At 64.3% G+C, this 167376-nt stretch carries 155 protein-coding genes and 4 pseudogenes (1 of these 159 cut by a window edge); 75 read left to right on the top strand and 84 right to left on the bottom strand.

The features are described 5' to 3' along the window. From cysW to cysG, 8 genes are all read right to left on the bottom strand, one after another. Nucleotides 1-509, bottom strand: partial view of a sulfate ABC transporter permease subunit CysW gene (gene cysW / locus ACM42_RS21235; protein ID WP_271529752.1) — the 5' portion only. It extends 403 nt beyond the left edge of the window; only the first 509 of its 912 coding nucleotides appear in the window; its start codon is at nt 507-509; its stop codon lies beyond the left edge, outside the window. A gap of 9 nt (nt 510-518) precedes the next feature. Further along, complete coding sequence (cysT, locus tag ACM42_RS21240; RefSeq protein ID WP_271529753.1) at nt 519-1355, bottom strand: sulfate ABC transporter permease subunit CysT; 837 nt, start codon at nt 1353-1355, stop codon at nt 519-521. Nucleotides 1356-1392: 37 nt separating this feature from the next. Next, nucleotides 1393-2394 (bottom strand): sulfate ABC transporter substrate-binding protein, encoded by a 1002-nt coding sequence (locus ACM42_RS21245; protein ID WP_370115873.1) that lies wholly within the window; start codon nt 2392-2394, stop codon nt 1393-1395. A gap of 108 nt (nt 2395-2502) precedes the next feature. Beyond that, a complete protein-coding gene (locus ACM42_RS21250) occupies nt 2503-3228 on the bottom strand; it encodes a phosphoadenylyl-sulfate reductase (RefSeq protein WP_271529755.1) in 726 nt (241 codons plus the stop codon). After that, nucleotides 3225-3740: a DUF934 domain-containing protein gene (locus tag ACM42_RS21255; RefSeq protein ID WP_271529756.1), complete on the bottom strand. Its 516-nt coding sequence runs from the start codon at nt 3738-3740 to the stop codon at nt 3225-3227. Before ACM42_RS21255 ends, ACM42_RS21250 begins: the two co-directional genes overlap by 4 nt. Further along, complete coding sequence (locus tag ACM42_RS21260) at nt 3727-5382, bottom strand: nitrite/sulfite reductase (protein ID WP_271529758.1); 1656 nt, start codon at nt 5380-5382, stop codon at nt 3727-3729. The genes ACM42_RS21255 and ACM42_RS21260 overlap by 14 nt, the downstream gene beginning before the upstream one ends. A gap of 11 nt (nt 5383-5393) precedes the next feature. Beyond that, nucleotides 5394-5711, bottom strand: a complete 318-nt coding sequence (locus ACM42_RS21265; RefSeq protein ID WP_028178414.1) for a DUF2849 domain-containing protein — start codon at nt 5709-5711, stop codon at nt 5394-5396. Next, a complete protein-coding gene (gene cysG / locus ACM42_RS21270) occupies nt 5708-7144 on the bottom strand; it encodes a siroheme synthase CysG (RefSeq protein ID WP_271529760.1) in 1437 nt (478 codons plus the stop codon). Before cysG ends, ACM42_RS21265 begins: the two co-directional genes overlap by 4 nt. 244 nt (nt 7145-7388) lie before the next feature. On the opposite strand from cysG, the gene cysD reads away from it, so the two are divergent. The 4 genes from cysD to ACM42_RS21290 all read left to right on the top strand — a co-directional run bounded on the left by cysD (nt 7389) and on the right by ACM42_RS21290 (nt 13010). Then, the gene (gene cysD / locus ACM42_RS21275; protein ID WP_271529761.1) at nt 7389-8183 is read left to right on the top strand and encodes a sulfate adenylyltransferase subunit CysD; all 795 of its coding nucleotides are present in this window, start codon (nt 7389-7391) and stop codon (nt 8181-8183) included. Between the two features lie 22 nt (nt 8184-8205). Further along, a complete protein-coding gene (gene cysC, locus ACM42_RS21280; RefSeq protein ID WP_271529762.1) occupies nt 8206-10122 on the top strand; it encodes an adenylyl-sulfate kinase in 1917 nt (638 codons plus the stop codon). Nucleotides 10123-10514: 392 nt separating this feature from the next. Continuing rightward, nucleotides 10515-12680 carry a malate synthase G gene (locus tag ACM42_RS21285; RefSeq protein ID WP_271529763.1) on the top strand — a complete coding sequence of 722 codons (2166 nt, stop codon included), beginning with the start codon at nt 10515-10517 and terminating at the stop codon, nt 12678-12680. A 129-nt stretch (nt 12681-12809) separates the two neighbouring features. Beyond that, the gene (locus tag ACM42_RS21290; protein ID WP_028178419.1) at nt 12810-13010 is read left to right on the top strand and encodes a CsbD family protein; all 201 of its coding nucleotides are present in this window, start codon (nt 12810-12812) and stop codon (nt 13008-13010) included. Nucleotides 13011-13071: 61 nt separating this feature from the next. Here ACM42_RS21290 and ACM42_RS21295 read toward each other — a convergent pair whose 3' ends face one another. From ACM42_RS21295 to ACM42_RS21305, 3 genes are all read right to left on the bottom strand, one after another. Beyond that, the gene (locus ACM42_RS21295; protein ID WP_007599832.1) at nt 13072-13227 is read right to left on the bottom strand and encodes a Thivi_2564 family membrane protein; all 156 of its coding nucleotides are present in this window, start codon (nt 13225-13227) and stop codon (nt 13072-13074) included. Nucleotides 13228-13472: 245 nt separating this feature from the next. Next, nucleotides 13473-14123: a DUF2865 domain-containing protein gene (locus ACM42_RS21300; RefSeq protein ID WP_271529765.1), complete on the bottom strand. Its 651-nt coding sequence runs from the start codon at nt 14121-14123 to the stop codon at nt 13473-13475. Nucleotides 14124-14139: 16 nt separating this feature from the next. Then, nucleotides 14140-14925, bottom strand: a complete 786-nt coding sequence (locus ACM42_RS21305) for a L,D-transpeptidase (protein WP_271529766.1) — start codon at nt 14923-14925, stop codon at nt 14140-14142. A 207-nt stretch (nt 14926-15132) separates the two neighbouring features. Between ACM42_RS21305 and ACM42_RS21310 the strand changes: the two genes are divergently transcribed. From ACM42_RS21310 to ACM42_RS21330, 5 genes are all read left to right on the top strand, one after another. Further along, entirely contained in the window at nt 15133-16245 is a 1113-nt protein-coding gene (locus ACM42_RS21310) for an AI-2E family transporter (protein ID WP_271529767.1), read from the top strand. A 77-nt stretch (nt 16246-16322) separates the two neighbouring features. Beyond that, nucleotides 16323-16694: a DUF883 family protein gene (locus tag ACM42_RS21315; protein ID WP_271529768.1), complete on the top strand. Its 372-nt coding sequence runs from the start codon at nt 16323-16325 to the stop codon at nt 16692-16694. A 93-nt stretch (nt 16695-16787) separates the two neighbouring features. After that, nucleotides 16788-17243 (top strand): hypothetical protein, encoded by a 456-nt coding sequence (locus ACM42_RS21320; RefSeq protein ID WP_271529769.1) that lies wholly within the window; start codon nt 16788-16790, stop codon nt 17241-17243. Nucleotides 17244-17427: 184 nt separating this feature from the next. After that, nucleotides 17428-18570 (top strand): OpgC domain-containing protein, encoded by a 1143-nt coding sequence (locus ACM42_RS21325; RefSeq protein WP_271529770.1) that lies wholly within the window; start codon nt 17428-17430, stop codon nt 18568-18570. Nucleotides 18571-18716: 146 nt separating this feature from the next. Continuing rightward, nucleotides 18717-19361, top strand: a complete 645-nt coding sequence (locus tag ACM42_RS21330) for a TetR/AcrR family transcriptional regulator (protein WP_271529771.1) — start codon at nt 18717-18719, stop codon at nt 19359-19361. On the opposite strand, the gene ACM42_RS21335 is transcribed toward ACM42_RS21330, so the two are convergent. From ACM42_RS21335 to urtA, 15 genes are all read right to left on the bottom strand, one after another. Continuing rightward, on the bottom strand, nt 19358-21019 hold the full coding sequence (locus tag ACM42_RS21335; protein WP_271529772.1) for a CHASE domain-containing protein: 1662 nt from the start codon (nt 21017-21019) through the stop codon (nt 19358-19360). The two genes, ACM42_RS21330 and ACM42_RS21335, sit on opposite strands and share 4 nt — an antisense overlap. 301 nt (nt 21020-21320) lie before the next feature. Next, nucleotides 21321-21944: an urease accessory protein UreG gene (ureG, locus tag ACM42_RS21340; RefSeq protein WP_271529773.1), complete on the bottom strand. Its 624-nt coding sequence runs from the start codon at nt 21942-21944 to the stop codon at nt 21321-21323. 38 nt (nt 21945-21982) lie between these two features. Then, nucleotides 21983-22711, bottom strand: a complete 729-nt coding sequence (locus tag ACM42_RS21345; RefSeq protein ID WP_271529903.1) for an urease accessory protein UreF — start codon at nt 22709-22711, stop codon at nt 21983-21985. Beyond that, nucleotides 22692-23309 carry an urease accessory protein UreE gene (locus ACM42_RS21350; protein ID WP_271529774.1) on the bottom strand — a complete coding sequence of 206 codons (618 nt, stop codon included), beginning with the start codon at nt 23307-23309 and terminating at the stop codon, nt 22692-22694. Before ACM42_RS21350 ends, ACM42_RS21345 begins: the two co-directional genes overlap by 20 nt. Before the next feature lie 13 nt (nt 23310-23322). Then, a complete protein-coding gene (locus ACM42_RS21355) occupies nt 23323-23622 on the bottom strand; it encodes a putative quinol monooxygenase (protein ID WP_028177262.1) in 300 nt (99 codons plus the stop codon). A gap of 142 nt (nt 23623-23764) precedes the next feature. Then, nucleotides 23765-25480, bottom strand: a complete 1716-nt coding sequence (gene ureC, locus ACM42_RS21360) for an urease subunit alpha (protein WP_271529775.1) — start codon at nt 25478-25480, stop codon at nt 23765-23767. A gap of 34 nt (nt 25481-25514) precedes the next feature. After that, nucleotides 25515-26054 carry an HD domain-containing protein gene (locus ACM42_RS21365; protein ID WP_271529776.1) on the bottom strand — a complete coding sequence of 180 codons (540 nt, stop codon included), beginning with the start codon at nt 26052-26054 and terminating at the stop codon, nt 25515-25517. A 57-nt stretch (nt 26055-26111) separates the two neighbouring features. Next, nucleotides 26112-26417: an urease subunit beta gene (locus ACM42_RS21370; RefSeq protein WP_026202067.1), complete on the bottom strand. Its 306-nt coding sequence runs from the start codon at nt 26415-26417 to the stop codon at nt 26112-26114. Nucleotides 26418-26547: 130 nt separating this feature from the next. Next, nucleotides 26548-26850, bottom strand: a complete 303-nt coding sequence (locus ACM42_RS21375; protein ID WP_007605424.1) for an urease subunit gamma — start codon at nt 26848-26850, stop codon at nt 26548-26550. A 37-nt stretch (nt 26851-26887) separates the two neighbouring features. Beyond that, nucleotides 26888-27718, bottom strand: a complete 831-nt coding sequence (locus ACM42_RS21380) for an urease accessory protein UreD (RefSeq protein WP_271529779.1) — start codon at nt 27716-27718, stop codon at nt 26888-26890. Between the two features lie 51 nt (nt 27719-27769). Further along, on the bottom strand, nt 27770-28465 hold the full coding sequence (gene urtE, locus ACM42_RS21385; RefSeq protein WP_028177269.1) for an urea ABC transporter ATP-binding subunit UrtE: 696 nt from the start codon (nt 28463-28465) through the stop codon (nt 27770-27772). Nucleotides 28466-28468: 3 nt separating this feature from the next. Then, nucleotides 28469-29230, bottom strand: a complete 762-nt coding sequence (urtD, locus tag ACM42_RS21390; protein ID WP_271529780.1) for an urea ABC transporter ATP-binding protein UrtD — start codon at nt 29228-29230, stop codon at nt 28469-28471. 5 nt (nt 29231-29235) lie between these two features. Continuing rightward, on the bottom strand, nt 29236-30405 hold the full coding sequence (urtC, locus tag ACM42_RS21395; protein WP_271529781.1) for an urea ABC transporter permease subunit UrtC: 1170 nt from the start codon (nt 30403-30405) through the stop codon (nt 29236-29238). Then, a complete protein-coding gene (gene urtB, locus ACM42_RS21400) occupies nt 30402-32009 on the bottom strand; it encodes an urea ABC transporter permease subunit UrtB (protein WP_271529782.1) in 1608 nt (535 codons plus the stop codon). The genes urtC and urtB overlap by 4 nt, the downstream gene beginning before the upstream one ends. Before the next feature lie 83 nt (nt 32010-32092). Next, nucleotides 32093-33421, bottom strand: coding sequence for an urea ABC transporter substrate-binding protein (gene urtA / locus ACM42_RS21405; protein WP_271529783.1), 1329 nt, complete (start codon nt 33419-33421; stop codon nt 32093-32095). A gap of 480 nt (nt 33422-33901) precedes the next feature. Between urtA and ACM42_RS21410 the strand changes: the two genes are divergently transcribed. The 3 genes from ACM42_RS21410 (at nt 33902) to ACM42_RS21420 (ending at nt 36271) form a co-directional block, all read left to right on the top strand. Then, the gene (locus ACM42_RS21410) at nt 33902-35482 is read left to right on the top strand and encodes a DEAD/DEAH box helicase (RefSeq protein WP_271529784.1); all 1581 of its coding nucleotides are present in this window, start codon (nt 33902-33904) and stop codon (nt 35480-35482) included. A gap of 23 nt (nt 35483-35505) precedes the next feature. Beyond that, nucleotides 35506-35793, top strand: coding sequence for a translation initiation factor IF-1 (gene infA, locus ACM42_RS21415; protein ID WP_024340539.1), 288 nt, complete (start codon nt 35506-35508; stop codon nt 35791-35793). 265 nt (nt 35794-36058) lie between these two features. Then, nucleotides 36059-36271 carry a cold-shock protein gene (locus ACM42_RS21420; RefSeq protein WP_014439634.1) on the top strand — a complete coding sequence of 71 codons (213 nt, stop codon included), beginning with the start codon at nt 36059-36061 and terminating at the stop codon, nt 36269-36271. 179 nt (nt 36272-36450) lie between these two features. Here ACM42_RS21420 and ACM42_RS21425 read toward each other — a convergent pair whose 3' ends face one another. Further along, the gene (locus tag ACM42_RS21425) at nt 36451-36942 is read right to left on the bottom strand and encodes a pilus assembly protein N-terminal domain-containing protein (protein WP_271529785.1); all 492 of its coding nucleotides are present in this window, start codon (nt 36940-36942) and stop codon (nt 36451-36453) included. Between the two features lie 112 nt (nt 36943-37054). Further along, on the bottom strand, nt 37055-37882 hold the full coding sequence (locus ACM42_RS21430; protein WP_271529786.1) for a sterol desaturase family protein: 828 nt from the start codon (nt 37880-37882) through the stop codon (nt 37055-37057). A gap of 266 nt (nt 37883-38148) precedes the next feature. Between ACM42_RS21430 and ACM42_RS21435 the strand changes: the two genes are divergently transcribed. The 10 genes from ACM42_RS21435 to ACM42_RS21480 all read left to right on the top strand — a co-directional run bounded on the left by ACM42_RS21435 (nt 38149) and on the right by ACM42_RS21480 (nt 47064). Next, entirely contained in the window at nt 38149-38313 is a 165-nt protein-coding gene (locus ACM42_RS21435) for a Flp family type IVb pilin (RefSeq protein ID WP_271529787.1), read from the top strand. Nucleotides 38314-38383: 70 nt separating this feature from the next. After that, a complete protein-coding gene (locus ACM42_RS21440; RefSeq protein WP_271529788.1) occupies nt 38384-38530 on the top strand; it encodes a hypothetical protein in 147 nt (48 codons plus the stop codon). 120 nt (nt 38531-38650) lie between these two features. After that, on the top strand, nt 38651-39175 hold the full coding sequence (locus ACM42_RS21445; RefSeq protein ID WP_271529789.1) for an A24 family peptidase: 525 nt from the start codon (nt 38651-38653) through the stop codon (nt 39173-39175). Nucleotides 39176-39303: 128 nt separating this feature from the next. Then, the gene (cpaB, locus tag ACM42_RS21450; RefSeq protein WP_271529790.1) at nt 39304-40101 is read left to right on the top strand and encodes a Flp pilus assembly protein CpaB; all 798 of its coding nucleotides are present in this window, start codon (nt 39304-39306) and stop codon (nt 40099-40101) included. Nucleotides 40102-40112: 11 nt separating this feature from the next. Then, nucleotides 40113-41576 (top strand): type II and III secretion system protein family protein, encoded by a 1464-nt coding sequence (locus tag ACM42_RS21455; protein WP_271529904.1) that lies wholly within the window; start codon nt 40113-40115, stop codon nt 41574-41576. 19 nt (nt 41577-41595) lie between these two features. Continuing rightward, nucleotides 41596-42330, top strand: coding sequence for a CpaD family pilus assembly protein (locus ACM42_RS21460; protein WP_271529791.1), 735 nt, complete (start codon nt 41596-41598; stop codon nt 42328-42330). Next, the gene (locus ACM42_RS21465; RefSeq protein WP_271529792.1) at nt 42327-43595 is read left to right on the top strand and encodes an AAA family ATPase; all 1269 of its coding nucleotides are present in this window, start codon (nt 42327-42329) and stop codon (nt 43593-43595) included. The genes ACM42_RS21460 and ACM42_RS21465 overlap by 4 nt, the downstream gene beginning before the upstream one ends. A 21-nt stretch (nt 43596-43616) precedes the next feature. Further along, entirely contained in the window at nt 43617-45086 is a 1470-nt protein-coding gene (locus ACM42_RS21470; RefSeq protein WP_271529794.1) for a CpaF family protein, read from the top strand. Between the two features lie 16 nt (nt 45087-45102). Then, complete coding sequence (locus tag ACM42_RS21475) at nt 45103-46080, top strand: type II secretion system F family protein (RefSeq protein WP_271529795.1); 978 nt, start codon at nt 45103-45105, stop codon at nt 46078-46080. 9 nt (nt 46081-46089) lie between these two features. After that, nucleotides 46090-47064 (top strand): type II secretion system F family protein, encoded by a 975-nt coding sequence (locus ACM42_RS21480; RefSeq protein ID WP_271529796.1) that lies wholly within the window; start codon nt 46090-46092, stop codon nt 47062-47064. 56 nt (nt 47065-47120) lie between these two features. On the opposite strand, the gene ACM42_RS21485 is transcribed toward ACM42_RS21480, so the two are convergent. Further along, on the bottom strand, nt 47121-47948 hold the full coding sequence (locus tag ACM42_RS21485) for a tetratricopeptide repeat protein (protein WP_271529797.1): 828 nt from the start codon (nt 47946-47948) through the stop codon (nt 47121-47123). Between the two features lie 205 nt (nt 47949-48153). Further along, complete coding sequence (locus ACM42_RS21490) at nt 48154-48357, bottom strand: hypothetical protein (RefSeq protein ID WP_028177287.1); 204 nt, start codon at nt 48355-48357, stop codon at nt 48154-48156. A gap of 199 nt (nt 48358-48556) precedes the next feature. Here ACM42_RS21490 and ACM42_RS21495 point away from each other — a divergent pair, with 199 nt between their 5' ends. The 3 genes from ACM42_RS21495 (at nt 48557) to ACM42_RS21505 (ending at nt 51283) form a co-directional block, all read left to right on the top strand. Beyond that, nucleotides 48557-49930: a leucyl aminopeptidase family protein gene (locus ACM42_RS21495; RefSeq protein WP_271529798.1), complete on the top strand. Its 1374-nt coding sequence runs from the start codon at nt 48557-48559 to the stop codon at nt 49928-49930. Further along, nucleotides 49923-50777 carry a C40 family peptidase gene (locus ACM42_RS21500; protein WP_271529799.1) on the top strand — a complete coding sequence of 285 codons (855 nt, stop codon included), beginning with the start codon at nt 49923-49925 and terminating at the stop codon, nt 50775-50777. The genes ACM42_RS21495 and ACM42_RS21500 overlap by 8 nt, the downstream gene beginning before the upstream one ends. A gap of 179 nt (nt 50778-50956) precedes the next feature. Continuing rightward, nucleotides 50957-51283 (top strand): BA14K family protein, encoded by a 327-nt coding sequence (locus tag ACM42_RS21505; RefSeq protein WP_271529800.1) that lies wholly within the window; start codon nt 50957-50959, stop codon nt 51281-51283. 125 nt (nt 51284-51408) lie between these two features. Here ACM42_RS21505 and ACM42_RS21510 read toward each other — a convergent pair whose 3' ends face one another. The 6 genes from ACM42_RS21510 to ACM42_RS21535 form a co-directional block, all read right to left on the bottom strand. Further along, nucleotides 51409-53046 carry an ABC transporter ATP-binding protein gene (locus tag ACM42_RS21510; RefSeq protein WP_271529801.1) on the bottom strand — a complete coding sequence of 546 codons (1638 nt, stop codon included), beginning with the start codon at nt 53044-53046 and terminating at the stop codon, nt 51409-51411. A 3-nt stretch (nt 53047-53049) separates the two neighbouring features. Beyond that, nucleotides 53050-54231: an ABC transporter permease gene (locus tag ACM42_RS21515; RefSeq protein ID WP_271529802.1), complete on the bottom strand. Its 1182-nt coding sequence runs from the start codon at nt 54229-54231 to the stop codon at nt 53050-53052. Next, nucleotides 54231-55340: a microcin C ABC transporter permease YejB gene (locus ACM42_RS21520; RefSeq protein WP_239627354.1), complete on the bottom strand. Its 1110-nt coding sequence runs from the start codon at nt 55338-55340 to the stop codon at nt 54231-54233. Before ACM42_RS21520 ends, ACM42_RS21515 begins: the two co-directional genes overlap by 1 nt. 2 nt (nt 55341-55342) lie before the next feature. Then, on the bottom strand, nt 55343-57226 hold the full coding sequence (locus ACM42_RS21525; protein ID WP_271529805.1) for an extracellular solute-binding protein: 1884 nt from the start codon (nt 57224-57226) through the stop codon (nt 55343-55345). A gap of 14 nt (nt 57227-57240) precedes the next feature. Then, a complete protein-coding gene (locus ACM42_RS21530) occupies nt 57241-59142 on the bottom strand; it encodes an extracellular solute-binding protein (protein ID WP_271529806.1) in 1902 nt (633 codons plus the stop codon). 212 nt (nt 59143-59354) lie between these two features. After that, nucleotides 59355-59909, bottom strand: coding sequence for a c-type cytochrome (locus tag ACM42_RS21535; protein ID WP_271529807.1), 555 nt, complete (start codon nt 59907-59909; stop codon nt 59355-59357). 219 nt (nt 59910-60128) lie between these two features. On the opposite strand from ACM42_RS21535, the gene ACM42_RS21540 reads away from it, so the two are divergent. Both ACM42_RS21540 and ACM42_RS21545 read left to right on the top strand, forming a co-directional pair. Continuing rightward, nucleotides 60129-60869: a 3-deoxy-manno-octulosonate cytidylyltransferase gene (locus ACM42_RS21540; RefSeq protein WP_271529808.1), complete on the top strand. Its 741-nt coding sequence runs from the start codon at nt 60129-60131 to the stop codon at nt 60867-60869. A 37-nt stretch (nt 60870-60906) separates the two neighbouring features. Further along, nucleotides 60907-61764 carry a prephenate dehydratase gene (locus ACM42_RS21545; RefSeq protein ID WP_271529809.1) on the top strand — a complete coding sequence of 286 codons (858 nt, stop codon included), beginning with the start codon at nt 60907-60909 and terminating at the stop codon, nt 61762-61764. Nucleotides 61765-61886: 122 nt separating this feature from the next. Here the strand turns inward: ACM42_RS21545 and ACM42_RS21550 are convergent, their stop codons facing one another. Beyond that, nucleotides 61887-62903, bottom strand: a complete 1017-nt coding sequence (locus ACM42_RS21550) for an LLM class flavin-dependent oxidoreductase (protein WP_271529810.1) — start codon at nt 62901-62903, stop codon at nt 61887-61889. A gap of 374 nt (nt 62904-63277) precedes the next feature. Between ACM42_RS21550 and metF the strand changes: the two genes are divergently transcribed. Both metF and metH read left to right on the top strand, forming a co-directional pair. Continuing rightward, entirely contained in the window at nt 63278-64189 is a 912-nt protein-coding gene (metF, locus tag ACM42_RS21555) for a methylenetetrahydrofolate reductase [NAD(P)H] (RefSeq protein WP_271529811.1), read from the top strand. 6 nt (nt 64190-64195) lie between these two features. Further along, nucleotides 64196-68050: a methionine synthase gene (gene metH / locus ACM42_RS21560; RefSeq protein ID WP_271529812.1), complete on the top strand. Its 3855-nt coding sequence runs from the start codon at nt 64196-64198 to the stop codon at nt 68048-68050. On the opposite strand, the gene ACM42_RS21565 is transcribed toward metH, so the two are convergent. The 3 genes from ACM42_RS21565 to ACM42_RS21575 all read right to left on the bottom strand — a co-directional run bounded on the left by ACM42_RS21565 (nt 68047) and on the right by ACM42_RS21575 (nt 69413). Then, complete coding sequence (locus ACM42_RS21565; protein ID WP_271529813.1) at nt 68047-68343, bottom strand: hypothetical protein; 297 nt, start codon at nt 68341-68343, stop codon at nt 68047-68049. The genes metH and ACM42_RS21565 overlap by 4 nt on opposite strands. Continuing rightward, nucleotides 68340-68969 carry a glutathione S-transferase family protein gene (locus ACM42_RS21570; protein ID WP_271529814.1) on the bottom strand — a complete coding sequence of 210 codons (630 nt, stop codon included), beginning with the start codon at nt 68967-68969 and terminating at the stop codon, nt 68340-68342. The genes ACM42_RS21565 and ACM42_RS21570 overlap by 4 nt, the downstream gene beginning before the upstream one ends. Before the next feature lie 141 nt (nt 68970-69110). Continuing rightward, on the bottom strand, nt 69111-69413 hold the full coding sequence (locus tag ACM42_RS21575; RefSeq protein WP_028177302.1) for an ArsR/SmtB family transcription factor: 303 nt from the start codon (nt 69411-69413) through the stop codon (nt 69111-69113). Between the two features lie 27 nt (nt 69414-69440). On the opposite strand from ACM42_RS21575, the gene ACM42_RS21580 reads away from it, so the two are divergent. After that, nucleotides 69441-70424 carry a threonine/serine dehydratase gene (locus ACM42_RS21580; protein WP_271529815.1) on the top strand — a complete coding sequence of 328 codons (984 nt, stop codon included), beginning with the start codon at nt 69441-69443 and terminating at the stop codon, nt 70422-70424. A 350-nt stretch (nt 70425-70774) separates the two neighbouring features. Here ACM42_RS21580 and ACM42_RS21585 read toward each other — a convergent pair whose 3' ends face one another. From ACM42_RS21585 to ACM42_RS21625, 9 genes are all read right to left on the bottom strand, one after another. Further along, the gene (locus tag ACM42_RS21585) at nt 70775-71368 is read right to left on the bottom strand and encodes a GNAT family N-acetyltransferase (protein ID WP_271529816.1); all 594 of its coding nucleotides are present in this window, start codon (nt 71366-71368) and stop codon (nt 70775-70777) included. A 228-nt stretch (nt 71369-71596) separates the two neighbouring features. Then, the gene (gene glpK, locus ACM42_RS21590; protein ID WP_271529817.1) at nt 71597-73102 is read right to left on the bottom strand and encodes a glycerol kinase GlpK; all 1506 of its coding nucleotides are present in this window, start codon (nt 73100-73102) and stop codon (nt 71597-71599) included. A 301-nt stretch (nt 73103-73403) separates the two neighbouring features. Further along, entirely contained in the window at nt 73404-73796 is a 393-nt protein-coding gene (locus tag ACM42_RS21595) for an endonuclease domain-containing protein (protein ID WP_271529818.1), read from the bottom strand. A gap of 108 nt (nt 73797-73904) precedes the next feature. Further along, a complete protein-coding gene (locus tag ACM42_RS21600) occupies nt 73905-74678 on the bottom strand; it encodes an SDR family NAD(P)-dependent oxidoreductase (protein ID WP_271529819.1) in 774 nt (257 codons plus the stop codon). Nucleotides 74679-74808: 130 nt separating this feature from the next. Continuing rightward, nucleotides 74809-75951 (bottom strand): pimeloyl-CoA dehydrogenase small subunit, encoded by a 1143-nt coding sequence (gene pimD, locus ACM42_RS21605; protein WP_271529820.1) that lies wholly within the window; start codon nt 75949-75951, stop codon nt 74809-74811. A gap of 183 nt (nt 75952-76134) precedes the next feature. After that, the gene (gene pimC / locus ACM42_RS21610) at nt 76135-77325 is read right to left on the bottom strand and encodes a pimeloyl-CoA dehydrogenase large subunit (protein WP_271529821.1); all 1191 of its coding nucleotides are present in this window, start codon (nt 77323-77325) and stop codon (nt 76135-76137) included. A gap of 149 nt (nt 77326-77474) precedes the next feature. After that, a complete protein-coding gene (locus ACM42_RS21615) occupies nt 77475-78662 on the bottom strand; it encodes an acetyl-CoA C-acyltransferase (RefSeq protein ID WP_271529822.1) in 1188 nt (395 codons plus the stop codon). Then, a complete protein-coding gene (pimA, locus tag ACM42_RS21620) occupies nt 78659-80341 on the bottom strand; it encodes a dicarboxylate--CoA ligase PimA (RefSeq protein WP_271529823.1) in 1683 nt (560 codons plus the stop codon). The genes ACM42_RS21615 and pimA overlap by 4 nt, the downstream gene beginning before the upstream one ends. Nucleotides 80342-80534: 193 nt before the next feature. Then, nucleotides 80535-82631 carry a 3-hydroxyacyl-CoA dehydrogenase NAD-binding domain-containing protein gene (locus tag ACM42_RS21625; RefSeq protein ID WP_271529824.1) on the bottom strand — a complete coding sequence of 699 codons (2097 nt, stop codon included), beginning with the start codon at nt 82629-82631 and terminating at the stop codon, nt 80535-80537. Nucleotides 82632-82761: 130 nt separating this feature from the next. Here ACM42_RS21625 and ACM42_RS21630 point away from each other — a divergent pair, with 130 nt between their 5' ends. The 10 genes from ACM42_RS21630 to ACM42_RS21675 all read left to right on the top strand — a co-directional run bounded on the left by ACM42_RS21630 (nt 82762) and on the right by ACM42_RS21675 (nt 94201). Then, nucleotides 82762-83628 (top strand): IclR family transcriptional regulator, encoded by an 867-nt coding sequence (locus ACM42_RS21630; protein WP_271529905.1) that lies wholly within the window; start codon nt 82762-82764, stop codon nt 83626-83628. 66 nt (nt 83629-83694) lie between these two features. After that, on the top strand, nt 83695-84492 hold the full coding sequence (locus ACM42_RS21635) for an ABC transporter ATP-binding protein (RefSeq protein WP_028179414.1): 798 nt from the start codon (nt 83695-83697) through the stop codon (nt 84490-84492). Continuing rightward, nucleotides 84489-85202, top strand: a complete 714-nt coding sequence (locus ACM42_RS21640; protein WP_025033919.1) for an ABC transporter ATP-binding protein — start codon at nt 84489-84491, stop codon at nt 85200-85202. The genes ACM42_RS21635 and ACM42_RS21640 overlap by 4 nt, the downstream gene beginning before the upstream one ends. A gap of 13 nt (nt 85203-85215) precedes the next feature. Beyond that, complete coding sequence (locus ACM42_RS21645) at nt 85216-86094, top strand: branched-chain amino acid ABC transporter permease (RefSeq protein ID WP_194389995.1); 879 nt, start codon at nt 85216-85218, stop codon at nt 86092-86094. A gap of 2 nt (nt 86095-86096) precedes the next feature. Then, nucleotides 86097-87116: a branched-chain amino acid ABC transporter permease gene (locus tag ACM42_RS21650; protein WP_271529825.1), complete on the top strand. Its 1020-nt coding sequence runs from the start codon at nt 86097-86099 to the stop codon at nt 87114-87116. A gap of 38 nt (nt 87117-87154) precedes the next feature. Continuing rightward, entirely contained in the window at nt 87155-88390 is a 1236-nt protein-coding gene (locus tag ACM42_RS21655; protein WP_271529826.1) for an ABC transporter substrate-binding protein, read from the top strand. A gap of 117 nt (nt 88391-88507) precedes the next feature. Beyond that, nucleotides 88508-89734, top strand: a complete 1227-nt coding sequence (locus ACM42_RS21660; RefSeq protein ID WP_271529827.1) for an ABC transporter substrate-binding protein — start codon at nt 88508-88510, stop codon at nt 89732-89734. A 255-nt stretch (nt 89735-89989) separates the two neighbouring features. Next, nucleotides 89990-91219 carry an ABC transporter substrate-binding protein gene (locus ACM42_RS21665; RefSeq protein WP_035695236.1) on the top strand — a complete coding sequence of 410 codons (1230 nt, stop codon included), beginning with the start codon at nt 89990-89992 and terminating at the stop codon, nt 91217-91219. Nucleotides 91220-91393: 174 nt separating this feature from the next. Beyond that, nucleotides 91394-92623 carry an ABC transporter substrate-binding protein gene (locus ACM42_RS21670; protein ID WP_271529828.1) on the top strand — a complete coding sequence of 410 codons (1230 nt, stop codon included), beginning with the start codon at nt 91394-91396 and terminating at the stop codon, nt 92621-92623. A gap of 294 nt (nt 92624-92917) precedes the next feature. Further along, the gene (locus tag ACM42_RS21675; RefSeq protein ID WP_271529829.1) at nt 92918-94201 is read left to right on the top strand and encodes a glycerate kinase type-2 family protein; all 1284 of its coding nucleotides are present in this window, start codon (nt 92918-92920) and stop codon (nt 94199-94201) included. 242 nt (nt 94202-94443) lie between these two features. Here the strand turns inward: ACM42_RS21675 and ACM42_RS21680 are convergent, their stop codons facing one another. The 8 genes from ACM42_RS21680 to ACM42_RS21715 form a co-directional block, all read right to left on the bottom strand. Beyond that, nucleotides 94444-94968: an NADH-quinone oxidoreductase subunit B family protein gene (locus tag ACM42_RS21680; protein WP_271529830.1), complete on the bottom strand. Its 525-nt coding sequence runs from the start codon at nt 94966-94968 to the stop codon at nt 94444-94446. Nucleotides 94969-94971: 3 nt separating this feature from the next. After that, complete coding sequence (locus ACM42_RS21685) at nt 94972-96486, bottom strand: hydrogenase large subunit (protein WP_271529831.1); 1515 nt, start codon at nt 96484-96486, stop codon at nt 94972-94974. A gap of 3 nt (nt 96487-96489) precedes the next feature. After that, entirely contained in the window at nt 96490-97929 is a 1440-nt protein-coding gene (locus ACM42_RS21690) for a hydrogenase 4 subunit F (RefSeq protein WP_271529833.1), read from the bottom strand. After that, nucleotides 97926-98588: a hydrogenase-4 component E gene (locus ACM42_RS21695; RefSeq protein ID WP_035671393.1), complete on the bottom strand. Its 663-nt coding sequence runs from the start codon at nt 98586-98588 to the stop codon at nt 97926-97928. Before ACM42_RS21695 ends, ACM42_RS21690 begins: the two co-directional genes overlap by 4 nt. A gap of 2 nt (nt 98589-98590) precedes the next feature. After that, the gene (locus ACM42_RS21700; protein ID WP_271529834.1) at nt 98591-99547 is read right to left on the bottom strand and encodes a respiratory chain complex I subunit 1 family protein; all 957 of its coding nucleotides are present in this window, start codon (nt 99545-99547) and stop codon (nt 98591-98593) included. Continuing rightward, a complete protein-coding gene (gene hyfB, locus ACM42_RS21705; protein WP_271529835.1) occupies nt 99544-101550 on the bottom strand; it encodes a hydrogenase 4 subunit B in 2007 nt (668 codons plus the stop codon). The genes ACM42_RS21700 and hyfB overlap by 4 nt, the downstream gene beginning before the upstream one ends. A gap of 34 nt (nt 101551-101584) precedes the next feature. Further along, a complete protein-coding gene (locus ACM42_RS21710; protein ID WP_271529836.1) occupies nt 101585-101854 on the bottom strand; it encodes a helix-turn-helix domain-containing protein in 270 nt (89 codons plus the stop codon). Nucleotides 101855-102136: 282 nt separating this feature from the next. Beyond that, entirely contained in the window at nt 102137-102658 is a 522-nt protein-coding gene (locus ACM42_RS21715) for a MarR family winged helix-turn-helix transcriptional regulator (protein WP_271529837.1), read from the bottom strand. Between the two features lie 177 nt (nt 102659-102835). On the opposite strand from ACM42_RS21715, the gene ACM42_RS21720 reads away from it, so the two are divergent. Genes ACM42_RS21720 through ACM42_RS21730 form a run of 3 tightly spaced genes read left to right on the top strand, consistent with a single transcriptional unit; the run spans nt 102836 to nt 106381 of the window. Further along, nucleotides 102836-103876, top strand: a complete 1041-nt coding sequence (locus tag ACM42_RS21720; protein WP_271529839.1) for a branched-chain amino acid ABC transporter permease — start codon at nt 102836-102838, stop codon at nt 103874-103876. 7 nt (nt 103877-103883) lie between these two features. Further along, the gene (locus ACM42_RS21725) at nt 103884-105653 is read left to right on the top strand and encodes a branched-chain amino acid ABC transporter ATP-binding protein/permease (protein WP_271529841.1); all 1770 of its coding nucleotides are present in this window, start codon (nt 103884-103886) and stop codon (nt 105651-105653) included. Then, complete coding sequence (locus ACM42_RS21730; protein WP_271529843.1) at nt 105650-106381, top strand: ABC transporter ATP-binding protein; 732 nt, start codon at nt 105650-105652, stop codon at nt 106379-106381. The genes ACM42_RS21725 and ACM42_RS21730 overlap by 4 nt, the downstream gene beginning before the upstream one ends. 181 nt (nt 106382-106562) lie before the next feature. Here ACM42_RS21730 and ACM42_RS21735 read toward each other — a convergent pair whose 3' ends face one another. Continuing rightward, the gene (locus ACM42_RS21735) at nt 106563-107198 is read right to left on the bottom strand and encodes a pyridoxamine 5'-phosphate oxidase family protein (protein ID WP_271529845.1); all 636 of its coding nucleotides are present in this window, start codon (nt 107196-107198) and stop codon (nt 106563-106565) included. A gap of 124 nt (nt 107199-107322) precedes the next feature. Here ACM42_RS21735 and ACM42_RS21740 point away from each other — a divergent pair, with 124 nt between their 5' ends. Continuing rightward, on the top strand, nt 107323-108207 hold the full coding sequence (locus tag ACM42_RS21740; RefSeq protein ID WP_271529846.1) for a LysR family transcriptional regulator: 885 nt from the start codon (nt 107323-107325) through the stop codon (nt 108205-108207). Between the two features lie 145 nt (nt 108208-108352). Here ACM42_RS21740 and ACM42_RS21745 read toward each other — a convergent pair whose 3' ends face one another. Continuing rightward, complete coding sequence (locus ACM42_RS21745) at nt 108353-108772, bottom strand: PaaI family thioesterase (protein ID WP_271529847.1); 420 nt, start codon at nt 108770-108772, stop codon at nt 108353-108355. A 222-nt stretch (nt 108773-108994) separates the two neighbouring features. Continuing rightward, a complete protein-coding gene (gene pobA / locus ACM42_RS21750; RefSeq protein WP_271529849.1) occupies nt 108995-110164 on the bottom strand; it encodes a 4-hydroxybenzoate 3-monooxygenase in 1170 nt (389 codons plus the stop codon). 263 nt (nt 110165-110427) lie between these two features. Here pobA and ACM42_RS21755 point away from each other — a divergent pair, with 263 nt between their 5' ends. From ACM42_RS21755 to ACM42_RS21795, 9 genes are all read left to right on the top strand, one after another. Beyond that, nucleotides 110428-111444 (top strand): TRAP transporter substrate-binding protein, encoded by a 1017-nt coding sequence (locus tag ACM42_RS21755; RefSeq protein WP_271529850.1) that lies wholly within the window; start codon nt 110428-110430, stop codon nt 111442-111444. A 198-nt stretch (nt 111445-111642) separates the two neighbouring features. Beyond that, a complete protein-coding gene (locus ACM42_RS21760; protein ID WP_028180703.1) occupies nt 111643-112152 on the top strand; it encodes a TRAP transporter small permease in 510 nt (169 codons plus the stop codon). 2 nt (nt 112153-112154) lie between these two features. Continuing rightward, nucleotides 112155-113474 carry a TRAP transporter large permease gene (locus ACM42_RS21765; protein ID WP_035669674.1) on the top strand — a complete coding sequence of 440 codons (1320 nt, stop codon included), beginning with the start codon at nt 112155-112157 and terminating at the stop codon, nt 113472-113474. An 11-nt stretch (nt 113475-113485) separates the two neighbouring features. Further along, a complete protein-coding gene (locus ACM42_RS21770) occupies nt 113486-113947 on the top strand; it encodes a DUF3237 domain-containing protein (protein WP_271529851.1) in 462 nt (153 codons plus the stop codon). Between the two features lie 264 nt (nt 113948-114211). Then, nucleotides 114212-115021 carry a crotonase/enoyl-CoA hydratase family protein gene (locus ACM42_RS21775; protein WP_271529852.1) on the top strand — a complete coding sequence of 270 codons (810 nt, stop codon included), beginning with the start codon at nt 114212-114214 and terminating at the stop codon, nt 115019-115021. Next, nucleotides 115018-116901 (top strand): feruloyl-CoA synthase, encoded by a 1884-nt coding sequence (locus tag ACM42_RS21780; RefSeq protein ID WP_271529853.1) that lies wholly within the window; start codon nt 115018-115020, stop codon nt 116899-116901. The genes ACM42_RS21775 and ACM42_RS21780 overlap by 4 nt, the downstream gene beginning before the upstream one ends. A gap of 22 nt (nt 116902-116923) precedes the next feature. Beyond that, a complete protein-coding gene (locus ACM42_RS21785) occupies nt 116924-117685 on the top strand; it encodes an SDR family NAD(P)-dependent oxidoreductase (RefSeq protein WP_271529854.1) in 762 nt (253 codons plus the stop codon). Between the two features lie 183 nt (nt 117686-117868). Further along, entirely contained in the window at nt 117869-118288 is a 420-nt protein-coding gene (locus ACM42_RS21790) for an acyl-CoA thioesterase (protein WP_271529855.1), read from the top strand. Between the two features lie 90 nt (nt 118289-118378). Then, nucleotides 118379-119530 carry an ABC transporter substrate-binding protein gene (locus ACM42_RS21795; protein WP_271529856.1) on the top strand — a complete coding sequence of 384 codons (1152 nt, stop codon included), beginning with the start codon at nt 118379-118381 and terminating at the stop codon, nt 119528-119530. Nucleotides 119531-119710: 180 nt separating this feature from the next. On the opposite strand, the gene ACM42_RS21800 is transcribed toward ACM42_RS21795, so the two are convergent. Together ACM42_RS21800 and ACM42_RS21805 are read right to left on the bottom strand one after the other, a co-directional pair. After that, nucleotides 119711-120439: a glutathione S-transferase family protein gene (locus ACM42_RS21800; protein ID WP_271529858.1), complete on the bottom strand. Its 729-nt coding sequence runs from the start codon at nt 120437-120439 to the stop codon at nt 119711-119713. Between the two features lie 38 nt (nt 120440-120477). Next, nucleotides 120478-120753 carry a hypothetical protein gene (locus ACM42_RS21805; protein ID WP_271529860.1) on the bottom strand — a complete coding sequence of 92 codons (276 nt, stop codon included), beginning with the start codon at nt 120751-120753 and terminating at the stop codon, nt 120478-120480. A gap of 127 nt (nt 120754-120880) precedes the next feature. Here ACM42_RS21805 and ACM42_RS21810 point away from each other — a divergent pair, with 127 nt between their 5' ends. Beyond that, nucleotides 120881-121579, top strand: a complete 699-nt coding sequence (locus tag ACM42_RS21810; protein ID WP_061029950.1) for a helix-turn-helix transcriptional regulator — start codon at nt 120881-120883, stop codon at nt 121577-121579. Nucleotides 121580-121584: 5 nt separating this feature from the next. Then, nucleotides 121585-121899: a YkgJ family cysteine cluster protein gene (locus ACM42_RS21815; protein ID WP_271529862.1), complete on the top strand. Its 315-nt coding sequence runs from the start codon at nt 121585-121587 to the stop codon at nt 121897-121899. Here the strand turns inward: ACM42_RS21815 and ACM42_RS21820 are convergent. Next, the gene (locus tag ACM42_RS21820; protein ID WP_271529863.1) at nt 121896-122294 is read right to left on the bottom strand and encodes a hypothetical protein; all 399 of its coding nucleotides are present in this window, start codon (nt 122292-122294) and stop codon (nt 121896-121898) included. The genes ACM42_RS21815 and ACM42_RS21820 overlap by 4 nt on opposite strands. A 266-nt stretch (nt 122295-122560) precedes the next feature. Then, nucleotides 122561-122908: a DUF3307 domain-containing protein gene (locus tag ACM42_RS21825; protein WP_050995144.1), complete on the bottom strand. Its 348-nt coding sequence runs from the start codon at nt 122906-122908 to the stop codon at nt 122561-122563. A gap of 388 nt (nt 122909-123296) precedes the next feature. On the opposite strand from ACM42_RS21825, the gene ACM42_RS21830 reads away from it, so the two are divergent. From ACM42_RS21830 to ACM42_RS21840, 3 genes are all read left to right on the top strand, one after another. Further along, nucleotides 123297-124742, top strand: coding sequence for a TAXI family TRAP transporter solute-binding subunit (locus tag ACM42_RS21830; RefSeq protein WP_271529865.1), 1446 nt, complete (start codon nt 123297-123299; stop codon nt 124740-124742). Nucleotides 124743-124848: 106 nt separating this feature from the next. Continuing rightward, the gene (locus ACM42_RS21835; protein ID WP_271529867.1) at nt 124849-125067 is read left to right on the top strand and encodes a hypothetical protein; all 219 of its coding nucleotides are present in this window, start codon (nt 124849-124851) and stop codon (nt 125065-125067) included. A gap of 123 nt (nt 125068-125190) precedes the next feature. After that, complete coding sequence (locus ACM42_RS21840; RefSeq protein ID WP_271529868.1) at nt 125191-125976, top strand: enoyl-CoA hydratase/isomerase family protein; 786 nt, start codon at nt 125191-125193, stop codon at nt 125974-125976. A gap of 221 nt (nt 125977-126197) precedes the next feature. Here ACM42_RS21840 and ACM42_RS21845 read toward each other — a convergent pair whose 3' ends face one another. After that, entirely contained in the window at nt 126198-126842 is a 645-nt protein-coding gene (locus tag ACM42_RS21845) for a glutathione S-transferase family protein (RefSeq protein WP_271529869.1), read from the bottom strand. Nucleotides 126843-126928: 86 nt separating this feature from the next. Here ACM42_RS21845 and ACM42_RS21850 point away from each other — a divergent pair, with 86 nt between their 5' ends. Together ACM42_RS21850 and ACM42_RS21855 are read left to right on the top strand one after the other, a co-directional pair. After that, nucleotides 126929-127909: a helix-turn-helix transcriptional regulator gene (locus tag ACM42_RS21850; protein WP_271529871.1), complete on the top strand. Its 981-nt coding sequence runs from the start codon at nt 126929-126931 to the stop codon at nt 127907-127909. Nucleotides 127910-128046: 137 nt separating this feature from the next. Further along, complete coding sequence (locus ACM42_RS21855) at nt 128047-128295, top strand: hypothetical protein (RefSeq protein WP_028179940.1); 249 nt, start codon at nt 128047-128049, stop codon at nt 128293-128295. Nucleotides 128296-128350: 55 nt separating this feature from the next. Here the strand turns inward: ACM42_RS21855 and ACM42_RS21860 are convergent, their stop codons facing one another. From ACM42_RS21860 to ACM42_RS21870, 3 genes are all read right to left on the bottom strand, one after another. Next, on the bottom strand, nt 128351-129298 hold the full coding sequence (locus tag ACM42_RS21860) for a fatty acid desaturase (RefSeq protein WP_271529873.1): 948 nt from the start codon (nt 129296-129298) through the stop codon (nt 128351-128353). 14 nt (nt 129299-129312) lie between these two features. Beyond that, nucleotides 129313-130329 carry an alpha/beta fold hydrolase gene (locus ACM42_RS21865; protein WP_271529875.1) on the bottom strand — a complete coding sequence of 339 codons (1017 nt, stop codon included), beginning with the start codon at nt 130327-130329 and terminating at the stop codon, nt 129313-129315. A 162-nt stretch (nt 130330-130491) separates the two neighbouring features. Then, nucleotides 130492-131295 (bottom strand): MBL fold metallo-hydrolase, encoded by an 804-nt coding sequence (locus ACM42_RS21870; protein WP_271529876.1) that lies wholly within the window; start codon nt 131293-131295, stop codon nt 130492-130494. 172 nt (nt 131296-131467) lie between these two features. Here ACM42_RS21870 and ACM42_RS21875 point away from each other — a divergent pair, with 172 nt between their 5' ends. Together ACM42_RS21875 and ACM42_RS21880 are read left to right on the top strand one after the other, a co-directional pair. After that, nucleotides 131468-132670, top strand: a complete 1203-nt coding sequence (locus ACM42_RS21875) for an MFS transporter (RefSeq protein ID WP_271529878.1) — start codon at nt 131468-131470, stop codon at nt 132668-132670. 358 nt (nt 132671-133028) lie between these two features. Next, nucleotides 133029-133778 carry a helix-turn-helix transcriptional regulator gene (locus tag ACM42_RS21880; RefSeq protein ID WP_271529879.1) on the top strand — a complete coding sequence of 250 codons (750 nt, stop codon included), beginning with the start codon at nt 133029-133031 and terminating at the stop codon, nt 133776-133778. A 75-nt stretch (nt 133779-133853) separates the two neighbouring features. Here ACM42_RS21880 and ACM42_RS21885 read toward each other — a convergent pair whose 3' ends face one another. Next, nucleotides 133854-135467, bottom strand: coding sequence for an acyl-CoA synthetase (locus ACM42_RS21885; protein WP_271529880.1), 1614 nt, complete (start codon nt 135465-135467; stop codon nt 133854-133856). A gap of 222 nt (nt 135468-135689) precedes the next feature. On the opposite strand from ACM42_RS21885, the gene ACM42_RS21890 reads away from it, so the two are divergent. The 4 genes from ACM42_RS21890 to ACM42_RS21905 all read left to right on the top strand — a co-directional run bounded on the left by ACM42_RS21890 (nt 135690) and on the right by ACM42_RS21905 (nt 142083). Next, on the top strand, nt 135690-136880 hold the full coding sequence (locus ACM42_RS21890) for an ABC transporter substrate-binding protein (RefSeq protein ID WP_370123697.1): 1191 nt from the start codon (nt 135690-135692) through the stop codon (nt 136878-136880). A gap of 249 nt (nt 136881-137129) precedes the next feature. Next, the gene (locus tag ACM42_RS21895) at nt 137130-138197 is read left to right on the top strand and encodes an HlyD family secretion protein (protein WP_271529882.1); all 1068 of its coding nucleotides are present in this window, start codon (nt 137130-137132) and stop codon (nt 138195-138197) included. Continuing rightward, the gene (gene rbbA / locus ACM42_RS21900) at nt 138194-140968 is read left to right on the top strand and encodes a ribosome-associated ATPase/putative transporter RbbA (protein ID WP_271529884.1); all 2775 of its coding nucleotides are present in this window, start codon (nt 138194-138196) and stop codon (nt 140966-140968) included. The genes ACM42_RS21895 and rbbA overlap by 4 nt, the downstream gene beginning before the upstream one ends. A 2-nt stretch (nt 140969-140970) precedes the next feature. Further along, entirely contained in the window at nt 140971-142083 is a 1113-nt protein-coding gene (locus ACM42_RS21905; RefSeq protein ID WP_271529885.1) for an ABC transporter permease, read from the top strand. A gap of 141 nt (nt 142084-142224) precedes the next feature. On the opposite strand, the gene ACM42_RS21910 is transcribed toward ACM42_RS21905, so the two are convergent. Then, nucleotides 142225-145278, bottom strand: a complete 3054-nt coding sequence (locus tag ACM42_RS21910) for an ATP-binding protein (RefSeq protein WP_271529886.1) — start codon at nt 145276-145278, stop codon at nt 142225-142227. A gap of 286 nt (nt 145279-145564) precedes the next feature. On the opposite strand from ACM42_RS21910, the gene ACM42_RS21915 reads away from it, so the two are divergent. Both ACM42_RS21915 and ACM42_RS21920 read left to right on the top strand, forming a co-directional pair. Beyond that, complete coding sequence (locus ACM42_RS21915; RefSeq protein WP_271529887.1) at nt 145565-146056, top strand: hypothetical protein; 492 nt, start codon at nt 145565-145567, stop codon at nt 146054-146056. A 204-nt stretch (nt 146057-146260) separates the two neighbouring features. After that, entirely contained in the window at nt 146261-146419 is a 159-nt protein-coding gene (locus tag ACM42_RS21920) for a hypothetical protein (RefSeq protein ID WP_271529888.1), read from the top strand. 340 nt (nt 146420-146759) lie between these two features. Here ACM42_RS21920 and ACM42_RS21925 read toward each other — a convergent pair whose 3' ends face one another. Continuing rightward, nucleotides 146760-147512, bottom strand: a complete 753-nt coding sequence (locus tag ACM42_RS21925; RefSeq protein ID WP_271529890.1) for an SDR family NAD(P)-dependent oxidoreductase — start codon at nt 147510-147512, stop codon at nt 146760-146762. Between the two features lie 143 nt (nt 147513-147655). Then, nucleotides 147656-150520, bottom strand: a complete 2865-nt coding sequence (locus ACM42_RS21930; protein WP_271529892.1) for an ATP-binding protein — start codon at nt 150518-150520, stop codon at nt 147656-147658. Between the two features lie 346 nt (nt 150521-150866). Here ACM42_RS21930 and ACM42_RS21935 point away from each other — a divergent pair, with 346 nt between their 5' ends. From ACM42_RS21935 to ACM42_RS21945, 3 genes are all read left to right on the top strand, one after another. Beyond that, nucleotides 150867-151808: an AraC family transcriptional regulator gene (locus tag ACM42_RS21935; RefSeq protein WP_271529894.1), complete on the top strand. Its 942-nt coding sequence runs from the start codon at nt 150867-150869 to the stop codon at nt 151806-151808. A 170-nt stretch (nt 151809-151978) separates the two neighbouring features. Then, on the top strand, nt 151979-153169 hold the full coding sequence (locus ACM42_RS21940; RefSeq protein WP_271529906.1) for an HlyD family secretion protein: 1191 nt from the start codon (nt 151979-151981) through the stop codon (nt 153167-153169). Next, on the top strand, nt 153166-154737 hold the full coding sequence (locus tag ACM42_RS21945; RefSeq protein WP_271529896.1) for an MDR family MFS transporter: 1572 nt from the start codon (nt 153166-153168) through the stop codon (nt 154735-154737). The genes ACM42_RS21940 and ACM42_RS21945 overlap by 4 nt, the downstream gene beginning before the upstream one ends. Nucleotides 154738-156018: 1281 nt before the next feature. Here ACM42_RS21945 and ACM42_RS21950 read toward each other — a convergent pair. From ACM42_RS21950 to ACM42_RS21990, 10 genes are all read right to left on the bottom strand, one after another. Continuing rightward, nucleotides 156019-156411, bottom strand: a complete 393-nt coding sequence (locus tag ACM42_RS21950; protein ID WP_202948377.1) for an SAM-dependent methyltransferase — start codon at nt 156409-156411, stop codon at nt 156019-156021. An 81-nt stretch (nt 156412-156492) separates the two neighbouring features. Then, nucleotides 156493-156885 (bottom strand): hypothetical protein, encoded by a 393-nt coding sequence (locus tag ACM42_RS21955; RefSeq protein ID WP_157785107.1) that lies wholly within the window; start codon nt 156883-156885, stop codon nt 156493-156495. Nucleotides 156886-157159: 274 nt separating this feature from the next. After that, the gene (locus tag ACM42_RS21960) at nt 157160-157717 is read right to left on the bottom strand and encodes a class I SAM-dependent methyltransferase (protein WP_081493689.1); all 558 of its coding nucleotides are present in this window, start codon (nt 157715-157717) and stop codon (nt 157160-157162) included. 12 nt (nt 157718-157729) lie between these two features. Continuing rightward, nucleotides 157730-158440, bottom strand: a complete 711-nt coding sequence (locus ACM42_RS21965) for a hypothetical protein (protein ID WP_157785106.1) — start codon at nt 158438-158440, stop codon at nt 157730-157732. A gap of 35 nt (nt 158441-158475) precedes the next feature. After that, complete coding sequence (locus tag ACM42_RS21970) at nt 158476-158907, bottom strand: hypothetical protein (RefSeq protein ID WP_210161372.1); 432 nt, start codon at nt 158905-158907, stop codon at nt 158476-158478. Beyond that, the gene (locus tag ACM42_RS21975; RefSeq protein WP_210161371.1) at nt 158904-159746 is read right to left on the bottom strand and encodes a radical SAM protein; all 843 of its coding nucleotides are present in this window, start codon (nt 159744-159746) and stop codon (nt 158904-158906) included. The genes ACM42_RS21970 and ACM42_RS21975 overlap by 4 nt, the downstream gene beginning before the upstream one ends. A 53-nt stretch (nt 159747-159799) precedes the next feature. Further along, the gene (locus tag ACM42_RS38730; protein ID WP_157785105.1) at nt 159800-160027 is read right to left on the bottom strand and encodes a hypothetical protein; all 228 of its coding nucleotides are present in this window, start codon (nt 160025-160027) and stop codon (nt 159800-159802) included. 69 nt (nt 160028-160096) lie between these two features. Continuing rightward, nucleotides 160097-160429 (bottom strand): hypothetical protein, encoded by a 333-nt coding sequence (locus ACM42_RS38735; protein ID WP_202948375.1) that lies wholly within the window; start codon nt 160427-160429, stop codon nt 160097-160099. Between the two features lie 4 nt (nt 160430-160433). Next, nucleotides 160434-161537, bottom strand: a complete 1104-nt coding sequence (locus tag ACM42_RS21985; RefSeq protein ID WP_202948374.1) for a radical SAM protein — start codon at nt 161535-161537, stop codon at nt 160434-160436. Between the two features lie 354 nt (nt 161538-161891). Beyond that, nucleotides 161892-162386: an IS4/Tn5 family transposase DNA-binding protein gene (locus ACM42_RS21990; protein WP_225152831.1), complete on the bottom strand. Its 495-nt coding sequence runs from the start codon at nt 162384-162386 to the stop codon at nt 161892-161894. A gap of 545 nt (nt 162387-162931) precedes the next feature. On the opposite strand from ACM42_RS21990, the pseudogene ACM42_RS21995 reads away from it, so the two are divergent. Continuing rightward, a pseudogene (locus ACM42_RS21995) lies at nt 162932-163676 on the top strand (IS110 family transposase); the annotation flags it as partial. Here ACM42_RS21995 and ACM42_RS22000 read toward each other — a convergent pair. Continuing rightward, nucleotides 163618-163834: pseudogene (locus tag ACM42_RS22000) on the bottom strand (ATP-binding protein); the annotation flags it as partial. The pseudogenes ACM42_RS21995 and ACM42_RS22000 sit on opposite strands and share 59 nt — an antisense overlap. Between ACM42_RS22000 and ACM42_RS22005 the strand changes: the two are divergent. Next, nucleotides 163778-163900 (top strand): hypothetical protein, encoded by a 123-nt coding sequence (locus ACM42_RS22005; protein WP_271529907.1) that lies wholly within the window; start codon nt 163778-163780, stop codon nt 163898-163900. The pseudogene ACM42_RS22000 and the gene ACM42_RS22005 overlap by 57 nt on opposite strands. Here ACM42_RS22005 and istA read toward each other — a convergent pair. Continuing rightward, a pseudogene (gene istA / locus ACM42_RS22010) lies at nt 163897-165428 on the bottom strand (IS21 family transposase). The gene ACM42_RS22005 and the pseudogene istA overlap by 4 nt on opposite strands. Before the next feature lie 1058 nt (nt 165429-166486). On the opposite strand from istA, the gene ACM42_RS22015 reads away from it, so the two are divergent. After that, nucleotides 166487-166714 (top strand): hypothetical protein, encoded by a 228-nt coding sequence (locus tag ACM42_RS22015; RefSeq protein ID WP_225152829.1) that lies wholly within the window; start codon nt 166487-166489, stop codon nt 166712-166714. Nucleotides 166715-167059: 345 nt separating this feature from the next. Next, a pseudogene (locus ACM42_RS22020) lies at nt 167060-167376 on the top strand (IS256 family transposase); the annotation flags it as partial.

The following is a 167376-nucleotide window of genomic DNA, read 5'->3' on the forward strand; positions in this document are numbered from 1 at the left end:
GCAAGCGCGATGCCGGGGACCGCGAACAGAATCTGGATGTCATGGTCCCGCAGCCAGGTGCCGAAATAACCCTGCGCGCCGAACAGCAGCACGAAGACGAGGCCCGAGATCACCGGGCTCACCGAGAACGGGAGGTCGATCAGCGTGATCAGGAACGTCTTGCCCGGGAAATCAAACTTGGCGATGGCCCAGGCGGCGACGAGGCCGAACACCAGATTGAGGCCGACGGAGATCGCGGCGACCAGCAGCGTCAGCCTGATCGCAGCCAGCGCCTCCGGCTCGGCGAGCGCGGCGAGATAGGCGGCGATTCCCTTCGAGAACGCATGCGCGAACACCACCACCAGCGGCAGCACGACGAAGATGGTGAGAAACGCGATCGCGAGCATGATGATGGCAATGCGCACGGCCTTCGGCTCGGTGCGAAGATTGTCCCGCGCGAGGGCTTCACGTGCACGGGTCTTCCCGTCGGACGAGGTGACCGGGCCGGAATGGGCGATCTGCATCGTCATGATCCGCCCTCAGCGCGCCGGAATCCGGCTCTGCGCCCAGCGCTGGAGCCGGTTGACGGCAAAGATGATCACGAACGACACGACCAGCATGACCACCGCGATCGCAGTCGCATCGGCATAACGGAACTCGGAGAGACGGATCACGATCAGGAGCGGCGCGATCTCGGAGACGTTGGGCAGATTGCCGGCGATGAAGATCACCGAGCCGTATTCGCCGACCGCGCGGGCGAAGGCGAGCGCGAGGCCGGTGAGCAGCGCCGGTGCGAGCGACGGCAGGATCACGCGGATGATGGTCTGCCAGCGGCTGGCGCCCAGGCTGCCCGCGGCCTCCTCGATCTCGGGGTCGAGATCCTGGAGCACCGGCTGCACCGTGCGCACCACGAAGGGAATACCGATGAAGATCATGGCGACGAAGATGCCGAGCGGCGTGAACGCAACCTTGAGACCGAGCGCGGCAAGCGGCGCGCCCAGCCAGCCCTTCTCGGCGAACAGCGCGGTCAGCGCCACGCCGGCCACCGCGGTCGGCAGCGCGAAGGGCACGTCGACGATGGCGTCGAACAGCCGGCGGCCCGGGAAACGGTAGCGCACCAGCGCCCAGACGATGATGCTGCCCATGACGAGATTGACGCAGGCCGCCGCAAAGGCGAGGCCGAACGAGACGCGGAGCGCGTTCAGGGTGCGGCGGCTGGAAAGGATGTTCCAGAACTGCTCGGGACTGAGCTCGAGCGATTTCAGGAACAGGCCGGCGAGCGGAATCAGGATGATCACGGACAGCCAGGTCAGCGTCAGTCCCATGGTGAGACCGAAGCCCGGCAATGTCCGGCGTCGTGCTGCAACTGCGCTCACCAGGCCCCCTGCAAAAGCCTCTTAAGACAGCGCCTGATCAGTTCTTGTAGATCTGATCAAAGACGCCGCCGTCGGCAAAATGTTCCCGCTGTGCCTTGGTCCAGCCGCCGAAAACGTCGTCGATCGTGAACAATTCGACCTTGGCGAAGGCATTTTCGTACTTCTTGGCGATTTCGGCATCGCGCGGACGGTAGAAGTTGCGCGCGGCGATCTCCTGCCCCTCCCTGGTGTACCAATATTGCAGATAGGCATCGGCGACGTTGCGATTGCCCTTTCTGTCGGCAACCTTGTCGACGATCGCGACCGGCGGCTCGGCGAGGATCGATTGTGGCGGCGCCACGATCTCGAACTTGTTCGTGCCGAACTCCTTCAGCGCAAGGAACGCCTCGTTCTCCCAGGCGAGCAGCACGTCGCCGACACCGCGCTCGACGAAGGTCACGGTGGCGCCGCGCGCGCCGGTATCCAGCACCGGGACCTGCTGGTAGAGCTTGCCGATGAAGTCCTTGGCCTTGTCGGCCGAGCCGAGCTTCTTCTGCGCAAAGCCCCAGGCCGCAAGATAATTCCAGCGTGCCCCGCCCGATGTCTTCGGGTTCGGCGTGATCACCGCGACGCCCGGCTTGATCAGATCGTCCCAGTCCTTGATGCCCTTGGGATTGCCCTTGCGCACCAGGAACACGATGGTCGAGGTATAGGGGGATGAATTCTGCGGCAGGCGCTTTTGCCAATCCGCCGCCACCAGGCCCTTGGCAGCGATGGCATCGATGTCATAGGCGAGCGCGAGCGTCACCACGTCGGCCTGCAATCCGTCGATCACCGCGCGCGCCTGCGAACCGCTACCGCCATGCGACTGCTTGATCTCGATGCTCTTGCCGGTCTCCTTCTGATAGGCATTCGCGAACGCCCTGTTGAACTCGCCATAGAGCTCACGCGTGGGATCGTACGACACGTTCAGCAAACTGATGTCAGCGGCGAGAGCCGAGCTTGCCCAGAGGAGTCCTGCAGCGAGCGGAACGATACGGCGCATCATGTCCATCTCCATTCACCTCGACGACATCGGCGTCATCGACGGCAGGCATAACTCGGGGCGAAACGCACTCAAGTCAACGGAACCGGATTTTCTTGTTCGCAGCGTGGCAGCGCGACCGTGCTACGAAACCTTCATCGTGTGAATGCCGCATTCTGTCTTGGCGCGGCCCCGCCATCGGCCGGCGCGCGCGTCCTCGCCCTCGGCCGTTCTGCTGGTGCAAGGCATACAGCCAACCGACAGAAATCCTGACGCAACCAGAGGGTGCCGCGGCAATTTGGCACGGCTGAAGATCGCCTCGATCTCCTCGGGCGAGACGTTGGCGAAGGGATTGAACTTCAGCCGCGCGCCATCGTCCTCGACGACCGGAATGTCGGCGCGCGCATTGCCCTGGAAGCGCTTGCGGCCGTTGAGCCAGGCATCGAACGGCTTCAGCGCACGCGCCAGCGGCTCGACCTTGCGGATGCGGCAGCAGGCATCGGGATCGGAGAACCAGAGGTCGCGGTCGGGATCGTCGCGCGACAGCGTCTCCTCGGCCGGCTTGATCGACCGGACATCCTTCAGACCCAGCATCGCGATCAGCGTATCGCGATGAGCCAGCGTCTCCTCGAACAGCCAGCCGGTGTCGAGAAAGATCACTGGAATCGCGGGATCGACGTCCGCCATGACCTTCAGCAGCGTCGCCGATTCCGTACCGAAGGACGATACCAGCGCGAGCTTGTCGCGCCCGACCGTCTTCAGCGCCGCAGCGATGACCTCCGCAGGCGAGGCATCGCGCAAAGCGCGATCGAGCTCGTCCGCCGAGGGCAACGCAGAAACCGTGGAAACCTGTGGCGCGATCGCGTTCACGTGCCAACACCTTCGGAATGGCGCAGCTGCATGCGCCGGTGCAGCGCCGTGATGCGGCCATCGCCGGTCGGCTGGTAGAACACCGAATAGCGCCTGGCCGTCTGCATGAAGGCTTCCGCGTCCGCCTGCTTCTTGACCTCGAAGGCGTCGAAGCCGGCGCGCAGCATGAACACGAACTGGTCGCGCAGCACCTGGCCGGTGGCGCGCAACTCGCCGCGGTAATTGTAACGTTCTCGCAGCAGCCGTGCCTGGCTGTAGGCACGCCCGTCGCGGAAGGTCGGGAACACCAGCGTGACGGCCGCGATCCTGCCGAGATACGGCACGAGCTCAGCGATGTCGCGATTGTTCGGCCAGATCACGCCGACCTTGCCGGCGCGCTGGAGCAAGCCCTCGGCCTCGCCGAGGAAACGCTCGGCCGGCACGAGAATGTCGCCGCGCTCGGGCAGCGGCGTATCGACGGCGAGCTTGACGAAGCCGTCGTCGACGATCTTTCCGCCGTTAACGAGTGGCATAGACGCGCTCCTTGAAGGGTTCGACGCCGAGGCGCTTCACCGTGTCCATGAACAGCTCCTCGGGCCGCTCACGCAGCGCCAGATAGGCTTCCACGATGTCCTCGACGACATCGGCGACCTCGTCGAACTTGACGCCCGGCCCGATCAGGGTCCCGAGCGCCGCGTTCTCGTCGGCGCGGCCGCCGATGGTGATCTGGTAGACTTCCTCGCCGTTCTTCTCGACGCCGAGAATGCCGATATGGCCGACATGGTGATGGCCGCAGGCATTGATGCAGCCGGAGATGTTGATGTGGAGCCGGCCGATCAGATTGGCGAGCTCGTGATTGGCGAAGCGCCGCGTCAGCTCCTGCGCGATCGGGATCGAGCGCGCATTCGCCAGCGAGCAATAATCGAGCCCGGGGCAGGCGATGATGTCGGTGATCAGATTGACGTTGGGCGTCGCAAGGCCAAGCTTGTCGAGCGCCTTCCACAGCGCCGGCAAGTCGCGCTTGGCGACGTGCGGCAGCGCCAGGTTCTGCTCATGGCCGACGCGGATTTCGCCGAAGGAATATTTGTCGGCGAGATCGGCCAGCGCGTCCATCTGCTCGGCCGTGGCATCGCCCGGAGGCCCGCCGGTCGGCTTCAGTGAGATCGTGACGATCGAATAGCCCTGCACCTTGTGCGGGGCCACCGAGTTCTTGCGCCACGCCTCGAAATCCGGATCGGCCGCGGCCTGGCGCAGCTCGTCGGGCATGTGCGGCAACTTCTCGTAGGCGGGATAGGTGAAGCGCGAGCGGATGTCCTCGATCACCTCGTCGTCGATCTGGAGCGAGGAGTTGCGGATGTGCTGCCACTCCTCCTCGACCTCGCGGGAGAACTTCTCGATGCCGAGCTCGTGCACCAGGATCTTGATACGCGCCTTGTAGATGTTGTCGCGGCGGCCGTACTGGTTGTAGACGCGTAAGATAGCCTCGATGTAGCTGAGGATGTCGCGGCCGTGCACGAAGTGCTTGATAGTCTTGGCGATGAACGGCGTGCGGCCGAGACCGCCGCCGACCAGCACCTCGAAGCCGGTCTCGCCCTTCTCGTTCCTGATCAGCCGCAGGCCGATATCGTGGATCTTGATCGCGGCGCGGTCATGGTCCGACGCGGTGATCGCGATCTTGAACTTGCGCGGCAGGAACGAGAATTCCGGATGCAGCGTGGTATGCTGGCGGATCAGCTCCGACCAGATGCGCGGGTCCTCGATCTCGCCGGGCGCGACGCCGGCCCACTGGTCCGAAGTGACGTTGCGCATGTTGTTGCCGGAAGTCTGCATCGCATGGATGCCGACCTTGGCGAGATCTTCGAGCGCGTCCGGCAGCTCGGCGAGCTTGATCCAGTTGAACTGGATGTTCTGCCGCGTGGTGAAATGGCCATAGCCGCGATCGTATTTGCGCGCGACATGGGCGAGCGCCCGCAGCTGGTTAGTCGCCAGCGTGCCGTAGGGGATCGCGACGCGGAACATGTAGGCGTGCAACTGCAGATAGACGCCGTTCTGAAGCCGCAGGATCTTGAACTCGTCCTCGGTGAGCTCGCCGGAGAGGCGCCGCTTCACCTGGTCGCGGAACTCCGAGACGCGCTCGTTGACGAGCGTGCGGTCGATTTCGTCGTAAGCATACATAAGTGCGTGCCTTAAACCTGGGCCGGCTGTCCGATGGTGACCCCGGTGCGGCGGATCTGTTCGCGCAGATTGCCGGGCAGGATCTTGCCGTCCTCGCCGATCTGCACCGGCGCGATATAGGGGCCGATCGCACCGACATCATCGGCGATGGACTCCGCAAGCAACGCCCTGGCCTCGTCGGAGTTGCGCACGATCGCGGCTTCCGACAGCTCCGCGGACCAGCCCTTGGCGGCGGTGCGGTAGACGACAATGCCGTCCCAGGTGCGGTTGGCGGTCACGACCGAGGGGCCGGCGATTTTGATCTTCTTCTGTTCAAGCGGGGAGGTCATTCGGCTGCATCCAGGAGGTCAGAGATGATTTGCTTCGGGGTTTTCTTGGAGGTTTGACGGCCAAGCGAGCCGGCATGCCGGACCACGTCGCCGATGATGAGGATGGCGGGACCACCTTGGATCCGCCGTACGAGCTCGGGCAGGTCGCGCAGCGTGCCGATCGCGCCCTGCGCATCGGGCCGCGTGACACGGGCGAACACGCCAACCGGCGTTTCCGGCGAGCGGCCGGCCGCGAACAGGCCGGCGCGCACGGCCGGCGCCGCCGTCATGCCCATGTAGACCACGACGGTCATCTTGGTGTCGGTCAGCGTCGACCAATCCACGTTCTCGGCATCGCGCGCCTTGTGCGCGGTAAGGAAGGTGATGCGGGTCGCCTCATGGCGGTAGGTAAGCGGCACCTCGAAATCGGCGGCGCCGCCGAGCCCCGCGGTGATGCCGGGGATGATAGAATAGCCGATGCCGGCGGCGCGCAGCGCTTCGACCTCTTCACCACCGCGGCCGAACACGAAGGGATCGCCGCCCTTCAGCCGCACCACACGCTGGCCGGCTTGCGCAGCTTCGATCATGCGCTTGTTGATGGCGTCCTGTCCGATGCCGGGCTTGCCGACGCGGCGGCCGACCGGCACGCGCGTGGTGTCGCGGCGGATGCGGTCGAGAATCTCGGGCGAGACCAGCTCGTCATGGAAGACGATGTCAGCATCCTGCAAGGCGCGCAACGCCTTGATGGTGAGAAGGTCAGGATCGCCGGGGCCGGCGCCGACCAGCGCGACCGAGCCTTCCGGCTTGTCGGCGCGCGCGAATTCAGAGGGATCGGAGATAGCCTTGAGCGATGCGTCCGCTTCGCCCCTGCGGCCAGCGAGCACGGCCGCGCCGATCGGACCGTCGATGACGCGCTCCCAGAAGCGGCGGCGCAGTGGAAACTCGGCGATGCGCTCGTTGATCGATTTGCGGAATCCGCCGATGAACTCGGCAAGCTCTCCGATGCGGGCCGGCAGTAGCGCCTCGATCTTCTCGCGCACGCGCCGCGCCACCACCGGCGAGGTGCCGCCGGTGCCGACCGCAACCACGACATCGCCGCGATCGACGATCGCCGGGAAGATGAAGCTGGAGTGCTCGAGATCGTCCATGACGTTGACGGGCAGGCCGAGCGCTTTCGCCCGCACGGACATCGCAACGCCGACGTCGCCGGCACCCGCGCAGACGATGGCGATGACACCTGAGAGATCGGCAGTGAGCGGATCGCCGCTCGCGAGTTCGACGCGCGCCGCGTCCCCGGAACTCAGGCCAAAATCCTGATTGCCGTCGATCGCATGCACGCGGAGGCGCGCGCCGGCAGCAGCGAGCACGCGCATCTTGGCGCGCAAAAGCTCGCCCGCGCCGATGAGGACCACCGGGCCGGCCTTGAGATCGAGAAACACCGGCAAGAACCGCATGCGCTACTCGCTTCCCCACAAACGGGGTTGACTGGAATTATTTTCTATATATGTCTCGTTTCGAGCGCGCAAAGAGAAAATTTTTTCTTCTCTTCCGCGCTGCAACTATAGAATTTTCGCCTCCAAACGCAAAGTGGCAGAGATGCATCTTCTTAAGGACGATTCCGCTGCTGTCGGAGTGAGCAGCCCGGCCCTCATCGAGCGCCTGGGCCAGCAAGAATTTTCTGCTGACCTTGCCCCGAGCATGGACCATCTCGACCAGCTCGAGGCGCAGAGCATCTACATCTTCCGTGAAGCCTTCGCCCGACTGAAGAAGATCGCCCTGCTGTGGTCGCTCGGCAAGGATTCCAACGTCATGATCTGGCTGGCGCGGAAGGCCTTCTTCGGCAAGATGCCGTTTCCCGCCCTTCACGTCGATACCGGCAAGAAGTTTCCGGAGATGTATCGCTTCCGCGATCATTACGGCAAGGAGTGGGATCTCGATTTGCGCGTCGAGCCCTGCCCGCCGATCGATGCCGTCGACCCGACGCTGCCGCCGGCCGCGCGCTCCGCTGCGCGCAAGACCGAAGGCCTCAAGATGGCGCTCGCCAAATACGGCTTCGACGGCCTGATCGCCGGCATCCGCCGCGACGAGGAGGCAACGCGCGCCAAGGAGCGCGTGTTCTCGCCGCGCGGCCTGGAGGGCTTTTGGGACGTGCGCGACCAGCCGCCGGAATTCTGGGATCATTTCAACGCGTCGCCGCCGCAAGGCGCGCATTTGCGCATTCATCCGATCCTGCATTGGACCGAGGCCGACATCTGGGCCTACACCAGGCGCGAGAACATTCCGATCATCCCGCTGTATCTCGCCAGGAACGGCAAGCGCTATCGCTCGCTGGGTGATCAGGACATCACCAACCCGGTCGCCTCGACAGCGTCCAGCATCGACGAAATCCTGATCGAGCTCGAACAGACAAAAGTGCCGGAGCGCGCCGGGCGCGCGCTCGACCACGAGACCGAGGACGCTTTCGAGCGCCTGCGCGTCGCCGGCTATCTCTGACCTCAAGGACGCGAGCGCCCGCATGAACATGATCGTCACCCCGGCTTCGTCCGCCACTCCGAACGGCACCACGCGTCCCCAGGTGCGCATCGTCATCGTCGGCCATGTCGACCACGGCAAGTCGACGCTGGTCGGCCGCCTCCTGCACGAGACCGGCAGCCTGCCTGAGGGCAAGCTCGAAATGCTGAAAGCGGTCAGCGCGCGGCGCGGCATGCCGTTCGAATGGTCGTTCCTGCTCGACGCGCTGCAGACCGAGCGCGACCAGGGCATCACCATCGACACCACGCAGATCCGCTTCCGCACCAATTCGCGCGACATCGTCCTGATCGACGCACCCGGCCACGCCGAGTTCCTGCGCAACATGATCACCGGCGCCTCGCAGGCCGACGGCGCGGTGCTGATCATCGACGCGCTCGAAGGCGTGCGTGACCAGACGAGGCGGCACGGCTATCTCCTGCACCTGCTCGGCGTGAAGCAGGTCGCTGTCGTCGTCAACAAGATGGACCGCGTCGATTTCTCTGCAGAGCGCTTCAACGCGATCAGCGATGAGATCTCCGCACATCTGAGCGGCCTCGGCGCGACGCCGACGGCGGTGATCCCGATTTCGGCGCGCGACGGCGACGGCGTCGCCGAGCGCACGGGTCGGATCGGTTGGTACAAGGGACCGACCGTGGTCGAGGCGCTCGACAGGCTCGAGCCGGCGCGGCCGCTGGAAACGCTGGCGCTGCGGCTGCCGGTGCAGGCGATCTACAAGTTCGACGACCGGCGCATTGTCGCCGGCCGCATCGAATCCGGCAGCCTGATCGCCGGCGACGAGATCGTGATCATGCCGGCCGGCAAGATCGCCAGGATCAAGACCGTCGAGAGCTGGCCGGCGACGCCGCTGGCGGGACGACAGGGCGCGGGCCGCTCGGTCGGCATCACGCTCGACCGCGAGCTGTTCATCGAGCGCGGCGACATCATCGCGCATGCAGGCAGCGCGCCGCGCGAAACGCGCCGGCTGCGCGCACGCATCTTCTGGCTGCACGACAAGCCGCTTGCCAAGGGTGACCAGATCCTGGTGCGCAGCGGTCCGAAGGAGAGCCGCGCCACCGTCGTCGCCATCGAGAAGGCGGTCGATCCCGGCGAGCTCTCGAGCACCGAGAACAAGGCGATCGCCCGCAACCATGTCGGCGAGATCGACATTTCGCTTTCGAATCCGATCGCCACCGATCCCTATACCGAGAACCCGCGCACCGGCCGTCTCGTGATCGAGGTCTCTGGACGCATCGCCGGCGGCGGCCTGGTGCTGTCCGTCGACGCCGGCCAGCGCGCCGTGCCGGTCGATATCGTGCCGGTGGAATCGGCGCTGCGCCCGGACGAGCGCTCGGCGCGCTACCGCCACAATGGTGCCGTGGTCTGGCTCACCGGCCTGCCGGCCTCCGGCAAGTCGACGCTCGCAAAGGCACTGGAGCGGCGGCTGTTCACCAATGGCGGCTCGCCGGTCCTGCTCGACGGCGACACGCTGCGCGCCGGGCTCAACAGCGATCTCGGCTTCTCGGCCGCCGATCGCAGCGAGAATATCCGCCGCCTCGCCGAGGTCGCGACGCATCTCGCCCGCAACGGCCATATCGCGATCGTCGCCGCGGTCTCGCCCGCGCGCGAGGACCGCGCCGCCGCGCGCCGCATCGCCGACACCGCGTTCCGCGAGATCCATGTCGCGACGCCGGCCGAGATCTGCGAGGAGCGCGATCCCAAGGGCCACTACAAGAAGGCTCGCGCCGGGGCGCTGGCTTCGTTCACCGGCATCGGCAACGACTACGAGAAGCCGGAGGCGGCGGAGCTTGTTATCGATACCTCGACGCGAACGGTCGCTGAGGCCGCCGACGAGATCGAGCGCATGCTGAAGACGACCGGCGTGCTATTCGACGAGGTCGTGGACCTCGCCGCGAATATTTGAGGGGTGCGTTCCGCTTAAGGAGCACACTCCGCGCCACATCAACGGTGTCGTCCTGGCGAAAGCCAGGACCCATACCGCGCGATCTCCCTATAGATAGGGCTCAACAGTAGTCCCGGACCACGAGTCTTCGCCAAACCACCTCCTGGGGTGATGGGTCCTGGCTTTCGCCAGGACGACGCCGGAAAGAGTGCCTGTACTTCCTTTGCTTTTGCGGGGCGTGGCCCGACCCCACCCCCCACCTTTCCTTGACATTTTGACAACCCCCTTGGGGTCTTCTCACCGCCCCGATTTTGGGGCTAATAGACCCCCGAAAGCCGCCCCGCGTGGGCGCATTTTGCTGCTGTCGGGTCAAAAGCAGCCAAAAACAGCCATTTCCAACAAGAAAGCCCATCATGAAACGCGTCGACGCCCACGGATTGAAGATCGCTCCCGTCCTGTTTGACTTCATCGCCAAGGAAGCGGCCCCGAAAACGGGGATCGCGCCGGATGCGTTCTGGGCCGGGCTTGCCGCCATCATCAAGGAACTGGGGCCGAAGAACCGGTCGCTGCTCGCATTCCGCGACACGCTGCAGGCCAAGATCGACGACTGGCACCGCGCCAACAAGGGCAAGGCGTTCGACCTCGACGCCTATACCGCCTTCCTGAAAGAGATCGGCTATCTCGTCCCGGAGCCGGCGACGCAGAAGGTCGAGACCGCCAATGTCGACGAGGAGATCGGCAAGATCTGCGGTCCGCAGCTTGTCGTCCCCCTCACCAATGCGCGCTACGCGCTGAACGCGGCGAACGCGCGCTGGGGCTCGCTCTATGACGCGTTCTACGGCACCGACGCGATTCCGCACGACGCTGCCGAGAGCGGCAAGGGCTACAACAAGGCGCGCGGCGACAAGGTGATCGCCAAGGCCAAGGCGTTTCTCGATGCCGCCGTCCCGCTCGCGACCGGCAGCCACACCGACGTCACCGCCTACAGCGTCGTCGCGGGCCAGCTTGCGGTGAAGCTGAAGAGCGGCAATGCCACCGCGCTGAAAAACGCGGCACAATTCGCCGGCTTCCAGGGCGATGCGGCGGCGCCGAGCGCGGTGCTGCTCGTCAACAACGGCCTGCACATCGAGGTCAAGATCGACCGCAGCAGCGCGATCGGCAAGGACGATCCGGCCGGCGTCGCAGACATGATCATGGAAGCGGCCGTCTCGACCATCCTCGACATGGAAGACTCGGTCGCGGCGGTCGATGCCGAAGACAAGGTGCTGGTCTACCGCAACACGCTCGGCCTGATGAACGGCACGCTCTCGGCCGATTTCGAGAAGGGCGGCAAGACGCTGACGCGCTCGCTCAACGCCGACCGCGGCTACAAGACGCCTGACGGCAAGGGCGAGTTCAAGCTGCACGGGCGCAGCCTGCTCCTGATGCGCAATTGCGGTCACCACATGTTCACCGACGCGGTGCTGGACGAGAAGGGCCAGGAGGTCCCCGAGGGCCTGCTCGATGCTGCCGTCTCCGGCCTGCTCGCGATCCACGACCTCAAGGGCAACTCCAAGGTCAAGAACAGCCGCACCGGCTCTGCCTATATCGTCAAGCCGAAGATGCACGGCCCCGACGAGGTGTCGCTCACCTGCGAGATCTTCGACCGCGTCGAGAAGATGCTGGGCCTGCCTGAGAACACGCTCAAGGTCGGCATCATGGACGAGGAGCGGCGCACCACCGTCAACCTCAAGGCCTGCATCCAGCGCGCCTCCAAGCGCATCATGTTCATCAACACCGGCTTCCTCGACCGCACCGGCGACGAGATCCACACCTCGATGGAAGCGGGCCCGATGATCCGCAAGAACGAGATGAAGGCGCAGGCCTGGATCAAGGCCTATGAGGACTGGAACGTCGACATGGGCCTGATCGATGGCCTGCCCGGCCACGCCCAGATCGGCAAGGGCATGTGGGCGGCACCGGACAAGATGGCGGACATGCTGGCACAGAAGCTCGCCCACCCGCAGGCCGGCGCCACCACCGCCTGGGTCCCCTCCCCGACCGCCGCGACGCTGCACGCGCTGCACTACCACCAGGTCAACGTCATCGCGCGCCAGCAGGAGCTCGCCAAGGGCGGACCGCGCGCGAAGCTCTCGGACATCCTCACCATCCCGGTGTCGAAGTCGAACTGGGCGCCGGATGACGTCAAGCAGGAGATCGACAACAATTGCCAGGGCATCCTCGGCTATGTCGTGCGCTGGATCGACCAGGGCGTCGGCTGCTCCAAGGTGCCCGACATCCACGATGTCGGCCTGATGGAAGACCGCGCCACCTTGCGCATCTCCAGTCAGCATCTCGCCAACTGGCTGCACCAGGGCGTGATCACCGAAGCGCAGGTGATGGAATCGCTGAAGCGCATGGCAGTCGTCGTCGACAAGCAGAACGCGGGCGATCCCGTCTACAAGCCGATGGCGCCCGCCTTTGACGGCGTCGCCTTCAAGGCGGCCTGCGATCTCATCTTCAAGGGCCGCGAGCAGCCGAACGGCTACACCGAGTACATCCTGACCGCGCGCCGCCGCGAGGCCAAGGCGACGGGCTGAGCGCCGATAGAGAACTTCAAAAGCCCCGGCTCACGCCGGGGCTTTTTTGTGGGCGAAACGCCGCGGCGGGTCGCGGAACGGCTGCGCCGGGGACCGCGTTGTCCGGCCATCAACCCACGGGAGACGGTCATGGACTGGAACCGGATCGAAGGAAACTGGAAGCAATTCAAGGGCTCGGCCAAGGAGAAATGGGCCAAGCTCACCGACGACGACCTCACGCTGATCGAGGGTCGCCGCGAGCAGCTCGAAGGCCGGCTCCAGGAACGCTACGGCAAGGCCAAGGACCAGGTTCGTCAGGACGTCGACGACTGGCTCAAAGGGCTGCATTGAGCGCAGCACCAACGAAGCCCCGGCTCAGGCCGGGGCTTCTTATTGGATATCCGTAAGTCCGCTAGAATACCGCCAGATACTTCAGCAGCGACACGATGCCGATGATGATGACAACCACGCGCGCGATCTGCTTGGCGCGGCCGTCCATCGGCAGCATGTTGATGAGATAGAGCACGAGAATGACGACGAGAAAGGTAACGAGTACGCCAACCAGCATTGCAGGACCCCCTTCGGGCAAATTGTGCCGCTGTTCTTAACGCGCTGCACTCTGGTCGGTTCCACTTCGGCAACCTGCTGCAATCTCTCGCAGAATCCGTCATTCTACGATCGGCTGAGCCACCTACGATTTCATTCTTCCGACGAGGTTGCGTCCGCCATCGCAGATCCGGACCTGCGTGCGCTCGCGGCGAGCTTGTCCGGAGACGACGGCCGATGGGGCGAGGATGCTTCGTTGCGATAACCCTACTCCTTCGCCACCACGGGGACCTGGCGGAATTTGGCGCGCACCGAGTCCGGCAGCGGCGAGAAATTCATCGCGACGCCACGACGGTCGTTGGCGTTGCGGCTGGCGACCACGAGGCCGCCGGCGCCGGCCACGATGTCGCCCTTGCGCAGGGTGGGATCATCCTCGACCTTGACTTGGGCAAGCCCAGCCGGATCCTTGCCGTTGCAGGTGCACCCCGCGACGATCTCGTTGCGATAGCGGAACGCGTTCGGCAGGTCGGAATAGGACTTCCCGTTCTCCGTCGTGGCGTCGTCGATATTGCTGCCGTAGACGAGCGAGGTTTCAGAGGCCGGGCAGAAGCTCTTGCAGGATTGCGCCTTGCTCCCGGCATCGGTGCCTTGCGCCGGGAAATAGCGGCCGTCACAGCCGCGCACGCAATAAGCCGTGCCGCCGCCATAGGAGGACCGCTGGCGTGGCGCTTCATAGCGCGGCAGGTCGTCATTCGGGAACGGCGTCCGGATCTCCGGCGGCGGCCGCATGCGAAAGCCGCCGAACAATGCCGAGAAGAAATCCTCCGCATGCGCCGGCGGTGCCGACGCCAGACCGGCGGAGACAACGATCAACATCGCCGTACCGCCAGCCAATTTGCCAACCAGGCGCCTGCTCATATGACCTCGCTCACTCTCAGTTCACGGCCGACGTCGTGATGTTCAACGCATGGCGGCCGGTGGGCAGCGTGCTCACGGCCGGGCGCTTTCGCGCGGGATCTGCGCCTTTGGCCATCAACGGGGCGTTCTTCGGCAGCACCACGACCTTGGCGCCGACATTGACCCGGTTGAACAGGTCGATGACGTCCTCGTTGGTCATGCGGATGCAGCCGGACGAGACGAACTTGCCGATCGTGGAGGGATCGTTGGTGCCATGGATGCGGTATTCGCTGGAGCCGAGATACATTGCACGCGCGCCGAGCGGATTGCCGGGGCCGCCGGCGACGAAGCGCGGCAGATAGGGCTGGCGCGCGATCATCGCGGTCGGCGGGTGCCAGTCCGGCCATTCCGCCTTGCGGCTCACGCTCTGCACGCCCGACCAGGTGAAGCCCTCGCGGCCGACGCCGACGCCGTAGCGGATCGCGCGGCCATTGCCGAGCACGTAGTAGAGATAGGTGTTGTTGGTGTCGATGACGATGGTACCGGCCGGCTCGCCCCTGTCGAAGCTGACGATCTGCTTGCGCAGCCGGTCGGGCAACTGGGCGTCCTCGTCGGCGGGCTGCGGCGCCTCGTTGACGTCGCCCTGGGAGTAACCCTGGGAGTAACCCTGGTCCTGCGGATAGGCCTGCGGCTGCATCGGAGCATAGCCTGAGGTTTGCGCGCTCGCGCCACCACAGGTTACCGCGAGGAAGGCAGTAGCGAGCGCGAACGCGGCGACAGAGCGCAGCGCAGAGCTGCGGCGGACTACAGAGAACTTCGTCATGTGCTGCCCCGTTGGACGTCTGCATCAGGGTGACGCAGCTGGTTCAAGCAACGCAGCGGTGCCGATTCGAGTTCCACCGCAGGCTGCGGCAGCTTGGTCACAGTCAAGAGAGCACAACTTCACGAAGCTGCGATGGAACTCGCGCTCCCTCCGCAACGTTATGGAATGGGCGCGCGGATCGCTAGCCTTCCATGCGGGAGATATGTTGTGCGCGTCCTTCCCAGCGAACGCCTGATTTCCGGAAACAGCGAAGGCGAGCCGCTCCCTGAGAGCCGTGGCGAGCTGCCGCCGGTGATCCGCCGCACCGAGTTCGTCGCTCTCGCACTCGCGGGCCTGCTGCTGATTGCGGTCGTCACCGTGCTCTATGTCGGAAGGGCGTTCTTCCTCCCCGTGGTGATGGCCTTCGTCACCGGCACCATGCTGTCGCCGGCGGCGAACTTCCTGGAGCGGTACAAGGTGCCGCGGGCGCTCGGTGCTGTCCTGATCGTGATCGCGGGGACGACAGTGGTTGCCTTTGTCGTCGCGCTGATCGCCTCGCCGGTGATGGAGTGGAGCACGCGCCTGCCGGAGCTAGGTGCGCAACTGAAGGACAAGTTGAACGTGTTCGACCGGCCGCTTTCGCTGTGGCGGGAAATGCAGGTCATGCTCGGCGGATCGGAAGGGTTGCCGAGTTTCCATATGCCCAAGGTCGAGTGGGTGCAACCGACGCTGGAGTTCCTCTCTCCGACCTTTGCCGAATTCCTGCTGTTCTTCGTCACCCTCATTCTGTTCATCGCGAGCTGGCGCGACCTGCGGCGAGCCATGATCATGACATTCAGCGATCGCGACGCGCGCCTGCGTACCCTTCGCATTCTCAACGAGATCGAGGTTCATCTCGGCAACTACCTCCTGACCGTCACCCTGATCAATGTGGGCGTCGGCATCGGCACCGGCCTCATCTGCGCGCTCACCGGCATGCCCAATCCGGCCGGGCTCGGCGCGCTGGCGGCAACGCTCAATTTCATCCCGATCATCGGGCCGGTCGCGATGTTCGTGGTGCTGGTCGTGGTAGGGCTGGTCGCCTTCCCGACCATCGGCGGCGGCCTCGTGGCCGCGCTCGCCTTCGGCGGGCTCACCTTCCTGGAAGGGCACTTCATCACGCCGACCATTATCGGCCGGCGACTGGCGCTGAATGCACTTGCGGTCCTGCTTGCGCTGGCCTTCTGGACCTGGATGTGGGGCCCCATGGGCGCGTTCCTATCATCACCGCTTCTGATCATGGCTCTGATTCTCAAGGAGCATCTGCTGCCAACGGACGCGCCGCATCTGCCGCAGGCCTGACTGGTTTCCGTGACGGAACTTCCCCGACGACGAAACGTTCTTCGGCTATCTCAGCCGTCAACAGTTTGGAGCTCCCGATGTCCACGCCCAATGCCGAAGCCGGGATGAAAGACTGGACCGACAAAGCCACCCGAGAACGCCTCGAGAAGGATGTAGCAGCCGTGAAAAGCGATATCGCCACCCTCACCGACCAGATCACCGACGCGCTCAATACTTTCGCCAACTCTACCGGCAAGCAGGCTCGCCGCGGCTATCGCCAGGCGCGCGAGAACGTGGATTCCGCGATGGACGACATGTCCGAGCGCGGCAGCGCGATGATGGAAGCTGCGCAAGACGCCTACGGCTCGATCGAGGAGACGCTGGAAGAGGCGATCACGCAGCGACCGCTCGCGACCGTCGGACTGGCGCTCGGCATCGGCTTCCTGATCGGCGTCGCCTGGCGCCGGTAAGGTTGCGGAACGGATGCTGAGACGGCGGCGCTGCCGCGCCGCCGATGTCAACTTGTGACGTTTCGGCTTGTGGGGGATTTGAGGAGCAAGGCCATGTTTCAGCGCATCATAGACGCGATCAGTGCATCCACCGGCACGACGGTTCGGCTGACCTCCCTTGCCGCAGGTGCGGCCTTCGCGCTGTTGGTGACGACGAGCTTCCTTTGTGCCGCCGCCTTCATCTCGGTCCTGGAGACATATGGCCCGGTGCAGGCTTGCCTTGCCGGCGCTGGCATCTTCTTCCTGCTGACCCTGGCGGCGGCAGGCTCCTATTGGGGCTACAAGCGCGAGGTGCAGAAGCGTGCCCAGATCGCGGCCGAGCGCGCCGCGAAGTCGGCCGCGCAGAGCATGCTTGCGGATCCGATGCTCCTCGCCACCGGGCTCCAGATCGTTCGCGCCATCGGCATGAAGCGGCTGTTGCCGATCCTGGCGATCGGCGGCGTCGCCCTCGGCATCCTGGCGAGCCGCGCCGGTGCGTCCGACGAAGTGTCGGCTGAACCCGCCGAATAGCGGTCAGCCGGTTAGGAAATTTCGTCGTGGATCCTGCGAGCGCGTCTATCCGCTGCGATCGACGCGACGCGGCGCAATTTTGCGCCAATCGGTGCAAACCGGCCCCATTCACGCAAACGCTACTCGGATAGGCAGGAGGTTGCCGGTAAAAGCATCATCCTGATTCCCAAAGCTATTTTACTCAATGAAAACGTCCGTCAAGGCGAACCTCGCCGCATTCCATCACGACGCTAGGCTGTATCTGACGCTCGGCATCGCCAACTGGTCGGTCTTCGTCGACCACATTCCGAACAACGTCGTCAACCTGCTGACGCTGCGCAACTTCGGCTTCAGCGGCGCGGCGGACCTGTTCGTGTTCGTCGTGGGTTATGGCGTCGCGATCATCCACGGCAGGATGACGCTGGAGCGCGGCTACCTGGTCGCGACAACGCGGATCTTTCGCCGCGTCTGGCGGCTCTACGCCGCCTATGTCGTGCTGTTTGTGATCTATATCGACGCCATCGCCTATGTCGCCTCGCAATCGATGGCGCCGGAGATCATCCATGAATACAACATCTCGGGGATTCTCGAGCACCCGCTGCGCATCCTGATTCGCGGTCTCGTGCTCCAGGAGGAGCCGCTGAACCTCGACCTTCTGCAGCTGATGATTCCTCTGATGGCCTTCTTTCCGTTCGCGCTGTGGGGTCTGCTGCGACGGCCGAACCTGACGCTTGCGGCATCGGTCGCGCTGTATCTTGCCGCACGCTGGTTCGAGTGGAATTTTCGGGTCTCTCCCGACCAGGAGTGGACCTTCAATCCGCTCTGCTGGCAGATGCTGATGGTGCTGGGCGGGTGGTTCGCCGTCACAGGCGCACCGGGACGGGCGCTGCGCGACCTTCCCTGGCTGCGGATACTCGCAGGGAGCTATCTCGTCTTCGCGATGGCGATCACCCTGTTGCGCCATTCGCCGCAACTGTCCGCCTATCTGCCAGGCCTGCTCCTCGAGAGCATCGCGCCGACCGACAAGGAAAACCTCGCGCCTTATCGCGTGGTTCACTTCCTCGCGCTCGCCTTGCTCGCGACCCATCTGATTCCGGCCGATCACCCCGGCCTGCGATTGAAGCCGCTTCAGGCGGTCATACGATGCGGCGAGGAATGGCTCGCCGTGTTCTGCGTCGGCGTGTTCCTGTCCTTTGCCGGCCATCTCATCCTGATCACCGGCCCCAATCTGGTGGCGATGCAGATCGTGGTGAGCATCATCGGCTTCGCCGCGATGACCGCCGTCGCCTACTACGTCGCCTGGTCGAAGCGGCAGGACATGCCTGCCGCCCTGAGGCAGCAGGCCTAAAGCATGATCCGGAAAAGTGCGCAGCGGTTTTCCGAAAAGATCATGCTTAAACAACAACCTGAAGCGCGATGACGATTCGTCCTAATCGCATCGCGCTTAGTCGCAAAATCGTGCGATTCTGCTAGGCCGAAGGCCATGGCTGCGCTATGCCGAAAGTCTGCGTGAGGAGACCGGGCGTGGCGAGGGGGAAAGGCGGGGGTGACGAGGCTGACAGCGCGCCCCGGCGCGGCCGGCCGAGGTCAATCGAGAGCAGCAACGCCATTCTCGAGAGCGCCTATGCGCTAATGGCCTCCACCGGCCTTGCCGCCACCACCATCGACGCGGTCGCGCGCCATTCCGGCGTCTCCAAGATGACGATCTACAAATGGTGGCCGTCCCGCGAGGCGCTTTTGATCGACGCCTTTCTCCACCACGCCGCACAGATGCTGCCGCTGCCGCCGGCGAGTTCCGGCAGCCCCGCGGCGCGCGCGCGCCGCCATGCCGCGGCCTATGCCGAAGCGCTCCAGGGCGAGTTCGGCAAGGTCCAGCTCGCCGTCATCTCCGAATGCATCTCGAAGACCGGCTCGGCGGAGCTGTTCTACGCGCGCTATCTGCAATTCCGCCGCGATGCGCTCGTCGAGATGATCGCCGCGGGCCAGCAGGATGGCAGCATTCTGGCTGAGGGGCTTCCTGAGGATCTCTACGATGCGATCTATGGCAGCCTGTTCTATCGCTACGTCTTCGGCATCACGCCGGTCACGCCGGCTTACGCGCGCAGCCTCGTCGATCTCGTGTTGCGGCCGAAGGGTTAGCTGCGCACGGGCCTGACCGGCGCCGAGATCTTGTCCGTGCGGTCGCGCTCGGTCATGTCGACCACCGTCTCCATCGGGGCGGTCAATTCATAGACGTAGGAGACGTCGGTGAAGAAGCGCTTGGCGGTGCCCCCTAGCGCCTCGGGCGCGACACGGTCGAGCAGGATCAGACCGAAATCGGAATCCGGCCGGCGCGTCGCCTCGCTGGTGTTGAACTCCTCCCAGCGGAAATGGAAGACCTCGTTGCCGTCCTCTCCCGTCACCGTCCAGTTGGCGGTGATGTGTGGATGCTTTCCAACCAGCGACAGGCCCTCGTCGGAATGCGAGGCAAGCTCGAAGAACAGCAGCGACAGGCTCTGCGCCGCGCGTGCGCTGACCGCGATATCAGGACCGGTGACGGCGATGCGGTCGGCATGCGGGATGGCTCGCGCCTCGAACAGGCCCTTCAGCTTGACGCCCTGCCACTGGCTCTCGCTCAGCAGCGAGACCACGTTGGACATGGCGTGGATGCGCCCGATCAGCAGCTCGCGCGCGTTGTCGATGTCCGAGCCGTGGCGCAAGGTGCGCGTCACGATCGACTGGATCACCGCCAGGATGTTCTTGACGCGGTGATTGAGCTCGTCGATGACCGCGGTCAGCCGGCGCTCGAACCCGATCCTGACCTGGATCTCCCGGCTGAGCCGCAGATTGTTGTAGGCGACATAGCCGAACAGGCCGCACACCATTGCCGTGATCGCGAAGCCGATCGCCGCGACGATGATGGCGGTCTGCTCGGCGCGACGCGCCGAGTTGGTTTTCGCATAATAACTGAGCTGCCAGTCGCGGCCACCGAAGCTCACCGTGCGCGTCGCCGACGGCGCCGGCCCGTCCGCCGCAACCCTGCGCGTCGAGACCACGCCCTGCTCGTTGGCGATCAGCTCGCCGCCTTCCTTGCGCGGATCCCTGAGCGCGACTGCGAACAACGACATGTCGTCGTTGGTCAGCATCAGCGTGGCGAGCTCGTAGGAGAATGTGACGAACCCGGCCGGCTCCGTTGCTCCCTCGGGAATGACGGGCGCAGCCACGATGATGCCGATCGCGCCGTTCCCGCGGATCAGCGGCACCGGGTCCGAGGCAACCGACCTCTTCTCGGCGCGCGCACGCGTCAGCATGGCGCTGCGAACGGGATCCTGATCGTAGCTGCGGCCGGGCAGCGTCTTGGTCTCGTTGCTGCGTGGCTCGAGGTCCATCAGCACGTCGATCGGCTGAGTGATCTCGGCCGGATTGATCGGCTTGTCGTCATAGGAACGGATCTGCGGATTTGGGAAGCCCGCGCCGGCGATGGCGGCCTGAGCCGCCGCGAGCTCGTTCGGCTTCAGCCGGGCGATCCAGCCGGCCACCACGAAATCGGTCTTGAAGGCGTAGATCGCCGAGCGCAGCGGCTCCAGCATGTTCGGCTTGATCACGGATGGCGCGCGGAACAGGCCTGAGGCGACACGCGCGAGCAGCTCCCGCTCGGTGAGGCGGTCTTGAACCAGGCTCGCATGAACGTCGATCGCGCGCGCGAGCGCGATCCGATCCAGCGCCAGCTCCTGGTCATGGACGCGATAGGCTGCAAGCCCGGAGAGCAAGACCCCGAGCAAAGCGATGAAGCCGATGATGAAACCCAGCCTGATCACGCGATTACTCAGGCGAAAGCAGGAGGTCGGCAACAAACACGGAGCATATGAACGCCGCTCGAACGGCCATCTGCCGAAACAGGGTGGACCCCAGTGGCGGAGATAATGGAGGAGGAGGCATCAGTACGCAACTTGGGTCGCCTGACAAGCTTAATCGGCCCGGCCGATGGAATGGCAGGGATGGATCTGCCCCGGGGCGCCGGAGGTAGTTAATCGCCGTGTCGGAAATTTGTTCCGCGCGGCTACGGCGCTGCCCAAACGTTAACGGCGAGAAACGCCCGCGCCAAGTGGTCGCGTCCCGTCAGCCCGGCCGTTTCAGGCCGCCTTTGGTCTCGATGAAGCCGACGATTCGGTCGAGCCCCTCGCTTTTCTTCAGGTTGGTCATGACGAAAGGACGCTCGCCGCGCATGCGCCTGGCGTCCGTCTCCATCTTCTCCAGGGAGGCGCCCACATGGGGCGCGAGGTCGGTCTTGTTGATGACCAGGAGGTCGGACCGGGTGATGCCGGGACCGCCCTTGGACGGGATCTTGTCGCCGGCGGCGACGTCGATGACGTAGATGGTGAGGTCGGCCAGCTCCGGGGAAAAAGTGGCAGCGAGATTGTCACCGCCGGACTCGATCAGCACGAGATCAAGTCCGGGAAACTTGGCGCGCATGTCCGCGACCGCGGCGAGGTTCATCGAGGCATCCTCGCGGATCGCGGTGTGCGGGCAACCGCCGGTCTCGACGCCGGCGATGCGATCCGGCGTCAGCGAACCCGAACGCACGAGGAACTCCGCATCCCATTTGGTGTAGATGTCGTTGGTGATCGCCGCAATGTCATAGCGCTCGCGCATGGTCTTGCAGAGCAGGTCCATCAGCGCGGTCTTGCCCGACCCGACCGGGCCGCCGACGCCGACACGCAAGGGGCCGTGAGATTTCGACATGTGATTCGCTCTCTCTCGATTGGCTAAGGCCGCGGCGGTCACGAGCGAAACAGCCGCGTATATTGCGTCTCGTGCCGCATGCTGGCGAGATCGGCCCGGAACGTCGCGCTGCCGAGATCGTCCAATGCCGCGTCCAGTGCACGATTGGCGGTCGCGGCGACGGCGGCTTCCAGCCTTACCAGAACACGCTGGCTATCCGTCTGGCCGAGCGGAATGAGCCGGCTGGCCGCCGAGATCCAGTTCGAGACCAGCGCATGCAGAAAGCCGTGCAACGTCGGCGCCAGCGGCACGGCGTGCATCGCGGCGACGACACCGACGGCGACCGGATAGACCAGTGGCGTGCTGCATACCGCAATCACGGCATCCAGTCCGTCGGCATTCCACGCGGCGCGAGCGATGTCGATGAAGGCGCGGCCCTGTGATGTCGTCTCCAGCTGCCGCTCGCGCGACGGCACGAAGGCGGCGGCGAGCTCGGCGATCTTGTTCAAAGCGGTGGTCTCGCCCGCTTCCGCGGCGCGATAGGCGTGGACCAGAAACGTCGCGTCACAAAAGCCGGAGCCGTCGCCGAGCATCGCATCGAGCCAATCCGCCAGCGAGGCGGTGTCGGTGACGTCGCCCGCCTCGACGGCCCATTCGAGGCCGCTGGAATAAGAGAAACCGCCGACCGGGAACGCCGGCGACAGCCAGGTCATCAGCCGGTACAGCGCCGCCGCCTCGCCCTCTACAAGGGCACCGGCGCCGACCGGCTCATTTGTGGTCATGAGCATGCTTGTGGCCGTGGTGATGGTCGGGGTGGTCGCAGTGCTCATCGTGGTGATGTTGGTGACCGTGGCCATGATCATGCGCGGCATGATCATGATCGTGGTGGCCGTGATCATGGTGATGATGGCCGTGGTCGTGATGCGCATGGTCATCGTGCCCATGCGCGTGGCCGGCATCGGCATAGGCCCCGCCTTCGGGATCGAACGGCGCCTCGATCTCGATCACGCGCGCGCCGAGGCCCTTCACCATGGCCTCGATGACGTGGTCGCGACGGATGCGCAGGGCCTTGGCCATGATCTGCGTCGGCAGATGGCGATTGCCGAGATGCCAGCCGACCCGGATGAGATGGTGCGGATCGCGGCCGCGGATCTCGAGCAGCGGCTCGGGCGCCGCGACCACTTCGATCAGCCGGCCGTCCTCCAGCACCAGCGCGTCGCCGCCGCGCAGCGCGACGGCATGCTCCAGGTCGAGCAGGAATTCGAGCCCCCGCGTGCCCGTCATCGCCATGCGGCGGCGGTGCCGATCGTCGAAATCGAGCACGACCGTATCCGCCGGCGCTTCCGTGAAGCGGTGCTGTCCCCTGACCTGCGTCGCCCGGATCATGCGTCCTACCTCTTTACCGTGTCTCGACCTTCTCGGGTGTGATCACTTCGATCCTCGGCGGTGCCGTGAAGCACTTCACCGCGACGCGGCCGAACGTCTTCATGTGCTCCATGCCCCGATGCGGCACCAGCGCCTCGGCATTCTCCCACTGCTCGACGAACACCATCTTGCTGGGATCGGTGACGCTTTCATGCAGATCATAGGCGATATTGCCGGGCTCCTTCCGCGTCTCCTTGATGCAGGCGGTGGCCGCTGCAATGAATTCGGCGCGCGTTTCGGGCTTGATGGTCAAAGTCGCAACGACGTAGATCACGAGAAATCCTCCCGGCTTTTCTTCTGAAGGTTAAGATACCGGGCGGGACATTAGACCAGGCGGGACCGAACGCAAAACCGCAAAAAGCCGTCCCCGGACACGCGGCCAGACTTCCTCCCTGGACATGCGTTGAGGCGCTATTTCAGTACATGAAATACCGCTGCGCCATCGGCAGCACCTCCGCAGGCGGGCAGGTCAGCAGCTCGCCGTCGGCGCGCACCTCGTAGGTCTCCGGATCGACCTCGATGTTGGGCGTGGCATCGTTGTGGATCATGCTCTTCTTGGAGATCCTGCCGCGGGTGTTCTGGACGGCATAGAGCTTCTTGTCGATGCCGAGCTTGCGCGCGAGGCCGCCGGTGACGGCAGCCTTCGAGGTGAAGACGACGGAGGACGCCGTGAGCGCCTTGCCGAAGGCGCCGAACATCGGCTGGTAGTGCACCGGTTGCGGCGTCGGGATCGAGGCGTTGGGATCGCCCATGGGCGCGGCGACGATCGTGCCTCCCTTGACGATGCAGTCCGGCTTGACACCGAAGAACGCCGGCGACCACAGCACGAGATCGGCCAGCTTGCCCTTCTCGACCGAGCCGATCAGCTTCGACACGCCGTGCGCGATCGCGGGATTGATCGTGTATTTGGCGATGTAGCGCTTGACGCGGAAATTGTCGTTGTCCTTGCCCTTGTCCTGCGGCAGCGAGCCGCGCTGCTTCTTCATCTTGTCGGCGGTCTGCCAGGTCCGGATGATGACCTCGCCGAGGCGGCCCATGGCCTGCGAGTCCGAGGACATCATCGAGAGCGCGCCGAGGTCGTGCAGGATGTCTTCGGCCGCAATCGTCTCCTTGCGGATGCGGCTTTCGGCGAACGCCAGATCTTCCGCGATCGAGGGATCGAGGTGGTGGCACACCATCAGCATGTCCAGATGCTCGTCGATGGTGTTGCGGGTGAAAGGCCGCGTCGGGTTGGTCGAGGACGGCAGCACGTTCTTCAGGCCCGCGATCTTGATGATGTCAGGGGCGTGACCGCCGCCGGCGCCTTCGGTGTGGAAGGCATGAATGGTGCGGCCCTTGAACGCCTTGACCGTGTCCTCGACGAAGCCGGATTCATTCAGCGTGTCGGTGTGGATCATCACCTGGATGTCGTGATCGTCGGCGACCGCCAGGCAATTGTCGATCGCGGCCGGCGTGGTGCCCCAGTCCTCGTGCAGCTTCAGCGCGCAGGCGCCTGCCTTGATCATCTCGACCAGCGCGGCAGGGCGCGAGGCGTTGCCCTTGCCGGAGATGCCGAGATTGACCGGGAAGGCATCGAACGACTGGATCATCCGCGCGATGTGCCAGGGGCCAGGCGTGCAGGTGGTGGCGAAGGTGCCGTGCGAGGGACCGGTGCCGCCGCCCAGCATCGAGGTGACGCCACTCATCAGCGCGTGCTCGATCTGCTGCGGGCAGATGAAGTGAATGTGGCTGTCGAAGCCGCCGGCGGTGAGGATTTTTCCTTCGCCGGCGATGACATCGGTGCCGGGGCCGATGACGATGGTGACGCTCGGCTGGATGTCGGGATTGCCGGCCTTGCCGATCCCGGAGATCATGCCGTCCTTGATCGCGACGTCGGCCTTCACGATGCCCCAGTGATCGACGATCAGCGCATTGGTGATGACGGTGTCGGCCGCCCCCTGCCTGTTGGTGACTTGCGACTGCCCCATGCCGTCGCGGATCACCTTGCCGCCGCCGAACTTCACCTCCTCGCCGTAGGTGGTGAAATCCTTCTCGACCTCGATGATGAGATCGGTGTCGGCCAGCCGCACCTTGTCGCCGGTGGTCGGGCCGAACATGTCGGCATAGACGGAACGCTTCATCTTGACGGACATCACAAGCCCCGTTTGCGTTTGAATATTTGGTGGGTCACAGCAGCGCCCTCGCTGCTTTCACGGCATCGTCGAATTTCTCGTCGAGCCACGCATTGCCGCCGCGGCAGCCCGCGACGACCTGCGTGGCCCACTCGACATAGTCGGCGAGATCGTCGCGTTCCTCGGCACTGGGATCGGTTTGAATGCGTGCGCCCGTGTTGCTGATCTTGTCGGCGATCTTGATCAGCTTGGCGCCGTCGGATTTCTTCGGAGCGTCCAGCACCTGAAGCCGACGCCGCTCAGCCTTCGGCAGGCTCATATCGTCGGTGCACTCGGTGACGAGGGAAGCGACACGCGCGGAAAATCTCTGTGCCAGCTCCTCAGCCGTCGTGTCGGTGTCCTCGATTGCGTCGTGCAGCCAGCCGGCAGCGACGAGCTCGGCGTCGGCACCGTCAGTCGCGGTCGCAAGCAGGTTCGCGACCTCGGCGAGATGATTGATATAAGGCTCATTTCCGCGCCCCTTGCGCGCCATGCCGTTGTGGCGGCGCGCGGCGAGTTCGGCAGCTTCGGAGACGAGGCGGATGGCAGGCAGCATGGCAAATACCTCCGTTTTCGCCTCAACCGTGCCGCGCCGTGCTCGTTCCTCCGGGTGTCACAGCTTCCCCATGACGTCGCCGCGGAAACCGTAGATCGTCTTCTTGCCGGCCATGGCGACGAGCTGGACGTCGCGGGTCTGGCCGGGCTCGAAGCGGACGGCGGTGCCGGCGGCAATGTCGAGGCGCATGCCGCGAGCCTTCTTGCGGTCGAACTTCAGCGCGGGATTGGTCTCGAAGAAATGGTAGTGCGAGCCGACCTGGATCGGGCGGTCGCCGGTGTTGGCGACCGTCAGCGTCACGGTCTTGCGGCCGGCATTCAGCTCGATCTCGCCGTCCTGGATGAAGAGTTCGCCGGGAATCATATGCTACCTCGTCTTGCTCCGGTGCGTCATGGCCGGGCTCGTCCCGGCCATCCACGTGGTGCCGCTTGGCTGAAAGTCGTGGATGCCCGGGACAAGCCCGGGCATGACGATGTTGATACAGTTTCGCGCTTCAACGGATCGGCTCGTGCACGGTGACGAGCTTCGTCCCGTCAGGGAATGTCGCCTCGACCTGGATGTCGTGGATCATCTCGGGAATCCCCGGCATCACCTGGTCGCGGGTCAGGACCTGCGCGCCGGATTGCATCAGCTCGGCGACCGTGCGGCCGTCGCGCGCGCCTTCGAGGATGAAATCCGAGATGATCGCGATCGCCTCGGGATGGTTGAGCTTGACGCCGCGATCCAGCCTGCGGCGCGCCACGATCGCCGCCATCGAGATCAGAAGCTTGTCCTTTTCGCGGGGAGACAGGTTCATGCGAAATCTCTTCCGTTCAACACGTCTATTCAGCCAATCAATTCAGCCAGAGCCGCGGCAGGGCGACGCCGGTGCGCGCCAGCACCGCCATCATGTCGGCGCGCAAACGCGCCGCATCTTGGGCACAGAACCGCGCCATTGCAAAGCCATTCCAGGCGGATATCCCGACCTCGCCGGAGAACGATTCCGACGCCTCGCGGATGCGCTCGACCAGTGCTTCATCGCCAGGCACGATCAGAGCCGTGCCGATCGCCGCGCCACCCTTGGCGACCGCGGATCGCGCGAGCTTGGCGCCGATATCGCCGACGAGCCTGACCGTTTCGGCGAAGACCAGCCTGCCGCCGCGGCGCATCCGCCAGCGGTCGACGAATTCGCCCTGCTCCATCCGCTCGCCCATGGCAGTGCGGCCGAACACGACGATCTCGCAAAGCAGGAGCGAGGCGTTCTCGTCGAGCACGATGTCGAAGCGGCGGTGAACCCGGGCGCGATCGAACAGGATCGTCTCCTGAGGCAGCCAGGCGAGATGTGCACCCGCGCCGGCCTTCAGGGCGATGTTGAGCTGCGCCGCCGAGCCCGGCGCGCGATAGACCTTTTCGGCCGCCGCGGTGGTCAGCGTCAGCCGCGAGCCATCCGCCGCCGATATCTCGATGTCGAAGCGATCACCGCCGGCAACGCCGCCGGCGGTGTTGACGAACACGCCGGAGAGGCCCTCGTCTTCGGGCGAGGGAAAGCGCACGCGGAGCGAACCGGATTCGTGCAAGGCCCCGCGCCGTGTCACACCGTCACGAGCGTGCACGTCGAACCTGACAGCGCCGCGGGCGCGGTTGGCCTCGAACACCGAAGTTGTCGCTAAAGCGTCGCTGCGCATCCGTCTCCCCAGCCGGTCGCGGCAGGATTTCTTGGCTTACAGGTCCCCGACTTACAGCGCCATCTGGCGGCTGATCTCGCCGGGATCCAGGTTGGCGCGATCGCAGGTGAACTTCACCGCGCCGCGATCCATCACCGCGAAACTGTCGCCGAGTTCGCAGGCAAAGTCGAGATATTGTTCGACCAGCACGATGGCGATGTTGCCGAGGTTACGCAGGTAGGAGATGGCCCGGCCGATGTCCTTGATGATCGAGGGCTGGATGCCCTCGGTCGGCTCGTCCAGCAGGAGCAGCTTCGGCCGCATCACCAGTGCGCGGCCGATGGCGAGCTGCTGCTGCTGGCCGCCCGAGAGGTCGCCGCCGCGCCGGCCGAGCATGGATTGCAGCACCGGAAACAGCGAGAACACGTCGTCCGGAATATGCCTGTCTTCGCGCTTGAGCGGCCCGAAACCGGTCTTGAGATTTTCCTCGACCGTCAGCAGCGGAAAGATCTCGCGGCCCTGCGGCACGAAACCGATACCCTTGCGCGCACGCTCATAGGGCTTCAGGCCCGTGATATCGCTGCCGTCGAACACGATCGCGCCCGAGGAGATCGGATACTGCCCGACCATGGCACGCAAGAGAGAGGTCTTGCCGACGCCGTTGCGCCCGAGCACGCAAGTCACCTTGCCGGGCTCGGCCGAGATCGAGACGCCGCGCAGCGCCTGCGCCGCGCCGTAGAACAGGTTGATGTCCTTGACCTCAAGCATGGCTCAGCGTCCCAGATAGACTTCGATGACCCGCTCGTTGGACGAGACCTGGTCGATGGTTCCTTCCGCGAGCACGGTGCCTTCGTGCAGGCACGTGACCTTGACGCCGAGCTCGCGCACGAAGGTCATGTCGTGCTCGACCACCATGACCGTGTGGGTCTTGTTGATCTCCTTGAGCAGCTCGGCCGTGAGATGCGTCTCGACGTCGGTCATGCCGGCGACAGGCTCGTCGACGAGGAGCAGCTTGGGATCCTGCGCGAGCAGCATGCCGATCTCGAGCCACTGCTTCTGGCCGTGACTAAGGCTGCCGGCGAGGCGGTTGCGGGCGTCGGTGAGGCGGATCGTTTCCAGCACCCTGTCGATGCGCTCGGATTCCGCCTTGCTGCCGCGCCAGAACAGCGTGGCCTTGACGCTGTGGTCGACATTGAGCGCGAGCAGCAGGTTGTCCTGCACGGTCTGGCTCTCGAACACGGTCGGCTTCTGGAATTTCCGGCCGATGCCGAGCTCGGCGATCCGGGTCTCGTCGAGCCGGGTCAGGTCGGTGACGCCGTCGAACAGCACGGTGCCCTCGTCGGGCTTGGTCTTGCCGGTGATGATGTCCATCATCGTGGTCTTGCCGGCGCCGTTCGGGCCGATGATGGCGCGCATCTCGCCGGGCTCGAGCGTCAGCGACAGATTGTTGATGGCGTGGAAGCCGTCGAACGAGACGTGAACCCCGTCCAGATAGAGCATCGCGGAAGTCGCGCGGGTATCCATGACGTTCATTGCACCTACTCCGCCATCTTGGGTTCGGTGACGCCGTCTTCGGCCGCCGCGCTCACGGAGGTCGCGGCGGCGCGTTTGTCCTTCGACGAATCCCACCAGGCATTGAAGGTGCCGACGATGCCCTTCGGCAGCAGCAGGGTCACCAGGATGAACAGCGCGCCCAGCATAAACAGCCAGTACGGCGCCAGCACGCCGGAGGTGAAGAGCGTTTTTGCATAGTTGACGACGACGGCGCCGAGCGCGGCACCGACCAGCGTGCCGCGGCCGCCGACCGCGACCCAGATCACCGCCTCGATCGAGTTACCCGGAGCGAACTCGCTCGGATTGATGATTCCGACCTGCGGCACGTAGAGCGCACCGGCGACGCCGGCCATGCAGGCCGAAACCGTGAACACGAACAGCTTGTAGGATTCGACCCGGTAGCCGAGGAAGCGCGTCCGCGATTCCGCGTCACGCACCGCGATCAGCACCTTGCCGAGCTTGGACGAGACGATGGCGCGGCAGATCAGGAAGCCCACAATCAGCGCCAGGCAGCTCAGCGCAAACAGCGCGGCACGGGTGCCCTCCGCCTGCACGTTGAAGCCCAGAATGTCCTTGAAATCGGTGAGGCCGTTATTGCCGCCAAAGCCGAAGTCGTTGCGGAAGAAGGCAAGCAGCAGCGCATAGGTCATCGCCTGCGTGATGATCGACAGGTACACGCCGGTGACGCGGGAGCGGAAGGCGAGCCAGCCGAAGCAGAAGGCGAGCAGGCCGGGCACGACCAGCACCATCAGCGCGGCGAACCAGAACATGTCGAAGCCGTACCAGTACCACGGCAGCTTCTCCCAGTTCAGGAACACCATGAAATCGGGCAGGACCGGATTGCCATAAACGCCGCGGGTGCCGATCTGCCGCATCAGGTACATGCCCATGGCGTAGCCACCGAGCGCGAAGAAGGCGCCGTGGCCGAGCGAAAGGATGCCGCAATACCCCCAGATCAGGTCGATCGAGAGCGCGAGGATGGCGTAGCAGACATATTTGCCCCAGAGCGCGACGAGATAGGTCGGCACCTGCAGGAACGAGTCCGCAGGCAGCAGCAGGTTCGAGAGCGGGATGAGGATGCCGCAGGCTGCGACGACGGCGAGGAAGATCGTCGCGCCACGGTCCAGCGATCGCGTCAGCATGTGAGGGGTCATGCTTCCACCGCACGGCCCTTGAGCGCGAACAGGCCGCGCGGCCGCTTTTGAATGAACAGGATGATGAGGACCAGGATCGCGATCTTGCCGAGCACGGCGCCGGCGACCGGCTCCAGGAACTTGTTGGCGATGCCGAGCGTGAACGCGCCGACCAGCGTGCCCCAGAGATTGCCGACCCCGCCGAACACCACGACCATGAAGCTGTCGATGATGTAACTCTGGCCAAGATTGGGGCTGACATTGTCGATCTGCGACAGCGCGACGCCGGCGATGCCGGCGATGCCCGAACCGAGGCCGAAGGTCAGTGCATCGACGCGCGAGGTGGCAATGCCCATCGAGGCCGCCATGCGGCGGTTCTGCGTCACTGCGCGCATCTCGAGGCCAAGCGCCGTGTAGCGCAGCATCGCGAGCAGGATCATGAACACGGCGAGCGTGAAGACGAGGATCCAGAGCCGGTTATAGGTGATGGTGATCTGGCCGAGCTCGAACGCGCCGCTCATCCAGGAGGGGTTGCCGACCTCGCGGTTGGTCGGACCGAACATGGTTCGCACCGCCTGCTGCAGCACAAGCGACAGGCCCCAGGTTGCCAGCAATGTCTCCAGCGGCCGGCCGTAGAGGAAACGGATGATGCTGCGCTCGATCAGCACGCCGATGGCGCCGGCAACCAGGAAGGCGAGAGGCACGGCGATCAGCAGCGAATAGTCGAACAGGCCGGGATAGCGGGTGCGGATCACCTCCTGCACCACGAAGGTGGTGTAGGCCCCGATCATCACCATCTCGCCATGGGCCATGTTGATGACGCCCATCACGCCAAAGGTGATGGCGAGCCCGATCGCGGCGAGCAGCAGCACCGAGCCGAGCGAGAGGCCGTACCAGGCGTTCTGCACCATGGACCAGACCGCGAGTGTGCTCTGGATCGAGCCGATCGCGCTGGCAGCGGCCTTGATTACCGACGCCGGCTGGTCGCCCATGCCGGTGAGCAGCGCCAGCGCGTCCTGGTCGCCGCGCGCCTTGAGGGTGGCGACGGCCTCCAGCTTCTCGACCTCGGTGGCGTCGGACTTGAACAGCAGGATCGCGGCGCGGGCCTCGCCGAGCGCGGTCTTGACGGATCTGTTGGTTTCCTTGGCAAGCGCAGCATCGACCGCCTCGAGCGCGGTCTCCTCATGCGACTTGAAGACCGACTGCGCGGCCTGCAGGCGCGTTCCCACATCCGGCGACTGAAGCGTCAGGCCACCGAGCGCGGCGTCGACGCTGCGGCGCAGGCGGTTGTTCAGGCGGACCGCGCTCGCACTGTCGGGAACGCTGGCGACGGCCTCGCCCGTCGCGGCGTCGATCGACTTGCCGTCGGCGCCGGTGACGTAAACCTTCTTGCTGTCGGGATCGGCCATGAGGCGGCCGTCCTGGAGCGCGCTGATGATGGGGAAAGCCAACGGGTTGCCGCTGCCCGCGACCACGCCGATCGCCTCTTCCGTGTCGGAAAAATCGTCATTGGCGAATTTGGCGACCGCATCCTCGAACGGACCGGCGAGGGCCGGCAGCGCGAACGCGATCAGAAACAACGAGAGTGCAAGCGAGCAGAGACGGGCGGACAAATGGGCTGGCACTGTGAATGACCCCGGCAGAAATGGGTGGAGAAGGCGGCGGGATCGCCGCCCTCTCCGATCGTGCAATGGACGTCAGATCCGGATCAGGAGCCCGAACCGAGGCACTTGTTGGTCTTGGTGTTGAAGTTGCCGCACTTCTTGCCGACCCAGTCGCCGATCAGGTCCTTGGAGCCTTCCAGCTCCTTCGACCAGGCGTCGCCCGCGACGAGGCCCGGCGTCTTCCACACGACGTCGAACTGGCCGTTCGCCTTGATCTCGCCGATGAACACCGGCTTGGTGATGTGGTGGTTCGGCAGCATCTTCGACACGCCGCCGGTCAGGTTCGGCGCCTCGATGCCGGGAAGCGCGTCGATCACCTTGTCCGGATCCGTCGACTTCACCTTCTCGACCGCCTTCACCCACATGTTGAAGCCGATCACGTGCGCTTCCATCGGGTCGTTGGTCACGCGCTTGGGGTTCTTGGTGTAGGCTTGCCAGTCCTTGATGAACTTCTCGTTCGACCCGTCCTTGGTCTTGATCGACTCGAAGTAGTTCCAGGCGGCGAGATGACCGACCAGCGGCTTGGTGTCGATGCCCGCGAGCTCTTCCTCACCCACGGAGAACGCAACGACCGGAATGTCCTTTGCCTTGATGCCCTGGTTGCCGAGCTCCTTGTAGAAGGGAACGTTGGCATCGCCATTGATGGTCGAGACTACCGCGGTTTTCTTGCCGGCCGAGCCGAACTTCTTGATGTCGGCCACGATCGTCTGCCAGTCGGAGTGACCGAACGGCGTGTAGTTGATCATGATGTCTTCCTGGGCGACACCCTTCGACTTCAGATAGGCTTCCAGGATCTTGTTGGTCGTGCGCGGATAGACGTAGTCGGTGCCCGCGAGCACCCAGCGCTTCACCTTCTCTTCCTTCATCAGATAGTCGACGGCCGGGATCGCCTGCTGGTTCGGCGCCGCACCCGTGTAGAACACGTTGCGCTCGCTCTCCTCACCCTCGTACTGCACGGGGTAGAACAGAATGCTGTTCAGCTCCTTGAAGACCGGGAGCACCGACTTGCGCGACACCGAGGTCCAGCACCCGAACACGACCGAGACCTTGTCCTTCGTGATCAGCTCGCGCGCCTTTTCGGCGAACAGCGGCCAGTTCGAAGCGGGATCGACGACGACGGCTTCCAGCTTCTTGCCGAGCACGCCGCCCTTCTTGTTCTGCTCATCGATCAGGAAGAGGATGGTATCCTTCAGCGTGGTTTCGCTGATCGCCATGGTTCCGGACAGGGAGTGCAGCACGCCGACCTTGATGGTGTCGTCCGCGGCCTTCGCGCCAGTCAATGAAGCCAGACCAAGCACCAGTCCGGCGGTCGCGGCGAGCACGCCGCGGCGGCTAAATGAAGCCGCTATATCGTGAGTGGATTTGCTAAACATGAGTGTCTCATCTCCCTGACGCAGACGTGAAAATGCTGCGAAACGGCCCCACGGCCGCCTGCGATTAACGGAATCGCAAGAACCATGCCATGGACTGAGCACCCATCAACACTTTGATATGGCTTATAAAATCGTCCGAAATCGAAGTTTTGCCGCAGTCAGTTTGACTAAATTCTAGGCGGCCGAAATGTATGCGAAAGCGGCAGGCAGGTTAATTTCTGAGCAAACTGCCAATTCTGGCTAAATTTCCGGCATCACTATTTTTGCACCGCAATCGCTATTTCGGCCGCGCCTGCCTTGAAAGCGCCCCCTCGATGTTCCATATGAGCAGCCGAGACCTCTTGCGAATCAAGGGGTCATAGCGAGCCGCGTGTTCTTAAGCCCCCTACGGGCCTCTGGCTTGCCCCATTCTCCCAAGCCCATCCGACACCCCAAACACGCAGGTGTCTTCTCGACACCCTTTTGCGCGCGCCGCGCCGAATGCGCCGGGCGCCCGCTTTTGACATGGAAAGAACCCCTCTTTTGACTTCGTTTCAGGATTTCGGCCTTGCCGAGCCCATCGCGCGCGCTCTTCGCGAAGAGAACTACGTCACCCCCACCCCGATCCAGGCCCAGACCATTCCGACCGCGCTGACCGGCCGCGACGTCGTCGGCATTGCGCAGACCGGAACCGGCAAGACCGCGTCTTTCGCGCTGCCGATCCTGCACCGGCTGCTCGAGAACCGCATCAAGCCGCAGCCCAAGACCTGCCGCGTACTCGTGCTCTCTCCGACCCGCGAGCTGTCCGGCCAGATCCTCGACAGCTTCAACGCCTACGGCCGTCACCTCCGGCTGGCGTCGACCCTCGCCATCGGCGGCGTGCCGATGGGCCGCCAGGTCCGCGCCTTGATGCAGGGCGTCGACGTTCTGGTCGCCACCCCAGGCCGCCTGCTCGACCTCGTGCAGAGCAACGGGCTGAAGCTTGGAAGCGTGGAGTTCCTCGTGCTCGACGAAGCCGACCGCATGCTCGACATGGGCTTCATCAACGATATCCGCAAAATCGTCGCCAAGCTGCCGATCAAGCGGCAGACGCTGTTCTTCTCGGCCACCATGCCCAAGGACATCGCCGAGCTCGCCGACGCCATGCTGCGCGATCCGGCCCGCGTCGCGGTGACCCCGGTCTCCTCGACCGCCGAGCGGATCAACCAGCGCATCATCCAGGTCGATTTCTCTTCCAAGCCCGCCTTCCTGACCAAGCTCCTGAAGGATGAGCCGATCAACCGCGCACTGGTCTTCACCCGCACCAAGCACGGCGCCGACAAGGTCGTGAAGACCCTTGAAAAGGCCGGCATTGCCGCGAGCGCCATCCACGGGAACAAGTCCCAGAACCATCGCGAACGGACGCTCGCCCAGTTCCGCTCCGGCGAGATCCGCACCCTGGTTGCGACCGACATCGCCGCCCGCGGCATCGACGTCGACGGCATCACCCACGTCATCAATTTCGACCTGCCCAACGTCCCCGAGACTTACGTCCACCGCATCGGCCGCACCGCCCGCGCCGGCGCCGACGGCACCGCGATCTCGCTGGTCGCAGGTGGCGAGGAGCTCAGCTATCTCCGCGACATCGAACGGCTGATCCGCGTCGCGCTGCCGCGCGAGGACCACCGCACCGACGCCGGACGCCGAGATGCCGGCCCCGCCCCGTCGCAGCAACGGCAGGGCCGGCCGGGCGGCCGGCCTGGCCAACGCCCGCAAGGGGCACGGCACGGTGACGGGCGGCGTGCTGACGAAAGACATGCCGACGGGCGTCACCATGGTGCCGCCAAACAAAGTGACGGAAGGCACGAAGGACGGCACGCCGAGGTGAGGCAGGCCGACGGACGACCCGGCAATGGCCCGAATGCTTCGAAGGGTTCTCGGCGCCGCCGCTCCGGTGGTAAGATGCATTCATCGCCTGTCGACCGTCCGGAACAACGTTCCGCGCATAGCGCCGGGACGCCTGATGGGATACAAGGCGTTGCCTTTTTGCGCCGCGAGAGTCGGCCAAACAGCCAACCGAACCGCAAACCCTATTCGCACTAGCCGTCCACGACCTGGAGAAATTCATGGCTAAGGAAGAGCTGATCCAGTTCGAAGGACTGGTCACCGAAATCCTCCCCGACGCCCGCTACCGCGTGCAACTCGACGCCGGACATGAGATCGTTGCCTATACCGCCGGCAAGATGAAGAAGAACCGCATCAAGACGCTCGCGGGCGACCGCGTGACGGTGGAGATGTCACCGTACGACCTCGAGAAGGGCCGGCTGATTTTCCGCCACAAGGACGAACGTCCCAGCACGGCGGGCGGACCGCCCCGTCCCGGACAGCGCGGCGGCCAGTTCCGCCGCCGCTGATCGGCTGCGGCGCGCACGCGCGAGATAGAATTCCGACCTGGATATTGATCCGCCGTTGATATCGCGGCGGATCAAAAATTCGTGCACGTCCGGATTGTTTCGGGCTCCTGTTTCCGATAAAATGAATTAATCGATTTTCGGCCGGACGACATTGGCATCCACCGGTACAGCCGGTTCAGACACGCTGACGACCCTTCCAGAAATTCGATCTAACCGGCCCGCGGAAGCGGGCTCTTACATTGTGTTATCTGAGAAGGAACTACCCATGAGCATGGGAACCGTGAAGTGGTTTAACGCGACCAAGGGCTTCGGCTTCATCCAGCCCGACGACGGTGGCCAGGACGTTTTCGTTCACATCAGCGCCGTGGAGCGCGCCGGACTCGGCTCGCTGCGCGAAGGCCAGAAGATCTCCTACGAGATCGTGGCCGACCGCCGCTCCGGCAAGTCGGCGGCGGACAACCTCCGCGCCGCGGGCTGAGCCCACCCGGGCTCTTGGCCCGACCGGCTCGAGCCAGAGGAAACAAGAAGGCCGTGCGCGACGCACGGCCTTTTTATTTTACAGCATGATCCGGAAAAGTGGGCAGCGGTTTCCCGAAAAGATCATGCTCAAACAACAACCTAAAGCGCGATGACGATTCATCCTAATCGCATCGCGCTTTAGTTGGATTTGGCGCCCCCGCTGCCGCTGGCACTGCTGCTCAGCGAACCGGCCTGGTTCATCGTGTTGTTGAAGTAGGCGTCGCTGTCACCGAGCGTCACGCGACGCTGGCAAAGCGGTACGCAGCTGTAGGACTCGCGCTCGATCCCACGATAGACGGTGACGAGCCGGTCGCTCGGACCTTCAACCTGGATCTGGCGGTCGACCAGAATCTCGCCGCCCCGGTCGAGCGCGATGAAGTTGGTGGCACCATAGCCCTTTCCGGTCACGACGATCATGCCGCCCGGCTGGAGCGTGACGTCGGCGATCAGGGGATTACCGACCACGATGGTTGCCACCTTGCCGGGCAGCCGTACCAGCTTGGCCTGGTCGACATTGACGGCGATCGTGTCGGCGGTGGACTCGGCAAGTCCGGCGGCCGGCCATGCCAGCACCGCAGCGGCAACCAGAAGACACACGCGCGCATGACGGCGCAGCAATTCTTTACGCATACTCTTACCCCCGGGACGTCACAAACCGGCAGAAGCGATCAGATAGCAGCGGAGCCGGCGCCCGACCCGGCCAACCTGCCTTTAATTCATGAACGTTCCGCAAACTCGCCGGCTATTGTTTGAACGGATAGGCGAGTTGGCCCCAGATCTCCTTCGGCATGGTCGCTTCGTCCTTGCCGTAATCCTGCGGCAGCTTCCCCTCCGGCATGCGGAAGGTGCCGAACAGCACGTCCCAGATCGGAAACGTCCCGGCGAAATTGGTGTCGCCGCCCTCTTCGAGCGAGGTATGGTGCCAACGGTGGAATACCGGCGTCGCCAGCACGTATTTGAACGGTCCGAAGGTCCAGTTCAGGTTGGCGTGCACGAAGGCCGAATGGAAGGTGGTGAACGGGCCGACCCAGATCATGACGTTGGGGGAGATACCGGCCATCAGCAGCACGACGTCGACGCTGATCGTCCCGAGCAAGAGATTGACGGGATGGAAACGGGCCGCGGAGATCCACCCGATTTCCTCCGACGAATGATGGACCGCGTGGTACTTCCAGAAGCCGCCGTCGTGGAAAAGCCGGTGCAGCCAGTACAGCATGAAGTCGGACAGCACCAGGAACAGCAGAGCCTGAACCCACAGAGGCAGCTGCGACAGCGGACCATGGCCATTGTCGTAGAAGGCAATGAGCTCGTCGGCGTCGTGGATGTTGAAGACGACGCTGGCGCCGACGATCAGAAGACCAATCCGCATGGTGCGGGCGAACACCGGGACGAAGAACCAGTAGCAGATGTCGGTGATGATCTCCCGCTTGCGCCACCACGGCGCGCCGGGATTGCAGGCCCAGAAATGCTCCAGCACGGTGAAGACGGCCGCGAGCACGAAGGTGACGGGGATCACCTTGACGATGGTCTCGCCGAGCATCAGGGCGACTTGCATGGGCAGGCTCGACATCGTCGCCTCTCTTGCGAATTCCAGTCCTGCCTAGGCGTACTCCGCGAAATTTAAGGGAGGGTGAAGCAGGCGCCGCGCTGCCGATGCATCGGGAGCCGGAATGTATCGCAGCTGCCGTCTTAAGGCGAAATTCACTCTGCGCGAAAGCATCGCGCCGAACCTGGGTTTACCCGATCGAGTTAACTTTACCGAAAGAGCTCGGCTCTCATGGTCCTCGCTTCAGACAGCGCCGAACGAGGCGATCTCACCCAGACGGAGTTTTGTTCATGAAGAACTTGATTGCGCGTTTCGCGAAGGATGAATCCGGCGCCACCGCCATCGAATACGGTCTGATCGCCGCCGGCATCGCGCTGGCCATCATCACCGTCGTCAACAATCTCGGCACCACGCTGAACGGCAAGTTCAGCTCGATCAGCACGTCGCTGAAGTAGGCAACCGACGACCGGCGGCAAATGCCCCGGGCCTCCGGGGCCTTTGCTTTTCTGAAGACGGCAAGTTCCAGTGGCGTTGCACAAGTTCAGAACCGATGCCGCGGTCGCGGCGAAAGAGTTGGGGGCGGCTCAAGCCGGCTCACCGGCCTATTGGATCTGCCTTGCGCTGCTGCTTGCGACGGTCGCGCTCGCCGCGCGCATTGCCAGCTTCTGGTGAAACGCATTCAGCGGCCTTGGCCCCCACGTCCCTGTCGCCGTTGTCGGTTTGTTTAGCACTACGCGCTAGTATCCGGCGACGCCAGCTCCCGCGGCCAAACCAGGCCCCAAGACGCAGCCCATGATCCTCGACCTTGCGCGCCTTCTGCTCTTCCCGGCCCTGATGGCATTCGCCGCCGCGAGCGATCTCTTCACGATGACGATCTCAAACCGCGTGTCGCTGGCGCTGGTCGCAGGCTTCTTCGTGCTCGCCCTCGCCGGTGGCATGGCACCTTACGATATGATGAGTCATGTCGGCGCCGGCGCGCTCGTCCTGGTCGTGGCCTTCACCTGCTTCGCAATGGGCTGGGTGGGCGGCGGCGACGCCAAGGTCGCGGCTTCCGTCGCGCTCTGGTTCGGCTTCGCGCAGCTGATGAACTTCCTCCTCTACGCCTCACTGTTCGGCGGCGCGCTGACGCTGCTCCTGCTCCAGTTCCGGCAATGGCCGCTGCCCTACGGGCTGGCAGGCCAGGCCTGGCTCGCACGGCTGCACGCCAAGGAGAGCGGCATTCCCTACGGCATCGCGCTCGCTCTAAGCGCGTTGATGGTCTACCCGGAGACCGAATGGGTGAAGGCGATCGACCTCACTCACCTCGCACTGCGCTGAACGCACAGGGTAAACCCGGCGTTAAGGCGATTTAGATACGCCTCATTAACCATGCTTTGACGAATAGCTGGTCAACTGCCGATCACGGCGGCGGCAGTGTCGCGGCGTATTGTTGGAAAGTGAAGCGTATGAATAGGGCACGCATTGTCGTCCTGACGGTCGCCATCTGCGCCGGCGGCGTCGCCGCGTACCTGGCGAGCGGCACCGACAATTCTGCGCCGCCTCCGCTTCCGGTCGCGCAGCTGCCGACCGTAGACGTCCTCGTCGCCAAGAACGACATCGGCTTGGGCCAGACCGTAAAGCCGGAAGACGTGCAGTGGCAGACCTGGCCGGCCGCGACCGCCAGCACGACCTTCATCCGCCGCAACGAGCGTCCCGATGCTGCGACCCAGGTGAGCGGCTCGATCGCGCGCGCACCGTTCATCCAGGGTGAGCCGATCCGCGACCAGAAGCTGGTCAAGGCCGAAGGCTCCGGCTTCATGGCGGCAATCCTGCCCACCGGCATGCGGGCGATCTCAACTGAGATCTCGCCGGAGACCGGCGCGGGCGGCTTCATCCTGCCCAACGATCGCGTCGACGTGCTTCTCACGCGCCGGTTGAAGAACCCGGACCAGAGCAGCGGCGCCCCCGACCTCGTCACGTCCGAGATCATCCTGGCCAATATCCGCGTTCTGGCCATCGACCAGGCGCCCAAGGAGAAGGACGGCCAGAACTCGGTGATCGGCAAGACCGTCACCCTCGAGCTCAATCCAGCGCAGACCGCAACGCTCTCCGCGGCGCGGCAGAGCGGCACGCTGTCGCTGGCGCTGCGCAGTATCGCCGACGTCAAGATGAGCGAAATCACGCTCGATGACTCCGCGCAGAAGCGAGACGGCGTTTTGATCATTCGCTACGGCATTCCAAGTCAGACGGCTAAGGCACGATGAAGACAGTCGATATGAAATGCAGGGCAGATTCGGCGACGATACGAACCTCACTGGTCCGCGCCCTGTCGTTTTCGGCCGCCTTCGCGCTGGCGTTCAACCCGGTGATCGCTGCCGACTACCGCCCCGTGGCGCCGGCCGCGGCGGACGGCCAGATCAACGCTCGCTTCCTCTCGCTCGGCATCGGCAAGTCCATCGTGATCGACCTGCCGCGCGACATCAAGGACGTGCTTGTCGCCGATCCCAAGATCGCCAATGCGGTGGTCCGCTCGGCGCAGCGCGCCTATATTATCGGCGCGGCGGTCGGCCAGACCAACATCGTGTTCTTCGATTCCGCCGGTCAGCAGATTGCGGCCTATGACATCGCAGTCAAGCGCGACCTCAACGGCGTGCGGGCCGCGCTGAAGCAGGTCCTGCCCAATTCAGACATCCAGATCGATGGCCTCGGCGACGGCATCGTCCTGACCGGAACGGCTGCCAACCCGATGGAAGCGCAGCAGGCCAACGAGCTCGCCGCGCGCCTGGCCGGCGGCCCCGACAAGGTGGTGAACTCGATCGTGGTGCGCGGCCGCGACCAGATCATGCTCAAGGTGACGGTGGCCGAGGTCCAGCGCAACATCGTCAAGCAGCTCGGCATCGACCTCTCCGCCAACCTCAACTACGGCACCTCCGTGGTGAGCTTCACCAATTCGAACCCGTTCACGGCCTATGGCCGCAACCTGGTGGACGGCAACAATCTGACCACGAAGTTCGGCGCGACGCCATCCGTGCAGGCCACCCTGCGTGCGATGGAAACCGCTGGCGTGATCCGCACGCTGGCCGAACCGAACCTGACCGCGATCTCCGGTGAATCGGCGACGTTCATCGCCGGCGGTGAATTCCCGGTGCCGTCAGGCTATGCGTGCGATCCCGTCACCCATGTCTGTACAACCCAGATCAGCTTCAAGAAGTTCGGCATCTCGCTGAACTTCACGCCCGTGGTGCTGAGTGAAGGCAAGATCAGCCTGCGGGTGATGACGGAAGTCTCGGAGCTGTCGAACGAGAATGCGATCACGCTGTCGCAGGCGGTGACCTCGACCACGGTGAACTCGCTGACGGTGCCCTCGATCAGGACCCGCCGCGCGGAGACCTCGCTGGAAATTCCCTCCGGCGGCGCGATGGCGATGGCCGGCCTGATCCAGCAGCAGACCAAGCAGGCGATCAGCGGATTGCCGGGACTGATGCAGCTCCCGATCCTGGGCACGCTGTTCCGCAGCCGCGACTTCGTCAACAACGCGACCGAACTGGTCGTGATCGTGACGCCCTATGTCGTTCGCGCGGTGGCGCCGAAGGACCTGTCGCGGCCGGATGACGGCTTCGCTCCGCCTGCGGATCCGCAGGCCCAGCTGATCGGCAATGTCAACCGGCTCTACGGCGTGCCCGGACGGGCCGAGCCGGCCAAGAGCTACCGCGGCACCTACGGCTTCATCACCGACTGAGGCGGAACGGGACTTCACGATGATCACGAGACCACCCCAGCTTCGCAAACGCGCCGTCCGCCTCGGTGGCGCGCTCGTCGGCATGGCGCTCGCGCTCGGCGGCTGCCAGCACGACGAAGTCGTCACGGCCTCCATTCCCGACGATTACAGGCAGCGCCATCCGATCGCGATCGAGGAGCAAAATCGCTCGATCGTCGTCTTCGTCGGCCATGCCCGCGGTGGTCTGACCGCCGCCCAGCGCGCCGATGTGATGGGGGTCGCATCGGCATGGTTGCACGAAGGCACCGGCGCCATTCGTATCGACGTACCGTCCCATACGCCCAACGCTCGTCCGATCGCGGATACGATGCGAGAGATCCAGGCGATGCTGGCGGCGGCAGGCGTTCCGCCGCGCGGCGTCAGCGTTCACCCCTATCGGCCGGAAGACAAGCGTTTCCTGCCGCCGATCCGGCTCACCTATTCAAAGATCGCCGCGGTCGCCGGTCCCTGCGGCCTGTGGCCCGAGGACATCGGCCCCTCGATGAAGAACAAGCGCTGGTTCGAGAACAAGGACTACTACAATTACGGCTGCGCCTCTCAGCGCAACCTCGCGGCCATGGTCGACAATCCGTCGGATCTGGAGCAGCCGCGGCCCGAAACTCCTTCATACACGCCGCGGCGCATCACCGGTCTCGAGAAATATCGCAAAGGGCTCCCGACGACGACTACCTATCCCGAGGCCGACAAGGCCAAACTCAGCGAAACCGGCAGATGATCAGCTACGCGCGCCAGACACAAGAAGAGCAGCCGCAAGCCGCTCCTCCACCGATGGAGGAGCATATTGCGCCTGCGCCGCGCGTCTCGGTCCAGGCCTTCTGCGAAACCGTGGAGACTGCCGCCGCGGTACAGGCGGCCGGCGAGGATCGCCGTCTCGGCAAGGCCCATCTGAAGATCCAGATGGGCGGCATGGCGGCCGCGATCGAAGCCTATCGCTCGGCTCCCACGCCGAACGTGATCGTGCTCGAGAGCGACGGCCGCAGCGATCTGTTGGGCGGGCTCGACCAGCTCGCCACCGTCTGCGACGCCGGCACCCGCGTGGTCGTGATCGGCCGCATCAACGACGTCACGCTCTATCGCGAGCTGGTTCGCCGCGGCGTCAGCGACTACGTGCTCGCGCCGGTCGGCGCAATCGACGTCGTGCGCTCGATCTGCAACCTGTTCTCGGCGCCGGAAGCCAAGGCGGTCGGCCGCATCATCGCCGTGGTCGGCGCCAAGGGTGGCGTCGGGGCTTCCACCATCTCCCACAATGTCGCCTGGGCGATCGCGCGCGACCTCGCGATGGACGCCGTCGTCGCCGATCTCGACCTCGCCTTCGGCACCGCCGGGCTCGATTACAACCAGGATCCGCCGCAGGGCATTGCCGACGCCGTGTTCTCGCCCGACCGCGTCGACACTGCCTTCATCGACCGACTGCTGTCGAAATGCACCGACCATCTCAGCCTGCTGGCGGCACCGGCGACGCTCGACCGGGTCTATGATTTCGGCACCGACGCTTTCGACGCCGTGTTCGACACGCTGCGCTCCACCATGCCCTGCATCGTGCTTGACGTTCCGCATCAATGGGCGGGTTGGACCAAGCGTGCCTTGATCGGAGCGGACGATATCCTGATCGTGGCCGCGCCTGACCTCGCCAACCTGCGCAATACCAAGAACCTGTTCGATCTGTTGAAGGCCGCACGCCCCAACGACCGGCCGCCGCTCTACTGCCTGAACCAGGTCGGCGTGCCGAAACGGCCCGAAATCGCCGCCACGGAGTTCGCCAAGGCGATCGAGAGCCAGCCGGTCGTCTCGATCCCGTTCGAGCCGCAGATCTTCGGCTCGGCAGCCAACAACGGCCAGATGATCGCGGAGATCTCCGCCAACCACAAGTCGATCGAGATGTTCCTGCAGATCGCCCAACGCCTGACCGGCCGCAGCGAGACCAAGAAACAAAAGTCGTCCCTGCTTTCACCTCTGATTGAGAAGTTGCGGGGAAGATAAGCCGCCGCATGGAGTTGTTAAGTGTTCGGTAAGCGTAGCGGAACAGACACCGACTTTCGGGCGCCCAAGCCCGGCGCTGTGTCGCACGAGCCTGCCCCGGCTCCGGCGCCGACGATGTCGCGCGCCCCGACTCCGCCGGCCGTCGCCTCGCCGCCGCTTGCCCCTGCCAAGGCCGCACCGCCTCCGGCCATGGAGAGCCGGCGTTCGGACAATTATTACGAGGTCAAGGCGACCATCTTCGGCGCACTGATCGAGGCGATCGACCTCGCCCAGCTCGCCAAGCTCGATTCGGAGTCCGCGCGCGAGGAAATCCGCGACATCGTCAACGAGATCATCGCGATCAAGAACATCGTGATGTCGATCGCCGAGCAGGAAGAACTGCTCGACGACATCTGCAACGACGTGCTCGGCTACGGCCCGCTCGAACCGCTGTTGTCGCGCGACGACATCGCCGACATCATGGTCAACGGCGCCAACACCGTCTACATCGAAGTCGCCGGCAAGATCCAGCGCACCGGCATCCGCTTCCGCGACAACCAGCAGCTCCTCAACATCTGCCAGCGCATCGTCAGCCAGGTCGGCCGGCGCGTCGACGAATCCTCGCCGATCTGCGACGCGCGTCTCGCGGACGGCTCCCGCGTCAACGCCATCGTGCCGCCGCTGTCGATCGACGGCCCCACGCTCACCATTCGTAAGTTCAAGAAGGACAAGCTGACGCTGGATCAGCTGGTCAAGTTCGGCGCGATCTCGCCGGAGGGCGCCGAGATCCTCCAGATCATCGGCCGCGTCCGCTGCAACGTGCTGATCTCCGGCGGTACCGGCTCAGGCAAGACCACGCTGCTCAACTGCCTGACCAACTACATCGAGCACGACGAGCGCGTCATCACCTGCGAGGACGCCGCCGAGCTCCAGCTCCAGCAACCCCATGTAGTCCGGCTCGAAACCCGCCCGCCCAACATCGAGGGCGAGGGCCAGGTCACCATGCGCGAGCTGGTGCGCAACTGCCTGCGCATGCGTCCCGAACGCATCATCGTCGGCGAGGTCCGCGGACCCGAGGCGTTCGACCTGCTCCAGGCCATGAACACCGGCCACGACGGCTCGATGGGCACGCTGCACGCCAACAACCCACGCGAAGCCCTGTCGCGCTGCGAATCCATGATCACGATGGGCGGCTTCTCCCTGCCCTCGCGAACGATCCGCGAGATGATCTGCGCCTCGATCGACGTCATCATCCAGGCCGCGCGCCTACGCGACGGTTCACGCCGCATCACCCACATCACCGAGGTGATGGGCATGGAAGGTGACACCATCATCACCCAGGACATCTTCCTCTACGACATGGTCGGAGAGGACGCCAACGGCAAGATCATCGGCCGGCACCGCTCGACCGGCATCGGCCGTCCGAAGTTCTGGGAACGCGCCCGCTATTACGGCGAGGAGAAGCGGCTTGCCGCTGCGCTCGACGCAGCGGAAGTCGCTCCGAAGACGTGAGCAGGTCAGCGCCGCCATGAACATGCAGGTCCTCGCCCTCGCCTTCCTCGCCACCGCAGCGGTCGGTGGCATCGCCTGGGTCTTCCTCTATCCATTGCTGTCCGGGGAGCGAAAGGCGGAAAGCCGCCGCGCTTCGGTCGCGCGCGCCGAGGCGCCGACGGCCCGCCAGGCCGAGAAGACCCAGCGCTCGCGCCGCGAGCAGGTCGAGACCACGCTCAAGGACCTCGAGGCGCGGCGCGCCCAGGAGAAGAGCGCTCCGCTCAGCGTCCGCCTGTCGCAGGCGGGGCTTGACTGGACGCCGCAGAAATTCTGGATCGCGTCCGCCGTCGTGGCGGGCGTGTTCTTCGCGGTCGCGCTGTTTGGCGGCGGCGGCATGGTCGGTGCCGCCGGGCTCGCCTTTGCCGGCGGCTTCGGCCTGCCACGCTGGGCGCTCAGCTTCCTAAAGAAGCGTCGCGAGGCCAAGTTCCTCGCTGCGCTGCCCGACGCGGTTGACGTGATCGTTCGCGGCATCAAGGCGGGCCTGCCGCTGTTCGAATCGATCAAGGTCGTCGCCGCCGATTCTCCCGAGCCGCTGCGCAGCGAATTCCTGGCTATCATCGAGACGCAGGCGATCGGCATGCCGCTGGGCGAGGCCTGCGCGCGGCTCTACGAGCGCATGCCGCTGCCGGAGGCAAATTTCTTCGGCATCGTGGTGTCGATCCAACAGAAGTCGGGCGGCAACCTCTCCGAAGCGCTCGGCAACCTCTCCAAGGTGCTGCGCGACCGCAAGAAGATGCGGGAGAAGATCCAGGCGATGTCGATGGAAGCCAAGGCCTCGGCCGGCATCATCGGCTCGCTGCCGCCGATCGTGATGTTTCTCGTCTATCTCACGACGCCGCAGTACATCTCGCTGCTTTGGACTCATCCTACCGGACAGCTGATGCTGGTCGGCTGCGTCGTCTGGATGTCGATCGGCATCATGGTGATGAAGAAGATGATCAACTTCGATTTCTGACGGTGCCGTATGGTCGAATTACTCGTCTCGAAACTGCACGACGTCCGTTTCATGACCATGCTGCTCGCGGCTATCGCCGCCAGCGCAACCGTGTATACGCTGGTGATGCCGTTGTTCGCCGGCGAGGGCCTCTCCAAGCGCATGAAAGCGGTGGCGAGCGAGCGTGAGCGCATCCGGCAGCGCGAACGTGAGCGTCTTCACAAGAGCGAAAAGGTCTCGCTGCGCCAGACACCGAAGCAGCTCGTTTCCAAGGTGGTCGAGGACTTCAACCTCACCAAATGGCTCGCGCAGGAAGCTGCGCGGGACAAGCTCATCATGGCAGGTTACCGCGGCCAGGCGCCCTACATCACCTTCCTGTTTGCCCGCATGGTCGCCCCGATCGTGCTCTTCCTCGGCTCGGCCCTCTACGTCTTCGTGATCGCGCGCATGGAACAGGCGCTGCCGGTCAAGATCGGCATCTGCATCGGCGCTGCCTATCTCGGCCTTCAGGCGCCGATGCTGTTCCTCAGGAATGCGATCGCCAAGCGCCAGCTCTCGATCAAGCGTGCATTTCCCGACGCGCTCGACCTGCTCCTGATCTGCATCGAATCCGGCATGTCGGTCGAGATGGCATTCCGGAAGGTGGCGACCGAAATCGTGGGCCAGTCGATCGCGCTGTCGGAGGAGTTCACACTGACCACGGCCGAATTGTCCTATCTACAGGATCGCAAGGTCGCCTATGAGAACCTCGCTCGGCGCACCGGGCTCGAGGGCGTCAAGTCGGTGTGTCTCGCGCTTCAGCAGGCGGAACGCTACGGCACCCCGCTCGGCCACTCGCTGCGCGTCATGGCGCAGGAGAACCGCGACATGCGCATGAACGAGGCCGAGAAGAAGGCCGCCGCCCTGCCGCCGAAGCTGACGGTGCCGATGATCCTGTTCTTCCTGCCGGTGCTGTTCGTGGTCATTCTCGGACCGACCGCCATCAAGGTCACGGAGTTGCACTGAGTCAGAGCGGACCGCGCGGTTCGCCACTCAGGCTGAGATCAGGCGATCAGATCTGATCAGTCGGCCTGGCTGAGCGAAGCAACCGGCGTCCGCTTCGGTGCACCGTGCGGGACGTCGCTGCGGCTGAGCATGTCCTTGAGATAGGCGACATTGGCCGCGGCCTGGTCCGGTGGCAGGTCCGCTTTCACGATGGTCTCCGCTTCCGCGAAGCGGCCCTGGAGACCGACGACCAAGGCGAGGTTCTGCCGCACCCGCGCGCTCGCACGCGGCGATGCGTAGGCCTGTCGCAGCGCCTCTTCGGCTTTCGGCAGCTCTCTCGACAACATGTAGGACAGGCCGAGATTGGAGAGCACGCCGGGATCACCCGGTGCGATCTTCAGCGCGCTCGCGTAGTAGGATCTCGCTTCCTCATGACGCCCCATCTGGTCCAGCGCCGTGCCCTGCACCGAAAGCAGGCGCCAGTCCGGATTGTCGGGCGAATGCGCCTTCGACAGGACGTCGAAAGCCTGCTGGAAATTGCCGTTGTCGGCGAGCGCGCGGCCGTACTGGGCGAGCAGCGCCTTGTTGCCGGGATTGGCGATGGTCGCCTGCTCGAGCACGGCGGCGGCCTGGGCGCGCTGGCCGTTGGCGCGCAAGGCCTGTCCGTAGGCGAGCGCGGCGTTGGCATCCTTGGGATTGGCGCGGTAGCGCTCGCCATAGACTTCGACGGCACGCGCTGGATCGGTGGACGCACGGTCGGCGGGAGCCGCCTCCGCCCGGGGGCCGACCGAGCCCGTCACTTCGGAGAGTTTGGACATGGCCGTGCAGCCGCCGAGGCCCATGGCCACCGCCGCGATCAGCGACGTGGAGGCAAGAAGCCGGGCAAGACTGATCCGTTGACGCATGAAGCCTTGATTCTGGAGCCGCTTGATCGAGCCGAACGCGCCAGCAATAGGATGTTAACCCTAACGGCCGGTTAACGCCGCCTCTGGCCTCTCGCGGCGGCGTCACGACCGCAACGCTCGTAACGGCGTGAGGCCGTCCCCTTCCAAACCGCAGCTCTCGGCGCGAGATACGAGATCCGCCCGAGGACGGTGTCCTCTCGCCCGGTCAATATTCGATGGCGAGCCGCCTGCGGATTTCGTCGATGCGCTTGTCGAGCGCATCGAACCGCGCGTGGACGGAGCGGTCGTGCAGATAAAAGACGTAACCTCCGGCGAGGAATGCGAAGATCCAATGGTGATGCTCGATATAGCCAAAAATCGCCTCGACGGCCTGGCCGACGAATGTGACCACGCTCCACACAAATTCCATCGCATTTCCTCCCGGCGCTTCCTGGTCGGTCGCCGGCGATCTCCACATCTGGCGGCCGCACCCCCGAACCTAGCATGGCCTTGCGGCGCGTAGCAGGTCGCTGAACGGTGACGGCAATGCCGATTGCAGCGGCGGCGAAACTCTGCGAAGTCTCGTCAGTTCGCATGACCCCGCTTGATCTGACGATCCGGACCCGCCAATGCCCTCTATCTTCGAGACGTCGCCCACCGCCATCCCGGTCACTTTCGTCACCAAGTCGAGCTGGGATCAGATTGCCGAGACGCTGCCGCCGGCGCAACGCCAGTTCGCCGCCGCGAGCGCCTTTGCCGCCAAGCCGGGCGGCTATCTGGCACTTCCCGCGCCGGACGGGGCGATTGCTCAGGTGCTGTTCGGCCTCGAGGATGAGGGTCCAAGATCGCGCGACCTGTTCCGACCCGGGGCCCTGCCCGGCCTGTTGCCGCCGGGCACCTATCGCTTTGCCAACGCACCGCACGATCCGCGGCTGGCGGCGCTCGCCTTCGCACTGGGGTGCTACCGCTTCGCCCGCTACCGCAAGGCCGATCGCCCCGAGGTCCGGTTGGTGCCGCCTGACGGTGTCGACGCGGCCGAGATCGAGCGGATCGCCGATGCCGCAATGCTGGCGCGCGACCTCATCAACACGCCGTCCAACGACATGGGCCCGGCGGAACTCGCCGCAGCCGCGCAGGCGCTCGCAACCGAGTTCGGCGCGAGCTTCGCCTGCACCGTCGGCGAGGATCTGAAGACGAATTTCCCGCTGATCCACGCCGTCGGCATGGCCTCCAGCCGTGCGCCGCGGCTGATCGACATCGGCTGGGGCGATCCTGATCATCCCAAGGTGACGCTGGTCGGCAAAGGCGTGTGCTTCGACACCGGCGGACTCGACCTGAAGCCGTCGAGCGGCATGCTGATCATGAAGAAGGACATGGGCGGCGCCGCCAACGTGCTGGCGCTCGCGCGCATGGTGATGGACGCGAAGCTGAAGGTGCGGCTGCGCGTGCTGATTCCGGCCGTGGAAAACTCGGTCGCCGGCAATGCCTTCCGCCCCCTCGACATCTTCACCTCGCGCAAGGGCATCACGGTCGAGATCGGCAATACCGACGCGGAAGGCCGGCTCGTCCTCGCCGACGCGCTGGCGCTGGCAGACGAGGAGAAGCCTGAGCTGCTGATCGATCTGGGCACGCTGACCGGCGCGGCACGCGTCGCGCTGGGGCCGGATTTACCGCCCTTTTACACCAATGATGAGACGCTGGCCGCCGACGTCGCGCGCTGCGCAGCGAAGGAGAACGATCCGTTGTGGCGCATGCCGCTGTGGCCGCCTTACGATTCCTGGCTCGACTCCAAGACGGCCACCATCACCAACGCGCCGTCCGGCGGCTTCGCCGGCTCGATCACTTGCGCGCTGTTCCTGCAACGCTTCGTCGAGCACGCCAGGAGCTGGCTGCATGTCGACATCTATGGTTGGACGCCGTCGGCGAAGCCGGCGCGGCCCGAGGGCGGCGAGTGCCAGGCCGCTCGCGCCATCTACGCATTGCTGAGCGAGCGCTATGCATGATCCAGGACACGATCCAAGGCTGACGCCGGCGCGGGGCGACATCGCCGCGAAATATCTCGAAGGCAAGGTCGAGGCGGATCGCTTCGTCACCGGGGAGGAATTCGAGGTGGTCGAGGCGATCGCACCGGTGCGCGAGCAGCCGTCCTCGAACGCCATGCTGATGACGGAAGCGCTACGCGGCGAGCGCGTCACGGTCTACGACCGCAACGGCGAGGGCTGGGCCTGGGGCCAGCTCAATGGCGACGGCTATGTCGGCTGGCTGCCCGACGCGGCGCTCGTGAAACCTGCGGCCGCGCCGACGCACAAGGTGGGCGCGCTGCGAACGTTCGCGTTCCCCGGCCCCTCCATCAAGCTGCCGCCGGCCGACACGCTCGTGATGGGTTCGAAGATTGCCGTGGCGCGCGAGGACGGCTCTTTCGCCCTGACGCGCGACGGGAGATTTTTGCCGAAGACGCATCTCGTCCCGCTCGATCGGCGCGAGCCGGACTTCGTTGCCGTCGCCGAGCGCTTCGTCGGCACGCCCTATCTGTGGGGCGGCAAGAGCAGCCTCGGCATCGACTGCTCGGGCCTCGTGCAGATCTCGCTGACCGCCGCAGGCATCGGCTGCCCGCGCGATAGCGACATGCAGCAGGCCGGACTCGGCCGCACGCTGGAGCCTCATGAGCGAGGCAGCTTTCTGCGCGGCGATCTGATCTTCTGGAAGGGCCATGTCGCCATCGTCCGAGATGCCAGCACCATGGTTCACGCCAATGCATATCACATGGCGACCGTGATCGAGCCGACCGAGCCCGCGATTGCGCGGATCAGGCAGGCCGGCAGCGAGGTCACCGCGATCAAGCGACTCTAGCGGGCCTGCCTCGACCATTACCTCTCGTTCCACAAACACACGACGCTTTCTGTATTTGAACGACAGCATCGGGCCGGGCAGCAAGTATGGGGTCACAGCGAGCTTGTTGACCGCACCATGTCGATCCACATCTCACTGCGCCGGCCGCACGATGCGCCGGCTGGTGATGGAGATCGACTATGACTGGACTGAAGATTCTCGCTGCCGCGGCCTTGCTGTCGGGCCTGACCTTGAGCACCGCTTACGCGCAGTCTGGCTTTGCAAGCAGCCATCCGGATACGTACGAGGCCGAGTATCCCAATCGCAACCTGGATGGCACACTGACGCCGGCAGGTCGGATAGACCTCGAGTTGCCCGATGGCGCGGCTCCTGCGCAGGGAGTGAACAACGCCCTGGCTCGCGTGGACGGCGCCGCCTCACGTTCCTGCGCGGAGCGCTACCGATCCTACGATCCAGCAACGAGCACCTACATCGGTCGAGACGGTCGCCGCTATCTCTGCAGATGACGCCGCGATTGCGGACCTGCATCCGCGGCAGGATTTGAGGCGACGCCGAGGCGGCGCCTCAACGCCCCCGAGCATTTCGCCTCCGCCCCTCGACGGACAGGTCGCAGTCCCGGGAATGACGCAAGCTACGTCGCTACCGAGCCATTCCCGGCCGTCTCCAGCCGGAACGCGGCCGCGAACAGCGCGCGCGTGTAATCCGTCTTCGGATTCTTGAACAGCTCGGCGGCTTGGCCTTCCTCGACCACCTTGCCGCCGCGCATCACGATGAGATGGCTGGCGAGCGAGGCGACGACGCGCAAATCGTGAGAGATGAACATATAGGTGAGATCGCGCTTGCGCTGGAGCTCGCGCAAGAGGTCGACCATCTGCGCCTGGAACAGCATGTCGAGCGCGCTGGTCGGCTCGTCCAGCACGACGAAATCCGGCTCCAGCACCACCGCGCGCGCGATGCTGATGCGCTGGCGCTGGCCGCCGGAGAATTCATGCGGATAGCGGAAGCGGGTATCCGGATTGAGCCCGACGTCCTCCAGCGCCTTGACGACGCGCACCTCGCGTTCCTCGCGCGACAGCTTCGGCTGATGCACGGACAGGCCTTCGGCGATGATGTCGGCCACCGACATGCGGGGGCTGAGCGAGCCGAACGGATCCTGGAACACGATCTGCATGTCGCGCCGGAACGGCCGCATCTCCTTGAAGCGCAGGCCCTGGATGTCCTTGCCCAGGAACACGATGCGCCCGTCCGAGGAGATCAGCCGCAGCAGGGCGAGACCCAGCGTGGTCTTGCCCGAGCCTGATTCGCCGACGACCCCGAGCGTCTCGCCCTTGCGCACGGCGACGCTGACGCCATCGACCGCCTTGATGTGGCCGACCGTCTTGCGCATCAGGCCGCGCTTGATCGGAAACCAGACTTTGAGCTCATTGACCGACATCACCACGGGCGCATCTGGCTGCGGCGGCGCCGGATCGGGCTTCGGCTCCGCCGCGAGCAGGTCGCGCGTATAGGGATGCTTCGGGGTCTTGAAGACCTGGTCGACCGGTCCCTGCTCGACGACCACGCCACCCTTCATGACGCAGACGGTGTCGGCGATGCGGCGAACGATGCCGAGATCGTGGGTGATGAACAGCAGGCTCATGCCGAGCCGCGAACGGATCTCGGCGAGCAGCGCCAGTATCTGCGCCTGCACGGTGACGTCGAGCGCCGTCGTCGGCTCGTCCGCGATCAGAAGGTCCGGCTCGTTGGCGAGCGCCATCGCGATCATCACGCGCTGACGCTGGCCGCCGGAGAGCTGGTGCGGATAGCTCTTCAGCCGCGTCTCGGGCTCGGGAATGCCGACCTGCGTCAGCAGTTCCAGCGTCCGCCTGCGCGCCTCGGCATTGCTGGTGGGATTGTGCAGCTGGATGATCTCGCCGATCTGCGCCTCGATCGTGTGCAGCGGATTGAGCGAGGTCATCGGCTCCTGGAAGATGATGGAGATGTCGCTGCCGCGAATCTCGCGCATCTTCTGCTCGGACCGGTCGATCAGCTCCTGTCCCTTGAAGCGGATGCTGCCCGAGGGATGCGACGCGTTCGGATAGGGCAACAGCTTCAGGATCGAGAGCGCGCTGACCGACTTGCCGGAACCGGATTCGCCGACCAGCGCCACGCATTCGCCGCGCTTGATCTGGAACGAGACCTTGTCGACCGCGAGCGTGGTGGCGCCGCCCTGGTGGAAGGCCACCGAAAGATCGCGCACGCTGAGCAGGGGCTGGTTGATCGCGTCCATGGCCTACCTGAACGTCTTGCGCGGATCGAAGGCGTCGCGCACGGCTTCGCCGATGAAGATCAGGAGCGACAGCATGATCGCAACCGAGAAGAAGCCGGAGAAACCGAGCCAGGGTGCCTGCACGTTGGATTTGGCCTGCGACAGCAATTCGCCCAGCGAAGGCGATCCCGGCGGCAGGCCGAAGCCCAGGAAATCGAGCGCCGTCAATGTCATCACCGAACTCGACACGATGAAAGGCAGGAACGTCATGGTCGCGACCATCGCATTCGGCAGCAGGTGGCGGAACATGATGACCGGGTTGGAGACGCCGAGCGCCCGCGCCGCCTGGATGTATTCGAAGTTGCGCCCGCGCAGGAACTCGGCCCGCACCAGACCGACCAGCGAGACCCAGGAGAACAGCAGCAGGATGCCGAGCAGCACGAAGAAGCCGGGCACGAGGACCGAGGACAGGATCAGGAGAAGGTAGAGCGAGGGAATCGCCGTCCAGATCTCGATGAAGCGCTGGAAGATGAGGTCGACCCGGCCGCCGAAATAGCCCTGCACCGCCCCCGCCGCGATGCCGATGACGGACGAGACGATCGTGAGACAAAGTCCGAACAGCACCGAGATGCGGAAGCCATAGATCAATCGCGCCACCACGTCGCGGCCCTGATCGTCGGTGCCGAGCCAGTTATATTCGAGGTCGCGGCAGCTCTTCAGCCCCTTCTTCTCCACCACCGGCTGACACTGCTTCTCCGTCAACATCCAGGTCGGCGGCGACGGCGCCGGCGTCGGCAAGTCGAGATTGTGAGTATCGTAGGAATAGCGGATCAGGGGCCAGACGATTGTGCCGTTCTTGTCCTTGATGAGCTTCTGCAAATAGGGGTCGCGATAGTCGGCCGCCGTCTCGAAATCGCCGCCGAAGGTCGTTTCCGAATAGGTCACGAAGGCGGGCCAATAGAGCCGGCCGTCGAACTTGATCAGGAAGGGCCGATCGTTGGCGATCAGCTCGGCGAACAGCGAGACCACAAACAGGACGATGAAGATCCAGAACGACCAGTAGCCGCGGCGGTTGGCCTTGAAGTTCTGCCACCGGCGCCTGTTGAGCGGCGAAGGCACGAACGGCTTGCGCGTGATCGGCACCGAATCGCCGAGCGGCGATTTCGCCGTGGTTTCGATCGGCGTCGTTGGGGCGGTCAGCGTCATCAGACCTCCCGCGCCTCGAAATCGATCCGGGGGTCGATCCACATATAGGTCAGGTCGGAGATCAGGTTGATCACGAGACCGACCAGCGAAAAGATGTAAAGCGTGCCGAACACCACGGGATAGTCGCGGTTGAGCACGCTCTCGAAGCTGAGCAGCCCCAGCCCGTCCAGCGAGAAGATGGTCTCGATCAGAAGCGAGCCTGAAAAGAAGGCGTGGATGAAGGTCCCGGGGAAGCCGGCGATCACGATCAACATCGCATTGCGGAAGACATGGCCGTACAGCACCCGGTTCTCGCTGCACCCCTTGGCGCGCGCGGTCATGACGTATTGCTTGCGGATCTCGTCAAGGAACGAGTTCTTGGTCAGGAACGTCATGGTGGTGAACGCGCCGAGACCCATGGCGATCAGCGGCAGCGTCAGATGCCAGAAATAGTCGATGATCTTCCAATACCAGGGAAACTGCGACCAGCCGTCCGAGGTCAGTCCGCGCAACGGGAACCAGTTGAAGAAGGAGCCGCCGGCAAACAGGATGATCAGGAGGATCGCGAACAGGAAGCCGGGAATGGCATAGCCCAGCACGAGAACGGTCGACGTCCAGGTGTCGAAGCGGGTGCCGTCCTTGATCGCCTTGCGGATGCCGAGCGGGATCGAGATCAGATAGGTGATCAGCGTCAGCCAGATCCCCAGCGAGATCGAAACCGGCAGCTTCTCCTTGATCAGCTGGATCACGCTGACGTCGCGAAAATAGCTCTTGCCGAAATCGAAACGGGCGAAATTCCAAACCATCAGCGCGAAGCGTTCCGGTGCCGGCTTGTCGAATCCGAACTGCACCTCCAGCTTCTTGATGAAATCGGGATCGAGCCCCTGCGCGCCGCGATATTTGGAGTTGATGGCGTCGCCGCCGGCACCGACCTGCCCGGGAGCGCGCTGCGCAAAATCGCTGCCGCCCGAAATGCGCGACGTGCCGCCGGTGTCGGCGCCCGAGAGCTGCGCGATCACACGCTCGACCGGGCCGCCCGGCGCGAACTGCACGACGATGAAGGACACGAAGAGGATCCCGAGCAGCGTCGGGATCATCAGGAGGATGCGGCGGGCGATATAGGCGCTCATGGCTATTTTGCCTGCTCGAGCTTGGCCGCCTTGGCGGGTTCATGCCACCAGATGTCGGGCGCGCCGACGCCGTTGGCATATCGCGGCAGCTTCTGCGGATGGCCGAATTGGTCCCAATAAGCCAGCCGGTGCGTCTTGTTGTACCATTGCGGCACCCAGTAGCGGCCGGCGCGGAACAGGCGATCGAAAGCGCGGCAGGCGACGGTCAGCTCTTCGCGGCTGTCAGCCGCCATGATTTTTTCGATCATGGCGTCGATGGCCGGGCTGGCGATGCCCGCGAGATTGTACGAGCCCTTGGTGTTCGCGACCTGCGAGGAGAAGTACGAGCGCATGGCATCGCCCGGCGTCGCCGACATGCTGAAGCGCTGGATCGTCATGTCGAAATCGAAGTCGTCCTGACGTGCCCTGTATTGCACTGCATCGACGAGGCGCACGTTCGCTTCGATACCGAGCGTCGCGAGATTTTTGATGTAGGGCGCATGATGCGGCTGGAAGGAGGGCTCATCCAACAGGAACTCGATCTTGAACACCTCGCCATTCGGCAGCATCCGCTTGCCGTCCTTGATGGGCACACCCGCCTCGTTGAGCAGTTGCTGAGCCTTGCGCAACAGGCTGCGGTCTTGCCCGGAGCCGTCCGTGACCGGAGGCGTGAACGGTGCGGTGAAAACGTCTTCCGGAACCTGGCCGCGAAACGGCTCCAGCAGCTTCAGCTCTTCCGGCGAAGGCGGCGCATTGCCTGCCATGAGGTCCGAGTTCTGGAATGGCGACACCGTACGGGCATAGGCGCCGTACATGATGGTCTTGTTGGTCCATTCGAAATCGAAGGCGTTGATCAGGGCCTCGCGCACGCGAGGGTCCTTGAACTTGTCGCGCCGCGTGTTGATGAACCAGCCCTGTGCACCGGACGGCGTATCGTCGGGCACGACCTCCATCTTGACGCGGCCATCCTTCACCGCCGGAAAGTCATAGCGCGTCGCCCAGATGCGCGAGGTGAACTCCTCGCGATAGAGATAGCTCTTGCCGGTGAAACCTTCGAAGGCGACGTCGCGGTCGCGATAGAACTCGTAGCGCACGACATCGAAATTGTAGCTGCCGCGGCAAACCGGCAGATCGGCGGCCCACCAGTCCTTGACCCGCTCGAATTCGATGTAACGGTTGACCTCGAACCTGCCGACCTTGTACGGACCGGAGCCGAGCGGAATATCCAGCGTCGATTCATCGAACGGCCGGGACGCATAATAGGCTTTCGAAAAGATCGGCAGTCCGGCGACATAGAGCGGCACGTCGCGGGCGCGTCCCTTGGCGAAGGTGACGACGAGCGTCGCGTCGTCGATGGCTTCCGCGTTCACGAAGTCACGCATCTGCACGATGATCAGCGGGTGGCCCTTGGCCTTCAACGTCGTCAGCGAGAACGCCGCGTCGTGGGCGGTGAGCCTGGTGCCGTCATGGAATTTCGCCTCCGGCCGCATCGTGAAGCGATAGACCAGCCTGCCCGGCGATATCTGCACGGATTTTGCGGCAAGCCCGTACATCGCGTCCGGCTCGTCGCTGCCGCGCACCATCAGCGGCGAAAACGTCATGTCCATGCCTTGCGCGCCATCCCCCTTGAGGATGTAGGCGTTGAGCGAGTTGAAGGTCTGGTAGGACTGGTTATACGACCTCGTCGATGGGATGAGCGAGAACGTGCCGCCCTTCGGCGCAGACGGATTGACGTAGTCGAAATGGTGGAAATCGGCGGGATATTTGAGATCGCCGAACGCGGAGATGCCGTGAGCCTCGGTCGCGGCTTCCGATGCACACGCACCGCGCAACGGCGCACCAATGGACGCCCCGAGGGCGCCGCCAACACCCAAGGCCAGCACATGGCGGCGTGACATCTGCGTCATGCGGGGAATGTCCTTCACGACTTCTTTGCGATCCGCGCCGCCTTGTCTGCGTCGTACCACCAGATGAACGGGAAACCGGACAGACCGTATCTGGGCAATTCGGCCGGCCGGCCGAAGCGGTCCCAGCGCGCGGTGCGCACCTTGTTGTAGGTCCACTGCGGCACGACGTAGTGATTCCACAGCAGCACCCGGTCCAGCGCCTTGGTTGCGGCCACCAGATTGTCGCGATCGGTGGCGTAGATCACCCGTTCGATCAGCTTGTCGATCGCGGGATTCTTGATGCCGCCGATGTTGCGCGAGCCGGCGATGTCGGCCGTCTTGGACGACCAGAACTCACGCTGCTCATTCCCCGGCGACTGCGACTCGCCCCATGAGTTGGTGACGATATCGAAATCCCACTCGCGCGTCCTGTTCTCGTATTGGGTCGGATCGACCGTCCGCACGCTGACGGCAATGCCGAGTCGCTCCAGCGACGGCTTGTAGAACAGCGTGATCCGCTCGAAGCTCGGATCCTGGTTCAGCAATTCCAGCGAAAACTGGGTGCCGGTCTTGACGTCGATCAGCTTGCGGTCGCGCACCTCGTAGCCAGCCTCCTTGAACAGGCGCAGCGCCTCGCGCAAATTGTCGCGTACCGCTTCGGGGCTGCCGCCAACCGGATTGCTGTAGGGCGTCGTGAAGACCTCGGGCGGGACCTGGGCGCGGACGGTTTCGAGGATCTCGAGCTCCTTGCCCTGCGGCAAGCCGGTCGCCATGAGTTCCTCGATGCCGTCGAAATAGCTGCTGATACGCTTGTACTGACCGAAGAAGATCTGCTTGTTCATCTCCTCGAAGTCGAAGGCGTAGTTGAGCGCACGACGCACGCGGGGGTCGCTGAACTTGGCACGTCGCAGGTTCGGCACGAAGGCCTGCATCACGCCCGAACTGCGATTGACGAATTCCTCCAGGATCACGCGTTTGTCGCTCACGGCCGGGAAGTCGTAGGCCGTCGCCCAGCTCTTGGCGCTGTTCTCGGTGCGCCAATCGACCTGATCGGCCTTGAAGGCCTCGATCGCGACCGTGGCGTCTCGGAAATATTCGTAGCGCAGCTCGTCGAAATTGTTGCGGCCAACATTGGCGGCGAGGTCGCGGCCCCAATAATCCTTGACGCGCTCCAGCGCGATCGACCGTCCTGCCACGAACTCCTTGACCCTGTAGGGGCCCGAACCGAGCGGCACTTCGAGCGTGGTGGCGGAGATATCGCGCTTGCGGCCTTGCGCGTCCGTCCCCTCCCACCAATGCTTCGGCAAGACCGTAAGCTGTCCCACAATCTGCGGCAATTCGCGATTGCCCGGTGCGTCGAATACGAACTTCACCTCGCGCTCGCCGACCTTCTCGGCCTTCACCACATGGCTGTAGTACGCCGAGTACATCGGATGGTGCTTCTTGAAGGAATCGAGCGAGAAGATCACGTCCTCCGGCGTGACGGGCTTGCCGTCATGCCATTTCGCCTGCGGCCGCAAACGATAGGTGACGAAGGAGAAATCGTCCGGGTGGCTGACCGCCTCGGCCAGCGCGCCGTATTCGGTCGAGACCTCGTCGAGTGAGGGCGTCATGAGGGATTCGTAGATGAAGGCGACGGCACCGGCGACCTGCCCCTTCACACCTGATACGACGATGTTGAAATTGTCGAATGTGCCGACGGCGATCTGGCGCGCGACGCCGCCTTTGGGCGCGTCCGGATTGACGTAGTCGAAGCGCTTGAAGTCGGCGGGGTACTTGACCTTTCCGAAAAGGGACAGCGCGTGGCGCCAGGGCAGCTCATTGGAAGACTGCGCTTCGGCCGCGCCGACGACGGGAACGCCCGCCACGGAACCGAGAGCGGGGAGCGCTGCGGCCGCAGCGCCGGTGAGCAGAAGATCGCGTCGGGTAATGGCCAAATCAACATCCCTGTCTTGAAGGAGGCTACTCCTTTAAGTTCCTAATATAGACGAGGTTTCGACCGAATATGTGTTGCTTTTTCCTCATCTTGGAGGCCGGAAGACCGATCGGATGCGGCCAAACGCCCCGATAAACTGGCCGCGAGGCCTGGATAAGCAAACGGCCAGGCTCTTCAGCCTGGCCGCTCATTCCAAGATGCGTTCCGGCGGCCTTATTTGGAGGCTGTCGGCAACGGCTGCGGATGCTCCGACAGCGTGTTCAGATAGGCGATAACGTCGGCGCGCTCGGAATCCTTCGGGATGCCGGCGAAGCCCATCGCGGTGCCAGGAATGAAGCCCTTCGGATTGGCGATGAACTTGTTGAGGTCGTCGAACGTCCAGTTGCCGCCCTTGGCCTTCATCGCGGCCGAGAAGTTGAAGCCACCACGGCCCTGACCCTTTGGCTCGCCGACGACGCCATAGAGGTTCGGGCCGACCCGATTCGGGCCGCCCTTCTCGAACGTGTGGCAGGCGCCGCACTTCTTGGCGGCCGCGGCGCCCTTCTCGACGGAGGCGGTCTGGAGCAGCTTCTCGATCGGCTCGGACGGTGCGGCCGCAGCGGCGCCTTCCTTGCCATGGCCGGCATCTTCCTTCACAGCGATTTCAAAGCCCGGCTTTTCCGGCATCTTGGGGGAGAACAGCGCGCTCGCGGTGAAGCTCGTCACCAGCAGAAAGAGACAGGTGCCGAGCACGGCACCGAGAATCTTGTTGAGTTCGAAAGAGTCCATTTCCGGCCAGGCCCCACCGCAAGAAGGAAACAGCGGCCCAAGCGGCCGCCAGGACGAGCCTCGGGAGAATCAAAACGTTCCTTATTGTTTCCCCGAGTTTTGCCATTGAGATATCGGTTTGCCCGGGGTCTGGCAACCCGTATAAGCAAGCCGACTTTCAGCCCGTCCCCACCCCATTTCTCGGCGCGGAAAACGCCCCGTTTCCAGGCTCTTGACCCGATGATCGATCCCCGCATCCTGGTGCTGATCCCGGCTCGCATGGCCGCCACCCGCCTGCCCGGCAAGCCGCTCGCCGACATCGCGGGATTGCCGATGATCGTGCATGTGCTGCGCCGGGCCGAAGCCGCTGCAATCGGCCGGGTCGCGGTGGCCACCGACACGCCGGAGATCGCCTCGGTCGTCACCGCCCATGGCGGCGAGGCCGTGATGACCCGCTCCGACCACCCGTCGGGCTCCGACCGCATCCACGAGGCCATGCAGAAGCTCGATCCCGAGGGCAAGGCTGAGATCGTGATCAATCTCCAGGGCGATTTTCCCACCATCACGCCGGCAACGATCCGCGAGGTGCTGCCGCCCTTCGAGGACCCCGCGGTCGACATCGTCACATTGGCCTCGCAGATCCACACCAAGGAGGAGGACCTCGCGCCGAGCGTGGTCAAGGCCATCGGTTCGCCGATCGGGCCGAAGCGGCTGCGGGCACTTTATTTCACCCGCGCCACAGCCCCCTACGGCGACGGACCGCGATACCACCACATCGGGCTTTATGCCTATCGCCGAGCGGCGCTGGAGCGGTTCGTGTCGCTGCCGCCTTCGCCCCTCGAACGCCAGGAGAGCCTGGAACAGTTACGGGCGATCGAGGCCGGTATGCGCATCGATATCATGATCGTCGACAGCGTGCCCCGCGGCGTCGACACGCCGCCCGACCTCGAAACCGCCCGCAGCATCCTTTCCAAATCCTGAGCCGCTGCTACAAGGCCGGGCAGGAGCACTTCAAGACATGAGCAAGCTGAAAATCGCATTCCAGGGCGAGCCTGGAGCCAATTCCCATATCGCCATCGTCGAGGCCTATCCCGACGCCGAACCGATGCCCTGCGCCACCTTCGAGGATGCGCTGTCGGCGATCTCGTCGGGCGAAGCCGAGCTCGGCATGATCCCGATCGAGAACTCGGTCGCCGGCCGCGTCGCCGACATCCATCATTTGCTGCCGGCGTCGGGCCTCTTCATCATCGGCGAATGGTTCTTGCCGGTCCGGCACCAGCTGATGGCGGTGAAGGGGACCAGGCTCGAAGACATCAAGAGCGTCGAGAGCCATGTGCATGCGCTCGGCCAGTGCCGGCGCATCATCCGCAAGCTGGGCATCAAGCCGATCGTGCACGCCGACACCGCCGGCAGCGCCCGCGACATCTCCGAGCGCAAGGACAAGACCGTGGCCGCGATCGCCTCGCGTCTCGCCGCAAAGATCTACGGCCTCGACATTCTCGCCGAGGACATCGAGGACGAGGCGCACAACACCACGCGCTTCGTGGTGCTGGCACGCGAGCCGAAATGGGCGCCACAAGGCATGGGCCCGCTGGTCACCACGTTTGTGTTCCGGGTGCGCAATTTGCCGGCCGCGCTCTACAAGGCGCTTGGCGGCTTTGCGACCAACGGCGTCAACATGACCAAGCTCGAGAGCTACATGGTCGACGGCAACTTCTTCGCCACGCAATTCTATGCCGACGTCGACGGCCACCCCGATGACAAGGGCCTCGCTTTCGCGATCGAGGAGCTGAAATTCTTCTCGCGCGAATTCCGCATCGTCGGCGTGTATCCGGGACATCCGTTCCGGGCGACGTTCAGCGAGACGCAGGATTGAATGCGTGTCCCGGACGCGCGAAGCGCGAGCCGGGACCCAGGGGCCGCGAGACAAGAGCGGCGATGGGGCCCCGGCTCTGCAACGCACCGCTGCGTGCTGCGCTGCGTCCGGGGCCGAGTTGCTTAAGCCGCGTACTTGACCAGCCCGAACGCCTCCGCCAGCAGCGAATACGATTTCTTGCGCGCCTCGTGGTCGTACACGGCGGTGATCACCATCAGCTCGTCCGGCTTGCTGGTGTAGATCAGCGGCTGAAGCTTCTTCTGCACCGTCGCGGGACTGCCGACGAACAGGCGCGAGCGGTTGCGCAGGATCGAGGTGCGCTCGGCGTCCGTATACGGATAGGCGATCGCCTCCTCGACGCTCGGCAATGGCAGATATTGACCGCGGTCACGGCGCAGCCGGTTGAGATCGAAGGAGGAGGCGAGCCTCTCCGCCTCCTCGTCGGTATCAGCCGTAATGACCGCGACTGCGAGAATGGCATGTGGACTCGCACGCCAGGCTGAGGGCTGAAAACGATTGCGGTAATGGATCATCGCATCGATCGCGTCGTGGGTGGCGAAATGATGGGCGAAGGCGAAGCCCATGCCGACTTGTGCGGCCAGTTCCGAGGAATAATCGCTGGAGCCGAGCAGCCAGATCGGCGGCAACCTGGTGTCGTCGGGCATCGCGACGACGTTGTTGTAGGGGTGGCCCGCAGGGAATTCGCGGGTCTCCCACAGAATCAGCTCGTGCAGGCGCTCCAGGAAATCGTCGCCCTCGCGCCGGTCGAGCCGGCTGCGCAGCGCGTAAGCCGTCGCACCATCGGTGCCCGGCGCGCGGCCGAGGCCGAGATCGATCCGGCCGGGAAACAGCGCCTCCAGCATCTTGAAGCGCTCGGCCACCATCAGCGGCGCATGGTTGGGCAGCATCACGCCGCCGGAGCCGACGCGGATGTGCTTCGTCACCGCTGCGATCTGCCCGATCATGACGTCGGGCGCGGGACTCGCGACGGAAGCGAGGTTGTGATGCTCGGCGAGCCAGTAGCGGAGATAGCCGAGCCCATCGACATGGCGCGCCAGATCGATGCTGTTGCGCAGCGCCGCGGCTGGCTTGGTGCCTGTCGTAACGACGGAGAGGTCGAGGACTGAGAGCGGGATCATGGCGCATTAACCTAACGAAGGGCCGGGCGGCGGCAATGGCAGGCTGCGCAGGTCAGAGGGTACAGAGGGGCGGGTCGTCGCGGACGACGCCGGTTGGGACAGATTACCTTTGCAGCACGACGAATTCATCATGCCCACTAACAAAATTGACATTTGAAGGCGCTTGAATCAAATAAATTCGTTGAAACACAATACGTTAAACTATCTGATCCGCCTTCCCACCACAAAGGCCGTTCGGCGCTAAATCTCACGGCATCCAGCGTTAGTGGGCCATTTCCCATCATCGATGGGCTGTCGGCCAAACTGCCTTTGCCTTATCTTAGGCCCTCCCAAGCTAGACCCCACGGCCGGCGGAAATTGGAGCGAGTGGTGCCATGACTGACGTGACGACGCCTGCGACGGCCCACGGGCACCTGAAGCGGCCTGCGATCTCCTTCGAGTTCTTTCCGCCAAAGACCGAGGAGATGGAGCGCAATCTCTGGGACACCATCAAGCGCCTCGCCCCGCTCGAGCCGAAATTCGTCTCGGTGACCTATGGCGCCGGCGGCTCGACCCGCGAGCGCACCCATTCCACCATCGCCCGCATCCTGAAGGAGACCGCGCTGCTGCCCGCCGCGCATCTGACCTGCGTCGGCGCCTCGCGCGGCGAGATCGACGAGATCGTCGACCGCTATCACGAGGTCGGCGTCCGCCACATCGTGGCCTTGCGCGGTGATCCCGTCGGCGGCATCGGCACGCCCTATTCGAGCCATCCCGACGGCTACCAGAGTTCGGCCGACCTCGTCGCCGGAATCAAGAAGCGGCACGGCGACATCGAAGTGAGCGTGTCGGCCTATCCCGAGAAGCACCCCGAGGCACGCGACTTCGATGCCGACATCGACACGCTCGAGGCCAAGGTCGATGCGGGGGCGACGCGCGCGATCACGCAGGTGTTCTTCGACAACGACCTCTACTTCCGCTATCTCGACCGTGTCCGCGCCCGCGGCATCGACATCCCGATCGTGCCGGGCATCATGCCCATGCACAATTTCAAGCAGGCGCGCAATTTCGTCACCCGCGCCGGCACCACCGTGCCGGACTGGTTCGCCGCGAAATTCGACGGCCTCGACGACGATGCCGAGACGCGCAAGCTGGTGGCCGCAACCGTCGCGGCCGGCCAGGTGCAGAAGCTCGCCAAGCACGGCGTCGACACCTTCCACTTCTACACCATGAACCGCGCCGATCTCGTATTTGCGATCAGCCATTTGCTCGGCATTCGCGCCAAGACCGCCCAGAAGGCTGCGTAAGATCAGATGACCGTACCCGTATCCGCCAAGCGAACCGCCCTCCTCGACGCCGCACGCGAACGCATTCTCGTGCTCGACGGCGCCATGGGCACGATGATCCAGAACCTCCAGCTCGACGAGGCCGCCTTCCGCGGCGAGCGCTTCAAGACCTTTCATCGCGACCTGCGCGGCAACAACGACCTCCTGATCCTGACCCAGCCGCAGGCGATCGAGGACATCCACGCCGCATACTTGCGCGCCGGCGCCGACATCGTCGCGACCAACACCTTCTCCACGACCTCGATCGCGCAGGCCGATTACGACCTCGCCGGCATCGTCTACGAGATGGCGCGCGAAGGCGCCCGCCTCGCCGGCAATGCCGCACGGCGCGTCGAGGCGGAAGATGGCAAGCCGCGCTTCGTCGCCGGCGCCATCGGCCCCACCAACCGCACCGCCTCGATCTCGCCGGACGTTTCCAATCCCGGCTACCGCGCCGTCACCTTCGACGATCTGCGCAAATCCTATGGCGAGCAGATCCGCGGCTTGCTCGACGGCGGTGTCGATCTGCTGCTGGTTGAGACCATCTTCGACACGCTCAACGCCAAGGCGGCGCTGTATGCGATCGCCGAGATCACCGAAGAGCTCGGCATCGACGTGCCCGTGATGGTGTCGGGCACCATCACCGACAAGTCCGGCCGCCTGCTCGCGGGCCAGATGCCGGAAGCGTTCTGGAATTCGGTGCGGCACGCAAAACCCGTCACCATCGGCTTCAACTGCGCGCTCGGCGCCGAGGATCTGCGCGCACATATTGCCGACATCGGCCGCGTCGCCGATACGCTCGTCTGCGCCTATCCGAACGCCGGCTTGCCCAACGAATTCGGCCAGTATGACGAAACCCCCGAATACATGGCGCGCCTGATCGGCGAGTTCGCCCGCGACGGCCTCGTCAACATCGTCGGCGGCTGCTGCGGCACCACGCCGGACCATATCGCGGCGATCGCAGCGGCCGTCGCCCCGCACAAGCCGCGCATCGTGCCGGAGATCGAGCCTCGCTTGAGGCTCTCCGGCCTCGAGCCGTTCGTGCTGACCGACGCGATCCCGTTCGTGAACGTCGGCGAGCGCACCAACGTCACGGGTTCCGCCCGCTTCCGCAAGCTGATCACCGCCGGCGACTACACCGCCGCGCTGCAGGTCGCGCGCGACCAGGTCGAGAACGGGGCGCAGATCATCGACGTCAACATGGACGAGGGCCTGCTCGACTCCGAAGCTGCGATGGTGACCTTCCTCAACCTCGTCGCCGCCGAGCCCGACATCGCCCGCGTCCCCGTCATGGTCGACTCCTCGAAATTCTCGGTGATCGAGGCCGGCCTGAAATGCGTGCAGGGCAAGCCGGTCGTCAACTCGATCTCGATGAAGGAAGGCGAGGAGAAGTTCATCCACGAAGCGCGGATCGCGCGCCGCCACGGCGCGGCCGTGGTGGTGATGGCGTTCGACGAGGCCGGCCAGGCCGACACGTTCGCGCGCAAGACCGAGATCTGCAAGCGCGCCTACGACATCCTGGTGGGCCGCGTCGGCTTCCCGCCGGAGGACATCATCTTCGATCCGAACATCTTCGCGATCGCGACCGGCATCGAGGAGCACAACAATTACGGCGTCGACTTCATCGAGGCGACGCGCTGGATCCGGCAGAACCTGCCGGGCGCCCATGTCTCCGGCGGCGTCTCCAACCTATCGTTCTCGTTCCGCGGCAACGAGCCGGTGCGCGAGGCCATGCACTCGGTGTTCCTGTATCACGCCATCAAGGCCGGCATGGACATGGGCATCGTCAATGCCGGTCAGATGATCGTCTATGACGACATCGATCCGGAGCTGCGCCAGACCTGCGAGGACGTCGTCCTCAACCGCGATCCCGGTGCATCCGAACGCCTGCTGGCGCTCGCCGAAAAATTCCGCGGCAAGAAGACCGAAGGCAAGGAAGCCGATCTCGCCTGGCGCGAATGGCCGGTGGAGAAGCGGCTGTCGCATTCGCTGGTGCACGGCATCACCGAATTCATCGAGCAGGACACGGAGGAAGCGCGCAAGACGTCCTCGCGCCCGCTGGACGTGATCGAGGGCCCGCTGATGGCCGGCATGAACGTGGTCGGCGACCTCTTCGGCGACGGCAAGATGTTTCTGCCGCAGGTCGTCAAGTCCGCGCGCGTCATGAAGCAGGCCGTTGCTTACCTCATGCCCTTCATGGAGGAAGAGAAGGCGCGCAACCTCGCAAACGGCATCGGCACGGAGGGCTCCTCGTCCGCCGGCAAGATCGTGCTTGCGACGGTCAAGGGCGACGTGCACGACATCGGCAAGAACATCGTCGGCATCGTGCTCCAGTGCAACAATTTCGAGGTCATCGATCTCGGCGTGATGGTGCCGGCCGCCAAGATCGTCGAGACCGTGAAAGCCGAGAAGGCCGACATCGTCGGGCTGTCGGGCCTGATCACGCCCTCGCTCGACGAGATGGCGTTCTTCGCCGGCGAATTGCAGCGCGAAGGCCTCAAGCTGCCGCTGCTGATCGGCGGCGCCACGACCAGCCGCGTGCATACCGCCGTGAAGATCGATCCGAGCTATCGCGCCGGTCCCGTCGTGCACGTCAACGACGCCAGCCGCGCCGTCGGCGTCGCGTCCTCGCTGCTCTCGCCCGAGAAGCGCGAGGCCTATGCCGCCGAGGTGCGGGCCGAATACGCCAGGATCTCGGAGGCGCATCTGCGCGCGCAGGCGGACAAGAAGCGCCTGAAGCTCGAGGCCGCCCGCGCCAACCGCGTGCCGGTCGACTTCGCCAAGAGCAAGCCGGTGAAGCCGACCTTCCTCGGCATCCGCAGCTTCGACGAGTACGATCTCGCCGAGCTCGTGCCTTACATCGACTGGACGCCGTTCTTCCAGACCTGGGAGCTCGCCGGGCGCTTCCCCGCCATTCTCGACGACGCCAAGGTCGGCGAGGTCGCGCGCTCGCTCTATGACGATGCGCGCAAGATGCTCGACACCATCGTCAGGGAGAAATGGTTCCGGGCGCGCGCCACCATCGGCTTCTGGCCGGCGAATGCGCAGGGCGACGACATCGTGCTCTATGCCGACGAGAGCCGGACCAAGAGCATCGCGACGCTGCACACGCTGCGCCAGCAGCTCGAGAAGCGCGAGGGCCGCTTCAACGCGGCGCTCGCCGACTTCATCGCGCCCGCGGGCGTGCCCGACTACATCGGCGGCTTCGTGGTCACCGCCGGGATCGGCGAGGACGCGGTCGCCGATCGCTTCAGAAGCGCCAACGACGACTACTCCTCGATCCTGTGCAAGGCGCTGGCCGACCGCCTCGCCGAAGCCTTTGCCGAGCGCATGCATGCCCGTGTGCGCCGCGAGTTCTGGGCCTATGCACCGGACGAGGCGCTCTCCAGCGAGGAGCTGATCCTGGAGAAGTACCAGGGCATCCGTCCCGCGCCGGGCTATCCCGCCCAGCCCGATCACACCGAGAAGGCGACGCTGTTCGAACTGCTCGACGCCGAGGCGACGGCCGGCGTGAAGCTGACCGAGAGCTTTGCGATGTGGCCGGGCTCTTCCGTATCAGGGCTCTATTTCGCGAACCCCGAGAGCTATTATTTCGGCGTGGGCAAGATCGAGCGCGACCAGGTCGAGGACTATGCAGCGCGCAAGGGCATGACCATCGCGGAAGCCGAGCGCTGGCTCGCGCCGGTGCTGAACTACATTCCCTCGCAGCAGAGCGCGAGCGACAAGACCTTTGCGGCGACGCCCGCGAATGACGAGGCCCCCAAGGACCTCGCCTCGCACCCGCCGGGCTGCACCTGCGCGGTGCATCTGGTCTGGCAGAAGAAGCGCGTGGGGGCGGGTTAGCCGCGTCTCCAAACAAAAACTGCGAAAACAACCCCATGCACAGTAGCGATGGGGTTGAAAAGCTTGGGCAATTTCGGTCTTGCCGAAAGCGAGTTGCGGCGTCGGGCAAAACAGCAGTAGTATTCCATCATCGGCTGCTGCGCCGGTCTTAAGCTTTCGGCCTCGCCACCCGCCGTCATTCCGGGGCGCGCCTTTTGGCGCGAGCCCGGAATCCATTTCTCCGCATCATCCGCCGCACGATGGATTCCGGGCTCGCGCTTCGCGCGCCCCGGAATGACATCGGGATGAATCACCCCTTCGGCGGCGCCAGCGGCTGCACGATCTCCTTGAACGGTGCCAAAGCTTCGCAACGCTCCGCATGCGCCGCTAGTGCCTGATAGCGTGACGCGTCGAACAGCTGCGGGTGCGCCTCGCGGGTGAAGCGGACGACGCAGGCCACCGCGACGTCGGCATGGCCGATGCGATCGCCCAGCCAGTACGGCGTCGTCACCTTGGCGCGCTCGGATTCCAGCACGCCGAGCACGTCCGCGATCTGCGCCTGGCAGCGCTCGACCCATAGCGCGAGCTGCTCCTTCCGCAGCACGCGCTCGTAGAGCAGGCTCACCGCCTTGTCGCCGAGGCCCGAGGCGAGCGCGCAGATGCGCAAATGCCTGCGCCGCTCGGCGCCGCCGCGCGGCAGCATCGCCTTTGCCTCGCCGGCGAGTTCGTCGAGATAATCGAGAATGATCATGCTCTCGATCAGCGCCTCGCCATCGTCGAGCACAAGGGTCGGCACACGGCGCAGCGGATTGTACGGCGCGATCTTGTCGGCATCGCCGAAGGTCGACCACGGCCTGTGCTCGAAGGCGAGCCCGTAAAGCCGGAGCGCAATCGCGACGCGGCGGACGAAGGGGGAATCATATTGGCCGATCAGGAACATGGTTCTCGCTCTTCTCGATCGTTGGACAAGGCAGGGCCGTTTAGTTTCCACGACCAGATCGGCGCGGCGCAACAAAAATCCCGGAAACGGAGCATTGCGCCGGCTGCAACGGCGCCCGCGACAGCATGACGCGCACCACGCTCAAAGTCCGTCCTGGATCGAGCGCTTGATCGCGGCGATCGCCGTCTCGTTCCGCTTGTACATCGTCCACTGCTTGATCCGCTTGGCGCGCACCAGCTTTGCGGCGGTCAGCACCCGCATGTGCTCGCTCACCGTCGGGGCGCTGACGCCGAGCTTTTCGGCGATCAGCAATCCGCAGACGCCGTCCTCGACGAGGTCGCCATCGGCCTGCTCGCGAAAATGCCGCCGCGGATCCCGCAGCCATTCCAGGATCTGCAGGCGGCGTTCGTTGGCGAGCGCGCGCAAGGCGACGGCAAACTTCATTTAGCCATTTTGCTAATTACCTAATTGATGTCAACTCTCCGATACGCTATCAAGGACAGCATCATGACAGCGACAATGGACATCACGCGGGAGCGGATTGCGGCGACCGAGGCGGTCATCCGTCCGCATGTCAGGCGCACGCCGCTCCTTCAGGCCGACCTTTCCGATTTCACCCTGCCGTCCGCGCCCCTCACGTTCAAGCTCGAGATGCTGCAGCATTCCGGATCGTTCAAGGCGCGGGGCGCCTTCGCCAACCTGCTGCTGCGGCAGGTGCCGGAGGCCGGTGTCGTCGCCGCGTCCGGCGGCAATCACGGCGCGGCCGTGGCCTATGCGGCGCAGCGGCTCGGCATTCCCGCCACGATCTTCGTGCCTGACGTTACCTCGCCGGCCAAGGCCGAAAGGATCAGGGGTTATGGCGCAAAGCTCATGATCGCGGGCAGCCGCTACGCCGATGCGCTCGCCGCGAGCGAGGCGCATGTCGCGCAGACCGGCGCGCTTGCCGTCCATGCCTACGATCAGGTCGAGACCCTGCTCGGCCAGGGCAGCGTCGGACTGGAGCTGGAGCAGGACGCGCCAGGCATCGATACGCTGCTGGTGGCGGTCGGCGGCGGCGGGCTGATCGGCGGCATTGCGGCGTGGTATGCCGGCACGACACGCATCGTCGCGGTCGAGCCGGAGCAATCGCCGACCCTGCACGCCGCGTTCGCGGCGGGCGCGCCGGTCGATGCGCCGGCCGGCGGCATCGCCGCCGACAGCCTTGCGCCGCGCCGCGTCGGCGAATTGATGTTTCCGGTCGCGCGGGCCCATGTCGAGCGCGTCGTCCTGGTCAGCGACGATGCGATCCGGCAGGCCCAGGCCGCGCTATGGTCGCACTTGCGCCTCGTGGCCGAGCCCGGCGGCGCCGCCGCCTTTGCCGCGGTGCTCTCGGGCCGCTATCGTCCGTCACCAGCCGAGCGCGTCGCGGTTCTGGTCTGCGGCGCCAACACCACAGCGGTGAATTTCGACAGGTGATTGGGAATGGCATGTGGGATTGCGCGGACTGATCCTGATATCGATCCTGTTGCCGATGATCGGCGCCGCCCAAGCCCAGGGACCGCCCGATCGGCTTCCTGACGCCGTCGAAGATCATCGCCTGCCAGTTCTTCAGCAATAGCGGACAGGGCGAGCTCCGCTGCGACATCATGAACATGGACGCACGCCCGCGCCGGCCCGCCGATCGCGAGCGGGGCGCGCGAAGCGCGAGCTATGATGCGCAATTGCGCATCTGGGAATCCATCGTGCATCGTCTCCTGCTGACAAATGGATTCCGGGCTCGCGCCAAGTGGCGCGCCCCGGAATGACGGTGGGGAGGCAGCCGTGCACTATTCGATGATCGGCACATGCTTCGCCGCATCGCGCGGCGCGGTGCCGTCGAGGCGCGGATCGTCGGCGATCTCGATCTGGCGGCGGAACGCGCGGAAGCCGGAGCGCTGATAGAAGGCGACGGCCGATGGGTGGTCGAGCGTGCAGGTGTGGACCCAGACGCGGCGGAGATCGCGCGACCATGCCAGCTCCAGCGCGCGGTTCATCAGGAAGCGGGCGGCGCCGGTGCCGATCAAGGGTGCGGTGACGCCGAAATAGACCAGCTCGCACTGGCCGGGCTCGCGGAAGTCCAACTCGAGCAGGCCTTCGTCGCGGCCGTCCAGGGCGAGGGCGTAGACTTCGATTCCCGGCGCGTGGATGATTGCGGCGAGCTCTGCATCGGTCATGCGTGCGCGCGAGAACCACAGCCAGTTCTCGCCGACGCGGCGGAAGAGATCGCGGTACCAAGGAAGCGCGGGGGCGTCGACCTTGCGCAGGGTCCAGGTGCCGGGGGGATCGGCGCGGCGCGCGGGAGGTGCAGTCATCTCCAGATGCGTGACGACGGCGGCGATCTTGCCGGCGGGTACGTCGGAATAGCCGTCGGGGAGGATCATGCTTGCTCCACTTCATCCCGAGAAATGCGAGAACTGTCGCTACACGCTCCGTTGTCGTCCCGGACAAGCGAGCATAGCGAGCGTTGACCATAGCCACAGGGAGTGGTTTGGCGAAGACTGGTCGTTCGGGATTGGCTCTGCCTGTTATCGACAGACCTCGCGGTATGGGTCCCTGCGCCCGTGCGCAATTGCGCACTAGGCAGGGACGACCCGGCGAGAGAGCCGTGCCTACCCCTCCCCCTCGTCGCTCGCCAGCACGCCCTTCACCGCCCTTGCCCAACCCGCCAGCTTTCGCTCGCGCGTCGCCTGGCTCATGTTCGGCTTGAAGCGGTGCTCGAGGCGCCAGTTGTCGGCGAACTTGGTCGGCTCGGGATAAACGCCGGCATTGAGGCCGGCGAGGTAGGCGGCGCCCAGCGCCGTGGTTTCCTGAATGACGGGGCGATCGACCGGGGCGTCCAAGAGATCGGCGAGGCGCTGCATGGTCCAGTCCGAGGCGGTCATGCCGCCGTCGACGCGGAGCACGACGCTCGCGGTTTCCGAGCTCGGCCAGTCCGCGCGCATCGCGGCCCAGAGGTCGTAAGTCTGGTAGCAGACGCTTTCGAGCGCGGCATGGGCGAGCTCGGCCGGGCCGGTGTTGCGGGTGAGGCCGAACAGCGCGCCGCGGACGCGCGGATTCCAGTAGGGTGCGCCCATGCCGACGAAGGCCGGGACGAGATAGACGCTCTGCATGGAGTCCGACTGATCGGCAAGAGGTCCGGTCTCGGCGGCGTGCTTGATGATGCCGAGGCCGTCGCGCAGCCATTGCACCGCCGAGCCGGCGACGAAGATGGAGCCTTCCAGCGCGTAGGTGCGTTTGCCGTCGAGCTGGTAGGCGACGGTGGTGAGCAGCTTGTTCTTCGACACCACCGGCGTGGTGCCGGTGTTGAGCAGCGCGAAGCAGCCGGTGCCGTAGGTGGACTTCATCATGCCCGGGCGGAAGCAGGCCTGGCCGATGGTGGCGGCCTGCTGGTCGCCGGCGATGCCGGAGATCGCGATGGCGCCGCCGAACAGGTCGGGCGTGCTCTCGCCGAACCGGGCGGAGGAATCCTTCACCTCGGGCAGCATCGAGCGCGGCACGCCGATGATCTCCAGCAGCTCGTCGTCCCACTGGCCGGTGTGGATGTTGAACAGCAGCGTGCGCGAGGCGTTGGTGGCGTCGGTGGCGTGCACCTTGCCGCCGGTGAGGCGCCAGAGCAGGTAACAATCGACGGTGCCGAACATGAGCTCGCCGCGCGCGGCGCGCGCCCGGGCGCCGGGGACGTGGTCCAGGATCCAGGCGACCTTGGTGCCGGAGAAATAGGGATCGATGATCAGGCCGGTCTTCTGCGAGATCACCGGCTCGCGGCCTTCTGCCTTGAGTTTCGCGCAGATGTCAGCGGTGCGGCGGTCCTGCCAGACGATGGCGCGGTGCACGGCCTGGCCGGTGGCGCGGTCCCACACCACGGTGGTCTCGCGCTGGTTGGTGATGCCGATCGCGGCGATGTCCTTGGCGGTGATGCCGGCCTGCGCGATCGCCTCGCGGCAGACCATCACCGTCGAGGTCCAGATGTCCTCCGGCTCGTGCTCGACCCAGCCCGAGGCCGGAAAATGCTGCGGGAATTCCTGCTGCGCCTTCGCCGCGATGGAAATATCGCCGCGAAACACGATCGCGCGCGAGGAGGTGGTGCCCTGGTCGATGGCGAGGACGAAAGACATGGCGGCTTACCTTGGCGTTTTCCCTGCGGAGGATCATTGTGTCGCGCCAAAGAAACGGGATTGCCAGCAAGAGGTCAAGGTGGCCGACCTACCCTCCCCTGGAGGGGGAGGGTCGATCGCGCGAAGCGCGAGCGGGGTGGGGTGAAGCCACAACGGCGGTCTCACATTCGTTTCAGAAGGCCCTTTGACACGCGTTCAGAACCACCGCATTCGCGGATGGTCTGTCACCCCACCCCGCTGCGCATTGCATGCGCAGCGACCCTCCCCCTCCAGGGGAGGGTAAAAAAGAGGCGCTCGAACGTCATGTTCGACGATGCTTCAAAGGTGTGGCTTCCGCCTCACGCGATCCGTACAGCTCGACATAGATCCGTTCGAGCACGGCGGTCAGGTCGGTCATGATCTCCGAGTTCCAGAACCGGACAACGCGATAGCCTTCGTTCTCGAGCCAATGTTGGCGTTCGAGATCACGTTTGGCTGTGTCGTCCTCGTTGTGGTGGCCGCCGTCGAGCTCGATGATGAGGCGCTTGGCTGGACAGAAGAAGTCAACGATGTAAGGGCCGATCGGCGCCTGACGGCGGAAGTGCGAGCCTTCGAGCGGAAGCTCCTTGAGGGCACACCACAGGATGCGCTCGTGGGGCGTCGTATTCGCTCTCAGCTTCTTTGCGGCGGCGCGTCGGATCGATGTTGAGACCATTGCTGTGGCTTCACCCCACCCCGCTCGCGCGTTTGCGCGAGCGACCCTCCCCTGGAGGGGGAGGGTAAGGGAAGCGCAGCGTCGGTGCAATTGCACGTCGTGAGAGGCCTACACTGCCGCCGTCGTCACGCCGCCGTCGATGACGATGGTCTGGCCGGTCATGAAGCTCGACGCATCGGAGGCGAGATAGGCGACCGCGCCGGCGATTTCGTCGGGCTCGCCGATGCGGCGAAGCGGCGTGGTGGCGGTGCGGCGCTTGAGGTTGGCTTCGTCTTCCCACAGCGCGCGGGCGAAATCGGTCTTGACGAGGCCGGGCGCGATGCAGTTGACGCGCACGCCCTTCGGGCCCCATTCGCCCGCGAGCGAACGGCACAGCGCGAAGTCGGCGGCTTTCGAGATGCCGTAGGCGCCGATCACGGTGGAGCCGCGCAAGCCCCCGATCGAGGAGATGATGACGACGGAGCCTTTGCCGCGCTCGGCCATCTGCGGGATCGCGAGCGCGGAGAGCCAGATGTTGCTCTTGACGTTCGAGCCCATGATCTTGTCGAAGGCTTCATCGGTGATGTCGAGCAGCGGGCCGTAATACGGGTTCACGGCGGCGTTGCAAACGAGGATGTCGATCTTGCCGTAGTGCTTCGTGGCACCCGCGATCAGCGCCTCGACCTCGCTCTTGCGCGCGATGTTGCAGGGGATGACGATGGCGTCACCGCCGGACGCGTTGATGCCGTCGGCGACTTCCTTGCAGGCCTCAAGCTTGCGCGAGGAGACCACGACCTTGGCGCCGAGCCTGGCAAGAAGTTCGGCGGAGGAGCGGCCGATGCCGCGGCTGGAGCCGGTGACCACGGCGACCTTGCCGGTGAGATCGAACGGGGTGTTCTTCATTGTGTCCCTCTTCTGGTCATTCCGGGGCGCGCGAAGCGCGAGCCCGGAATCCATTTCACCGCGCGTGATGCCGCCTGATGGATCCCGGGTTCGCGCTACGCGCGCCCCGGGATGACAGCGGCGGAGTGACTCAGATCAACCCACCCGCATCGGCGACACGGCGCTGGTGGTAGTCGGTGTCACCGAACGTGTTCTCGATCATGGTGAGGCGCTTGAAGTAGTGGCCGATCTTCGCCTCCATGGTCATGCCGATGCCGCCGTGGAGCTGGATCGACTGCTGGCCGACGAATTTCAGCGACTTGCCGATCTGCACCTTGGCCGCGGCGATCGCATTCGTACGCTCCCTGGCGTTCTCGAAATCACCCGCCATGGTCGCGAACATCGACATCGAGCGCGCCTGCTCGGCGGCGACGAACATGTCGGAGGCGCGGTGCTGCAGCGACTGGAACGAGCCGATGGCGACGCCGAACTGCTTGCGCGTCTTGATGTACTCGACCGTGGTCTTGAGCGACTCGTCCATCAGGCCGACCGCCTCGGCGCAGAGCGCAACGCGGGCTTCGTCCACCACGCGCTCGATCAGCGCGAGGGAGTCCTCGGGGTTGCCGAGCAGGGCGTCGGGACCGACCTCGACACCGGTGAAGGTGATGTCGGCGGCATGCAGGCCGTCCTGGGTCGGATAGCCCTTCTTGGCCACGCCCTTGGCGTTCGCCGGGACCAGGAACACGCCGATGCCGCTCTTGTCACGGCGATCGCCCTTGGTGCGCGCGGTGACGATGAGGGTGTCGGCGTTCTCGCCGTTGAGCACGACGAACTTCTCGCCGTCGATGATCCAGCCATCGCCCTTCTTCTTCGCGGTCGTGGTGACGTCGAACAGATCGTAGCGCGAGTTCTTCTCGAGCTGGGCAAACGCCAGCGTCTTGCTGCCGTCGATGATGCCCGGCACGTGCGCCGCCTTCTGCGCATCGGTGCCGGCATGGCGCAGGAAGCCGCCGCCGATCACGACCGTTGCGAGATAAGGCTCCAGCACCAGCGCCTTGCCGAGCGCCTCCATCACGATCATGGTCTCGACGCCGCCGCCGCCGAAGCCGCCATCGGCCTCCGCGAAGGGCAGGCCGAGCAGGCCCTGCTCGGCGAGCTTGAGCCAGACCGCTTTGCTCCAGCCGCCCTTCTCCTTCATGTACTTCTTGCGCTGCTCGAAATCGTAGGAATCGGTCAGCAGGCCGTCGATGCTTTCCTTGAGAAGCCGCTGCTCCTCGGACAGATCAAAATCCATTTCTTTGGTTCCTTGTACCCGGACTTATCTAACTTCGTCATTCCGGGATGGCCCGAAGGGCCAGGCCCGGAATCCATTTCGCCTCAGCGTATGCGGCCCGATGGATTCCGGGTTCGCGACTTCGTCGCGCCCCGGAATGACGGTGGAATATTGCCCTCCCCGCCGTCGCGGAGAGGGGGCAGATCACAGCCCCAGCACCGCCTTGGCGATGATGTTGCGCTGGATCTCGTTGGAGCCGCCGTAGATCGAGACCTTGCGGTTGTTGAAGTAGCTCGGCGCGATCTGGGCGGTCCAGTCCATGGCTTCGTTGGAGCCGTCGTCGCCGTGCTCGTCGTAGGGTGCAGCGAACGGGCCGATCACTTCCATCAGCAGCTCGGTGGTGGTCTGCTGGATCTCGGAGCCCTTGATCTTCAGCACCGAGGACGCCGGGTTCGGCTTGCCCTTGCCGTGCTTGCCTTCGTCGGCGACGACGCGGAGCTGGGTGAGCTCGAGCGCCTTCAGCTCGATCTCGCAGGCGGTGAGCTTCTCGCGGAACGCCGCGTCCTGGATGATCGGCTTGCCGCCGGATTCGACCTTGGAGGCGAGCTCCTTGATGCGGCGGATGCGCTCCTTGGAGACGCCGACGCGGGCGATGCCGGTGCGCTCGTTGCCGAGCAGGAACTTCGCGTAATCCCAGCCCTTGTTCTCCTCGCCGATCAGGTTCTCGTAGGGCACTTCGACGTCGTCGAAGAACACCTCGTTGACCTCATGGCCGCCGTCGATGGTCTGGATCGGGCGCACGGTGACGCCCTTCGACTTCATCGAGAACACGATGAAGGAGATGCCCATCTGTTTCTTGGCGTTGTTGTCGGTGCGGCAGAGGCAGAAGATCATGTCGGCGTGCTGGGCGAGCGTGGTCCAGGTCTTCTGGCCGTTGATGATCCACTTGTCGCCCTTGCGCTCGGCCTTGGTCTTGAGCGAGGCGAGGTCGGAGCCGGAGCCGGGCTCGGAGAAGCCCTGGCACCACCAATCGTCGACATTGGCGATGCGCGGCAGGTACTTCTTCTTCTGCTCCTCGTTGCCGAAGGTGTAGATGACCGGACCGACCATGCTGACGCCGAAGGCGAGCGGCTGCGGCGCCGGGTGAGCCTGAAGCTCCTCGTTGAAGATGTAGTGCTGCACGGCGGTCCACCCGGTGCCGCCATATTCCTTCGGCCAGTGGCTGACGCCCCAGCCCTTCTTGTTGAGGATGCGCCACCACGTCACCATCTCGTCCTTCGAGAGGTGGCGGCCCTCGACCAGCTTGCGCCGCGTATCCGGCGGCACGTTGTCGCGGAAGAACTGCCGCACTTCCTCGCGAAACGCCTGCTCTTCTTTCGTGAATGCGAGATCCATCGGATCCTCCTGTGAGCGATTTTGTTCTTACCAAACCCGCCGTCATTCCGGGATGCGCCGTAAGGCGCAGGCCCGGAATCCATATCCCCGACTGGTGGTTATGGATTCCGGGCTCGCCGCTTCGCGGCGCCCCGGAATGACAGAAACATCTACTGCAGCACCTCGAACAATCCCGCCGCGCCCATGCCGCCGCCGACGCACATGGTGACGACCGCGTATTTCGCCTTGCGGCGGCGGCCTTCGATCAGGGCGTGGCCGGTGAGGCGCGCGCCCGACATGCCGTAGGGATGGCCGACCGCGATCGCGCCGCCATCGACGTTGATCTTCTCGGGGTCGATGCCGAGCTTGTCGCGGCAATACAGCACCTGCACCGCGAAGGCTTCGTTGAGCTCCCACAGGCCGATGTCGTCGACGCTGAGGCCGTGGCGCTTGAGGAGGCGCGGCACCGCGAAGACCGGGCCGATGCCCATCTCGTCCGGCTCGCAGCCGGCGGAGACGAAGCCGCGGAAGATGCCGAGCGGCTTGAGGCCCCGCCTGGCGGCTTCCTTGTCGCTCATGATCACGCAGGCGCTGGCGCCGTCGGAGAGCTGGCTGGCGTTGCCGGCGGTGACGGTGAAACCGTCGCCGCGCACGGGCTTGAGGCCGGCGAGGCCTTCAGCCGTCGTCTCGGGGCGCGGGCCTTCGTCCTGCGACAGCGTGACCTCCTTCATCGACACGGCGCCGGTGGCCTTGTCGGTGACGGCCATCTGCGTCGTGATCGGCGCGATCTCCTCCTTGAACCTGCCGCCCTGCTGCGCGGCGGCGGTGCGGCGCTGGCTCTCCAGCGAATATTCGTCCTGGCGTTCGCGCGAGATGCCGTAGCGCTTGGCGACGACTTCCGCGGTGTCGATCATGGGCATGTAGACCTCGCCCTTGATCTTGAGCAGCGCGGGGTCCTGGGCGTGGAAGCCGTTCATCTTGTCGTTCTGCACCAGCGAAATCGACTCGCCGCCGCCGCCAACCGCGATCTCGACGCCGTCGAAGAGCACCGAACGCGCGGCCAGCGCGATGGCTTGAAGACCGGAGGCGCACTGCCGGTCGATGGTGGTACCGGCGACGGTGACGGGCAGGCCGGCGCGCAGCAGCGCCTTGCGCGCGATGTTGCCGCCGGTCGCGCCCTGCTGGAGGGCTGCGCCCATCACGACGTCCTCGATCTCCTTCGGGTCGACCTTGGCGCGCGCGACGGCCTCGCCGATGGCGTGGCCGAGCAGGGTTGCCCCCTCGGTGGCATTGAGCGCGCCGCGATAGGCTTTGCCGATCGGGGTGCGGGCGGTGGAAACGATGACGGCGTCGGTCAAGAACGGACTCCTGATGCGGTTTTGGTAGATTGTGACGGTTTCTGCTGCTGGCGCAATTCGTGGCGCGACAATTTTCCGACCGGCGTGCGCGGCAGGTCGTCGACGAACTCGACTTCGGCCGGCAGCTCGTGCTTGCCGAGCTTGCCATTGAGCTGCGCGCGCAGCTCGTCGAGCGAGAACGGCTTTGCGCCGGGCTTCAGCTTGATGAAGGCCTTTGCGGCTTCGCCGCGATACTGGTCGGGGATGCCGAGCACGATCACCTCGTGCACGCCTGATATGGTGTAGATCGCCTGCTCGATCATCTGCGGATAGACGTTGAAGCCGCCGGAGATGATCATGTCCTTCTTGCGGTCGACCAGGAAGAAATAGCCGTCGGTGTCGACATAGCCGATGTCGCCGGTGAGGAAGCGGCCGTCGACGAAGGCATCCGTGGATCCTTCCGGCCTGTTCCAGTAGCCTCCAGTGACGTTCGGACCCTTGATGCGGATCTCGCCGACTTCGCCCGGCGGCAGCACGCGCCGGGGATCGTCGAGCGCGACGACGTCGAGCTCGATGCCGGGCAGCATCAGCCCGATCGAGCCCGGCTTCTCGGGACCGTCAGGCGGGTGGCCGGTGCCGGGCGAGCAGGTCTCGGTCATGCCCCAGCCGCTGCGCAGCTTCTTGCCGACCTTGCGCTCGAAGAAATTCGCGATCTCGACCGGCAGCGGCGCGCCGCCGGAGCCGATGGTGGCGAGCGAGGAGAAGTCGCGCTTGTCCAGATCAGGCAGCGCGGCGATCGCGATCCACATCGTCGGCACGCCCGGAAAGTAGGTCGCGCGCTTGACCTCGATGTCGCGCATCACGGCCTCGACGTCGAAGCGCTGGTGCAGCGAGATCAGATTGCCGCGGCTGAGCGAGGACAGGAGCACGACGGTGAGCGCGTAGATGTGGAACAGCGGCAGCACGCAGATCACGCGCTCGATCGTCTCGCCACGCGCCGCGCGCGACGGCTTACCCCAGACGTCGTAGATCGACACCGCCGCGGTGAGATTGCCGTGCGTGAGCATCGCGCCCTTGGGCAGGCCGGTGGTGCCGCCGGTATATTGCAGCAGCGCGACGTCGGCGGCGGTCACTGTCGGCCATTGCGCCGGCGCGATCGCGCCCTCGACGAAGGTCTTGAAGGTCACGATACGGGGATCATCGGGGATCGCCACCTGCGGCGTGCCGACCTTGCCCCAATGATCGTCCTCGCAGACGACCAGGCGGTCGATCAGCCCCTTCTCCAGGAATTTCAGCGCGGTCGGCAGCAAGGCCTGGAGGTTCGAAGTCACGAGCAGGCGCGAGCCGGAGTCGGAGACCTTGTGCGTCAGCGCGATCTCGCCGTCGAGCGGGGACAGATGGGCCACACGGGCGCCTGCCTTCAGCGCGCCGAAGAAATTGACGGGATGGTCCGGCGTGTTGCCGAGGAACAGCGCGACGGAAGAGGTCTTGCCGCAGCCGGCGCGCAGGAACGCCGCCGCCGCGCGCTCGGCCTGAGCTGCGAGCTCGGTGTAGCTGATCGGACGGTCCCGGAACTCCAACGCGGTGCGCGGGCCGTACTCGGCGGCGGCCTTCGACAGGAGATCCGGAAGCGTGCCCTGGACGATGGGATCGTCCCAACGCACGCCCTCGGGGTAAAACTGTTCGCCGGGATGGGTCATGAATGGTCTTGATTGCAGTGAGGCGGGCAAACTGCCCAGGCTCCCTTCCCCCTTGTGGGGAAGGGTTGGGGAAGGGGGTGGCCACAAACGCTGGTGCCCGGGGCTCCCCCCCTCCCTGCCCCTCCCCCACAAGGGGGGAGGGAACGGAGAGAGCGTTGCCCGGAGCGAGACATCGCGGCCACGGCGCCCTTGATCACGCCGCCTTCGAAGCCGCCGCGAGCGAGGCGAACGTCTTGCCTTCGGCGGCGAGCTTCTTCAGCAGCGGGGCGGGCTCGAGGCTCGGATCGTTGGTCTCCTTGGCGTAGAACGCCAGGCGATCGGCGATGTGCTTGAGGCCGACGCTGTCGGCCCAGTACATCGGACCGCCGCGGTAGATCGGCCAGCCATAGCCGTAGAGCCAGACCACGTCGATGTCGGAGGGACGTGCGGCGATGCCCTCTTCCAGGATCTTCGCGCCCTCGTTGATCATCGGATACATCATGCGCTCGAGGATCTCCTCGTCGCTGACGACACGCTTCTTGCGGCCGAGGCGCAGCAGCGTCTCGTCGATCAGCTTCTCGACATCAGGGTCGGGCAGCGGCGCACGGCTGCCTGCTTCATACTTGTAGTAGCCCTTGCCGGTCTTCTGACCGAAGCGGCCGGCCTCGCACAGCGCGTCCGCGATCTCCGACTTGATGCCGCGGTCCTTCCGCGAGCGCCAGCCGATGTCGAGGCCGGCGAGGTCGCCCATCGCGAACGGGCCCATCGGCATGCCGAACTTGGTGACGACGGCATCGACCTGCTGCGGCAGAGCGCCTTCGAACAGCAGCTTCTCGGACTGCTTGCCGCGCTGGGCCAGCATGCGGTTGCCGACGAACCCGTCGCAGACGCCGACCACGGCCGGCACTTTTGCGATCTTGCGCGCGATCGTGACGGCCGTCACGAGCGCGTCCGGCGCAGTCTTGTCGGCACGCACGATCTCGCACAGCTTCATGACGTTGGCCGGCGAGAAGAAGTGCATGCCGAGCACGTCCTGCGGACGCTTGGTCGACTTCGCGATCTCGTCGATGTTCAGGTACGAGGTGTTGGAGGCGAGCACCGCGCCCGGCTTGGCGTACTGGTCGAGCTTGCCGAACACCTCCTTCTTCACCGCCATGGTCTCGAACACGGCCTCGATGACGAGGTCGGCGTCGCCGACATTCTCGATGCCGACCTTGCCGTCGATCAGCGCCATGCGCTTGGCGGGCGCGTCCGCCGGGATGCCGCCGCGCGCCGCGGTCGCTTCCCAGTTCTTCTGCATGACGCCCATGCCGCGCTTGAGCTGCTCCTCGGCGGTCTCGATCAGCGTGACCGGGATGCCGGCATTGGCGAACGACATCGCGATGCCGCCGCCCATGGTGCCGGCGCCGAGAATGGCGACACGGTTCACAGGGCGCGACTTGGTGCCTTCGGGGACGCCCGCGATCTTGGCGGCTTCGCGCTCGGCGAAGAACGCATAGCGCTGCGCCTTGGACTGGTCGCTGGCGACGAGCTTCAGGAAGCCCTCGCGCTCCTTCTTCAACCCTTCGTCGAACGGAAGGTCGATGGCACAGCCGACGGCATCGGCCGCCGCGAACGGCGCTTCCAGGCCGCGCGACTTCTTGGTCATGGCGGCGACGGCATTGGTGAAGATCGAGCGGTCGGCCTTGGCGGCCGCGAGCTTGGAATCGTCGTCGCGCAGGCGGCGCAGCGGGCGCTTCTCGGCCAGCAGCTTGCGCACGAAGGCTTCGCCGCCCGAGGCCGGCCCCTCGACGATCTCCTCGATCAGGCCGTTCTTCAGCGCTTCCGCGGCGCCGATCGGGTCGCCGCCGACGATCATCTTGACTGCGAGCTCAGGCCCGACCGCGCGCGGCAGGCGCTGGGTTCCGCCGGCGCCCGGCAACAGGCCCAGCTTCACCTCGGGCAGGCCGAGCTTGGCCTCCTTCACAGCGACACGGAAATGACAGGCGAGCGCGACCTCGAGGCCGCCGCCGAGGGCGGTGCCGTGGATCGCGGCAACGACGGGCTTCGGCGAATTCTCGATCTCGGACAGCACGTCGTTGAGGGCCGGCGGCTTCGGCGGCTTGCCGAATTCGGTGATGTCGGCGCCCGCGATGAAGGTGCGGCCGGCGCAGGTCAGCACGATGCCCTTGATGGCGGGATCGGCGATCGCGGCCTTGATGCATTCCAGAATGCCGCCGCGGACCGCGGCACTCAGCGCATTGACCGGCGGGCTGTTGACCGTGACGATGCCGACCTCATCATGACGCTCAAGCTTGACCACTTCGCTCACGGTGTCCCTCCTTGGTGGGGATTTGCTTTTGTTCGATTTCGCGGTGCGGAATTTAATTCCGCATCTTGACGGCAGGGTTATTTTGAAGCACGGACGTTGTCAACGACTCCGCGCAAGAAGCAGATCAGGGATGAAGCGTACAGGAAAGAAGACTGCGACCGATCGGAATTTCGTCGTCGCGCTTTCCCGCGGACTGGATGTATTGCGCGCGTTCCAACCCAATGACGGCCTGCTCGGCAATCAGGAGATTGCGGCGCGCACCAATCTGCCCAAACCGACCGTGTCGCGGCTGACCTACACGTTGACCAGGCTCGGCTATCTGACGCCGGTTCCCCGCTTCGAGAAGTACCAGCTCGCACCCGCAGCGATGTCGCTCGGTTACGCGGCGTTGGCCAATCTGGGCGTTCGGCACTTGTCGGAGCCGTTCCGCGAGGAAGTGATGCGCGCGACCGGCGGTGCCGTCGCCGTCGGCGGCCGCGACCGTCACAGCATGATCTATTTCGGGCAGAGCCGCGGCAGCGAGACGGTCGGCGTTCAACTTGACGTCGGCTCGCGCGTGCCGATTGCAACCAGTGCGATGGGCCGCGCCTATTTCTGGGCGCTCGACGACGAGGGTCGCGCTGAAGTGTCGCGCATTCTGCGCGAACATTACGGCAGCCGCTGGCCGAAGATGCGCGAAGGATTGGAACGTTCCGGCGAAACGGTCGCGAAATACGGTTTTGCGATTTCGGTCGGCGACTGGCACGACGACATCGGCGCGGCCGGCGTCGCGCTCAAGCTCAACGACGGAACCGGACCTTACGCATTCAATTGCGGCGCGCCGGCATTCCGCTTCACGGAAGAGCGTTTGATCAACGACATTGGACCGCGTCTGCTGGCGATGGTAAGGAACATCGAAGCGGCGCTCGGGGGTCTGATGCCGCATTCAAAAAAAGACAACAGCAAAAAGCTGAAATCAGGAGGAAAAGTTGCGCGTGTGGCCGAGGGGTTCAGATAGCCTTTGTCATCATCGGGAGCGGTTCGCATCGCCCCATCGCTCACTGAACGATGTGAGCGAGACGAGATGACGCAGGCACAGCTCGCGCGGGGGACATCGCCCCTGCTCGCGGTTCGCGACGTCAGCGTCGTGTTCGGCGGCATCATCGCGCTCAACGGCGTGTCCTTCGACATGCACAAGGGCCAGATCCTCGGCTTGATCGGCCCCAACGGCGCCGGCAAGACCACGCTCTTCAATTGCCTTTCGCGGCTGTATCAGCCGTCGTCTGGCGACATCCTGATGGACGGCGTCAGCATCCTGTCGCGGCCGCCGCACCGGATCGCCGAGATCGGCATCGGCCGCACCTTCCAGAACGTGGCGCTGTTCCCGAATTTGTCGGTGATGGACAACGTCCGCGTCGGCGCGCATTCGAAGACCTCGAGCGACATCATCAGCGACTCCCTGAGGCTTGCCTGGGTCCGGCGCAGCGAGACCAGCGTCAACAAGAAGGTGCACGAGATCCTCGCCTATCTCGACCTCGAGGACGTCGCCCACACCATCGTCTCCGGCCTGCCCTTCGGTACGCAGAAGCGGGTCGAGCTGGCGCGCGCGCTCGCGGCCGATCCGAAGATCCTGCTGCTCGACGAGCCTGCCGGCGGCCTCAACCACGAGGAAGTCTACGTGCTCGGAGCTCTCATCCGCCGCATTCGCGACGAGCGCCACATGACCGTGCTGCTGGTCGAGCACCACATGGGCCTCGTGATGTCGATCGCCGACCACGTCGTCGCGCTGAATTTCGGCAAGAAGCTCGCGGAGGGGACGCCCGCCCAGGTGCAGGCCGACCCCGACGTCATCAAGGCGTATCTCGGGAGCAAGGACCAATGACGACACTGCTCAACGTCAAGGACCTGCGCGCCTATTACGGCCAGGTCCAGGCACTCCATGGCCTGTCCTTCTCGCTCAACGAGGGTTCCCTGGTGACGCTGCTCGGTGCCAACGGCGCCGGCAAGACCACGACGCTGCGCGCGATCTGCAACATGGTGCGCTCGACCGGAGCGATCGAGTTCGAAGGCAAGCCCCTGAACAACCGCTCCACCGAAAGCATCGTGCGGTTCGGCATCGCCCACGTGCCGCAGGGCCGCGGCACCTTCACCACCATGACGGTGGAGGAGAACCTCCAGCTCGGCGCCATCACCCGCAAGGACAGCGCCGGCATCGTCTCCGACATCGAGCGCATGTACGCCCACTTCCCGGTGCTGAAGCAGCGGCACACCCAGGTGGCCGGCACGCTGTCCGGCGGCGAGCAGCAGATGCTCGCGGTCGCCCGCGCCCTGATGCTGCGGCCGCGGCTGATGCTGCTCGACGAGCCGTCCTTCGGCCTCGCGCCGCTGGTGGTGCGCGATCTGTTCGGCATCCTCGGCAAGATCAACCGCGAGGACAAGGTGTCGATCCTGGTGGTCGAACAGAACGCCCAGCTGGCGCTCGAGCTCGCCGACCAAGCCTATGTGATCGAGACCGGTCGGATCGTGATGTCGGGCAAAGCCAAGGACATCGCGAACAACGAAGAAATCCGCAAATCCTATCTGGGTTACTGAGGGAGCCGGGACAATGGAACTGTTCACCAACCAGGTCCTGGCCGGCATCGCCACGGGCGCGATCTACGCCTGCATGGCGCTCGCGGTGGTCATGATCTACCAGGCCATCGACCATCTCAATTTCGCGCAAGGCGAGATGGCGATGTTCTCGACCTTCATCTCCTGGCAGCTGATGCAGTGGGGCGTGTCCTATTGGGCCGCCTTCCTGATGACGCTGGCATTCTCCTTCGTCGCCGGCATCGCGATCGAGCGGATCCTGTTCAAGCCGCTCGCCAAGGCGCCGGTTCTGACCAACGTCGCCGGCTTCATCGCGCTGTTTGCGATCATCAACTCCTCCGCCGGCCTGATCTGGGACTTCACCATCAAGCAGTACCCGACCCCGTTCGGCTCCTCGCCCTTTCTGGGCAGCCAGCTGATCTCGACTCACCAGGCCGGCATGATCGGCGTCACCGTGCTGCTCTTGCTCGGCCTCTACTTCTTCTTCCAGTACACGCGGATCGGCCTTGCGATGCGCGCCGCCGCCTCGGTGCCTGAATCGGCCCGTCTCGTCGGCATCAACACGAGCTGGATGATCGCACTCGGCTGGGGCATGGCGACCGCGATCGGTTCGATCGCCGGCATGCTGATCGCTCCGGTCGTGTTCCTCGAGCCCAACATGATGGGCGGCGTCCTGATCTACGGCTTCGCCGCGGCGGTGCTCGGCGGATTGAGCAGCCCGTTCGGTGCCGTGGTCGGCGGCTTCCTGGTCGGCGTCTTCGAGAACCTCGCCGGCACCTACATCCCCGGCGTTGGCAACGAGCTGAAGCTCCCGATCGCGCTCGCGCTGATCATCTCCGTCCTGGTCGTCAAACCCGCTGGCCTGTTCGGCCGGCACATCGTCAAGCGAGTTTGATCATGAGCGCTGCAGAAGAAGTCGTCGCCGAAGGCCACCAGGCGGTCGAGGCCGTTCCGAAGCGCGCCATGACGCTGGGCACCGGCACCTCGCTGGTGGTGCTGGCGGCGCTGTTGGTCGTGCCGATGTTCGTCAAGAACTTCATCATCTTCCAGATGACGATGCTCCTGATCTACGGGCTCGCCGTGCTGGCGCTCAACATCCTGACCGGCGGCTCCGGCCAGTTCTCGCTCGGCCAGAGCGCGTTCTACGCCGTCGGCGCCTATACCTCGGCGGTGTTGATGGAGCACGCCAACATCAACTACGCGCTGACCATTCCGATTTCCGCCGCGATCTGCTTCGGCTTCGGTTACCTGTTCGGCAAGCCGGCGCTGCGGCTGTCCGGCGTCTATCTCGCGCTCGCGACTTTCGCGCTCGCCACTGCGATGCCGCAGCTCTTGAAGCTGAACTTCCTCGAGCACTGGACCGGCGGCGTGCAGGGCCTCGTCGTCACCAAGCCGGACGCACCGTTCGGCCTGCCGATGTCGCAGGATATGTGGCTGTACTACTTCACGCTCGCCGTGACGATCGCGATCTACATCTTCTCAGTGAACCTGCTGCGCTCCCGCTCGGGGCGCGCCTTCATGGCGATCCGCGACAACGAGATCGCGGCCTCCTCGATGGGTGTCAACGTCGCGCTCTACAAGACGCTGGCTTTCGGGGTGTCCGCCGGCATCACCGGCGTTGCCGGCTCGCTTGGCGCCATCGCCGTGCAATTCGTCGCGCCCGACAGCTACACCATCACGCTCGCGATCTCGCTGTTCCTCGGCATGGTGGTCGGCGGCGTCGGCTGGCTGCCCGGCTCGTTCGTCGGTGCGGCCTTCATCATCTTCGTGCCGAACATGGCGGAGAGCATCTCCAAGGGCCTCTCCGGCGCGGTGTTCGGCGTGCTGTTGTTCCTCGTCATCTACCTCGTGCCGCATGGCGCGAGGCAGATCGCGGTCCTGGGCCAGCAACTTGTCGGCAAGCTCAGGAAGAACTGAAAACTCTCAAGGACTGTTGTTTAACCAAGGAGACCCAATTGCTTTTCGGAAGAACACTGCGAGCCGCCGCGCTGGTCACGGCAACGGCGGCCGTCACCCTCACCTCCGGCGCTGCACTCGCCCAAAAGAAATACGACACCGGCGCGTCCGATACCGAGATCAAGATCGGCAACATCATGCCGTACAGCGGTCCGGCCTCGGCCTATGGCATCATCGGCAAGACCGAAGAAGCCTATTTCAGGATGGTCAACGACAAGGGCGGCATCAACGGTCGCAAGATCAACTTCGTCACCTATGACGACGGCTATTCGCCGCCGAAGGCGGTCGAGCAGGTCCGCAAGCTGGTCGAGAGCGACGAGGTGCTGGCCGTCTTCAACCCGCTCGGCACGCCCTCGAACACAGCGATCCAGAAATACCTCAACGCCAAGAAGATCCCGCAGCTGTTCGTCGCCACCGGCGCGACCAAGTGGAACGATCCGAAGACCTTCCCCTGGACCATGGGCTGGCAGCCCTCCTACCAGAGTGAAGCGCACATCTACGCCAAATGGCTGATGAAGGAGAAGCCGGACGCCAAGATCGCGATCCTCTATCAGAACGACGATTTCGGCAAAGACTACCTCAAGGGCACCAAGGACGGTCTCGGCGCGAAGGCCTCGTCCATGATCATCATGGAAGAGAGCTACGAGATCTCCGAGCCGTCGATCGACGGCCACATCGTCAAGATCAAGGCGGCCAATCCCGACGTGCTCCTGATCTACACCACGCCGAAGTTCGCGGCCCAGACCATCAAGAAGACCGCCGAGCTCAGCTGGAAGCCGCTCCAGATCCTCACCAACGTGTCGATCTCGGTTGGCAGCGTGATGAAGCCGGCCGGCTTCGAGAACGCGCAGGGCGTGTTGTCGGCAGCCTATGCCAAGGACTCCACCGACCCGCAGTGGGCCAACGATCCCGGCATGAAGAGGTGGAACGAGTTCGTCGACAAGTACATGCCGGGTGCCGACAAGTCCGACACCAGCATGGTCTATGGCTACGGCGCCGCGTCGACCCTGGCCAAGGTGCTGGAAATGTGCGGTGACGATCTCACCCGTGCCAACCTCATGAAGCAGGCCGCGAGCCTGAAGGACTTCGCGCCCGACACCCTGCTGCCCGGCGTCAAGATCAACACCAGCGCCACCGACTTCGCCCCGATTGCGCAGCTTCAGATGATGCGCTTCAAGGGCGAGAAGTGGGAACTGTTCGGCGAGATCATCAGCGGCGATATCGCCTCCGAGTGACACGCTGACGCGATCATCCAACGTAAACGGCCCCCGCGGGCGACCGCGGGGGCTTTTTGTTGACGGCGGGCATCAATCTTGTTCAATGCGCCCGATCCGCCCCGAGGAAGGAGAACAATGGTCGCCGTTCGTTTCCAGGTTGCGTCCCTCTGGGTCGCGCTCGCCTTGTGCACTGCAATGAGCAGCGAAGTGCAGGCGCAGAAGAAATACGACAACGGCGCTTCCGATACCGAGATCAAGATCGGTAACATCATGCCCTATAGCGGGCCGGCCTCCGCCTATGCCTCGATCGGCAAGGCCGAGGAAGCCTACTTCAACAAGATCAACGCCGAGGGCGGCATCAATGGCCGCAAGATCAAGTTCATCTCCTATGACGACGCCTATTCGCCGCCGAAGACGGTGGAGCAGGCGCGCAAGCTGGTCGAGAGCGACGGGGTGCTGCTGATTTTCGGCTCGCTCGGCACCTCCACCAATAGCGCCATCCGCAAATACATGAACGAGAAGAAGGTGCCGCAATTGTTCGTGGCGAGCGGCGCTTCGAAATGGAACGATCCCAAGCAATATCCCTGGACCATGGGCTGGCAGCCGAACTACGCGAGCGAGGCGCGCATCTACGCCAAATACGTCATGAAGGAGAAGCCGGACGGAAAGATCGGTGTGCTCTACCAGAACGACGATTTCGGCAAGGACTATCTGAACGGGCTGAAGGAGGGCCTCGGCGCCAAGGCTTCGATGATCGTGCTGGAAGAGCCCTACAGCACGTCGGAACCGGCGATCGACGAGCACGTGGTCAAACTGAAAGCCTCCGGCGCTGACGTCTTCATCAGCATCACCACACCGAAATTCACAGCGCAGGGCATCAAGAAGGCGGCGGAGATCAACTGGCATCCGGTCCACATCATCTCGAACGTCTCGGCCTCGGTCGGCGGCGTGCTCGAACCGGCCGGGCTCGAGATCTCGCAAGGCATCCTGTCGGCGAGCTACACCAAGGACGGCTCCGATCCGCAGTGGAATGCCGATGACGGCATGAAGAAGTTCTACAACTTCCTCGCCCAGTATGACCCCAAGGCCAACAAGCTCGATGCCGGCGTCGTGTTCGGCTATGCCGCCGCGCAGACCATGGTGAAGGTGCTGCAGATGTGCGGCGACGATCTCACCCGCGAGAACATCATGAAGCAGGCCGCCAGCCTGAAGGACTTCGAACCCGATACGCTCTTGCCCGGCATCAAGATCAATACCGCGCCGGACAATTTCGCTCCGATCGAACAGCTCCAGATGATGCGGTTCAAGGGCCGGAAATGGGAGCTGTTCGGCGACGTCATCTCGAGCGACGTCGGCCACTGACCGCCGCGACGGCTCAATTCAAGATAGCCGCTTCTTCGTAAAGCAACTAAAGCGGCGGCTTGGCGGCACGAAATCTCACGCGCCGGAATATTCCAGCATCGTCTTCGACGAGAATCGCCCACCCCGCGACGCTTATGCGGGGCGTTCTTCTTGCTGAGGGCCGTGGATAGGTATTGAATGTGCGATGGAGCGAGGAGCAACCATCGCCCCCAACAAGAACAATCGACACATTCAAACCTTCCCAGGGAGATCAAGATGCCTGCAATGCATGTGCGATTGGGGGCCTTCTCGGCTGCCCTCGTGCTGGCTGCCGCTCTTTCCACGGCAGCATCCGCGCAGAAGAAATACGACACCGGCGCATCCGACACCGAAATCAAGATCGGCAACATCATGCCCTACAGCGGACCCGCCTCCGCCTACGGCGTGATCGGCAAGACCGAGGAGGCCTATTTCCGCAAGATCAACGCCGAAGGCGGCATCAACGGCCGCAAGATCAATTTCGTCACCTATGACGACACCTACTCGCCGCCCAAAACGGTGGAACAGGCGCGCAAGCTCGTCGAAAGCGACGAGGTGCTGTTGATCTTCAACTCGCTGGGCACGCCGCCCAACACGGCGATCCAGAAATACATGAACTCGAAGAAGGTGCCGCAGCTGTTCGTCGCCACCGGCGCCACCAAGTGGAACGATCCGCAGAACTTCCCCTGGACCATGGGCTGGCAGCCCAACTACCAGATCGAGTCGATCATCTATGCCAAGTACATCCTGAAGAACCATCCGAACGCCAAGATCGCCGTGCTCTACCAGAACGACGACTACGGCAAGGACTATCTGAAGGGGTTCAAGGACGGGCTCGGCGCCAAGGCCGCCTCGATGATCGTCATTGAGGACAGCTACGAAGTCTCCGAGCCAACCATCGATTCCCACATCGTGAAGATGAAGGCGACGGGCGCGGATATCTTCTTCAACGTCACCACGCCGAAATTCGCGGCGCAGGCCATCAAGAAGAACGCCGAGATCGGCTGGAAGCCGCTGCATTTCCTCAACAACGTCTCGGGCTCGATCGGCAGCGTGATCAAGCCGGCCGGCTTCGAGAACGCCCAGGACATCATCTCGTCGCAATACTTCAAGGACCCGACCGACGCGCAGTGGAAGGACGACAAGGCGATGATTGGCTGGAATGAATTCCTGGACAAGTACTATCCGGAAGCGAACCGCGCCGACGCCTCGGTGATGTATGGCTATATCGTGAGCCAGGGCCTCGTGCACGTGCTCAAGGCCTGCGGTGACAATCTGACCCGCGAAAACATCATGAAGCAGGCGGCCAGCATCAGGGATTTCGAGCCTGCGGGGCTGTTGCCGGGCATCAAGGTCAACACGTCGGCCTCCGATTTCGCGCCGCTCTCGCAGCTGCAACTGATCCGCTTCAAGGGCGAGCATTGGGAGCGATTTGGCGAGGTTCTGAGCGGCGACGTCGGCGGCTAACCTTAACCAGCCACTAAAGATATCATCCCAATCGACTAAAGACGCAGCCCCTGCGGCCTTGCCGCAGGGGCTTTTCCTTGAAGCTTCCGGGCAAATCGTATTGAATTGCGGCGCGTCGCCAAAAAACGAGACAAGAAAAGGGACGCACACACCAAGAAGAATAGGGAGATTGGAATGCCTGCTGTCACCGGCAAACTCGCGGCCGCGTCATTGGCGCTCGCGCTCATTGCGGCTTCGACCTCAACTGCATCGGCCCAGAAGAAATACGATACCGGCGCGACCGACACCGAGATCAAGATCGGCAACATCATGCCCTACAGCGGACCGGCCTCCGCCTACGGCATCATCGGGCGCACCGAAGCCGCCTATTTCAAGAAGATCAACGACGAAGGCGGCATCAACGGCCGCAAGATCAATTTCATCTCCTACGACGACGCGTACTCACCGCCGAAGACGGTGGAGCAGGCGCGCAAGCTGGTCGAGAGCGACGAGGTGCTGCTCGTCTTCAACTCGCTCGGCACGCCGCCGAACACGGCGATCCAGAAATACATGAACTCGAAGAAGGTGCCGCAGCTGTTCGTCGCCACCGGCGCCACCAAGTGGAACGATCCGCAGAACTTCCCCTGGACCATGGGCTGGCAGCCCAACTACCAGAGCGAGACGCAGATCTACGCCAAATACATCCTGAAGGAGCTGCCCAACGCCAAGATCGGCGTGCTCTACCAGAACGACGATTACGGCAAGGACTACCTGAAGGGCCTGAAGGACGGGCTCGGCGCCAAGGCCGCAAGCATGATCGTGCTGGAGGAAAGCTACGAGACGTCGGAGCCGACGATCGACAACCACATCGTCAAGCTGAAGGCGACCGGCGCCGACGTCTTCATCAATATCACCACGCCGAAGTTCGCGGCGCAGGCGATCAAGAAGAATGCCGAGATCGGCTGGAAACCGATCCACTTCCTCAACAACGTCTCGGCCTCGGTCGGAAGCGTGATCAAGCCGGCAGGCTTCGAGAACGCGCAAGGCATCATCTCCGCGGCCTATCTGAAGGACACCACCGACGCGCAATGGGCCAACGACCCCGGCATGAAGGCGTTCCTCGACTTCATGACGAAGTACTTCCCCGAAGGCGACAAGACCGACGGCGGCACGATCGTCGGCTACGGCGTCGCACAGACGCTGGTCCAGGTGCTGAAGAACTGCGGCGACGACCTCACGCGCGCGAACGTCATGAAACAGGCCGCGAGCCTGAAGGACTTCCGCACCGAAGCGCTGCTGCCCGGCATCAAGATCAACACGTCGGCGACCGATTTCGCCCCGATCAGCTCGCTGCAGCTGCAACGCTTCAAGGGCGAGCGATGGGAGCTGTTCGGCGACGTCATCAATGCGGAAGCCGGCGGCTAGCGCATGATTCGGAAAAGTGCGCAGCGGTTTTCCGAAAAGATCATGCTGAAACAACAACCTAAAGCGCGATGACGATTCATCCGAATCGCATCGCGCTTTAGCCGGCGCCTGAAACGCACGACGAGAAGCCCCCTGCGCCGGCCGCGCAGGGGGTTTCTGCTTGCGCGGCGGTTTTGATCACGCGATTGCACAATCGAATGATGGCGGAGGCCGCTTACGCTTTGGCGCACGATGCGGTAGGCAGTTGGCCGGCGACCTCATCGCCGCTACTTCAGTCTGCCGAAGGCCATCGTCATGACCGACCGACGTCCCCTGCTCCGCGCGCTCTACGACGCCGCCGTTGCCGCCGCCCATCCGAATACGATCCTGGCGCCGCATCTGCGTCCCGCGCCCGGGGGACGCGTGATCTGCCTTGCCGCCGGCAAGGGCGCAGGCGCGATGGCCGCGGCGGCCGAGCGGCACTATCTCGACGCGCTCGAGCTCCCGCCGGAGCGGCTGGTCGGCATCGCCACCACGCGCCATGGCTACGGCGTGCCGACGCGCCGCATCCGCGTGGTCGAGGCCGGGCATCCCGTGCCTGACGAAGCCGGCCTGAAAGGCGCCGCCGACACGCTCGCGCTGGCAGGCGAGGCCGGGCCTGGCGATCTGCTCCTGGTGCTGCTCACCGGCGGCGGCTCGGCCAACTGGATCGCGCCGGCGAATGGCGTCAGCTTCGCGCAGAAGCAGGCGGTCAACAAGGCGCTGCTGCGCTCGGGCGCGCCGATCGGCGAGATGAACATCGTCAGGAAACATCTGTCGCGCATCAAGGGCGGGCGGCTGGCGCGCGCCGGCAGGAACGCCGCCGAGATCGTCACGCTCGCGATCTCCGACGTGCCGCATGACGACCCTTCCGCGATCGCCTCCGGCCCCACCGTGCCGGATCCGACGACGCTGGCGGATGCGCGCGCGATCGTGGCCAGGTACAAGCTCGACATCGACGATGCGGTGCGCCGCGCGCTCGACGATCCCGCCAATGAGAGCTGCAAACCGGGTGACGCGGCGTTCGGGCGCGCGACTTTCGAGCTGATCGCGCGGCCCAAGCAGTCGCTCGACGCCGCGGTGAAGCTGGCGCGCGCCTCCGGTTACGAGACCATCGATCTCGGCGCCGATCTCGAAGGCGAGGCGCGCGAGGTCGCCGCCGATCACGCCAGGCTGGCGCTCAAGGCGCGTGCGCAAGGCAAGCGCATCGCCATCCTCTCCGGCGGCGAGCTCACGGTCACCGTGCGTGGCCAGGGACGCGGCGGACCGAACCAGGAATACGCGCTGGCGCTCGCCGGCCTGTTGCAGGACACGGCCGGCATCTCGGCACTCGCCGGCGACACCGACGGTGCCGACGGCGGTGCCGGCCACCCCACCGACCCCGCCGGCGCGCTGATCGACGCGGCAACGTTCGCAAGGATGAAGGCGCAGGGACTGCAGCCGCAGGCCTATCTCGACAACAACGACGCGACCTCGTTCTTCGAGGCCACGGGGGATCTGCTGCAGCCGGGGCCGACGCTGACGAACGTGAACGATATCCGGGTGATCCTGGTGGATTGAGAGGTGCTCTGTCCGGCGTCGTCTCCGCATTTGGGCACCAGTTCGACTACAACACCACTGGATTCCCCGCGGACGCGGGGAATCCAGCAAGCAGCGGCTTCTCCGTATCCTCGCGCTGTCTCTGAAATACTGGATCGCGCGCCCCAGCGCCGCAAGTGCGCACAAGGCGGGCGATGACAGCGGGAGTGCGGCGAGCGCACCCGCTGGCCCGGAATGACGGAGTATGTGGGTGCGGATGCGGCTTACCGCTTGCCGCTGACGTGCTCCAGCAGCGCGAGCAGGCCCTTCAGCAACTCCATCGGAGACGGCGGGCAGCCCTTGATGTGCAGATCCACCGGAACGGTCTCCGATACGCCGCCGACGCAGGCGTAGCTGCCTCTGAAAATGCCGCCATCGATCGCGCAGCCGCCGACCGCGACGACCCATTTCGGATCGGGTGTCGCGTTGTAGGTCCGCTCCAGCGCCTGTCGCATGTTCTTCGTCACGGGACCCGTGACCAGCAGCACGTCGGCATGGCGTGGCGAGGCGACGAAGCGCAGGCCGAAACGTTCGATGTCGTAGAAGGCGTTGGCAAGCGCGTGGATCTCCAGCTCGCAGCCGTTACAGGACCCGGCATCGACCTCGCGGATGGCAAGAGAACGCCCGAGCCTGGCCCGGGCGGCGCGGTCGACTTTCGTTGCAAGCTCCGCCAGCGCCGAATCGTCCGGCGTCGGCGCGGGCTCCGTCAGCGAACCATGGGTGAGGCTTTCGAGCAGGGTCTTGCGCATGGGTTAGAGGTCCGCGCCCGAATAGGAACAGTTGAACGACTTATTGCAGAGCGGGAAGTCGGCAATGATGTTGCCCTCGATTGCGGCTTCCAGCAGCGGCCACTGGAACCACGACGCGTCGCGCAGGTGGCAGCGTTCGACGCGCAACTCGCCATCGAGCCGCAACCACACCAGGACGTCGCCGCGGAAGGCCTCGGTGAGCGCCATGCCTTCACAGGCACCGCGGCCGATCCTGGGAGGCAGCGCGGTTTCGAGCCCTCCCGGCCCAAGTTGGTCGAGGATCTGCTCGATCAGTTCGATGCTCTGCTCGACCTCGCGGATTCGGATCCAGACCCGCGCGTTCACGTCACCGGCCTGTAGTACCGGTACCTCGAACGACAACGCGTCGTAAGGCGCGTAGGCAATCGCCCGCCGCGCATCGAAATCGCGGCCAGAGGCGCGGCCGACATAACCGCCGGCGCCAAACTGGCGCGCATATTCCGCCTTCACGATCCCCGTGGTGACGGTGCGGTCCTGCAACGACGCCGTGTTGTCATAGAGCTCGATCAAGCGCGGAAAGACCTTGCGTAGCTCCGCGAGCAGCGCCCGTAGCGCGGAAACGCCGTCCGGCGCGATGTCACGCATCACACCACCGGGCACGATGACGTCCATCATCAGGCGATGGCCGAACGCGACATTCGCAGCGCGCAAGCAACGCTCACGTAAAATGCCGGTCTGGGCATGCATCAGCGCGAACGACGCGTCGTTACAGATGGCTCCAATGTCGCCCAAATGATTGGCGAGCCGCTCCAGTTCCGCCATCAGCGCCCGCAAAAGGGTCGCTTGCCTCGGCGCCTCGATCTGCAGCGCCGCTTCCACGGCACACGCAAAGGCGAAGGCATAGGCGACGGCGCTGTCGCCGGAGGTGCGGTTGGCGAGCTTTGCCGCGGCCTCGAGGCTCGCGCCCTGCATCAGCGACTCGATGCCCTTGTGGGTGTAGCCGAGCCACTGCTCCAGCCGCACCACATGCTCGCCATTGGCGGTGAAGCGGAAATGGCCGGGCTCGATGATCCCGGCATGGACGGGGCCGACCGCCACCTGGTGCAACGCCTCACCCTCGACCGGAAGGAACTGGTATGGCCGCACGTCGCGCGATGCGTTGCGGCCGGAGAACGGATAGGATTTGCCCCAGGCATAGTGATCGAGCCATGGCCGCAGATCGTCAGCAGCCGTCGGAACAAGCCCGAACAGATCATGGATGGTCCGCTCCAGCCGAAGCGCCGGCGGGTGACGGCTGGCGACGCTTGGAAATGTGCCGGCCGTACACTCGTAAGTGACGACCGCGATCTCGGCCGAGCCTCCATCGAGCATCGCCATATGCACAGCGGTCGGCTCGCCCCAGAAGCCAAGCAGTGTGAGGCCTCCCTCGACCAGTCGATCGATCGCCGCCTGCCAGCCCGCCTCCGTCACGACCGCGCGCGGCCAGGGTTGGTGCGACAACACCGCATTGACATGGGGGATGCCGTCGAGGATGCTCATGGCTTACCCCAGGAGCTTGGCGACGTTCTGGAAGCCGGTGACCAGCACCGGCGGCAGATAGATCCCGGCCATCAGTACCAATCCGAGGTGCATGAACATCGGTACGTAGGAGGCTTCCGCGGGCGCGGTCTTGCCTTTGGGCTCGCCGAACATCACCTCGCCGACCCGCAAGAAGAGCCCGCCGAGTGCGATGATGATGCCGAGCACCAGGATCACCGTCAGCCAGGGCGCGCGGGCGAAAGTCGAGCTCACCACTAGAAACTCGCTCATGAAGATGCCGAGCGGCGGCAGCCCGACGATGGCGATGACGCCGAGCATCAGGCCCCAGCCGAGCACGGGGTTGGTCGCCGTGAGGCCGCCGATATCGGCGATCTTCTGTGTGCCCTTGACCTGTGCGATATGGCCGACGGCGAAGAAGATTGCCGACTTGGTCAGCGAATGCATGGTCATGTGCAACAGACCTGCGAAATTCGCGAGCGGCCCGCCCATGCCGAAGGCGAATACAATGATGCCCATATGCTCGATCGAGGAATAGGCGAACATCCGCTTGATGTCGCGGCGACGGTACAGCATCAGCGCAGCGAAGATCACCGAGATCAGGCCCATGGTCACCATCAGCGGACCCGGCGCGATCGCCTCGGAGTTGACCGCGAGCATCATCTTGAAACGCAGGAGCGCATAGAGCGCAACATTGAGCAACAGGCCGGACAGCACCGCCGAGATCGGCGTCGGGCCCTCGGCATGCGCATCCGGCAGCCAGGCGTGCAACGGTGCGAGGCCAACCTTGGTACCGTAGCCCAGCAAGAGGAAGACGAAGGCGACGTTGAGCAACGCCGGGTCGAACTGTGCGGCGTGCTTCACCAGCACCGTCCATACCATGCCGTCCAGCCCCTCGCCCACCGCGGGACGCGCCGCCATGTAAACCAGGATCGTGCCGAACAGTGCGAGCGCGATGCCGACGCTACCGAGGATGAAATATTTCCAGGCGGCTTCCAGCGCCTCATGGGTGCGGTAGATGCCGACCATCAGCACGGTCGTCAACGTCGCCGTCTCGACCGCCACCCACATCAGGCCGATATTGTTGGCGACGAGCGCGAGGTTCATTGCGAACATCAGCATCTGATACATCGCGTGATAGAAACGCACGAAGGCCGGCGTCAGCCGCCCGATCTCGATCTCGTGGTGGATGTAGCTCGCGCTGAACACCGATGTCGTGAAGCCGACGAAGGTCGTCAGCACGATGAAAACCTTGTTGAGGTCGTCAAGCAGCAGATATTGCCCCGACGTCGGCTCGATCACGAACAGCGACAGCGAGGTGAGGAAGGTCGCGAGCGCCGCAACGACGTTGAGCTTCGCCGTCAGCACGTAGCCAGGCAGGATCGCGAGCAGCGCGGCCGAGATGACCGGGATCAGCAGGATCGCACCGAGCGCATCGATCGTCATCGCCGCTCTCCTCTGAAGCGATCGAGCGCCTGCACGTCCACGCTGTCAAAACGCTCGCGGATGCGGAACAGGAAGATGCCGATCACGATGAAGGCGATCAGCACCGAGAAGGCGACGCTGATCTCGACAACCAGCGGCATGCCCTTGGCTCCGGTCGCCGCCAGCACCAGCCCGTTCTCCAGCGACATGAAGCCGACCACCTGGCTCACGGCGTTGCGTCGCGTCACCATGATCAGGAGCCCGAGCAGCACCACCGACAGCGCGAAGGCAAGGTCTTCGCGCGCGAGCGCGTCGGCGCCCGGGGTCACGCGCAGCATCACCACCATCGACAGCGCGACGAGGCCGATGCCGGCCATCATGGTCAGGCCCACGCCGATCACGTTCTCGATCTCGCGGTGGATGCCGAGTCGTCGGATGATCCGGTGCAGCGCCACCGGAATGATGATGGCCTTGAAGACCAGTGCGATCAGCGCCGTGACGTAGAGATGTGGCGCGTGCTGCACATAGGCCTGCCACGCCACCGACAGCGCCAACACGCCGGCATGCAGCGCATAGACATTGAGCAGCGCATAGAGCCGGTCCTGATAGAGCATCATGAAGCTCGCGAGCACCAGAGAGCCGGAGAGCAGATGGGCGATGTCGAATTGCAGGCTGCTCATCGCTAGAGGCTCCCGGACACGAAGCGCAACAGGGTGGCAAGCAGCGCCAACATCAGCGCCGCGCCCAGGAACTCGGGGATCCTGAATACCCGCATCTTGGCGATCGACGTCTCGAACACGGCGAGCAGAAAGCCGAGGACCGCCAGCTTGCCGAAATAGAACAGCGCGCCGGAAACGAGCCTCGCAACGCTCGCGTCCGCAGTCGCGGTGCTCCATGGCAGGAACACGCAGGCGATCAGCGAGACGTAGAGCAGGAGCTTGAGCTGCGACGACAGGTCGATCAGCGCGAGATGCCGCCCCGAATATTCCAGCACCATGGCCTCATGCACCATGGTGAGCTCGAGATGGGTGGCTGGGTTATCGACGGGGATACGGGCATTCTCCGCCAGCGCCACGATGGTCAGTGCCACGAACGCCATGCCCAGCGACACACGCAGACCGACCGCGTCCGAGCCCATGAATTCGGCGACGTTGGAGAGCTGGGTCGAGCCTGCGATCATCGCGACGGAAAAGACGGTGATCAGCATCGCAGGCTCGGCGAGCGAGGCGATCATCACCTCGCGGCTGGAGCCGATGCCGCCGAAGGCGGTGCCGACGTCCATGCCGGCGAGCGCCTGGAAGAAACGCGCGCTGCCGAGCAGTGCGGTGATGGCGATGAGGTCGGCGCTCCAGGAGAACAACAGACCATTGCCGAAAGTCGGCACCAACGAGGCCGAGACCCAGGTTCCTGCGAACATCAGATAGGGAATGACGCGGAACAGCCAGGAGGCGTTGTCCGCGAGCACGACGTCCTTGCGCATCAGGCGGATGAGATCGCGATAGGGCTGCAAGAGCGGCGGACCGCGCCGACGCAACAGCCGCGCCTTCACCTTGCGGACGAAGCCGGTCAGCAATGGCGCAAGCAGCAGCACGAGGCACATCTGAACGCCTTGCGAGAGGAGGTCACGAAGCGCGGTCATAGCGCCACCACCAGGAGCAGCACGATCAACGCGGCGAAGACCAGAGTCAGGTAGCGGCGGATGGTGAGGAACTGCAGCATATTGACGCGCTCGGTCGCAACGCCAATCACCTTGGCGATCGGCGCGTAGAGCGCCTCCCAGATCAGGTCGCGCATCTCGACGGTGAACCGGGCCGGCGCAGGCGACAAGGGCTGCGGCATCTCGCCGATCTCGCGCGCAGCGAAGATCACGCTGCCGAACACGCGGCGGATCGGCTGCGAGAAGCTGGAGGCGGAGTACTGGATCGCGGGGTTCGGATCCGGATAGCCGCAATCCCAGGCCGGAGCGCGACGCAAGCGATCGGACGCCAGGCGATGAATGGCGGAGGCTGCGGCCATACCGCTGAGCGCCGCGAACAGAAACACCAAGAGGCCGTTGTAGGAACTGCGGCTCTGCGCGATCGGCACGATGGTCAGCCAGTCCAGTCCGGTCTGGTGCGGCATGACGTTGCCGACCATGGCCTCGCTCACCGGTGCGAGCGCGTCGATGAAGAGGCCGGGCAAGACGCCGGCGACAAAGCAGAGAGCGGCTAGCGCGAACATCGCGGCAAGCGAGAAGCGATCCGTTTCGTGCGCGGATGCGGCGACATCCGAACGGGGACGGCCGAGGAAGCTGATGCCGTAGAGTTTGACGAAACACGCCGCGGCGAACGCGGCGGCGAGCGCCAGCAGTCCGCCGACCGCCGGGATGATCAGCTTCAATCCCCAGTTCGGCAGTTGCGGTGAGAGCAGGATCGCCTGGAAGGTCAGCCACTCCGAAACGAAGCCGTTGAACGGCGGCAATGCCGAGATCGCGACGCAGCCGACCAGTACCGCGAACGCCGTCTTCGGCATGCGATGGATCAGCCCGCTGAGCTTTTCCATGTCGCGCTCGCCGGTTGATCCCAGCACCGCACCGGCGCCGAAGAACAACAGGCTCTTGAACAGCGCATGGTTGAAGACGTGCAGCATCGCCGCGGTGAAAGCGAGCGCCGCCACCCAGTCGAGCCCTTCCGCCTTGAAAGCCAGCGCCAGCCCGAGGCCGGTGAAGATGATGCCGATATTCTCAATCGTTGAATAGGCCAGCACGCGCTTGATATCGCGCTGCATCAGCGCATAGAGCACGCCCAGCGTCGCCGTAGGGCCGCCGACCAGCAGCACGACCATGCTCCACCACCACACCGGTTCGGGCAGAAGATCAAAGACGATGCGCACGAAACCGTAGACGGCGACCTTGGTCATGACGCCACTCATGAGAGCAGAGACGTGGCTGGGTGCGGCGGGATGGGCGAGCGGCAGCCAAGCGTGCAACGGCACCAGGCCGGCCTTGGAGCCGGCGCCCAGCAGCACGAGGATCACAACCATGCCGGTCAGCGCAGCGGAAGGATGCGAGGCTCGGATCGCATCGAAATCGTAACCGGCGCCGCTCGCGAGCAGGCCGAAGGCGAGCAGCAGCGCCAGCGTGCCGAAACTCGCCATCAGAAGATAGACATAGCCGGCGCGGACATTCTCGGCCTCCCGGTGATGCGACACGACCATCGCCCAGGAGGTCAGCGACATGAATTCCCAGGCGACCAGGAAGCTGAAGGCATCGTTTGCCAGCACGACGACATTCATCGCTGCGAGATAGGCGGGATAGAACGGCAGCACGCGTCCGGGGGAGTCCTCGTGCTGGCCGTAACCGAGCGCGAACAGGCTCGCAGCGACGCCGCCGAGATTAACGACGACGAGGAAGAAGGCGGACAGTGCATCTAGCCGGAAATGAGCACCGAGCCAGGGCAATCCGATCGGCAGTGTCACGCTCGGTGCCAGATGAGGGAAATAGAGCAGATCGGTCAGCGCCGTGACACATAGCGTCGATGTGGCGACCAGGCATCCGCCGTAAAGGATGATCGAGCCGCGCGGGCGCGTCGACAGCACGACTCCCGCAGGCGCCAGCGCCAGCAGAACCGCCACTGACCATAGCGCCACGGCGATCATGGCCACTCCTTGATCATGATCTGCGCGCGCGTCGCCATTGCTATTGGTCGCCTGCTCTCGGGGGTGGAGACTTCAGCCGCACCCCGCGGCCCCCGGCGCTCGACGCCGCCCCCTCGGCGATCAACTCGATGCCGGCAACCGACAGCGCCTCGACCAGCTTCACCAAGGAGTCGACATTGCCGCGGATCACCCCTTCGGAGGCCTCCATGCGCTGGATCGTCGGCAGAGACAGCGAACAGCGCTGCGCGAGTTCGCGCTGGTCGATCCTGAGCAAGGCACGGGCGGCTCGAAGCTGCGCGGCGGTGATCACGGGGCAGGATGTCCCTGACAGTTGCGGTGATCAATGTACCAAGCTTAGGGCGCATAAATTGACGTTTCAAGCATCATTTTCTATATGCGGCGCATCATTCCGTTCGACGTCCTCGGAGCTCACGCCCTCGCACTCCGCCATCAGGCTCGTCCGTCATTCCGGGCGCGTGGGCGCGATCCTCAATGCGCAATTGCGCATCTGATGTCTGGTCCCAAGGGCGATACGTGCAAGTGCGGCGCGAAATTCCTGGATCGCGCGCGCACCCAAGAATGACTCTCCGCCTCAGAACTCGTTGGCGATCTTCGAGAGCATCCCGATCAGGGCCTCGCGGTTGGCCTGGCCGAGCAGATCGTTCAGCCGCGCCTCGTGCTTGGTGGCGACGAGCTTTTTCGCCCGCGCCAGCACGGCCTTGCCCTTGTCGGTCAGCACCAGGATGTGCGAGCGGCGGTCGTTGGTGGAGCGGATCCGCGCGCAAAGGTCGCGGCTTTCGAGATTGTCCAGCATGGCCACGAAGTTCGGCCGGAGGATGCCGAGCGTGGAGGCGATCTCGGTCTGGTTACGGCCAGGGTTCTTCTCGACCAGGAGCAGGACCGAGAACTGCGCCGGCGTCAGCTGGAGCGAGGCCATGCAGCGCAGAAAGTTCTCGAACACCTTGAGCTGGGCCCGCTTCAGGACGTAGCCGAGCTGTTCGGAGAGCTCGCCCAGCTGGAGCGCTTCGGCTTGCACCTCGCCCGCTTCCTTGCGGCCCTTGGCCGCGTCGGCCGGTTTTTCGGAGGACTTTTCAGCGGTTTTGGAAACGGTCATCGCCTCGTGCTCGTAATCCCGCTAAATTCGGGACGGGTCGTTCCCCACCCTTGATGTTATATTTGATAATTGTTATGGACCATATCAAATATCGTCAGCGTATTTCAATGGCTGTGAGGGGACCATCCACCGCAATTGCGGAGACCGGTCCTCAATCTTGAGGGGGAGCGTCCGGTCTTGAATACCACCATCATGCTGTTCCTGGTGCAGGACGGCATCACCAATGGCGCGATCTACGCGCTGCTCGGCCTGGCGCTGGTGCTGGTGTTCGCCGTCACCCGCGTCATCCTCATTCCCCAGGGCGAGTTCGTCACCTACGGCGCGCTGACCTATGCCTCGCTGGCCGCGGGCCAGATGCCGGGCACGGCCAAGCTCGCGCTCGCGCTCGGCATCGGCGCCTTCGCCTTCGACCTGTTCGTGGCGCGCAAGGCGCTGCATGCGCGGCTGATCGTGCGCAGCCTCATCACCAACATCGTGCTGCCGACCATCGTGCTGGGGTTGACGCTTTACTTCGCCGCGCAGAAGCCGCCGGTCGCGGTCTGCATCGCGCTGTCGCTGGTGATCGTCGCGATGATCGGCCTCTATCTCTACCGCATCGCGTTCCAGCCGCTGGCGCACACCTCGGTGCTGGTGCTGCTGATTGCGTCCGTCGGTGTCCATCTCGCGCTGCAGGGGCTGGGCCTGCTGTTCTTCGGCGCCGAGGGGCAGCGCGGGCCTGCCGTGCTGTCCGGCGCCTTCACTGCCGGCGCGCTACGCTTCACCGGCCAGAGCATCACCGTCTACGCCATCACCATCGCCTTCATCGTCGGGCTCTGGCTGTTCTTCGGCCTGACGCTCTACGGCAAGGCGCTGCGCGCGACCGCCGTGAACCGGCTGGGAGCGCGGCTCGCCGGCATCCGCACCACGCTGTCCGGGCAGATCGCCTTCCTGCTGGCGTCGGTCATCGGCGCGCTGTCGGGCATCCTGATCGTGCCGATCACGACTCTCTACTATGACAGCGGCTTCCTGATCGGCCTGAAGGGTTTCGTCGCCGCGATCATCGGCGGGCTCGTCAGCTATCCCCTCACCGCCGTCGCGGCGCTGGTCGTCGGCATCGTCGAGGCGTTCTCGTCCTTCTATGCCTCCAACTACAAGGAGGTCATCGTCTTCATGCTGCTGATCCCCGTGCTGCTGCTGCGCTCGCTCGCCGCACCCGCGGTCGAGGAAGAGAAGGACTGACGCCAAGATGCAGAGCCGGCTTCCCATCCTCGTCTTCGCAGCTCTCATGGCGGCAATCCCGTTCGTCCCGGGCATGCCGCCGTTCTGGATCGTGCTGCTCGACAATATCGGTCTTGCGGCGCTCGTCGCGATGGGCCTCGTGCTGCTGACCGGGGTCGGCGGCCTGACCTCCTTCGGACAAGCGGCCTTCGTCGGCTTCGGCGCCTACACCACCGCGGTGCTGTCGACGGCCTACGGCCTGTCGCCGTGGCTGACGCTGCCGCTGTCGCTCGTGGTCAGCGGATCGCTGGCGGTTCTGCTCGGGCTGATCACCGTCCGCCTCTCCGGCCATTATCTGCCGCTCGGCACGCTCGCCTGGGGGCTCGGGCTGTTCTATCTCTTCAGCAAGCTGGAGTTCCTGGGTCGTAACGACGGCATCTCGGCGATCCCACCGCTGTCGATCGGCACGTTCAAGATGCTCTCGCCGGGCTCGATCTATTACGCGATCTGGATCGCCGTGATCCTCTCGGCCCTGCTGACGATGAACCTCCTGGACTCCCGCACCGGCCGTGCCATCCGCGCGCTGCGGCGCGGCCATATCGCGGCGGAAGCCTTTGGCGTGCACACGCCACGCGCCAAGCTGCTGGTGTTCATCCATGCCGCCGTGCTCGCCGGTCTTTCGGGGTGGCTCTACGCCCATCTCCAGCGCGCGGTGAACCCGACGCCGTTCGGCGCGCATATGGGCATCGAATATCTCTTCATCGCCGTGGTCGGCGGCGCCGGCTATGTCTGGGGCGGCGTCCTGGGCGCGGCGATCGTCGTCGTGCTGAAAGAGGTGCTGCAAAGCTATCTGCCGCTGATCCTGCCGGGCTCCGGCCAGGTCGAGACCATCGTGTTCGGCATCATGCTGGTGGCGCTGCTGCAGCTCGCGCCGGGCGGCCTCTGGCCGTGGCTGATGTCGTTCCTGCCCGAGCGCTCCAGCGGCAAGAAGCCCGACACCTCGCTGAAGCTTGGGCACCGCACCCGCGCGCCCGGCGAGGCCGGCGTGCTGCTCCAGGTCGAGAAGGCGCGGAAGCAGTTCGGCGGCGTGGTCGCGGTCAACAACGTCTCCTTCGACGTCCGGGCCCGTGAGATCGTCGCGCTGATCGGCCCGAACGGAGCCGGCAAGAGCACGACGTTCAACCTGATCACCGGCGTGCTGTCGGCGACCTCGGGCTCGATCTCGGTGCTCGGCAGGAAGGTCGACAACGCGCCGCCGCAGGAGATCGTCAAGCTCGGCATCAGCAGGACCTTCCAGCACGTCAAGCTCGTCCCCGACATGACCGTGCTGGAGAACGTCGCGATCGGCGCGCATCTGCGCGGCCATTCCGGCCCCGTGTCCTCGATGCTGCGGCTCGACCGCGCCGATGAGGCGAAGCTGCTCGCCGAGGCCGCCCGCCAGATCGAGCGCGTCGGCCTCACCGAGCAGATGCACCAGCTCGCAGGCAGCCTCTCGCTCGGCCAGCAGCGCATCGTCGAGATCGCCCGCGCGCTCTGCGTCGATCCTATGCTGCTGCTGCTCGACGAGCCGGCCGCGGGCCTGCGCCACATGGAGAAGCAGCGGCTCGCGACGCTGCTGCGCGAGCTGCGCGACGGCGGCATGAGCGTGCTCCTGGTCGAGCATGACATGGGCTTCGTCATGAACCTCGCCGACCGCATCGTGGTGCTCGATTTCGGCACCAAGATCGCGGAGGGTACCCCCGCCACGATCAAGACCAATCCCGAAGTGATCAAGGCCTATCTCGGAGTGGCGGCATGAGTGCGCTGTTGTCCGTCACCGACGCGCATGTCGCCTATGGCAAGGTCGAGGCGGTGCGTTCGGTCTCGCTCGAGGTCGGGGCCAACGAGATCGTCACCATCGTCGGTGCCAACGGCGCCGGCAAGACCACGTTGCTTTCGGCCATCATGGGCATTCTGCCACTGAAGGGCCGCGTCGCCTTTGCCGGCCAGGATCTCGGCCGGCTCGACATCGAGGACCGCGTCGCGATGGGACTCGGCCTCGTCCCCGAGCACCGCGAATTGTTCGTGACCATGAATGTCGAGGACAATCTCGAGCTGGGTGCCTTTCGCATCGAGCGCAGCCGGGCGAAAGCCTCGATGGAGCGGGTCTACACGCTGTTCCCGCGGCTGAAGGAGCGGCGCAAGCAGCTTGCCGGCACGCTCTCCGGCGGCGAGCAGCAGATGCTCGCGATGGGCCGCGCGCTGATGGGCGAGCCAAAACTCTTGATGCTGGACGAGCCGAGCCTCGGCCTCGCGCCGATCATCGTCGCCGACATTTTCCGTATCGTCACCGAGCTGCGCGCCGCCGGCGTCTCGGTGCTGCTGGTCGAGCAGAACGCGCAGGCCGCGCTGAAGATCGCGGACCAGGCCTATGTGATGGAGCTCGGCGAATTCGTTCTCAGCGGCAAGGCCAGCGACATCGCGGCTAACGAGCGCGTCGCCGCGAGCTATCTCGGCTTCCAGCACGAAGGCGAGAGTGCAGTCTAGCTCTTCTTACCCTCCCCTGGAGGGGGAGGGTCGGCTCACATTGAGCGCAGCGAAATGTGAGACGGGGTGGGGTGACAGTCTCTCCACCTCGAACGATGCCCGCGTGGAGAGATCACCCCACCCCGCTCGCGCTTCGCGCGATCGACCCTCCCCCTCCAGGGGAGGGTATGCGCGCAGCGTCTTACGTAGCTTGGCTCGCCGCCTTCTCCCCCTTCAACGCCGCGATCTCCGCTTCCAGCTCCGCGATCCTCGCGTCCCGAGCCGCCAGCGCCGCCGCCACATCGCCCGCGTCGAATTTCTGCGGGATGTGCTGGGGGCAGTTGGTGTCCCAGGCGGCGATCTTGAACAGGATCACCTGCTCCGGCCGCGCGCGGTAGCCTTTCGGCATCAGCGAGGTCGCCAGCGCTTCGTCGTCCTCGACCACCCGCGCCTCGCCCCAGATCTTCACCCGGCGGCGATGCGCGTAGTCCATCACGAAGATGTAGGCCTTGGAGTTCTCCGCCAAATTGCCTTGCGTGATGAACTGCTGGTTGCCGGCATAGTCCACGAAGGCCAGCGTCTGCTTGTCGAGCACCTTGAGAAACCCCTTCGGTCCGCCGCGGTGCTGGATGTAAGGCTGGCCGTCCGCCGAAGCGGTAGCGAAATAGAAGCTGTTGGCCTCGGCCAGGAAGGCTTCGAGGTTCTCGTCGACCTCGGTGCGCCATCCGCGTTGCTCACTCCGCGCATAGGCCTCCCGCGAGCCCTTGCGCGCCTGGATCGCCTTCACCGCCGGCGAGAAGGCGACGTCGCTGGCATAGGTATGGGCTGCTGTCGTCATCGGAACGGCTCCTGAAAATTCCGGCGCATTCCTGCGTCTTTCGCCACACAAGATGGACTTGCCAGCCGCTAAAACAATCTGGCCGCTTGACACTTCATCATTGCAATATATGCAATAATCTCCCATGGACCGGCTGGAAGGCATGCACGTCTTCGTCACCGTCGCCGATCTGCGCGGCTTCGCGCCGGCGGCGCGCAAGCTGCGCCTGTCGCCATCGGCGGTGACGCGGATGATCGCGGCGCTGGAGGAGCACCTCGGCGCGCGGCTGTTGCAGCGAACCACGCGGCAGGTGACACTGACCGACGTGGGCACGCGCTATCTCGAGCGCGCCAGGCGCATCCTCGCCGATGTCGAGGAGGCCGACGGCTCGGCGCGGCAGGAGCGCAACCGGCCGAGCGGGCGGCTGGTGGTGTCGGCGCCGGTCGGCTTCGGCCGGCTGCATGTCGGGCCGGTCATGACCGCCTATCTCAAGCGCTATCCCGAGGTCGCCTGCGAACTCAGGCTGTCGGATCATCTGGTCAACCTCGTCGAGGACGCCGTCGATGCCGCGGTGCGGATCGGCCACCTCGCCGATTCCTCGCTGGTTGCGCGCCAGGTCGGCGTGATGCGGCGGATCGTGGTGGCCGCACCCGGCTATCTCAAGCGACATGGCGAGCCGAAGACGCCGGAGGCGCTTCGCGAGCACCAGACCATCCAGTTCGGCCCTTGGTCAGAATGGCGCTTCCAGCACGACGGCCGCGACATCGAGGTCATGCCGACCCCACGCTTCACCAGCAACAGCGCCGACGCGGTGCTGCAATATGCCGAGGCCGGCGGCGGCGTGACGCGCGTACTGGCCTATCAGGCCGCGGAAGGACTGAAGCGCGGTCGGCTGAAAATAGTACTGGCGGCCTACGAGCAGCCGGCGCTGCCGATCCACATCGTCTATCCGACCTCGCGCCTCCTCTCGGCCAAGGTGCGGGCGTTCGTCGATCTCGTGGTGGAGACGGCGGAGTGGAGGTTCGGGTAGGTCTCGTGTCGCGGACGCGGTGCGGCGCGAAGTGCCGCTCCGCAGAGCCGGGACCCAGACGGCTGCGCTGTGTCATGTGGATAGATGGGCCCCGGCTCAGCAGCGCATCACTGCGTGCTGCGCTGCGTCCGGGGCACGAGACCGCTCAGCCCTTCTTCGGCACCACGCGGAACGTCCCGCTCGCCCGCGCGATCACGGCATCGTCCGCCTTCACCAAGCACTGCGCGAAGCAGATCGTGGAGCCGGTCTTGATGGCCTCGCCCTCGACCGCAAGCCATTGGCCGATCCCGGCGGCGCCGACATAGTCGACCGACAGCGAGATGGTGACGAATGACGTCGTCCAGCCCGTCGCCTGCGCGCAGCTGTAGCCCATGGCGGCATCGGCCAGCGCCGCGATCAGCCCGCCATGAATCAGCCCGCGCGCATTGGTGTGCGGCGTCGCCAGCCGCAATCCGATGGTAACGCCCCTCGCGAACTTCTTCGAATAGAGCGGCTCCCAGGGATCGGTGAGCGGGGATTTGCGGAAATGCGGCTCGAAGCCGGCGGGAACGTCGATGGAGGTCATGGCTGTCTCGCGTTGCTGGTTGCCGGCATTGAACGCGATGTGGATGACGGTTGCATCAATTACAAAGTTTCAAACGGAATTTGCGCGGGCGTTTGAAACGGGCGCACCGCAAGCACAGATTCCGTAGGGTGGGCAAAGGCGCAACGCGCCGTGCCTACCATTTCACTCCGTTCAGACCGAAGTGGTGGGCACGCTTCGCTTTGCCCACCCTACGACACCATCTTAGAACGGCAGCCCGACGTAATTCTCCGACAACGACGTCATCGCCGCTTGCGACTGCGTGACGTAGTCGAGCTCGGCGAGCTGGATGCGCGCGCCGATGGTGCCGGTGTCGGGGAATTTGTGCAGCATCGAAGTCATCCACCAGGAGAACCGCACGGCTTTCCAGACGCGTGCCAGCGCCTTGGCGGAATAGGCGTCGAGGCCGGCACTGGATTTCTCGTCGTAGAACTCGCGCAGCGCGCTCGACAGATAATGCGCGTCGCTGGCGGCGAGGTTCAATCCCTTGGCGCCGGTCGGCGGCACGATGTGGGCGGCGTCGCCGCACAGGAACATCCGGCCGAAGCGCATCGGCTCGGCGACGAAGCTGCGCAGCGGCGCGATGCTCTTCTCGATCGACGGGCCTGTGACGAGGCTGTCGGCCGCCTCCTGGTCGAGCCGGCGCTTCAATTCGTCCCAGAAGCGGTCGTCCGGCCATTGGTCGACGTGGTCGTCGAGCGCGCATTGCACATAGTAACGGCTGCGTTTGGTCGAGCGCATGGTGCACAGCGCAAAGCCGCGGGCGTGGTTGGAATAGATCAGCTCGTGGCTGACAGGCGGGGTGTCGGACAAGATGCCGAGCCAGCCGAATGGATAGACCCGCTCGAACTCCTCGATCGCCGAAGACGGGACGCTGGCGCGGCTGATGCCATGGAAACCGTCGCAGCCGGCGATGAAATCGCAATCGATCGTATGGGTGACGCCGTCTTTCACATAGGTCACGCGCGGGTGACTGCCGTCGAAATCATGCGGCTGCACATCCCTGGCCTCGTAGACGGAGATGAGACCAGCGGCCTTCCTCGCATTCATCAGGTCGAGCGTGACCTCGGTCTGGCCGTAGATCATCACCGTCTTGCCGGTTGCGCCCTTCATGTCGATGCGGTGACGGCGGCCGGAGAAGGCGAGCTCGATGCCCTCGTGCACCAGGCCTTCGGCATGTGCCCGCGCGCCGGCGCCGACCTGGTCGAGCTGCGCGACGGTTCCTTCCTCCAGGAGACCTGCGCGGATTCGGCCGAGCACGTAATCCGGGCTCTGCCGCTCCAGGATGACGTTGTCGATGCCGTATGTGTGCAGCAGTTGCCCGAGCAACAATCCGGCCGGCCCGGCTCCGATGATTGCGACTTTTGTCCGCAATACTTGCTCCTTCCGATCCTGTAGGCTTTCGTCGCGGGTCGCTTGTCGCCTCGCTCCGCGCAGGATACTTATATCATATAACGGTTGGGAAGAAGGGAGGGCGTTCGCCGCAGCGCGACAAATCCATGCAACATGGATGATGTAGACGGCGCGGCGAGGTGCGCGCCAGTTCCGGCTTGAACGCGCCGGCCAATTAGATAACATGTTAATTAACGAGACCGGGCCATCGAAGCCCGCCGTCAAAAAACAGGGAGAGACGCGTGATGAGAAAAGCCTGTCTGGCGTTGCTGCTGGCAGCAAGCGTGAGCCCAGCGTTCGCGCAGGAGAAGACCTTCGATCTGAAGATCTCGCATTGGGTGCCGGCCTCGCATCCGCTGCAGAAATCGCTGGAGGACTGGGCCGCCGCAGTCGAGAAGGATTCCGGCGGCACCATCAAGGGCAAGGTGTTTCCGGCCCAGCAGCTCGGCAAGGCCTTCGACCATTACGACATGGCGCGCGACGGCATCGCCGACGTCACCTACGTCAATCCCGGCTATCAGCCCGGCCGCTTCCCGATCATCGGCGCAGGCGAGCTGCCCTTCCTGATCTCGGACGCCAAGGGCGGCTCGATGGGGCTCGACGCCTGGTATCGCAAATATGCCGAGAAGGAGATGAAGGACGTCAAATACTGTCTCGCCTTCGTCCACTCGCCCTCCTCGTTCCACTCCCGCACCAAGAAGATCGTCAACCCTGAGGACGTGAAGGGCCTGAAGATCCGCCCCGCTCATGCCACCATGGCGAATTTCGTCACTTCGCTCGGCGGCACCAATGTGCAGTCCTCCGCACCCGAAGTGCGCGACATCATCGAGCGCGGCGTCGCCGACGGCGTCACCTTCCCCTGGGGCTCCCTGGTGCTGTTCGGCATCGACAAGGTGACCAAATACGACATGGAGGCGCCGCTCTACACCACGACCTTCGTGTTCGTGATCAACAAGGACAAGTACAATGCGATGTCCGACAAGCAGAAGGCCGCGATCGACAAGAATTGCACGGTCGAGATGGCGGGCGCGGTCGGCGAGCACTGGGGCAAGTTCGAGGATGCCGGCATCGCCAAGGTGAAGGCGGAGTCCGGCCACGAGGTCTACAAGCTGACGGCCGAGCAGACCGCCGCCTGGAAGAAGGCCGCCGAGCCGCTGGTCAAGACCTGGAGCGATAATGCCAAGAAGGCCGGCGCCGATCCCGATGCGGCGCTCGCAGACCTGAAGGCATCGCTGAAGAAGTACAACGCGCTGGCGGAGTGACGCCCAACTGCGACCGCGCACCCGCTGCACCTCTCCCGCTCGCGGGGGAGGTCGGCGCGAGGCGCCGGGTGGGGGCTCTCTCCGCTCGGGACGTCTTTCTGTGGAGGCGCGCCCACTCCAACCCTCCCCCGCAAGCGGGAGAGGGAGCGCAGCACCGCTGTGGATGCAACTCGCACTCATCTTGAACAGGACCACCCCATGAAGCGCTCCTGGATGGATCGCGTGATCGACTCGATCGAATGGATCGCGGCCGGCTTCGTCGGCATCGTCGCGCTCGACATCTTCCTGTCGGTGCTGCTGCGCAACACGCTGAACTATTCGATCCCCGACAGTTTCGACATCGGCCGCATGCTGCTCGGCATCCTCATTTTCTGGGGCATCGCGGCGACCTCCTATCGCGGCACTCACATCACGGTGGACCTGGTCTGGGGCAATGTCGGCCCGCGCTATCAGCGCTGGATCGACGTGTTCGCGACGCTGGTGCTGCTGTTCGTCGTCACCGTGCAGACCTGGACGCTGTTCGACAAGGTGCGCGGCACCTACAACGACAACGTCCAGACCTTCGACCTGCACATGCCGACATGGCCCTTCTTTCTCGTCGCCTGGATCGGCGACGTCTGCGCCGTGCTGCTGATCGCGATCCGCACCTACCGGCTGATCTTCCATCCCGAAGAGATGCACGACCCCAAGATCAAGGCGACGGAGTAATCATGAGCACCGATGCCGTCGCCGTTATCGGCTTCGTTTCCCTCTTCGCCCTGATGCTGCTGCGCGTGCCCGTCGGCATGGCCATGGGCCTCGTCGGCGTCTCCGGCTTTTCCTATCTGGTCGGCGCCACGCCGGCGCTGAAGCTGGTCGGCCAGACCTCGATGCGAACGGTCACCGACTACACCTTCGGCGTCATTCCGATGTTCCTGCTGATGGGCTCCTTCGTCAGCAATTCCGGCATGAGCCGGGAGCTGTTCCGGGCCGCCAACGGCTTTGTCGGCCATTTGCGCGGCGGGCTCGGCATCGCGACCGTCGGCGCCTGCGGCGGCTTTGCCGCGATCTGCGGTTCCTCGGTCGCGACGGCCGCGACCTTCTCCGCCGTTGCCTATCCCGAGATGCGCCGGTTCGGCTATCCGCAGTCCTTCGCCACCGGCGTGATCGCGGCCGGCGGCACGCTGGGCGCGATGCTGCCGCCCTCCACCGTGCTCGCGGTCTACGGCATCATCACCGAGCAGGACATCGGCAAGCTCTTCATCGCCGGCATCATCCCAGGCCTGCTCGCGATGACCATGTACATGATCACGATCTTCCTGATCGGCTATTTCCGCCCCGACTTCCTGCCCAAGGGCAAGGTGACACCGTGGCGCGAACGTTTTGCCGGATTGAAGGAGATCTGGGCGCCGGTGCTGCTGTTCGTCTTCGTGATCGGCGGCCTCTACGGCCTGCCGTTCCTGCCGCGGTTCACGCCGACCGAGGCCGGCGGCGTCGGCGCCACCGGCGCCTTCATCATCGGCGTGCTGACCGGCCGCCTCGACCGCGAGAAGGTGCTGGCCTCGCTGCTGCAGGCCACACGCACCGCGGCCGCGGTGTTCACCGTGCTGATCGGCGCGCTGATCTTCGGCTATTTCCTCACGGTGACGCAGACGCCGCAGAAGGTCACGGAATTCCTCACCGGTCTCGGCCTCGGGCCCTACGGCGTGCTGGCGCTGATCATGGTGATGTATCTCGTGCTCGGCTGCCTGATGGACGCCATGGCGATGATCATCCTGACCGTGCCGATCATCTTCCCGGTGATCATGCATCTCGGCTTCGACCCGATCTGGTTCGGCATCATCATCGTCATGACCGTCGAGCTCGGCCTGATCCATCCGCCGGTCGGCATGAACGTCTTCGTCATAAAAAGCGTGGTGAAGGACGTGTCCTTCTCCACGATCTTCAAGGGCGTGATCCCGTTCGTGGCGACCGACCTCGTGCGCCTCGTGATCCTGATCGCCTTCCCGCTGCTGGCGACCTGGCTGCCGACGCGCATGATGGCGCATTGAGAGGTGAAGCGATGACCACCCCCACCCTCGAAACAAAGTACGTCTTCACCATCACCGCGCGGATCGGTGAGGTCGTCACCGCCGGCGAGACCGGCATCGGCGTTCGCCGCATCATCCCGATCATCGGCGGCGAGGTGAATGGCGCGATCACGGGCAAGGTGCTGCCGTTCGGCGCCGACTTCCAGACCATCCGCCCCAACGAGCTGATCGATCTCGAAGCGAAATACGCCTTCGCGACCGACGACGGCGCAGTTATCTATGTCGAGAACAAGGGCATGCGCTTCGGCCCGGTCGAGCTCCTGCAAAAGCTCAAGCGCGGCGAGCCGGTCGATCCCAAGCTGATCTATTTCCGCACCGTGCCGCGGTTCGAGACCGGGCACGACAAGTATCGCTGGCTGATGGAGCACATCTTTGTCGGCTCGGCCGCGCGCCATGCGGACCGCGTGGTGATCGACGTGCACCAGGTTGTGTGAGAGACGCCCCGGTTTCGGCACACTCCGCTCGTCGTCCCGGCGAAAGCCGGGACCCATACCGCGGAATCCATCGATTGCCGGCGGTCGAAGTACCGAACGACCAATCTCCGCCAATCCCTGGGGTTATGGATCCCTGCTTTCGCAGGGACGACATCGAATTTGGAGGCCCCCGCCTGACCGATCATCCGCATTTCCCCTGCGCCGCCCCCTCCTTGACTCCTTCCAAATTCGTTATACAACATAACTATTCTGATAAGGACGCAAATGACACAGGGAAACGCCGAGACCGCCAACGCGGGCGCCTCCGGTCTGTTGAGGATCGAGCGGACGGACCGGGTTCTGACCGTGGGTCTGAACCGGCCGGCCAAGCGCAATGCGCTCAATGACGGCATCATCCTGGAAATCGGCGAGTGTTTTGCGTCCCTGCCCGAGGACATCGGCGCGGTCGTGATCCACGGCATCGGCGATCATTTCTCCTCAGGTCTCGACCTCTCCGAGCTGACCGAGCATGACGCGACCGGCGGCCTGCTCCATTCCCAGATGTGGCACCGGGTGTTCGACCGCATCCAGTACAGCCGCGTGCCCGTGATCGCGGCACTCCGGGGCGCCGTGATCGGCGGCGGGCTGGAGCTTGCCTGCGCCGCGCATATCCGAGTCGCCGAGCCCTCGACCTATTTCGCGCTGCCGGAGGGGCAACGCGGCATCTTCGTCGGCGGCGGCGGCTCGGTGCGGCTGCCGCGGCTGATCGGCGTCGCCAGGATGATGGACATGATGCTGACCGGACGTGTCTACAGCGCGACCGAGGGCGCTTCCTACGGCTTCGCGCAATATCTGACGGAGGCCGGCAACGGGCTCGGCAAGGCGCTGGAGCTTGCGACCAAGATCGCCTCCAACGCGCCGCTGACCAATTTTGCCGTGCTCCAGGCGCTGCCGATGATCGCGGAGGCCAATCCGCAGACGGGTCTGTTGATGGAATCGCTGATGGCCACCGTCGCGCAGAGCGACAAGGAGGCTAAGCGCCGGATCCGCGAGTTCCTCGAGCACAAGACCGCGAAGGTAAAGCCGAAGTCATGAGCGCGCAGCCGTCCTCTTCCAGCACGGAGCGCGGCGCGAGCACTTTCCCGCTGCGGCCGATCTCGTTCGGCGATCCCGCCGTCAACGTCGAGCGCCGCGATGACGGCACGATTTACCTCAGGCCGAAGCAGCCGCTCGGCGACTATCCCGTCCGCATCACCGAGCGCCTGCATCATTGGGCGACGACGACGCCGGACCGCGTCTTCATGGCCGAGCGCGAAGGCGGCCGCGGCTGGCGCAAGATCACCTATGCCGAGCTGCTGACCGCGAGCCGGCACATCGCGTCGAGCCTGATTGCGCGCGGATTGTCCGCAGAGCGCCCTGTCGTCATCCTCTCCGGCAATTCGATCGACCATGCGCTGCTCGCCTTCGGCGCGTTCTACGCGGGCGTTCCGTTCTGCCCGGTGTCGCCGGCCTATTCGCTGGTGTCGAAGGATTACGGCAAGCTGTCCTATCTGATGAAGCTGCTGACGCCTGGCCTCGTCTTCGCCGAGGATGCCGACAAGTTCGCCGACGCACTCACCGCCAATGTCTCGCTCGGCACCGAGATCGCCGCGTCCTATGGCCACGTGCCGGGCCGCGACGTCACCCTGCTCGCCGACCTCATGGCGACGCCGCTCCGCCGCGATCTCGACGAGGTCCACGGCAGGATCGGCCCCGACACGATCGCAAAATTCCTGCTGACCTCGGGCTCGACCGGCAATCCCAAGGCCGTCATCAACACCCAGCGCATGATCTGCGCCAACCAGGTGATGCTGCGCGAGACGCTCGCCTTTCTCAAGGACGAGCCGCCCGTCATCATCGACTGGCTGCCCTGGAACCACACCTTCGGCGGCAACCACAATATCGGCCTGACGCTCTACAACGGCGGCTCGATGTACCTGGACGCCGGCAAGCCGATGCCCGGCGGCATCGAGGAGACCGTGCGCAATCTCCAGGAGATTTCGCCCACGGTGTATTTCAACGTGCCCAAGGGCTACGAATCGCTGCTACCGTATTTGCGCGACGATCAGGGCCTGCGCGCAAAGTTCTTCGACCGGCTGCACGCGATGTTCTTCTCTGGCGCGGCGCTGTCGCCCTTCGTCTGGGACAGCCTCGACGAGCTCGCGGTGAAGGAAAAGGGCTACCGCGTGCCGATGCTAACGGGCTTGGGCGCGACCGAGACTGCGCCGTTCTTCATGTCGGTCAATCCGCGCACCAGCCGCTCCGGCCATGTCGGCCTGCCGGTCTCGGGCAACGACGCCAAGCTGGTGCCGAACAACGGCAAGCTGGAGGTCCGCTGCAAGGGGCCGAACGTGATGCCCGGCTACTGGCGCCAGCCCGACATCACGGCGAAATCTTTCGACGAGGAAGGCTTCTACAAGCTCGGCGATGCGCTCAAGCCGGCCGATCCTGATGATCTCAACGCCGGCTTCGACTTCGACGGCCGCGTCAGCGAGGATTTCAAGCTGGCGAGCGGCACCTGGGTCAGCGTCGGTCCGTTGCGCGCACGCTTCGTTGCGGCCTGCGCACCGCTGGTGCGCGACGTCGTCATCGCCGGCATCAACCGCGACGAGATTTCCGCGCTCGTCGTGCTCGATCTCGACGGTTGCCGGCTGATCAACCCGACGCTGCCGACCGACGATCTCGTCGTCGCGACGCGCGACCGGCTGGTGCGCGAGGCGTTTCGCGAGCGCCTGACCCATTTCCTCGCTTCGGCCACGGGCTCCTCGACACGGATCACGCGCGCGATCCTGATGGACACGCCGCTCTCGATCGACAAGGGCGAGGTCACCGACAAGGGCTCGATCAACCAGCGCGCGGTGCTGGAGCATCGCGGCGAGCTGATCGAGGAGCTCTACGCTGCCAATCCATCGAACCGTGTGATATCGGTCGGATAAACCATCGCCAAAGGAGAATGCCATGTTGTTGAAGGATCAGGCAGCCATCGTCACCGGCGGCGCATCGGGGTTGGGTGCGGCGACTGCGCGCAAGCTGGCGGCGCAGGGCGCCAAGGTCGCGGTGTTCGATCTCAATGCCAAGCTCGCGGAAACCGTCGCCGCCGAGATCAAGGGCGTCGCCGTGACCTGCGACGTCTCGGATGCCGCTTCCGCTGAAGCCGCGATCGCGCAGGCGACGAAGGCCCACGGCCCGGCCCGCGTGCTGGTCAATTGCGCCGGCATCGGCGTTGCCAAGCGCGTGGTCGGCCGCGACGGCCCGATGGCGCTCGCCGATTTCGACAAGGTGATCAAGGTCAACCTGATCGGCACCTTCAACATGCTGCGCCTCGCCGCGACCGAGATGTCCAAGCTCGAGCCGCAGGCGACCGGCGAGCGCGGCGTCATCATCAACACCGCCTCGGTCGCCGCCTATGACGGCCAGATCGGCCAGTCGGCCTATTCGGCGTCCAAGGGCGGCATCGTCGGCATGACGCTGCCGATCGCGCGCGAGCTCGCGCAGTTCGGCATCCGCGTGCTGACCATTGCGCCCGGCCTGTTCCTCACGCCGCTGCTCGCCAACCTGCCGCAGGAAGCCCAGGACTCGCTCGCCGCAGCGATCCCATTCCCGCGCCGGCTCGGCAATGCCGACGAGTTCGCCGCGCTGGCGCTGCACATGGTCGAGAACGCCTACCTGAACGGCGAAGTGGTGCGCCTCGACGGCTCGCTGCGCATGGCGCCGAAATAAATCGATGAGCGGGATTACAAAAGCGACCTCGACCTTACCTCTCCCATTGGGAGAGGTCGGCGCGCAGCGCCGGGTGAGGGGCCCTGCCCCATCGAGAGACCGTACTCCCTCACCCAAATTGCTGCGCAATTCGACCTCTCCCTCCGGGAGAGGTGTGTCACAGCGCTAGTGGATGCATAACTTATGTTCGTGAACCGGCGCGAGGTCCAGATCCAGTGGGGCGATTGCGACCCCGCCAACATCGTCTATTACCCGCGCTATTTCGCCATGTTCGACGATTCGACCTCGACCCTGTTCGAGGTCGCCGGCTTCTCCAAGCAGGACCTGGTCCGCAAATACGGCCTGGTTGGCATTCCCATGGTCGACACGCGGGCCAAGTTCTACATCCCCTCGACCTATGGCGACTGGATCACCATCGAAACCAGGATCGAGAGCATCAAGCGCTCGAGCTTCGAGGTGAAGCACAACGTCTACAAGGGCGAGGCGCTGGCGCTCGAGGGGTTTGAGACCCGCGTCCTGGTCGGCCGCGATCCCGTTAACCCCGACAAGCTGAAATCCGCACCATTCCCGGCGGAAATGGTAGCCAAATTCACGGGGAGTTAAGTCTGGAGCTAAATCGCCGCATCACCAAAAGAGGGGGCTGAATTACCCCCCAATTTCTGCTTTCAAAGAAACTCGTCAAGGGAGGAATAGATGAAACGCTTTTACCTGACCGCCGCCATCACCGCGGCCGCGCTGGCGCTGCCAGCATTGCCTGCGCTGGCCCAGACCAGCGAAATCACCATCGGCATCACCACCACCACGACCGGCCCGGGCGCAGCCCTCGGCATTCCCGAGCGCAATGCGCTGGAATTCGTGCCGAAGGAGATCGGCGGCGTGCCGTTGAAGGTGATCGTGCTCGACGACGGCGGCGATCCCACCACCGCGACCACCAACGCCCGCCGCTTCGTGACCGAGTCCAAGGCCGACATCATCATGGGCTCGGCCCTGACGCCGCCGACCATCGCGGTTTCCAACGTCGCCAACGAGGCCGGGATCCCGCATTTCGGTCTTGCGCCGTTCCCGATCACGCCCGAGCGCATGAAGTGGTCGGTCGCGATGCCGCAGCCGATTCCGATCGTGGGCAAGGTGCTGTACGATCACATGAAGACCAAGGGCGTGAAGACGCTCGGTTATATCGGCTATTCCGATTCCTACGGCGACCTCTGGTTCAACGACCTCAAGGCCCAGGCCGTGCCGATGGGCATGACCATCGTCGACGAGGAGCGCTTTGCCCGTCCTGACACCTCGGTGACCGGACAGGTGCTGAAGCTGGTCGCCGCCAATCCCGACGCAATCCTGGTCGGCGCGTCCGGCACCGCGGCCGCGCTGCCGCAGACCGAGCTGCGCGAACGCGGCTACAAGGGCCTGATCTACCAGACCCATGGTGCTGCCAGCATGGACTTCATCCGCATCGCCGGCAAAGCGGCGGAGGGCGTGCTGATGGCCTCCGGGCCCGTCATGGACCCCGAGGACCAGCCGGACAGCGCGCTGACCAAGAAGCCGGGCCTCGCGCTGAACTCGGCCTATGAAGCCAAGTATGGTCCGAACAGCCGCAGCCAGTTCGCCGGCCATTCCTACGACGCGTTCGAGATCCTCAAGCGCGTGATCCCGACGGCGTTGAAAACCGCAAAACCCGGCACGCCGGAATTCCGCGAAGCCATTCGCCAGGCGCTGCTGACGGAGAAGGAGCTGGCGGCGAGCCAGGGCGTCTACAACTTCACCGAAAAGGACCGCTACGGCCTCGACGAGCGCTCGCGCATCCTGCTCACGGTGAAGGACGGCAAGTACATGCTGGTGAAGTAGGCGCGCGAAAGATGTGAGACGACGAGAGCCGGCCCATCGGGCCGGCTCTTTTGTTTTCCGCTTCTAGAATGGCATCGCCACTGAGGTCGTCATGGCCGGGCTTGTCCCGGCCATCCACGGCGCGAAGAACGTGGATGCCCGGGACAAGCCCGGCCATGACGAAGCGGATACGCCGCGTTCCTACGCCGCCTGCCGCAGCGGGGTCCAGGCGAACTCCGGATAGTAATTGTCCATCATGCGATCGACATAGGCGGTGAGGTTTGGAAATCCCTCGGCCCGCTGGCGCAGTCCGGACTCGAAGAAGGGCGTCAGGATCCCCGCGAGCACGCCGAATGCGGTGGCATCGACGCCGCAAGGCTCGCTGCCCATCAGGTACGCCTTGTCGCCGAGTTGCACCGACAGCGCGAACAGCGAGCGCACCGCGAGATCAACGTCGTCATCCGGCGCATGGCGGCCGAGGCCGGAGAGCAGATAGTTCTCGGCGACCCGGAATTGCGCATCCTCGCGCAGCTTCTCGCGGTTGTGCTCCGGCGCGCCGTCGAAGAAATGCGCAGGCCCCTTGGCGAAATTGACCGGATCGACCCAGCGTGCGCCGACCAGCGCCCAGTAGACGTGATGCTCGATCATGCGCTCGAAGGCCCAGGCCTGCGCACGTTCCTGCAAAGAGAGCCCGGCATCGAAATCGAAGCCGTAGCGGCGCTCGATATGGGCGCGGATGAAGGTGGAATCGGCCACCGCCTCGCCGCTGTCGTCAATGAATGGCAGCTGCCCCTTGGGGGAAGCGGGCGGCATCGCCCGCTCCTTCCGGTAAGGCAGCCCCGCCATCTTGAGCTGCACTTCCGTCTTGGTGACGAAGGGGCTGATTTCCGGCAGGCCGAAACCGGCGCCAAAGCCGTAAAGCGTGATCATGCGGGCTCTCCTGAACCTGTCGAACGAATTGACGGAACCTAGCGGCCGGCTGCTGCCACCATGGTGGCAGCAGCCGTGATATCTTCTGCGAAGCGCGCCCCTCGCCAGGCGCGGCCCATCACGTGGCGGACCAGCGCATCCGCGGCATGGAGCAGCGAACGCGTCACGGCGGTCGCGAGCGCAAAGCGGAGGTCGACGACCGTGACATCAAGCGAAACGAGGCGGCTGAATGCCCAGGCCTGCCACGCCTGGACCTGGAAAGGCTGGCTCCGCCACAACGGGCCGGCCGGGCCGAAATGGGTTGGAATGATCATGGACAAATCCTCTTCAGTCGATGTGTTGTCCCGGTATAGAACTCCCCTGCTGCCAACATCCTGTCAGCAGCCGCGCGCCGCCTTCTGAAAAGACCACCGGGAAAAAAGCAGCGACAAGGGACCTGTCATGAGACGCGCCGACCGGCTGTTTCAAATCATCCAGGTGCTGAGGCGCACGCGGAAGCCGCTGACGGCGGACGCGATCGCGGCCGAACTCGAGACCTCGAAGCGCACGATCTATCGCGACATCGCGACGCTGATCGGCCAACGCGTGCCGATCCGTGGCGAAGCCGGCATGGGTTACATTCTGGAGAAAGGCTTTGACCTCCCGCCGCTCATGCTGACACCCGACGAGATCGAGGCGGCGGTGCTGGGCGCGCAATGGGTCGCGGGCCACGCCGACTCCACGCTGGCGCGCGCGGCCGAAGATTTGATGGCCAAGATCGCCGACACCGTGCCTGAGCGCCTGCGGCCTTTCGTGCTGGAGCCGGCGAGCCGGGCGCGGCCGAGCTGGAACAGGGAACCGGACCGCCTGGACATGGCGCGCACCCGCACCCAGATCCACGAAGGCAAGAAGATCATGCTACGCTATCGCGACGAGCAGGGCCGCCCCAGCGAGCGCGTGATCTGGCCGATCTCGGTCGGCTATCTCGAAGCGGTGCGGCTGCTGGCGGCCTGGTGCGAGCTGCGCGGCGACTTCCGCAGCTTCCGCACCGACCGCGTGGTCGAGGCGACCTATCTCGACGAGAAATATCCGGAGCGGCGCGACGTGCTGCGCGCAAGATGGCGGCAGAGCCTGGTGTGGGGTCCGCCAAAGGATACGTGAGGACGATGGAAGAGATCGACCTGTCGAGTTGTTGCCAGGGTTGCGGCGCCTGCTGCGGCTATTCGCAAAACTGGCCGCGCTTCTCGATCGAGAGCGACGAAGAGCTTGCCGCGATTCCCGGAGGGCTGGTCAATGCGCGCCAGTCCGGCATGCGCTGCGAGGGTGATCGCTGCTCGGCCCTGCAGGGAGAGATCGGAAGGATGACGGCCTGCGGCATCTACGAAGTGCGGCCGGAGGTGTGCCGCACCTGCATGCCGGGCGACGCCGAATGCGCGATGGCACGGCGGAAGTTCGGGTTGCCCGTTATAGAAGGCGCTTAGGCGGGAACGGGTTCGCTGATTTCATCGTCGAGCTCGTCATCGAGCGGTGCGAGCACCGAGAGCGGCTTGGTCGACAGCGTAATCGGCTTGCGCCCGCCGGACAGCGACGGTGAAGATTTCGCCGTGCCTTGGCGCGACAGCGCGAAGAGCGTCGAACCGACGCGGCCGCCGTTCTCGACCAGGTCGCGCTCGCTGCAGCTCGCTGCGATCGCGACCGCCAGCGAGTGCAAATGGCTGCGACGGTAGCAGAACAGCGCCAGCCTGGCGCGCGCGTCAGGGGGAACACTCTCAACCAGCCTCGGCAGCCCACTCTCGCTGGCACGATACATTTCGCCAAGGAGCTCGTCGCGGACCGGGCAGAAATCGCTTTCAAAGGTGTCGCGGCTTGAAAACATTGCAGTTCTCCCTCGTGTCAGGAAGATGCAGCGCAATTCTCTAACGAAAGGTTAACCACGCTGCCCGGTAGTGGCCCGGGGTGCTTGCCCCCTGGCCGCGAATCGGACGCGCGGGGCGCAAATGGCCTCCCGGCGTCATGGCCGGGCTTGTCCCGGCCATCTACGGAGAGCCGCGAAGAACGTGGATGCCCGGGACAAGCCCGGGCATGACGACCTTTCGTGATGCAAGCGATTGCTTCCAGCCAAAGGCGGCAGGACGGCCGCCCTCAGTTCGCCGCCATGAAGATGGAGAGGCCGAAGCCGGTCAGGTGATGCAGCGCCTGGTCGACGCCGATCAGGGTCCAGAACCAGGGATGCGCAAGGTCGACGCCGAAATTGGCGGAGACGAAGCCCTTGGCGCGGTCGATCGTGATGTGGATCGCGAAGTCGATCAGCGCCACGAACCAGAATCTCGGCGCCACGATCAGGATCAGCGGCAGCGCAACGGCAAGGTGGATCAGGCAGTGCACCAGAAGCGGCAGGGCCCAGCCATGCTTCTGGTCCTTGCCATGCGCCATCCAGGCGGTCTGGAGAACGAAATCGGCGATGATGTGCTTGAAGGTGAGCAGCAACATCCAGCCAATGAGCGCTTCAACCGGAATCGCCGATGACATGGGAGGAAACGACAAGCTGACGCCTCATTGACGTGACGAGAAGAATTGGAGCGTTCAGCGCAACTTCTTCTTGGGCCGGTCAAATCGCCGGGACGCGCGATTTATGACATTTCCCGCGGCGGAATGCAGCCGGGGGAACCGGAAAATCGCCAAGTGTGGCTAACTGGTGATAGGATGACCAATCGCCGCGGACGTGTCGCGTCCGGTTACCTCCGGCTCGAAATTTGCGTTCTGTTACCGTCGCGCTATCATCGACGACAGAGAATATCTTTCTTTTTTCAGACATTTACGAACTGCAGGGCGCCCGCCGCGAGCCGACCGCCATCCGAGATTAAGGCCAGGTGCTGCCATGAGTACTGAAGGCCCCACCTCATCCCCGACCGAACCGCCGCCCCGGCGCCCCAAGGTGATCAAGACAAACCAGCAGCAGGTTTTCCTCTACGTCGTGCTGACCCTGCTGCTGTCGTTCGCCGCCGTCTGGGGCGGTCGCGCCTTGCTGCACAATTCGGAGACGCTGACCTTTGCCGTCGGCGCTCCCGACAGTGACGAAGCGCTGTTCGCGGCCAAGCTCGCCACTGTGGTGAAGGACAACGCCTCCCGCGTCCGGATCGAGATCGTCAACAACGCGGATAACGCCAAGGCGCTCGCCCAATTCGACCGCAAGCAGGCTGACCTCGCCGTCCTGCGCAGCGACTCCAAGGTGCCGCTGCGCGCGCGCACGCTCGCGATCCTCGAGCATGATCTCGTGCTGCTGCTCGGGCCCGGCAACAAGAAGATCAAGTCCCTCTCCGAGCTCAGGAAGAAGAAAGTCGCGGTCGTCGCCGAGAACGAAGCCTCGCTCGCCTTCGTCCGCAGCATCCTCGAGGTCCCGGACGGCCCCGAGGCTGCGAGGGTCCAGATGGCGCCGCAGGGCGCAACGCTCGACAGGCTGTTTGGCCCGCCGAACGGCTTTGGCGCGGTGGTCGCCATCGTCCACGCCTCCAGGGCCGTCAGGGACAAATCCTATGAGCAAGTCGCCAGACGCGGCGGCTTCACGCTGAACGCGATCGACGAAGCGAAGATGCTGGCCCGCAAATTCCCGGGCATCTCCGGCGAGACACTGACGGCAGGCACGTTGTCGACATCGCCGCAAATTCCCGACGACGATCTCGACACGATCGGGCTCGAATGGCTCCTGGTCGCACAATCCAGAATGTCCCCGACGACGGCAGGCGAGCTCGCGCGTATCATCTACGAGAACAAGTCTGCGCTCGGCCTCGACAACGGCTTCGCCACCAGGATAGAACCCGCGTCCGTCGAGAAGGATGCGTTCGTGATCGCGCACGGGGGCGCCGCCGATTACATCAACGACGACACCAAGTCGTTCATCGATAAGTACAGCGACCTGATGTATGTGGGCGTGGCCGCGCTCAGCATCATCGGTTCGATCTTCGCGGCGATCTACGCCAAGATCACGAGGATCGCGCCGGAGAAGGCCAGCGAGCTCTCCACCGCCATCCTCGACATCGGCGAGCGGATCGAGCATGCCCACTCGCTGGACCAGCTCGAATGTCTCCAGGACGAGCTGGAGGCCATCTTGCGCGGCGCCGTTATCGGCCTCAGAGACGGCACGATCAGTACCGACGGGCTCGACACCTTCAAGCTCGGCTACGAGTTCGTCCGGGACGAGATCGGCATGCGCCGCGACTATCTGAAACGTCATGCCGGCGAAGCCGACAAGACGGTGGGCGATGTTGGCCCGGCCCAGCTGGACGACAGCAATGTCGTGGTGGTGAAGACCGCCCAGAGCGCCTGATCCGCCGGTTTGGGGCCGCTCGCCGTCGCGCCGCACGTCAGCCGGCCGCCTGGAACTCCGCCCATTCGCAATTGTTGGCTTTCCGGCTGCAACCGGAGAATGCGGCATGCGTGCACTCCTTATCATCCTTCTGCTGGCCATGCTGGCGGCGGCCGGCTACTTCGCCTATTCCGCAATTGCGGTGGAAGGCGAGCCGATCCCGACGGAAGGCTATGTGGCGCTGGCGCTGGGCGCGGGGTTTTCCGTCATCGTCGGCGTCGGGCTCATGGTGCTGCTGTTCTTCAGCAGCCGCCGCGGCTACGACGAGCCGCCAAGTTTCAAGTAGGCACTCCATGAGCGACGGCGGCACGGACGCGCGCGCTCGGTGCAGCCGTGCCAATGAAACTACCTGCAATCGTTGACGGCCTCCGCCGGGGCGGGCACTTTGGCGCCGACAATGGAGACAAGAATGTCGGACACCGCCGAGGCAGCCACCGGCCCCCTGATCGAAATCACCGGCGCACGCGCCACCATCCGTCTCAATCGGCCGAAACATCTCAACCGGCTCCAGGCGGAGGATCTCGGCGAACTGACCAGACTGTTCGACCGGGTCGAGGCCGATCCCGATATTCGCGTGCTGGTGCTGACCGGCACCGGGCGCGCCTTCTCCGCGGGCTATGATCTCAACTCGGTGGCGGAGCGCGCAGTCAGCGCGAGCGAGCAGCAGAGCGCCGGCTCGGCCTTCGAGGTGGTCGTCAATCGGCTGGAGGATTTGGGCGTACCGACCATCTGCCGGCTCAACGGCGGCGTCTATGGCGGCGCGACCGACCTCGCGCTCGCCTGCGATTTCCGGATCGGCGTCGATACCGCGGAGATGTTCATGCCGGCGGCGCGGCTTGGGCTGCATTATTACCCGAGCGGCATCAAACGCTACGTGACGCGTCTCGGCGTGGACAATGCGAAAAAACTGTTCCTGACCGCACAGAAGATCGGCGCGCCGGAGATGCTGCGTATCGGCTATCTCACCGCGATGGTGCCGGTGGAATTCCTCGACGAGGAAATCGACAAGCTCGCTGGCGCCCTCGCCGGCAACGCCCCGCAGGCGATGCGCGGCATGAAGCGCGCCATCAACGAGTTCGCTCGCGGCGAGCTCGATGAACCCGCCGCCGACCAGCGCCACCGCGACAGCATGCGGGGCGACGAAATCAAGGAAGGCATCAAGGCGTTTGCCGAGAAGCGGGCACCGCGGTTTTAAGGGATCGGTTGGTGTGCACGAGAGCGCGCCTCACACTCCGCCGTCGTCCCGGACAAGCGCGCCTCAAGCGCGCGCCGATCCGGGATCCATAGCCACAGGCAGAAGTTGCGGCGCGAGGCTGGCAACTCCGAGTCTTCGCAAAACCAAATCCTGTGGATATGGGTCCCGGGTCTGCGCTTGCGCTTGCCCGGGACGACAGCGGAGAATGAGGCACGAGCCGCCTATCCCCCAGCCGCAGCCGCATGCTGCGCGGCCATTTCATCATCCGCCGCATTGATACGCTGGAACGCCGGTCGCGCCGTCATGCGTTCGGCATAGCGGACGAACACGTCCTTCTTCGGCACGATGCCGAACATCATGGTCCAGCTGAAAGCGACGCCCCACAACACGTCGGCGGCCGTCATGCGCTCGCCGAGCAGGTACGGGCCCTTCGACAGCTGCGCCTCGAGCGCACCCAGCATGGTGTCGTAATCGGCATAGGGCGATTGCGTGATCGGCGCCGGCTCGCGCTGCATGAACTTGTCGATCAGGGCCGGCTCGAACGACGATCCGTAATATGCGATCCAGCGCAGATAGGGGCCGCGCAGCGGATCGTTCAGGGCGGGCGTGAGGCCGGCCTGCGGAAACAGGTCGGCGAGGTAGATGGTGATGGCGACCTGCTCCGTCACCAGCGCCTCGCCGTGACGGATCGTCGGCACCTTGCCGAGCGGGTTGATAGCGAGATAGGCGGGCATGCGCTGCTCGCCGGCCTTCATGTTGAGAACGTGAAGATCGTAAGGAGCCCCCAGTTCCTCCAGCAGCACCCGCGTGCCGGTGGCGCGCGTTTGCGGCGAGTAATACAGCGTGATGCGGTTCGGATCGGTCATGGCGGTCTCCATCTGGCCTTTTGGCGATGGCGCAGCTTGTAGCGAGCCATACCTGACATCCTCTGTCAGGTATGGTTTAAGGGAGCATGCGCGCGAGCCGGATGCTGTCGATCCTCACCACCCTCCAGGCCAGGGGACGGGTCACCGCGCCCGCGCTCGCGGAGGCCTGCGAGGTCTCGGTGCGCACGATCTATCGCGACATCGACGCGCTCGCGGCGTCCGGCGTTCCCGTTTACGCCGACCGCGGCGCGGAAGGCGGCTATCGCCTGCTCGACGGCTATCGCGTGCGGCTGAACGGCCTGTCGCAGAGCGAGGCGGGCGCGCTGTTCCTGGCGGGATTGCCCGGCCCGGCGGCGGCGCTCGGGCTCGACGCCGCGATGATCGCCGCGCAGAACAAGCTGATGGCTGCCCTGCCCGAGAATCTGCGCGAAGACGCCGGCCGGATGCAGGAACGTTTTCATCTGGACGCACCGGGCTGGTTCGGCGAGGCGGAAGACCCAAAGCACCTGCGCGCCATTGCCGGCGCCGTTCTGCGCGGGACGCTGATCAAGATCCGCTACCAGAGCTGGCGCGCGGAGAAGCAACGCCGCGTCGCGCCGCTCGGCCTCGTGCTGAAGGGCGGCGGCTGGTATCTCGCCGGCCAGGTCGACGGCAGCGTGCGCACCTATCGCGTCGCGCGCGTGCTCGACTGCACGGCGCTCGACGACCGTTTCGATCGTCCCGCCGGCTTCGATCTCGCTGCGTACTGGCAGGCCGCGACGCTGCGCCTGGAAGCCGAGATGCATCCCAATGTCGCGATGGTGCGGCTGTCGCCGTTCGGCGTCAAACTGCTCGACGCGCTGAGCCAGCCCTATGTCAAGGCACGCACGCAGCTTGAAGAGACCGTAGATGCCGATGGCTGGCGCATTGCGCGAGTCCCGGTCGGCAAGACGTCGTGGCACGCCGCGGCGGAATTGCTGCGGCTCGGCCCCGAGGCCGAAGTGCTGGAGCCCGCCGATCTCCGCGAGAAGATGATCGAGCTGACGCAGGCGATGGCCGTGCGCTATCGCGCGGTGCGAAAAGCTTGACGGCAGCACACTTTGTCGCAGGCCACGAAACAATCCTGAAACACGATTCTCCGCATCCCGTGTGAACGCGATCGCATCTCATCTCGACCGAGATGCAGGGACACAACAATGGCCCCTGCGCCAAATGGAGAATGAAGATGTTTCGTAAGCTTGCTCTCGGTCTGATCGCTGCCGGCTCGCTCGGTGTTGCCGCCCTCGCGCCCACCGCGGCCTCGGCGGGCGGCTTCCATCACCATCACGGTCATCACCACTGGGGTCCCGGCTGGGGCGTTGGCGGTATCTACCTCAACACGGGCGTCAGCAACTGCTACCAGGAGCGCCTCGTCCGGACCCGTCACGGCCTGCGCGTGCGCGTCGTGAATGTCTGCGCCTACGGGATCTACTGATATTTCCCCTCGCGGCAAAGCCCCGATCGCAACGCGATCGGGGCTTTGCGTCTGGCTAGCCGGCCTGCCGCTGCCGGCGAAACCAGGCCCAGGTCTCGCGCGTCGTTCTGATGTAGCCGCGGCCGCGATGGACGATCTCGCCGTCAACGATCTCGTTCAGCTTCGGCAGCGCGTGAAAGGGGATCGAGGGATAGGCGTGGTGCTCGACATGGTAGGGCATGTTCCACGCGAACCATTTGACGACCGCGCCGGTGTAGGTGGTGCGGGTGTTGTGGAAGGCGCTGCGGGTGCGGTCGCAGCCGGTATGCTCGGCGTAGAGGTAGGGCCGCAGGAAGAACTGCCCGATGATCAGCGGCACGATCCAGACCCAGAGCAGCAGCGCCGAGGAAAACCAGAGTGAGAGCGCGAGCAGCAGCGCATAGAGTGCCACATGGATTCGCGCCTCCGTCACGATGACGGCGCGCTTGCTCTCGGGGATCCAGGGCACGGTGACCTTGCCGATGAGCGCATGGCCAAGCATCAGCTGCAGCCGGCCGGCGACCTGGAGCAGGCCGCTATAGGCGAGCGCGAGCTGCGTATCCGATGCCGGCTTCACCCCAACGATCAGCTCGGGATCCCTTTCCGGATCCTGCGTGTAGCGGTGATGGTCCCAGTGAAACAGGCAGTAATATTCGTAAGGCAGTCCGATGATGAAGGCCGAGAGATAGCCCACCGCGAGATTGAGGCCGCGGCTCCTGAACGCGGTCTTGTGCGCGGTCTCGTGCACCGCCATGAACAGGAAGGCGACGACATAGCCCTGCACCACCATCAGCGGCAGCGCCCAGAGCACGCCCCACGTCGCCGTAACCTTCCAGATCAACGCGCCCAGCAGCAGGATCACGCCGTAATGGCCAAGGCTCTGCGCCGCCCCCCTGACATTGGAGCGAACCGACAATTCGCGCAGCATGGCCGGTGTCAGCGGCTTCAGGCGATGACCAGGCTCTGAAACGGTTGCGTCGCTCATGATCGGTTGCTGCCCTACTTGTTGAGAAGCGCGGCGATCTCGGCCTTGATGAAGGCTTGGTCGCGCGGATTGTTGACGGGGTTGCCGGCGCGATGGCCATGCAGCGATGGGATCGGATGCAGCACGGCCGATTTCGCGCCGACGAGCCGGCCGAGTTCGTCCTCGTTGTCGCGGACGTCGAAATAGCGATCGGTCGCGCCCGGCATCAGCAGCATGTGTGCTTTGATCGCCGCCAGCGCCCGGTCGAAATCACCCGCGAATGTCGGGCAGCGGCTGACGTCGCCATTCTGCCAGATCCCGATCTGCGCCAGGAGGTCGTTGGCGTCGCGCCGCGCAAACGTCGCGTCCCAGGCACGGACGAGATAATCCTCCAGCGAATTGAAGCCGGCCTCGCGCCAGAGCGCGTCGCGATAGAAGCCGTGCGACATCGCCCAGCCGGCATAGACGCGCCCCATGGCGCGATAGCCGGCGACGGGTCTTTCGGCGAAACGGCCGTCGCGGAAGGCTGGATCGGCAGTGAGCGCGGCCTTCACGCTTTCCAGGAAGACGTAATTGTAGGGCGCGCAGCGGGCGCTGCCGCAGACGACCGCCGCACGCTCGACCATGTCGGGGTGCAGCGCCGCCCAGTGATAGGCCTGCATACCGCCCATCGACCAGCCATAGACCATTGCAAGCCTTGAGATGCCGAAGCGTTCGGCGAGCAGCCGGTGCTGGACCGCGATGGCATCGTGATAGGTCACCGCGGGGAAGGGCGCGGGCGTATTCGACGGCGAGGACGACAGACCGTTGCCGAACAGGTTCGGGATGATGATGAAGTAACGCGTAGGATCGAGCACGCCGTCGGGCCCGATCAGCCATTCAGTATCGGTGTGCTGCGCACTGAACGAGGTCGGATAGAGGATGACGTTGTCCCGGGCCTGGCTCAGCGTGCCGTAGGTCTTGTAGGCGAGCTTCAGGGAGGGGAAGACGGTCCCGGACCGGAGCAGGACGTCCCCGGCCTCGAATATCTCGTAGTCGCGCTGCGCCGCCATGCATTCAGCTCCCGCTCACGGAGGCCGCAAAACCCCACGGCTTCCGCGATGCATCGATCATGCCGGATCCACAGATGCGTCGTTTTGCGGCCGGCCTCTAATAATTGTACTTTTAGTACAGTTATTAGAGGCCGGCAAGATAAATCCGATCCGCACACCAGCTCAGGCGATGGCCGACAGATAGCGCGCGACCGACGCCGCGAACGCAGCCTTGGCCCCGCTGGCGATGTTGCGGCCCCACCAAGCTCCGTAGATCCGATCGAAGGCGAGCGGCTCGACGGCTGCCGCGATCCGCCGCACCGCGGCAGCGCCCAGCGGCATGTAATTCGGATAGGAGTACATGAAGCTGACGAAGCGGCGGTCCATCGTCACCTGCGCGATGTCCCCGGTGAGCAGCGCGCCCTTGCCGTCCGCACCACGATCATAGTGCAGCATGGTGGCGCCGGCGAAGTGGCCGCCGGTGCGCAGCAGCAGCACGTCATCGGAGATGCGATGGCTCTCGCCGGTCCAGTGCACGATCGCCGGATGAGGCCGTGTGACGAAGGCGCGGTCTTCGGCGTGCAGGTACACCGGCACGCCGCCGAACGTATCGCTCCAGTCGGCGACCGCGCCGTAGTAGTGCGGATGCGAGATCGCGATGGCCTTCAGCCCGCCGAGTGCCGCGACATATTGGATGGCCTCGTCTGTCGCAAGCGGAATGCAATCCCACATCACGCAGCCGTCGTCCTGAGGCACCAGCAGTGCGCGCTGCCCGATGGCAAAGCTCGGCTCCATCCCGATCCCGGTGAGGCCAAGATCGTCGCGTCCCACCAGTCGATGCCTCCGCGCGAGCTCCTCGCGCGGGAGAAAGGTCTGTCCTTTCCAGTTCACGAACTGTCGCTCGTCCTCACAAATCGGGCAGGAGTCGGGCGGCGCTCCGCGTGAGGGAAATTGAGCACCGCAGGTTTCGCAGGTCCAGAGAGGCATGACTCGTGCTCCGTGGGAAGATCCAGGATGACATTGCGGACAAGCTCCCGGCAAGAGCGATGGCGGGCAGCAGTGACCGGAACCAACGCGGTGAGCCCCCGTTACGTTCAGGTCCACGCCAGAACGATTGGCCAAGGGGATCACGACACACGAAGAGCATGTTCGAGTATCGATGGCATCGCGGTCCCCCACCTCGTCCCGTATCTGGCCTTTGTTCGCGCTCAATTTTTTCATGGCCGACATGCAGTCGGGCATCGGGCCGTTCGTCGGGGTGTTTCTGCAGGAGCGCGGCTGGGCCAGCGGGCTGATCGGCACCGCCATGACCATCGGCAATGTCGCGGGCATGCTGATCACGACGCCGATCGGAGGCTTCATCGACGCCAGCCGCAACAAGCGGCTCTGGGTCGTCATTCCCGGCATCTGCGTCGTTCTCGCGTCCGGGATCATCCTGATCTCGCAGACCTTCTGGGCGGTGACGCTCTCGCAAGTCGCGCAATCGCTGGCGAGCGCCGCGATCGTGCCGGCGGTAACGGGCATCACGCTCGGCATCGCCAAGCAGAAGGGCTTCAACGCACTCAACGGCCGCAACCAGGCCTACAACCACGCGGGCAACATGGTCGGCGCCGCATTGTCGGGCTATCTCGGCTACCAGTTCGGCTATGTCGCCGTGTTCGCGCTGGCGGCCGTGTTCGGCGCCATCGCCATCGCCTGCGTCCTGATGATTCCCGCAAGGGCAATCGACGACCGCGCCGCGCGCGGCAGCAAGGAGGACGACTCCAAGGCTCCGCCGGATGCGATGACGATCCTGCTCAAGCACCGGGCGCTGCTCGTGCTGGCGCTCACCCTCGCGCTCTTCCATCTCGGCAACGCCGCCATCGTTCCGCTCTACGGACTAGCCGCGGTGGCCGAAGGGCAGGCGAACGGCCCGAGCTTCGTCGCGACCACCGTGGTGATCGCGCAAGGCGTGATGATCGTGACCTCGCTGACCGCGATGAAGGCCGCGAGCAAGCGCAACTACTGGCCGGTGATTCTGGTCTCCTTCATGTTCCTGCCGATCCGCGGCGTGCTTGCCTTCTTCGTCACGGGATGGTGGGGCGTCGTGCCGATGCAGGTGCTCGACGGCATCGGCACCGGGCTGCAAACGGTCGCCGTCCCCGGCATGGTCGCGCGCGCGCTCAACGGCACCGGCCACATCAATCTCGGCCAGGGCGCCGTGATCACCGTGCAGGGCGTCGGCGCAAGCTTAAGCCCCGCGCTTGGCGGCTGGATCGCGCAATGGATCGGCTACGGACCGACCTTCCTGCTGCTCGGCGGCTTTGGGCTCGCGTCGATCGCGCTGTGGCTGGCCTTCGCGGCGGCGGTGAAGAAGTATTGAGGCTCGCCAGCGCGGCTTTCCGCGCTGCGGCACCTGGTCGCTGGCGTAGCGCGCCGTCGCGAATGGCTTATCACGCAATTCCGCGCCTTTACCGTTGCCGAGGACGGGTAAACGATACAACCTGCCGAATTGCCGTCAAACCCGCGCTTTCCGACCGATGATCCAGCCTCAGCTCTCATTCAGCGGCGATCCGACGGGACCGGCCTATGAGGGGTGGCGCGAGCAGTTCTGCCGGCAGGTGATGGGGACCGATTTCGTCCCGGTCGGGGACGGCCCGGTGCACCGGACCATCGCGCCCGCCATCCTTCCACGCGTGAGGTTGTCCGCCTCCTACGGTACGCCGATGAGCTTCGTCTCCATGGGCACCAACGACGAGTTGGTGATCGTCGCGTCACCGAATTCGGCTCTGAGCGGGACCATGGGCAGGCGCGCGCTCAACATCGCCGCCGGCGACCTCACGATCGGAGATCCGTCGATCCGGGGCGCCCGAGTCACTCAGACGGCGTACGGCAACTTCCAAACCGCACTGTTGCCTCGCAAGGCCCTGCTGCGCGCCTGCCCGAATGCCGAAGATCTGATCGCCCAGTCGATCCCTGGCGCCATGCCGATTACATCGATGTTCCTGCGGTACTACGACTTGGCACATACGCATGCGGACAAGCTGGCCCCGACGGAGCTCGATGCGGTCTCGCAGCATTTGTTCGACCTCGCCGTGCTGATGATCGGAGCCCGCGGCGATGCCGCCGAGGAGGCGCGGACGCGCGGCCTTGCCGCGGCGCGTCTCGAAGCCCTGAAGTCCGACATCCTGGCGCAGCTGGACAGCCCCGCCTTGTCGCTGTCCGATCTTGCCGCCGCGCACCGGATCAGCCCACGCACCATCCAACTGCTGTTCGAGCGCGCCGGCATCACCTATAGCGGCTTCGTGCTGGAGCAGCGGCTGCTGCGGGCCGAGCGGTTGCTGCGAAATCCCGCCATGCGCACGCGCAAGATCATCGAGATCGCGCATCTGGCGGGATTTCACGACGTATCCTATTTCCACCGCGCGTTTCGCCGCCGCTTCGGACAGACGCCCGACGACGTGAGGAAGCTGGCTGGTGAGACAAACTAGGCGAACTCGACCACGATCTTGCCGAATGGCCACCGTGCTGCATCAGGCGCATCGCTCCGGCACGATCGCTCCGTCTCAGGTCCCAAAATTCTTCTGGATCGCCTTGTCCAAGGTGTCGCCGCCGACGAAGCGCTGGCGCAGCTCGCGCTTCAGCAACTTGCCGCTCGGATTCTTCGGCAGGCTATCGACAAAGATGACGCGCTTGGGCACCTTGAAATGCGCCATCTGGCCGGCGCAGTGCTTGATGACGGCGTCCTCGTCCAGCTTCTCCCCGCTCTTCACCACGACGATCGCGGTCACCGCCTCGATCCAGCGCGGATCGGGCAGGCCGACCACGGCGACCTCGGAGACGGCGGGGATGCGGTAGACCATCTCCTCGACTTCGCGGCTCGCGACGTTCTCGCCGCCGGTCTTGATCATGTCCTTGACGCGATCGACCACGGTGATGTGGCCTTCGTCATCGACGGTGGCGAGATCGCCGGAATGAAACCAGCCGCCGGAGAACGCGGCCGCCGTCTTCACCGGATCGTTGTAATAGCCGGAGAGCAGATGCGGCGAGCGGTGCACGATCTCGCCGACCTCGCCGACCTTGACGTCCTCCATCGCCGTGTTGACCACGCGCGTCTCGACATTGAGCACGGGCTTGCCGGCCGAGCCGGCCTTGCGCAGCTGATCCTCCGGTCGCAGCACGGTCGCGAGCGGCGCTATCTCGGTCTGGCCGTAGAAGTTCCAGAACCTGACGTTGGGCAGGCGGCGCTGCAGCTCGAGCAGCACTTCCACCGGCATGATCGAGGCGCCGTAATAGCCTTTTTGAAGCGTCGATAGATCGGTCGTGTCGAAATTCGGCGAGCGCAGCATCGCGATCCAGATCGTCGGCGGCGCGAAGAACGAGGTGATCTTGTGGGCCTGGATCAGCGCCAGGATGTTGTCGGGGGTCGGCTTGCCGGTGATGACGCCTGAGGCGCCGAGATAGATCTGCGGCCCCAGGAAAACGTCGAGCTGGGCGCAATGATAGAGCGGCAAGGCGTGCAGAAACTTGTCGTCCGCGCTCATGCCGCCGTCAATGATGCAGCTGACATACTGCCACATCACGGCCTCGTGGGTCAGCATCGCGCCCTTGGGCAGAGATTCCGTGCCGCTGGTGTAGACGATCTGCGCGAGATCGCGGCTATCGACCGATGCATCCAGGAACGAGCCGTCGGCGTCGAGGAGATCGTCGAAGGTGGTGAGTCCGGCGGGCGTCGATGCGGGATCCTCGCCCGGCAGCCAGATCATCTTCTCGACCGCGCAATCCTTCGCGCTGGCCGCGCGTGCCTGCTCGACGAAGTCCGGTCCGGTCGCGAGCAGTTTCGCGCCGGAGCTCTTCAGGATGAAATTGATCTCGTCCGGATTGAGCATGAAGTTGATCGGCACCAGCACGGCGCCGATCCGGGCCAACGCGAAGCGCAGCGCGGCGAAGGCGTGCGAATTGCGCGACAGCACGGCGACACGATCGCCCTTCCTGACGCCGAGCCCGAGCAGGCCGCGGCCGAGCCGGTTGCAGATCGCGTCCATTTCGGCAAAGGTCCAGCTCACACCGCCGCAGCTTACCGCGAGCTTGTTCGGCTCGCGGCCCGCCGAGCGGCGCAAGAGATCGCCGATCGAATGCTCGCGCGCTTTCGAGATGGTGGCTGCGGTGTCGCCGGTCATGTGTTTCCCCTGAATTTTAGCCTGCGTGAATGGCGGCCTGGGCATTCGTCGGCCCACCGCATTCAAACGTATCTTGCGTTTGCGCAAACGTAGTCGGCGCCATTGGCTGCGTCAAATCAACCGGCCTGCGCGGCGTCATCACGCAAGAATTGACGCTCCAGAGCAGCAATTCTGGGTTCGTGCACCAACTATAATATCGGGGGAAATACCATGTGCCGGATTATGTGCGCCGCATTTGCGGCTGCACTCGCTGCGTTTGCGATCTGCCCTTCTCATGCCCAGCAAGGCCCGCTCAAGATCGGCGTGCTCTCCGACTTCTCTTCCGTCTATTCCGACATCGGCGGCATGGGGAATGTCGAGGCCACCAAAATGGCGATCGAGGACTTCGGCGGCAAGATGTTCGGCAAACCGATCGACATGGTCAGTGCCGACGTGCTCAACAAGCCCGACGTCGCCTCCACCATCGCGCGCAAATGGTGGGAGACCGAAGGCGTCGACATGATCATCGATCTGCCGACTTCGGCCACCGCGCTCGCGGTGATGGAGCTGTCGAAGCAGTACGAGAAGATCATGATCGTGACGGATGCGGCGAGCTCCGACATCACCGGAAAGTCCTGCTCGCCCTACACCGCGCACTGGACCTACGACACCTATGCCAACGCACACACCGTCGGCAGCGCCATCGTCAAGAACGGCGGCGACACCTGGTTCTTCCTGACCGCGGACTACGTGTTCGGCCATTCGGTCGAGCGCGACACCGGTGACGTCGTGAAGGCCTCCGGCGGCAAGGTGCTGGGCAGCGTCAAGCATCCCCTCAACACGGCGGACTTCTCCTCTTTCCTGCTTCAGGCCCAGGCTTCCAAGGCCAAGATCATCGGCCTCGCGAACGGCGGCGGCGACACCATCAACGCGATCAAGCAGGCCGGCGAGTTCGGCATCGTTGCCGGGGGCCAGAACCTGGCTGCGATCGTGATGTTCATCTCCGACGTGCACAGCCTCGGGCTCAAGCTCGCTCAGGGCCTGATCGTCACCGAGGCCTATTATTGGGACCTCAACGACAAGACTCGCGCCTTCGGCAAACGCTTCTTGGAGCGGGTCAAGCGCATGCCGACCATGAACCAGGCCGCGACCTACAGTGCCACGCTGCACTATCTCAAGGCCGTGCAGGCCGCCGGCACCCGCGACACCAAGACGGTGATGGCCAAGATGCGCGAGCTGCCGGTGCGGGATGCCTTCACCGACAACGGCGTGCTTCGCGAGGACGGCCGCATGGTGCACAGCATGTACCTGTTCCAGGTGAAGAAGCCGGAGGAATCGAAGGGGCCGTGGGATTACTACAAGCTGCTCGCCGAAGTTCCCGCCGACCAGGCATTCCGGCCGCTGAAAGACGGCGGCTGCCCGCTGGTGAAGTGAGACGGCCCGGATCGCGCCGACGGCAATTCATCCACCAAGTCTCGCTCGTCCGCTCGACCAAAAGGGCGGACGAGCGGCGATCACGACGCGCGGCCCAAAATAGGGGCGGCACGCCTCGCGCCGCGGTCTGATCTGCATCAAGTTGCGGTGCAAACTTTGCTGCAATGTTGAGTTCCGCCCTTTCCGCGCAATCAGCGGCCGGGCGTTCGTATCTCAACAGTGGGCGCCACTGCACGGCGTTGTGCACAGATGAACTTTACACCGGGTCGCGTCGTCGCCGCGCTCGCCATCCTGCTCGCGGGCGGCGGTTATTACTATTGGCAGCACCGTGATGCCGACGCGCTGCCCCCGGGTTTCGCCCGCGGCAATGGCCGCATCGAGGCAGTCGAGATCGACATCGCCACCAAGACGCCGGGACGAATCCGCGAGATCCTGGTCAACGAAGGCGATTTCGTCAGTGCGGGCCAGGTTCTGGCACGCATGGACACCGAGCAGCTGCAGGCCCAGCGCCGCCAGGCCGAAGCGCAGCTCCAGCGCGCAATGATCAATGTCGAGACCGCGAAGAGCCTGGTGAACCAGCGCGAGGCCGAACGCAGGGCTGCGGAGGCCATGGTCGACCAGCGCATCGCCCAGCTCGACACCACGAGCCGCAAGCTGGACCGGTCCGAACAATTGATCAAGACGAGTGCGGTGTCCCAGCAGGTCCTGGACGACGACCGCTCCGCCAACGCCACGGCGAAAGCGGCGCTGGCCGCTTCCCAGGCCCAGGTCGCGGCATCGGAAGCCGCAATCAGCTCCTCCCGCGCCCTGGTGATCGATGCCGGCGCCGCGGTCGACGCGGCCAAGGCCGCGATCGAAAGCATCAACGCCGACCTCAACGACAGCGTGCTGAAGGCACCGCGCGACGGCCGGGTGCAGTATCGCGTGTCACAGCCCGGCGAGGTGCTCGCTGCCGGCGGCCGCGTCCTCAACATGGTCGATCTCGGCGACGTCTACATGACGTTCTTCCTGCCGACGGCCGATGCCGGCCGCGTCGCGATCGGCGCCGAGGTCCGCCTCGTGCTCGACGCCATCCCGAAATATGTGATCCCCGCCAAGGCCACCTTCGTCGCCGACGTCGCGCAATTCACGCCCAAGACCGTCGAGACCGAGGAGGAACGCCAGAAGCTGATGTTCCGCATCAAGGCGCATATCGCGCCCGACCTGCTGCGCCAGCATATCGAGCATGTAAAGACCGGCCTGCCCGGCATGGCCTATGTGCAGCTCGATCCGGCCTCGCAATGGCCCGACAACCTCAAGATCAAGTTGACGAGATGAGCACGACTGCCGCAGCCGAAGCACCGGCTGCCGTCGGCAGCGTGGTGCATCTGGAAGGCGTGGGCCTGAGCTACGGCAAGACCCGGGCACTCGAGTCCATCACTCTCGACCTGCCGTCCGGCTGCATGGTCGGGATGATCGGCCCCGACGGCGTCGGCAAATCGAGCCTGCTTGCCCTGATCGCGGGCGCGCGCGCGATCCAGGAGGGGCGAATCGACGTGCTCGGCGGCGATATGGCGAGCGCGCGCCACCGCCGCAACGTGTGCCCCGACATCGCCTACATGCCGCAGGGCCTCGGCAAGAATCTGTATCCGACATTGTCGGTGTTCGAGAACATCGACTTCTTCGGTCGCCTATTCGGACACGACAAGGCGGAGCGGAACAGGCGGATCGCGGGTCTGCTGCGCGACACGGGGCTCACGCCCTTTGCCGACCGGCCGGCGGCAAAACTCTCCGGCGGCATGAAGCAGAAGGTCGGCCTGTGCTGCGCACTGATCCACGATCCCGAGCTCTTGATCCTGGACGAGCCGACCACCGGCGTCGATCCGCTGTCGCGCCGCCAGTTCTGGGAATTGATCGCCTCGATCCGCGACGGTCGGCCCGGCATGAGCGTGATCGTCTCGACCGCCTACATGGAAGAGGCTGCGCAGTTTGACTTCCTGATCGCGATGAACGCTGGCCGCGTGCTGGCGACCGGAACGCCCGCCGAACTCAAGCGGCAGACCGGAGCCGATACGCTCGATGACGCCTTCATCCGTCTCTTGCCCGAGGCCGAGCGCGGCAACCATACCAATGTCGTCATCCCGCCGCGCGACGAGGACCACGAGGAGATCGCGATCGAAGCCGACCACCTGACCCGGCGGTTCGATGGTTTCGTTGCCGTCGACGACGTCAGCTTCCGCATCAGGAAGGGCGAGATCTTCGGCTTTCTCGGCTCGAACGGCTGCGGCAAGACCACGACCATGAAGATGCTCACCGGCCTCCTGTCCGCGAGCGAGGGCACCGCGCGGCTGTTCGGCAACACCATCGATGCCGGCGACATGTCGGTGCGGCGGCGCATCGGCTATATGTCGCAGGGCTTCTCACTCTATTCCGAGCTCACGGTCACGCAAAATCTCGATCTGCATGCGCGCCTGTTCGAGCTGCCGGCGGACACCATCGCCGCGCGCATCGACGAGATGATCGCCCGGTTCGATCTTGCCGATGTCGTCGACGCCCTGCCCGATGCCCTGCCGCTCGGGCTGCGGCAGCGGCTGTCGCTGGCGGTCGCCATGATCCATGCGCCCGACATCCTCATCCTCGACGAGCCGACCTCCGGCGTGGACCCGGTCGCCCGCGACCGCTTCTGGCAGATCCTCGCCGAGCTCTCCCGCAAGGACAACGTCACCATCTTCGTCTCCACCCATTTCATGAACGAGGCCGAGCGCTGCGATCGGATCTCGCTGATGCACGCCGGCAAGGTGCTGACGTCGGATACGCCCGCCGCGATCGTGGCCGCGCGCGGCACCGCCACGCTCGAGCAGGCCTTCATCGCCTGCCTGGAAGAGGCGATCGCGGACACGACGGAGCCGGCACGCCGGCCGGCGGTCGCCTCGCCGCAGCGTGCATCTGCAAGCCCCACGGCGGTCCGTCGGCACAGCGCCGCGTTCAATCCGACGCGCATGCTCGCCTATTCCCGGCGCGAGACGCTCGAGCTGCGGCGCGATCCGATCCGCGCCACGCTCGCGATCCTCGGCAGCGTGCTGCTGCTGTTCGTGCTCGGATACGGCATCAGCATGGACGTCGAGAATCTGACCTTCGCAGTGCTCGATCGCGACGACACCGCGATCAGCCGCGACTACAGCCTTCAGATCGCGGGTTCGCGCTACTTCACCCAGAAATCCCCGATCACCGACTACGCCGATCTCGACCGCCGCATGCGCGCCGGCGAGATCGGTCTCGCCATCGAGCTGCCGCCGGGTTTCGGCCGCGACGTCAGCCGCGGCCGCCATGTCGAGATCGGCGCCTGGGTCGACGGCGCCAATCCGACGCGGGCCGAGACGCTGCGCTCCTACGCCCAGGCGATCCACGCGAACTGGCTCGCGCAGAAAGGCCGCGAGCTCTATGGCGATGCGGCGATCGCCGGCACCTACCAGCTCCAATTGCGCTACCGCTACAATCCGGACGTCATCAGCGTCGTCGCCATGGCGCCGGGCATCATCCCGTTGCTGCTGATCATGATTCCGGCAGTGCTCGCCGCGCTGGCGGTGGTGCGCGAGAAGGAGCTCGGATCGATCGTCAATTTCTACGTCACGCCGGTGACGCGGCTGGAGTTCCTGCTCGGCACGCAATTGCCCTATGTCGTGCTGGCATTCGGAAACTTCCTCCTCCTCGTCGGCTTTGCCCTCGCCGTCTTCCGCGTACCTTTCACCGGGAGCTTTCCGACCTACGCGCTGGCCGCGCTGCTCTACGTCACGGCCACGACCGGCATGGGGCTGGTGATCTCGGCCTTCATGAACAGCCAGATCGCGGCCCTGTTCGGCACCGTCCTGATCACGCTGATCCCGGCGATCCAGTATTCCGGGCTGATCGATCCGGTTTCGTCGCTGCAGGGACTTGGCGCCCTGATCGGGCGGCTCTATCCCACCACCTATTTCGTCACGATCTCGCGCGGCACGTTCTCCAAGGCCCTGGGGTTCGACACCCTCCACAACGATCTCCTGGCGCTCGCCATCATGGTCCCCGTCCTGGTGATCGCCGGCACGATGCTGCTGAAGAAACAGGCCCGCTGACCATGCGCTTCGACAACGTGTTTCAGCTCGGCATCAAGGAGTTGCGCGGCCTGGTGCGCGACCCCATGCTGCTCGTGCTGATCGTCTATTCGTTCACGCTGGCGGTTTATGCCGGCGCAAAGGCGCTGCCGGAAACCCTGAACCACGCCGCGATCGCCATCGTCGACGAAGACCATTCGCCGGTCTCGACCCGGATCGGGATGGCGTTCACCCCGCCCTATTTCTCGACGCCGCGCCTGATCTCGCAATACGAGATGGACCGCAGGATGGACGCCGGCATCGACACCTTCGCGCTCGACATCCCGCCGGATTTTCAGCGCGATCTGCTGGCGCGCAAATCGCCCACGATCCAGCTCAACATCGACGCGACGCGCATTTCGCAGGCGTTCAACGGCGGCGGCTATGTCGAGCAGATCGTCAGCGCGGAGGTCGCGGAGTTCCTGGCGCGTGCGCGCAATGCGCAGGCCGCGCCGATCGAGCTGACGCTGCGGGCGAGGTTCAACCCGGAACTGAAGAAGTCGTGGTTCGGCGCCATCGATCACGTCATCACCTCGATCACCATGCTCTCGATCATCCTGACCGGCGCCGCGCTGATCCGCGAGCGCGAGCACGGCACGATCGAGCACCTCCTGGTGATGCCGGTCACGCCGCTCGAGATCATGGTGAGCAAGGTCTGGTCGATGGGAGTCGTGGTGCTGATCGCCTCTGCGCTGTCGATCGCCTTCGTCGTCAAGGGCTGGCTGGCGGTCACGATCGACGGCTCGCTGGCGCTGTTCCTGGTCGGCGCGGCGCTGCAGCTGTTCGCCACCACCAGCATGGGCATCTTCCTCGCCACCGTCGCCGGATCGATGCCGCAGTTCGGGCTGCTGCTGATCATGATCCTGCTGCCGCTGCAAACCCTGTCGGGCAGCATGACGCCACGGGAGAGCATGCCGCAATTCGTGCAGGACATCATGCTGGCGGCGCCCAACACGCATTTCGTGATGCTGGCGCAGGCGATCCTGTTTCGCGGCGCGGGCCTGGAGGCGGTGTGGCCGCAGCTTGCCGCGCTCGCCGTGATCGGGGGCGTCTTCTTCGTGATCGCGCTGCGCCGATTCCGCGCGTTCCTGGCGTGACGCGCGAGGGCTTCGCTTCAAAAGCGCGAAAACAACCCCATGCACAGTAGCGATCCCCTTGTTTTAGCTGCGGGATTTATTTGACGAGTCGGGCAAGATCGCGCTCGCGCCGGCGCTATCGCCAGACTGACCGGGGCAGGCTCAGCTGGGTCGGTCGCCGCCGGCGAGCATCCCGGTCAGCATCGCATCGGCCTTGTGCTTCAGCGGCAGCGCGCCGCTTTCGGAGGCGATCGCGCTGGCGGCGCGCAGGGCGGCGAGGATCGTGGCCTTGTTCGCCGCGTCCGACGGCGGCGTCACGACGGCCTCGCCGAACAGGGCCTCGGCCTCGAGGCCTGAAAACCCCTGCTGGCGGGCGGTGTTGCGCGCCTCGCGCAGCATGTTCTGCGCGGCCCTGACATCGCCGAGGCGGTGGGTGGCGAGCGCCAGATAGATCGAGCTGCGCAGCACCGCCGAGGTGTAGCCGACCGCCTTCGCTTCCTCGCGCGCCTCCGTCAGCATGCCGCGCGCCCGGTCGAACAGGCCCTGCTCGAGATAGGCGATGCCGAGATGACAGGCCAGCACCGGCACGAACAGCCGGATGCCGTGCTTCTGCGCCAGGACGAAGCCGTCTTCGAGGATGGCGGCGGCCGCCGCCGGATCGTTCTGCCCGAGCTTCAGCCAGCCGCCGCTATAGGCGGCGGCGACGCGATCATAGGGACGGCCGGTCTCCTCGGCGATCGCGGCGGCCTGTTGCTGGAGCTGTTCGGCGGCATCGAGTTCGCCCATGACGGTGTGGGTGAAGCTCTTCATCATGCAACAGAGGAGGAGCAGATATCTCGGCGTCGTGCCGATCGGTGCGCTGGCCTCCGGACCCGCCAACTGGGCGTGAGCCAGTGCCAATGTCTGTTCGGCTTCACGGTACCGGCCGGCAAGGAAATAGGCCTGCCCCAATCCATATCGCGCGAGATTGAGCCAACCCTGATTGCCCCATTCCACGGCGAGGCCGACGACCTCCTCGCCGATTGCGACCGCCTCGACTGGCGCCCCGTAGAAGTTTTGTGCGCCCGACCTGACGGTCATGGCGGCGACCTTGCGTCCGATATCGTCGATCGCGTCAGCGCGTCGTTCGGCTTCCTTGCCCAGATCCAGCCACTCGGCGACCTGTCCGGATGCGATGAATGCCCCGCGCGCCTCCATCCGCAGATCAATGGCATCCGATTCCCGCAATGGCGTCGGCGGCGTTTTGTCGAGCGAGCCCATCGCGATCTCGAAATAGTTTGCCGCATCCGCAAAGGCCGACCGACTCAGGCATTTTCGTCCCGCGCTCCTGCCATGGGTGAAAGCCTTGAGCCAGTCCTTCGCGCGCAGCGCGTGATAGCACAGCGTATCGGGCTCATCGGCACTCGTCCCGTCACTCTCGAAAACCGCAACAATGCGCGCATGGATGTCCTCGCGCACCTTTTCGACCATCGAGTCGTACGTCACCTGGCGGACCATTTCGTGACGGAACTCGAGTTCATCGTCCAGCTCGCTGTCGATTCGCACCAGCAACTCGGCGCGATCGAGCACCGCAAGGCAGTCCTGGAGGGCAGCCTCCGGCAACTCGACCAGCTTTCGCAGCATCGCGACGCTCGATCTCGGGCCCAGCGCTGCTGCGACCTGCAAGACGGAACGCTCCTGCCGGGACACGCGATCGAGACGCGCGGCGATCACGCCCTGGATGCTCGTGGGAATCCCGAGTTCCTCGATGGGTCGCATGAGCGCGAGATCACCCCACTGACCTTGCAGCGTTCCGCTGTCCCTCAGGCCGCGGCAGACCTCTTCGATGAACAAGGGCACATTCGCCGTATGCGAAATGATCCTGGTCTTCAGATCGTTGTTCGCCGCGGAGGGGCCAAGCATGTCGGCTAGCATCGCCATCCCCGAATCGTCGTCCAGGGGGCGCACCGCGACGATCTCGGCCTGGCAGCGCGTGGTCCATACCGGCATGCCGTTCGGCCTGGATGTGAGCAAGACGAGGAGATTCGGTGTCTGAAGCGAGGCGATCGCAGACATCACCGTATCGCTGGCCCGGTCGATCCAGTGGAGATCCTCGAGCAGGAGTATCGTGCGGTGGCGGCGAACCGCATTCTCGACCACAGCGCAGCTCGCGTCGCAAATCGCTCGCCCTCGCGCGTGCGGCTCCAGCTCGGTCCACTGCGGCTCCGATATCGGCAGATCCAGCACGGCATCCAGGGCGCATTGCTGGATCAGCGGTCGGTCCATCCGCGGATCTCCAAGTCCGTCGGAACCCTTCGCGGCGGCGTCCAGCAGCGACAGCAACAGCCGCTTGAGCGTGCTGAACGGCGCGCCCTGGAGGTTCGGACTGCACTCGGCGTCGATCAGGCGCCAGCCAGCCGCCTTGAGCTCCTGGGCAAACTCGTGCGCGAGACGTGACTTTCCGATACCGGCATCGCCCAGCAGCAAGACGGTCCGCCGGCCGGCGCCGACCGCCTCCGCGGCTCGGGCAAGCAGTGCCCGCTCGATCGTACGATCGACGAACCGGGAGATGCTGCGCGCCCGTCGCACCCGCCAGCTCGACAGGTCGCTCGCGCCCACGATGCGGTAGACCGGCACAGGCTGGTTGAAGCCGCGCAGCGGCTTGCCGCCGAGAAACTCGAATCGGACATGCCCTTGGGCCAGCTCCTGGCAGGCTTGCGACACGTAGATCTGATTCGGCTCCGCCACCGACTCCAGCCGTGCCGCCAGATGCTGGGCGGCACCACCAATCTCGTAGACCTTGGAAAACTCGCTGGCGACCATGTAGGCGACGACGTGACCGGAATGGAGGCCGACACGCACCTGAAGCCCGGGATCACCGAGGCTTGCGACGCGTCGAACGAGTTCAAGTGCCGCATGGCACGCCAGCGGCGCGTGGTTATCGTCCGCGATCGGGGCACCGAACACAGCCGCGATCCCGTCGCCCAGCTCCTTGCTGACAATGCCCCCGAACTGGCGCACCGCGGCTCGCATCGCGGCCAGGGCCGGCTCCAGCCGTGAGATGGCCGCCTCCGGCTCCAGCTCGGCGATGAGGCCGGTGGAATCGACGACATCGGCACGGAGAATCGTCACGAACCGGCGGTCGCTCTCGGGATCGGAGCGCCGCACAGCCAGCCCACACTTCGGGCACCAGCCAGCGCTCGGGTCGATCGTCGACTGACACGCGACACAATGCATTCCTGTGCCTTCAAAAGTCACGGCGGCGTCTATACCGACCGACGCTCAAGGTGAGCTCTGCGCAAGAATACCGAACGACACATGCATGGCAATCAACTCACCGAGAAACATACCTGTGTCGGCAAAGGTGACTCTCTGGACGAGTTGCATTTTGGGATGGTAGCGTCGTCGGCGCGAAAATGGGGCGACGCGTTTTAGGGGGCACCGAGGCTTTCGTACAGGGCCAACGAGCTTTGCTGGGCTGCACGTCTCCCTGACCGATTAGATTGTATCGAAGGACAAGGCGATGGGCGGCAAGACATATAACGGCAAAGCCTTCAGGGATTTGATGAACGGCAATTACTATCCCTTGGCGAACATGAAAAAGAGTGTCGCCAAGCTCAAGGCATCGGAGGACATCGATCTGCCGACCCTGGAATACGGCCAGTACCATCTGATTCTGACGCCGCCATCGAAGTGGCCGCAGGGCAGCGCCAAGTACTGGCACAAGGAGAAGGGCCGGGCTCGTCTCGACCTCAGCACCCAGCCGAACACGGTCCCGCTGTCGAGGGACGAGCCGGGCGTGATCCCGCTGACGCGATGCGATCTGCTCGATGCCTGCGTCCGCAAATGCTTCAATTCAGAGCCGCCGATCCCGATGAAAACCAACATCATCAGCCACGCGGCGAGCGACGCCTATGCCCACCGGCACGAGATCCGGCTGGAGTGGGAGTACAAGAAGGGCTCGGACAAGCCGACGCTGCTCAACCTGACCATGGTCTGCCCGTACAGATCCTGATTGGAAAGATTCTACTCTGTTGACGACATCATCGTCGCCCTCGCGCTCCAAACGCGCGGAGGTATTGTTCGTCGGCCATGACGTGATCTCTGCCGTCTGACATTCCGTCACGGGCCTGCCGCACGAAGATGATCCGCTCCGCTTCGGTGTGCTTGCGAGTCAGCCCGGGCGGCGGTCGTCGTGCGCGCCCGACAGGAGCGGCCGATGCCGGTTGGATTGCCGGAGGTCGAAGGCACCATCGATGTCGGCCGGTTCTGGCCGGAGGGGCGGTCGGACGCCGATACCGCCAAGGTGCTGGTGACTGTGGCGCCGGACGCGATCCCGCTTCCGCATGAACGATACTGCGCCATTCCAGCCGACTGACGTCTTCGAGGGCGCCAAGGTCGAGGGCCGCACGTCGGCCGCGCCCATCAAGAACGGCAAGCTCACCGTTCGCCTCCAGGGCATCGACGCGCCGGAGCTGCACTATATGCCGTCGCTGCTCTCGGCTGCCGAGAAAGATGGGGCTGCCAGATGCCAGGAAGCAGGCCTATCGCGAGGTCACCCATTCCTACCGGCAATTCCTCGGCCCCACCGCGAGCAAGGCGCTGCACGATTTCCTCAGCAGCAGCAGCGAGGCGTCGCTTCCCTGCCGGGTGTTCACCTGCAAGAGACGGCTCTCGAACCCGCATGCATACGGAGGCGAGGAGTTCGGTCTCAATTCTCATCCCGCCGAGACCTCGATAAGTTGCGCGTTGATCCAGCGATTCTCATCGGACAGCAGAGAAACGATCATCGGCCCGATATCTTCCGGCCCCCCCGGTCGGCCGAGCGCCCTCAAGTTGGCGACCTGAGCGTTGATTTTGGGATCTTCCCGCACCAGGCCGTCACTGAAATCAGTTCGGATCGCTCCGGGGACGACTGCGTTGACCGCTATGCCTCGAGCGCCGAGTTCTTTTGCCTGGTATCGCGTCAGCACCTCGATCGCAGCCTTGAATGCACCGTATGGCCCGCTGCCGGGCACGATGATTCGGGCGAGCCCACTCGACATGTTGACGATACGGCCGCCGTCCTTGATGAGAGGCAGCAATTTTTGAGTGAGAAAGAACACTGCCTTGAAATTAACCCGATAGATCGCATCGAGTTCTGCCTCGGTCGTGCTTTCCAACCTGCCATGATGCGAGATCCCGGCATTGTTGACGAGATAATCGAAACGGGTGGCGCCAAGAACTCCAAGTGCTTCGCGGAATTGCAGTACGAAGCCGTCGAAGCTGCTCGCCTCCGCGAGATCAAGCTGCAAAGGAATGGCTCTCCGGCCGATCTCCTCAACGGCCGTCGCAACCGCATCGGCCTCAGCAAAAGCGGCTTTGAATGTGAAGATGCTGTCAACACCTCGCCTTGCCAGACTGAGAACCGTACTCCGCCCGATGCCGCGGCTGCCGCCCGTCACAACGGCGATTCTCCGGTCCTGTTCCATCGCTGCTCCTGCCGTTGCTTTTTCAAGCGGTCTTGCGGAGAGGAGGAATATGGACCAGACTTAGCCGCCCAAGGTGTTATGAACTGCAAGGAAATGAAAAGCCGCCGCGGCTCCCCTGACCGCTCATGCCGGATTCTTCCCGGTCACGCCAAGCGCGCCAGAAGATCCGCAGCTTCCAGCAGATCCGATGAGCCGGACTCTTCCTCGTGAGCCGCCAAGACCGGCTCGAGGAGTGCGCGCGTCTCTGCTACCCGCCCATGCACGATCAAGAGCTGCGCCAATGCGAGCGCAGCCCTCAACTCCCATGCCAATGCGCCTTGGCTCCTTGCGTAGTTGATCGACTCCCGCAGCAATGACTCTGCCTTGTCGTGCTGAGCATCCGCACTTCTCATGATTATTTGCGCTTGCGTGCGCAGTAGGCCGGGCATTGAAAACTTCTGACCCATTTTTTGTGCTGAAGAGATCGCCGTCTGAATCGTCGTTCGTGCCTCGACCAACCTTCCGCTCTGTGCCAATCCATCTGCCAGAGCCTGCGCGGCAGCGGACGTAAGCATGCGAAATTGTTCGCGGTACAGCAGATTCAAAGCCTGGCGCAATGTTTCCACGCCGGCTGCAGGTTTTGCCGTCATCGTGAGCCACTCCCCCTTCAACGCCAGGGCAGCGGCTGCGAGCGCCTTGAGAGAGTGCTTTTCAGCCTGCACGATTGCGCGATCTATATGTTCGGCGCAAACTTCAGTTTCGCCATTCCAGAGCAGGATAGGGACAGCATGGACTACAGCCATGCAATAGTTGCTCGGCGGTGACAACCCTTCGGCCTCATGGAGAGCCGCCACAGCCAACCCGCACGCGCGCGTTGCCGCCCCTCTGAGCCAAAGCGATCGTGCCAACGCGAGTTCCGCGCGGAGGCGGTGATCGTAGCCGAATAAATTGAGGTCGAGGCGGCTATGGGTGGCCTCGAGCTCAAACCCCAGTTCGCAATGGGCGATGGCATCGGCTTGATGACCGGCAAGATGCAAGGCGGCGGCAAGCATCCATTCGGAGATGACCCGATCGCTGATCGATCCGCTCCGGTCCGCCACAGCTTTGCATCTCTCGGCGGCCGCCAGCCCGCCATCAAAGTCGCCAATCCTCGTCAGGAAGAGGTTGAGGCCGGCCAGAAGGCGAAGTTGCGCCAATCCTTGCTCGCCCGCTTCGTACAGGTCCAGCCCACGCTGGATCGCATCTTTCACCTCCTGCGTATTGCCCCACATATGCATGGAGGCGACAGCGAACGCCTCCAGCAAGCGCGCCTCCCGGTGCGACATCTCGCTCATATGCTGGATCGCGGTCAAGGCAAGGCGCGACCAGTGGCTGCAGTCCGCAAGCAGCCAAAGACCAAGAAACAATGGCGCAGCATCGGCCGCCAATTCAATCCCGATCTTGCGATTCTCCTCGCTGGAGAAACTCCATTCGAGCGCCTTTCGTACATTCCCGAGGTGTGGTGCATGGCGCCCGATCTCGGCATACGCGCCGTCCTCGAGAGCAAGTGATTTGAACAAGGAAGCAAAGTAGCGAGCATGGCGACTGGCAATCGGCTCGACGTCTTCGGATTGGCTGAGCTTCGCCGCAGCATAGGCGCGCGTCGTATCGGGGAGGCGGTAAAAGACCGCTTCATCGATCGGTCTTACCCAGACCAGAGACTTGTCGACCAGTCTCTCCAGAGTCGAAGCGATAGCTGCCCGGTCGCTCTCTTCTTCGCCCGCGACGGAGCAGGCCGCCTCCATTGTGAACAGACCGACGAAGGCGGACAGGCGCGAAAGCGTTCGCCTTTCGTCTTCCGCGAGCAGATCGTAACTCCAGTCAAGCATCGCTTGAAGCGTTCGATGTCGAGGAGAAACATTGCGTCTGATGGGTAATGCCATCTCCGCATTTTGCGCCAAGAGGCCTGCAACGCCACGGATCCCATAACTTCCGACGCGGCTGGCGGCCAACTCTATCGCCAGCGCAATTCCGTCAGTCCGCCGGCATATATCCGAAACGATCGGCGCATCGGCGTCAGTTAGATCTTCGGTGAATCCGCTGAACGCCGCCCTATCCATGAACAGACGCACGGCCGGCGTTGCCAAAGCATCCACCGCCGTCGGGGCTTCCTCCGCTGGATAAGCGAGGGGACTGAGTAGATGCACCGTCTCACCCTCGACATGCAACGGCTCCCTCGAGGTGGTTAGTAAATGGACGAAGGGGGCCTCACGGAATAGCCGGTCTGCCAGAAGCGAGATCGGATCGAGGAGGTGCTCGCAACTGTCGAAGACAACCAGCATGCGCTTATCTGCAAGGAAGCTTGACAGTTCGGCGACGGGATCGGATCCCCCCAATGTGCAGCCAACCGCCGAAATCACGCTGCCAGGAACCAAGCCAGGCTCGAGCACCGCGCCAAAATCGACGAAGGCGACGTTCTCGTCGCCGAATTCGGCTCGCAACCGCGCGATCAAGGCAACCGCGACCGCCGTCTTGCCGATGCCGCCGGCGCCCACGATACTGACAAACCGTCGACTCGCGAGAAGCCTGCTTATACTGAGAACGACCTCGTCGCGGCCGACGAAAAGCCCCCGATGCGACAGGAATTGACGACCCAGGCGATCAGCCGAGTTGGAATCCGACGAGGACGCCAGGCTCGTGTGAGACCGCTTGATTGCGGCAACGAAACTGTATCCGCGGCCTGCGACGTTGACGATGTAGCGCGCATCATCCCGGCCATCGCCCAAAGCTCGGCGAAGCGTCGACATATGTACCCTCAGGCCCGCCTCGTCGGTCACAACACCATTCCACACCGACTCGAGGAGATCACGCTTGCTGACAACTTCGCCCGCGCGATCGGTCAGCGCGATCAGAATGTCCAGGCCGCGCGACCCAATTCGTACGGGATTTCCATCCTTGAGAAGCAAGCGACGTCTGCGATCGAGCTGGAAGTCGCCAAAGCTAGTTATCGCATCGGAGCTCATCGACGCCCGAGTATTGCTCGACATCATCCCGCTTCACCTGAAGGTGCGTCTCCAACCTGAGCGGCTGGACGCAGTTACCGGCTTCGCAAATGTACGTGCGAACCGACCTGCCGGGTAGCGCGTCTTCGCGTTCCATGCTTTGGCGACCATCACGCGCGTTCCACTATCCATCGTCGCAAGTAACTGATCGAACTCGGATATCAGGGAAGACCGGTTCTGCGTGAGCGACCTAACGCCACGCCTGCGGCGGGCGGTCGCAGCATTCGATTTAGCAAAATCCAACGTTTCTTAAGGGGAGCTAACGCGCCTTCCGAAGGCGTGCAGGCTAAATCCACTCGGTATCGCAAGTACAAGCCAACAGAGGAGAGCCAGGATGCGCGACGACATGCATGCGGTCCCCCCCAAACACGGTCATCACCCCGCGTTGAGCGACAACAGGCATCCGCGAGGATATCCTTTGGAGGAGCGGGCGTGGCGCAGGCCGGAACAAAACGGTGCGTCCCTGGCCCAGGAAATCACCATTTCGCGCTGGCTCGATCTCCGAACCGCGTCTCGTACCGAGGAGGCGGTCACCCCCAATGATCGCTACTTCATTGGCGTGGCATTGAGGACGACGCGCATCAAGTTGACAGGAGAGCAGCGAACAATCTTCGAGGGCGTCATGCCGGAAAGCACGCTGTATGTCAGCGCTCCCTCAAAACGGCTCGCCGCACGCTTCGATGCGCCCTGCGACTTCCTGCATTTCCACGTTCCAGACTCATACTTTACAGATCGGCTACCAATTGCGCAGCGTCGCCCAACTCAGCATCTGAATGACCTTATCCTGCTTCGCGACATGTTCGCAGGACAGCTCACCCGACCGCTGCTCGGACCCGGCGAACCGATCGACGAGACGTTCGCCCGCTGCATCGGACAAACGCTGGCGATGCGGCTCGCGCGCCTCGAATTTCCACGCACCAAGGTCGGCGCCCTGGCAAACTGGCGGCTTCGGCGCGTCCAAGACCACGTCAAACAGAATTTTCGTCGGTCGATAAGGCTTCCGGAGCTGGCTCGGGTTGCCGGACTTTCCCGTATGCATTTTGCCGCGCAGTTCCGGGCCGCGACGGGATACCGCCCCCACGAATATCTGCTGGCTCAACGGGTCGAACACGCGAAGACGCTGCTGAATACAGAGGCGCCTCTAGTCCAAATTGCACTCGCGGTCGGATTTTGCACTCAGGCACATTTCTCGACCGTGTTCAAAGAAATCACCGGTGAGACCCCGGCTGATTGGCGAACGCGGTCGAGGAGCAGGGCCGCTTCCGGACCCGTGTAGCGCACTTCCGTACGACAGCGGAGAGTGACCCAAAATTGGCCGAACGCCGCTCCGACCGCTGCCTCGCGCAATTTGGCTTGGCCGATATGCGGCGAATTCGCCATGCGATCTCGCAATAGGTCGCGCACTCGGGAAGACGCAATGCCGGCGTTCTGAACAATGATGCCTGGATCATCCTGAAAGGGCTCGGGGCAATGACTTCCACCGCGACGAGCATTGAAACGGAGGGGCGCGTCTCGCCTCCCGGAGACGCTGCAGCTGGGGCATCCGAACATCTGGGCAGGGCGTCCACAGAGCGGGCGCGTCCGTTGCTGAGACACCTGGTGCCCGTGATACTGGCGATCACGGCGGTTTGCGGCGGGACCTATACTGGTTGGAGGTATTGGACGCATTGGCGCTTCGAAGCCGCCACAGACGATGCCTATGTGCAGGCCGATGTCGTTTCGATCGCACCACAAGTTGCGGGGAATATCGCATCATTGTTCGTTGACGATAACCAGCATGTGAAGATCGGACAGGTTCTGGCCGTCATCGACCAACGCGACTACGAGGCAGCTGTCGAACAGGCGGCCGCCGGCGTCGAGCAGGCCACCGCCGGGATCGCGACCATCGAGGCCGAGATCGCCCAGCAGCGGGCCGTGATCCGCCAAGTCGAGGCGACGGTCGATGCGGACAAGGCACAGGAGCTGTTTGCGCAAGAGAACAGTCAACGCTACGGCAAGCTCGCAGACGACGGCTACGGCTCGGTCCAGGACGCACAGCAGGCGGCCTCGCAGATCGATACCGCGACGGCGGTCGTCGCCAAGGACAAGGCCGCGCTTGATGCCGCCAAAAAGCAGATCGAAACCCTGAATGCTCAACTGGCGCAGGCCAAGGCGACGCTCAAGCGAAACGAAGCGGCATTGCAGCAGGCACGGATCAATCTCGGATACACCACGATCACCTCGCCGGTTGACGGCGTCATCGGCGATCGCACGCTGCGGCTTGGCCAGTACGTTCAGCCAGGCACCCAGCTTCTCGCCATCGTCCCGCTCGCGAAGATCTACGTCGTGGCGAATTACAAGGAAACCCAACTGGCCGAGGTGCGCGCCGGGCAGCCCGTCGTCCTGGAGGTCGACGCGTTTCCCGGGAAACGAGTTCGCGGCCGGGTCGACAGCCTGGCGCCTGCCAGCGGACAGGAGTTCGCTCTGCTGCCGCCCGACAATGCCACCGGCAATTTCACGAAGATTGTTCAACGCATTCCGGTCAAGATCGCCGTTGACCCGAGCGACCCGCTCGCCGGCATGCTGCGTCCCGGCATGTCGGTGACTGCGACAATCGACACGAGGCGCGGCGCCACGCCTCAGGGACCGCAGCGATGAGCGGTGCGATCGATGATCGGGACACCGAGCGTGCGTCGCTGCGGACCTGGGTCGCCGTCTATGGCTGCATGCTCGGGGCGCTGATCGCCGTGCTGGACATCCAGATCGTCAATTCATCGCTTGCGGAGATCGAAGGAGGAATCGGCACGGGGGTCGACAACGGTGCGTGGATATCGACGTCTTACCTGATCGGCGAGATCATCATGATTCCGCTGACCGACTATCTCAGTCGCGTGTTCGGCTTCCGCCGATTCCTGCTGACCAACGTGACGCTCTTCCTGACTTTCTCGGTCAGTTGTGCCTTTGCCAACAGCCTCGGCACCATGATCATCACCCGCGCGCTGCAGGGCTTCACGGGTGGCGTCATGATTCCGATGGCATTCACCATCCTGCTTACCAAGCTCCCCTCCGGACAACGCCCGATCGGGCTGGCGATATTCGCGGTCACAGCCACCTTCGGTCCGGCCATCGGGCCGACCATCGGGGGCTATCTCACCGAGCACTTCGGCTGGCAATACATCTTCTTCATCAATCTGATCCCCGGCTCCGTGATGCTCGCCTTGCTATTCCCGAGCCTCGACCACGCGCCGATGCAGCTGCACCTTCTCAAAGACGGCGACTGGTACGGCATAGGCTCGTTGGCAATAGGGCTTGCCTGCTTTCAGACCGTGCTCGACGAGGGCAACAAGGACGACTGGTTCGGCTCTCCCTACATCGCGCATCTCGCCATCGTCGCGGCCGTCATGTTGACGGCGTTCGCGGTCATCGAGCTGAGAAGCGACAAGCCCGCCGTGCAGCTTCGCCTGCTTGCGAATCGCAATTTTGGCCTCGGTACACTCGCCAACACACTCGTCGGATTCGGCTTGTTCGGATCGGTCTATGTGCTGCCGGCCTATCTCGATTCCGTCCAAGGCTACAATGCCGAACAGATCGGGCTTGTGCTCGCCTGGTCAGGCTTCCCTCAGCTCGTCATCATTCCTTTTGTCCCGCTCATCCTCAAGTACTTCGATGTGCGCGTGGTCGTCTGCGCCGGACTGATCGTGTTCGCAGCGAGCTGCGTCATGAATATCCATCTGAGCTTGAACGACTCCGGGCCGCAGTTGATGTTGACCAACCTGGTGCGCGCGGTCGGCCAGTCGCTCCTCGTCGCACCCTTATCGAGCATCGCGATGGCGCACATAAAGCAGGATGAATCGGCGGCGGCGTCTGGCCTGTTCAATATGCTTCGTAGTCTGGGCGGCGCTATTGGAACGGCCGCGCTGGCCACAGTCATCACGAAACGCGAGCAGTTCCACTCCAACATCATCGGACAAGCGGTGACGTCGTTCAATCCGATCGACCAGTCTTTCCTCACCCGGATGCAACAGTACTTCTTGCCCCATGGCGTGCCAGATCCGGCGCGCTCCTATCAGCAAGCCGAGATCCTGCTCGGCGAACTTGTCAAGCAGCAGGCAACGATAATGGCCTATTCAGACGCGTTCTATTCGATAGCAGTAGTGTTACTGACCGCCGTGCTTGCCGTGGCGCTTACAGGATCGCCGATGAACAAGCGGGCTGCCGCCGGATGAGCGATTGAGCGCTGTCTTCTGCGACGGCTTCAAGGTGCACGGCGAACCGCCGGTTTGCGGCTGAGGGGCGAGACGCGAGCCCCGAGGGATGTGCACGAATTCCACGCTTGGCATTCAGATCCGTCTTCGGGAAAGAAATGATCCGACACACCAAGCTGGACCTGCTCCCTCGCCCGGTCCCTGATCCCCCAAAAAACGAATCCGTCCCGGCCGTTAGGCCGGGACGGTGCGTGCGTAATAATTTGGTTGCGGGGAGGCGCAACACCCGATTGTTGCGATTGATTGAACAGGAGATTCCTAAGCTTGCTGCATAACTGATTCGGACCGGGCCGCTGATTAAGAGACAGCCCCGGGGTGAGAACAATCAATGACTTACTGGTCGCACCACTGGGCTTATCCGACTGAAAGTGGGCATTCGTCGCACGATCTTAGTGATTGCACTGCTTGATATCCGAACACGCGCTACTCGGACTTTACGGGGTCAACTGCGACCAGGTTTTACGCGGCATGGCGTGCCGACCTGGCCCGGGCTGAGGCTTTCAGATTCTAACTGGCCGGGAAGATTTACACTGGCGACGCGCCTCATTACGATCCGAGGCAAACCGGTGGCCAGCTTCGAGGCATTGATAGCCGCCGTCGACGCCGCCGTCCAGCGAGGGCTGTGCGCCTGCCGGGGGCTGTCGCCACCGCCGAAGGACAGCTTGTAGGCGTCAGCGCGTCGCTGCGCGGTTTGACGTCGCCTATGGAACTAGGCTTTGAGCAGCCGTTCGGCATGGTGATTGCGGCGGCGTTCGTTGGAGAGTTTTACCACAGGGACCACATGTTTTCTGAACGTGCGAAGCATCTTCCCGGAACCGAGCCTGCCGTAGCATTATTCGTCGAGTTCTTTCCGAACGAAATCGCGGCGATCCTATCGGGCCGCGCTTGCGAGCCCAACCACGCAATCTGGCTACTTCGAATTCTTCCGCGCCGAAGACGTTGTCGCGAAGTCTCTTGAAATCCTCGGGCTCTTCGGCAACGCCGGCGACATTCCCGTCCTTCGTACCTGGTCGATACACCCTACTCTTGATCGTCTCGCCGTACAGGCAATCAGAATGATCGAAGAAGCACCGCCTACTCAGAAAACGAGCCAGGTCGGATAATTCATCCCGAGGCAGCACCATCATGGTGAGGATTGCCCGAAGCTCCATTTTATAGAGCTTCCGTTTCAGGACCTCCGTAAGGCGGGCGTTCTCACGCTGCCCCTGATCACCTCGGGCTAACTACTCGCCACTCCTTCCTTCATTCCTTGTAGTAATCCTTCATGACCTCGTTGGACCAAGCTGGTTGCGCTATCGCTCCTCGCGGGCCAAATTCTTCCATGTAGGGTTTCACATCGATGACCGGGCTGCTATCGATTGCGTCCAGCCCGCGCACATGGAGTGTGTGGCCCGAAACCCCGAGCAACGCGCAACGTGAGACACCCAGCCGGTTCGGCCGCGACTTGCCGCGCTGGGCAAAGATTCCCACCAAGGGCCAATCCGCTCGCTCCCTCGGGTGCCGCGCGCCCTTCTCTACCGAATCCGGTGGCACCTTGTGCATCAGGAAAACTACTTCAACGTGAGAAAACTCCGAGAGCCCCAGTAGCGCGTTTGCACCGAATTGGCGTTGATCGAAGTCGATGTATGATTCCACCGCCCCCCAATGGTCATCTTCAGGTGTCTTACGCGACGACCTGACGGTCGCCACGGGTCGGATGCATATATCCTGCTTCGGTCACGGTGCCCCCTCAACTTCCTGCCAAATCCCGCCTCGCACCAGGGTCTCTCCCGGTTGAACGCGCTGCACGGTCGCGTAGACGGCAGCCGCATCGCACGACAAGCCACTCGCAAGCGTATCCCGCGTGAAGAGCAACATCCGCGAGATCTCCTCCTTGTTGTATGTTCGCTTGCAGTAGATCGTGACGATCGGCCCGTTGTCCATGGCGCCGTAATGCCAGCCGTCGCGATGGAAATTGTGGGGCGCCACCTCGTGCCAAATCGCCCAGCAATGCCCCGGCGGTAGGTGAAGAATGCCGAGGATCCCCGAGCAGAGGTTCTCGAGCAGCGCCGATGGCGGCGAATCGAGAGGTGAATAGATATGAAGGACAGGCACCTGAACCTCACCCACCAACCGTGACACACGCGCTTCGCAACAAAGGCCCCCGTCCCCGCTCAGTGATTAACGGCCGGCTTGCGCGCAACCGCAAGCAACGTCCTCACCGGAATCAGGAATTCGGCTTGATCTACCGCGAAATCAATCCCCAAGGCGTTCAACGTCGCCGCGGGGGCCGACGCAAGCTGCGCACGGATAGCCTGTTCCGCCTCAGGGCCAGAGGCTGCAATTTCGCACCAGCGCTGTATGCTGACACCTTTCGGACTCTCTCGAAGATGCGTCTCGAAGGTCAGGATCTCCAGATCGGCGCCCGCCAGGGTATCTCGCCAGGCCAGCGGCGTGTGGCTTCGGACGTGCGTTGGATCGTGCAAAACTTCCAGCCGATGGTTGAATTCGTCAAGGTCGGAATCGTCGTAGCCATGCAGGTCGATAACTGCGACATGCCCCCCGGCCGAACCAGCCTCGCCATCTCCCGCACCGACGCTTGCAGGTTCGGAAAATGATGCGGTGCAAGCCGGGAAACCGCGACGTCGAATTCGCCGGATCGCAGCGAGACAGAATCGCTCATGGCCAGCACAGTTTCGACCTGGATTGCCTTCTCGTTCGCAAGTCTCTGGAAGGCCCCCAGCATGGTCGGGGCACCATCGACTCCCACGATGCGTTTCGCGCGACCTGCAAACGACAGAGCAAGATGGCCAGCGCCGCAGGCTATGTCGACAACCGACGCGCCGGCCGGCAGGTCGAGCAATTCATGCAATCGCCTGATGGAATGACTGCTCGAATGGACCTCGCTTGTCGCAAAGTTTGTCGACAGTTTGTCGAAGCGCTGGGTTGCCAAAGACGTCATCGTCGATCTCTCCTATTGCGCGGCCGGGGCAGACGGCGGAAAAGCGGATTGCTTCGTTAGGTCGACGATGACATCCAACGTGTCATCGTCAGGCGCGTGGGCACCAGGCCGCGCGAGCATGTGTCCGACCCCTTCGATGATGCGGGTGGTAACGACGGTTCTCGGCCGAACGATCAATTGCTGCGCCGACCGAGGTCCATACGTGTCCGGACCGACGACTTCGCTCAGTTCACCGTCACTGTTACAATATCCGACCAGATCCCGCGCGCCGTAGAGGAAGTCGATTCGCTCGACCGGCGGCATAACAACGCTGGGTTCTTCGATCACACATCCAAGCAGAACAGCCGCGCAGATATTGAGCGAGGTCGGGCGTCTTAGAACGTCAACAATCGAAAGTGCGCCGAGCGACACGCCGAGTAGAATGAGCGGAGATGATCGTGCCGCAATCGCCTCGTGTTCCAAGATCTCGGACAACCGCCGCGTCCGGTTCGCCCGGCGCGCCGGTATCGACACACCTCCGCGCGGTCGATCGGACTCGACATCAAATCGAACCGTAATCATTCCGGAGGAAACGAGCCTGCCGGCCAGCCGCTCGTACAATTCGGATTCGAAGCCGCCCTGATCCATCGGCCCGACATTTCCGGATGGTACAATCAAGACGCGGCCGATCTCGGATCCCGATATCGGTACGAACTCATGAATGCGAATTGCTTCCGGGTTCATCGTTCTCTGCGTTTGCAACATGAGTAGGCAGCCTCTTAGCGCCGGCAGACGGCGGCGACGACACCGCCGATACGGCCGTGGATATGCGTCGTAATGATCTCCTCGTGGAGGGTTTCACCATCAAGCGTCGGCTTCAGGTACTCCGACGACCCATTGACCGGCTCGAGCAGTCCCTTTGCCATGAGGTCTTCGATCACGCCGGCATAGGGCTCATCGGACAACAGATTCACGCCATAGATCCGGGCAAACCGCTGCACGGAGATCGGCTGGTTTGACTTGAAGGCGAACCCAAGCGCCGTCGCGACGGCTTCCGCGCCGGTCAGGCGCCTGCCGGACGCGAGCGGTGCGGTGCTCTGAGATTCCACATGGCGCGCATGGGCGGAGATGTCGGCGATGTTGCGGGTCTGGATAGGATCCGGCCGAATACCCGCGAGCCAGCCATAGGAGCCGGGACCGAATCCGATCATCGTGTCGTAATTCTGCCACTTGTTGCGCGACACCTGTGGGATGTTGCCGTCAGGATAAGATCCTGGCGCACTCCACCAGCCGCAGGGGCTGGGTTCATAGTTTGCATCGAGCAGGACATCCACCATCGCTTCGCGCATCGCGTAGGTGGTTTCAAGCGTCGGGAACAGATTCTGGTCGTGCAGACGGACTTCAGCGACATTTGTCGGTCGTGCCCCCGACCAGCGAAGGCGTTGACCTTGCTGTCGAGCGACTGGAGGCCGACGCTGAACCGGTTGAAGCCGATCTCGATTGCATCACTGACTTCGTCGGCGAGGAAGTTGTCCGGATTGCCTTCCAACGTCGCCTCGCATCCCGGTATGACGGAATAGTTGTCTTGCACATGCCGCATGATCCGCGCCAGGTGCCTGGGTCTGAGCAGCGATGCGGTGCCGCCCCCCAGAAACAGCGACTCAACGCGAGCCGCTGACAACCACGGCGCTCCCCGCAGATATCGTTGCGATTCCTCAATCAGCAAGCCGGTCCAATGATCGAGGGCATCATCGAGCTTCGCGCCGGTCGGGGCCTGCCGCTTGACGTAGTTACAGAACCGGCAAACGTAGCTGCACAGGGGCAAATGGAAATAAAGATGGACTGGCTTCTGCGCGCCATCATGTGTCGCGATCTGCTGCCAAGTCTCTGATGCAGTCAGCGTCGCACCGAAGTTGGCCGTGACATTGATGTTGTAGATGTCTTGATCTATGCGCAATTCGGGGTGTAGCGCCAGCAGAGCACCTGGATTTGTGATGCGCGATCGCGGCGGAGCCGACCTCACCAGCGGAGTAGCAGTCGGTGCATGCATGATCTTTCTCCGGATTGTAATCCCGGCCACCGGTGGCGGCCGGGATCGGCTTCTTAGGCCTTGGTTGCGGAGGCGCCCCGACAAGCGCAAGGGTGATCCCGTCGTTGCTTGGGGTAAGGCGGGCGACGTGCCGATTGCCGCTTTTGAGCGACGGCAGAGGCGGCGCCGACGGTTGCCAGCGATACTCCGTCTTGCGCCAGATCGAGGCCGTTGCCGGGACTCGCGCTGATCTCGATGCCGTCAACTGGCAACAGCTGTCGGCCAATGGCTTTCGTGCTCATGGTTCGATGTCTCCTTTCATTGCAGCCCGCCAAACCATATCGGCGCGGGGCGGGCGACCGGTGCCGATCTCAGGCGACGGTATGCTCCGCTCGATGTGGTCGGGACGGCGCCATCGTGAGCCGGACACCCGCCTTTCGTCTCTCTTCCCACAAGGCGCCCGCACGCAGCATGAACAGGCGAAGGTATTCGGTCGCGCCGCATCCCTTTTGATTCCGGGAGACATTTTGCGCGAGTGGCGGACACCGAAACTGACACCAGATTCCGGCATTGTGGACAGGACATTCCTGACATCCATTGTGATCGTCGAACGTGATGCGCCTGAATTCGTCAAAACCATTGGCCCATATCTCGGCGAACGGCTGATCGACGACGCTGCCGGCCCTGTAGAGCCCGCCGCTCATGCAGTTACTGCAGGGAAACACATCGCACGCTGTTGACGTAGACGAGCGAACGTCCGCACTTCTCCTGCCCGGTCGCGCGCTCGAGCCTCTGGCAGAATTTGATCGTATCGACACTGCGGACGGCCACCGCCGATGCTACGCCCCCGACTTCCTCCGCCTCCGGCGCGGCCGAGTAGCGGTCCATGCACCGACGATACACCTCGAACACCTCGTCGATCTGATCCGGCTGGAGAAGAATGCCTGGGTGCAGAAGAGCCCGGCCGACCGGGCGTGTTTCAAGCCATTGCGGCCGCGGATAGTCGTTGATCGCGCACCATTCAAAGATCTCCTCCGCGTCAGCTACATTGTTGCGATGGACGGAGATCGCAGTTCGAAAGGCGTGACCGTGCGTTTTCATCCATTCGAAGGCGCTTCGGAGCTTCGGAAAATCCATCTTACCGCGAACTGTTCGCTCAGGGTCCGCGGTGTCGAAGCTGATGAAGAAGGAGGTCCCAGGGGTTATGCGCGCCAGGGCTTCTTCCGTGATCAGAAGACCATTGGTGAAGATTTGCGTGCTGAACGGCTTAGTTCGGGCATAGTTTATGATTTCGATTGCGTCCGGGTGGGCGAAAATCTCGCCACCGGTGAGAAACACCTGCAATACGCCGGATTCCGCAAACTGATCCAGCAGACCGATGATCTTTTCGGTCGTCATTTCGTTGGGTCGCTTCGGACCCGACCACGTATAGCAATGCTTGCAGCGCAGATTGCAAAGGTTGGTGAGCTCGATGAAGGCAATGGCCGGCGCGGTCAAATGGAATTGCTCGAGCCGGACCAGAGGAGACGAGAGGATGTTGTCGTCAATGTCCGGCAACTTGGCGTCGCCCGCGCGGGCGGCTTCGAGTAGAGGGAGCGCCGCTGGATGAAGGAATTCGACCCGTCCATCCGGCAAGAGCGCAACAATGCCGCCCTCATTTTGCTGATAGGGGGTGTTCATCGCGCCACCCGCAATGGCTGGATGGTCCGCGAGATTGCAGGTGCGTATCCGCGCAAATCCGCTGTCAGGCCGATGCTTCTGGAAGCCATGTGTCAGTCCTCCGTCAACCAGAACGTAGGCGGCGACACTCACCGGGGAATCTCAGGCTGATCTCCAGCCAATCACCGGAGCAATTTGCACCAGAGTTCGTGTTGGTTGGACGGCATTTGGATCGCAGCCACTCGCACCGCGGGCGCTATTAAGGGACTCGCATGTCCAGCGGATCGCATCTCCATCCCCAGCCAAACGGTCAACGCAAGTCCTAGTCACAAATGCGTTCCTACTTCTCGAGCCGCGCAGAACAGCTCATAGATGTCGCTCTCGCGATCACCGACGTGAACGCATCGTCCTGGATCGCCCAGCAGCCCCGTGGATTGCTGGACATTGTCCAGCCACCGAATGCTCTCCTTCTTCTCGATGGGAACGCGCGTCGGATTGATCGTTTTCTTAAGCGCGGCGGTCCCCTTGAATTTCTTCCGGGTCCAGAATTTGACCGCCGTCAGTCCAAGCGGCAGCCCTTCGGTCGTCACCGCCAGGCTCGAGTGCATCAGGATGCCGCAAACCGTGTGCGATCTCAGGCCGCCCGCCTTGTCCCGGCCGCTGTTTATGCTTTTGGTGGTCCCGATCGCGTCCGAGCTCTCTCTGATAGCTGAATTCGGTCGTATCATGGAGCACTAGAACAGGACCGTCGGTGCCAATCGTGCGCTCCCGCGTCGATTGAAAGTGGCCGGCCAGAATGTCCGCCTCACTGACCCGGTCGTTGGAGAAAACACGATACGCAGCCTTGGTATTGGCCCAGTCCTGGCACACCAGCGGAATGCTTTCACCCATCGCGCTCGCGATCTGCGCTACCAGTTTGCGGAGCCGCTTGTTCAGGCGCTCGTCGGCAAGGCTGCAGCCAGCGAGCTCGCGATCAAACCATGCGTCGGCTTCTTCGTCCATTGGCACCGCCCCCTGCGAATCGGTGCCAGACAAGGAATCCGGTCGATTCCTGCGATGCAATGGTTTGTGCGCTCCCTCAGCCCGTTCGGCTAAATGTGGGTAATTGAAAGCGTCACCGGACGCGTACGCTCATAATGGTCTCGTTGCTGGTTCAAGTCCAGCCGGGCTCACCACTAACTTGGTAAAATGTGCGGACACCGAAAGAGTGACTCGATTCCTCTAAACGCGCCAAAAAACGGACTCGTCGTGTTCCAAGTAAACCCTACATGCGGATTCCGACGAAGTCGCCCAGGCGTACCGATATGAAGTCGCCCGTGGATTCCGAGACGATGTCGCCCACCTTTCCGATTTGATCTCGCCCAGCGGCGAGGCGTGCTGGCCGGCTGGTTCTCTGGCATCGGTCAAGCCGCGCGGTCAATCTGGAATCGCGACTTCAACCTTTTTTCTTCTTCTGCGGTTGCTGTGATGGGGTGGACGCCCCCTCGACGGCATCGATGTGCCAAAGTGAAGGGTGTTGAACAACCATCACCAGAGAGGAAGCGTCCATGAACGAAGTTAGCACGATTGGACTAGATTTAGCGAAGTATGTCTTTCAGGCCCATGGAGCCGATGCCGCCGGCAAGGTCGTTTTTCGCAAACAGCTGCGCCGGAATAAGCTGCTGGCATTCTTTGCCGAGCAGCCGGCTTGCCTCGTGGCGATCGAAGCCTGCTCGGGCGCGCATTACTGGGCTCGTGAGATCGGCAAGCTCGGCCATGAAGTGCGGCTGATCCCACCGGCTTATGAAGCCCTTCGTGAAGCGGCAGAAGAACGACATGGCCGATGCAGCGGCGATCTGTGAAGCGGCGCAGAGACCGACCATGCGTTTCGTTCCCGTCAAGAGTGAAGAGCAGCAAGCGAGCGCGGTGGTGTTTCGGACCCGCGACCTGCTGATCCGGCAGCGGACCCAGGCGATCAATGCTTTGCGTGGTCATCTCGCCGAATACGGGGTGATTATGGCAAAGGGCACGGCCTATGTCGCAGAGCTTGTCGAGCGCGCAATGGATCCAAAAACCGACGTGCCCGAAGCGGCACGGTTCGTACTCGAGATATTGATCAAGACGATGTTGACGCTGGAAATGCAGATCAAGAAACTCGACAGCGAGATCACCCATCGCGCCCGAAAAGAAGAAGATGCCCGCCGTTTGATGACAATCCCAGGCGTGGGACCAATGACGGCGACGGCTTTGCTTGCTTGGCGAACAGCGGGCGGTCGAGACCGCGCGGGGTGCGATAGTCGATGTCCTCGACGCATGCCTGCTGGCGCAGCTTGGCGTAGCGCAGGCGAGTGGCGAGCCATTTTTTCGTGCCGCAGCGAGGCTTCACGTTCGAGCAGCAGAGCAAGCCATTCGGCGTGACCGAGGCTGCCAGCCTCACCGGCGGCTTCAATGTCGGCGAAGGCCTTGGCTATGCCGTGGAGGCCGAGGGCGTTGAGGCGGTCGAGGGTCGGATGGGTGAGCAAGGGACGGTCTCCTAATTGTAGTAGCGCGGTCCGCGGATGTTGGCATGCAGGATCGACGCATCGTCCGCGGAGCGCTGGTGAGCGGGACGCCGATCGAGATTGTTGGCGAGGATCGACTTGACCGAGCCATAGGTGCGCGCGCCGATGTCGATCGCCCGCGCAGCCGCCGCGTCCAGCCGTTCGCGCCCATAGGAGGCGGCGAGCCTGAGGATGGCGAGGCAGGCGCGGAAGCCTTGTTCGGGGTGCGAGCGCTCGTCGAGAATGAGGTCGCACAATGCGCTGGTTGCCGGCCCGATCGCGGCGGCGTCCTGACGGATACGCCCGATAGTCCAGCCGGCGTAGCGCCGATGGCTGGAGGCCATGTGCTCCGGCACGGTGGTGTGCTTGTGATTGCCACTCATGCGCTGATGCGCGGCAATCCGCTCGCCCTTGTGGAAGATCTCGACGGTGCGGGCGGTGAACCGCACCTCGACCTCGGCACGCGCGAAGCGATGCGGAACGCTGTAATAATGCTTCTCCACCTCGACGTGGTAGTCGAGGCTGACGCGGCGGATCCGCCACTCGGCGAGGACGTAGGGGCTCGCCGGCAACGGCTTGAGCGCCGGCCGGTCGATCTCCTCGAGCAGCCGGCGGCGCGTCACGCCGAGCCGCCGGATCGGCCGCTCCTCGTTGAGCCTGGTGAGCAACTCGCCGATCGCTGCATTGACCTCGGCGAGGCTGTAGAAGACGCGGTGGCGCAGGCGGCCGAGCAGCCAGCGCTCGATAATGAGGACGGCCTGCTCGACCTTGGCCTTGTCGCGCGGCTTGCGAGGTCGCGCCGGCAAGACGGCCGTGCCGTAATGCGCGGCCATCTCCGCATAGGTGCGATTGATCTGCGGGTAGTGGAGGCTCGCCTTGATGACTGCGACTTTGGTGTTGTCAGGCACCAAGAGCGCCGGGACGCCGCCGATCGCCGCGAAGGCGCCAACATGGGCGCTGATCCAGTCGGCGAGTCCCTGCGTCCACGTCGCCTGCGCGGAGGTGAAGCTCGAGGCGCCGAGCACGGCGACGAAGATCTGCGCCGTCCTCCGCTCGCCGGTGAGGCGGTCGACGACCACCGGCACGCCGTCGCCCGCGTAGTCGACGAACAGCTTGTCGCCGGCCGCGTGCGCCTGGCGCATCGTCACCGACAGGCGTCCCTCCCAGGCGCGGTAAAGCTCGCAGAAGCGCGAGTACCGGTATCCGCCGGGCTCGGCGCCGATGTACTCCTCCCACAGGATCGACAGCGTCACATGCTTGCGCTTGAGCTGCGGTGCACCGCCGCCCAGTCGGGCTCGGCGATGCGGCGATGACCCTGCCGGTTACCGTTGCCGGTCTTGGCGAACAGGCGGGCCTCCAGGGCCGCGTCCGTGAGTTCGTCGGGCAACGGCCAGCTCAGGCCTGCGGCCTCGAATCGCCGGATGGTCAGCCGCACTGTCGAGGGCGCCGCGCCCATCCGCCGAGCAATCTCGCGGCTCGGCAGCCCAGCCGCCTTCATCCTGATCACATCGCGCACACGGCGCATCGCAAGCCTCTCCGTCGGCATCCAGGGTCCCCCTTCGCAAAACCGAAAGGTTGACCCTATGGGAGCCAGAAGAGGTCTCGTCACCCCGGGTTCGCCCTTGCGAGACCCGGGCGACATCATCCCGGAATGGTGGGTGACATCATCTCGGAACGGGTGGGCGACTTCAAATCGGAATGGTGGGCGAGATCATCTCGGAATCCTGGGCGACATCGATCGGAATCCGCAACCCTACAAGCACGCCACTCGAATCGGTTGGCTTCTCCGTGGGTCCTCTAGAAGCGCGCGTATGCGCGCTGCGATCTTCCGTGCCTCCTCAGGCCCGGGTTCGAGCTTCACGCAATCGAGGATGCTGAGCAGCGCCTGGGCCTCCTCAGCATTAAACGTCGCGACTTGTCGATCTGCCAGGCTCAAAGATTGATCGGCCGCCCGGGCCTGATTGGCTGCAAGCACCGCAAGCGCCTGCGAGCGTAGGGAGGTGGCGTGTCGCTCCAACGTGTGCATTCCGTTTGGACCTGCAAGGTGGCGTCGCAAGCGATGGTGGCCAGCCCGTCCTCGAAGACTGAGGCTGACCACCTTTGCTCCCGAGAGGCTGAAATTCTCAAGATGCTACCAATTTGTATTCTGAGAACAGTTGGAGAGCACCTACCAGCACGAGGGGGTTGCCGCATCCCGCGTGCCTGTATAAAATGCTCGGCCTGTAACTGTTCGAGCTGGCTCCGCTCATAGGAGTAACGCCTTGCCAAGGACCGAAGTGGCAATCCAAGCATTCACGGACTACGTCCGTAGGCCAAGCCATACACCGGCAGAAGACACGTACGGCCCACAGCGAACTAAAGAACAGCTGGCCGATTGGCGATCCCGGGTTGAAGTTATCCGCTCAAAAATGGACGCGGTGGCGGATTGCCCGATTTCGACCTTATCCGAATTCGAGGCGCTCAGACGCGAGATGGGGACAGATTTTCCCGCAACGCCACCCGCTTTACTTAACCGTGTAGCGGACGCATTTTTACACCGTGGTTCGGCGGATGCCCGCCCCTCAATCAGGACGGAGCCGGATGATGCCTAGCACATTCTCGCTGCACAAGATCGACGAAGCGATACGCGACCTCGAAGAAAAAGTTGCTCACGGTGCAGAAATCAGCCGCGAGGAGCTCGCGAGCAGCATTCTGCGGATTACGAAGCGTCTTCGAGATGAACTCGAAGCGGCGGTCACGGTAGTCGATAGCCTCAAGGATCACACCGGACTCACGGTGGCAGCCGCGCGACCTAAACAGCGGGAACGTTAGCGGCAACTTGACTCGACGCTTGGAAGTGGACCAATAAAGTGCTGTCCCTGCCACTCGCTAGTGACTTCTACGCAGCCAGCCTCAGCGACGAAAGAAGCTGACGGGGATACATCATCCCGACGAATGCCCTAGCGCAACTACCAGGATAGGGCGGTGACTTGGCGATCAGTCCCGGATCGTAGGCAGCACGGGCGCGGCGCGCTGGCGAAAGTCTCACAGGCATCCCACCCGAGAACCGGCTGGTACGGGGATGTCCCGGGTTCTGTTGAATTTCTGAAGAGGTCGGCGTTGCTCACCTTGAGCCGGTAGGCTCGGGGTGCTGATTCCACAAAGGAGAGCAACGCCATGACGAGAGATATCACACCGGCTGGTTCGCCGGCGACTGGGGCTGTGGACGAAGCGTTTGCGGAAGTGCGGGCGAGCTTTGATCGGTTCTGCCTTGCGGCGGGGATCGAGGCGCTCGGCACGATGATGGAGGCGGACGTGACGGCGGCCTGCGGGCCGCGCCACGGTCGCGATGCGGCGCGGCGGGCGCACCGTTGGGGCCGAACGCGCGGACGGATCGGTTTCCACGGCGGCAAGATCGAGGTCGAGCGCCCGCGGGTCCGGGGCGTGGACGGCCGCGAGGTCACGATCCCGAGCTGGGAAACGGCGGCGCAGGA

The sequence above is a fragment of the Bradyrhizobium sp. CCBAU 25338 genome (assembly GCF_028128965.1).
Lineage (GTDB): Bacteria > Pseudomonadota > Alphaproteobacteria > Rhizobiales > Xanthobacteraceae > Bradyrhizobium > Bradyrhizobium liaoningense.

Coding starts and splice junctions, on each gene's coding strand:
- ACM42_RS21245 (WP_370115873.1), bottom strand. CDS start 2,394: ATGGAGATGGACATGATGCGCCGTATCGTTCCGCTCGCTGCAGGACTC.
- ACM42_RS21255 (WP_271529756.1), bottom strand. CDS start 3,740: ATGCCACTCGTTAACGGCGGAAAGATCGTCGACGACGGCTTCGTCAAG.
- ACM42_RS21260 (WP_271529758.1), bottom strand. CDS start 5,382: ATGTATGCTTACGACGAAATCGACCGCACGCTCGTCAACGAGCGCGTC.
- ACM42_RS21265 (WP_028178414.1), bottom strand. CDS start 5,711: ATGACCTCCCCGCTTGAACAGAAGAAGATCAAAATCGCCGGCCCCTCG.
- cysG (WP_271529760.1), bottom strand. CDS start 7,144: ATGCGGTTCTTGCCGGTGTTTCTCGATCTCAAGGCCGGCCCGGTGGTC.
- cysD (WP_271529761.1), top strand. CDS start 7,389: ATGGACCATCTCGACCAGCTCGAGGCGCAGAGCATCTACATCTTCCGT.
- cysC (WP_271529762.1), top strand. CDS start 8,206: ATGAACATGATCGTCACCCCGGCTTCGTCCGCCACTCCGAACGGCACC.
- ACM42_RS21285 (WP_271529763.1), top strand. CDS start 10,515: ATGAAACGCGTCGACGCCCACGGATTGAAGATCGCTCCCGTCCTGTTT.
- ACM42_RS21290 (WP_028178419.1), top strand. CDS start 12,810: ATGGACTGGAACCGGATCGAAGGAAACTGGAAGCAATTCAAGGGCTCG.
- ACM42_RS21295 (WP_007599832.1), bottom strand. CDS start 13,227: ATGCTGGTTGGCGTACTCGTTACCTTTCTCGTCGTCATTCTCGTGCTC.
- ACM42_RS21300 (WP_271529765.1), bottom strand. CDS start 14,123: ATGAGCAGGCGCCTGGTTGGCAAATTGGCTGGCGGTACGGCGATGTTG.
- ACM42_RS21305 (WP_271529766.1), bottom strand. CDS start 14,925: ATGACGAAGTTCTCTGTAGTCCGCCGCAGCTCTGCGCTGCGCTCTGTC.
- ACM42_RS21315 (WP_271529768.1), top strand. CDS start 16,323: ATGTCCACGCCCAATGCCGAAGCCGGGATGAAAGACTGGACCGACAAA.
- ACM42_RS21320 (WP_271529769.1), top strand. CDS start 16,788: ATGTTTCAGCGCATCATAGACGCGATCAGTGCATCCACCGGCACGACG.
- ACM42_RS21325 (WP_271529770.1), top strand. CDS start 17,428: ATGAAAACGTCCGTCAAGGCGAACCTCGCCGCATTCCATCACGACGCT.
- ACM42_RS21330 (WP_271529771.1), top strand. CDS start 18,717: ATGCCGAAAGTCTGCGTGAGGAGACCGGGCGTGGCGAGGGGGAAAGGC.
- ureG (WP_271529773.1), bottom strand. CDS start 21,944: ATGTCGAAATCTCACGGCCCCTTGCGTGTCGGCGTCGGCGGCCCGGTC.
- ACM42_RS21345 (WP_271529903.1), bottom strand. CDS start 22,711: ATGCTCATGACCACAAATGAGCCGGTCGGCGCCGGTGCCCTTGTAGAG.
- ACM42_RS21350 (WP_271529774.1), bottom strand. CDS start 23,309: ATGATCCGGGCGACGCAGGTCAGGGGACAGCACCGCTTCACGGAAGCG.
- ureC (WP_271529775.1), bottom strand. CDS start 25,480: ATGTCCGTCAAGATGAAGCGTTCCGTCTATGCCGACATGTTCGGCCCG.
- ACM42_RS21365 (WP_271529776.1), bottom strand. CDS start 26,054: ATGCTGCCTGCCATCCGCCTCGTCTCCGAAGCTGCCGAACTCGCCGCG.
- ACM42_RS21370 (WP_026202067.1), bottom strand. CDS start 26,417: ATGATTCCCGGCGAACTCTTCATCCAGGACGGCGAGATCGAGCTGAAT.
- ACM42_RS21375 (WP_007605424.1), bottom strand. CDS start 26,850: ATGAACCTGTCTCCCCGCGAAAAGGACAAGCTTCTGATCTCGATGGCG.
- ACM42_RS21380 (WP_271529779.1), bottom strand. CDS start 27,718: ATGCGCAGCGACGCTTTAGCGACAACTTCGGTGTTCGAGGCCAACCGC.
- urtE (WP_028177269.1), bottom strand. CDS start 28,465: ATGCTTGAGGTCAAGGACATCAACCTGTTCTACGGCGCGGCGCAGGCG.
- urtD (WP_271529780.1), bottom strand. CDS start 29,230: ATGAACGTCATGGATACCCGCGCGACTTCCGCGATGCTCTATCTGGAC.
- urtC (WP_271529781.1), bottom strand. CDS start 30,405: ATGACCCCTCACATGCTGACGCGATCGCTGGACCGTGGCGCGACGATC.
- urtA (WP_271529783.1), bottom strand. CDS start 33,421: ATGTTTAGCAAATCCACTCACGATATAGCGGCTTCATTTAGCCGCCGC.
- ACM42_RS21410 (WP_271529784.1), top strand. CDS start 33,902: ATGCGCCGGGCGCCCGCTTTTGACATGGAAAGAACCCCTCTTTTGACT.
- infA (WP_024340539.1), top strand. CDS start 35,506: ATGGCTAAGGAAGAGCTGATCCAGTTCGAAGGACTGGTCACCGAAATC.
- ACM42_RS21420 (WP_014439634.1), top strand. CDS start 36,059: ATGAGCATGGGAACCGTGAAGTGGTTTAACGCGACCAAGGGCTTCGGC.
- ACM42_RS21425 (WP_271529785.1), bottom strand. CDS start 36,942: ATGCGTAAAGAATTGCTGCGCCGTCATGCGCGCGTGTGTCTTCTGGTT.
- ACM42_RS21430 (WP_271529786.1), bottom strand. CDS start 37,882: ATGTCGAGCCTGCCCATGCAAGTCGCCCTGATGCTCGGCGAGACCATC.
- ACM42_RS21435 (WP_271529787.1), top strand. CDS start 38,149: ATGAAGAACTTGATTGCGCGTTTCGCGAAGGATGAATCCGGCGCCACC.
- ACM42_RS21445 (WP_271529789.1), top strand. CDS start 38,651: ATGATCCTCGACCTTGCGCGCCTTCTGCTCTTCCCGGCCCTGATGGCA.
- cpaB (WP_271529790.1), top strand. CDS start 39,304: ATGAATAGGGCACGCATTGTCGTCCTGACGGTCGCCATCTGCGCCGGC.
- ACM42_RS21455 (WP_271529904.1), top strand. CDS start 40,113: ATGAAATGCAGGGCAGATTCGGCGACGATACGAACCTCACTGGTCCGC.
- ACM42_RS21460 (WP_271529791.1), top strand. CDS start 41,596: ATGATCACGAGACCACCCCAGCTTCGCAAACGCGCCGTCCGCCTCGGT.
- ACM42_RS21465 (WP_271529792.1), top strand. CDS start 42,327: ATGATCAGCTACGCGCGCCAGACACAAGAAGAGCAGCCGCAAGCCGCT.
- ACM42_RS21475 (WP_271529795.1), top strand. CDS start 45,103: ATGAACATGCAGGTCCTCGCCCTCGCCTTCCTCGCCACCGCAGCGGTC.
- ACM42_RS21480 (WP_271529796.1), top strand. CDS start 46,090: ATGGTCGAATTACTCGTCTCGAAACTGCACGACGTCCGTTTCATGACC.
- ACM42_RS21485 (WP_271529797.1), bottom strand. CDS start 47,948: ATGCGTCAACGGATCAGTCTTGCCCGGCTTCTTGCCTCCACGTCGCTG.
- ACM42_RS21490 (WP_028177287.1), bottom strand. CDS start 48,357: ATGGAATTTGTGTGGAGCGTGGTCACATTCGTCGGCCAGGCCGTCGAG.
- ACM42_RS21495 (WP_271529798.1), top strand. CDS start 48,557: ATGCCCTCTATCTTCGAGACGTCGCCCACCGCCATCCCGGTCACTTTC.
- ACM42_RS21500 (WP_271529799.1), top strand. CDS start 49,923: ATGCATGATCCAGGACACGATCCAAGGCTGACGCCGGCGCGGGGCGAC.
- ACM42_RS21505 (WP_271529800.1), top strand. CDS start 50,957: ATGACTGGACTGAAGATTCTCGCTGCCGCGGCCTTGCTGTCGGGCCTG.
- ACM42_RS21510 (WP_271529801.1), bottom strand. CDS start 53,046: ATGGACGCGATCAACCAGCCCCTGCTCAGCGTGCGCGATCTTTCGGTG.
- ACM42_RS21515 (WP_271529802.1), bottom strand. CDS start 54,231: ATGACGCTGACCGCCCCAACGACGCCGATCGAAACCACGGCGAAATCG.
- ACM42_RS21520 (WP_239627354.1), bottom strand. CDS start 55,340: ATGAGCGCCTATATCGCCCGCCGCATCCTCCTGATGATCCCGACGCTG.
- ACM42_RS21525 (WP_271529805.1), bottom strand. CDS start 57,226: ATGACGCAGATGTCACGCCGCCATGTGCTGGCCTTGGGTGTTGGCGGC.
- ACM42_RS21535 (WP_271529807.1), bottom strand. CDS start 59,909: ATGGACTCTTTCGAACTCAACAAGATTCTCGGTGCCGTGCTCGGCACC.
- ACM42_RS21540 (WP_271529808.1), top strand. CDS start 60,129: ATGATCGATCCCCGCATCCTGGTGCTGATCCCGGCTCGCATGGCCGCC.
- ACM42_RS21545 (WP_271529809.1), top strand. CDS start 60,907: ATGAGCAAGCTGAAAATCGCATTCCAGGGCGAGCCTGGAGCCAATTCC.
- ACM42_RS21550 (WP_271529810.1), bottom strand. CDS start 62,903: ATGATCCCGCTCTCAGTCCTCGACCTCTCCGTCGTTACGACAGGCACC.
- metF (WP_271529811.1), top strand. CDS start 63,278: ATGACTGACGTGACGACGCCTGCGACGGCCCACGGGCACCTGAAGCGG.
- metH (WP_271529812.1), top strand. CDS start 64,196: ATGACCGTACCCGTATCCGCCAAGCGAACCGCCCTCCTCGACGCCGCA.
- ACM42_RS21570 (WP_271529814.1), bottom strand. CDS start 68,969: ATGTTCCTGATCGGCCAATATGATTCCCCCTTCGTCCGCCGCGTCGCG.
- ACM42_RS21575 (WP_028177302.1), bottom strand. CDS start 69,413: ATGAAGTTTGCCGTCGCCTTGCGCGCGCTCGCCAACGAACGCCGCCTG.
- ACM42_RS21580 (WP_271529815.1), top strand. CDS start 69,441: ATGTCAACTCTCCGATACGCTATCAAGGACAGCATCATGACAGCGACA.
- ACM42_RS21585 (WP_271529816.1), bottom strand. CDS start 71,368: ATGATCCTCCCCGACGGCTATTCCGACGTACCCGCCGGCAAGATCGCC.
- glpK (WP_271529817.1), bottom strand. CDS start 73,102: ATGTCTTTCGTCCTCGCCATCGACCAGGGCACCACCTCCTCGCGCGCG.
- ACM42_RS21595 (WP_271529818.1), bottom strand. CDS start 73,796: ATGGTCTCAACATCGATCCGACGCGCCGCCGCAAAGAAGCTGAGAGCG.
- ACM42_RS21600 (WP_271529819.1), bottom strand. CDS start 74,678: ATGAAGAACACCCCGTTCGATCTCACCGGCAAGGTCGCCGTGGTCACC.
- pimD (WP_271529820.1), bottom strand. CDS start 75,951: ATGGATTTTGATCTGTCCGAGGAGCAGCGGCTTCTCAAGGAAAGCATC.
- pimC (WP_271529821.1), bottom strand. CDS start 77,325: ATGGATCTCGCATTCACGAAAGAAGAGCAGGCGTTTCGCGAGGAAGTG.
- pimA (WP_271529823.1), bottom strand. CDS start 80,341: ATGACCCATCCCGGCGAACAGTTTTACCCCGAGGGCGTGCGTTGGGAC.
- ACM42_RS21630 (WP_271529905.1), top strand. CDS start 82,762: ATGAAGCGTACAGGAAAGAAGACTGCGACCGATCGGAATTTCGTCGTC.
- ACM42_RS21635 (WP_028179414.1), top strand. CDS start 83,695: ATGACGCAGGCACAGCTCGCGCGGGGGACATCGCCCCTGCTCGCGGTT.
- ACM42_RS21640 (WP_025033919.1), top strand. CDS start 84,489: ATGACGACACTGCTCAACGTCAAGGACCTGCGCGCCTATTACGGCCAG.
- ACM42_RS21645 (WP_194389995.1), top strand. CDS start 85,216: ATGGAACTGTTCACCAACCAGGTCCTGGCCGGCATCGCCACGGGCGCG.
- ACM42_RS21650 (WP_271529825.1), top strand. CDS start 86,097: ATGAGCGCTGCAGAAGAAGTCGTCGCCGAAGGCCACCAGGCGGTCGAG.
- ACM42_RS21660 (WP_271529827.1), top strand. CDS start 88,508: ATGGTCGCCGTTCGTTTCCAGGTTGCGTCCCTCTGGGTCGCGCTCGCC.
- ACM42_RS21665 (WP_035695236.1), top strand. CDS start 89,990: ATGCCTGCAATGCATGTGCGATTGGGGGCCTTCTCGGCTGCCCTCGTG.
- ACM42_RS21670 (WP_271529828.1), top strand. CDS start 91,394: ATGCCTGCTGTCACCGGCAAACTCGCGGCCGCGTCATTGGCGCTCGCG.
- ACM42_RS21675 (WP_271529829.1), top strand. CDS start 92,918: ATGACCGACCGACGTCCCCTGCTCCGCGCGCTCTACGACGCCGCCGTT.
- ACM42_RS21680 (WP_271529830.1), bottom strand. CDS start 94,968: ATGCGCAAGACCCTGCTCGAAAGCCTCACCCATGGTTCGCTGACGGAG.
- ACM42_RS21685 (WP_271529831.1), bottom strand. CDS start 96,486: ATGAGCATCCTCGACGGCATCCCCCATGTCAATGCGGTGTTGTCGCAC.
- ACM42_RS21690 (WP_271529833.1), bottom strand. CDS start 97,929: ATGACGATCGATGCGCTCGGTGCGATCCTGCTGATCCCGGTCATCTCG.
- ACM42_RS21695 (WP_035671393.1), bottom strand. CDS start 98,588: ATGAGCAGCCTGCAATTCGACATCGCCCATCTGCTCTCCGGCTCTCTG.
- ACM42_RS21700 (WP_271529834.1), bottom strand. CDS start 99,547: ATGACCGCGCTTCGTGACCTCCTCTCGCAAGGCGTTCAGATGTGCCTC.
- ACM42_RS21715 (WP_271529837.1), bottom strand. CDS start 102,658: ATGACCGTTTCCAAAACCGCTGAAAAGTCCTCCGAAAAACCGGCCGAC.
- ACM42_RS21725 (WP_271529841.1), top strand. CDS start 103,884: ATGCAGAGCCGGCTTCCCATCCTCGTCTTCGCAGCTCTCATGGCGGCA.
- ACM42_RS21730 (WP_271529843.1), top strand. CDS start 105,650: ATGAGTGCGCTGTTGTCCGTCACCGACGCGCATGTCGCCTATGGCAAG.
- ACM42_RS21735 (WP_271529845.1), bottom strand. CDS start 107,198: ATGACGACAGCAGCCCATACCTATGCCAGCGACGTCGCCTTCTCGCCG.
- ACM42_RS21740 (WP_271529846.1), top strand. CDS start 107,323: ATGGACCGGCTGGAAGGCATGCACGTCTTCGTCACCGTCGCCGATCTG.
- ACM42_RS21745 (WP_271529847.1), bottom strand. CDS start 108,772: ATGACCTCCATCGACGTTCCCGCCGGCTTCGAGCCGCATTTCCGCAAA.
- ACM42_RS21755 (WP_271529850.1), top strand. CDS start 110,428: ATGAGAAAAGCCTGTCTGGCGTTGCTGCTGGCAGCAAGCGTGAGCCCA.
- ACM42_RS21760 (WP_028180703.1), top strand. CDS start 111,643: ATGAAGCGCTCCTGGATGGATCGCGTGATCGACTCGATCGAATGGATC.
- ACM42_RS21765 (WP_035669674.1), top strand. CDS start 112,155: ATGAGCACCGATGCCGTCGCCGTTATCGGCTTCGTTTCCCTCTTCGCC.
- ACM42_RS21770 (WP_271529851.1), top strand. CDS start 113,486: ATGACCACCCCCACCCTCGAAACAAAGTACGTCTTCACCATCACCGCG.
- ACM42_RS21775 (WP_271529852.1), top strand. CDS start 114,212: ATGACACAGGGAAACGCCGAGACCGCCAACGCGGGCGCCTCCGGTCTG.
- ACM42_RS21780 (WP_271529853.1), top strand. CDS start 115,018: ATGAGCGCGCAGCCGTCCTCTTCCAGCACGGAGCGCGGCGCGAGCACT.
- ACM42_RS21785 (WP_271529854.1), top strand. CDS start 116,924: ATGTTGTTGAAGGATCAGGCAGCCATCGTCACCGGCGGCGCATCGGGG.
- ACM42_RS21790 (WP_271529855.1), top strand. CDS start 117,869: ATGTTCGTGAACCGGCGCGAGGTCCAGATCCAGTGGGGCGATTGCGAC.
- ACM42_RS21795 (WP_271529856.1), top strand. CDS start 118,379: ATGAAACGCTTTTACCTGACCGCCGCCATCACCGCGGCCGCGCTGGCG.
- ACM42_RS21800 (WP_271529858.1), bottom strand. CDS start 120,439: ATGATCACGCTTTACGGCTTTGGCGCCGGTTTCGGCCTGCCGGAAATC.
- ACM42_RS21805 (WP_271529860.1), bottom strand. CDS start 120,753: ATGATCATTCCAACCCATTTCGGCCCGGCCGGCCCGTTGTGGCGGAGC.
- ACM42_RS21810 (WP_061029950.1), top strand. CDS start 120,881: ATGAGACGCGCCGACCGGCTGTTTCAAATCATCCAGGTGCTGAGGCGC.
- ACM42_RS21815 (WP_271529862.1), top strand. CDS start 121,585: ATGGAAGAGATCGACCTGTCGAGTTGTTGCCAGGGTTGCGGCGCCTGC.
- ACM42_RS21820 (WP_271529863.1), bottom strand. CDS start 122,294: ATGTTTTCAAGCCGCGACACCTTTGAAAGCGATTTCTGCCCGGTCCGC.
- ACM42_RS21825 (WP_050995144.1), bottom strand. CDS start 122,908: ATGTTGCTGCTCACCTTCAAGCACATCATCGCCGATTTCGTTCTCCAG.
- ACM42_RS21830 (WP_271529865.1), top strand. CDS start 123,297: ATGAGTACTGAAGGCCCCACCTCATCCCCGACCGAACCGCCGCCCCGG.
- ACM42_RS21835 (WP_271529867.1), top strand. CDS start 124,849: ATGCGTGCACTCCTTATCATCCTTCTGCTGGCCATGCTGGCGGCGGCC.
- ACM42_RS21840 (WP_271529868.1), top strand. CDS start 125,191: ATGTCGGACACCGCCGAGGCAGCCACCGGCCCCCTGATCGAAATCACC.
- ACM42_RS21845 (WP_271529869.1), bottom strand. CDS start 126,842: ATGACCGATCCGAACCGCATCACGCTGTATTACTCGCCGCAAACGCGC.
- ACM42_RS21850 (WP_271529871.1), top strand. CDS start 126,929: ATGCGCGCGAGCCGGATGCTGTCGATCCTCACCACCCTCCAGGCCAGG.
- ACM42_RS21855 (WP_028179940.1), top strand. CDS start 128,047: ATGTTTCGTAAGCTTGCTCTCGGTCTGATCGCTGCCGGCTCGCTCGGT.
- ACM42_RS21860 (WP_271529873.1), bottom strand. CDS start 129,298: ATGAGCGACGCAACCGTTTCAGAGCCTGGTCATCGCCTGAAGCCGCTG.
- ACM42_RS21865 (WP_271529875.1), bottom strand. CDS start 130,329: ATGGCGGCGCAGCGCGACTACGAGATATTCGAGGCCGGGGACGTCCTG.
- ACM42_RS21870 (WP_271529876.1), bottom strand. CDS start 131,295: ATGCCTCTCTGGACCTGCGAAACCTGCGGTGCTCAATTTCCCTCACGC.
- ACM42_RS21875 (WP_271529878.1), top strand. CDS start 131,468: ATGGCATCGCGGTCCCCCACCTCGTCCCGTATCTGGCCTTTGTTCGCG.
- ACM42_RS21880 (WP_271529879.1), top strand. CDS start 133,029: ATGGGCACCAACGACGAGTTGGTGATCGTCGCGTCACCGAATTCGGCT.
- ACM42_RS21885 (WP_271529880.1), bottom strand. CDS start 135,467: ATGACCGGCGACACCGCAGCCACCATCTCGAAAGCGCGCGAGCATTCG.
- ACM42_RS21890 (WP_370123697.1), top strand. CDS start 135,690: ATGTGCGCCGCATTTGCGGCTGCACTCGCTGCGTTTGCGATCTGCCCT.
- ACM42_RS21895 (WP_271529882.1), top strand. CDS start 137,130: ATGAACTTTACACCGGGTCGCGTCGTCGCCGCGCTCGCCATCCTGCTC.
- rbbA (WP_271529884.1), top strand. CDS start 138,194: ATGAGCACGACTGCCGCAGCCGAAGCACCGGCTGCCGTCGGCAGCGTG.
- ACM42_RS21905 (WP_271529885.1), top strand. CDS start 140,971: ATGCGCTTCGACAACGTGTTTCAGCTCGGCATCAAGGAGTTGCGCGGC.
- ACM42_RS21910 (WP_271529886.1), bottom strand. CDS start 145,278: ATGCATTGTGTCGCGTGTCAGTCGACGATCGACCCGAGCGCTGGCTGG.
- ACM42_RS21915 (WP_271529887.1), top strand. CDS start 145,565: ATGGGCGGCAAGACATATAACGGCAAAGCCTTCAGGGATTTGATGAAC.
- ACM42_RS21920 (WP_271529888.1), top strand. CDS start 146,261: ATGCCGGTTGGATTGCCGGAGGTCGAAGGCACCATCGATGTCGGCCGG.
- ACM42_RS21925 (WP_271529890.1), bottom strand. CDS start 147,512: ATGGAACAGGACCGGAGAATCGCCGTTGTGACGGGCGGCAGCCGCGGC.
- ACM42_RS21930 (WP_271529892.1), bottom strand. CDS start 150,520: ATGATGTCGAGCAATACTCGGGCGTCGATGAGCTCCGATGCGATAACT.
- ACM42_RS21935 (WP_271529894.1), top strand. CDS start 150,867: ATGCGCGACGACATGCATGCGGTCCCCCCCAAACACGGTCATCACCCC.
- ACM42_RS21945 (WP_271529896.1), top strand. CDS start 153,166: ATGAGCGGTGCGATCGATGATCGGGACACCGAGCGTGCGTCGCTGCGG.
- ACM42_RS21960 (WP_081493689.1), bottom strand. CDS start 157,717: ATGACGTCTTTGGCAACCCAGCGCTTCGACAAACTGTCGACAAACTTT.
- ACM42_RS21965 (WP_157785106.1), bottom strand. CDS start 158,440: ATGAACCCGGAAGCAATTCGCATTCATGAGTTCGTACCGATATCGGGA.
- ACM42_RS21970 (WP_210161372.1), bottom strand. CDS start 158,907: ATGATCGGATTCGGTCCCGGCTCCTATGGCTGGCTCGCGGGTATTCGG.
- ACM42_RS21975 (WP_210161371.1), bottom strand. CDS start 159,746: ATGCATGCACCGACTGCTACTCCGCTGGTGAGGTCGGCTCCGCCGCGA.
- ACM42_RS38730 (WP_157785105.1), bottom strand. CDS start 160,027: ATGAGCACGAAAGCCATTGGCCGACAGCTGTTGCCAGTTGACGGCATC.
- ACM42_RS38735 (WP_202948375.1), bottom strand. CDS start 160,429: ATGAGCGGCGGGCTCTACAGGGCCGGCAGCGTCGTCGATCAGCCGTTC.
- ACM42_RS21990 (WP_225152831.1), bottom strand. CDS start 162,386: ATGGACGAAGAAGCCGACGCATGGTTTGATCGCGAGCTCGCTGGCTGC.
- ACM42_RS22015 (WP_225152829.1), top strand. CDS start 166,487: ATGCCTAGCACATTCTCGCTGCACAAGATCGACGAAGCGATACGCGAC.